Origin of the sequence: Shewanella submarina (genome assembly GCF_042646185.1) — a bacterium.
Lineage (GTDB): Bacteria > Pseudomonadota > Gammaproteobacteria > Enterobacterales > Shewanellaceae > Shewanella > Shewanella corallii.
On record NZ_JBHRTD010000006.1, the window covers coordinates 346,028 to 576,713 of the forward strand.

The following is a 230,686-nucleotide window of genomic DNA, read 5'->3' on the forward strand; positions in this document are numbered from 1 at the left end:
CAACATAAACATATTGGATAAGCACAGCAGGCCAATTGTGGTGAGCGTCGGTGACATCAGAGTACCAGTCTCATATAGCTTGGGTTATCACAGTATGTGCCTAGGCATTTGGTGGTATCTGCGTGCTTGAAGCCCTGTTTTTCCCAGTAGTCATTGGCGCCCTGAACTGCCACCAGTGACAGATTGGGCAAAGACAGGCTTCTGGCGTACTCAACCAGGCAGGCTAACACCATCTTGCCGGCCCCCAGGCCTCTGGCTGCGTTGGCGAAGGCCATATCGTGCAGGTAAAGGGTGTCGGCAGCAGGAATGGATACCGGGATTGACTGGTTAAGGGAAGGCGGCTCGCCTTTCCAGGGATGTGCCAGGCAATAGCCAACAATGTGTCCGTTAACTTCGACCACCAGGCAGGACCCGGGTGACAGTAACCACTTACTTTGCATCACCTCCAGAGGCTCTGGTTCAAATGCGTGATAAGTGTCTGATTGAATGGTCATAATGGCTTCCCAGTCGGAAGCCTGAATAGAACGGATCTGCATATCATGATGAATAATCGTTAACCTGGCCGCGGATTATAGCCGTGGCAATGAGCAAGTACAGTGAATTAACTCAGGATGAGAAGATATCGTGTAATTACCGAATTGTCGGATGGGGGAGTAGCCCATAGTAGCTATGTCCGACTCGACAAAAAAAGACAAATGTTGCATAAAGGTTGCCTCGGTTGAGTGGTTTCAAGGATGAGTGATGCTTGGCTTTTTTCTTTTGGATGGCAATCTGCCATTTACTGTTGCAATTTCAATTGTAATTCTACTGGGGCTTATTGAGCTGTTATCTCTGGTCACTGGACTGAGCCTATCGGGCTTGTTTGATGACCTGTTGTCTCTTGACTCTGATATAGACTCAGATGGCGCTACTGGTTTTACTGGTATTACCGGTTGGCTCTGCCTTAATCGACTCCCTTTATTGATTTGGTTTGTACTGGCCAGTTCTTCATTTGCCATTACAGGCCTGGCTGTGAACTATCTTACTGCCGCTATTACAGGCGGTTTACTCCCCTCCTGGTTGGCAATTCCTGTGGCCTTGATTGGACTGCTACTGGGCTGTAGGTATTTGGGAAGCTCCCTGGCCCGGCTCCTGCCAAAGAATGAAAGTTCGGTGATCTCAATTGATTCCCTGGAAGGAGCGGTAGGAACCGTGACGCTGGCGACCGCTTCACGTGGCAAGCCAGCTGAAGTTGTGGTCAAGGATGAAAGTCAACAGAAGCACTATGTGTTGGCAGAGCCGGACTCTGACGACCAGTTGGCCAAAGGGACGGATGTGGTGTTGTTAAGAAAAGACGGAAACATATGGATTGCAGCGAGATTCGAAAATTCGCTGTCTGATTAACTCTAATAAAAAGGATGTAAATAGAAATGGAAAATATTCTACCGGAGGAAACAGGGTTGACGTTTGTGTTGACCATAGCGGGTCTGGTTCTGTTGGCCATGTTTGTTATTGGCATCATATTCGCCAAGCTATATCGCCGCGCAACCAAAGAAATGGCGTTTGTAAGAACAGGATTCGGTGGTGAAAAAGTGGTCAAGGACGGCGGCGCGATTGTATTGCCTGTGCTCCATGAAATCATCGCAGTGAACATGAACACCCTGAGAATCGAGGTAGAGAAGACTCAGAAAGATGCCTTGATCACTAAGGACAGAATGCGGGTTGATGTTAAGGCTGACTTCTATTTGCGCGTAGCGCCCCATGCAGAGGGGATATCTATGGCTGCGCAGACTCTGGGGAGTCGAACCATAAGGGTAGAAGAGCTAAAGCGTCTGATGGAGTCCAAGTTTGTAGATGTGCTCAGAGCCGTTGCAGCGGAAATGAATATGACTGAAATGCATGAGCAAAGAGCCGATTTTGTTCAGCGTGTTCAGAACAATGTTGCCAATGATCTGGAAAAGAACGGGCTGGAGTTGGAATCGGTTTCTTTGACGGGATTCGATCAGACAGAGCTACAGTTCTTCAACGAAAACAATGCATTCGATGCAGAAGGCCGAGCCAGACTGGCGAAGATTATTGAAGAGAAGCGTAAAGAGACAAACGATATTCAGCAGGAAAACCGGGTCAAAATTGAAATGCGAAACCTGGAAGCTGAAAAAGAGTCTCTGGATATTCAAAAATCCGAAGAAGAAGCCAAATTGGCTCAGCAGCAGGCGCTGGAATTTAAGCGCTCTGAGCAAAAAGCTGAGATTGCTAAGCAAAGAGAGCAGAAAGAGAGGGAAGAACGGGAAGCTGAAATTGCCAAAGAAAGGGCGATTGAATCAGCTGAGATCGAAAAGACCAAAGATGTTGAAGCGCGTGAAATTGAGAAGCGTAAGGCAATTGAGCAGGCTCGTATTCAGCAACACAGAGACCTCGAAGTTGCTGAGCAGGAGAAGCAAATTGCAGTAGCCGCCAAGTCAGAAGAGGAATCTGCTGCCCGGGCCAAAGCCGCAGAGGCGGAAAAACTCAAGGTCGAAAAAGAAGAATCGGTGATCACAGTTCGTCAGGTTGCAGAAGCAAACCGCCGTAAAGAGATCGAGGTAATTGATGCTCGTAAAGAAGCAGAACGGGAAGCGGTTGGTGTAACCGTTCAGGCTGAAGCTGAAAAGCGTGCCGCTGAAGACAGATCGGCAGCAATTTTGACAGAAGCAAGGGCGGATGCGGATGCCAAAAAGCTTAAGGCTGAGGCTGATGAGAAGATTTATGCGGTTGATGCTGCGGGTAAGCAGGCATTGTATGAAGCTGAGAACGTGCTGAGAGATGAACAGATCGAGCTGCAAAAGTCGCTGGCCATTTTGAAGGTGTTGCCTGAGATAGTTGAAAGTGCTGTTAAGCCTTTAGAGAATATTGATGGCATCAAAATTCTCCAGGGATACGGTGCGGGAGGGAATACTCTGAGTTCTGGAGGGGACAACCAAACTTCACAGAGTGGTATTGCTGAGCAAATTACCAGTGCAGCTTTGAATTATAGAGCCAATGCGCCGGTTGTCGATGCCATGCTCAGAGAGCTTGGGCTGGTCAACAAAGAGTCCGGACAATTGGGTGACCTCTTGAATGGGAATAACTCATTGGCTGATGATGCAATGGAGATTATTCAGAAAATGGATGAAACCCCAGTAGATGGAGGAAGCTCTTCGTCTTCAAAAATATTGCAGGAAGGCGAGAGCTAAACTCCCTTGAGTCCATTAAAAAGCGCAGCCGTTGCATACGACTGCGCTTTTTTGTTTGGGTATTTAACCAAGATATCTCTGCTTCAGGTGAGTCAGTAAATACTCACCTTTGAGGACCTCTCCTGTCGCACTGGTCATCAATTCATCTGTGCTCATCAAAGAGCCTTTGCACCAGATGTTGGCACTCAACCAGTTGAAGATTTCCTTAATGCGGCCGTTACTCATCAACTTATCCAGGCTGCCTAACTGTTTCTCCATGGCATAGCGAATTTGTGCCGCTGTCATGGCACCGAGCGTGTAGGAAGGGAAATAACCCAGCTCACCCAGGGTCCAGTGAATATCCTGCATGCAGCCATCTTTATCATTGCCCTGAGTACTCAGCCCAAGCAGCTGCTGCATATTGGCATTCCAGAATTCGGGCAGATCTTTCACGGCCAGTGAGCCATCAATCAGGGCTTTTTCGGCATCGAAGCGCAGCAGGATATGACAGGGGTAGGTCACTTCATCGGCGTCCACCCTAATCAGGCCGCGATTGACCCGGGTGAAACTGTGCTTAAGCTGCTCCAGAGAATAGTCATTGCCAAAGGCCTGATTGATATCATTGCGGATCAAACCAAGGAAACCTTCGCTGCGGGCCAGCTGCATTTCGTAAAACAGACTCTGACTCTCGTGCATTCCCATCGAGCGTGCCATCCCGGCGGGTTGTCCCTGCCAATCGGTTGGCAGTCCTTGCTCATATCTGGCGTGGCCTGTCTCATGTATGGTGCTCATCAATGACGAGCTGAAATCATCTTCGTCAAAGCGGGTAGTGATACGGATATCGCCGGGAACGCCACAGGAAAAGGGGTGCGAACTGACATCCAAACGTCCCTGGTTAAAGTCGAAGTCCAGCAGGGCCATAACCTTACGACTCAAGACCTCCTGAGCGGCAGTGTCGAACTTGCCAGTCAGTGAGGTGTTGGGTTCACCGGCCTGCTTGTCGACGACCTGCTGTATGAGCCCGGGCAACTCACTGCGCAGGGGCGCGAACAGTTGCTCCAGCTTATCCGTGGTCATGCCGGGTTCAAACTTTTCCAGCAGTGCATCATAGGGAGTAATTCCCAGAGCTTCAGCCCGGATCTGCGCCTCTTCCCGGGCCAATTCAATCACGCCGGTTAGGTTGGGGGCAAACCCCTGCCAGTCGTTGTTTTTACGTTGCTCGCGCCAGGCGTGTTCACAGGCAAATGCCGCTTTGGTCTTGGCGGCGACTAATTTGGCTGGCACCAGACTGGCCTGGGAAACCTGACGCTGCATTTCCACAAGATTGGCTTGTTGCGCTGCGGGCAGAGACTCTTGCATCGCCTGTTGGATGCTGTCACTCAGCCAGTCCTCAGTACGCATTTCGTGGATATGGCTGGAGAGGGTTGCCATGGCTTCTGAGCGACCTTCGCTGCCACCGTCAGGCATCATGGTGCAGAGATCCCACTCTCCCAGATTATTGAAATGTTCGAAATGGCTGATGCGCTTGAAGTGGTCATGTAACTTGCGGTACTGAGCTGACATCGACAATGTCCCCTGTAAGTTTCTGATTAGATGGATACTAGCACAGAGGGAAGTGAGCTGAATGGGCAAATGATGAAACCCGGTAAAGAGAAATTGACAGGCCAACACCAGATCTCCAGGACTATGATGAAAGCAATCGAGCCCGCCGCAGGTCTGTTGCCCTGAACAATACTGTTTGCGATTCAGGAAGAGTCTGAAAATGAGAAATAAACTGATAACCAGCCTGCTTACTTCCCTGCTGCTGAGTTTGAGCCTGCCTATGCTCGCCAAAGCGGAGATCGCGCCTGATGCTGTCTCTGTTGCACCCTTGCTTAATGGTGAAACCCTGCCGGATGTGACGCTGAGGGATATTGATGGCAACAAGGTGGATCTCAAGGCGTTGGTAAGCCAAAAGCCCAGCATACTGTTTTTCTACCGGGGTGGCTGGTGCCCATACTGCAATGCACAAATGGGGCAACTGAAGGCAATTGAGCCCAGGTTGCTCGAGATGGGATTCCAACTGATAGGAATTTCGCCTGACAGCCCCGAAAAGCTCAAGGCATCCATCAGGGATAACAAACTGGACTATACGCTGCTGTCAGATGCTAATCTGGATGCTGCGCAGGCCTTTGGTTTGGCCTTTTTTACTGATGAGAAAACCTCGGCCAGATACCTGAGCCGCATGCCGCTGGAGTCACTGGTGAGAAACAACCAGGATGGTCACAAACGTTTGGTATTGCCTGTACCCGCTGTCTATATGCTGGATAAGCAGGGACTGGTGCATTTCCAGTACGTTAATCCCAACTTTAAGGTACGGCCTGCGCCAGAGCTTATTCTGACAGCAGCCGGGTTGCTGCCAAAGAACTAACTCCTGCTGAAACAGATCAACTATTAAAAGAAGTTGGTATAAGATCGGGGCAGATCTAACTTGTATGGGTTTTGCCCCTTTTTATGACTTACAACCAAGCAATTTTGGCGATGGCCCGTGACGGTCTGAGCGCACTTTCCAACTCCGCACTGGTTCGCAAGGCGCACACTGCTGCACAGGAAAGTCACTTTATGTGTAACTGGATGGCAGAAGCGCTGAAAAAGCGCACTTATCCCAAGTGTCTGGCCAATGAACTGACTATTTGGGTGCGTGATGGCCGCAGTCAGGGTGCCGGCGCTAAGCTTAAGGCGTTATTGGAGCGAATTGAGCATCAATATGGCGCCGTCGAACAGGGCGGGAAGCCATTGGGTGATGCCCTGAACGCCTGGCTTGAGCAGCTGAAAGCCGATGAAGTTCTGGTTATCACAGACACCCCCATAGATGCCAAATTGAAACTGGACAATGATGGCCTGCCCAGTGTGATTATTTCCGAGCCTGAGTTTAAGGGCCACATTGCGGATGGTGAGCTGATAAAGCCCATCACACTCTATATTCGCGCTGAAGAGAATATGCTGGCAGAAACAGCGCTGCAGCATGGTTTGTTGCTGAGTGTAGGCGACAAGAAAGCCTCCTTGATTAAGCATCACAAGGCTTACCGTATATATCCGGGTAACAATCAGCCTGGGCTGTCACTGCTCATCCCCTGACCGACCTAATGATAAACGCAGCTCAGGCTGCGTTTTTTTATCTCTGTTCATTAAGGTGTTGCGAGTATGTTGCACTTGCTTCGGTCAAATATAAGTGAATCTTGAAGTGAAAGCGTCTTTGCAGGTGTTGGCTTCACGGTTTACTGCTTCAAAAAGCCGCGTTTTGTTGGTTTTACCATCTGAATTTTGCGATTTGGCAATCCATTTCTCGACTTGGGCTGAAGTACCAGTAATATGATTCCTGTTTTTTGCTTGTTGCAAAGGTTGCTAAAGGATGGCTAAAGGTTTTTCGCTGGTTGATATGGTGGTGGGGATAGTGTTTCTCAGTGTGGTTGGGGTTGTTGCGTTTTCCCGGTTTATCCCCCTGAGTGAGGAGCCACAAATCAGTCAGAAGGGCAGTGTTGGAATTCCATGCGATAACCAGAATTCGTCACTGGCCTGCAGCAAGTAAAAAGCCTCCGGTTGGAGGCTTTTTCATATTAGGTCACTTTGGTCGGTTACTTGAGTTTCTTTGGCTTGATGCCGGAAGAACCCACTTTTACTTTCACACGACGGCCAGACATGTTCTTTTCTGCAGCCATCTGGGCAACGGCTTCATCTTCACGCAGTGTTTTGCTGAAGCGGCGACGCTGCAGGTGCTTAAGCAGAGACTCACGGCGCGATACTTCATAGCCAGGTACTGTCATACGCTTAATACGCTGACCGATCAGCTTTTCAATATCTGCCAACATGCGCTCTTCTTCACGGCTCACGAAGGAGATAGCGACACCGGACTTACCTGCACGACCGGTACGGCCAATACGGTGCACATAGTCTTCAGCCAGGAATGGCAGGTCGTAGTTAACCACATATTCCAGATCCGGGATGTCCAGACCACGGGCAGCGACTTCGGTGGAAACCAGTACTCTGAGCTTACCTTCCATAAACTCTTTCAAGGCGCGACGACGATTTCCGTGAGCCTTTTCACTGTGGATTACGCCGGTTGGAATGCCATCCAGGTTGAGTTCACGGGCCAGCTGCTCACAGTCTTCACGGGTTGCGGAGAATACCAGCACCTGGTGCCAGTTCTTGCGGCCAATCAGCTCAGACAGCAGTTCGCGCTTGCGGCGCTGCTCAACCGGATACACCACCTGACTTACCGTGGCGGCAGCGGTATTGCGCTTATCGGCAGTGATCACTTCATGACGTGGCATGATTTCGTCTGCCAGTTTACGCACACCACCTGAGAAGGTTGCTGAGAACATCAGAGTCTGACGATCTTTGGCGCACACCTGAAGTACACGCTGAATATCTTTGATAAAGCCCATATCCAGCATACGGTCAGCTTCATCCATCACCAGATAATCGATATTGGCCAGACTCAGGTTACAGGCTTGCAGCTGCTCCAGCAGACGTCCCGGCGTTGCCACCAGGAAGTCAGTACCCTGCTTAAGCTTACGGGCCTGAGCATCGGCGCTCTTGCCACCTGTCATCAGGCGTACATTGAGCTTCAGGTACTTGCTGTAAGCTTTCAGGTTATTGGCGATCTGCTCAGCCAGCTCACGGGTTGGCGTAAGAATGAGCGCACGTACCTGACCTGTGACCAAAGGCTTTGGCTGTTCAACCATCTTCTGCAGGATAGGCAGGGAGAAGGCGGCTGTTTTACCTGTGCCTGTTTGGGCGCTGGCCAGCACATCCTGACCCCGGCGCACGGCAGGGATCGCCTGGCGCTGAATTGGCGTCAGGGTTTTATAGCCACACTCAGATACTGCTTGCAGGATCTCAGGGGCAAAACTGAAGGATTCAAAATTCATCTACTTATCCCATTATTGCAAAAATGGTTGCGAAACCGATTGCCCGGATAGCCATCAGGCGCTGGGCGGCGGCGGAGTATACCAAACTCCATCAGGAGTTGTAACTTTTCCCATCAATTGCCGCTTAACCCAGACATTTACGGAGCATTTATAATGACATTATAAACCGTCACAGCATCAAACAAAGTCGTTACTGCAACAGGGTAAACAGCAGGTAAGTATTCAGCACCACCACCAGAAGAACTATGGCAACACCAGTGCACTTCAGCAGTTTTGTGTTGGCAAAGCGACCCATCAGCTCTTTGTTGCCGGTGAACTTAAGCAGAGGAACAAGAGCCAGAGCTATACCAAAGCTGAGGACCACCTGACTCATCACCAGAATTTTGGTGGTGTCTATGCCCATGGCTATCACGACAAAAGCGGGCAGCATGGTCACCAGACGCCTGACCCACACGGGAATACTAAAGCGCACAAAGCCCTGCATCACCACTTCACCGGCCAAAGTCCCTACTACTGAGCTGGACAGGCCTGAGGCGATAAGCGACAGCCCAAACAGTAGCGCAGCGCCTTTACCCAGCATGGGCGTTAACGTCATATAGGCGTTTTCAATGGAGGCAATGTCCCGATAACCGGAGAAGTGAAACACAGCGGCCGCCATGGCGATAATCCCTACGTTCACAAAGCCTGCGATTGTCATGGCCAGAGACACATCCAGCTTGCTGGCGCGCAGCCTGGACGTGATTGACTGACCCTGTTGTCCTTCAAACAGGGCTGAGTGCAGGTAGATGACATGAGGCATGACTGTTGCGCCCAGTATGCCTGCTGCCAGGTACACCTGATGACCATTGTCGAACCCGGGAACCAACAGGCCTGCCGCCATGCCTGACGCTGCAGGGTGGCTTAACAAGAGCTGAGCCACATAGATAGCTGCGACCAAAAGCAGCAAGCCGCCAATGATGGCTTCAATTGGCTTTTGGCCCCAGCGACGCAGCTGCAATATCCCCAGCGTCAGCAAGCCGGTTATCACAGCGCCTTCAAACAGGGAAACGCCCAACAGCAACTGAAAGCCCACGGCCGCCCCGATAAACTCAGCCAAATCTGTGGCCATAGCAATCAACTCTGCCTGCAGCCAGTAGGGCACGACCGCCCAGCGGGGCAACCTGTCACCCAGGTGCTGCGCCAGGTTTTTGCCTGTGACAATGCCCAGTTTTGCCGACAGATATTGAATGAACATGGCCATCAGGTTGGCCCAAAGCACTACCCACAAGAGGCGATAACCAAAACTGGAGCCCGCTTCGATATTGGTGGCAAAGTTACCCGGGTCGATATAGCCAATAGCTGCGATAAATGCCGGGCCCAGCAGCATGATTTTGCTGCGCTTGGCAGTCGGCTGTTGCCGCTGCAAAGCAGGCGTCGCCTGGGCGGGGGTAATCAGCGAAGAGGTTGGCGTGGCTAACATTGACATCAGGGATCCGGGGTCGTGTCACAATAGGAAGATTGCACACAGTCTACGTCCGATTTAAATGAGAATTACTATCATTAACTCGAGTTCACGGGATTGGAGTAAACGCTTTTGCCGATAACCTTATTTACCAACAGGTCGTTAGTCAGGTGAGTCTTGCTGACAAAGGCTTTGCCAACTGCTGAGTTTTTTTCTTTTTGCCGGCAACACGCCATAGAGCCCCACCAGAATACCTGCAACTATGCCGACCTGGGCTGCCACCATAAACACCAATGCCAGGGGAATGCCTTTCTGTTGCCAGAAACCAAAGTACATCACCAGAGCAAATACCAGTGTTACCCAAAGCGCCGTCTGGGTCAGGTTCAGAATAAAAGGTCGGTAGGGAAATGGCCGGATTGGTTCACCCAGACGTTTCATCAAAGGATAGAGAATACCGGGCCAGACACCGGCGCGCTGCATCTCCTGCTCGGCTTTAATAAAGGGCTTGGGTAACTCCATGGGATGCTCCAACTCAGGGATGATACAGATGATAAGTACCAGACAAGTGGCCCGAGGGATCACCCTCAGGCCGATACTCTGGTGATATGAAGTTACATGCTCATGCCCGATGCTGCATTGGTCTTTTTACCCAGCCGGTAATACCAGACAGACAGAGGGATAAAGATCAGGTTCATCACCGTGGTGAAATTCAAGCCAAAACCTGACTGATGCAGAGTCCTGAGTGTCTCTTTGGACGCGCTCCAATCCATCTGCCCCAGAGTCAGATCCAGCAAGATACCTGTCAGCAAAATTCCGATAAACAGCAAGCCGACCATCCAGTGTGCCGGCTGTTTACCATAATAGCTCCGATAAACCCGGGTCATGGGAATGGTCAGTACATCCGCCAGAATAAAGCCCATGACGCCACCGAATGAGATACCGCCGTGCCAAAGTGCGGCGGCCAGCAACAAATTTCCGACTGAGCAGACATAGGCAATCACGGCCACGAAAATACCTATGACCACATCCAGCAGGGAGTGCACTATGGCTGGCATTGCATTGCCACTGGAGATAAACAGTTGCCGCCACCAATCAGCGGGAATAAGCGCAATCAGCAGGGAGGAGATGACCACGCCAATAAGTATCTCTTTGCCTATCATGGCGATGTCCATTTGAAAGTAGCCAGAGCTGCGACTGATTTTTTCAGAGAAGGATTCTTTTTCGGTTGGGGCGCCTGCAGCCATCCCGCAGCGCATCTCGCCGGACTCGCTCATGCCACAGGTCATCTCTTTCGATGCGGTGTCATGAGAGCCACATTGCATTGGCTTGGTCTCGGCATCAGCCTGTTGGCTACAAGTCATTTCCTTGCGCTCACCCTGATCCATATCGGCCATACCGCATTGCATTTCCATCGATTCTTTCTGAGTCGAACCCTGGGTTTGCGCTGCTGAACTGTCTGGCTGACTATCCATATGGTGATGTGCCATGAGCATAGGGCTGGATTCCACCTCGAGTTTATTGCGTAGCGCCGTTTCCTGTTTTTTGGGGAAGAACTGAAACAGAATGGCCACCAGAATAATCAGCAGGATGCCTCCGGCTATTTCCCCCCATAAAAACTGCCACCCCAGCAGGGTGACCAGCACAATAAACATTTCCAGGATCAGATTGGTACTGGCCACCAAAAAGGCCATGGCATTGCTTAGGCTGGCTTTTTTGGCAATCAATGTTTTCGACAGAGAGGCGGCCGCATAAGAACAGGAGGAGGAGAGCATGCCCAGTAAAGTAGTGAGCGCCAGACTTTTGGGGCTGGTATGCCCCAGATGTTGTGCGACCTTATCCACAGGTAACAGGTGTCTGAGCAGGGAAGAGAGCATTAATCCGAACGCCAGTGGCCAATATATCTGCCAGACCATGCCACTGAAAGTACTGACAATATGCCAGAGGTAATCAAAAACGGTTTGGTCCATGGGACCTCCTTGGAGAAACCAGTGACAAACAATGAGGGAAAGAAAAAGGCAGTCACCGGGTGTATCAGGATGTATCATGGTAAATCTGTGGCAACCGGGGCTCAAGCAGATTGTGCCGTCTTTGGCAGATAAACATTGCTGTAAGACAAGGTGTGGCAAGATAAAAATTCTGCGCAATCATTCACTATTCAAACGCTCACCGTTTCGTCCCGGCGCGGTGGCAGGGGAGAGTGACAATGAAATGTGCGAAGGACTTTGCCCAGTGGCTCTATGACAGGGTGGGTCACTATGATGATGGTGTGTTTCTCAGCCGCCAGGATATTCTCGAGTTAACCGACAGACAAAGGTTTAACTCGAATTATGTCAACGACATTCACTATGAAGTTGCGCGTTTCGGCATGGGGTTTGTCACCGATGCGAACAAGCAAAGGTTCTATTTTTTCAAACTCCCTGACACCCACTGGAAGCTGGTGGGTGACAGGTATGGCGAGGTGGACAAGCCTAAAGCTGAAGTTCACCCCATAAAAATCAAGCATAGAAAAAACTGATGCTTCTAGAGAGATTGGTTAATCCTGATACATTGGGCAACCCATAAAGCCTGACGCTCCAGCAATCCCGCGATAGTGCGCTGGGGGCTTTGTTTACTCAGGCGTTGCAGCTTATCTGTTGAATCCTGATTGCAGGAACGATAGGGCAGATAAGCTGCCATCTGCTCCCTCATTCCCAGTGGTAACGAGTTGTCCTGAATTAACGCCAGTCTCTGATCGGCACTGGCCTGGCTGAGCAGTTGCTGCTCTGGCGGATATAAAACCGACATTACTGCTTCCCTGTCAGCCTCGTTGAGCAAAGGTAGTTTTGCCAGCAACGCTCGCTTTTCAGAAGCCTTGGGGCTGATAGCTCTCAGTTGCAGGCTTTGCAATTCTGTCAGTTGTTGGCGTTTTCTGAGTTTTTGAATCTCTTTATTGGCTGCCGGATGGTCGTAGCGGGTCAGCTGCAGCAGAGCCCGAAATTTTTGCTCTTCGGTCAGCGGCGGCAGAGGTCCCTTCACATGCTCCAGCCACTGCTGAAGATGGTCCAGTGCCTCCCGGCTTCTTGCCAGTTGAATATAGGTATCCAGCCAGGTTTGCTGCAGGGCAGGGAATGCAGAGGTTTCCATTGCCCGCTGTAAACTCAATTGCGCCATGGCGTCAATCAGCCAGGCGTTATCTGAGTTGGAGGCCGCAATATATTGCTTAAGAGCCAGCAAATGCTGTTGTAACAACTCACTGGTATCAGCATCCGTCATCTCAGGAGCGTTGAGTAAGACCTTGGCCAGGTAATCTTCGGCGCTTAACTCACCGGACAACAGTGACTGCCACATGGAAAGCCACAGCAGAAGAGATGTCTGTTTGTTGTGTATCCTGCCCAGCTTCATCCCTGATACAAATAAGCTGTGCTCATCCGGGATCACCCTGAGATAAGCCAGCTCCTCTTCATTGGGCCAGATGAAGTCCGGGCAAACCAGGTTAGCGGCTGCATCGACCAGGGTATATTGGCCTTGGATTAACACAGGTATGTGTCTGTCCAGATGAACACCACTGCGATCTGTGTGATACAGGCCGAGCATCAGTTTTTGAGTGCGCAGCTTACCCTGACTATCAGGTAATTGCTGCAGAGTCAGAGTCTCAACAACCCCTTCCCGGCAGTCTAGTCTTGCTTGCAGTCGGTTCACGCCTCGGGTATCGATAAAATCCTGTTTCCATTTGCTCAGGTCTACCCCTGCTGTTGCCTGTGCAATAGAGATAAAAGCCCCGGCCCCTGCGGCTTTGCCCTGGTATTGCTGCAAAAATGCTTTCATTATCTGCAGCAGCTTGTCTTTACCGATTTGCAGCTCAAGTTGTTTCAGCGCTGCCACAGCCTTGGTACGGATGATCGGGTCCCCCGACAGATAGTGGGCGGGCTCACCAACGGCATGACCTCCCATCTGCAGCTCGTCGGTCTGATAGGCCAAATCCCTCGCCTGACTGGCAACTATAGCGCTGGCTTCAGAACCTGCCAGATAGAGACTGATGGCATCAGAGAGCCAACGGCTGTGCCACCAGTCAATGCTGACCATATTGCCAAACCACTGGCGTGCCAGCTGTTGCCTGAGCAGTGTGTTGTCAGGCTCACTGCTGCGAATAAAGGCCACTGATGCCGCACCACTGTGTGGTTCGGTGAACAGGCTGTTGTCATCCTGCATCATCAGTAACTGATCATATTTGGCGAATGGGAATGGGGTATCCAACACTTGCTGAAGCTGTTGCAGATTGCTCTGAGTTTGCTCAAGCCAGATGTCCGACTGCACCAGATGCTGTTGGGACTGCCTGGCGTATAGCCCTAACGGCAGTTCTCCCTGGCGCTGCCAGTGCACAAATGGGCCAGCGTGCAGGGACATGTTATGTGGGCTTAATGGCAGCTTTGGCTGAGTGCTGAACTTTACACAGTGCCCGGTTTGTCCGTTGTGACAGGCTTGAGGCTGGCTGTTCCCTATTACTTGCCACTGGGAGGGCGTCACAACCTCAAGGGTAAACCGGGCGGGCAGATCCGGCTGGTCAAACAGGGGCAGCAGATGGGAGGCGCCATCTGGCTCAAAATGACTATAGAGATATCGCTGTCCATCCTGTGGATCAATATAGCTGATCAGGCCATTGCCCTCAGCCTGATAGTGGCCACTGAAACTCAGCTGCAATTGGTTTTCGCCACTTTGCAGCAATGCCGGGGCAAGTGTCAGTTGTTTACCGTCATAGTCAGGATAAAGATAGCTGCCATTGATGGTGACACCGTTCAGCTGCATACCCACAGCATCGATAGAGAGCGGAGCTGTCACTTCTGTCAAACTAAAACTGATATCGGCTTTGCCATTAAAGCCGTCTGAAGTCAGTGTCAGCTGGTACTGATAATTTACGTCAGACAGACGTGAAGAACGACTGAGCGCTGCCGCTCTGGCGGCATCCGGCGTATCAAGAGTCGGAGTGGATTTCTGTGTCGACTGACATGCGGTCAGTGACAGGAGTGCCAACAGGCAGGGGAGCAACAACAGCCGGAGCATGATTCGTTATTATTCTTGTAATAAGGGCAACCATCCCGAAGGATGGTTGCGTTGGATGGATTGGCAGCCGCTATCAGAGGCCGAGGAAAGACTTGGATTTAGTCTTGCGGATCTCTTTTTCGTCAGACCACTCAATCAAACCTGTGTCCAAATCCATCAGGCGCATCGTCATCTTGTAGTACACATCCTTGGTGCTGCCATCCTGCTTCACAATGCTGGACAGGTTTCCGTAAAGCATATACTGGGCACCAATCTGACGACCAAACTTGATGGCGTGGGAGGGGTCCACCATGCCGGAGTTGTTCTGGTAATCCAGCTGCTTGCGAACGGCATCCACTTTGGTCATATCGATAAAGCGGAATTTACCTGAGCGCAGCAATTGGTTGCTGATGGAGTCGGTTACAGACTCAGTATCAATGTGCTCAGAGGTTTTGTTTTTAATTCTGTCTACAAAAATAACCGGACGCTCATTGGCGGTCAGGGCAACCACAGGCGGGAAGGTCAGCATACTGTCGACCATTTTTGCTGTGATGGCCTGCAGATCGCTGGAGCCAAAATTCTCATTAACGGTTTCAACAGCGGTGGCATCACCATATTCTACCCGGGACTGACAGGCGGAAAGTCCGACCACTGCTGCCAGTACCAATATCAGTTTTGCATGTTTCATTCTTCAGTCCTGTGGTTCGTAAAATCAGATGATTTCAGATGATTATTGAATAAAAGCGGATCACATTGCCAGTATCGATTGCCCAAACCAGGGTGGTTTTTCCCTTTTGGATATCGACCTGGTAGGTGTGACTGGCGTCCAACTTCAGTGGGTACTGCCCCGGAGCCAGCGACTCCCGTGCAATTTGTGCCTGTTGTGGCAGGGTCAGCCAGCTGCGTCTGTCGGCTTGCTCGGAGATGAGGTTGAACAGTTGCATGGCGACGCCGGCAAAGTCATCCTGACGCTGGTTGTTACTGCCTCCGGCTCTCTGATTCATCTCTGCCTTTGTTGCCACTCTGGCGGCTTGCCTCAGCACAATACCTGGCATTTGTTCTTTGAGGGCGCTGATAGCCATGGCATCTATATTGGCCAAAGGCGCTGCCTTGATACGCTTGCCTGTGCCCGAGATGGAAGCCGCCCGTACTGGAGCGCCACGCCCTGCATAGGTGGGCAGGGTGACCCTCTGCCAATAACCATCAATGGTAAATGGCACGGTAAAGCTCTCTTTACCCGGCACCAGACCTCGCTCAATCAGTACGATTAGTTGCCCGTCTGACGCGGGTATCGGTTTTGCTTCCCCCCAGCGCTTTTTGAAGTCCTGGTATTGGGGCATCTGCAGCTGTTTGGCCAGCCGAACCAGATCCCGCTGCAGATAGGGATTACCCGGTGCCAGGCGCTCAGCCTTGCGATAGTCGATGAAGGCATCATTGGGTTGACCAAGGAGTTCATATAAAAGTCCGGTCACATAATAGCTGTAGGCATTAAGAAATGAGTTTTCCACCCCTCCTGCCATGCCGTCCAGTCTGCGCATTTCCGCGGATACCTGACCGTTGTTGATATCCCGGACCACAGATTCAGAGTCATACTTTTTCTGCTCCAGTGCCTGCAGTTCATTGGCCCGCCTGACTTCCACCAGTGCGCCTTCAAAATCACCGGTAAACAGATAGTTCATCGCCTGATATTGATGCAGCATGATGCGCTCGAAAGCAGGGCCTTCATAGGGAATAGCATTGTCGTTGAGCAGTATGCTGCTGGCGGTTGCGCCCAGTTCTGAGGCACTGATAACAGCTTTGTCATCGAAGTTCTGATAGTCAGCAATGGCGCGTTGGTAGTAGTTTTCGCTGGCCTTAAAGTCGCCGCTTATCTGGGCGACCCGCCCCGCCTCCTGGGCATAAAGCAAACCATCCTGACCATCAATGGCCTCCTGAAGCTCAGGCAGAACAGCTTTTGGGTTTTGGGAATTGAGTGCCTGGCGCACTGGTGCCATTTGACTGGGATAACTCACAAACAGGCTGCTGCCGGCACAGCCAGCCAGCATAGTCAGGGTTAACAGCCCCAGGCAAAGGTGCTTGATGGCAGTCCACTTCATGCCTGCAGTTCAGGCTCATTGGCCCGCTCCAGCAGAGTAATGCCCTTAAGGTGATCGAGTTCATGCTGAAAGATTCTGGCGGCAAATCCCTCAAACTTACTGCGATGCCATTGCCCCTGAAGATCCTGATAACGCGCGTCCACCCAGGTATGCCTGAGAATGTTGACTCTCTTGCCGGGCACTGACAAACAACCTTCTTCACCGCTTTCAAGCTCGACCGATGCGCCAATAAGCTCCGGGTTAACCAGCACCAGTGGCTCCATTAAAGGTGCCTCCGGATATCTGTCGTTGGGGCGGGAGGCCATAATAAACATGGCCAGAGGATAGTGAATCTGGGGAGCAGCAATACCCACACCATTGGCTGCCAGCATAGTGTCCATCATGTCATCAGCCAGGCTATGCAATTGCCTGTCAAACACAGTTACCGCTACGGCCTGCTGGCCAAGAATCTCATCTCCGGTTGTTGCAATGGGTTGCAATGCCATGACTCTCCCTGAAATCAGTAGTGAGGTGGTGGTGTCTCTTCCGATTGGCTGGCCATATTGCTGGGCTCAATCGCGCGCAGCTTGTCGACTATCAATTGCATTTGATATTGCTGACGGGCGACCAGATCATTGAGTTTGATCAATTCCATATTCAGCTCTTCAATCGTCCCGTCCTGAAAAGCGATACGGGTTTCCAGCTCATCAAGCTGGGTTTGCAATGCGTCGTTCATCCGTTACCTCGTTGTGGATGTCATGTCCCAGGCTTCCAGCAGCCCATTGCTGCTGACACTGACGACCTGGTTGATACCTTTAATCGCGACAGAGTATACAACGGCACTGTTGATTTGCCCTTTCTTTGTGACGGCCACCTGCCAATTGCCCAGTTTTTTGCCACTGTCAGTTCGCCAAAGTATCACTTCCCGGGCTGGTGTTCCTGTCAGCAAGGCTCTGTTGGCTTTAACAAATCTGGCGTCGCTGAAGGTCTTTTGTCTTACTTTGATGTTGAGTTTGCTTTTTAGTTCACCGTCGACGGCATCCCAGATCCTGGCATCATTGGTGCTGTCACTGGCAAATGCCAGCAAGCCATCATCACTGAGCGCTACCTTAACGACTCTTGAGTTCAGTTGCCAACTCTGCTCCGGTTGCCCGCTGGAAGGATTCCAGAGGTGCACCATATCATCGTTGCCACCACTCAGTGCCAGACTGCCATTAGCCGAAATTGCCACGCTGTTAACCTTTTCTGTATGGCCCAGGTATTTAATCAGCTTGTCCTGATTGGCGGCCAACGACAGTACACTGCCATCGGTCAGCCCGACCAGCAGGGCACCATTGTCGGCAACCGCCACACTTTGCCCTGAAGCCGGCAGTGACCACCAACCCCGGGATTGCCCGTCCGCAATACTCCACAGCGCGACTGAATCCCGGCTTAACGACACGGCAAACTGACTGTTTGCAGACACAGAGGTGGCAATAATATTGCTGCTGTCATCACCATGGCGCCACTGATACTTGGGACTTTGGCTGGTGATGTCCCAGTAAACCAGGCCTGAGGTGGCCATACTCAGGAGCACGCCGTCGGCGTTACGGGTGAGACTGGCTGCGTACAAAGGCTCCTGGGTCAGCTCCACCACTTCCTCTGGTTTTGGCTGACACGCCTGCAATAAATTGAACGACAGCAGGAGTAAAACTAACTTTTGCATGGACAAACTCCGAACTTTTCCCTGACAGGAGTGTCTGTTAACTCACCTTACCCTTACCAACGAATGAACAGATTGTCATTGGTATCTCTGTGTTAACTGGGGTAAAGTGGCAAATTCTCGCGTTACCTCAAAATGTTGTTGTGGCTCAAATAAGATCATAAATGAGACCATTTTGAAGTAACACGACATCGATATATTGATTAGTTTAACGGCAAATGGATGCTGAGGAAGTATTGATGAAAGCAATATACAAATTTTCACTGGTAGCACTGGCAGTTGCTGGTCTGGCTGGATGTAATCAAGAACAAGCAAAAGACGCTCCTGCACAGACTGCTCAGACTGAGCAAGCCGCTGCAACAACTACGCTGACAACCCCGGAACAGAAAGAGTCATACAGCATTGGTGCTTCTTTCGGTGCTTACATGCAAAGCCAGATCGCTGAGCAGGAAAAACTGGGTATGCCGGTTGACCGCGCGCTGATTATTGAGGGCTTTACCGATGGCCTGGATAACAAGATGCAGCTGTCTGAAGAAGATATGCAAACTGTTCTGCAGGGGCTGGACAAGAAGCTGAATGACAAGCGTGTTGCTCAGGCTCAGGAGTTGGCAACCAAGACATTGGAAGAGGGTAAGAAGTTCCTCGAAGAGAATGCCAAGAAAGAAGGTGTTACTACTACAGACTCAGGTCTGCAGTATGAAGTGATCACTGCAGGTACCGGTGACAAGCCAGCGGCGACCGACACTGTGGAAGTGAACTATCGCGGTACCCTGATCGATGGCACTGAGTTCGACTCTTCTTACAAGCGTGGTGAGTCAATCAAGTTCCCGCTGAACCGTGTTATCCCGGGTTGGACCGAGGGTGTACAGCTGATGCCAGTGGGTTCCAAGTACAAGTTTGTTATCCCATCTGAGCTGGCCTATGGTGAGCGTGATACCGGCACTATTCCAGCCAACTCTACTCTGGTATTTGAAGTAGAGCTGTTGGGTATTGACCAGCCAGCTGAAGCTGCTCAGTAATTCAGATTACTGAATTGTGTAGATAAGGGCGCCGATGGCGCCTTTATTTTTTGAGCCAGTGAAAGCGATAAAGCACAAATATCTGTATGACTATCAGCACACCCAGACCAATAGAGAAGTAGGTAAAAGCTTTGGGGTCGCTGGTGCCGGGGATACCGCCTATGTTGACGCCCAACAGGCCAGTGAGGAATCCCAGCGGCAGGAATATGGCTGTGACCAGAGATAGAAAGTACAGCCGCTTATTCAGCTGCTCAGTTAATTGATTTGACAACTCTTCCTGAGTGACCAGTGCGCGGTCACGAATTGCATCCAAATCCTCTATGACTCTGAGCAGGGTGTTGTAGATCTCCCGCATACGGGATCTCTCCTCTGGGCTCATCAGGCTGGCGGTACTGATCACACTGAAAAAAGCCTCTTTTTGCGGCGCAAGATAGCGACGGACAGCAATCACCTGGCGTCTGAGTTCTCCAAGATTCAACCTCAGATTATGGTCAGACTGCTGCAGGGCCTGCTCTTCAAGGTCGGCCAGTTTGTCCTCCATATCCATTATCTGATTCACCTTACGCAGGGTCAGCCGGTGACACAGCTCCAATATAAAAGTCCCTGGGCTGGTTGGGCCGTTTCCCTTCAGCAGCTGTTCCGCCAGCTCGCCAATGGATTTCACTTTGCGGTCGCTGGAGGTGATGATGCGCTGTTTGTCTGCGTAGAGCCGCACGGCCACCATATCTTCCGGGGCGCTGTCAGGGTTAAGGTTTATGCCTCTTAACGTCATAAGGATCCGCTCGGCTGATGCTTCTACTCTGGGGCGGGTGTCATGGTCGAGGAGCGTCTGGGTATCTGTGGCTGGTAACCCAGCCTGCGCCAGCCAGTCCCTTGCCGCCGGGTTACGGTAGTTCATATGCAACCAGAGGATCCCCTGCTCGGGATGCCAGTTTTGTATCTCATCCTGAGACACTTCATTAACGGCCCCGGTTTGGGGATTAATCAGTAGACTGATAACGAAGCTCTTGGACATGGATAACTCACTATTTCGTCGGCAGATTTCGTTAGATTAACTCCTGATACACGTGCCCGCCAGAAGATTATAGATACTTCATAACGTAGGCAGGACGGGGGCTTTGGGGTAAAATCGAGCCAAGGTAAGACTGGAGAAAAATGAGTTTCCCAATGGATTACGAATTTCGTCGTAACTCGCTTGATGGTTCGGTTTTGGCACTATTCAGTATGGATCATGAGGCTCTGGGTCGATGGTTGTCTGAAGAGTTGGGTGAAGATGAGGCAAAGCTGAGTGCTGTATTGCAGGCTATTGCCCAACTACAGGCCGGTGAGTTGGAACATTATCAGCTGGTCGGGCGCGATCTGACGCTGGAAATGGACAAGGAACAGGCCGTGGTGGCTGCCAATGTGCTGGGGTTTGAAGAGGAGCATGACCTGCAGGAGTTTATGAATCTTTATGATGCAGAGTCGATAGCCAATTGTGGGCTGGAAGATTTACAGCTGGTATTGGAAAGTTGGCGGGAGTTTCTGGGGAGTTAAATTACACCCAAAAGAGATATCCTCAATAAGGCAGCTTCAGCTGCCTTTTTTGATCCCAAAAGGAATATAATTCTTAAGTCTTAGTGCTTAATTATTAGATAGGGCTGAATTATTGGTTCAGATAGCGCACTGCCATCTCAGTTCTGGATTTGGCATTGGCTTTTCTCAGCAGGTTTTTCACGTGCACTTTTACTGTGCCTTCACTGATGTGCAGCTCTTCGGAGATAGCCCTGTTGCTTAAGCCTTCGGCTAGGTGCTGCAGAATTTGCAGTTCCCTTGGGGTGAGGGCATCTATCCAGCTGCTTTCTTCCTGGCTGGCTTTAAGGTCGTACAGAAACTCAGCCACTTCATCACTGATAACTCTGTGCCCCTGCATGGCCTGCTTAAGTTGCTCAAGCAGCAAATCCGGCTCAGTATCTTTCAGCAGGTAGCCATCGGCTCCAGCTTTCATTAGTCTGATAACATCTTGTTTTGCATCTGAAACTGTCAGGATTACCACCCTTGCAGTGACGCTCTCCTGACGCAGTGCCGTCAGAGTATCCAGACCTGACATACCTTTCATATTTAAGTCGAGCAGTACGATATCCGGCTCTTCATTTGCCACCGCAGCCAAGGCATCCAAACCGGTTCCGGCTTCACCGAAAAGGGTAAAATCCTCATCAGAGGCTATCAATTGACAAATGCCGCGTCTCAGCAGCGGGTGGTCGTCAACGACCAATACGGAATATGGTTTACTCATATTGCGAGGTCTCCTGGGGTGGAAAACTGAGGCTGACGGTGGTTCCGCCTTCAGCATTGCCGGTGAATTCTACCACACCGCTTAGCTTGCTCGCACGCTCATGCATGATACCTATACCAAAGTGTTGATCCCTCTCCCTAATATGGGCTAGTCCTATGCCATTATCGCTAATATGGATATATAACAGGCCATCATCACCCGGTTCACACACTATTGCTATCTGAGTGGCGTTGGCGTGTTTAATGGCGTTAAGAGTGGCCTCTCTGGTGAGTTGCAGGATGTGGATATGCTGATTGGCGCCCAATTGGGTGCCCGGCAACTTGTAGTCCAGAGTGATGCCAATCTCCGTCTGGCTGCGCAGCTGGTCCAGCATCGCCTCCATGGCTCTTTTCAGATTAGGCTCCTTGGTAGTCAGGCGGAAGGTAGCCAACAGCTCTCTGAGCTGGGCGTAAGCCGTATTAATACCCTCATTAATTTCACTCATCTGGGCATCAACGATTTCACTGCGGCACTCTTTGTTGAGTGACTTTTTCAACAGACTTATCTGGATTTTGAGGAAAGAGAGCAGCTGACCCAGAGAGTCGTGAAGCTCCCGGGCTATGATGCCTCGCTCCTCCATCAGGGCCAGTTGCTGTCTCTGCTCGCCACTGTTATGGATAACAATGGATCGTGCCAGCATCATGGCGTAGTTGATAAGCAGCGGCTGATTGGGCGTATGTGTAGTGTTAATATCCAGGAAGCCCAGCTCAGTATTGTCATACCTGACCGCGAAGCGGGCGCTTGGTGCCGATACCCTGGGCCAGCCGTTGTCATCGCTGATCTCTTCTGAATCATCTTCATCGATAAGCAGCAGACGAACAGCATCAAATTGCTGGGTCTCCCTCAGTTTTTGCATCAGTTCTGACAGCAGCTGCCTGTCCAGTGGGCGGGTATGCAGCATCAACAGGCTGTCGTACATCAGGGTCAGTTCAAGGTGAGCCTGACTCAACTCGCGGGTTTTGTCTTCAACCTGAGACTCCAGATTGCGATACAGCGCTGACAGTTCTCTGGCCGTACTTTGCAGCGCATCGCTCAGGGCGGTGAGCTCTATGTAATTGGTCCTGGGCATTTCCAGCTCGAACTGGCCCTTTGAAATAGTTTCAGCTGACATCATCATCTGCTGCAGTGGTTGTACGACACGCTTACGGGTATAGCGCACCGCGACGAAAGCGATAAGCAGCATGACGCCGAGTCCGATAAGTTGGCTGATGGCCAGCACTTTAAGTTTGAATTCGGCATGGTGCTCCATCTCCAGTACCAGCAGATCTATGGTGTCGACAAAGTCCTTCAGCGAGGCGGCATAGCTGCGGGAGTTTTCCTGCTGGATAAACTGTTTCATGGTTTGCCACTTGTCCACCACCAGGCTGTACTGGGCGCCCAGCGCTGCCGGAGCAGCCCAGGAGATGGCGTGCTTAAGATCGTCTGAGTAGAGCGTGTCCTCAAATTGTTGAATCTTCTTATCCGCCTCTTTACTGCCTGAATTGGCGTAGAACATCAGACGATAGCTTTGCATCCGTAAAGAGCCTGAGGCATTAATCGCACGACTATCTCCAAGGCTATAGACCAGATTGCCCAGCGCGAAGCTGGCAAGTCCGCTGGACAGTAAAATCAGTACCAACATCACGCCCAAAATGGTCGAGGTCAAACTGGTTTGTTTCATCGCTTTTCTCTGTGATTTCACACGGGAAATACCGTGCAATTTAACATTTTCTGAATTAGTAAGTGCTTACGTCTAAATGTGAAAAAGTTGAAAATGTGATCTAAATCTTACGTAGATGTTGATCTGACGCAAACTTTATTGCGGATACCCATAAGGGGGTATGTTCTTGTCTCTGTACCATCTCTAACTTTAACTCCAGAGAAAGCGGGTTGCACCGAATAACCTGCACTGAGATGGAGAAGAGAGTGATGAGAACAGCGACAGGAAAAACCTTTGCATTAAGTGCCCTGATTGCTGCCAGCTTTATGGCGGCAGGCGCCATGGCCAGTGATAAAACTGAGCCGCGCAACGAAGTCTACAAAGACAGATTTAAAGATCAATATGCCACCTGGCATGATACCAGTGAAAGCAAAGAAGTTGTCGATGCGCTGGCTGAGGATCCAAACCTGGTGATCCTGTGGGCCGGTTACGGCTTTGCCAAAGACTACAACAAAGCCCGTGGTCACATCTATGCAGTTACAGACGTGCGTAATACTCTGCGCACCGGCGCGCCAATGACTGATACCGATGGCCCTATGCCTATGGCCTGCTGGAGCTGTAAGAGCCCTGACGTACCTCGTCTGATGGAAGACAAGGGTGAAGCCGGTTATTTCGCTGGTAAGTTGGGCAGCGGTGGTGCTGAAGTGGTTAACTCCATCGGTTGTAGTGACTGTCACGTTAAAGGTTCGCCAAAGCTGCGTATCTCCCGTCCATTTGCTGAGCGCGCACTCGAAGCCATTGATATGCCATTCGACAAGGCGTCTCGTAAGGACAAGCAGTCCATGGTATGTGCCCAGTGTCACGTAGAGTACTACTTCGAGAAAGGCGAAGGCCGTAAAGGTTGGGTGAAGTTCCCGTGGGATAAAGGCGTTACCGTAGAAGATATGGAAGCCTACTATGATGCACTGGACTTTGCTGACTGGACTCATGCTCTGTCCAAGGCGCCTATGCTGAAAGCTCAGCACCCTGGTTATGAAACCTGGATGCAGGGTGTACACGGTAAGAACAATGTCAGCTGTACTGATTGCCACATGCCACGTGTGACCAATGAGAAGGGCCGTAAGTTTACCGACCACAAAGTGGGTAACCCATTTGATCGCTTTGATGAAACCTGTGGCAGCTGTCATACCCAGGATAAAGAGTTCATCATGGATATAACCAAAGAGCGTCAGAAGAAGGTTAAGTCTCTGCAGCTGACTGCTGAACAACAGCTGGTTAAAGCTCACTTTGAAGCCGCCAAGGCGTGGGAAGTGGGTGCAACTGAAGCTGAAATGGCGCCAATCCTGAAGGATATCCGTCACGCTCAATGGCGCTGGGACTATGCAATTGCCTCCCATGGTGTTGCTGCTCACGCTCCTGAAGAAGCTCTGCGTATTCTGGGTACTTCTGTAGACAAGTCTGCCGATGCCCGTGTGAAACTGGCTCATGTACTGGCCAAGCATGGTGTGACTGGTCCGGTAGCTGTACCTGACATCTCTACCAAGGCCAAGGCTCAGGAAGTTCTGGGTATGGATATGGACAAGATGAACGCAGACAAGCAGAAGTTCCTGAAGGAAATTACACCTAAGTGGGATGAAGAAGCCAAGAAGCGTGAAGCAACTTACTGATTAAGTTTGTGAGTTAAGCAACTGATACAAGCCCCCCAAATAAGCTGATTGTCAGCAGTATCAGTTCCAGACCCCGCCAGGTGCGGGGTCTTTTTTTGGGGAAGATTAACTGCCTGTGTGGGCATTAATAGCGCGATTGCTGGCCCATTGCCGCAAGGCAGTAATTTTCTCGGCCATCACCACAGCAATAGGACGGGTGGCCGCCAGCTCTTCCAATAAGCTGTTTTGACTCAAGCCCTGCTCCTGACTGGCGCTGGCATAGAGTGCAGAGATCACCACCTGTTCCAGTTCGGCGCCACTGAATCCCTCACTGACCATCGCCAACTGCTGCAGATCAAATGGCTCCAGTGAAATCCGGCGGCGACTGAGGTGAATCGACAGAATCTTTTCCCTGCTGGTTTTGTCCGGCAAATCCACGAAGAAGATCTCATCCAGTCTGCCTTTACGGATAAGCTCGGGTGGCAACGCCTGAATATCGTTGGCGGTAGTGACCAGAAATACATCTGATTTACGTTCTGCCATCCAGGTCAGCAGGGTACCCAGAATACGTTTGGAGGTGCCTTCGTCACCGCTGCCACCGCTAATCCCCTTTTCGATTTCATCCACCCATAGTACGCAGGGAGACATAAGGTCTGCCAGCTCCAATGCCTGTTTTAGGTTTTCTTCTGTTTCGCCTATGTATTTGTTATACAGAGCCGCCATATCCAGTCTGAGTAACGGACGGTGCCAAATCCCGGCTACCGCTTTGGCTGCCAGACTCTTGCCACACCCCTGCACCCCCAGCAGCATTATGCCCTTGGGGGGCGTGAGCGCGTTTTGGCTTGCTCTTTCCGCGCGGCTGTCGTCGGGTGTTCTCAGTTTGAGCCAGTGTTTCAGTGCATCCATGCCTGCAATGTCCGCGAAGCTGCGGGTGTCATACTCATACCTGAGCACGCCATCCATATTCATCAGCTGGAACTTGGTACGGTTGACCTTGTCCAGATCCGCTTTGGTCAGGGCCTCATCATCAACAATGGCGTTATGAATAAGACGCCTGGCATCATCCAGAGTAACCCCTCTCAGGTTATCGGCCAGCTGCTCTGCCGCGCCAGGCTCAACCGTCAGCTGCATCCCCTGATTCTGTACTTCGGCTATCTCTTGAGCAATCAGGTTGGCCAGTTGGTTTCTGCCCGGCAGTCGCAGGCTAAAGCTGGCACAGTAACGCTGAAACTCTGGCGGGATCTCAACTCCATGACTGACCAGCACCAGAGTTTGTCGGCTGGATTCGAACTCCATGGCGATCTCTTTAATCAACCGCACATTGATGGGAGCGTCTTTGAGGAAGGGGTGAAAGTCACACAGCACATAAATACCTTCTTGATCAGTGGTTTTGATATGCCTGAGCAGATCGCTTGGGTCTGCGTTGAATTTCTGGGTACCCATATCCCTGTCTATCCGGCTCAGTCCTGTGGTGATGGACCAGCAGAACAATGGCTTGTACAGGCAACTGGCAACCCGTTTAAGCAACTCCAGCAAACGCTGCTCTTCATGGGTTTCCACTACGATAATAGGGGTCTTCCCCCGGAGCAGGCTGGTGAGATCCTGTATCTCTTTCATTGTGATTCCTTATCCCTTCGCTTCCTGCACCGAGTGTAAACCTGTTGTTAAAATGAGTTAACCGGTTGGCCAGTTTAATTTCTCATCATGGGCTAACCCTGCCTTGTCGTTCACCGGGTTAGTGTCGGGATAAAGCGGTGAATGTGCGCAGGCAGGCCTGACTATCGGTGACGCTGATAAAATCTCTGGGTTCCAGGGACTTTAGTGGTGAGACCATGCTGTTTTGCAGTATTCTTAACCCTGTAATCGGCGCAGGGATAACTTAATGAGTGTTCTGGAGTTTCTCTTTATGACAAGCCCGGCAGTTTTGCTAAAACGGAGCACGGGTATTGCTGGTGAACACAAGTCTTTGGTGACCAACTTGTTGGCTATGGTATTTAATTAGATATGTCTCTAATCCTGAAATTAAAGCGAATCATTAGAAAGAGATACTTGAAGGCGGCCAGGGGCGAGCAGCTTGATGTCTGCACCACTCTTGACGGGGCCAGGATACATTATGGCCCTAACAGTGACAGAGTCTATCTCATGTCTATGGGCAAGGCTTCCCCCAGCGCCATGCCAAACTTAATGCAGGAGTTGGCTGACGAGCATCACCTGGGCAAGCTGATTGCCAGGGTCAGACAGAGTGATGCTGAACCCTTTTTCGAACATGGTTTTGTAGAGGAAGCCAGCTTGCCCGGATACTTTGGTTCCCATGGCCTGGGGGTTGATGAAGATGCGCTGTTTCTTGCGGCTTACCCGGATACCGACCGTCGATTCGACCCCAAAGAAGCCCACAATGATAAGGCTCTGAAGCAGGCTATTGCCAAATTAAAGCCCTTCAGAGCTGCCAATGACTGGCAGGTGGTGCCCATGACTCCGGCCTTTGCCAATGAAATGGCGCACTTATACCGGGGAATTTTCCCTGACTATCCCTATCCAATTTCTGATGCCGGTTTTTTACGGAACAGTATGAAAGAAGGGGTACTCTATTTTGGTGTGAGGCACCAAAGTCGGATTATTGCGCTGGCATCGGCCGAGCTTGACCCCAAAAATCTGGCGGTGGAGGTGGCTGATTTTGCGACTTTACCTGAGTATCGGGGTAACCACCTTGCGGGGTTGTTGCTGGACCATATGGAAAAGCGGCTGGTCGATGAAGGTTTCAGGTTGGCCTTCACCACAGCCCGTGCCGCCTCCATTGGCATAAACCGGACTTTTGCCTGCCAGGGGTATCAGTATCAGGGGCGCTTGATAAACAACGCCCTGATAAACGGGAATATTGAAAGTATGAATGTGTGGAGTAAGGCACTCAGCACCCGCTATTGAGCTTGGTGTGAGCGCCAGCTGGGTCAGGATGATGAGTTTTTGTCGTTGTCCTGATTTTCCACAGAGTGAATATTTCCTACTACCAGCACTGGCGCTGCGTCCAAGTCTTCTGCGTCCATCATATAAGCGATACGCTCCACGGCCGACAGCAGCTGGCTTTGCTCCCACTCCTCCAGCGCCTGATAGCGTTTGATAAAGTGCTCCTGCAAGGCCTTGGGAGCAGCTTTGTGCAACTCTTTTCCCTGCTCACTCAAATACAGATGAACTTTACGCTTATCTGTTTGACTGCGAACACGGATAACCAGTTCCCGGGATTCCAGCCTGTCGATAATATTGGTTACAGTAGCAGGACTCAGATTGATCTCTTCAGCAACCTGTTTTGCCATAGGGCCATCCAATTGAGAGATTTTGTTTATCACCATCAATTGTGGTCCGGTCAGGCCGGCAAATTTGCTCAGCTGTTTTGAGTGGATGTCGATTGCGCGGATCACCCGTCGCAATGAAACCAATAGTTGTTCGTACTTTTCCATAACACTCCATTCCTGTAACCCCTGAACATTAACGTTATTAAGTTCAGGATAAAAGGGTTTTGTGTCAGTGGTGACGACGCCAGACAAGCAGGTGAAGCAGGGCGAAACCGCCGTGTCCCCAGACATAGGCTTCAATCAGACCAACCAGAGCTTTATGCAGGCCGAGGAGGTCTGATGCAGTCTGCCAGCCCAGGGTTATGCCTGCTAACCAGAGGGCGCCGCTGAATACCGCCAGCAGCAGAGCCAGGAGTCCCAGCCCTTCGACGCAAGCGGCGAGCCCACCGGGCTGAGCATCGGGCAGGGACAGACCTTTAAGTATGCGAAGGTCTGTTTTGAGCTGTTGAAATTGCCCAAATAACCAGGGATAGAGATCCCTGAGGTGACGTCTTTTCAGCAAGAGTGCAATAAACACAGGAGCCAACATCAGCAGTCCCAATCCGGCAAACACATGGTACCAATCCACTGGAGTTAATTTGGTCAACGGCGTGTCGACATGGACATGCATAAAGAAGGATGAGAGGAGTTGCAGCAGCACAGCTGACATAACGATGGCATGCAGCCAGGTTTCAGCTGGAGGCAGCCTGCTGAAAAGAAATGAAATACCCCGGGAAAGGTGTTTATCCGACATGAAAAGCGAGCCAGAGCAATGAACCAGACTGTTATCATGCCTGAGTTTGTCTGCGGGCCGGATTATGTTTGATTAATGAAGATAAAAATACCGGCACTCAGGCCGGTATGTTTAAATCTATCAGTTGAGAGCCTGTGGCCTGCCAAATGACTAGTCGTCGCGGGTCAGCACTTCCAGCATTTCAACTTCGAAGGTCAAATCTGAATTGGCCGGGATTTTGTCACCCATCTGGCGCTCACCATAGGCCAGGTGTGATGGAATAAACAGCTTGCGCTTGCCACCCACTTTCATACCCATCATGCCCTGATCCCAACCTTTGATTACCCGGCCTGTACCGATAACCACCTGCAGAGGGCGACCTCTGTCGTGGGAAGAATCAAACTTGGTGCCGTCCTGCAGGAAGCCTTCATAGTGCACAGTGATCAGCGCACCCTTTACCGCTTCTTTGCCTTCGCCTTCCTGAATATCTTCAATGATCAGTTCACTGGTCATCGCAATTTCCTCAATGCTGGATTGTCAAACGGCGGCAGTTTAGCACGGTCATCCAGATTTGAACCTGCTATTTTATCAGTTTCAGCAGAGCCCGAAATCTGTCTCCCTGTGCGATATGCTGCAGTTCAAACAGCAATGACTCAACGTTTTGCATCCTGGCACCATAATCCCGCATCATCTCAATTCCCAATTGTTTGTTTTCAGGCGTTCGGGACGAGACGCAGTCACATACCAGGTGAACATGATAGCCTTGCTCAAGCAGGTCCCGGCAGGTTTGATACACGCAGATATGGGTTTCAATGCCGGCGAGGATAACCTGTTTGCGGCCACTTTGGATAAGGCTGCGGCGGAACCCTTCTGCCTGCCATCCACTGAAGTGCTCTTTGGCTATGGGCTGGTTTTCCAGACTAAGCAGCTCCGCCAGCGACGGCGTGGTATGACCCAGTTTATCGGGAAGTTGCTCAAGCCATAGTGTGGGAATTTCAAATAACTGAGCGCCCTGGATCAGTGTGCTCAATTGTTGGTGGAGGGCTTCGCTGTTGTCGACAACCTGAGCCAGTTTTCCCTGCACGTCCACAATGGCCAGTATGCAATCCTCTGCTTTCAACATCTCTTCACCCCCTTAATTCAATCAGCCCCCAAACTACTGCGTTTACATGTCATTTTCCAGTGCAAAACTTGATGCCTGGTGGTGCATAAATGCACGAGTTTGGTGCAATTGTATTCAGCTTGGTGTTGTGGTATTTGCTTAACTCATTGTTAATAAATTGATTTTATTTATGGCGTAAAGATTGTAACGCACTTGGTCAAACAACGGACGAGAACAAACCGGAGGGCGGGATGAAATTGGTCAGCGCGATTATAAAGCCATTCAAACTTGATGACGTCAGAGAAGCGATTGCAGGTCTGGGCATTGAGGGCATGACAGTGACAGAGGTTAAGGGCTTTGGTCGGCAAAAGGGGCATACCGAGCTTTATCGGGGAGCGGAATATCAGGTGGACTTTCTGCCCAAGGTGAAGCTGGAGATAGCGACCAAGGATGAGCACCTCGACCACCTGCTTGAGGTAATAACAGAAGCTGCCCGTACCGGCAAAATTGGTGACGGCAAAATTTTTGTCACTGAGCTGGAGCAGGCGATCCGTATTCGTACCGGCGAAACAGATACTGAAGCATTATAAAAATTGGGGGCAATAAGATGGAAACGCTAACAGAACTTGGGGCGACAGTAACTGAACTGAGGTTTGCCCTTGATACATTTTACTTTTTGATTTCAGGTGCACTGGTGATGTGGATGGCGGCTGGTTTTGCCATGCTGGAGGCCGGATTGGTGCGCTCAAAGAACACCACTGAAATTCTTACCAAGAATGTGTGCCTGTACTCAATTGCCTGCATCATGTACCTGATTGTGGGTTACAACATCATGTATGTAGACAATACCGAGGGGGGCTGGTTGCCTAGTCTGGGGGCGCTGATAGGCACACAGTCTGGCGATGCCGACCACGCATTGGAGTCTGACTTCTTCTTCCAGGTAGTGTTTGTGGCGACAGCCATGTCTATTGTATCCGGTGCTGTCGCCGAGCGTATGAAGCTGTGGGCCTTTCTGGCATTCAGCGTAGTACTGACGGGCTTTATCTATCCGGTAGAAGGTTACTGGACCTGGGGCAGCGGCTTCCTGTCCCAAGCCGGGTTTGTTGACTTTGCCGGTAGTGGCATTGTGCATATGGCCGGTGCTGCGGCAGCTATTGCCGGTGTGTTGCTGCTGGGAGCCCGTAAAGGGAAATATGCTGCCAATGGTCAGGTAAACCCAATCCCGGGTTCCAACCTGCCGCTGGCGACTTTAGGCACCTTTATCCTGTGGATGGGCTGGTTCGGCTTTAACGGTGGCTCTCAGTTAATGGTGTCTGATGCCGATAACGCTTCATCAGTTGCCAAAATCTTTGTGAATACCAACTCAGCTGCAGCCTTTGGTGCCATTGCTTCTTTGCTGGTGTGTAAGATGACATGGGGCAAGGCGGACCTCACCATGATACTGAACGGCGCACTGGCAGGCCTGGTGGCTATTACTGCTGATCCTCTGTCACCATCCCTCGGCCTGGCCGCTGCTATTGGTGCGATTGCCGGTGGTCTGGTGGTGTTCTCTATTGTCGGCTTTGACCGCATCAAAATTGATGACCCTGTAGGTGCAATATCAGTGCATGGTGTAGTGGGCTTCCTGGGACTGATGCTGGTGCCTCTGTCCAACTCTGAAGCCACTGTGGCTGCCCAGCTGCTGGGTGCGGGAGTTATCTTTGCCTGGGTATTCGGTGCTTCACTGGTAGTGTGGGCGATACTCAAGTACACCATGGGCATTCGTGTCAGCGAGGAAGAGGAGTATCAGGGAATGGATGCTTCAGACTGTGGTATCGATGCTTACCCTGAGTTTGTATCGGTAAAATCAGCCTGAGACCGAACGAACAGAGCAGGGCTTGTCCCTGCTTTTTTTGTGCTAAGCTGCCAACAGATATGTCGATCGGAGCGTCGTAATGAGAACCGGGTTGTTGCTGTTGAGCTGGATGCTGGTGTGCCAGGCCTATGCCGGTGATATTAAGGTTCATGACAAGACAGAGCCTTTCGACCCATTCGCTGTCAGAGATGCCAAAAAGGCAGATCATGAATGGCAGGAGCAGCAAAGACTCAAGCAGCAACTTGAGTTGATTGAATCGCTTCCCATTGGATGTGTGTTGCTGGTTCAGCCCTACAGACACTATCGTTGCGGCGATTTGTACTATCGACCTTACCCTCAGCCCAGAACGTCCGAGCTGCAACAGAAGCTGCAATATCAACGTATCCCCGCCCCCAAAAACGCTGAACCACCACGTTTCAAGCCAGCCGTTCCGGTTGATAACGATTAATTACATTTCAAATCCGGGCAGATCAGCATATGGTGATAAAGTGAACCATAATTTAAGTTATCGGTGCTGTTCGGCCTTTATTCTGCAAGGGCTGTCAACATAGCTTATTGGCGGTAAAACGTCGGGCGGCAACACTGGATACCCATTCCAACCGGTCCTGTGGACCCAGAGGAGGAAGTATGCTGCTTCGCGTATTAACCCTGCTTACCGTGGTGATGCTGGCAGGATGTCAGTCTGCCCAGACACCTGTCTATCGGGCACAGGTGGAAAGCCTGTTTCTGGACCAACACTTTGATACCGAACAGGTGTTGCCCGCAGCAGACACCATATTCAAACTTCCCCCTTCAGTAGCTTCCGAGGTCCGGCGTCGTTATGAGCGAGATAAACTCGGTTACAAGAGTAGCCACAATGCCCATGAGTGGCTGAGCGAGTTCATCCGTGAACGTGACGGCGGCTTTGAGTACAGAGATCATCTGACCCGCGGAGCGACCGAGACCTATGCCCGTCGTGAGGGCAATTGCCTGAGCCTGGTACTGCTGACCACTGCTCTGGCTGACACACTGAATGTGCCGGTGCAATATCAGGAGGTGGAGGTTCAGCCTATTTGGGATAAGTGGGGGCAGTTTTACCTGATTAACGGTCACATCAATATCAAGCTCTACGCCCCTGAGAGCAGTACCAGTCTGACCTTTGCCTCCCGCTCAATACTGGTAGATTTTCTGCCGGAAAGGGCGATTCGGGGATATACCAGCCACAGAATTAATCGCAGCACAGTCACCGCTATGTTTTACAACAATCTGGCGGCAGAAGCTCTGGTAAACGGCGATCTGGACAGAGCCTATGCCCTGACCAAAGCCAGCCTCCAGTTCAAACCTGACTTTATCTCCGCCATTAATACTTTGGGGGTTGTTTATCGCAGGGCTGGTATGGATGGAGAAGCGGAGCGGGTTTATCGGTATGCCATGGCGTTGCCGGGGGATCACCTGAACCCCATGAGCAATCTGGCGCTCTTGCTGGGCGAGCAGGGAAGGCTGGAGGAGTGGTCTCAAATCCACAGAAAGCTGGAGCTTGCCCGTATCCGTAATCCTTTCTACTACTTTGATATGGCGGAAGAGGCATACACCAGAAAAGCTTATTCCGAAGCGGTGGATTGGTACAGGAGGGCGGTGAAGCTGGCTGATTATCAACCTGAGTTTTTTCTGGGCCTGTCCAAGTCTTATTGGCAATTGGGTGACAGGGACCGAGCTGAGTTCAACATGAGTCGGGCAATAAAACTGGCGACAGATGAAGAAGATAAGCAAAGGTACCAATATAAGCTTAAAGCGATGAAAAACTATGCGAATCGTAGCATATAGATACTGAGAAATTTGACTGTTTAAAAAATATTAAATCAATAAAAACAGTGGCATATGGATTCATGTTGAAATAAATAGTGATTGCGTTGCATTGTGGTGGGGGACTCGTTAAATTGGCTGTTAATGATAAAGAGGCCAAGGAGACCTGTTCCCTATGTATTACCAGAATGACGATGTGCGTATTAATGAAGTCAAAGAGCTGTTGCCCCCGGTCGCCATTCTGGAACGATTTCCTGCCTCGGAAGCGGCTTCTGCGACGGTTTTTAACTCCCGCAAAGCGATATCAGATATCCTCTCCCGCCATGATGACCGCCTGTTGGTGGTGATCGGCCCCTGTTCCATTCATGACCCCAAAGCTGCCCTTGAGTATGGTGAGCGGCTGCTGGCACTGCGTGAGGAGTATAAGGATCAGCTGGAAATCGTGATGCGGGTTTATTTTGAAAAGCCACGGACTACAGTGGGTTGGAAGGGACTAATTAATGATCCTTTCATGGATAGCAGTTTCCAGCTGAATGAGGGGCTTAGAAAAGCCCGTAAGTTACTGCTGGACCTGAATCACGCTGGCCTGCCAACTGCCGGTGAGTTTCTGGATATGATCACGCCTCAGTACCTGGCGGATCTTATGTGCTGGGGTGCAATTGGGGCGAGAACCACTGAGTCTCAGGTGCACAGAGAGTTAGCGTCCGGTCTCTCCTGTCCGGTCGGGTTTAAAAATGGCACCGACGGCACGATTAAAATTGCCATAGATGCCATAGGTGCAGCCGCTGCTCCCCACCACTTTATGTCTGTGACCAAGTACGGTCATTCGGCGATTGTGTCCACCAAAGGTAACCCGGATTGTCACATTATTCTGCGCGGCGGCAGAGAGCCCAACTACAGTGCTGAGCACGTGAAGCAGATCTCAGGGCAGCTGACTACCGTTGGGCTCAATCCAAACCTGATGATTGATTTCAGCCATGCCAACAGCTCCAAACAGTATCAGCGTCAGATGCTGGTGGCTGAGGATGTTGGCGGCCAAATTGCGTCGGGTGAGCAGTCAATCTTCGGGGTGATGGTGGAAAGTCATCTGGTGGAAGGGCGTCAGGATCATCGCCCCGGACAGCCACTGACGTACGGGCAAAGTATTACTGATGCCTGCATCGGCTGGCAGGACACAGAAAAGCTGCTGGCCGGTTTAAATGCCAGCATTCTGGCCAGAAGAGAACAGGCTGGATAATACAGATAAAGAAAAGAGGGGCTAAGGCCCCTCTTTCAATTTATCAATCAGCCCTTGAATTAAATCATTCAGCGAGTTTAAAAAGGCGCGCGAGCGGCTTAAACCTATCTTCTAAAGGGGAAAGGTATTAAGCGCTTTTCAACTGCTGGGAGATGTACTCATTGGCTTTTGCCAGGCTACCGAAAGAGGCAATCAGGTTCTTTTTACCCTTTTCTCGAATTTCGGGGTTATCAGATTCAATCATCATCCATACCCAGGTTTTCAGCAGCGGCAGCGGCGGGTATTGAACCTTAGCGGAGTCCAACATAAAACGTCCTTCAACCATAATTTGTTATTAGAGGATTTTTTAATTTTTATCGCCTGTAGTTGCTTGTGTTATGCAGGCGTCACCGAAGGGTATCAGATTATTAATCGCCAGATAATACCAAAGAAGAGAAATATTTCACTGTTGAACTCCAGTTATTACAAGGCGGTACAGGGGATTTGCGCTGCCAGGTGATGAAAATTGGTGCAATATTCGACATTGTGTTGGGATTGTGGCTGAAAAGCGGCTGCTTAAGGCTATCGCACCTTCCTGGGCTATCTGGCATCATGCTCCTGAGTTGAGTATTCCATCGTATTGATCAAAGGCAGGTTTTATGCGTCCCTCCCGATATCTGGACAACGCTCCCGCAGACAGACTGCACTGGCAGGTACTGAGATTGTTATGGCCCTATTTGCTGGAGTACCGGCTGCGTGTAGGGCTGGCGATACTCTGCCTGTTGGCGGCCAAACTTGCCGGTGTCACCATGCCTTTTGTGCTTAAGGATCTGGTTAATACGCTGGACTCGGAAAAACTGCAGGCAGTCGCAGTCCCCATCGCTCTGGTACTGGCTTATGGCGGGCTGAGATTTCTCTCCACCATTATTGGTGAGGTCAGAGATACCCTGTTTGGTCGGGTGACTGAGCGGGCAATCAGACGACTGGGACTGAATGTCTTCCGGCATTTGCATTCGTTGGATTTAGGATTTCATCTCGACCGACAAACCGGTGGTCTCTCCCGGGATATTGAGAGAGGCAGCAGCGGCGTGTCATTTCTGATGCGCTTTATGGTGTTTAATATTGTTCCCACTGTGCTTGAGATTGGGCTGGTAGTCGGCATTTTCTGGTACAACTACGGCTGGGTATTTGCTGCTGTGACCCTGGTGGCTGTCGCTGCCTATGGGGTGTTCTCGGTTATCGCCACTGAATGGCGAACCGGATATGTCCGGGAAGCTGCAATTGCTGACTCAACCAGTAATACCCGGGCGATAGACAGCCTGCTCAATTATGAAACCGTGAAGTACTTCAACAACGAAGAGTACGAGTTTAAACAGTATGATGAAGCCCTGGGACGATGGGAAAAGGCCAAGCGTGATAATCGTTTGTCTCTGTTCGCATTGAACGCAGGTCAGGCCTTTATTATTGCTTCAGCCATGACAGTGATGATGGGGCTGGCGGCATCAGACGTGATCAGCGGCGATATGACCATAGGTGATTTTGTATTGGTTAATGCCTTTATGATGCAGCTGTTTATGCCGCTTAATTTCCTGGGGTTCGTGTACAGGGAGATCCGTGGTGCGCTGGCCAACATAGAGCGCCTGTTTTCGCTGCTTGATGAGCGGCCCCAAATTTTGGATACAGACACCCCTCAGTCGAGTGCTGGTAAGGGACATCTGGTTTTTGACAATGTCTCCTTCGCCTATGGTGAGCGACAGATACTCGATAATGTCAGTTTCGAGCTGATGCCGGGCGAAAAGATCGCCATAGTGGGTGAGAGTGGCGGTGGTAAGTCCACGATAATTAAGCTGCTGTTCCGCTTTTACGATGTCACAGGTGGAAGCATTAAACTGGATGGTGTCGATATCCGTCAGATGGAGCAGCAAAGTCTTCGCAGGCAGTTCGGTATCGTACCTCAGGATACCGTACTGTTTAATGACACCCTGCTTGAGAATATTCGCTATGGCAGACCCGAAGCGTCTGATGAAGATATACGGCGAACCGTTCAGCTTGCCCATCTGGAGGAGCTGGTGAAGCGACTGCCCAAGGGTCTGGAAACCCGGGTTGGTGAACGTGGTATGAAGCTGTCAGGCGGTGAAAAGCAACGTGTCTCCATCGCCAGAGCGATTCTGAAAGGGGCGCCAGTGATGGTATTCGATGAAGCGACTTCGTCATTGGACAGTGGTGCTGAACAAGCCATTTTAACCGCCATGAAAGAGGTCTCAGCCAGGCGAACTTCACTGGTTGTCGCACACCGCCTTTCTACCGTGGTAGATGCAGACAGGATTCTGGTGCTTAAAGGTGGCCAGATTGTCGAGCAGGGCAAGCATCAGCAACTACTGGCTGTTGGTGGAGTCTATGCCGGGCTATGGCAGATGCAGCATCAAAGCCGGGAAAGAGAATAACCTCCGTACAGCTTGTGTTCAGTAAATAACCTCAATAATGGGTCCCGAGTGATTCAGGGAGGTTGATATGGACAATATTGCTTTGACAGTGGCTGTTGAAGGACAGTCGTCAGTGATGGACAGTGACTGGTATTCGGTTCGCCGCACTTTGGCATTTCGTGGTTTGGAACAAGGTATGTTGAATGATGTTTACACCCAGCTGATTGCCGGGGTAAAGGTTTCAACCCGCGGATTGACATTGGGTATGCGCAGCAATGCACAATCGAGCCACACCGCGTTCAATATGTCAGTCCTGCCTGAGCCTGTCTGAACACTCGCTTCCCCCTTTTTTGTATTTTAATCTGCTTCTCATCCTTTTCCGCAGTCATCATGCCCCGATGACTGCGGCTTTTTTATTGCCAAGGACAATAGATACCCAGCATGTCGGTGATTGAGGTTGAATAAGCAAAGCAGGATTCTAACCAAGGCAAATCACGCTGGGCTTGCGGACGGTCTGAACACTCGCTTCCCTACCTTTTCTTGCTGTGTATTTTATCTGCTAGTCATCCTTTTCTGCAGTCATCATGCCCCGATGACTGCGGCTTTTTTATTGCGCTGGACAATAGATACCCAGCATGTTGGTAGTTGAGGCTGAATAAGCAAAGCGGTATCTAACCAAGGCAAACCGTACTCAGATACAAAACACCCCGCAGTTGCGGGGTGTTTCATTATTCAGGAATGTTTTTACTCAGCGAGCTTGCTTATTTGCCTGCCAGGCTTCGCAGGCAGCTCCCGGCTTGAACAGTTCAAGCTTTTTGGGTTCAAGAGGGGTGATGCTGCCCTCGCGGTAACACAAAAGTGCGCCTTCCAACTCGGTGAAGCGGCGGCAATTTTTGCAACTGCTCTGGGAAGACTCCCTGAGAGGATTTGATACTACGGCGTTCATATTCCATGTGTTCCTAATTGATTGTCGAGGTGTCGCAAAAAATCAAAGAATGTGACCTCGTGCACGAAACGGTGTCAATCATAATGGCTTGCCTGGTTACTTTCAAATCAATTTGACCTAAAAGGTTGATTTAATTTTGTTTGTTGCGAAAGTTTTGCGCTGGTGTATCTGGCTTGTTTGGGGTGCTTTTCGCAGTTTTATTTTTTGCTGGAGAAACTCGTTATCAGGTCGATATATTAAGTACTGCTTAATCACTGGTGGATAATGTAAGGAGGGCTTCAATGTTAACAGGTATAACATCATCAGATGTTAAGGCTGCCATTACCCTCAATGACGCTAAAGCACCATCTGAAAGCTCATTACTATCGAAGGAAAGTGAGTCAGTCGAGGGGCGCAAAACCCCGCCGCAAATCGCCCCCTGGATGCAGGCATTCGCCACTATCCGTCAGGCCGTGGATGAGGCTCTGTCTGTCTCGGCTGGCAATCGTGCAGCCAGATATGCATTTGCACCAGACTCTGCAGATACCCTGTTTGCCAGTGCTCTTCAATATGGTTTCCAACAGGTACGCCAGCAGGGAAGTTTGGGATATGGTGATATGTCGGCTGTGATGGCGCTTGGGGTGGCACTGGATACCGGCTATCGTCAGGCTATCAGCGCGGTAGAGTCTATGGCCGCTCATCCCGGCATGGCTGAACAACTTAAGTTATCCCATCAAAAGCTGCAGTTGGAGTGGGATGCCAGTTTGAGTCTGGTGATCGCCGGCAGTGGCAGCGCCTCCCGGTTTGGCCTCTGAGCTCTTCCCCGCGTTCTAAGTAAATTCAACTGCTCATATCTTTGTCCTGCTTTTTCTGTCGGTTTTAAGCTGTTCTCTGGTAATCGCTTGCACAGTGACTAAATCCTTAAACTTGATTAACCCTGAATAAAGCCATGCAATAAAGGGGTTTTTGTCTAAGGTTTAAAGGCTTATGCTGAAACTATCTGTTCAGTGCGGAGACAGGAAAAATGTGGACAAGCGCAACCGTGATTGAGCGCATCGATTGGAATGACAAACTCTTTACCCTCAGATTGGCTGCAGATATTGAGCCTTTTATTGCCGGGCAATTTATCAAGCTCAGCCAGGAGCGTGACGGTAAACGTGTTGCCAGAGCTTACTCTCTGGTCAATGCGCCCAACGCCGATTATCTGGAGGTGTTGGCGGTGCGGGTCGAGGATGGCCAACTGTCTCCGTCGCTGCACGATTTGAATTCAGGCGATCAGATTGAAATCTCCACCAGGGCCGCAGGTTTTATGACTCTGGATGAACTCCCTGCAGATATGGGACAGCATCTATGGTTACTGGCGACCGGCACTGCCGTTGGTCCATTTGTTTCTATGTTGGAAACAGAGCAGCCCTGGCAAAGGTTCAAGCGTATCGTGCTGGTTTATGGTGTCCGATTGCAAGAGGACCTGGCGTACTGGCAGCGACTTCAGGAGTTGGCACAGCTGCATCAAGGGCAGCTTGAACTGGTCGCCTGTGTTACCCGGGAGCAGATGCCGGGGGCATTGGAATGCCGTATTCCGGATGGTCTCGCAGATGGCAGTATCGAGCAACAAGCAGGCGTTACCTTGTCTGCACAGGACAGTCAGGTGATGATTTGCGGCAATCCAGGCATGGTATCAGGAGCCCTGGAGCTACTGCAGGAGAGGGGGCTGGCAAAGAATCTGCGCAGAGCCCCGGGTCAGATCACCATGGAAAAATACTGGTAAGGGAGTGGTGGCTTTGATGAAACTCTATTATTCAGATGCTTCGCCCTACGCAAGAATGGTCAGGGTGATGATAGAACTGCTGCAGTTGACCCATATCCAACTGACCTCAACCAACCCTTTCGATAATGATGAGGAGTTCGTCGAGGCCAATCCCCTTGGTAAGGTGCCATGCCTGATGTTGGCCGATGGCAGTGCGCTCTATGATTCTGAAGTGATTTGCCGTTTTCTGGACGTGGAGTATGGCCAGAGTCAACTGTTCGCGCCGGCAGATGGTTACTGGTCCCGGCACTGCCTGTTCTCTATGTTAAAAGGCATGCTGGACAGTGCGGTGGCGCTCAGACAGGAGCAAATGCGGGCGGAGGAGGGGAATAGCTCTCCCTTCTGGAAAGGACGCTTTGAGCAAGCCCTGCTAAGGGGCCTGCGTCAAATAGATCACTCAGGCTTACTGAATGGTGATGAGATCACCGCAGAGCGTATCGCGCTGGTATGTTTGCTTGACTATCTGGACTTTCGCCACCCTTCCATTGAGTGGCGCAACCTGGCACCGGCCACGGCGCTCTGGCTGAACCACATCAGTAAGGAACCGATTTTCAGCGAAACCCGTCCCGCGTAACCCGATGTTTTCTGCCTCAGCGGGCTAACTTAGCTGCCCGCTTTACTCTCCGGAACTTCGTTCAAAAAGAATACAATAGAGCCCACTTTTGATGGATTCATCTTGCTGGTATCAGTAAGTTTTTGTACTCTTAGTGCTACTGATAACTATTATCATTATATTAATCATCCGAAATATATTTAGTTGATGAGGGAGAACAGGGAATGAAGTTGGTAAAACAGATGACCAGAGCCGGTGTTGTATGTTTGGCTGGAGTAATCTCCTGGTCCGCAGTGGCAGCAGATAAGCTGACCGTCTATTCCTATCGTCAACCGTTTCTGATTGAACCTATTCTTAAGGACTTCACCAAACAAACCGGTACTGAAGTCGAGTTGGTTTTTGCCAAAGATGGTTTGGCAGAGCGTATCGCCCGCGAAGGCCGACTCTCTCCCGCCGATATTGTTCTGACCTCTGACTTTTCCCGCCTTCAGGAGCTGGTCGACAAGGGCCTGGTTGCCCCGGTTGACAGCGAGGTGCTGGAACTAAACATCCCCGCTCAGTTCCGTTCACCGGAAGACGACTGGTACGCCCTGACCATGCGTGTGCGTAACGTTTACTCCTCCAAAGAGCGCCTGGGCAAGCTGGACCTGGACTACGAAGACCTGGCAAAGCCAGAGTTTAAAGGCAAAATCTGTACCCGCAGCGGTAAGCATCCTTACAACATAGCGCTGGTGGCTTCCATGATTGCTCATCACGGTGAAGCAGAAACCAAGAAGTGGCTGGAAGGGGTAAAAGACAATCTGGCCCGCCGCCCTCAGGGGAATGACAGAGCTCAGGTTAAAGCCGTTAAAGAAGGTCTGTGTGATATCGCCATCGGCAACAGCTATTACCTGGGCAAGATGGTTAACGATCCCAAGCAGACTGCCTGGGCTGAGGCGGTAGAGATCAACTTCCCTAACCAGGATAACCGTGGCTCACACATTAACGTGTCTGGCATGGCGCTGACCAAGCACGCCCCCAACAAAGCCGATGCCGTCAAGCTGATGGAGTTCCTCTCCTCTGATAAGGCGCAGGCCGCTTATGCTGAGGTTAACTATGAGTATCCGGTCAAAGCTGACGTGCCTTTATCCGGACTGGTCGCGTCCTGGGGTAAATTCAAAGCTGACAAACTGGCGATTCAGGCGTTGGCAGACAACCATAAGGCAGCGGTAAAACTGCTGGATGAGGTGCAGTTCGACCTCTGAGGCCTTTGCCATTTGCCTGTTGTTAGCGTACAGTCCGGTTTCCTTCTGGAGCCGGGCTGTACCAGGTAAATAACAATTATGATTCTCGGACTTCCCAAACGCTGGTCTGCATCTGCTTTTGTGCTGGCAGGCTTGCTGTTCACCCCATTTATCGCATTGGTTATCCAGGCCTTAATGCCTGATCAGGCTGTTTTCGGTCATTTGATGGAAACCGTCCTGCCCACCTATATTCAAAACAGTTTGTTATTGATTCTGCTGGTCAGCATTGGCGCCTTGCTGCTGGCGACACCTGCCGCCTGGTTGGTCGCCCGCTGCGACTTCCCCGGCAGATCCGTTTTTCAATGGGCTCTGTTGCTGCCATTGGCGATGCCCGCTTATATCGTGGCCTATGTTTACACAGATATGCTGGACTATGCCGGGCCGGTTCAGAAGGCGTTAAGAGAGCTGTTTGGCTGGCAGTCACCGGCCGACTACTGGTTTCCCGAAGTCAGATCCCTTGGTGGCGCGGCAGTGATGCTGGCTTTGGTGCTGTTCCCCTATATCTATCTGCTGGCCCGCACCGCGTTTATGGAGCAGTCTGCCAGTCTTATTCATGCCGCCCGGGTGATGGGCTGTAGTCCATGGCGCAGTTTCTGGCGCTTGAATCTGCCTATGGCAAGACCCGCACTGGCTGTCGGCGTAGCCCTTGTCGCCATGGAAACCGCGGCAGACTTCGCTACCGTAAGCTATTTTGCGGTGCCGACACTCACTACTGCGGTTTACGATACCTGGCTTGGGCATGGCAGCCTGAGTGCGGCGGCCAAGTTGTCGGTGATTATATTGTTGGTGGTGTTTGCTCTTATTGGGATGGAGCGTTTCTCCCGCCGCAAGCAGCAGCTTTACCAGAAGAACAGTTTCCACTCTGGTCTGGAGCGATATGCGCTGGCAGGCGTCAAGTCTCTGGCTGCATCCGGCTATTGTGCTCTGTTGCTGTTGCTGGCATTTTTGCTGCCCTTTGGCATCTTGCTGGATTATGCGCTGGACTATTTCGAATACAGCTGGACTCCTGAGTTCTTCGAGTACAGTGCCAATAGCCTGTTGTTGTCAGCTTTGGTCAGTGTGCTCTGTATGGCGATAGCCCTGACCCTGCTGTTTATCCAAAGGATTAGCCCTGATGCCAGGGATGCATTGCCTGCCAGGCTCGCCTCATTCGGCTATGCTCTGCCAGGGACTGTGCTGGCTATTGGCGTGCTGGCACCACTCACGCTGGCCGACTTCGCGGTCAATGATCTGTATGCTTTGTTTGAACAGAGGGGGCCGGGGCTGATTTTTACCGGCACCCTGTTTGCGTTGGTGTTCGCCTTCTGCATTCGGTTTTCAGCTATCGCCATAGGAAGCCTTGAGAGCAGCTATAAGCGTATCTCCCCCTCCATGGATATGGCGGCAGTGACTATGGGAGAAAAGCCCATGGGACTGCTGAGCAGGGTCCACCTGCCATTGCTGAAAAAAGGCTTGTTTGCCGGTATGCTGCTGGTGTTTATTGAAGCCATGAAGGAGTTGCCCGCAGCGCTCTTGCTGAGACCTGTTGGTTATGAAAATCTGGCCACCCATGTTTTTCAGTATGTGTCTGATGAACAGTTGGAATATGGCGCATTGGCAGCCATAGTTATCGTCTTGGTAGGCTTGGTGCCTTTGATCTATCTGAACCGCTCGCTGGAGCAGGAAAATTAAGTATGACCGCATTATCCATCACAGGTGTTAACAGTGAATATCAGGGCGTCCGGGTGCTGGATGGACTTGATTTGCAGATGGAACAGGGGGAAATACTGGCGCTGCTCGGTCCCAGCGGTTGTGGCAAAACTACCCTGCTTCGAGCTATTGCCGGGTTACAGCCAGTCTCCTCAGGTTGTATCCATGTGCAGGGACAGTGCTTCAATGGCGAGGGGAACTTTACCCCCAGTGAGCAGCGTGGTGTTGGAATGATCTTCCAGGATTATGCCCTGTTTCCTCACCTGACAGTGGCCGACAATATCCTGTTTGGTGTGACAGAGAAAGACAGCTTCCGCCGTGGCGCACTGCTGGAAGAGATGCTGACTCTGGTCAAACTCGAAGGGCTCGAGAAACGTTACCCCCATGAGCTTTCCGGCGGTCAGCAGCAAAGGGTCTCTATTGCCAGAGCACTTGCCTGTAAACCCAAGTTGCTGTTGCTCGACGAACCTTTCTCCAATATCGACAGTCAGGTTCGCGGTGAGTTGATGATGGAGATCCGCGCCATCCTTAAAAGCCGCAAGGTGAGTGCGGTGTTTGTGACTCACAGCAAAGATGAAGCCTTTGTCTTTGCCGATAAGCTGGCTCTGTTCAAAGAGGGCCGGATAGTCCAGCATGGTACCGCAGAAGAGTTGTACTACAGCCCTGCAGAGCGCTACGTTGCCGACTTTTTGGGACGGGGTAATTACGTGCCTGTGCAGGTGGTCGATGGCTTTAATGTTGACAGTCCGCTCGGCCAGCTTGTCAGTACCAGCGAATTGACCTGGCCTTCTCAATACAGCGGGGAAGTGCTGCTCAGGCCCCAACAGCTGACGCTGGAACCGGATGATGCTGCCGCCGGCGTGATTCGTGACAGACGCTTTTTGGGTAATTTCTGTCACTATCAGGTGGAGATTGCCTCCCAGTTACTGGAAGTCAGAAGCCAATTAACTCAGTTGTTGCCGGGGCAGAAAGTGCAGATCCGTGCCGAAGCGCACCCTCTGGTTATCTTTTAAGTCGACTTGTTATATCCTTTTGTTTCGTTTTTACATCATTGTGTTAGCTTATAAAGTGCACAAATTGCACAGTGATAGTGACGATGAAGACAATCATAAGGAGAGGGGTATGGCTTGCTTTATTGCTGGCCTTACCTGGCTGGGCGATGGATAGGATAACCGGGAAATCTTTTGCCACCCGCTCTGAAATTTATGCCACCAATGGTATGGCGGCGACCAGTCAACCGCTGGCGACTCAGGTGGCGCTGGATATTCTCAAGCAGGGCGGAAATGCCATAGATGCGGCCATTGCGGCCAATGCCATGTTGGGACTGGTTGAGCCAACGGGTTCGGGTATTGGTGGCGATCTGTTTGCCATTGTATGGAGTGCCAAAGGCAAGCAACTTTATGGCCTTAACGCCTCAGGCCGCAGCCCAAAATCCCTGACGCTTGCGATACTGCAGGCCAAAGGGCTTGATTATCTTCCTCCCTACGGCCCTTTGCCCGTCTCTGTTCCCGGTGCCGTCGACGGCTGGTTTGAGCTCCACAACAGGTTTGGCAAGTTGCCGATGAAAGACCTGCTGGCTCCGGCTATCTCCTATGGCGAGCAGGGCTTTCCTGTTTCTGAGCTGATCGCTTATTACTTTGAAAAGAACGCCGACAGGCTGTCTCAGTATGATGGCTTTGCTGACGTTTATATGCCGGGGGGCGCTACGCCTAAAACCGGCGAAATCTTCCGCAATCCCGCCCTTGCGAATACCTACCGGAAAATTGCCTCAGATGGCCGCGATGCCTTCTACAAAGGCGACATTGCCCGCACTATTGCTGACTATATGCGTGCCCAGGATGGTTATCTGACCTATGAAGATATGGCCGCTCATACCAGTGAGTGGATTGAACCTGTCTCAGTAAATTACCGTGGTTACGATCTTTGGGAACTGCCACCCAATGGCCAGGGGATCGCCGCCCAGCAAATATTGCAGATGCTTGAACCCCATGATTTAGCTGCGATGGGGCAAACCAGTCCTGAATATGTGCACCTGTTTGTGGAAGCTAAAAAGCTGGCCTTTGCCGACAGGGCCAGGTTTTACGCTGACCCCGACTTTGTTGATATTCCGGTACAGGAGTTGATTTCAAAGAAGTACAACCGCAAACGTGCACAGCTGATTGATCTTAAAAAAGCGGCCAACAGCGTTGATGCCGGCAATCCCAACCTTGAACATGGTGATACCGTTTATCTGACCACAGCCGACAGCGACGGCAATATGGTGTCTCTTATTCAAAGCAATTATCGGGGCATGGGCTCTGGCATGACACCGCCGGGATTGGGCTTCGTACTGCAGGACAGGGGACAGTTATTTGATTTAACCCCGGGAAGAGCCAACTCCTATGCGCCGCGTAAACGACCTTTTCATACAATTATTCCGGCATTTGTGACCAAAGATGGCCAACCCTGGCTGAGTTTTGGGGTGATGGGCGGAGCAACCCAGCCACAGATGCATGCTCAGATCATGATTAACTTAATCGACTTCGGTATGAACCTGCAGGAGGCGGGAGACGCCCCCCGAATTGTTCATTCCAACTCATCCCAGCCCACAGGCAAAACCATGACTGACGGCGGCTATATCAGCCTGGAGTCCGGCTTCCCCATGGAGACCCGTCGGGAGCTGGGAAAGCGGGGGCATACCATCCGCGACAGCGTGGGAATATTCGGCGGTTATCAGGCCATTGGCCGTGATCCGCAAGCCGGGGTTTATCGTGGTGCGTCTGAAAGTCGTAAAGATGGTCAGGCGTCTGGTTATTGAGGTTTGGCAGGGATCAGCCGCTAAACTCTGCAGCTGATTGGGTATGGCTCACACTTTTACACCTGAGTGTGCTGTATGTATGCCGTTTGGGGTAAAGTTGCTTCCCAATGTTGCCGAAACAAATGAAATGCACAAGGTGAGAGAATAATGGAAAATCAGGTTATGCCCCGTGAACAACTTGGAGTCTGCGCGGAAGGGAACTTACACAGTGTTTACCTGATGTTCAACGCCAATGATGGCGTGGAACAACAGTTGCGGCCCTGTCTTGCCAATGTTGCCCAATATATTCATGAGTTGTCCGATCAATATGCCGACAGTGCGTTCAACGGCTTTGTTTCTATTGGCGCCAACTATTGGGACACTCTGTACGCAGGTGAACGTCCGGCTCAGTTAAAGCCGTTCCCGGCGATGGAAGCGGGCAACCGCGATGCACCTGCAATCGAGTTCGACCTGTTTATTCATCTGCGTTGTGACCGTCTGGATATTCTTCATCTGGTGGCTAATGAAGTGGCGCAAATGCTGGAAGGTTTGGTTGAGCTGGTTGATGAAGAGCGCGGTTTCCGCTTTATGGATAACCGAGACCTGACAGGTTTTGTTGATGGTACTGAGAATCCCAAGGGACGCAATCGCCAGGAAGTTGCATTGGTGGGTGAAGAGGATGTGACCTTCGTGGGTGGTAGTTATGTGCATGTGCAGAAGTATGCCCATAACCTGAGCAAGTGGCACCGTCTGCCTACCAAGAAGCAGGAAGACATTATTGGCCGCACCAAGCAGGACAATATCGAATATGCGTCAGAGGACAAGCCGCTGACCAGCCATATTAAGCGGGTAAACCTCAAGCATGCCGATGGCTCATCCATGGAAATCCTGCGTCAGAGCATGCCATTTGGCAGCGTTCGTGAGCAGGGGCTGATGTTTATCTCGGTTTGCCGCACATCACTGCATTTTGAAAAGATGCTGGAATCTATGGTACACGGCGATGGTGCCGGTAATCATGATCATTTGATGCACTTCACCAAGGCGTTGACCGGCTCATCTTTCTTTGCGCCTTCGCTGGATTACTTGCTCAAATACGCTGATTAAGCCTGTTCAGAGCTATAAAAAAACGCGCCTTGGGGCGCGTTTTTTCTATGAACTCACACTACTGATTGTAGTTGAACAGATCTTTGACCGTTTCCAGCGTGGTATCAATTTCTTTTACGCTGGCCGGACAGATAAAGATAGTATCATCACCGGCAATAGTCCCCAGGATCCCTTCAGGCTTGCCCATGGAATCCAGCAGGCGAGCGATAAGCTGAGCTGCGCCCGGGCTGGTGCGAACAACGATCATGGCCTGGTTGTGGTCAACGTCCAGTACCAGGTTCTTAACCGGGCTGCCGGCGGTAGGTACGCCCAGTTCTGCTGGCAGGCAGTACACCATTTCCTGTTTGGCGTTGCGGGTACGCACGGCGCCAAACTTGCTCAGCATGCGGGAAACTTTTGACTGATTGATATTGCTGAAGCCCTCAGCCTGCAGCGCGGTCACAATCTCGCTCTGAGAACCGAACCTTTCTTCCTTGAGCAGGGCCTTGAACACTTTGATGAGTTCATCCTGATTTTTGCTTGTGGTCATATATTTTTTCGATCTTATTCATTCGACCGTGAGATTGTGAATACCAGCCGTATATATGTCAACAAATTGCCGTTTTTAGTGAATAAAAATTCACTGCAGGGCATGTTTCACAGGTTTTACGGTGTACGGGTGTCAGCAATTCGGTCCGCCCTGAGCCGGAGGCATTCGGCTTAAGTCTCATTGAAATTTTTGTGACGATACAGTAATGTGGCGCCATCATGGAATTGGATGTATGTCACATATATCCGCAGCTTAGACGGAGATAACTATGAAAGTTGCTGTACTTGGTGCTGCTGGTGGTATCGGTCAGGCCCTGGCGTTGTTGTTAAAAACCCAACTGCCTGCGGGCTCCAAACTGTCCCTGTATGATATCGCACCTGTCACACCTGGCGTTGCCGTGGATTTGAGCCACATCCCAACTGCAGTGGAAGTAAAAGGATTCGCCGGTGAAGACCCGACTCCAGCACTGGAAGGCGCTGATGTCGTGCTTATCTCTGCCGGTGTAGCGCGTAAGCCGGGTATGGATCGCAGCGACCTGTTCAACATCAATGCGGGTATCGTGCGTAATCTTATTGAGAAGGTTGCGGTTGTTTGTCCAAAAGCTTTGGTAGGCGTTATCACCAACCCGGTTAACACCACAGTAGCGATTGCTGCTGAGGTACTGAAGAAAGCCGGTGTTTATGACAAGAACCGCCTGTTCGGTGTGACCACGCTGGACGTGATCCGCTCTGAAACCTTTATCGCTGAAGCCAAAGGCCTGAACGTTGAAGACGTTAAGCTGAATGTTATTGGCGGCCACAGCGGTGTAACCATTCTGCCTCTGCTGTCTCAGATTGAAGGCGTCACCTTCAGCGACGAAGAAGTCGCATCACTGACTCACCGTATCCAGAATGCCGGTACCGAAGTCGTTGAAGCCAAGGCTGGTGGCGGTAGCGCAACCCTGTCTATGGGGCAGGCTGCATTCCGCTTCTGTATGTCTCTGGTACGTGGCCTGCAGGGTGAAGCAAACGTAGTTGAGTGTGCCTATGTCGATGGTGGCAGTGAGCACGCTGAGTTCTTCGCTCAACCAGTTCTGCTGGGTAAAAACGGCGTTGAGAAAGTACTGCCTTATGGCGAAATCAGTGAGTTTGAAACCAATGCCCGTGACGGTATGCTGGACACCCTGAAAGGTGATATCCAGTTGGGTATCGATTTCGTTAAGTAACCATTGGGTTGGTTGTGCAAAAAGCGAAGGTTATGCCTTCGCTTTTTTTGTGCCTTTTCACACAGGTTCATTTACCAGGGAATGGTTTTTCCCTGCCAATCGATAAAGCTCAGCTGACCATCTGCCTGTTGACCGGACATGAGTTTATGAATTTGCATTGCAACAAATTCAGGAGTGAACAGCTTGCCTTCCGGGACGTTGGTCTGGAAGGGACGGGATAGTGGTGAGTCTGTGGTGCCCGGGTGGAATGCCATTAGCTTGACGCCGGGTTTACGCCGGGCATACTCAACCGCAGCGGTTTGCAGCATCATATTAAGGGCTGCTTTGGACGCCCGGTAACTGTACCAGCCCCCCAGGCGGTTATCTCCTATACTACCAACCCTGGCACTGAGCACGGCCACGACCGCTTTCTTATCGAGAAGGGGTAAAAGCCTGGCGACAAACAGTGCGGGAATCATGGTGTTGCTGGTCATTATCTTGGTCATCGCCGCCAGCGACAGCTCTTCCAGCCTTTTCTCCGGTGCCAGCTCATCACTGTGTAATTGACCATTACAGATGACAACTCGCTCAAATGGACCTGCCTCACTAAGCTCCTCGCAGCAATCGATAATACCGGCTTCTGAGTAATCACATGATTGCCACTGACTGCAGCCGGGCAAAAGCTGGGCGGGGGCTTGTCTGCTGACAGCGGTGCAGGTGTTTTGGGCAGAAGCTTGCAGCCACTGATGAATGAAGGCTGAACCTATGGCAGAGTTGGCACCGATCACCAGGGCATTCATATCACTTTCCCCTTCGGAGCTGACAGGCTGCTGAACTACATTCTCCGCGACGCTGACCGGTCAGTATCCAGGATATTTGATATCTGTAGCGGGCGAACAGACGATACCCCAGGTCGGCGACAGGTTTAATCAAAGGTAGCCTTAATAGTCTGAGCCAGGGCTGCTCTCCGGTGAGTCCCCATGCGGCGCAGGTCGCGTCCAACCCCAGGAGTATTCTGTTGTCCTGTGTCATGGCGTGAAGTAACTGGTTCGCTTCAACAGGGTCTATTTGGGGAAAGCGGGTAACAAAATCCGGGGAAGATATATCTTCAAGCTGAATACTGCCGGAGGTATCTGCCTGCTGCAGCATTTCATTGATGCACAGTGGGCAAGTACCATCGTAGAACAGGATAAGTCGAGCCATTGTTTACTCCCTGATGAGCGACAAGTTGATTCTGACTCAAGTCAGTATTAAATACAGCAGGTGCAAACCAATAACAATGGCTGTCAACCTGCGCCTTAACGTCAGATATTCCCGGGTTTCATCCCTGTCAGCCCACTGTTCAATCACCAGCACCACTTCATAGCAAAGTGTCAGAGCCAGCAGCGCCAGTGTTGGGCTTAATGCCAGGCATGCCCAGCCAAGCAGGGTCAGAATATTGGTCACCAGCAGAAGTGGCCTGGACCAGTTAGCCGCTCGCACCTTGTGCCACAGGGCACCACAAAGGAAAGAGAGGATAATGGCACTGTAACTGACAAACACCTGAGTGGAGACTTTTTCCGCCTCAGCGCTGCCTGTCAGTGAGTAGATGATTGCCAATACAAATGGCAGCAAACCGGCATAACCGAGCAGCGATTCGCTGTGTGAGCCGTTGTGGTGGGTCGCTGTACTGTCTGTCATAAAATTGCCAAATATTGGACATTTGCGGGTAATGACATATACGTTATGGGGAAGGCTTTCGGATCTCAGAACTGTGCCGGATATTTTTTGTTCAATCAGTGACATCAGGGAATGAAAGGTCGCGCAACGCTGATCCTCTGTGTCCTGCCGGACGTATTGCAGGAGTATTAAAAATGACAAAACCAACTGCTTCTATGTCACTCAGCCACGCCATCATCAGGGTAACCAACCTCAGACTTCGCACATTCATAGGATTCAATCCAGAAGAGCAACAGAAACAGCAGGACGTGGTCATCAACATGGAAATCCACTATCCGGCTGACAAATCATTTCAGACCGACAATGTTGTCGATGCCCTCAACTACAAAACCATCACCAAGAAGGTGATTCAGCATGTGGAAGAGGGGCGGTTCAAATTGCTGGAAAAGCTGGTGGCCGATTTGCTGGCGATTGCCGGTGAGCATCCCAGCGTGACCCTGGCAAGAGTCACAGTGGATAAACCCCACGCGCTGAGGTTTGCTGACTCAGTTTCGCTGACACTGGAAAGCCGCCGTGCGGACAAAGAAGCTTGAAACGGGAGAACAGATGAGTAAAACATCATTGAACCCTAATGAGTTGGCCCCTGAGGCCAAAGCTGTCCAGGAAGCCTTGTTGGCCAAAGGGCTGGAAACCCCTTTAAAGCACAACGGCATGACCAACGCAGATAAGTATCAGAGGATCAAAACTCTGATGACTGACGTGGTCTCCACTCTGGGGCTGGATCTGGAAGACGACAGTCTGTGTGAAACCCCCCATCGTATTGCCAAAATGTATGTCGACGAGATATTTTCCGGCCTCGACTACCGTAATTTCCCCAAGATCACAGATATCGATAACAAGATGCAGGTAGAGGAGATGGTCAGGGTGACTGACATCAGTGTCACCAGTACCTGTGAGCATCACTTCATCACCATAGATGGCAAAGCCTCTGTAGCTTATATTCCCGGTGACAAGATTATTGGTCTTTCCAAAATAAACCGAATCGTGCGCTTTTTTGCTCAGCGTCCTCAGGTTCAGGAGCGGCTTACCCAGCAGATTCTGGTCGCACTGCAAACCCTGCTGCAAACCGAAGATGTGGCCGTCAGTATTGATGCGACCCACTACTGCGTTAAGTCCAGAGGGGTGATGGACAGTGAAAGTGTTACCCGTACCACAGCTCTGGGTGGCAGTTTTAAGGTCAATCCACGTACCCGCGACGAATTTTTCAGGCAATAACACTTATGACAAATAGCTCCAATAATGCCCCCGTGTTAATCACGGGGGTGGGTAAGCGTGTGGGTCTTTACCTTGCACAGCAGCTAATGGCCAGAGGTGTGCCTGTTATTGGCACCTTCAGAACTGAATACCCTGAAGTGATTGAACTGGCAGAGCAAGGTGCTGACCTCTATTGTGTGGATTTCTATCAGGACGCTGACATTCAGGCATTTGTTGAGGCTGTCAGGGGCCGATATCCCAGCTTGCGAGCCATTATTCACAACGCATCGGACTGGCTTAAAGACGATGCCCTGAATAGCCCGGGCGAAGTGATGGCGCGTATGATGCAGGTGCATGTTAGCGTGCCTTATCAATTGAATCTGGCCCTGCAGGATAAGCTGGCAGGTGAAGGGATAGGTGAGGCGGATATTATTCACCTGAGCGACTATGTGGCAGCCAAAGGCAGCAAGAAGCATATTGCTTATGCGGCCAGTAAGGCGGCGCTGGATAATCTTACCCTGTCATTTGCTGCCAGGTTTGCGCCGGACATCAAGGTGAACAGCATCGCCCCTGCATTGGTGTGTTTTAACCCCTGGGATGATGACGCCTACAAACAAAAAGCACTCGCCAAGGCTGTACTGCCACGAGAAGGGGGCATGGAGGAAGTTCTGGCGACAGTGGATTATCTGATGGGCAGTCGCTATGTCACGGGCAGGATAATGGCTTTGGATGGTGGTCGACATCTTAAATAACCGCTGTTAACCAAAACAAAAATCTGGCTTTTTCCGATGCTTTAAAAAATCCCTGCTATGCTGAATTTAGAGTGTTTTTTCACCAGGGGAAGGTATTACTCTGGCCTTCTGCTGGCAACAAGACCCTGAATAATCGCAAACAGCAGGAATACAGTGCATGTTCAATTTCAAATCAAAGCAGGATCAGGCGCCATCCAGTGCAAGCAGCAGCGCTCAAATGGATACCGCCCTGGTTGACTCAATCAAGAACAGTGTCGCTTTTATCGAATTTACGCCGGATGGAACCATTAAGGATGCCAACAACCTGTTCCTGAATGCTGTTGGCTACAGCATTGATGAAATTCGTGGTCAACACCACAGGATGTTCTGTCATTCAGCCTATGCCAGCAGTTCTCAATATCGCCAATTCTGGGCTGATCTTGCCAATGGTGTGGCGCAAACCGGTATGTTCAACCGTAAAAATAAAGCCGGCGAAGAGATGTGGCTGCAGGCGACCTACATACCGGTTAAGCAAAATGGCAGTGTGGTCAAGGTGGTCAAAGTCGCCTCAGATATCACTGAGGAGAAGCTGCGTCTCGATGAGCAGGCGGCTGTGTTTGCAGCACTGGAACGGGCACAGGCGATTATCGAATTTACGCCTGATGGTAATATCCTGACGGCAAATCAGAACTTCCTGGGAGCCGTTGGCTATAGTCGCGAGCAGATTGTGGGCAAGCACCACAGAATCTTCTGTCCGGAATCATTCCTGCAGGACAACCCTAATTTCTGGCCGGACCTTGCCAGTGGGCAGCACAAATCGGGTCTGTTCGAGCGCAGAGGTGCAGGCGGGCAGGTGCTCTGGCTGGAAGCGACCTACAACCCTGTGATGAATGACAGGGGGGAAGTGGTTAAGGTGATCAAATTCTGCTCTGATATCACTGAACGTATTGTCCGCCAGCAAGCGGTACGTGAAGCGGCGGAAGTGGCTTACTCCACCTCAGAAGAGACAGCACAGATTGCGGTGCAGGGAGCCGACTTGCTGCGTAACAGTGTGCAAACCTCCAGTGTGATTGCCGAGCAGGTGCAACGCACCACGGAATCGATTAATCAGCTGAATGAGCAGTCCAAGAACATTGAAGCCATTGTCTCCACCATCAGCGCCATCGCTGAGCAAACCAACCTGCTGGCGTTGAACGCCGCCATTGAGGCTGCCAGGGCCGGGGATCAGGGACGTGGATTTGCTGTGGTAGCGGATGAGGTCAGACAGTTGGCAGCGCGTACCAGTCAGAGTACTGATGAGATTGCCTCTGTTGTCAGCGAAAACCGTAACCTTACCGCTGGCGCGACTGAGATGATGAATCAGGTTGGTCAGACTGCAGAGTCAGGTAAAGACCAGATCAATCAGGTAGCTCAGGTGATGGAAGAGATACGTACAGGTGCTGAAAATGTATCCCAGACGGTAGCGAATATTCAGTAAGTTCCCGTCTGAAAAAAGAAAGCCCATTGGCCCGCAGTACTTCTCCGTAAGCTGCGGGTCTTTTGTATTTGTTTGCCAGCGCTTTTTATACTGACCATGCTGTTGGATATGGACCTTGATATTAGGCTGGTGTTTGATTGCCAAAAATGTGAAATGATAGGGATCGAACGTAGCAAACAGGTTTGATAAGTACAGGAGAGCAGGGATGGGACTACTCGATGCCATTATGGGCAACGCCACTGAGGTAGATTTGACTGAGTTGCAGCAGGAGTTGCAGCCTATATTGTCCGATAATGAGCAGTTATCGCTGGCTTATAAGTTGATCCGGGATATGTTTGTATTTACCGATAAGCGCCTGATCCTGATCGACAAGCAGGGCGTAACCGGCAAGAAGGTGAGTTACCTTTCTATTCCCTATAAGTCGATTACCTTCTTTGAAGTGGAGACGGCAGGACGCTTTGATATGGATGCTGAACTCAAGATATATATTTCAGGGCAAAAAGATCCTCTGGTGAAAGAGCTCAAGAAGGGCACTGACGTGGTGGGAATACAGCGCACCATGGCCAATCACATGCTTTGAATGATGACCTGATATGAATAGAAATGCACTGACAGCAGGCGGTGCATTTTTGTTTGTACAGCAAGTCAGACTTTCAAGTGATTAAATTTGTTTGGTTTATATTCTGAATTAAGCTGAATGCGCTGACTGAGATATGCAGAAAATGGCTAATATTAATCAAGTTTAATATGAAGGGTGAGCTGGATCTCACCCGGGATGGCAAGTGGGCATTAGATTAATACATGTTTGATTATCCTGAAGGAATTGGATCCATGTTTAATCTGAAAAGTATCTGGAAAGAGCTGGCCTATATCGGCTGCTGGAGCACTTTTGCCGCCTGTATGATTATCTTTATCTGATCAGTTGGCTGCCGCTATCATTCCGTTCACCAGGGCCGTCAGGCCGTTGGTGCGGGATGGGCTTAACTGACCTGCCAACCCCAATTGCTTAAAATAGTGTGCGGGGTCGAATTCAGCAATTTCAGCGCTGTCCTTACCCTGCAACTGAGCAATGACCAAAGCTGCCAGCCCCTTCACAACCCGGGCTTCGCTGTCTACCAGATAATAATGATTGCCATCAATCTTACAGTGGTACAGCCATGCTTTGCTTTCGCAACCTTTCACCTGCGCTGATTCACACTGTAGCTCACTTGCCAACGTCGGCAGTTGTTTACCCAGCAACATTATCTGACGATACTTTTCCTGCCAGTTATTGGCATCCAGTACCTTGTCACGTGCCGACTGAAGTGGCACCAGGTCAAACAGAAAATCCTGGGAAGCGGGTGAGGCGGACATAGAGGTTCCTTAAATAAATCTGCCAGCTGGGCTTGTGGCTGCTCAGCCATCGAATAAATTGAGTGGTGCCAGACTAGCCCAGCAGGTCAATGGCATCTTCCAGTGCGGTGATAAAGCGGTCGATATCTTCACTGCTGGTGTAAACTCCAACTGATGCACGACAACAGCCGGAGATCTGCATAATCTGCATAAGAGGTTGAGCACAGTGATGGCCACAGCGTATGGCAACCCCCTGCTGATCCAGCAAAATCCCCACATCCTGATGATGCTCGCCTTTGAGATTAAAGGCCACCGCACCAGTATTATCCTGATGAGCGCCATACAGCTCAATCTGAGGAAGCTGCGCCAGCCGTTGCTGCAACAGATTCAACATCTGTTGTTCATGGTCGAAGGCTTCCACAGGCAGTGCTTTGATAAAATTCAGTGCCGCGCCCAGGCCTATTACTTCGACTATGGGCGGTGTACCAGCTTCCAAACGATTGGGTAATTGACCAAAGCTGGTGCCGTCAAAGCTGACGGTATCTATCATCTCGCCGCCGGTCAGCATGGGCTCAAGTTTGTCCAGCTCCAGATAACATCCCCACAGTACGCCAACGCCGGATGGACCATACATCTTGTGGCTGGAGAAGCTGTAAAAGTGACAGCCGAGCTCAATGACATTCACCTTATGATGAGCAATGGCCTGAGCCCCATCCACAGCCACCAAAGCGCCTTTGGCCTTTGCCATCGCGCTCAGGGTCTTAATGTCATTGACAGTGCCCAGCACATTGGAGACATGAGCCAGTGCAACTATGTGCACAGGCAGTGTGTCCAGTTGCTTTTGGTAAGCCTGGATATCCAGTCTGAGATCTGCCGTCAGCGGGATGGGCACCACTTCGGCGCCAGTGCGTTTCGCCAGTTCTTGCCAGGGCACGATATTGGCGTGGTGGGCAGCGCTGTCCACCAGAATCACATCACCTTCGCGTAATTGAGATGTCAGTCCCCAGGCCAACATATTGATGCTCTGGGTCGTGCCTGAGGTGAAAATAATTTCGTTGCTTTGGGCTGCGCCGATAAACTCTTTGAGACTGTCACGCACAGCTTCGTAAGCACTGGTTGCGCGGGCAGATAACTGATGGGCTGCTCTGTGCACATTGGCATTGTGTTGACGATAAAAGCTGTCCATTGCCTCCAGCACCTGGGCAGGTTTTTGGCTGGTGGCGGCAGTATCCAGATAACACAGAGGATAACCATCCAGTGTCTGGTTCAATGCGGGGAATAGTGCTTTCAAATCGTTATTCATGCTTGAGCTTGGGCAGGTAAAAACAGTGCGGGCAGATCTTGGTGGATCTGCCCGTGCAATGCAAGCCTGTTAATGATCGCCGACTGCTGTTCGAGATGATTCAGGGGCAGGGCAGACGATATACTTCACCCAGCTCACGAATGCGGCTTTGCAGCTCATCACTTAACAGCATCTGTTCACTGGCGATATTCTGCTTCAGCTGTTCCATATTTGTGGCGCCGATAATGGTACTTGCCACAAACGGGCGGGATTGCACAAACGCCAACGCCATTTGCGCTGGCGACAACTTAAACTCTGCTGCCAGTTCGCAATAGGCCTGGGTGGCTTGTATTGCCATATCAGTACCATTGTAGCGGGCGAAGCGTTTGAACAATGTCAGGCGGGCATTTTCAGGCCTCTGGTCATTCAGGTATTTACCGCTTAATGCGCCGAAGGCCAGGGGTGAGTAGGCCAGCAATGGTAAATCTTCCCTGTGGGCGATTTCTGCCATGCCCACTTCAAAGCTGCGGTTGAGCAGATTATAAGGATTTTGCACGCTGACGATACGCGGCAGACCATGCTTTTCAGCCAGTTGCAGGTATTTCATCAGGCCCCATGGGGTTTCATTGGAGACACCGACATAGCGGATCTTGCCCAGTCGCACCAGCTCAGCCAGGGCTTCAAGCGTGTCAAAGATAGGAGTCTGGGCCTCGGTTTCCTGCTGCTCATACCCCAACTGACCAAAGAAGTTGGTGCTGCGGTGGGGCCAGTGAATCTGATAAAGGTCGATGCAGTCGACGCCCAAACGGTCGAGGGAGGCATCCACAGCCAATTGCAGGTTGCGCCAGTCCAGCGCCATATCGGAACGGATATAGTCTCCGCCATCTCTGGGCGCTGATACTTTGGAGGCGATAATCAGCTTTTCGCGATTACCGCTTTTTCTCAGATATTGGCCGATAATTCGCTCTGTCTCCCCCTGAGTGTCAGGTCGGGGAGGGACAGGATACATTTCGGCGGCGTCGATAAAATTGATCCCCTGGGCGATGGCATAGTCCAGTTGGGCGAAGGCATCAGCGGCGGTGTTCTGTTCTCCCCAGGTCATGGTGCCCAGAGACAGTGAGCTGATCTCCAATGTGGAGTGGGGCAGGCGGTTGTATTTCATGTGACGGTTTCTCCTTGAAAGCCGTACAAGCTGACCTGATTGCAATAACTTGAGTTTTTGCGGCCATACTTTGAGGCTAACACCCAATCGGGCGATTGCAAGCCGATTGCCCGCTTTCATCAAGGCGGGCAATATTCTTTACAGGTTTCTTAACATGGGCAGTTCGCAGGCGTCGTGGCCGGTTTCTCCCATATGACTGGGCAGATGTTCAAAGCCCATGGCTTCATACAGACGCACAGCCTCGGTTAAACAGGCCGTGGTTTCCAGATAACAGCAGGCATAGCCCTGAGCTTTGGCAAAAGCGAGTGCCTGCAGCGTTAATCTGCGGGCAAAGCCTTTGCCCCTGAGTTCGGGCAGAAAATACATCTTTTGTAGTTCGCAAATATCCTTGCGTCCCTGTTTGTCTGCCAATGGTGCAATACCACCGCCGCCCAGCACCCGATTCTCCTGGGAGATCACCCAGTAGCAGGCACGATCATCGGCATATACCTCACTGAGGCAATCCAGGGTGGGATCTGATACCCCATAGCCCTTATCCGGGGTCAGTCCATACTCGGAAGAAACAGTACGGATCACCTGAGCCATAGCGGCGTTATCTTCCGGCAGTAACAGACGAATGTCGTATTCAGCCTGGGCCTGAGCCTGCTCCATGGCACGGGTTAAACGCACCAGGGCCTCAAGAGTGTGCTCTCTTTGTTCCGGCAGGAGCTGCGCTAAAGCGGCATCGAAATGCCGGGCATGACCTTGCCACCACTTTGTCATCAAACGACGACCGGAGGGGGTCAGCTCAGCTCTGAGCATACGCTGATCCCTGGGACTTGCCTGGCAATTGACCCAGCCTTTATCTGTCAATTGCGCAAGGGTGCGACTGGCATTGGATTTATCGATTCCCAGCAGCATTCCCAATTGCTTGACCGACAGGCTATGCCGTTCCAGCTCTTTCATCATGGCCAGTTGTTGCTGCGACAGCCCCAACGTCTGAGTCAGAGGTTTACACAGGCGCGACAACAGGCGGCTGAACGCTTCGCTGTGGCGGGTCAGTGAAAGAGGTTGTGATTCCTTGGATTGGGGCATGTTGTTAACTTTAAGTTGCTTTCTGCAACCAAGTTATAAATTCACGCCCCGCTTGGCAAGTGCTTATTTTTTGTAAAGTTCTGTGTGCAGTAAGGGAGCCATAGCCAGCATAATCGCCTGGGTGTAGATACTGCCACGGGTTGCCCGGCCATTAGTCAGCAGGCCGATGGCGCCACCCGCCTGTTTAATATTGGTGGTATTGAACAGCCTATCCATCACATGCCCCAACTCTTCCCCCTGTAGCAGTGCATCAAACACTGTTTGTGGCAGCGGCAAGTTAGCGCTGCGCCCTACGCTCATACCGTTTTCAGAGGCGACCACGACGTAAGCGAAAGTCGCCGGGCCATCTTCAAACTGGTCAACACCTCCTTCCATCGCCAGATAAAAGTCTGCTGACTCCCGGGTGCGACAGTACTCAACACGGTTAACTGCACCATCGCGGGTTTGTTTACTGTTCATCGGCTGATCCGGCACGCCGGAAGGGGCTTTGATACCTGTCGCAATCACTTCCGACTCGGGGAACATCAGCTCGAAGGCATCTTTGGCTGCCTGTACTTTGACCGGGTTGGTAGAACCCACAATCAGGTTAAGAATTTGCTTATTCATAGGGATTTTGTTTATCAATGTGGACGCTTGTTTGAAACATTGGTTTAATGTGCCGGTAACCATGATGTGGGTTTATTCCAAATCAACTCATTTCCCAAACAATAGCCGGCAAAAGATCGGCGGGGAAATGGACGGTGAGCTCTGCTGGCCGGGGTTACCCTATACCCGTGAATCCATTGGTGGACACGGGATCAGGACGATACTCAATCGAGAGACAATAACATGGAATTCAACAAACTCAAGTTGGCCATCGGCGTCGCCATGGCTTCATTTCTTGCCGGTTGCGGCAGCGACTCGGAAACCGTTATCCCACCAGAGCCTGACACCTCTTTGAAAGCCTTTGCCCCGGATGGCAAGCTCCAGGCTACCGTAAGAAGAACCACTTACGGTGTTCCCCATATTCAGGCTGACAACCTCGAAAGTCTCGCCTTCGGCAGTGGTTATGTGCAGGCCCAGGACAACCTCTGTATTCTGGCTGACGGCTTTGTTAAGGCAAACTCCCAGCGCTCACAGTTCTTCGGTCCACATACCTTTGACTTTGTTGCCGGGGTGCCTGCCGCGGAAGACAATGCCAATATTATTTCTGATTTTGGTTACAAAGCACTGAAAATCCGTGAGCTGGCAGAGGCCAAGCTCCCAGAGATGACTGAAAATTCCCGTGCCATGATTTCAGGGTTTGTGCAGGGGTATAACCAGTACCTGGCCGACGTTGAGTCGGGTAGTGAAACCGGTGTAGAACCTTTCTGCGCAGGTCAAGCCTGGGTGCAGCCGATCACTGAGGTGGATTACCTCACGTACGTATTTTCCATTACCGTGCTGCCCGGTGCGGCCAACTTCCTGGATCTGATCTTCTTTGCCAACCCAGGTGATGGTGATGAGTACCTGCCGCGTCCGGCTCAGAGTCAACAGCAGGTGGCTGCATTCAGCAACAAGCTGGACAAGGGGCTGCAAACCGCCATGGCCAATATCAGTACGCCGGAGCCAAACCACAGAGACCTCGGGTCCAACGGTTGGGGCCTGGGCAGTGACAAAACTGAAAATGGTAAGGGTATGGTGCTGGGCAACCCTCATTTCCCCCACACAGGTAACCTGAGATTCTGGCAGTCGCACACCACTATTCCAGGTCATATCAATATGATGGGCGGCTCGCTGGTGGGTATGCCAGGTCTGGTGAACATCGGCTTTAATGAAAACCTGGGCTGGACCCATACCTTCTCTACCGCGGAGCACTTTGTGGTGTACCAGCTGGAGCTGACTTCCGGCGATCGTATGCAGTATCTGTTTGATGGCGCTCCCAAGCCTATCAAGTCAGAGACAGTGACAGTTAATGTGAATGTCGGTGGCGGTCAGATAGTGCCGTTTGAAAAGGATATCTTCTTCACCGACAAGGGACCGATTCTGGAAGCACCGCCAGCCCTGGCACCTTTTGGCTGGGATGATGGCCAGGCATTTATGATCCAGGATGTGAACATGGCCAATATGGATCCGCTGGATCACTGGCTGGCTATGAACCGCGCCTCCAATCTGGAAGAGTTCCAGCAAACCTTTGTGGATTACGATGGCCTGATCTTCAACAACACCATGTATGCGGATAAAGAGGGTAACGCCTTCTATATCGATGACTCGGCTGTTCCCGGCCTGTCAGAAGCTGCTGTGGTACTGCTGCGTACTTCTCCTGAGCTGAGAGCTTTGCGTGAGCAGGCAGGCTTTACTGTGTTGGCGGGTAACTCCTCACTGTTTGCTTTTGATGGTGCTACGCCCCATGAGCTGATCCCTCAGTTGCTGCGCAGCGACTTCGTTCAGAACTCCAACGATTCTTTCTGGTCAACCAACCTCAATGAGCCGCTGGAGTATTTCTCTCCCATGTACGGCGAAGAGCGTGGTCAACTGAGCATGCGTACCCGTATGGCCCTCAAGATGATGGACGACGCGGCAGGCAGCGACGGTAAGTTCAGTTTTGATGAGCTGTCTGCCATGCTGACCAATAACCGTGCTTATCTGCCTGAGTTGGTACTGACCGATCTGCTGGCTCAATGTGATGCGCAGGGCAGTGAGCCCGTTGTGGTTGCCGACGGTCTGAGCAAAGATCTGTCTGCTGCCTGCGCGGCGCTGTCAAGCTGGAACGGCAAGCAAAACAACGACAGTGTGGGTGGCGCATTAATCCGTGAGTTTGCCCACCTGTTTAACGAAGAGACCATGCTGACTGTGCCTTTTGACCCAGCACAGGCTGCCACTACGCCCAATACTCTGGCAACCGATGGCAGCGCCCTTAAAGCACTGGCTCAGGCGACACTCAACCTGGAGAAAGCCGGTTTTGATGTGGACGCGCCTCTGGGGACAGTGCAGTTTGTAGAGCGTTCACTGCCAAATGGTCTGCCTTCAGGTCAGAAGCTGCCATGGCCGGGGACTCACCATGTGGAAGGTGGGTTTAATGTGTTCTCAACCCGTTTGAGTGGTGATGACACCTTGATGCCGCAGCACACCTACCCGGGTATTACTGATGTGGTGAGCGATAAGGAGCTGGCGTCCGGTTTGACTGCTGAAGGCTATCCAATTCGTTATGGCTCAAGCTGGATGTTTGTGGTGAGCTTTACCGACGATGGCCCCAAGGCCAATGGTATTCTGACCTATTCCCAGACCAACAATATCCTGCGTCCGGAGTTTGCTGACCAAACAGCTCTGTACTCTTCCGGTACGGGGTTGCGCCCACTGCTGTATACCGAAGATGAAATTACTTCCGGCCTGGTATCGACACTGGAGCTGAGTAAGCAGAAGTAATGTTTTAGCTGTCATAAGCATCAGCCCTGGGCCCTTTGGTCCGGGGCTTTTTATTTTCTGAAGTCGATTTGTTGAAACATGACTTTTCGTTAATCTAACTATCCCGCTTTTAACATCCACTGTTATGCTGCCCTGACCAAATTTAAATTGTGACTCACTTCAATATTTGCTCTGCGTGGTTTGATCTTTGTCGCAACTTGGTGGCGTAAGGTGATCTGCCTCTTTGTTTTATGGGGTGGTATTTTACTGGTTAAATCATGGCTCCCTAAATTAGGTTAATCAAAGGTTGTTCAAGCATTGCGCAAAAGTTGTAATCGGGATGCGAAAATGGTGCTTTATTACGGGTGAAATGAGACCCGGATCTCAATATCAGCTTATTCTGAAATTCATTTACTGAATGTGGGCATAGATCACCTTTTCAAAGTCCTAAATCTATATCCTTTGCGCCGAAATCAATTATTGCTGTAAACAGCGTTAAGGTAACTTATATGCAAAAAGAAGCTATCAAAGCTCAGGACAACAAGGCGACTGAGAACGCCAAGCTGCCCTGGACTGCCCAGGATACAACCTGGATGCTGAGCCTGTTCGGTACTGCCGTAGGCGCCGGTATTCTGTTCCTGCCGATCAATGCCGGTATGGGCGGTTTCTGGCCTCTGGTGGTCATGGCTCTGATTATTGGTCCTATGACCTACCTGGCCCACCGTGGCCTGTCTCGCTTCGTATGTTCTTCCAACATCGAAGGCAGTGACATTACTCAGGTAGTGGAAGAGCACTTTGGTAAAGGCGCTGGTAAAGCGATTACCGTTCTGTACTTCTTCGCCATCTACCCAATCGTACTTATCTATGGTGTAAGTATTACCAACGTAGTTGACAGCTTTATGGTCAACCAGCTGGGCATGGACTCTCTGCCACGTTGGTTGCTGTCTGGTGGTCTGATCCTGGCTATGATGTCAGTGATGGTTGCCGGTGAGAAACTGATGCTGAAAGTGACTCAGTTCCTGGTATATCCACTGGTTATCATCCTGGCGTTCCTGGCCCTGTACATGGTGCCAAACTGGAAAATGGATGCGCTGATGGAGCTGCCATCTGCCGGTGATTTCATCGGTACTATCTGGCTGACCATTCCAGTATTGATCTTTGCCTTTAACCACTCTCCAGCGATCTCTCAGTTCTCTGTATCGCTGAAGCGTGACCATGGCAAGAACGCTTCTCGCAAAGCTGACGTAATTCTGCGTAACACCTCGCTGATGCTGGTAGGCTTTGTAATGCTGTTCGTGTTCTCTTGCGTACTGTCTCTGTCTCCAGAGCAGCTGGCTCAAGCCAAAGCTGAGAACCTGCCAATTCTGTCTTACCTGGCTAACGTGTATGACAGTGCGTTTATCACTTACTTTGCTCCATTTATCGCCTTCATTGCGATTGTGTCTTCCTTCTTTGGCCACTACCTGGGTGCCAGCGAAGGTATGCGCGGTATCATCGTGAAGCAGATGGAAGGTAACGGTAAAGAAGTTGACGAAGGCAAGCTGAACAAGGGCATCCTGGTGTTCATGTTCCTGTCAATCTGGGCTGTGGCTATCATCAACCCAAGTGTACTGGGCATGATTGAAGCTCTGGGTGGTCCTATCATCGCGGCTATCCTGTACCTGATGCCAATGTACGCTGTGTACAAAGTTGATGCACTGAAAGCCTACCGTGGCCGCGTGACCAACATTTTCGTCATCATCGCCGGTCTGGCGTCAATGACTGCCATCCTGTATGGCCTGCTGTAATCCAATACAGCTGTAATTTCAAAGTTTTAATTGTTCCAGGGATCGGGTTGCAAAACCCGGTCCTTTTTACTCTTTTCGGGGTGTAGTTCATGTTTAGCGCATTTGATATTTTTAAGATTGGGGTTGGCCCCTCAAGCTCCCACACTGTGGGCCCGATGAAAGCCGCCAAAGAATTTATTGATGACCTGCGTGCCAAGGGCACTTTGCGGGACATCACCAAGATTACCGTAGACGTATACGGTTCTCTGTCTCTGACCGGTAAAGGTCACCACACCGATATCGCCATTATTATGGGTCTGGGTGGTAACAGCCCTGAGACTGTTGATATTGAAGCTATTCCTGAGTTTATTCAGCGCGTAGAGCAAACCGGTCGTCTGCCGGTTGGTATGCATTGCCACACAGTAGACTTCCCTGAAGGCTCACTGATCATGCATCCGGAAGCTCTGCCTCTGCATGAGAACGGCATGAAGATCCACGCCTGGGTTGGTGAGAAGCTGGAATACAGCAAGACTTACTACTCTATCGGTGGTGGTTTTATCGTTGATGAAGAAAACTTCGGTAAAGACAGCGAGCAGGAAGTTCAGGTGCCTTACAACTACACCAACGCTGACGAGCTGTTGGAGTTGTGTAAAGAGCATGGTCTGAGCATCAGCAAGCTGGCACTGGAAAATGAAAAAGCTTTCCGCAGCGAAGCAGACATCCACACTGGCTTTGCCAAAGTGTGGAAAGTGATGTCTGAAGGTATTGAGCGTGGCTGCCACACCGAGGGTGTGCTGGCTGGCCCACTGCGTGTACCTCGTCGTGCACCTGCTTTGTACCGTCAGCTGGTCACCAGTGAGCGTCTGACTTCAGATCCTATGATGATCGTTGACTGGGTGAACATGTTCGCCCTGGCTGTGAGTGAAGAAAACGCGGCCGGTGGTCGTGTTGTGACCTCTCCAACCAACGGCGCTGCCGGTATCATCCCAGCGGTAATTGCTTACTACAACAAGTTCATCCAACCGGTAGGCGAGAAGGAGTACACTAAGTTCTACCTGACCGCAGCTGTGATTGGTGGTCTGTATAAGCGCAATGCTTCTATCTCTGGTGCCGAAGTAGGTTGTCAGGGTGAAGTGGGCGTGGCCTGTTCCATGGCGGCTGCCGGTTTGGCCGAGCTGATGGGGGCCAACCCAGCTCAGGTATGTATTGCTGCCGAAATTGGCATGGAGCACAACCTGGGTCTGACCTGTGACCCGGTTGCCGGCCAGGTGCAGGTACCTTGTATTGAGCGTAATGCTATCGCTTCTGTTAAGGCGATTAACTCAGCCCGTATGGCAATGCGCCGTAACAGCGATCCAACCGTGAGCCTGGACAAGGTGATTGCCACCATGTACGAAACCGGTAAGGACATGCTGCCTAAGTACCGCGAGACCAGCCAGGGTGGTTTGGCCATCAAGGTACTGAACGTATAATCGTTCAGACAAACAGAAAGCCGGCAATTAGCCGGCTTTTTTGTGCCAGTTGGCTAGATTACTTCTCTTCAAACATCAGATAGTAACTTTGCTCCATACCCAGTGACGCGTAGGTCTGCTGGGCCCGGGTATTGTCCTGCTCTACATACAGACGGAAGCTGGCGGCGCCACCATTGGCCTCTGCGATCCGCTTCACTTCGGCATAAAGATGACGGTAGATACCGCGGCGGCGGAATTCAGGTTTAATATAGACGCTTTGGATCCAGTAATAATCTTTGGCACGCCAGTCGCTCCATTCATAGGTCACCATTAACGAGCCGGCCAATACGCCTTCGATTTCTGCCACCAGATAAAAGCCTTTTGCCGGTTGACTCAGCAGGGTTTCAACCCCTTTAGTCAGGGTGTTAACGCAAAGCTCCAGCCCTTCGGTCTCCATTGCCATGGCGCGGTTAAACTCTACCAGAGCCTGCAGATCCTGATTACTTGCCTGTCGAATATTCATAGGAAATTTTTGTTGTTTGAGTTCAGGGCATTATCTCAACTGACAGAGGATATTCAAGGTGCAGGACTGAACCCGCATTCGACTAAAGTCTAACCTTTGCTAGACTTAAATTATCGCCCCTACCTGAGTGTACCGAAATGGCCAGACCTAAACTTCGCAAGCCAAATCCGCTGTTGCACTTTACCCTGACAATGTTGACGTTTGGGGTTTGGGGCATTGTTTGGTGCTATCTGTTGCAGCGTGCTGAAGGCAAATCTTTCTCTTTGTTTGACAACTTTGATCATGACTATTGGAGTTATTTAATCGAACGGGAGCAGCCACCTGCGTCTCTTTACTCCATGCAATATGGTAAGCGCAAGGCATCATCTGAGACTTTTGATGCTTGATCAGCCTGAACCCCGCAGTTAATTTAACTTTTCTCAATATTAACCATGAATAATTTATGGTTATGCAATCCCTCAGGGCTTTATCTGGAAAACTACAATGCAAAGCCCGCAACTGACTGAATTCATGTTACGCTCCGCTGCCGCTTGAAAGTTGGCTATCGGTAGCAACCGATACGACCAGGGAAAGGTTGAACTCTTCGTTAATTGATTCAGGGTGTACATGATGACGAAATCTTCTTCCGTTTCCCGCCAGCCTTCGGCTTTGGGTAAAGTCTGGCGCGGCTGGATGTCCTTGCCGCTGTGGCTGCAAATTCTTGTGGGTATGATTTTGGGTATTGCTGCCGGTCTGGCACTTGGCAAAGACGCAACTATGCTCAAACCCATAGGCACACTGTTTGTGAACACCATTAAAATGCTGATTGTACCTCTGGTGTTTTGCTCACTGATTGTGGGTGTTACCTCCATGCAGGATACCGCCCGTATGGGCCGCATCGGCTTCAAATCCTTCGCTTTCTATCTGGGGACCACTTCCATCGCCATTACCCTGGGTTTGGCTGTTGGCTATGTGATGCAGCCAGGCGCAGGTTTGTCTTTGCATGGTGTAGAGCTGGCGCAGGAGGCCAAGGCTGCTCCTTCTGTCATGGAAACTCTGATTAATATCGTACCGACCAACCCGATTGCCGCGCTGGCCAATGGCGATATTCTTCAAGTGATAGTATTTGCCGTGGCTCTGGGCATTGCCCTGGTGCTGATTGGTGACCATGGCAAGCCTGCCATCAAGGTATTTGAGAGTCTGGCTGAAGCCATGTACAAGCTGACTGATATGGTGATGAAGCTGGCACCTTACGGGGTATTTGGCTTGATGGCCTGGGTGGCCGGTGAGTACGGCATGGATATGTTGCTGCCCCTGATTAAGGTGATTCTGGCTGTGTATATTGGCTGCTTCCTGCATATTGTGGGCTTCTACAGCCTGGTGCTGCGAGGCCTGGCGGGTTTGAATCCTGTGCACTTCTTCAAGGGGATCAGCAATGCCATGGCAGTGGCTTTTACGACTTCAAGCAGCGCCGGTACTCTGCCAGCCAGTATGAAGTGTGCCAGCGAGTATCTGGGCGTAAACAAGAAGATCTCCTCCTTTGTTCTGCCTTTGGGCACAACCATCAACATGGACGGTACTGCGCTCTATCAAGGGGTGACTGCACTGTTTGTGGCTCAGGCCTTTGGTATTGACCTGACCTGGGTGGATTACCTGACCATCATTCTGACCGCGACTTTGGCCTCTATCGGTACTGCCGGTGTGCCGGGTGCCGGTCTGGTGATGTTGACACTGGTACTGACCACTGTGGGTCTGCCACTGGAAGGTGTCGCGCTGATAGCCGGTATTGACCGTATTTTGGATATGGCCCGCACTGTGGTTAACGTCTCCGGTGACCTGGTTGCGACCACTGTGATTGCCAAGTCAGAAGATGAGCTGGATGAAGTTCACTACAATGCTGATATGCAGGAAAGTGCCTTGATTGCTGAGCAGAATACGCCGGTAACTGAAGCCAAAGCTTAATAGCCACATTTTACTGACACAAAAAAACCGCCATTCAGGCGGTTTTTTATATTTGCAGAGGGCGAATTAGAGCTTGGTCAATACCAGCAAATCTTCACCGTCTTCGCCTTTCAGCTCCAGCTTTCCGCCGTCCATTTCAGCAGTTTTAACCAGAGGCATAGCCTGGTTTACCAGCTGCTCCTGAGCCATCAGGGCATCAACACAGGCTTTCATAGTGCTGCCTGCAGGGTTCAGGGTCAGGGTATTTCCCTGCTGAACATAAGTACCGAAGAAGTTGTTGCAGCTGTTGTTACCTGACAGCTTGCCGTCTTTATCAAAGTTGATTTGAGCCGGGCTGTAGTCAACGGTAGGCTGACCCATAATGTATTCCAGCTTCCAGTTACCAACCAGATCAACGGCTTTACTCTGCTCTGGCGCGCTTTGACAACCAGCCAGACCTGCGGCCATCAGGCCAGCGATAATAATTTTTTTATTCATGTGTTAATCCCACAATTAAATGGACTTTGAAAAGTGCGAACAGGATTGCTGTTGGCTTACGGAATAACACGACATGCGTGTACCTGAGATATGACTATCCTGCTATTCAGAAAACCTCACAGACAATCCCACTAGTTTGACAAGTTTGTCAGTAAAGCAAAAGGGGATTTTTTCTGTCTGTGAGCGCGATACTAGCAAGCTGTCATCGAAGTGAGTGCACAGCTGGAATTTTGGGCTGGTTAACGGCTTTCTGTAGCTTGGTTCGATGTTTCTGACTTTGAATTTGTTTTAGTCACCTGGTCCTTCAGCGCCTCTTTCGCCTGTGCCAGCATGGCGGCCAGCCGCACTGTGGAATCAGGGCTGAAGAAGCAGTACCCCACATCCAGCTCCAGGGATTCATCCAGATGGCTAAGCTGGTTGCGCACCCGTTTAACTATGGTGGCCATATCCTGCTCGGCATCGAGGAAGGCGAGAACCACATATTCGGTCTCAGTAAAGTGAGCGGCGATATCAGCAGCCCGAACTGTGTTCTGCAATATACTTCCCAGCAAATTGTGGTGTCTGGCTTCCAGAGTGGGCGAAGATGCCAGCTCAAAGACGAAAATCCCGGCATGGGCGCCAAATCGTCGGCCGAGACTCAGTTGGCGGGGAGCCATCATCATAAACCCATGGTCATTCAGCATACCGGTTTTTGCATCCCGCATAGACATGGACTCGATTCGATGATGTTGACACAGGAGTGACAGCTCCTGTTGAAGCAGTAACTGAAAAGGCTCCAGCATTTTGGGGGCTAGTTCTCCCTGACTTTCCATATCCGGGTCCAGCACGCAGAGGTAACCGAAATGGCTGGAGTCAGGCCAAAGGATCGGCCTTGCCAGCAGGTTTGCATGATGTCTGAAGCATTCGGGTAATCTGTGGGAAAAGTCGTTGTCGAGCTTGAGATGGACCCCTTCCATGGGGGAGTTGAACAGTGCCTCCATAGAATCATGGACTGAATCCAACTGGGTGCCTGTGATAAAGGCCGGGTCATCGGATGGGGCTCTGACGACCACTTCATGACCCCTGTTGGATTGCTGCACAACCAATACTTCCTTGGCTTGATAGAAACGTTTCAGCAACTCACACTGATGCATCCAGCGCACCAGATTGACCTGGGGGCTGTCATATTCAAGCAGGCTGATTTCCGTATCTATGGTGTGCGGGAGCATTCCGTTCAGTCCGATTGGGTGAATAAGTCTCCAATAAGTGTGGTACGGCAGGGGCGTTTTCGCAAACCGGCAGTATAATGGACGAACATTAATTGATTGAGCCACCTATGATTCGCCTGAGACTGGCACTGGAAACTGATAAGTCTGAATTAGTCAGGCTTGAACGCATGCATGCAGCCGATGAACTGTCCCCTGAGCAGGGACAACTGGAAGGAGCCTGTCTGGACGGCGCCTTAATCGGTCGACTGATAGCCTCAGGGCATATTTTGATCGCTGAGGATGAATTGCCTCAGAGGAAGCAGATTGTTGGCTATCTGGTGTGTGGCCCCTGGCGGGAGTTTGCCCACTGGCCCATGCAGCGCCGTGCTCTGTCTGTTCTGAAACAGCAATTTGGGAATATCGAGCAATCCAGCTGTCACTATGGTCCTGTATGGGTGTCATCTTCCTATCGTGGCCGCGGTTTGTGCAGGCAGATGTGGCAAACGCTGGGGAGCAAGCTGCAGGGGCGTTACAGTCGGATGATTGCCCTGATAGGGGAGGATAATGAGGCGTCTATCAAGGCTCACGTGCGGGATGATGGCATGCAGATAGTCGATTTTATGGAATTTGCTGACCGGGGATATTATCTGACTTCCCTGGATTTAAAACAGGGCTGAGCATGAGTACGCAGACACTGACGCAGATGCTGGAAGCGATATTGAGCAAATATCAGGGGCTGGCACTGGGTGCCAAAGACAACCAGAAGTTGCTGGCCAGCGTGTTGGCTCTGGAGGCCATTGAAGCGCAAGGCGTCGAGGCACAATTGGAGGGCGAGCCTCATTTGCTGCTGAAAGTCAGTTGTGCAGGGAGTGAGCCAGCGGCCCAAGTGGGTATTTGGGTAGATTGTGGTGTGAGCAGGGCTTATCAGGCCAGCTACAAGCTGCTGCCTGCCGATATTGAAATAGATGATTGGCAGACTGTAGAGGTGCCTTTGTTGGATGAGCACAGAATTGCCCTGATGTGTATGCAATCCGCTCACTTCGACCACTGTTATTGAGCCGTAATCAGCGAACTTCAATAAACAAAAAAACCGCCAAATGGCGGTTTTTTTGTTTGTCTGAATCCCTGAGGATTACAGACCAGCGTCGGCGCGCAGGGCTTCGGCTTTGTCAGTACGCTCCCATGGGAACTCTTCGCGACCGAAGTGACCGTAGGCTGCAGTAGCCTGGTAAATTGGGCGAGCCAGATCCAGCATCTCCTGCAGACCGTATGGGCGCAGATCGAAGTGCTGACGAACCAGACGCTCCAGAACCTCTTCAGATACTTTAGCGGTACCGAAGGTTTCAACGCTGATAGAGGTTGGGTCAGCTACACCGATAGCGTAGGATACCTGGATCTCACAGCGATCAGCCAGACCGGCAGCAACAATGTTCTTGGCAACGTAACGGGCAGCGTATGCTGCAGAGCGGTCAACCTTGGATGGATCTTTACCGGAGAAAGCACCACCGCCGTGACGAGCCATACCACCGTAGGTATCTACGATGATTTTACGACCAGTCAGACCACAGTCACCCATTGGACCACCGATAACGAAACGACCGGTTGGGTTGATGAAGAACTTGGTATCCTGGTTCAGCCACTGAGAAGGCAGAACTGGCTTGATGATGGTTTCCATCACGCCTTCGATCAGATCTTTCTGGTTCACGCTGTCGCAATGCTGAGTAGACAGTACTACTGCATCGATACCCACGATTTTGCCTTCTTCGTAGGCGAAAGTAACCTGAGACTTGGCGTCTGGACGCAGCCACGGCAGGATGCCTTCTTTACGTACTTCAGACTGACGCTTAACCAGTGCGTGAGCATAGGTAATAGGTGCTGGCATCAGTACGTCAGTTTCGTTGCTGGCGTAACCGAACATCAGACCCTGGTCACCGGCACCCTGTTCTTTAGGGTCTGCACGGTCAACACCCTGGTTGATGTCTGGAGACTGCTTACCAATAGCGCTCAGTACAGCACATGAATTGGCATCAAAGCCCATGTCTGAATGAACATAGCCGATTTCACGGATGGTTTTGCGGGTCAGTTCTTCAATATCTACCCATGCAGTAGTGGTGATCTCACCGCCTACCATAACCATGCCGGTTTTTACGAAAGTTTCACACGCCACGCGGGCTTTAGGATCCTGAGCCAGGATCGCGTCCAATACCGCATCAGAAATCTGATCGGCGATTTTATCTGGATGTCCTTCTGAGACTGACTCAGAGGTAAACAAGTGCTTTGCCATATTGGAAAAAATCTCGTTTAAAAAAATGAATTCTGGGGGAGGCATCAAATTAATGTTTGGATGCATCTCCATCTAGACGGCTATTCTAGTTTAAATGCCGGGAACTATCATCCCCCCATGATGAAATTTAATCGGGTTTGTGACCAATAGGCTGTTTTTGCACCTGTGCAGATAGGGAATCTCAATGAAAATCAGCCAAATGGATGAAACCAAAAAGCGGGCCAATTCAGTGGCACGTTAAGTTGACGTATGCAGGGAATTTGTTAAAAGCAGGGGGCCTGTATCGAACCAGCGCCACATACCGGCATAATTTTATTTGCGTATGCACCGACACATAGGGGAAAATATGGCCCCGTTCAGGACCGGGGAGCACCATATCATTTCGTTAACCTGATTCTCAGTTGTGCGAAATGAAATGGTGTTTCATTAAATCAGCAGGAGAGAGCATGTCTTCCCGTAAAGTACTCGCCAACGCAATCCGTGTGTTAAGTATGGATGCCGTTCAGAAAGCCAATTCCGGTCACCCGGGGGCGCCGATGGGAATGGCTGACATTGCCGAAGTTCTTTGGCGTGATCACTTAAAGCACAACCCATCCAACCCAACTTGGGCCGACCGCGACCGTTTCGTTCTTTCAAACGGCCATGGCTCAATGCTTATCTACTCTCTGCTGCACCTGTCAGGCTATGACCTGTCCATCGACGATCTGAAAAACTTCCGTCAACTGCACTCCAAAACTCCAGGTCACCCTGAGTATGGCTATGCGCCAGGCGTAGAGACTACTACAGGTCCTCTGGGTCAGGGCATCACCAATGGTGTAGGTATGGCGATTGCCGAGAAGGTGCTGGGCGCTCAGTTCAACCGCGAAGGTCACGATATCGTTGACCACAACACCTATGTATTTATGGGTGATGGCTGTCTGATGGAAGGGATCTCCCACGAAGCCTGTTCTCTGGCCGGTACTCTGGGGCTGGGCAAGCTGATAGCTTTCTGGGATGACAACGGTATCTCTATCGACGGTCACGTAGAAGGTTGGTTTACCGATGATACCCCAGCCCGCTTCGAATCCTACGGCTGGCATGTAATCCGTGCCGTTGACGGTCACGACGCAGATGCCATTAATGCCGCTATTGAAGCTGCCAAGGCTGAAACCTCCAAGCCAACGCTGATCTGTACCAAGACAGTGATTGGTTTCGGTTCACCAAACAAGTCCGGCAGCCACGACTGTCACGGCGCGCCACTGGGTGATGCCGAGATCGCTGCAGCCCGTGAATTCCTGGGTTGGGAACAGGGTCCTTTCGATATCCCTGCAGACATCTATGGTCAGTGGGATGCCAAAGAAGCCGGTAAGGCTCAGGAAGCCAGCTGGAACGAGAAGTTTGTTGCCTATGAAGCCGCTCACCCAGAACTGGCTGCTGAGCTCAAGCGTCGTCTGGCCGGTGAACTGCCAACAGACTTCGATGCTCAGGCAAAAGCTTACATCGAAGAGCTGCAGGCTAACCCAGCAGATATCGCTTCCCGTAAGGCGTCTCAAAACGCGCTGGAAGCTTTTGGTAAGATGCTGCCAGAATTCCTGGGCGGCAGTGCTGACCTGGCACCATCCAACCTGACCATGTACTCAGCGTCCAAGTCCATCACCCCGGAAGATGCTTCAGGTAACTACCTGCACTATGGTGTGCGTGAATTTGGTATGACTGCCATCATCAACGGTATTGCCCTGCACGGTGGTTTCGTACCATACGGCGCGACCTTCCTGATGTTTATGGAATATGCCCGTAACGCTATGCGCATGGCTGCCCTGATGAAGGTACAGAACATTCAGGTATACACCCACGACTCTATCGGTCTGGGTGAAGATGGTCCGACTCACCAGCCGGTTGAGCAGGTTGCCTCTTTGCGTATGACCCCTAACATGAGCACCTGGCGCCCATGTGACCAGGTTGAGTCTGCTATCGCCTGGAAACACGCCATTGAGCGTAAAGATGGTCCGACTTCTCTGATCTTCTCCCGTCAGAACCTGGCACAGATGCCACGCACTGCCGAGCAGCTGGCTGCCGTTGAGAAGGGTGGTTATGTACTGGTTGATTGTGAAGGCACTCCGGAAGCCATCATTATCGCTACCGGTTCTGAAGTTGAACTGGCGGTGAAGGCTCAGGCCCAGCTGGCTGCCCAGGGCCATCAGGTTCGCGTGGTGTCTATCCCATGTACCGACCTGTTCGATGCTCAGGACGCTGCATACAAAGAAGCAGTTCTGCCTGCGGCTGTTACTGCCCGCGTGGCGGTTGAAGCAGGTATCGCCGACTACTGGTACAAGTATGTGGGTCTGAATGGTCGCATTATCGGCATGACCACCTTCGGTGAGTCTGCTCCTGCCGGTGAGCTGTTCAAGATGTTTGGTTTCACCGTTGAAAACGTAGTTGAAACCACCAACAGCCTGCTGGCCTGATTATTTCAGTTAAGTTCAGCTAAGTTGTTGATGAATAAGATACGCTGCTGTGTTCAAATAGAGCACTGAGCGGCACAGACGGCTTACCCGGACAGGGTAGGCCGTCTTTATATCTCTTTGGTTGCACTGCTTTTACAGTCAGCCACTGAGTCCTATCAAGTATGCAGGTGATGCCGGGCATACTTGATATGACTTAACCAGAGTTCACGGAAAGGAGCATCACTGCCCCATGATTCGGATTGCCATTAATGGATATGGCCGTATAGGCCGCTCGGTCCTGCGGGCTCTTTATGAGTCGGGTAAGCGGCAGCAGATCCAGTTGGTTGCCATTAACGAGCTGGCGACACCCGAAGCTATGGTGCACCTGACCCGCTACGACACTACTCACGGACGCTTTGCTCAGGAAGTTGAGCACGAAGATGGCGTGATGGTGATCGGTGACGACAGAATTCAGCTGCTGCACCAGGCGGATGCCACCCAATTGCCCTGGCGTGATCTCGGGGTGGATATTGTACTTGAGTGTACCGGCGCCCTGGCTGACAGAAGCGCCTGTGAAGCCCATATTCAAGCCGGTGCCGGCAAGGTGCTGATCAGCCACCCATCCTCTCCTGATGTCGACGCCACTATTGTGTATGGCGTCAATCAATCCAGTTTGCAATCGGACCACCATATTGTTTCCAACGCCTCCTGCACCACCAACTGCCTGGTGCCAGTTATTGATGTGTTGGATAAAGCCTTTGGTGTGAAAAGTGGCGCCATTACCACCATTCATTCCGCAATGAATGATCAGCAGGTGATTGATGCCTATCATGACGATTTACGCCGCACCCGGGCTGCCGGACAGTCCATTATTCCTGTCGACACCAAACTTGCCCGTGGTATTGAGCGTATTCTGCCGCAGATGAAGGATAAGTTTGAGGCGATTTCGGTGCGGGTACCGACAGTGAACGTCACCGCCATCGACCTGTCTGTGACGCTGAATACCCGAGTGGATATTGATAAGGTGAATCGCGAGTTGGAAGCCCAGACCAAGGGCAGGTTCAAGGGCATAGTAGGCTTTACCAATGAGCCACTGGTCTCCTGCGACTTTAACCACGACCCGAGATCCAGCGTGGTGGATGGCACCCAGACCCGTGTCAGTGATGGACATCTGGTGAAGATGCTCTTGTGGTGCGACAACGAGTGGGGCTTTGCCAACCGTATGTTGGACACCAGTTTGGCGATGATGAACGCCGACAGGTCAGGCAGTTAACAGCATTCCGGCTGTCGCTCAGGCGGCAGTCTTTTTTTGTTTTTTAACAGTGTTTGAGGAAATCCCAAATGGCGATTATCAAGATGTCAGATCTGGATCTTGCCGGTAAGCGCGTGCTTATCCGCGAAGATCTGAACGTACCTGTAAAAGATGGTGTGGTGACCAGTGATGCCCGTCTGCGCGCGTCGCTGCCAACCATTAAACTGGCGCTGGAAAAGGGCGCAGCAGTGATGGTGATGTCTCACCTGGGGCGTCCTACCGAAGGCGAATATGATGCAGCCTTCTCCATGCAGCCGGTAGTTGACTATCTGACCAAAGCGCTTGACTGTCCGGTACGTCTGGAAACTGACTATCTGGACGGAGTCCAGGCCAATATTGGCGAAGTTGTGGTGTTCGAAAACGTACGCTTCAACAAGGGCGAGAAAAAGAATGACGAAGCCCTGTCCAGAAAGATGGCGGCCCTGTGTGACGTGTACGTGATGGATGCCTTTGGTACGGCTCACCGCGCCCAGGCATCAACCCATGGTGTTGGTATGTACGCATCTGTGGCCTGCGCAGGTCCTTTGCTGGCGGCTGAACTGGATGCTCTGGGTAAGGCACTGGATAACCCTGCCCGTCCTATGGTGGCCATTGTTGGCGGCTCTAAAGTATCGACCAAGCTGACTGTGCTGGAAAGTTTATCTGGCATTGTTGACCAGCTGGTTGTGGGTGGTGGTATTGCCAACACCTTTATCGCGGCCGATGGTCATGGCGTGGGTAAATCTCTGTTTGAAGCTGATCTGGTAGATGAAGCCAAGCGCCTGGTGGCTAACGCCCAGAGTCGCGGCGGCAGCATTCCTGTGCCAACTGATGTCGTTGTAGGCAAAGAGTTCAGTCCTGCGGCTGAAGCTGTGCTTAAGCCGGTTACTCAGGTGGACAGCGATGATATGATCTTCGATATCGGTCCTGACAGTGCGCAGGTACTGGCTGACATCATCGCCAAAGCGGGCACCATTGTATGGAATGGCCCTGTAGGTGTGTTCGAATTTGACCAGTTCGGTGAAGGTACCAAGCGTATCGCCCAGGCGATTGCAGATTCCAGCGCCTTCTCTATCGCCGGTGGTGGTGACACTCTGGCGGCAGTAGATAAGTATGGCATTGCCGATAAGGTGTCTTACATCTCTACCGGTGGTGGTGCTTTCCTGGAATTCCTGGAAGGTAAAGAGCTGCCTGCCGTTGCCATGCTGGAAGCCCGCGGCGCCTGATAATTAAGTGGAACACCCGACTATTTCGACAAGCATTGAAATAGATTCCACAATAATAAATACAAGCATCCTCCTGTCAGGCTTCGGCCTGACAGAATAAAAATAGAACCAAGATAGAGACCTCGGTGAGTGACTTCACCCTATATATTGGAGCAAAAAAGTTATGGCTTTAATTTCACTGCGTCAGCTGCTTGACCATGCTGCAGAGCACGGTTACGGAGTACCTGCGTTCAACGTTAACAATCTGGAGCAGATGCGCGCTATTATGCAGGCTGCAGAAGCAACAGACAGCCCGGTTATCGTGCAGGCGTCTGCCGGTGCCCGTAAGTATGCCCGTCCTCAGTTCCTTAAGTACCTGATGAATGCGGCGCTGGAGCAGTATCCGGATATCCCTGTGTGTATTCACCAGGATCACGGTACTCACCCTGATGTATGTCAGCGCTCTATCCAGCTGGGCATGAGCTCAGTGATGATGGACGGCTCTTTGATGGATGACGGCAAGACGCCAGCTTCTTACGACTACAACGTAGATGTTACCCGTAAGACAGTAGCATTTGCCCACGCCTGTGGTGTATCTGTTGAAGGTGAAATTGGCTGTCTGGGTAGCCTGGAAACCGGTATGGCCGGCGAAGAAGATGGTATCGGCGCTGAAGGTGTACTGAGCCATGACCAGATGCTGACCAGCCCGGAAGAAGCGGCACGCTTTGTTGCTGATACCCATGTTGATGCGCTGGCAATCGCAATCGGTACCAGCCATGGTGCTTATAAGTTCAGCCGCAAGCCTACCGGTGATGTACTGCGTATCGACCGCATTAAAGAGATCCACGCCCGTATTCCTAACACTCACCTGGTGATGCACGGTAGTTCTTCTGTACCTCAGGAGTGGCTGCAGATCATTAACGAGTACGGCGGCGCTATTCCTGAAACCTATGGTGTGCCACTGGAAGAGATCGTTGAAGGTATCAAGCACGGCGTGCGTAAGGTTAACATCGATACCGACCTGCGTCTGGCTTCTACCGGTGCGGTACGTAAGTTCCTGGCTGAAAACCCAAGTGAGTTTGATCCTCGTAAGTTCCTGCAGGCATCCATGGTTGCTATGGCTGACGTTTGTACCGAACGTTACGAAGCATTTGGCTGTGCCGGTATGGCGTCCAAGATCAAGCCTATGTCACTGCAAGCCATGTACAAGCGTTACCAGACTGGTGAACTGGATCCAAAAGTGAATTTCTAATATTCCAAAGGTTCCATACTAAAGAGCCCGCTTATGCGGGCTTTTCTACAACTAAATGCCAATAAACCTGACGGTTTTCCGATGCTAAGATGGCTAAATCGTTGCTTCAATGTTAATATTTTTCGGCACTTTTTTGGGAGAATTCCATACAGGAGTAGATGTCCGATGAATAAATTACTGAGTGTGCTGGCAATCACAGCAGTTTTGCCTTTTTCAGCCCTGGCGGGAGCGGACTTTGTTGAAGGTGACAAAACCTTCGCCGGTGAAGCTGAGCTGGGTGGCACTCTGACCACAGGTAACAGCGAAAGCTCCTCCATCAAGGCTCGTCTGAGCATGAAGCATGAGCTGGGCAACTGGGAAAACAACTATCTGTTGGAAGCTCTTTATAATGAGAACACCGACAGTGACGATGGCAGTACCACTGAAAACGAAAGTTATCAGGCGGGGTTCCAGGGCAATTACCGTTTTGATGCTCGCAATTATACTTTTGCCAACGCCAACTACTACCGTGACCCTTCGACTGGTTATGACTATACCCTGACCGCGTCCGCCGGTTATGGCTATCGTGCCTATGAGACCGAAGCGACCTTCCTGGATTTGGAAGTGGGTCCTGGTTACTTATACCAAAAGCTGACAAATGAAGAAGCTGCATTGCAGGGCGTTAGCTCAGAGGACAGCGTAGTGGCTCATGGTGTGGTTAACTTCGAGAGCAAGATCAGTGAAAACTCTACCTTCAAGCAAAGGTTTGTAGCCGACTATGGCGATAAACTGCTGGCTCGCTCTGAAACCTCGCTGACTGCCAATATTATCGGCGCGCTGGCGATGAAACTGTCATTCGTGGTTCGTTATGATGAAAAGCCGCTGGATGGGAAAAAGTCCACGGATACTGAAACCAATATGACCTTGTTGTACGCGTTTTAATCCAAATGCCCCGTCTGATAAGTCGGGGCATTTTTTTAGTCAGGCCAGTCATGTAGTCGGCCACCTGCTGTAGAAGTGAGTCGTTTATGTCCGTCGCCCTTGCCCAGGCTTCAACCCTGGCCACTATTGATTTAACCTCCTCCGTCGCTGGGATCTGTGCTCTTGTGGTGTTTGTGCTGGCCTATGTGCTGGTCATAGCCGAAGAGTCTCTGCACCTGCAAAAATCTAAACCTGTGCTGCTGGCTGCAGGCATTATCTGGGTGGTGGTGGCCTTGTCCTATTCATCCGCGGGTTTGTCTGCGACGGCAGAGGCTGCATTCAGGCACAGTTTGCTTGAATATACGGAACTGTTTTTGTTTCTGATGGTGGCCATGACTTATATCAGCGCCATGGAAGAGCGGGGACTGTTTGATGCGCTGAGGGTGTGGATAGTGAACAAAGGCTTGAGTCTTCGCCAGGTATTCTGGCTGACCGGGGTCATGTCCTTCTTTATTTCTCCTGTGGCGGATAACCTCACGACTGCCTTGTTGATGTGCGCTGTTGTAACCAAGCTGGGGCAGGGGCAGCCTAAATTTATCGCTATCGCCTGTACCAATATTGTGGTGGCCGCCAACGCTGGCGGTGCCTTTAGTCCCTTTGGCGATATCACCACTTTGATGGTGTGGCAAAAAGGGATGGTTGAGTTTACTCAGTTTTTTGCTCTGTTTGTGCCGTCAGCGGTTAACTATCTGGTACCCGCTGTGCTCATGAGCCTGTTTATTGGTAATGCCAAACCTGCAGTGGAAAAGGAGCAAGTGATCCTTAAACGTGGTGCTCTTCGCATTGTTGCCCTATTTCTGATCACCATTACCTGCGCTGTCAGTGCTCACTCAGTGCTGGGGATGCCACCTGTGTTGGGCATGATGATAGGTTTGGGGTTGTTGCAGTTTTTCGGTTATTTCCTGCGCCGCAGCTTCCCCCGTTCCATCGCTCTTAAGATGAAAGCCGCCAAAGCCAATAAAGATGATGCCCAGATTGCCTATCTGAGTGGTCGTCAGCCCTTCGATATCTTCAGTCGAATCTCTCAGGTGGAGTGGGACACCATGTTGTTCTTCTATGGTCTGATGCTTTGTATCGGTGGTCTGTCGATTATGGGCTATCTGGCGGTGGCCTCTGAGCTGATTTATCAGGTATGGGACACCACTCTGGCCAATATTGCCGTGGGTATCCTGTCAGCTGTGGTGGACAATATCCCCGTGATGTATGCGGTGCTGACCATGCAGCCGGAGATGGATTTGGGGCAGTGGTTGTTGGTGACTCTGACTGCGGGTGTTGGAGGCAGTTTGCTCTCTATTGGTAGTGCCGCCGGTGTGGCATTAATGGGACAGGCAAGGGGGATTTACACTTTCAGTGCTCACCTGAAATGGACACCGGCCATTATGCTGGGGTACTTCGCCAGTATCGGCTTCCATATTTGGTTGAATATGTAGAAATGACCGGATTTTAGTGATTTTGGTGTTTAATTATTCTGAGTTTTTGTTTGTTATTTAACTTATTGATTATTAAAGGGTTGATGAATAGGGGGCTACATATTAAATCGGCTTAATATGTAGGTTGTTGAATCGCAAATAAGAAATTTTGTCGGCTTGTTCACGGTTCCGCCACTGACTGTACCAGACTCTTTGTTTTGCTCGCTATACTATGCTCCTGAATGTTATCTGGAGCTAGTATTTCAATGCAGATTGGCGGCTGTTGGTTCGACACAGCAAAACGACAGTTGGTCGGCCGGACCGATGGGCAAGTGCTGTCTTTAACAGACGACGAGTTCAATGTGCTTGATTTGCTGGTGACCTGCCAGAACAAGGTGGTATCCAGGCAGGCACTCTTGTCTGTGCTGGAACAGCATGAAAACCCTGAGCTGGAATTGATCGATATCATCCATAAGCTGAAAAGTTTTTTGGGGGATAAGTATGCGCCTTTGCTGGAGACGGTTGCCGATCAGGGCTATATGTTGCACAGCAAACTTAAGCATAACAGCTCAAGCCTGACAGACTCTCCCAACCAGGCTATGTCAATTTTGCTCTACAGTTTACTGACTGCAGTCATTCTGGTGATGGTATTCTGGCTCTACTCCGAGGTGGATACACCGAAGAATATAGAAGGCTATTACACCCATCAGGTGAACTTGCAAAGTGGTGAACTGATACCGGTTCATGTCTATCCGGTTCCCCGTATTGCAGGCAGGAAAGACAGGGAAGGGCAGGTGTCTTTCTTTATCGATCAGCTTAAGCAGTGCAACAGAGTGTCCTGGGATGAGGTCTCTGTATCATTTTCCGGCGACGACAGCATGTTCAACATACTGCTGTTGAAACGTGTCGCCGGTGTTCCCCAGTATGAAAATATCAAAGTGTTTGCTACAGACGTGAATATCAGTTTTATCAATCCAGCCTGGCTGGAAAAGGCAGGGGTATGTGAACGTTAGTCCCCTGCTTGATCGCAAGGGCGTTAAAATCTGGCCGCTTGCTGTAATGATGTTAACCATATTGTTGGTGGTATTTGGATTACATGGTATCGCTGATAAGAAAGAAGATTGGAACCTTACCTGCCGTGCTGCCCTGTATAAGCAGGGGAAGGGGGATGATACCGAACGCTCAGTTAGACTGTATGTGCGCAGTAAAGATGGCGAAGCAGTTGTCAGCTATGACTATTTCCAGGATAAACAGTATCAGGGCAGTATTCGCATGTATGGTGAGATTACTGACTTTGAAGTTTCCTCGCTAACCCTGCATATCAGAGTGACCAGAGGTGAGGTGGTGAGCGACGATTCAGTCGATGAGCGGCCTTACTATTTGCAAAAAATTCTCGAGCACAATCTGGATTTTCTTGAGCGGGTTAATCAGGGAATGACCTTCTCTTTAAGTATGTCGGAAATGGACCTTAAGCAGGGGTTTGCAATCCTGAACTTTAATCCTGGAAACAATATCTGGGCCTGCGATATCCAGGCTGATTAATTTCCAAAACAACAAAGGCGCCAGTGGCGCCTTTGTTGTTTTGCTGCAAAGCAGCTTTCCCTGCAAGGTTATTCCGCTGTGTAAAACTCAACTGGATTGCTTGCCAATGCGCCGTGAATTTCCACCGCGACTTTATACACACCTACAGCACCATTTGCCGCAGACTTATCCCAGTTCAGTCCGTCTGCAATAAATCTGTAGTTGCCTTCATCATCGAGAGCATCCAGTACTCCCTGACACTGGTCTGTCTGGCCAGCCTGGCAGCTGAAGGTACTGATGGTGTGCCACTTCTTCCACGATTTGGGTTTTACCGAGGGCTCTGCTGGCATTCCCAGGTAGTGGATAGTGTATGACGCTGCGCCATTGAGGCGTACACCTTCATCGTTGACCAGAGTGAATCCCAGTTCACCGCTGGGGCCATCAAAGTTCTTCATCACCAACTCGAAGCTGGCAGCAGTATCTATATTGGCAACCTTTAGCGGTGGTTCAACTGGCTCGTCATCATCGTCATCGCAGCCAGCGACCAGGGTCAGTGATGCCAGAATGGCTGCAGTACAAAGATATTTCATGCTGCCCCCTTAGAAGAAATGGCCTGTATGACAGGTTTTACATTCCATATTGGTTTTAACACTGGCTGCTGGTGTCATTGGCTCACTCGCGTTATGACACATCTGGCACTGCTTGGTGAGTTCAGACACGGTGGTGCCATCCAACTCAGTGATTTTTTGTCCCTCGTAGGCCTTATTGAGTAGTTCTACCAGCACGTAGGCCATAGTGGCGGACAGTCGGTAACAACGCTCCCCTTTTTTCACGAAGGGTAAGCCGGACTCTCTGGACCAGTTACTGATGGAGGAGTGACACAGTATGCTGTTGGCCACGGATGATGAACCCACCAAAGCGGTTTTCTCCTCGGTTGAGCCAATACCATCAACAAATTCTTTGTTGGACCAGGGCAGGTTTTCATGTTCATAGTAGCGGAATGTTGCATCAACGACGGCACTGTTCTGGCCATTGATATCATCAAGGATGTTAACCAGCATACCTATGGCATTGAGGTTACCGCAGATAGTGCCCTGACCGACAACACCGGCAAAGCCGTAAGCGGCCAATGCGGTAGGAATGGACGCAAATTTTTCGGCATCGACACTTTCCGAGCGGGCCAGCATGGTAACGACAGAGTGGAACACCTGGAACATGCAACCATTACCGCTTTCATAGGCAAGCTTGGCGGTCGCCATAGGGTCCAGAGGAACATACTTAAGCTTCTCTTTGGGCTGTAACTTATACCCAGTATCCATACCAGCGGCCATAGCAGTGCCTCCCATCAAGGTTGCACCGGCTGCTACTGAGCTTATTCCTACTATGCGGTGAAGTGCGTCGCGTCTGTTCATTTTCATTGTATCCATCCTTTTTCTTCCCGGCCTTGAATAAGAGAAGCGGCCGTTCTTGGTTTCAGTGTATGGCGGTGAACCGGGAAGAATGTGATCTATGTGGCTTGAAAATCATCTGCCGGGACGGATGAATTTTGCCCTGCAGTTAACCTGCTTTGTAGGTTGTGTGTTGGTGTTCTAATCGTTGTTGACGGTAACGGAGTGGTGGGGATCACTCTATTTGTTTTATTTATGTAAATTCATATCTATTTGTGGGGGCTTTGAGTTTGGTTAAAGAAAGTGATCAAATTCTCAACTTAATAAAAGGTGGCGGTTTTTTTATCTGGTCATCGCACAGTATCTCAACCCGGATCACAGTCCTTTTATCAATGCCTGCCTACACTGATGATGAGGTCTTTCATTAGATTTTTTGAAGCTATCTTTATGAAAATAAGGTAAAAATGGATGTTTGTAGGCGGCTGCCGATTTAGAGATAGTGAAGGCACTCTGGTTAACACGGATACCGGAGAAGAGTGGCATCTTCCCCGGGCCGAACTGCAGGTGCTGAGACTGCTCGTGACTAACAGAGGGCAGTTGGTTGCCAAGCAGGCGTTAAGAGAAGGCCAGGGTGAAGGTCCTGTGCTGAGTGAACCTTCGGTGGCCAGAGCAGTGTTTATGCTGCGCAGTTTTCTGGGACCACAACATGAGTATCTTATTGAAACGGTAAAAGGACAGGGGTACCTGTTGCTGCCTCAACCCAAAAGCAGCCCTCAGGTTTCGACAGAGCATAGCAAGCGTCTCTATACTATTGCCGGTTCCCTTGTTGGCTTAGCTTTCTTATTACTGTCGCTGTGGGCATTACACAGATTTTTATTTGCGCCGCCACCCCATACTCCCTCCGCCTCGACTTTGCTACAAAGCTATCAGGTACAGCCGCAATTTGGTCAGATGGTTCACCTGTCACTGTACGCCAAGTCCAAAACCAACAATAAGTTGCTACAGCAACAGGCTCAGGTTCTGGCTGAGGCTCTGAGACAATGCCGAAGCAGCCGTTGGCAACATGTTTATGTCTCTCTCTCCCATGATGGTCAGGTACTCAATATCACTATGAGAGGGATGAAACTGGGGTTGTCAGAGGTTAGAAACCTGAAAATATCTGACCCCAGAAACCCTAAAGAATTTGTCAGTCTGTCCTGGTTGGATCGGGTAGGTATTTGTGACTAAAAAGCGTTTGTGGTTAGTAAATATGTCGATTCTGACTTGTTTGTTGGTCTGTCTTGGTGTGATTTGGCATTTGACTCAGAACAAGAGCAATCCGGTTATGATGAGTTGCTCGTCTGAGTTATTTGATCGCAGTGATGACTCAGGGTATGAGACTTATTTACTGGTTGACCTGATTATGCAGGGCAGGGGCGTTCAGCTTAATTATCGCTACTTTGATACTCAAGGAGCCAATCTGGGCAGTATCGCCATGACAGGAGAATTAAAATCTGTGTCCTCCGATAATCGCCTCTATACTTTAAATATGCATAAAAAACAGGAGTCTGCTTCAGTGATGGAAACGCTTCAGCCATCGCATATGAAATATATCTCCTACATCAGCAGCCTGAATCTTAATGCCTATGGCAATCACAATCTGAGCATTGAAGTACTCGAGCAAGACGATACCAATGACTATGCCATTGTGCTGTTCCAGCCCAGCAATACCGTGTGTGGATGTCGATTGATGCAATAAGCATCGCTGGCCCCATTTAACCGGGTGATGATTCAGAGTAAGCTTATGCAGCGCTGAAACTTGCAGTATTTGGGGGTGTGGAAACGTGTCGAGTATTGAAATAAAACAGGAAGAAGCGCTTTCCATTAAGTTTACTCACCTGCTTGAAGTCAACGCCAATTGTCGCGTCGACCTCTACTTCTCCCTGCCTAACGAGATGGGGATTAACCCTAAAAGTTTCGATGAGCAGGAGTACTTTCACAGTGGTATTCTGGGCCGTCGTTCCTATTATTCTGAAGGCTTGCATATCCCCTTGGTGCAAAGTCGTTTTGTCAGCCTCAGCAAGCGGACCATTGAAGAGTTTCGTCTTTACCTGAACCTGTTTGCCTACCAGTTTGCGATTGCAGTTGAGAATGATGCCAAACAGCTGAAACATCTGAATGAAGCAGAGCTTTTTTATCCTTCGGTGGTGGAGCTTGCCAGACAGGTTGAGTCGACGTTGAAGAAGTTTCGCCGCAGTGAACCTTCGGAAGAGAAGCGTAAATCCTATTTCGAGAATGCCGACAACTACCTCTCCTGGTTTTGTGAACAACAACTGCTGAAGCTGATGTCTGAGCGTCCGAGATCAAGTGGTTACACAGAACTGAGAGACGAGATTTTCGTTGTTTGTCGCAATGAGTCTGCTTATCGTCTTGAGCGCAACTACAACTCTTCCGGCACAGTGCAGGACGCCAACCGTATATCCAATAAGATGCTGCTGCTCAGGCGTCTTATCCAGCGTGGTGTAGTGCTTAAAGAGGAAAGTAAAACCCTGGGAACCTGGTTGAAGAAAGCGACCACAGGGTTTGCCACCGGCCTTATCATGTTGGTGGTATCTGCATTGATCCTGAAGGCCCAGGGCGTACTCAGTGGCTTGACCATTGCCATGCTGTTTACCCTGGCGGTTATTTATGCCTTTCGCGAAGTCTTCAAGGATGATATCCGTAACGCCATGTGGCGTCGTATTCAGCGGGGAAGGCCGAGATGGAGCCGTATTCTGCGGGATACCACCAGTGGTATGGCTGTTGCCAGACAATTGGTTTGGCTTGATTTTATGACCCCGCAGGACCTGCCATCTGAGGTAGATGAGATCCTCAAGCGGCGTCACCGCCAGAACAAGGTGGATGCGGAAATATTGCACTATGGTGCCAGTACCAGGGTGCAGAAGGACTCCTTCCTGAGTGGCTATAACATGTTGCAGGAACAGGTGAGTTTCTCCTTGGTTCCCTTCGCCCGTTATCTGGAAAGGGGTAAGGCCAAGGTGTATCAGGAAAGGGACAGTAAAGTCAGTCACGAGTCAGCTGAGCGGCGTTATCAGGTTAACGTGGTCGTGTCCTTAAAAGAGGGCAAGTCAGCCCCCAGATTTGCCCGCTATAAAATCACCATGAATCGCTCCAATATTGTGGAGATCACCCAAAGCGAAGTCCCCGACGGCGTGGCGTCGATAGAGTCAAAACACACTGGCCGGGAGATGGAAAGCCGAATCTCTGGCGGTTCGGCTTCTTCTGTGCGTGAGACGATTAAAGAGAACGGGTGAAGGCCTGACAGATATTTTGTTCACCCGGCTGCTTAGCCCGGCGCAAGGCCACTTCAGCGTTGTCCAGCAGGTTTTGCAGACTCTGCTCTGGTTGGTTGGCGGCAATTCCGATACTCAAGCCTTCGGCCAGTCCCAGGTCCGCCAACTTGTGCAGAATATGCTCCGCAAACTCATGGGCTTTGTTGGGGTGTGTATTGGGCATTACCACAATCAATTTACCCAACTGCCAATGGGACATCTGATAGTTTCTTGGTAGCTCCCTCAACAACTGAATTTCTATCTGGTTGGCTCTTTGCTCAAGCTGACCGATATCACTCATATGGCTCAACATTCTCGATGGGGTCACATCCAACAACATAACACTGGCGCTGTCACGGGCTTCTACAGCGAGAGACTCGTAATAGCGCATCAGGTTGGAATGATTAACCAGCACGGTAGAGCGATGAGGCAGGGTACTGTCTGTGGCCAGACCCTTTTGTGAGCACTCATTGAAGCTGCAGGCCACATACTCCACCTCGCCTTCATGATTGACGATCGCTTTCAGGCTGGCTTGCAGCCCTGCGTCACCACTGCCTCTGTGGTTACATGAGATCTGTCCTCGCCAGAAACCCTGCGCATTGAGTTGTTCCGTGATACGTTGCCATTGTCCATGCCCTTCGTCATCCAGACAGTCGGCAAGGTTACACTGTTGACCGCTTTCCAATTGCAGCAGGCTGAGGCATTCAGGGGACATCTTGAGAATTTTACCCTGGGCATCGGTCAGTGCCAGCGCCGTATCTACCTCAGTCATCATGCGATACAGGAAGGCTTCGTGACGGGTTTGGGTCAACTCAGTGATGTTGTCGATATTGACCAGCAGGTACTCTTTTCTCTGATCCAGCAACATCAGCTTACGGATACGGGTACGGACGGTTGAGCCGCCGTGGCCACTGAGGTCTACCTCTCCCTGCCAGTAGGCGGTGGCATTCAGCAAAGCTGTGACTTCCCGGTAGGTAGCATCATCCAGTTGCAGTGCCCATTGCAGACTTCTGTCTTCCAGTGCGTCGGTTTCCTGCTTAAGGGCCTGAGCAGCTGCACGGTTGGCTTTGATAATGCGACCACTGTCGCCGACTATCATCCAGCCGGCATCCGTGTTGAACAGGCCCCGACTCAGTTCAATATTGAGCAGTCTTGATCTCTGTTCGAGCTTGTACAAATGGAACAGCACTATCACACCCGCTGAGACCAGGGTGATGGTGACTGCGAAGGTGAGCAGGATATGACGCCAATGTGTAAATTTGGCCGCTACCTCTCCATCTTTGATATAGCTAACCAGGTAGAGCTCTCGTTTGGTTTCATACTGGGTGGCCAATTCAACCTTGATGTAAACATAGGTGGTTTCTTGCTCATGCAGCTGACCATAGTATTTGCCACTCATCTGCTGCCAGAGTTCAGGATAGGTCTCAGCCAGAGATTCGCCCTGAATAGCCGGTAGCTTGTCATCATTATGAGTGCCAGGGCCTATATACATTAGCCCCTGGTTATCAAATAGCATCAAGGGAGAGTTCTTTCCGGCAAAAGCCGGTCTGACGCTGGTCAGAGTTCGGGACAGTGAGTTGTAGGTCACCAGATAGCCACGCACACTCTGGTCAGGGTTTTCCAGCCAGGCCAGCTGATACATAAATGGTTCGAGCTGCCCTTGATTGGCAACCAACTCCACCGGGGAGTTATAGATATCCTTGCCGCCCATGGTGCGGTTGCCACCGAGCAATGATGCTGGAAGCCTCGTATCGCCAAAAATATCTGAGCTGGCAAATTCCAGCCTTCCGGAAGGGTTATACAGCGCGACCCCGAGCAGATCCGGCATATTGTGGACCAATGTATGCCAGTGATCCAGGACCTGCGCTTTACGGGTGTTGCTGGGGGTTTCCAGGTACTGTCTCAGAAGTTCGCCACGGGCAAAAATACGGGTTCTGAATTGCTGAAAGTTAACCTTGTCGGCCAGCAGGGTGCCTACGGTCTGCAGTTCACTGTATCTCTGGGTTGCCCAGTCCTGACGCAGACGTTGCTCCCCGAGAGTGATCATCACATTGGTAAAAAGCACCGCCAGGAGCAGCAACATGGCAAGCTGGGCGCTGATCCCCAGCAGACGTTGTCTGGACCATCTCGGGCCCTGTGAGGGCAGCAGCATAGATTGATTGGATGCAGGCGCTAGGTTTCGTTTCAGCATGTTAGGCAGACTCACAAAATTCTGGCGACATGTTAACACGATTTCAGCGACTTGCGCTCTGCTGCTACAAAAGTCCAACCCGGGTCATTGGAGCCTGATTCAACCCACAATATCCAAAGTTCTGTGTTTGAATTCACAGCCCGCAGTTTCCACCAGTGCACGGCAGGCCTGAATATCCACTCCCTCCAAACCGTCGATGGCAGACACCTGAACTTTGTCTATAAATTGCGGCGCCAGCTGAATAAACTCATTTACCGCCTGCCAGGAGTGCTTCAACTTCGGCTGGCAGTGAGTCTGGTATACAGTTTCGTTCTGGGTATTCAGGGAGATAGACAAGCTATCAACGCAGTTTGCCAACTCCGGCAAAATATTGCGTCTATGGAACAGATTTCCCAGCCCATCTGTGTTGACCCTGACTCTGCCACCTCTGTTTTTTATCTCTTTGGCCACTACCAGCAAGGTCTCCAGATTCAGGGTAGGCTCGCCATAACCACAAAAAACATACTCATCAAATTGAGTAACGTCTCCAAGCAGGGGGATGATGTCGTCAGCCGAGGGCTGGGTATCCAGCTTGAGTTGGTATTCATGCACCTGAGTTGAGCCCTGTTGCTTTGGGCAAAAAACGCATCTCAGGGTGCAGCGGCCGGTGATATTCAGGTAACGGCTGTTGCGGATGTCATAAACCAGTGTCGAAGAATTCATGTCGTGCTGTTATTGAGATCTTTGGGCAAGTGTATCCGGAACATCTGTTTATCACTGCCGCAGAGCTCGCAAAATACAGAGATAAAAAAGGCCGCAAATGCGGCCTTTTCACTTTTACTGATCAAACGCTGGGTTCAACCTTGTCTGCAGTGGAGCCATGCCACCAGAGATTAAAGATCTTGCGGCCGGTTCTGCGGATATCATCCAGGATTAGGTACAGAGTAGGTACCAGAATCAAAGTCACCACAGTGGAGAACAGAATGCCGAAGGCCAGTGAGGTTGCCATGGGGATGACAATCTGTGCCTGCAGACTTTTCTCCAGAATGATCGGCACCAGGCCAGCAAAGGTGGTAAGTGAGGTCAGGATAATCGCTCTGAATCGCTGGCAACCGGCTTCTACAGCAGCATGGGCAATAGAATGTCCCTCTTTACGGGCGCGGTTAACAAAGTCCACCAGGATCAGGGAGTCATTAACCACTACACCTGCTAATGCGACGATACCGCAAAGGCTCAGAATATTCAGCGACAGTCCCAGAATAAAGTGGCCGAACAGCGCACCAATCATACCAAACGGAATCACCGACATAATAATCAGTGGCTGGCTGTAGGACTTGAGTGGTACCGCCATCAAGGCGTAGATGGCGAACAGGGTAAATATAAAGCCCTGCATCAGTGCGACCATGGCATCGGCTTCATCCTGACTGCTGCCATCCAGTTCGGTACTTATCTCTGGGTATTTAGCTGACAGTCGAGGCAGGAACTGCTCCTGAATCTCCTGAACTACCTTTGATGGTTCCACTTTGTCCTTGTTAACATTAGCTGTCACGGTAATGGCACGTCGACCGTCAACCCGGGTAATGGCAGAGAAGGACTCACCCAGCTCGATACGTGCAACAGACTGGAAGGGCACAGCCGTACCTGATGGGGTACGCACCATCATGTTTTCCAGGTGGCCTATGGTTCGCCGCTGTTCCAGCGGATAGCGCACCATCACTTTGATCTCTTCTTTGTTTCGAAGAATTCGTTGAGCCTCATAGCCATAGAAGCCATATCGTACCTGGCGTGCCAGATCTGACAGCGTCAGCCCCAACGCTTCCGCCTCAGGCAGGATCTCCAGGCGTATCTCCTGGGTGCCGGAAGAGAAGTTATCTGAAATATCAAATACACCCTCATAGTCGGCCAGTTTGGACTTCAGATCCCCGGCGGCTTGCTGGATCTGTTCAAGGTTATTGGACTCCAGGCGGAAGGATATATCACCACCGCCATCATTGGTGCTGGCGTTCATATCGAGTTTCTTGACTGACATAAGTTCCGGCAGTGCTTCGCGCCAGGCATCTGCAATGGCAAAACCATCGACTTCTCTGTCTTCTCCTTTGGTCAGTTCCGCCAGAACGAAGGCAGAGGTGCGTGAGCGCATATAGACAAAGCTGTGTTTAACTACTTCTTCGCCATACTCCTCCGCCATCTGCTCATTCATGACGAACAATGCATCTTCGAGCGCCATCAGCGCATTAAGAGTATTGTTCTCGGAGCTGCCATCCTCCATCTCAAGTTCAACCTGAATAAAGTCAGAAGGTAGGTCGGGAAAGAACACCCATCGTACTTTACCGCTGACAACCAGAGCGATAGACAGAATCAACACACCGATAAAGGTCGCCAATACGTTGTATCTTTGCTTAATCGCCTTCTCGAGGAAGTTACGGTAGCTGTGGTTGATAAAGTGCTGAATACGGGCATTGAAGGCATCTTTTTTCTGGCCAGGCCAACTGCGGCGACCTGTTTTTTTTCGCATCTTCATATGAGCCAGGTGGGCGGGCAAGATCAACTTGGATTCCACCAAGGAAAATGCCAGACACAGAACTACGACAGCACCAATGGATTGCCAGATAACTCCCTGAGGGCCTGATACCATCAGCATAGGAGTGAAGGCGGCGATAGTGGTCAATACGCCGAATGTGGCTGGCATGGCAACCCGTTTGGCGCCAAGGATCACATTGTCTATGGAGTGGCCTTCCCTTTCCACTTCACTGTACGCACTTTCACCTATCACAATGGCGTCGTCTACTACTATCCCCAACACAAGAATGAAGGCAAACAGCGTCAACAGGTTAATACTCAGGCTGAAAGGCTCCAGTGGCATCACTAATAGAGTGCCCAGGAAGCAGACCGGTAGCCCCATCATCACCCAGAACGCCAGTTTCAGATCAAGGAAGAGTGCCAGTATAAGGAATACTAACAGTGCCCCCGTGAGCATGTTGGACAGCATCATATTCAGGCGGCCTTCGAGGTAGTGAGTAGTATCTCCCCAGGTATCAAGCTCTACGCCAGCAGGCAGAGTTTCACGGCGTTGCTCTATATAGCTGTTCACCTGCTCTGAGATAGCAAGAGCATCCTGGTCGTCGACACTCTTAATTTCTACCAGTGCGGCAGGTTTGGAGTTGAAACGTGTATAGGCTAGACGTTCCTCAAAGCCATCGTTTATTTGTGCCACTTGCGGGAGCATAATTCGACTGCCATCGGGTCGGGTGCTAACGACAATATTGGCGAAATCTTCCCCCGTATAAGCTTGCCCCTTGGTACGCAGCAGAATGTCACCATCTTCAGCGCGGATGGAGCCGCCCGGCAGGTCAATCGATGAACTTTGTACCGCCTGAGCCACCTGAGAGAAGGTCAGGCCATACTCCCTCAATTTGTCTTCAGACAGTTCAATCCCGATTTCATAGTCTCGGGTTCCAGCTACATCGGCGCGGGTAACCGCCGGCAAAGAAGTCACCTCATCCCTGATGGTTTTGGCGAACTCTTTCATCTCGGCAAGTGTCATATCCCCATAAATAGATATCCAAAGTACGCTTTGCTCTGGGTTTATCTGGAAGATATCGGGTTTTTCGATATTGGCAGGGAAGGTAGCAATCGCATCAATGCGTAGTTTTACTTCATCAAGCACATCGAGCACTTCGTAATCTTCATCAACTTGAATTGTAACTCTGCCGAAACCATCTGAAGCGATTGAGGTGATCCTTTCAATACCAGAAATATCCTCGATAGCCTCTTCAATTTTGATATTGATGCCCTCCTCAATCTCCTGTGGAGCAGCTCCCGGATAGGCAACCGAAACCTGGAGGTAATTAAGGTCAAAACTGGGGAAGACTTTCTTGTTGATAGTAAATGCGCTGACCAGGCCACCCAACAGCAGGATAATCATCAACAGGTTAGCCGCAACGTTGTTGCGGGCGAACCAGGCGATGATCCCTTTGGAAGTATCAAACTGCATAATTACTCCTGTGCCTCAGCTGATGCCAGTCGTTCCTGAGTGTCTTTTTCCTGTTTGCCTGAGCTATCCTCCTGACCAAGCAGTTTGACTTCCTCTCCGGCCTCCAGGGTATTGATTGGGGTATAGGAAACCAGTTCACCATCTTTAATACTGTCTTTGATATAGACATGGTCGGTATCGGTTCGAACCACGTTGACGGTTCTCATCTCTATGGTGTTGTCACCTTTGACCATAGCGACTTCGCTGTTGCGCACCAGATGGCGCGGCAGCTTAACAATGCCTTCTACAGTTCGGCCACGGATAGTCGCGTTTACAAAGGTCCCGAATTTCAGCGGCAATTCGCCCAGGCTCTTATTGCTGTGCAGGTATGGGTCTTCTACTTCGGCGACCAGATAAACCATGCGGTTACCCGCGTCAATGACCCCTTCGCTGCGCACTATATTGCCCTGCCAGGTCACCTGACGACCGGCAAGATCGGCAGTAAGCACCACTTCTGTGTCCGGGTTATCCACTGACTCCAGGTAGGCCAAATCGGAATTGGCCAGTGGCAGTCTCACTTCAGCAATATCGGTATTGAAGAGTTCACCCAGGTTGGTGCCCAGAGTGACATACTGGCCAAGGTCTACGCCGCGGGCTTTCACTATGCCATCAAAAGGTGCACGGATGACCGTACGTTCCAGGTTGCGCCTGGCTCTGTCCAGCGCGGCCTGAGCAAACTTCACATTGGCCTGCTCTTTCTTAAGTTGAGGCTTACGCAGGCCCAGTTCAGGAGGTACACCATTATCGAAATCACGGAACTCGATTTTGGCTACTTCGCCACGGGCAATCTCCTCTTCCAGCGCGGCTTGCGCCTGAGCGAGAGAAGCCTGTGCCTGAGCAAGGTCTGCTTCATAGTCAGACTGCTCTATTACTGCCAGCTGTTGGCCTTTCTTGACTATGCCACCGGCGACAAATTCGGGCGCTATGGTCAGCACTCTGCCTTTTACTTCTGCAACCAATAGTGTCTTGTGCTTGGGCTCGACAACGCCGTAGGAGGGCAGGTTCAGTGACACCCTTTCCTGAGAGGCATTACGGGCATCAACGACCGTGAGTATGACCTCCTCCTCCCTCTTTTCAGGCTCTTCTTGAGTCATCATAAGTAACTTAGCAAGGCCGACAAAAACGGCGATGATTAACAGGGGAGGCAGTACACGCCGGAGAATTGTGATCAACATACTGGGGGGTGGCTCCATGCCTGAATATCGAATTGTTATCTAAATTATCAAACCAGCAGAGGGCTTTAAATCTCTTTTTGTAAATAAAATGTTTCCTTTGGTGTCGATTAATAGCGACAGCAGGACTCGCTGGATAAAGTGCGGCGAACAATATCTTTGCTGCTGTTAATTTTTGACATCATTTCATGGTATTAGCAGTTTCAGGGGGGATGGAGAGTTGGAGAGGGAGTTTTTTGCTGTGTAAATATTCGTTATGGCCTGACTGACCAATAAAAAAGGGCTGCATCCAGTGCAGCCCTTTCTTAACTATTTCTTTTTCGCTTTTTTGGCACGTTTGGCAGCGGCCTTCGCCTTCTCTTTAGGCTTTTTCTTGGTCGGCACCTTGGCTTCTTTGTGCTTGGGACGCAGGCCTTCAACAAAGCGGCGCTTCAGCGGTTGCTCAATGTAGCGCTCAACTTTGCCTAGAATACGCATATCGTGGGCTTCAACCAAAGAGATAGCCGTGCCCTTGTTACCAGCGCGTCCGGTACGGCCGATACGGTGAACATATACATCGGATGAGCGCGGCATGTCGAAGTTGATCACATGGCTGATATCGTCAATATCGATACCACGGGCGGCCACGTCGGTAGCCAGCAGCACATTCACTTCACCTTTGATAAAGCGTCCCAACGCCTGGAAACGACGTTTTTGGTCCATATCGCCACGCAGGAAAGATGCCTGAATGCCCGCTTGTTGCAGCAGGCCTTCCAGCGATGCCACTACCTCACGGGTTTTACAGAACACAATTGCCCGGGTGACCTCTTCTTTATTCAGCAAGGCACACAGCAGTGCAAATTTATGTTCGCGGCTGTCAGCCAGGTGCACCCATTGATGGATCTTGGCTTTTTCACTGCGAGGCAGGTCGTCGGCATCAATGCGTTCCGGATTGGTCAGCAGGTCAGCGGCAAATTTCTGCACGCCATAGCCTTCCAAAGTGGCAGAGAACAGCATGGTTTGCTTACGGCCCTGAGCTTCAATCGCCAGGGTCTGTACCACCTGATTGAAGCCCATGTCCAGCATACGGTCAGCTTCGTCGATGATCAGCAGCTCTACTGACTGAGCATCAAACTTCCGCTTGTCCAGATACTCCACCAGGCGGCCGGGAGTCGCGACCAGAATATCCACATTGCCCGCAAGAGCCTCTTCCTGTGGACCATAAGGAACACCACCTGTGACGATATTGATATCCAGGCCCATATCGGTTGCCAAATGACAGGCATAGCGATGGATCTGACTGGCCAGCTCACGGGTTGGGGTCAGGATCAATACCCGGGCAGGGCCAGGGAATCGGCGTGGAAAATCGATCAGATGCTGCAGAGCAGGAAGCAAGAAGCTGGCGGTTTTACCTGTGCCGGTCGGGGCACTGGCCATAATGTCGCGCTGCTCCAGCGCCAATGGCAGAGTTTTGCTCTGGATTGTGGTGGGGGTTTTATGCCCCATAGCTTTTAACGACTCAAGCAAGCTGTGGTCGAGATCAAAATCTTCAAATTGCATTGGCTGCATCTCTTAAATAATCGGCCGCCATTATATTCGCCGCTGACTGGGAATACCAATTTGATCAGCGCGGGGCCTGCGTGGAAAAAGCGGACTCGCCGTTTCCTTTACATAAACAAATAGAAGTCCCGGGTCAGGGCTATCATCTCTTGGCTGTAGCTGTTGTTGGGCTCCCGGAGCACCAACTGGCTTTGAGCTGGCGTTGCTCTGTTCCGACCCAGAAGTAAAAGCATGCGTTTGGCAGCTTTTCCCCGAACACTGACCACATCGCATTGGTGCAATAGTGTCAGCTGTAGTGTCTGCTCAAGCGCCTTGTTCCAGGCTGCCAGGGATTCAATCGGCAGTATCAGGGTGATTTTGCCCTGTTCAGACAAGAGTCCATCAAAGGCTCGGGTCAGTGCTGCAAAGGTCAGTTTATCCGTGTGCCTGGCCGTGGCCCGGCCTGTCTTGTCTGACTGGGGGCCCGTTTCAAAGTAAGGCGGGTTACATATGATGTGGTCAAACCGCTGACTTTGCTGCGCAGCAATCTCACTGATATCACCGGCAATCAAACTGATTCTGTCGGCCCAGGGACTGGCATCGATATTTCGTTGGCACGCCTGAATCGCAGCGTCGTCAATTTCTACGGCTGTGACATGGGCCGTTGACCTTTGCGCTGCCATCAAACTCAGTAAACCACTGCCAGCGCCAATATCCAGGATCTGCTTTGCCTGAGTCAGTGGCGCCCATGCACCCAGAACCACGGCATCCGTGCTGACGGGCATTCCGCAACCCTGATCATCGATATGGAACTGCTTAAAAGTGAATGGCACTGATAACGAACCCGACGGAAAAATGAGGGCGGATTGTAGCCAGTGTTGGCCGCTTTCTCCAGTGTTAAATTCAGCCACCGGGTATTCGTCTCGAATAGGTGGCAGGAGAGCCTGATAATCCTGTGTCAGTTTGCGTGTTTGGGGGAGTTATCAGTTGGCTGAAGATGCCCTGAGACCTAAAACTCTGGTCTTACCAGTATTGGACTATGCGCTGGAAAATCAGCTTTGCAGACATCATCTTACAGGCAAGGTGTTGAACTCCTTGGGTTGGTGTTAACACCTTGTTTTTGTGTGGTGCATTTCTGCTCGCTTGGTCAGTTTCTGTATTGTCATTCCGGATTAACTTTGATAAATGTGACCGCGCAGCAAAACACAATATATTGGGGTTTTAGCTCGGGGAGATACAGGGACAGGAATTCGATTCCAGCGTGCGGTCATCAAATACGATAAGTTTGCACAAAATATCACCAGGAAAGGTCTGAATAAGGCGAATAGTCGCTGTAACTTAATGTTTACGCTTGGTTTGCGGTGTCGGCGATCCGGCTGGCATATCCAGAGTCGATGACTTAAGTTGGTTAAAAAAACATAAGGAATGTCTGAACAATATTCGCTGATTCAGGGGTGTTCAGTATCCAAACAATAATAAGTGGGGAGTTTTTGTGCAAAACAAGCAAATGACAATGGGAGATACCATAGGTCTGGGTTTTATGACCTTCGCCTTTTTTCTTGGCGCCGGGAACCTGATTTTCCCGCCATTCGCAGGGCATATGGCGGGTGATAACACACTGCCTGCAATGATTGGCTTTTTGTTGACTGCCGTGGGTATGCCGCTGGTGGGTCTGATTGCCATCGCCAAATCCAACGGTAAAGTGACAGCTTTCCTGCCTTCTGCAGCGGCAACGGCTCTTACAGTCTCTATTTATCTCATCATCGGCCCTATTATTGCCGCTCCCCGTACTGGTCTGGTTGCCTTTGAAATTGGCGCACTGCCATTTTTGTCAGCCGATGCCACCAATGGTCAGCTGTATTACACCCTGGGCTTTTTCCTGATCACCATGGTGCTGTCAGCCTTCCCGGGTAACCTGCTCGATAGCGTGGGTAAGGTATTAACCCCTCTGTTGATTTTCCTGCTGGTGGGCCTGGCGGTGTCAGTATTTATCCTGCCGGGTGCTGAGCCGGGTGTGCCTCAGGGAGACTATGCCAGCTCTCCACTGACCAAAGGTATCCTTGAGGGCTACAACACCATGGATACTTTGGCATCATTAATCTTCGGTATGTTGATTATTGATATCCTGCGCAAGAAAGGGGTGACAGAGGCTGCAACTCAAACCAAATACCTGGTTCGTGCGGCACTGATTGCTGCCGGTGGTCTGGCATTTGTTTATTTGTCTCTGTTCTATCTTGGCACCACTGCCGGTGATCTGGCGATTGGCGCTGAGACAGGTGGTCAACTGCTGACTCAATATGTGACCCACTACTTTGGCAATACCGGCGTTATCTTGCTGGCGAGCGTGGTGACTCTGGCCTGTTTGACCACTGCGGTTGGTCTGGTGAGCGCTTGTTCTGAGTACTTTAACGAACTGCTGCCACAGATCAGTTACCGCATCTGGGTACTGCTGATGTGTGCAGGTTGTATGGCGATGGCTAACCTGGGACTGAAAGAGCTGATTAATTTCAGTATCCCTGTGCTGGTAACCGTTTATCCAGTAGCTATCGCTCTGGTATTGGTGACCTTCCTGACCCAGAAGTTTGCCAGACCTGAGTTTTCTCACCGTCTGGTCCTGTCTGTGGCTCTGGTGTTCGGTATCTTTGATGGTCTGAAAGTGGCTGGGCTTGATACCAGCTTCCTGAACTTCCTGCCTTTGTATGCTGAAGGTATGGCCTGGTTGCTGCCGACTCTGGTTACTATGTTCGTCTGTCTGTTTATCAAAAAGCCAGCCAAGGCTGAGACAGTGGCATAATCGACTGTATAGCAACATAATAAAACGGCGCTCAGGCGCCGTTTTTTGTATCCGGCATCATTGGAAATCGCTTTGGCAAAACAGACAAAATTAAAACAGATCACGTCGGAATTGAGACAGCAAGCCGACCCTGTTGTGCTCAGCAAAAGTCAGGCAGCAATTGAGAGCTTTCTTGATGAGCTGTGGTCGGTCAATGGCTTAAGTGACAACACTCTGGCGGCTTATCGCAGCGATCTGGGGTTGTTGGCCAGCTTTCTGGCTGGGCAAAAACTGCAGATGAAGGAGGCTTCTCGCAGTGAATTACAGCTGTATCTGAAGTGGCGAAAGGAGCAGGAGTTTGCCAAATCCTCCAGCGCCAGGGTGCTCAGCGCCATCAAACGCTATTATGGTTTTTTGTTGGAGAAGTCGCAGATCAATCTGGACCCCTGTGTCGATCTCGCCGCCCCAAAGCTGGACCGCAAATTACCAGGGACCTTGTCTGAGCAGGATGTAGAGCTGTTGCTGGCCGAGCCTGACCCTGAAGATACCTTAGAGTGTCGTGATCAGGCCATGCTGGAACTACTGTATGCCACAGGTTTGCGGGTGACAGAGCTGGTGGGCTTGACGCTGGAGCAGGTCAGTTTGCGTCAGGGGTTGGTCAGAGTGGTGGGTAAAGGTGGGAAGGAGAGGTTGGTTCCCATGGGAGAGCCTGCCACTGCGGCGCTGGAATACTATTTGAGTTCGGCAAGAGGATTGCTGCTTGGCAGCCGCGTTTCAGATGTGGTTTTCCCTTCTGGCAGAGGCCAGATGATGACACGCCAGACTTTCTGGCACAGAATTAAACTCTATGCACTGAGAGCAAATATTCAGGGTGAGTTGTCGCCGCACACATTAAGGCACGCTTTCGCCACTCATCTGTTGAATCATGGTGCCGACCTGCGCGTGGTGCAACTGTTGTTGGGGCACAGCTCGCTGTCGACCACTCAGATATACACCCATGTGGCTAAGTTGCGACTGGCGCAACTGCATAGTCAGCATCACCCAAGGGGATGATAGCTCGCACATTTCCCGGCAAACTGTCGCCCTTGTCAAAGTTGCATACAGTTTATTCCGGCAGACAAGTTGCATTTGAGCGGATCTCTCTGTAATTTTTCTGCCCAAACAAGGTTCTGTTTTATAGACGCGATACGGAACCCGATAAGCCCTAAGGATTGATAATGAAGTTTACCCGTGCGATTTCGCTTACCGCTGCTTTGGTGATGTCAGCTTTTGCTGCCCAGGCCGCAGATATCAAGAATGCTGATGTGCTCAAACAAAAGCTCAGTGACACTCTGGGTCTGGAAGTTGCCGACCTGCAGCCATCGCCTATCTCTGGCTTGTATCAGGCTCTGACTGACCGTGGTGTTATCTATGTGACTGAGGATGGCTCCAAGCTGGTTCACGGCAATATCTATGATATGGACCGCGGCATGCTGAACCTGACTGATGCAGCGCTGGCTGGCCCACGCAAAGAAATGATCAAAGAATTTGAAGATGACATGCTGGTTTACAAGGCCAAAGATGAAAAGCATGTGATCACTGTATTCACCGATGTGACCTGTGGTTACTGTCGTAAGATGCACAATGAGATGAAGGACTACAATGACGCCGGCATCACAGTGCGTTATCTGGCGTTCCCTCGTCAGGGCGTTCCGTCCAAAAATGCTGAGGATATGCGTTCTATCTGGTGTGCTGCTGACCCACTGCAGGCGATGAACGATGCCCAGAATGGCAAGCGGGTCCCTACGGCGAAATGTGATGCCAAGATTACTGAACAGTACCAGCTGGGTGGCACTCTGGGGGTAACAGGTACCCCGGCCGTTGTGCTGGAAGATGGTATTCTGATCCCGGGTTACCAACCTGCAGATTCTTTGCTGCGTATGCTGGAAACCCGTTGATAACAGTGTTAACTCCGCGAAAAAGGTGAGCCAGTGGCTCACCTTTTTGTTATCTTGTTCGCTTTGTTTCGGCCAGCAGGAATTCTCCCGTGATCCACAATATCGTTCGCCGTCCTCCGGTTGATGACAGTCATCTTTCTCCCTCCTTGCCGCCCTTGCTGCGACAGCTATACGCCAGAAGAGGCGTTCAGCCCGATGAATGCCAACTTGAGCTGGCTGGTTTACTCAGGCCCAATACCATGCTGGGGCTGGATAAAGCCGCTGCCATAGTGGCCGATGCCATGGCCGAGAATGCCAGAATCCTGATTGTGGGTGATTTCGATGCCGATGGTGCCACCAGTACCAGTGTCTGTATGTTGGCGCTGCGTATGATGGGCGCTGCGGACGTGAGCTACCTGATCCCCAACCGCTTTGATTATGGTTATGGGCTGAGTCCTGAGATTGTGGCTGTGGCTCACAGTCAGGGAGCCCAATTGCTTATCACTGTAGATAATGGCATCTCCTCCATCGAGGGTGTGGCAGCCGCCAAAGCCCTTGGCATGAAAGTGGTGGTGACCGACCATCACCTGCCCGGCGCAGAAGTGCCCGATGCGGATGCCATTGTGAACCCCAATCAGCATGGTTGTGACTTTGCCAGTAAGTCCATTGCCGGAGTAGGCGTTGCTTTCTATTTAATGTCTTCTCTTCGTGGCGAGCTCAGGAACCGGGGCTGGTTTGCACAACAAGGCATTGCCGAACCTAACCTGGCGACCTTATTGGATATTGTGGCTCTGGGGACTGTGGCGGATGTGGTTGCGCTGGATGCCAACAATCGGATATTGGTTGAAGCCGGGCTTAAGCGGGTGCGGGCAGGGCGTTGCCGCCCCGGGATCACGGCTTTGCTGGATGTAGCCAAGCGCAATCCTCAGCGCATGGTGGCCTCTGACTTTGGCTTTGCCGTGGGTCCCAGATTGAACGCAGCCGGTCGTCTGGATGAGATGGCGCTGGGGGTGGAAACCCTGCTGTGCGAAGACATTCATTTAGCCCGTCGCATGGCGGCGGAGCTGGATGGTTTGAATGCTGAACGTCGGGAACTTGAGACCGGAATGCAGGCTGAAGCGCTCAAAAGCCTGGAGTCGATGGAGTTCAATGAGAGTGAGTTGCCCTGGGGTATCGCGCTGTTTCAGGACGACTGGCATCAGGGGGTGATAGGCATTCTGGCATCCCGTATCAAGGACAGATATCACAGGCCGGTTATCGCTTTTGCTGATGCAGGTGAAGGTCTGATAAAAGGGTCTGCCCGCTCTATTAAAGGTTTGCATATGCGGGATACGCTTGAGCTGATTAACGCTCGTTATCCGGGCATGATTACCAAATTCGGTGGTCATGCTATGGCTGCAGGGTTGAGTTTGAAGGCGGATCGCTATCAGGAGTTTGCCAACGCTTTTGACGATGCGGTAAAGGCGCTGCTTAAGCCGGAGCAACTGACAGGAGAGATCCTCAGTGATGGTGAGCTATCCGTTGATATGATGAATCTGGATATCGCCATGATGCTGAGAAGCGCCGGTCCCTGGGGGCAGGCGTTTGAAGAGCCGCTATTTGATGGTTACTTTCGTCTGATTCAGCAACGTGTTGTGGGTGAAAAGCATTTGAAGATGGTGGTGGAAACTGAGTGTGGCGGTGCCATGCTCGATGCCATCGCGTTTAATGTGGACCTTAAGACCTGGCCTGATGCCAGTATTGGGCATGTCCGTCTTGCTTACCGACTGGATGTGAATGAGTTCCGGGGAAACCAATCTGTACAACTGCTGGTGGAGCAGCTGGAGCCCCGTTAAGAAAGGAAGAGATGCGAACATACTCGCATCTCTTTCAGGCACGAACTGAGCGGGATCAGTTTTTGAGTGTTTGTACGCCCTCTGGGGTACCGACCAGCAGTACATCTGCGCCACGCTCGGCGAACAGGCCGTTGGTTACTACGCCAACAATCGCGTTGATCTGGGTTTCCAACTCTTTTGGATTCAGGATCTTCAGGTTATAAACATCCAGAATCACGTTGCCATTGTCTGTGACCACACCTTCACGGTAAACCGGGTCACCGCCCAGCTTAACCAGCTGACGCGCCACATAGGAGCGAGCCATAGGGATCACTTCAACCGGCAGGGGGAATTCACCCAGTACGTCTACCTGCTTGGTGTTATCGACGATACAGATAAACTTGTCGGCGACAGCTGCGACGATCTTTTCCCGGGTCAGCGCGGCACCACCACCTTTGATCATCGCCATATGCGGACTGATCTCATCGGCTCCATCCACATAGACAGACAGGTTGCTGACACTGTTAAGGTCAAAGACTTCAATGCCCAGCGCTTTCAGGCGCTCAGTGGAGGCTTCAGAGCTTGAAACTGCGCCTTCAATATCATCCTTCATACTGGCCAGTGCATCGATAAAGTGATTAACGGTTGAGCCGGTACCTACACCTACAATGCTGCCTTCTTCAACATAGGCCAGGGCTGCCTGAGCCGCCGCCTTTTTCATTTCGTCTTGAGTCATCTTAGTCCTTCCAAATGGAGCCGGGAAATGGCGCGTATTATAACCTGCATTGCAGTGCGCTTAGGTATTTTTCTATGAAAATACAATCATTATGTTTGGACTCAGTGATGGGGTAGAGTAGCTCTTATCTATCAGTGCGATACCAACTTCATTAATAGTTTGATCAATTCAGAGCGCGTCAGGGATTCTGATTTCAGGCGCATTGATTGAATAAGGGTGGCCCCCTTTAAGAGCAATGCAACGCAGAAGCAGGATGCCAGACACGCTCACGCAGTGCGGGTTTCAATGCGCTTGATACTGCGTTGAGTCGTCTCGACATAGAACCACTATGACTTCGCCGACTCGTCTTGTCTCAAGTGCATTGAACTCCCGCTGAAACAGATCAACTATTAAATGAAATTGGTATGATAAGTTTTGGGGGAAACTATGGCTGGTGCGAGTTTATTGACCTTATTGGATGACATAGCCGCGGTGCTGGATGATGTGGCGGTAATGAGCAAGGTGGCTGCCCGTAAAACTGCCGGGGTGCTGGGGGATGACCTGGCGCTTAATGCCCAGCAGGTAACAGGTGTCAGTGCAGAGCGGGAGCTGCCTGTGGTGTGGGCGGTTGCCAGGGGCTCATTTATCAATAAGGCGATTTTAGTGCCGGCGGCATTGCTTATCAGTGCGTTTGCGCCATTTTTGGTTACACCGTTATTGATGTTCGGTGGCCTGTTTTTGTGTTTTGAAGGGGTTGAGAAGCTCTACCACAGCTGGTTTCATCAAGAGCAGAAGGCTGAAGAGGAACTTCCGGCTGACCTTGACCTGGAGGCATGGGAAAAGGAGAAGGTAAAAGGGGCTATTCGTACTGACTTCATCCTTTCCGCCGAGATTATCGCCATCACTCTTGGGGTGGTGGCGGATGCCAGTTTTACTACCCAACTGGTCACCCTGAGCATTATCGCCATTGCCATGACCATAGGTGTTTATGGCTTGGTGGCGGCCATTGTCAAAATGGATGACGCCGGCTTGTATCTGGTGAGCAAGGAGGGAGCTTCCTCTGGTGCCAAATGGCTGGGTAACATGCTGCTGGCGGCGGCTCCAAAGCTGATGAAACTATTGGCGGTTGTCGGCACACTGGCCATGTTTATGGTGGGTGGCGGTATTCTGGTGCATGGTATGCATTCAGTGGCTGAGTATTTTGCTCAGTTGGCTGCCAGCGTAGAGTCTGTAGCTGTGGCAGGTCCTTTGCTGGCGTATATCATGCCGACTGTGCTTAATGCCCTGTTTGGTGTCGTGGCAGGTATCGGCGCGTTAATCCTGGTCTCTCTGGTGAATAAGCTCCGGGGGAAAGCGGCACACTGAAAGCGCTCGATAGCGCTTTCCGATTACCCTTTGCAGGTGAGTCCCAGCTGTTTTTTCAGCAGGGGTTCAAGGGTCTCCAGCTTAATATAACCTCTCATGTAACTGATAAACTCACCATTGCTATCTGCAATAAGTGTCATTGGCGTAGCAGGTAAGTCTCCAACAGAGTTGATCATCTCCTGGCCGGCGATAAAACCTGGAAAGTCAGGCTTCATTTTCCACAGTTCACGCTTAAGGCTGGCTTTGTCACCATGGGTGCCAAGTGCCACTATCTGCAACTCTTCACCACAGTGGCTGAGCAGCTTATTAAAGGCTCTGCCCTGTTTAAAGCACCAGGGACAGTCCGGCTCATAGAACATGAGTAGTGTGGGTTTGCCCTTAAGGTGCTTGAGATTACTGATACTGCCGTCACTCAGACTTTGATGTTCAAACCCCAGCAATTCCAATGCCACTGCGCGGGGAGTGATCGCGCCGAGCATCAGAATCAACACCGTCAGTGGCAGCAGACCTGTCCATGGCGACTGTCTTACTGATGAGTGGCCGTGATGGCCATTGGTGTTGCTGCCGGGGTTTTGCATCAAACTGTCCTTTTACTGTTATCTGCCTGGATTAAAATTCGGCCTTGAAGCCCGCGTAGATCTCACGACCGCGCAGAGGGCCCCAGATATAAGCCACGTCATAGCCACCATCAGCGTCGAAGAACAGCGGAGTTTCCCCCTCATTCACCTGGGTGTAATCAAGCAGGTTGTTAACCCCGGCATAGAAATCTATGTTGTCGGTAATCGCCTTGGTCACCTTGAGGTCAAGTGTCCAGTAGGAGGGAGCGTCAGTGGACTTTTTGGAGCTTTCGATCACACTGCCGTTGTCATCAATCTGGTTGTAACCCTCATAACCGTATTCAGACAGATCCCGGGAACCGACCCATACCAGATTGGCGAAGATATCCCAGCCGCCAATCAGGTAATCAGCGTTCAGGGTCAGTCGCTCTTCTACCGGGGCGATGGCGTAGGAGGATTTAAAGGCGTCATCATAGAAGAAACCTTCCGCGGTAAAGCCCAGAGTCAGGTCGTCGGTCAGGTCATAGCCCAGAGCGATATCAGCAGTGGTGACAGCCGCTTTCTCATCCAGTTGCGTCAGCAGCGGAATGCCATCGTCGGTTTCTGTCAGGCTGGCCAGGTGCTCAACTTCAGTCCATGCCAACGAGGTGGTCATGGTCAGGTCATTGCCTGCATAGCTCAGGGCATAGGTGGCAGACGTGGAACGCTCCAGTTCATCGATGTCGATAGCAAAGCCCAGATCCGCATCCAGAATACCGTGGTCGGTTTCAAAGAAAGAGAGTGGCGCGCGGTAGCCGCGACCAGCGGAGAGACGTGATGTCCACTCGTCGTTGTGGCTGTAGCGAATGTCGACCCGTGGGGCGAGAATCGACTTGTCTATCTCTTTACCCGGCTTCTTGGGGTCGATAAAGTCAGCCTGGACATTGTCATAACGAAGCGCCATGGCAATTTCCAGGGCGTCAGTCGCTTGCCAGGTGTCCTGCAGGTAGAAGCCCAGGGTGTCATAGTCGAAGGAGTCAGACACATACTTATCGGGTGCAGCCACTTCACCGCTGGACTGAGAACGCATCTCTTCGGTTCTGTGGTCGACGCCAAAGGTCAACAGGTGACTATCGTTGAGGAAGTAGTTAAATCTGGCGTCAAAGTACATCATGGTGTCTTCGGCGTAGTAACGAAAGCCTTCGTAAAAGGAGTCCTGACTGTGGTCAGAGTAAACACCTGACAGTGTCATGTTCAGGTCATCGTTGAGCTCCCGCAACCAACTCAGGGTCACCTCATCGCGCTGAGTATGGATCCATTCTGTGGTTTCCCAGGCTTTACCCACAAAGTCGTTGCGTACGTCATTGCCATCGAACAGCAGATCAGAATCGATACCGTCGTAACCGGCGATAACTGTGCCTATGCTGCTGGCCACTCCATCGGCAAACTCAGCGCCAATCATTGGACCGCCTATGATTTCTGAGTCTACATTGGAGTACCTCAGGGTCAGGTTGTCCTTGTCTGTCAGATCATGGGATAGTCGAGCGGTAAAGGTACGGTTTTCCTGAGAGGGAGCCTCGTTCACCAGGTTGTTGTCTTCATCTACCTGATCTCTGGCATCGTACTGCGCAATCAGAGTCGCGCGGGTTTTGCCGTCTTCACTGATACCTGTCCCCAGAATACCTATCTTGCGATTACCATCCTCACCCACAGAAACATCCACTGTGGCAGCATTCTCCGTGGCGGTTTTGGTAATGACGTTGATGGTGCCGCCTATGGCTTCAGGGGCGATAAGGGATGCACCGGCGCCGCGGGCTACTTCAATACGGTCTACCCCTGTAGTGGGAATGGCATCTACGGCATAGTAGCCGGCAATCATGGCATGTACCGGCAGGCCATCAACCAGCAGCGTGGTTTGTTCGCCACGCAGACCGTTCAACATGATGCGTTTTACCCCGCACATGGAGCATTCGTTGGAAACCCGGACACCGGGAGTGTTGTCGATCGCTTCGGTCAGGTTGACGGCATTCTTGTTTTCAATCAGTTCGGCGCTGACGATTTCTGTTTTCATGATGCTGTCGGTCAGTACTCCGGCCTTTTCCAGGCGCTGGCGTACGCCGCGAACTTCAATGGTTTCCATTTCTTCTTCTGCGGCTTGCTGTTGGGACACGGCACGGGTCTCTTTACTGTGTGCTGCGACCAAAGGGGATTGCATGGCCAGGATGACAGCCAGTGCCAGGGTGCTTTTTGTGAACATGGATCCAGTCTCTTCCGTTGATATTGTTATTTAGCGCATGGGGTTGTATTGCGGATTTAAAGGTTAATGATAATGGTTATCATAATCAATAAAAGTTTTGTGGATTTGTTGTTTTATGGTTGGAAAATCTGACAAGTGTCACAAAGTGTTGCTGATGTCGCTAAATTAGCGGTCTACAGTAAACCTGAGGGACGAGAAGGAAACAACAGCAGCACAATGGTTTAGATTTGAAAGGACCATGTTGTTACGTAAGCAACCAGCATAAATGAAGGAAAGCTCAGGAGGAGACAACCGGTACCGCTGGATACCGGTTGTCCTGACAAGGGGTTAATCGTGTGGCTTCAAAATGGGGTAACGCAGCAGCAGATCCGCCAGTGACAACGGCTGGGCATAGAAATACCCCTGCACCAGGTGAACCCCTTTAGCGGACAGATAATCCAGCTGCTGTTGGGTTTCCACCCCTTCTGCAATCATCTCCATATTGGTCTCACGACCGAAGGCGATAATGGAGTTCAGTACCCCTCGCTTAAGGTCATCTGTACCTATGGTATCGATAAACATCTTGTCGATTTTAATGCACTTGATCCCCAGCTTATGCAGGTAGCCAAAGCCGCCAAAACCTGTACCAAAATCGTCCAGTTTGACGCCATGGCAGATCTTACCCAGGGTCTCAATCTCTTTTACCGCAGCGCTGAAGTTGGTCATTGGCTGCCGCTCAGTGAGCTCAAAACAGATTCGGCTGATATCTGTCTCTTTGGACTTCAGATATTGACTTAACAGGCCTTTCTCAAGGTGTTCTGCGACCACATTGATACTTACCCAACCCTGCAGAGAGGGAAGATCCTGGCAAATTTTCTCCAGCAGCAGGTGGGTCATGGGGATGATAAGCCCATGTTCCTCCGCATAGGGAATAAACTGGCTGGGAGGGATTAGCTGCCCATCGGGCCGCTGCCAACGTATCAGGACTTCCTGGCCTATGAGTTCACCGGTTTGGGTATTGATCACAGGTTGGTAATAGGGGATAAACTCGCCGTTTTCCAGACCCCTTCTAATCAGGTATCCGGGAGAGATGCGGCGGTTACGCCAGTGCGCGACCAACCAGTTGGCTGCAAAGCCGATACCCAGAGATGACAGCAGCAGTACCAGCCACACCTGTTCGCTGACCTCTTTGTGCAACTGGTCGCCGGCATTAAGGGTCAGCTCAAGTCCAAAGGCATCGGCATCCCGGGCGCGGGTGTACTTATACCTGTCTTGTCTCAGCACTGTTGGCCCAAGCAAGATAGGTTTCAGCTCAGGGTAGTTGAATACCAACTGGTAGCAGTTTTTACAGTTGTTATTGAGCATATCGCTGTAGACCCGGTTATTTACCATGGCCAGCAGGCGATGGGGGCCCAACTGCAATATATAAACCAGCGCGCGACTTTCCAGCAGGGGCGAACGGCTGGTGCCCAGATAGATAGGAACACCCTCCACCTTTTTCACACTATCCAGATGGAAATCAACCGGCGTTCCCAGATTGGAACAACGTTGCGCGCCGGCCAGTTCAAGTTGTACTACCCGAACTTCACTGGGGCTTATCCCAGGGCTGGACAACAGGGCTTGATCTTTGGCGCCACAGTCAAAGTTAAAAGCGTTGACCAATTGATTGTGGGCGTCTTTCGACTCGCCGTTATGGGTTTGCTGGTTAATCAGGCCAGTAATACTATCCATAGTTTGTTGCATCCGATAATCCACCAGGTGCGCAGTCAACATTTTATGGGTCGACAGCGCAGCCAGAATGGGCAACACAAATAGCATGACGCCAATGAGCAGGGCATGCCTGTCCAAAGAGTGCAGCTTTGGTGCGAATGCTGAGATCACGATTCCTCTTTACTTCAAGGTGTGAAGACGTCAGTTATTGAGGTCTATAGATGAAGATTGGGGGTTGAAAATTGATACAGGGCATCGGGGGTGGCTATCTCTGGTAGAGGTATATCCCAGCTTTCCACTGGCAACGCAGACACCTTTTGACACTCATGTGCAATTCCCATGGCTGCAGGCGCATTGCTGCAGGCCAGGGTTCGGTCGTAAAAACCGCCGCCCATGCCAAGGCGGTTTCCCTGTTTATCGAAGGCAACCAAAGGCGTCAGGATCAGGTCCAGCTTATGCAAAGGCACAAGTTGGCTGATGTCGAGCCTGGGCTCGGCTATCCCATAGCGATTGGTGGTCATCGGGGAATCGGGGTGGTAGTGGAGAAACAGCAAATGCCCGGAGGAGAAGGGGTGCAATACCGGCAGCGCGACGAGAATATTGTGTTGCCACAGCGCCTGAATAAGAGGAAGGGTATTGAGTTCACCGTCGTTGGAGAGGTAAAGGGCGATATGTTGGACTTGACGTTTGAGCAGCTCAGGTAGCAGAAGGTCGACGAGCTGTTGTGCCGCCTCTGTCTGCTGGGCAGCTGTAAGTTTGCTGCGCTGTTGCCTTATTCGGCGTCTGAGTTCTGCTCTGGTTTCCACAATTAAGGAAATACTTTAGTTATCAATTATCTGCATACATACAGATAAACTGAATTTTGGTGCTCTCCAGGGTGCCGATGCGGGTGTAGCCCTTGAACCGTAGGTTCAAGGCGGGTAAATGATTACCTCCTAAGGCTTCTCGGTACGGGCCGAGCATGCTCAATGTCAGTAAAGCATTCACCCTGGGTTTAAAAATATCGGCACAGGGACATTACCTGCTGTCGCACACCCCAGAGAGCGAATTTGGATTGACTGAAACCCGGTTTACTCCGATGTGGTTTCGGTACTCTTATCCCCTCGGCTGCGCTCAACCAGCGCGTTTTCGAGGGTTGACTGCAACAGACCGATACGCTCATCCATCTGTCTGATGTAGTCCTGATTCTTTTTCTGCTCTTCAAACAACTCATAGCCTATGTTCAGGGCCGCCATGATGGCCAGCTCTTCCCGGCTCAAACTGTTGGTTCGTGACCTCAGGGAAGCGAGTTGTTTCTCAAGCTTAGTGGCAACCGCTTTCAACGCGGCTTCCTGACCCGCCGGACAGGCGATAGAGTACGTGCGCCCCTGAAGGGTGATATCAACTGCACTGTTACTCATTTTTCGCTGTGTTCCTTACCTGGGTCTCTTGAGGCGGACTATATAAGGCCGGGGGCCAAAGTGCAAGATAAGCAGTGCGTGAAATAGGGCGGGATCACTGTGCTTGCCCAAGGAGTGAACAGCATGCCAGTCTGCGACGAAAATTTGTGCCCACGAGCGGGTGCTTCCCTTGGTCACAGACACCACATCTGCTAGCATTGCTGGATTAAATCTGTATTTGGACTCAAACACCTATGGCGACTCCTCCCTCCCTTTGTATCGACAAATTGAAAACCGCTCTGAGCGCTGCTGAGATAGGACAACATCCGGTAGAAGTTCACGGTGCTCTGGTGGGCTTGATCAGTGGCGGAGTGTCTGTCAGTCGTGATGGCTGGCAAAAGCCCCTGGCGGAGTTGATGAACGATGGTCAACCACTGACCGGCGAACTCAAGACTCTGGTGGGAGAGATGTATCAGGATGCCCTGACCCGTCTGGCGGATGTTGAGTTTGGCTTTGTGCCTATGTTGCCTGAAGAGGAAGAGCCTCTGGCCTCTAGAGTCGAAGCCCTGTCACTTTGGGTGCAGAGTTTCCTGACCGGCCTGGCTATTATCCAGCCGAAGTTAAATCAGGCTTCTGCTGATGTTCGCGAAGTGATCCAGGATCTGGCGGAGATTGCCAGGGTAGAGCTGGATGTCAGCGAAGATGAGGAGTCTGAGGCTGCTTATATGGAAATTCTGGAGTTTGTTCGTATGTCGGCCATTTTGTGTTACGCCGAATTTGGTCCTGAGCCAAGTGTGGACGATGCCGCAGAAGATAAAATTATTCACTGATAGAGTGAACCGAATGGCGGCATTGGCCGCCATTTTTTCATCAATAAAAAATGGGCGCCGGGCGCCAAATAAAGCGTATGAGCAGCGAATCGACTCAATCTCATTATGATGTAGTGATTATTGGTGGTGCCATGGCTGGTGCCACATTGGCCCTGGGCCTGGCAAAACTTGGCGCATCCGGTCGCAAGCTGCGTATAGCGTTGGTTGAGGCCTTCAAAGTCAGCAAGTCGCATCCCGGCTTTGATGCCAGGGCCATTGCCCTGTCACATGGCTCTGTTCATCAACTCGATACTCTTGGACTCTGGCCTGCACTCAGACACCTTGGAACAAAGATTGACACCATTCATGTGTCCGACCGTGGCCATTTTGGTATGACGCGAATGGACGCCGAAGCGTTTAAGGTGCCGGCATTTGGTCAGGTGGTTGAGCTGGCAGCAGTAGGGCAGGTGCTGGATGCCATGCTGGAAAAGTCTGATATCAGCTATTTTTGCCCCGATTCACTGCAGCAGATTGATGCCGGTAAACACTGCCATACCCTCACGCTGAGTAGTGGCGCGCAGCTGACGGCGTCTCTGGTGGTCGCAGCCGATGGTGCCCAGTCCAAAGTTCGCCAGCAATTTAAATTGCAACAGCAGGCCACAGAGTTTGGCCAAAGTGCGGTGATTGCCAATATCGCCGTGACCGGGGGAAAACCGGGGATGGCCTGGGAAAGGTTCACCGAATCCGGTCCGCTGGCCATGCTGCCAATGTCTCAAGTAGACGGTCTTCACAGGCTATCTGTGGTGTGGGCGCTGGAACATGAACAGGCTGAGTGGGTGATGACGCTGGATGAATCAGGTTTTCTGGCTGAACTTCAACAGGCATTTGGCTATCGTGCTGGCCGCTTTGTGCAGGCGGGAACGCGCCACTGTTACCCGCTGACCATGAGTGTGATGCCGAGGCCGGGATATCATCGCTGTGTATTTATCGGCAATGCCGCCCAGACCTTGCACCCGATTGCCGGACAGGGATTTAACCTTGGGCTCAGGGATGTGGTTGACCTGATTGCCTGTATCGAAAAGCAGTTGTGCTCAGGTGAAGATGTAGGCGCAACCACTCTGGTGCACGACTTTCTTCGCAGCCGGGCTGAAGACAGGCAATCGACAGTTACCAATATTGAATTTTTGGTCAGGGGCTTTTCAAATAATTATCTGCCGCTGACTGCAGGACGCAACATGGGCTTGCGTCTGCTTTCCTGGATACCGCCGCTGAAAACGCCTTTGGCTCATCAAGCCATGGGTTGGCGGAGTGTTGAAGCCAGAGGGATATGAGCAACTAAAACATGATTACAACACAAACCTATGATGTTGCCATCGTCGGCGGTGGCATGGTTGGGCTGGCGACAGCCTGTGGTCTGGCCGAGGCCGGGGTGAAAACCCTGGTAATAGATGCCGGCGAGTGCCAGCCAGTGACAGGTCACCCAAGGTTGAGAGTCAGCGCCATCAATCAGGCCAGTCAGCGCCTGTTGAACAATCTGGGCGCCTGGAGCTATATCGATGCCCAGCGCACAGGCCCTTACCGCCGTATGGAAGTGTGGGATAAAGATGGTCTGGGTAAGATCAGCTTCGATGCCGAAAGTCTGTCTGAACCTGCACTGGGCGCTATTGTCGAGAATGATGCTATCAGCTACGCACTGGCCCGCAGTGCAGCCGGTTTAGCCAATGTGACTCACCTTGAAGGTGTCCGTATGGAGAAGCTGGCCTTTGGTGAGCGGGAAGCCTGGCTGACGTTAGATAATGGCGATCAGGTGAGTGCTGCATTGGTGGTGGCTGCCGATGGGGCCCAGTCTCAGGTGCGTAGCCTGTGCCAGATCCCTCTGACCTTCTGGGATTACGGCCATCATGCCATCGTCGCGACCATCAGAACCGAGCAGCCCCATAACTCAACAGCCAGACAGGCGTTTCTGGGAGATGGCGTGCTGGCTTTCCTGCCGCTCAATGAAGAAAACCTCTGTTCGATTGTCTGGTCAGTGGCACCGGAACAGGCGGCCAGCTTGCTTGCCGCCACAGATGAAGAGTTTGAGAAGCGTTTGACTGTGGCCATGGACGGACGCCTTGGCATGTGTCGACTGGCCGGTGATGGTAAACGCGTGTCGTTCCCGCTGCGGATGCGTTACGCCAGACACTTTGCCCGTCATCGACTTATTCTGGCCGGTGATGCGGCTCATACCATACATCCGCTGGCAGGGCAGGGCGTGAACCTGGGCTTTTTGGATGCCGCAGCCATTGTCGATACCGTGGCTGAGTTGAAACAGGCCGGAAAGGACATAGGCGAATATCGCCACTTGCGGGCGCTGGAACGTTGGCGCAAGGCTGACGCACTGGAGATGATTACCGCAATGGAAGGGTTTAAGCAGCTGTTCGCGGGAAGCAATCCAATCAAAAAAGCGATTAGGGATCTGGGTTTGAACCTGGTTGATTCAGTCTCTCCTCTGAAAACACTGTTCATCCAACAGGCCATGGGTAAAAAATCCGGTCTGCCCAGACTTTGCCGCTAAAGGTCCTTATCCCAGCAGTGGCGGGGGATCGGCTTTGAAAGCCCGCTGCTGCGTTGAAGATAACTAATTGTTCGCATTATTTTTACTAATGCACTAAGCAGTTGGTGATGAATATCTTTTTGTATACAAAACCACAACGGGCGGTATAATTTTGCCGCATTTCCAAAGCAGGTTGTCTCGGCGGTGATGACTTAATCTGTAAGTCTTGATTACGCTGCTGATTAACAGGCGAAGACCTGATGAGATGACCTCAGACCCATAGAAGGGATTACAATGGCTAATAAAACCGTACTCTACACCAAGCACCTGGAATCCGGTGCCAAGATGGTCGATTTCCATGGTTGGGATATGCCCCTGAACTATGGCTCGCAAATCGAAGAGCACCACGCCGTGCGTCAGGACGCAGGCATGTTCGACGTGTCCCACATGACAGTAGTCGACATTACCGGAACCGGTGCCAAAGCCTTCCTCCAGCGCCTGCTGGCTAATGACGTAGCCAAGCTCAAGGTGCCCGGCAAAGCCCTGTACGGCGGCATGCTGAACCATGACGCCGGGGTAATCGATGATTTGATTACCTATTATCTGAACGATGACTTCTACCGTATCGTAGTGAACTCCGCCACCCGTGAAAAAGATCTGGCCTGGATTGCTCTGCAAACCGAAGGCTTTGATGTCACTGTTACCGAGCGTCCTGAACTGGCGATGATTGCAGTCCAGGGCCCGAATGCCAAAGCCAAAGCTGCTGAGGTATTCAACGCTGAGCAGAACGCTGCAGTGGAAGGAATGAAGCCTTTCTTCGGTGTTCAGGCTGGTGAGCTGTTTATTGCCACTACCGGTTACACAGGTGAAGCGGGTTACGAGATTATTGTACCTGAAGCCCAGGCTGAGGCACTGTGGCAGGCATTGCTGGATGCCGGTGTGCGTCCCTGTGGTCTGGGTGCTAGGGATACCCTGCGTCTGGAAGCCGGTATGAACCTGTATGGTCAGGATATGGACGAAAGCGTTAACCCACTGGCAGCCAACATGGGCTGGACCATTGCCTGGGAACCGTCTGAGCGCGACTTTATCGGTCGTGAAGCGCTGAGTGCCATTAAGGCCGCGGGTGCTGACAAGCTGGTCGGTTTGGTGATGGAGACCAAAGGGGTACTGCGCCATGGCATGACAGTATGTTTCAATGATGACGCGGGTGCAGAGCACAAGGGCGTGATCACCAGCGGTACTTTTTCTCCGACATTGGGTTATTCTATCGCGATGGCTCGCGTCGATGCGGGTATTGGTGAGACTGCCGAAGTCGAAGTGCGTAACAAAAGAGTCCCTGTCAGGGTGGTATCTCCCTGCTTTGTACGCAACGGAAAACAAGCTTTCTAAGAGATAACGGAACAAGGAATTATAACAATGAGCAACATCCCAACCGAGCTGAAGTATGCATCCTCTCACGAGTGGGTTCGCAAAGAGGAAGATGGCAGCTACACAATCGGTATTACTGAGCACGCCCAGGAACTGCTCGGCGATATGGTGTTTGTTGAGCTGCCTGAAGTAGGTGACACTGTCAACGCTGGCGAAGATTGTGCTGTGGCAGAGTCTGTAAAAGCAGCATCTGACATCTACGCACCTCTGTCAGGTGAAGTACTGGCGGTAAACGAAGCGCTGGAAGAGTCTCCAGAGCTGGTAAACAGTGATGCATATGGTGATGGCTGGTTCTTCCGTGTCATGCCAACTGATGCCGCTGAGCTGGATAACCTGCTGGATGCAGAAGCCTATCAGGCTGTTATCGACGAAGAGTAAGCTGTACCCAATACAAAGCCCCCGCGGGGGCTTTGTTTGTATCTGTGCCCCTTTTAGACCGGCGCTTAAGCCGGCAGTAAGATAGAACAAGGCGTATCATGACCAAACAATCCCTGACCCAGCTAGAGCAGCACGAACAATTTATTGGCCGTCATATCGGGCCGGATGCCGAACAACAGCGTGAAATGCTGTCCTATGTTGGCGCCGAGTCTCTGGAAGACCTGACTGCACAGATTGTTCCTGAGTCCATCCGTCTCAAGGACGGCTTGAAGGTAGGTCCTTCCTACAATGAAGCGGAAGGTTTGGCCTATATTCGCAAGCTGGCCGACCAGAATCAGGTCTTTAAAAACTATATCGGTATGGGTTATTACGGCACTGAAGTGCCCAATGTGATCCTGCGTAACGTATTCGAAAATCCAGGTTGGTATACCGCTTATACGCCATACCAGCCGGAAATTGCCCAGGGCCGACTGGAAGCTATTCTGAACTTCCAACATCTGTCCATCGACCTGACTGGTTTGGACCTGGCCTCTGCTTCTCTGCTGGATGAAGCCACGGCCGCCGCCGAAGCGATGGCGCTGGCCAAGCGTGTTTCCAAGGCCAAAAAGGCAAACACCTTCTTCGTGGCGGACGACGTTTTCCCGCAAACTCTGGATGTGATTAAGACCCGCGCCGAGTGTTTTGGTTTTGATGTGGTTGTGGGCCCGGCTGAAGAAGCGGTTAACCATGACCTGTTTGGTGCGCTGCTGCAGTACACCAACCGTTTCGGCGAAATCACTGATTACACAGATCTGATTGCCAGACTGCATGAGAAGAAGGTTGTGGTGTCTGTGGGTGCCGATATCATGTCGCTGGTGATGCTCAAGTCGCCTGGCTCCATGGGGGCCGACGTGGTATTCGGCTCTGCCCAGCGCTTTGGTGTACCTATGGGTTTCGGTGGTCCTCACGCCGCCTTCTTTGTTACCCGTGACGAGCACAAACGCTCCATGCCAGGCCGTATTATCGGTGTGTCCAAGGATACCCGTGGCAACAAGGCATTGCGTATGGCGATGCAGACCCGTGAGCAGCATATCCGTCGCGAAAAAGCCAACTCCAACATCTGTACTGCTCAGGTGCTGCTGGCCAATATGGCCTCTTTCTACGCCGTGTACCATGGCCCGGATGGTTTGAAGCGTATCGCCGGTCGTATTCACCGCCTCGCTGACATTCTGGCTACTGGCCTGAAAGCCAAGGGCATTGAGCTGGTCAACAACACCTGGTTCGACACCCTGACCTTTAAGGTGGCAGACACAGCCGCAGTTGTTAAGCGTGCTCAGGCTGCTGGAATGAACCTGCGCCAGGATGCAGAAGGCACCCTGGGTGTGAGCATAGATGAAACTACCACACGTGCTGATATTGCTGATCTGTTTACCGTCATTGTGGGTGAAGGACATGGCCTGAAGCCTGGATTGATTGACGATGAGTTGCTGGCGGCCAATGTCGATACTATTCCGGCGGCAGTGAAGCGTGATACTGAGTTCCTGACTCACCCGACCTTTAACAGCTATCACTCAGAGACTGAGATGATGCGTTATATCAAGCGTCTGGAGAACAAGGATCTGGCGCTGAACCATTCGATGATCTCTCTGGGTTCCTGCACCATGAAGCTGAACGCTGCAGTGGAGATGATCCCTGTCAGCTGGCCTGAATTTGCCAATATGCACCCATTCTGCCCACAGGAGCAGGCGAAAGGTTACCAGCAGTTGATTGGTGAACTGTCTGAGTGGCTGGTGGATATTACCGGTTACGATGCCGTGTGTATGCAGCCTAACTCAGGTGCTCAGGGTGAATACGCCGGTCTGCTGGCGATTCGCAAGTATCATGAGTCCCGCGGCGAAGGTCACAGAAATATCTGTCTGATCCCTCAATCTGCCCATGGCACCAACCCGGCATCTGCCCAGTTGGCCGGGATGAAAGTCGTGGTTACCGCCTGTGACAAGCAGGGTAACGTGGATCTGGAAGATCTGCGTAACAAGGCGGCCGAAATGGCTGACAGCCTGTCCTGTGTGATGATCACTTACCCATCTACCCATGGTGTGTATGAAGAGACTGTGCGTGAGATATGCGACATCATTCACGAGCACGGCGGTCAGGTATATCTGGACGGTGCCAACATGAACGCTCAGGTGGGTCTCACTACGCCTGGCTTTATCGGTGCTGACGTATCTCATCTGAACCTGCACAAGACCTTTGCTATTCCTCACGGTGGTGGTGGTCCAGGTATGGGCCCAATCGGTGTTAAATCCCATTTGGCGCCATTTGTTGCCGGTCACGCAGTGGTGAAGACAGGTGATGAAAGTCAGGACAATGGTGCTGTATCTGCTGCGCCATATGGCAGCGCAGGTATCCTGCCAATCAGCTGGATGTATATTCGTCTGCTGGGGACTAAAGGTCTGACTGAGTCGACTCAAACCGCCATGCTGAGTGCCAACTATGTGGCCAAGCGTCTGGGTGAGCATTATCCGATTCTGTATCGTGGTCGCAATGACCGTATTGCCCACGAATGTATTGTGGATCTGCGTCCGCTGAAGGAAGCCTCCGGTGTTACCGAGATGGATATCGCCAAGCGTCTGAACGACTACGGCTTCCACGCGCCAACTATGAGCTTCCCGGTTGCCGGTACTTTGATGGTTGAGCCGACAGAGTCAGAGTCCAAGGTTGAGCTGGACAGATTTATCGACGCCATGATCTCCATTCGTCAGGAGATTGCCAAAGTGGAAAGCGGTGAATGGCCTGCGGACAATAACCCGCTGCACAATGCGCCTCATACCCTGGCTGATATTATGGATCCGGCATTTGATGCCCGCCCATACAGCCGCGAATTGGCGGTGTTCCCATCTGCTGCGGTGAAAGCCAATAAGTTCTGGCCAACGGTTAACCGTATCGATGATGTGTACGGCGACAGAAACCTGTTCTGCGCCTGTGTACCTATGAGCGAATACGAAGACTAATCGGTTACGGCTTGAATGATAAAAGGCGCCTCAGGGCGCCTTTTCTATATGCGTATCAGACGCTTTCCAACACCATAGCGATACCCTGACCAACCCCTATACACATGGTGCACAGAGCCAGACGTCCCCCTGTTCGCTGTAATTGGTAGGTGGCGGTTGTCGCCAGTCTTGCGCCGCTCATCCCCAGCGGATGTCCAAGTGCAATTGCACCTCCCATGGGGTTAATTCGCGGGTCATCATCAGCCAGCCCCAGTTGGCGGGTGCAGCTCAGTGCCTGTGCGGCAAAGGCTTCATTGAACTCGAGAATATCAAACTCATCCAGGGTCAGGTTCAGGCGTTCAAGCAGTTTAGCTGTGGCGGATACCGGCCCTATTCCCATAATACCGGGCAGTACTCCTGTAACCTGCATGCCCAGTACTCTGGCTTTGGGCGTCAACTGATACTGTTCAACCGCAGATTTGGACGCCAGCAGCAGGGCGGCTGCACCATCATTGATGCCGGAAGCGTTCCCCGCAGTAATTGAGCCATCTTCGAACAGCGGCTTAAGGCTTGCCAGTTTTTCCACAGAAGAGAGCCTTGGATGCTCATCTTTGTCGAACATAAAGGGGCCATCTTTTCGTCCCGGAATTGCTACCGGCATCAGTTCATCTTTGAAACGACCATCAGCCTGCGCCATGGCGGCTTTGCTTTGACTCCAGTGGGCAAAGGCGTCCTGAGTCTCCCGACTGATATCGAACTTTCGAGCCAGGTTCTCTGCAGTTTGAGGCATGGTCTCTGTGCCATAGAGTTTATCCAGTGCAGGATTGACAAATCTCCACCCCATTGTGGTGTCGAACATCTGCTGATTACGGTCGAAGCCGGCTTGTGCCTTGCCCATCACGTAAGGAGCCCTGGACATGCTTTCTACTCCACCTGCGATTACAAGCTCTGCTTCACCACTGCGAATGGCTCGGAACGCATCTCCAACGGCGTTCAGGCCAGAGCCGCACAGACGATTAAGGGTGACGCCGGGAACCTCTATGGGCATACCTGCCAACAGCAGCGCCATTCTGGCAATATTACGGTTGTCTTCACCGGCCTGATTGGCACATCCCAGCATCACATCATCGACCTTATGCCAGTCAACGGACGGATTTCGGTTCATCAGGGCGGTGAGAGGTTTTGCAGCCAGATCGTCGGCACGAACGCTAGCCAGGCTACCGCCATAACGGCCTATAGGAGTACGTATGGCGTCACAGATATAAACTTCAGACATTGGGGTATTCCTTTCCCGGGTTATCCAGCTGGGGTTTGATCTTGATAAAGCCCTGCAGCAGCACATCGCAGAACTGATCCAGTTCGTTCTGACCCATTGCAGTGGACAGGGTACCGGAGCAGGTGTTGATCATCATGATGCCGTTATCAAACATATGATCAAGCAGTAAGCCCCTTATTCTGGTTTCTTCAGCATCACTGTAGGTTTCACGATAATTGCTGGGGAGTTCGGGTTTCAGGTGAATTCTGAACATGGAACCACCGCCGGAGACGCAGGCCGGGATATCTGCCTGTGAGATAGCCTGATTGATCTGCTCCATTAGGCTGGCATTCATGGCATTGAGCCGCTTCACTGCCTGGGTATCGTACAGTTCCATTGCGGTCTTGCCGGCAATCATGGTCACAGGGTTGGCGGAGAAGGTGCCGGAGTGGGGGAACTTCATCTGTGAAGACAGGGGGTTCATCACCTGCATCACTTCCTGGCGACCGGCCAATGCACCTACCGGAAAACCTCCTCCTATCATCTTGCCCATGGCCGTTAGGTCCGGTACTGCCGAATAGTTTTGCTGTGCGCCGCCAATATTTCCTCTGAAGGTTATCACTTCATCGAATACCAGCAGGGCAGCATGTTGATCACACCAGGTTCTCAGTCCCTGAATAAACTCATCATCTGCGGGGATAAGACCCACCCTGTGGGGGAGCAGATCAACCAATATGCAGGCTATTTCATCCTGATGTTCCGTCAGAATTTCCAAGGCGGTTGGCAGGTCATTGAAGGGGATAATCACCACATCATCCAATGCACTTTTTGGGGTACCCGAGGCAACAGGTACGCTGGCGGGGCGGCTTCTTTCCCCCCAGTTGGCGGGGGATGCGGTTTGGCTTACTTCGGCATAGTCATATAAGCCGTGATAAGCCCCTTCCACTTTGGCGATTTTGGGACGCCCTGTGTAGGCTCTGGCTGCCTTTAAACAGCTCATTACCGCTTCTGTTCCTGAGTTCACGAACCTGATTTGCTCGAAGTCCGGATTACGCCCAAGCAGATGCTCCGCGTATTCAAGCTCCGCCTCTGTTGCCAGGGTAAAGGCGGTGCCAAGTGATAACTGTCGGGTGACCGCTTCGGTGATGGCCGGGTGAGCATGGCCATGGATGAGTGACGCCATATTATTGGCAAAGTCGAGCCGGGAGATGCCATCTACATCTGTGACTCTGCAGCCAAGGCCTTTGGCTGCGTATAGCGGGTGAGGCTTTCTAAGCACTGTGTTGCGGCTGCAACCACCTGGCATAAGGTTTAATGCTCTGTCATACAGAGCGGCACTTTTACTCATTGGTTTGCCCCCTCGCATAAGCTGGACGCTGGATTAAGTTTACAGCCGGTGACAGACTGAAGTTGTTCCAGTTTAAGGCCGGGAGCCATCTCCAAAACCTCAAGGCCGGTATCTGTGACCTCAAGTACCGCCAGATCTGTGTATACGCGGCTGACTACCTGTTTTCCTGTGAGGGGATAGCTGCACTGAGCAACTATTTTAGGGGTACCGTCTCTGGTGGTGTGCTGGGTAATGACATAAATAGTTTTTACTCCAGCGACCAGATCCATGGCACCACCCACTGCCGGCACAGCATCTTTGGCACCGGTAGACCAGTTGGCCAGATCGCCGTCCTCGGAGACCTGCATGGCCCCAAGTACGCAGATATCTATATGGTGACCCCGTATCATGGCGAAGCTGTCGGCATGATGAAAAAAACTGGCGCCGGGATTCAGGGTGACAGGTTTCTTACCCGCGTTGATCAGTTCCGGGTCTTCCTGTCCTGGCTCTGGAGGCGGGCCCATTCCCAGCAAACCGTTTTCTGTGTGATAGAGCACTTCCCTTCCTGCAGGCACGAAACGGGCAACCATTTCAGGAATGCCAATCCCCAGGTTGACTATGCTGCCGTCGGGAATATCCAGGGCAGCCCGGGCAGCCATCTGCTCTCTGTTCCATCCTTTAAACTGAGTTGCCGTCATGGGTACTGTCTCCCCTGAGCCACAAGCTGAGACTCCTGCTGTGGGTTGGCTACATGAACCACACGCTGAACAAAGAGTGCCGGTGTGATGATATGTTCCGGATTGAGCTCTCCGGCTTCGCAGGTCTGGTTGGCCTGAACTATGGTGGTGGTGGCGGCCATGGCCATGATTGGTGCGAAGTTACGGGCAGTTTTGTTGTAAACCAGATTGCCCATACGATCGGCCTGCTGGCACTTTATCAGCGCAAAATCAGCTGTCAGGCCTTGCTCCATCACATACTCCCTGCCATCGAACTCCCTGTGTTCCTTACCTTCTGCCAGAGGCGTACCTACACTGGTGGCAGTGTAAAACGCCGGAATACCTGCGCCTCCGGCGCGAATACGCTCTGCCAGGGTTCCCTGAGGCACTAGCTCAAGTTCAATTTCCCCGGCGTGATATAGCTCGGGAAACACAGTGGAGTTGGCGGTGCGGGGAAATGAGCAGATCATCTTTCTGACTCTGCGGTTTTCAATCAGGGCGGCCAACCCCACATGACCACTGCCGGTATTATTGTTGATAACGGTTAAGTCTCTGGCTCCCTGATCGATAAGGGCATGAATCAATTCGATGGGACTTCCGGCTTCTCCAAAGCCACCGATCATGACGGTGGCGCCGTCGCGAATATCCGCGACGGCCTGCGCTGCAGTTGCAACAAATTTATCTATCATTTTCTGTGCGCTTCCTCAGTGAGCAGCCATATGTTGAGCCAGGCCATCGGCCAGCTGTTGTTCGATGTCAGCCAACTCATCCTCAAAGAAGAACTTGTCTGTATCCAGCGGTGTCAGGCAGTCGATCTTATTTTCCTGCTCGTCATATTTGGCCAGGATGACTTTGTCCATCCACTCCATATTGCGGGCTTCGGTAAACTGTAAGGCAAAGCACTTCTCGCCATTGACCTCAGCTGTCCCCAAAATCGCCAGTTTGCCGGCGGAAATTGTCATGGATATATGTCTGGATGGGCGATTGATGGAGGAGAGTGAACGATAGATCTTGTTGAAGATCTTGCCCATGTCGGCCAGTGGCGCTGTGTAGTAGTGATGCTCACCTGTAGGGCGGGCACAATACATGGAGTGGAAGCCGATACTGAGCATCCCCAGTATGGTGGACAGGTCGACCCAGCTTTGTGCTGACTTATCAATATCCACACTGCCATCTTCATGGGTGAACAGGCTGATGTGGTTCATCATTGGACTTTGACTGCGGATGTTGACACCGTGATGCTGCAGACGACGGATAGCCGCAATAGTACTTGGGTTAAGCAGTTCTCTGGGGGTGGAGAAGTGTGCCATCCAGGCTAGCTGCATACCGTTGTCACGCATCAGGTCGAACAGCTCCAGCATTTCACTGTATTTATCGGTCAGGATCATCTCAGGCTGGAAGGTCAGACTGCGGGTAGCAAGGCGCACATTCTTTACATGCAGCAGTGTGGGGTCTTCAATTAACGGCATCACATACTGGCGCAGACGACTCACAGGCATATAGCCTCCATCACCACCGGTGATCAGCAGGTCAGTGACTTCCGGATGGCGGCGCAGGTATTCGTGCAACTGGGCAATATCCTTTTGTAAAAACATATCTTCATCGCCCCGCACCTGAGCATGGCGGAAGCAGTAGGTACAGAAAGAGAAGCAGTTTTGGGTGGTTTTATCGAACACCAACTGGCATTGCGGATACTTGTGCTGGCTGCCATCAAGGAATTCAACTTCACCGGCATCGTTTTTAAACCAGGGCTTGTTCAGCTGTTGGTTACCATCATGGGGATTGGTTTTCTCCATATATTGCACCGCGATATCGTGGCGGGCGTCCTGGCTTTGGGCTGAGGCATATTTATCTGTGTCCAGCTTGCTGATCATGCCGGGCTGGGGGAATACCAGCTGAAATACTGAGTCGGTTTGATAGTTATCCCAGTTAATGGAGTTGAGGGTATGGCGGGTCGCGAGGAAACGGTATACCTCAACAAACATCTCGCGCTCGTCCATATCCCCAAGTTCAATGCCGTTTTCTTTAAGAATGGCGCACACCTCACGAAAGCCTGACAGGCCTGTGTAGTGGGCCTTATCCCTGAACAGGAATGGGCGGGTTTCAAGCAGACCTGAGTGCTGGGGGTATGAGGCGTGCAAACGACTCAGTACGCCGGCGGGCAGCAGGTTTTCATTCTCGATAATACGTCGGGTTTCATCACTGTAACCATAACGTTCGATAAGCGTTTGCACATCATCAGGTGAGACTTTCAGGTGAGGCTTGGGGGCTTGGTACTGGTTGACGGCAATACGCTGGGCTGAGGTCTGGGTGGTCATTATTCTGCGTCCTGTAATTTGAATAATCAGTCCCTGGCATCAGAGAGGATGCATCAGGAATAAGTAGGTTTTATTTGCCAGCTTCCCGTTTGAAGGAGTGCTGTACCGCTTATGACTCAGCTGCCTGAACTGGCGTAAAACTTCTTTCTTTACCTTACGGTTTGTATGGTCTTTCGAGAAATATGATTTACTGATATACAGCTATAGGTCTTGTCTATGGCTTTTTTGTCACTCATATGTAAGCTGTATGGCTTGGGTGAAATTTGTACGGAGAGATTATGGACCTGAGGGGACTGAAATACTTTCAGGCTGTCTACGAGCAGGGCAGCGTCAGTGGTGCGGCCAGGGTCTGCTTTATTTCTCAGCCATCCATATCCTCTGCCATTGCCCAGCTGGAGCAGCAACTGGGTGTTGAACTGTTCGTCCGTCACCCCAGAGGTGTGTTTCCTACTGCGGCAGCAGATAGCCTTTATCCCTATGTGAAGGAGATGACAAACGGCGAGAAGGTGATACTGGGGCTGTTCAGCAATACGCCGGCACCCGTTCCCTTGAGGCTGGGTTTGATGCGCTCTTTGGGGGCAAAACGAATGAGCCATCTGCTGACAGCGATCACCGAACGGGTAGAGCATCTGGAGTTAACCCTGGTTGACCCAAACGAACCCTGTGATGCCAGAGTCATACTGTCCTCTGGAGCGGATAGCCACCAGGAGTTTATTCCAGTCTGGACCGACAGCTATTATCTGGCGCTGCCAGCCTCCTGGCCATTGGCGCAGAAGGAGTTGATTGAACTGCGGGAACTCGATGGTTTGGCATTCATTAATCGCAGCCCCTGTGAGGCGCTGGACAGATTAAAGGGACGTATGACTGAGCAGGGGGTTAAGTTCCAGCCCAGAGCCAATATTCGTACCATAGAGTATGCCTGGCCTTTGGTGGCTGCCGGGGTAGGGGCGGCGCTGTTGCCTGACTGGCAGGAGATACGTGATGTCCCGGAGATCCAATTGAGGCCAATCAAGTGTGACCCTATTGTGCAGACCATAGGGCTGAGTGTTCGCAGTGACCGTCGTCAAAGCCCTGTCATCAAAGAGGTCATAAAAGCCTGTCATGAGCAAAGAGGCGAGAAGGAGCGCAGCTAGCTGAAGGCCTGTTCAGCTTAGTGAACCTGATTGGCACACAGGGTCAACATTATTCACCCTATTGCATAACCAGTCATTACAACCAAGAACTGCTGGGGGAGTATTCCTGCTTTCGGGCGGGGCGTTATTTCGAAATGGATTCGTTGTTGCGGCTGTGAATCTTTGATTAGAAACAGAGAAAATCAACATCTCCCTGTTTTTACCCACCTATTACTCTGATCAGAACTTCGTAAGTCTCCAAATAAGTGGCTAAAACATCTAAACCATCTGCATCATATTTTTTCAAGATTATTCAGATCATATTCAAGTCTTTCAGACGGGGAGCATGCCATTGTGATTTCACCAACACGGGGAAGACAGATGGCTGACCTCAATCAGGATGTGATTGCGTGAGGCTGCCCCCGGGTAAGAGAACAACTAAAACACAGTGAAGTGATGAGCGGCATACAGATACCGACTGAAAACTATAAGGGTAATTTTATTTGATTGCTGGCCTGCCAGGTCAGTGGACTCTAAATCGAAACACATTGTGCTGGCGTAGAGTGCTGCCTTTTAGAGGCTGCGGGAGGCTGAGTGGAATGATGATACTGGAGACCAAGCTGTTGCTGGCTCTGCTGCTGATGATCTCAGTTGTTGTGGTAGTTGGCTGGATTTGGTGGATGGAGCTTGAGCAGGAGTCCCTTAACCTCAAATTTCTGCTGGCTGACAGTTTAATCAATAGCAGCGAAGGGCCGCAGCAAGATGACAGCCATTTAACATCCCTGAGGTCATTAATAGAGGCGGGGAAGGGCGGTCAAAACAAGTAGTCAAATTAGTTGAATTGAGTTTCTATTGTGGTCTGAACGGGGTCCGGAAGCCACAACCGGGTTCAGGCTACATTTTTATTTCACCGCGTCGAACATGGAATCGCCGCTGCATAGTACCTTTGACCCCTTATTTACGCGCCATTCCCAGGTGCTGTGCCCCTTCATACGATTCATGCTGGTAAACGAAATGGTCATCTCTGTAGTGACATAGCCCCCTGCATCAGGATATTCCAGATTAAGCGTCACGGGCTGGCTCAGATCCGGACCCAATTGCGCTGCAAATTGAGGTTGCAGCAGATAGTAGCTGTCATCCTTTTTGTTAATCATGACATCGTATCTTTGCTGAGTGTCGGTACACACAGGCTTGCCTGCAGAGTTAAGTGCACTTTCCCGGGTTTGTACCTGCAAAATCACCTGCCAGACACCTGTATAATCCTGATTGCTTTGCGAAGGCTCGTCATCAAATGCCACCAGATAGATAATCAATCCGAGCAAGGTCAATAAAATAGCCGACAGAATCCACACACATCTGCGTGACAGCAAGACGGCGTCGCTGGTATCAGGAGTTAAGCCAGCTGCGATTGCCGACTTGGGTTCAGAAGTAGAGGAGAGCTCTTCGCTCAGTTGGTTTAGGTGTACTTCCGCACCGAGGCAAAAGCCCCGTCTGTGCACTGTGGTTATCAGGTCCTTTCTGGCACCCAGAGTTCCCAGTAATTTGCGGGTATCTGATATGAGCCTGGAGAGGGAAGCTTCACTGACCACTGTCTCTGGCCACAAGATATCCATCAACTCCTGTTTGCTCACCATTTCCGGGTACGCAATCGCCAGCAACTCCAGCAATTTCAGCTGACGGGATTCTATGGCGATGGCCTTACCCTCATAAAACAGCTGATTGGTTTCTACAGAAATTACGAATCCTGCAAAGTTCAGCGCTTGATGTTGTTCAGGCATGGCGTAGTCCGTTACTTTGGGTGAATTCGTGTCAGTCAAAAGTGTGTTAATGGTTCATTTTGCTTAGGGGTTTTAGTGTTGCGTCATTACAAGCTGCAAGTCAATTCGATTTTGAATGTAAATCCTGTTCAATTGCATCTCTATGTATTTATTATTCTGCGGGTTTCTCTGCATACAAACGTATGAATTTTGGGTGATTCTTAGTTGTATCATAATGTTACAGTTGCTTGGGTGGCTTTCAGTGGGCTGTTATTGCGCGCCCCTCTTTTCTGGTCTGATCTGACAGTAGATTCGATAAGAGATATGAATATTTCAAGGCAGATTCGCTGGCTGGAATATTCTTGTCTAGGCTTATTGATGGGTTTGGTTTCCATGGAAGGACAGAAGCATGACGGTGAAGTTGCCGATGCTGGTAATGACCTCATTGATTGGCGTCAGTATTTTGATATCTGCTCACGGGAAGGATGAGAAGGTGCCGGTAGAGCAGTGTCCGGCTGTGGTCGAACATGTGAAGTTCATTCAGGGAGTGAAATCTCCGAGCATTGCGGCCATGATGGCAGAATGCAAGGTGGCATCCGATGAAGAACGTGGTTGCCTCATGTCAGCAGGGAGTCGTCGTCAATTGGCGCAGTGTCTCAGCTAGTCAGTCTCAGGAAGTGGCTGGCTCTGGTTATTTCATCATGGCTTTGCCGCCTATGATTTTATAGGCTGGTGCGCCCCTTATCAGTGTTTCTCTGGCAAATTCCCGGTCACATCCGGGGCAATGACAAACCTTCTGAGTAAAATCCTCGACAATTCTCTCCCGAAAACACTTTACCAAAGCGCCTTTGCCGCCTTTTCGATACTTAAACAGAGGTGATTTGCACTGAGTACAAAGGATCATCACTGTCTGTACCGGTCCTTTCCTGTTTGGTTTTGCCATTTAATCTGATGTTTTTAACCCGGAATTGGCGCTCAGTCTAACAGACTCAAAATGAGCGTCTAAGCTATGAAGGTAAGCTTTTGGATTTTGATTACTTTCAAGGAGGAGACATGGCGTTTAACAGCAAACAGTCAGGTTTGATATTGGGAGCTATGTTGCTCTCTGTTACCGGTTGTACTCAGCACGATCCCGTCGCCGCGTCAGATTGTGACAAGGTAGTGAAGCATGCCCAAAAAGTGCTGGGGGATATGGCGCCATCATCCCAGGAACTGATGGCCAGCTGCAAACAGGCATCTGATTCAGAACGTGGCTGTGTGATGGCCGCAACCAAGAAGGGACAGCTGGCCCAGTGCATGTAGTCCTGCAGTAGTTTTCCACAGGGCGCTGAGCCGGCATGTATAGACAATTACTTAGAGGCAGGCACCTGTCTGCCCAAACGGCGACCATGCTCCAGCAAAATTCCCACGGCCAAACCTGCCGCGGCATTGATTGCCAGGCAGGTGACGGCGGTGGCGAGAATGACAAAGATGCAGTAGGGCTTGCCATCAACCAGTCGCTTTGACCAGGCCAGTTGTAACCCCGCAGTAGCCAGCAAACTACCCAACACAGCCATAGGGATCATCCCCAGCCAGTAACTCACATCTGAGCCCCAAAATAGCGCGATTGCCAGACAGCTGCTGCCAAAAATCACGGGGGCACGCCAGGTGCGCGCGCCGAAGTGAGTTTGTACCGTCATGCCACCGGCACCGTGACACATGGCAATGCCACCAAATGGTGAGAGTAGCAGGTTCGCCAATCCGGAGGTTGTTGCGAAGCGCTTGGGTGAGAACTTATTTGCATCTTCAGGGAAGGTTTCTTTACCTATTACGGAGGCTGCAATTACCGCATTGGTCAGGGTCAGCGCCAACTGCGGCAGTACCAGCAAACCGGCAGCGCTCAGCCACTCATCATTGCTGGGCCAACCGAACTGTAAGTCCATCAAAGAGCCTGCAGCATTAATGGTGCTTCCTGTTCCGGCGAAATGCTGCCAAACCATACCCAGAGCCAGTACGCCCGGCATCATCAGGTAGGTCATGGGCAACCAGCGGCTGGCGAACAGCAGCGCAAAGGCAGTCAGACCCAGCCACAGGGTTTCATTCATCATGCCAAAGCCCAGCCACAGCAACTGCAGACCAATGGCCAGTTGAATACCAACACTGACAGCCTGAGACAACTGTTTGGCCAACCAGCCTATGGCACCACTGAAGGCGAGGAGCAGCAGAATCATACCCATCATCATGGCACTGGCCTGCATCATACCCGGGGTCAGTTCCAGGCTGATCACCAGCGCCGCAATCACTTTCATAGGTTGAGTGGCAACAGGACGGCCGTAAACGGCTGCAGACAGCAGAGCAAACAGGCCAAAGCCCAGGAAGATCCCCGGTGCATTAAATTGGTTGAGCGCGATAAGTCCGAGCACCAGTGGCAAAAAGGTGCCCAGATCGGCAAAAGCGCCGCAGCTCTCGGCTAACAAAGGTTGAGCGGGTTTTACAGATGAAGCGTTGGAGTGCATATAGATTGCCGGAATGATAGTTAACCCCTCAGAGCAATTCCGGTGCCAGTTTTTTATGGGAATTTTCGGGCTAAAGGGAGTGATTCCGCCCCCAACTGACCTCTTGGCTGGACAGTTTGACCCAAAGCGCACTAATTAGCCTGAGTTCTGGCCAGCTTTGCCCTCAATTTCATCCCGTCTGAATCCGCTGATTTTAGACTTTCTCTCTCCTGTTTATTGCCCTCAAACCCGTCTCTGGTGCCAGTTTATAAAGACCTGATCAAAAACTTGTACAAAATTGTGATCCTTGTACAAGCTTAATGCGTAATGGAATACAAACAGTGCAGGAGGCAAAGATGAGTCAGACCGAAACCAACAAGATAACAATAGGTGTAAGCGCATGTTTGCTTGGACAAAATGTCCGGTTTGATGGTGGTCATAAACGCGCACCTTACTGCACGGACGAGCTCGTTAACTTCTTTGAGTTTGAGCCTGTTTGTCCTGAGATGGCGATCGGTATGGGGGCGCCGCGCAAGAGTATCCGCCAGGTGAAGGATGGTGACGTGATCCTGCTGCAAAGCGCCGATGGCAAGTTGGATGTCACCGCCGAGATGAAGGCGTTTTGCGATATGAAGGTCGAGCAGTTGGCGCATCTTGGAGGTTATCTGCTGTGCGCCAAATCGCCTACCTGTGGTATGGAGCGGGTGCTTGAATACGCGCCAGGTACCAATAATGCCACCAAGTCAGGAACGGGGGTATTCGCCAAAGCCCTGATGGACAAGTATCCAGAGTTGCCCGTGGAGGAAACCGGACGTCTTCACGATATGGTACTCAGGGAAAATTACTTTACCCGTGTTTATGCTTACAACGACTGGCAACAGCTCAAGGCCGACGGCCTGACCAAGCACAAACTGGTGCAATTTCACTCCCGATATAAGTACCTGCTGATGGCACATAACCAAAAGCTTTATCGGGAGCTTGGGCCTATGGTCGCCAATCTTGGTGATGATTTCGAGCGGCAGGCCGGTGAATACTTCAGGGTGTTTATGCAAACACTCAAACATCACGCTCCCAGACGTAATCACACCAGTACCCTGCAACATATTCAGGGTTACTTCAAACGGGCATTGAGCAAGCAGCAGAAGGCGGAGTTGACTGATGCCATTCTTGAGTATCGGGAAGGGCTGCAGCCACTACTGGTGCCTATTACCCTGATCAACCACTACCTGAGAGAACACCCCAACGAATATATCCAGGATCAGGTTTATCTGAAGCCCCACCCACAGGAGCTGAAACTGCGTTATGGATACTGAAGCCCGACTTTCCATCGGTGATGTTGCCGAGCGAACCGGGGTGAACCCTGTCACCCTCAGGGCCTGGCAACGTCGCTTTGGCCTGATTAATCCAGCCCGCACACCCAAAGGGCACCGGCTCTACAGTGAGCAGGATATCTCACGCATTGAAGATATTCTGAGATGGCTGGCTAAAGGTGTTGCCATAAGCCGGGTAAAGCCTCTGCTGGAGCAGAGCATTCCGACAGACGCTAATCAAGGGGCGGAAAATTGCAGCGCTCTGGATGAGTGGCACCAGCACAGAGAAATACTGCTGCAGGCCGTGATTGAATTGAATGCCGGTCGGCTTCAGTCCGCTTTGGATGAAGCCTCAGCCCTGTATCCATTTCCTGTGTTTTTCCGGCATCTGCTCAAGCCCTGGATTGACGCGGTGGAGCTCCGGCTGAATCAAGTCGATACAGGTGATGGCGCCGACACTATTCCAAGGGAGGATGCTGAGCTTATCGCGTCCTGGCTGCAGGCGCAGCTGGAACTAAGATTACATGCGCTGGCATTCGGTCAGAAAGGGCCATTCAAAGGCCACTGCATCCTTATTGATATTGAGCACTCAGGTTGGCAAAGCCTGCTTGCGGGATTTGAGCTGACTGCCGAGAACATGCATTGGCAACAGTTATCGGCTTCAGCATTACGCCAGCTGCCACTGGCGGCAGACAGATTAACCTTTCATGGGCTGGTGCTGGCCGTGCCGGCCGACTTGCCCGGCTCATACCTGGATGAGCTGATGACCCTGCAGCAAACCCTTGGGGTTCCGCTGGCACTCTACGGTCAATATGCCTCTGTTTATCATGGCGTTACATCGCTGACGACTATTAATCCAGGCCAGTTAAACAGTTTGCCCGGCTTAATTGAGGAGCGCTTATGATCCCTGTCAGTGCCAATAATGCTCGTAGACAAAATGTACTGGTGTGGTTTCGTCAGGACCTGAGAGTTGCTGACCATGGGCCGCTTCACTCTGCCTGTCAGTTTGTCAAAGCTCAGGCTGAAAATGCCGGGATGCCGTCAGAGCGACCTGCAAAGGTTTATGGCGTGTTTACCTCTACCCCATCCCAGTGGGTGAGTCATGATATCGCGCCAATCCAGTTGGACTTTATTGAGCGCCACTTGAATATGCTGGCGACTTCGCTGGCGGCACTGGGCATTGAGTTTAAGGTGTTGCACCTTGACTGGTTTGAGGAGCTGCCTTCCGCCCTGAGTCAACTTTGTCAGCAGTTGGATATTGCCTGTGTATTTGCTCACAGCGAGCCGGAAATTAATGAGATCCATAGAGATCAAAAGGTGAGCAGGACGCTGGCCGAGCAGGGAATAGGCTTTGAGCTGTTTGAGGGGCACACCCTGCTGCCACCCGACACTGTGCTCAATCAATCCGGCAAGATGTTCCGGGTCTTTACCCCTTTCTCCCGTGCATGGCGGAGCCAATTGATGAACAGGCCAGCTGTGCCGTTAGCCGTGCCAGAGCCTGTTGGCCCCAGACTCGATGTCACTGAGCCGATCTCCCTGGATTGTGAAAAGCGCAGCAGTCAGTTGTGGCGGGCCGGAGAAGGGGAGGCCAGAAGACTACTGGATGAGTTTGTGCACCACAATTTGGCGGAATATAAGGCATGCCGGGATATTCCTTCTGTGGATGGCACCTCCAGCCTTTCTCCCTATCTGGCCATAGGGGTACTCAGCCCCACTCAGTGTCTGGCGGCGGCCATGACCAGATTTCCCGGCGCTCTGATAGATGATTCAGGTGAGCACGCAGGTGCTTTTACCTGGGTAACAGAGCTATGTTGGCGCGACTTCTATCGACACCTGCTGGTGGCCTTTCCCAACTTGAGCAAAGCTCGCAACTTCAACGAGTTGGCTGATGGAATTCACTGGCGTAACAATGCTGAAGAGTTTGCGCTCTGGTGTCAGGGGAAAACTGGCTATCCCATAGTCGATGCTGCCATGACTCAGCTTAATCAAACCGGATGGATGCATAACCGTCTGCGCATGATAGTTGCCAGCTTTCTGACCAAACACCTGCTGATCGACTGGCGCTGGGGGGAGAGGTACTTTCGTCGGCAGCTGATAGATGGAGACCTGGCGGCCAATAATGGCGGCTGGCAATGGTCCGCAGGAACCGGCTGTGATGCCCAACCTTACTTCCGCATTTTTAACCCCTTGAGTCAGAGTGAGAAGTTTGATCCTGAGGGAAAATTTATCCGTAAATTCCTGCCGCAATTGGCGTCTGTACCGAGCCGAAAATTGCACACTGCCGACATCGTGGGCGCAGACCTGTTTGCCTGTGAGCTGAACTATTCAGCCCCGATTGTCGACCACAAAGCAGCGAGACTCCGGGCGTTGGATGCTCTGTCTGCAATGAAACGCGCACCCCAAAAGGGGATGTAGAGATGCGTATAAACAGAAGCAATTTTCAGGAGGGCTCAATGACTGACAATACGACAAGCGCAATCGCAACACAGACTGACACGATTTCTGCGGTTTCCCCCGACTTCCTCCAGGGGGAGACGGCACCTTTAATTCGTGACTTCATAAGCCTGTACCAGAGCCTGGACAAGCATAACCTGCACAGGCTGGACGACCTCTACTGCCATGATGCTGTCTTTACTGACCCTCTGCACACCATCGAAGGGCGGGCGGCGCTCAAGCAGTATTTCGCCGGAATGTATGAAAACCTGCTGCATATCAGATTCGACATCCACAGGGTGGTCGCTGACGGCAATCAGGCTTGCATTGAGTGGACCATGAAGTATGCCCATAAAAAGCTGAAGGGCGGCAAAGAGATGAGTGTTCAGGGCATGAGTTGGCTGACCATTGAGGACAAGATCACCCACCACAGAGACTACTTTGATGCCGGTCAGATGCTATACGAGCAGCTGCCTTTGATGGGAGGCGCGATTCGTATGCTTAAAAACAGGATGTCGGTATGAAGAGTGTCGGGAAGGTGGTCACCGGGCGAGTGTTGATAACAGGTGCGAGCTCCGGTATAGGAGCCAGGCTGGCGCAGGATTATCTGGCTGACGGTTGGCAGGTGTTCGGTTGTGGCAGGGCGGCGGAACGCTTGATGGTGACTGAGGGAGTTAAGCCGTTGGTATTTGATGCCACCGACAGAGAGCAGGTGCAGGCTGCTGGTTGTAGTCTGGAATCCGCACTCGATGGTCATAAACTGGACCTGATCATCCTTAATGCTGGCAGTTGTGAGTATATAGATGATCCCTTGCACTTCGATGATCTCTTGTTTGAGCGAATTGTGCAGACCAATCTCATCTCAGTGGGCTATTGCCTTAATGCCTTTCTGCCTCAGCTGGCCCGGCGGGGGCGGTTGGCATTGATGAGTTCAAGCGCGACTTACCTGCCACTCCCCCGTGCTGAAGCCTATGGCGCTTCCAAGGCCGCAGTAAATTATCTAGCCAATACTCTGGCTGCGAGTTTACAAAGCGGAGCAGATACCCGGGATATAGGTGTGAGTCTTATCTGTCCCGGGTTTGTGAAAACGCCACTGACAGACAAAAACGATTTTCCCATGCCCATGGCCATAGAGGTGGATGAAGCGTCCCGGGCGATACGTGAAGGCCTGACTCGCGGCGTAGCAGAAATTCACTTTCCAAAGAAATTTACCCTCATGCTCAAACTTATGTCACTGATGCCCGGCAGCTGGTGGCGCATTTTGATCGCCAAAGTCACCAGTAAACAAAGTGGGCATCAAGCCGCTGCCTCGGGGACGGCTGCCGAGACCAACCAAAATAAGGATATTACCCCATGAAGAGAATCGCAGTTGTTGGCAGTGGTATTGCGGGTTTGACCTGTGCAAACCTGCTCAGCCGTGAACATCAGGTCACGGTATTCGAAGCCAATGAATATATCGGCGGACACACGGCCACAGTGGATGTGGAACTGAACGGCCGCTCATGGGCAATAGATACAGGTTTTATTGTATTCAATGACAGGACTTACCCAAATTTTGAAAAGCTGCTGGCAGGTCTGGATATTGAGCCGTTACCCACCGAAATGAGCTTCAGTGTGCACAATGTGCAAAGCGGGCTGGAATACAATGGCCATACCTTCACCAGCTTATTCGCTCAAAAGCGTAATTGGCTGAGTCCCAGATTCTGGGGTTTCCTGGCGGAAATCGTACGTTTTAACCGCCGCTGTAAGTCAATACACGCCAGTGGCGATTATCCTCAGGGCGATCTTGGACAGTTTCTCAGAGAAGAGAACTTCTCAGACTTTTTCGCGACTCATTACATCCTGCCTATGGGGGCCGCTATCTGGTCATCCAGCATCGATGATATGAGAGCCTTTTCGCTGAGGTTCTTTATTCAGTTTTTCCATAACCATGGCTTGTTAAATGTGACAGACAGACCACAGTGGTATGTATTGGCCGGTGGTTCCCGCAGTTATATTCCGGGATTAACTGCCCCATTTGCTGACCGTATTCGTTTGTCTACCCCTGTGCTCGGGATCCGGCGATTGGCGGAAGGGGTGGTGATTAGAAGCAAGCAGTATGGCGATGAGTTTTTTGATGCTGTGGTGCTGGCCTGCCACAGTGACCAGGCTCTGGCGATGATGGATGACCCCAGTGCACAGGAGCAGCAGATCCTTGGAGATATGCAGTACCAGGACAATGAAGTTGTGCTGCACACGGATACCTCTCTACTGCCCGACAGACCAGCCGCCTGGGCCAGCTGGAATTACCGTCTTGATGGCGACAGCACCCGCCCCGCCTGTGTTACCTACAACATGAACATACTCCAGCGTCTTCCGGCAGATGCACCGACTTTTTGCGTCACCCTGAATCAGACTCAGGCTATCGACCCGGACAAAATCCTGCGCCGCTTTACCTACGCGCACCCAGTATTCAATCAGGTGAGTGCCTTGGCTCAGGGACGTAAGGATGAGATTTGTGGTCAACGTCATACCTTCTTTGCCGGAGCGTACTGGCACAACGGCTTCCACGAAGATGGGGTCAAAAGTGCCCTGGCTGTGTGCGAAAAATTTGGCATTCGACTCGACAGTAAAGGTCCATCGCTGCTCAGTTTGCAGCAGAGCCAAAGTCGGAGGGAGGTGGCATGACGGCAGAGCTGTCTGACTTTAACAGTGGGGTGTACCGCGGCAAAGTCCACCATATGAGGCGCGAGCCTGTGCGGCACGGCTTCAGTTATGACTTCGGCATGCTGGTGTTGGATCTCGACGAGATCTCCCAGCTGCAGGATTGCTCCCGCTGGTTCTCGGCAACCGGCTTTGCGCCAATCAGTTTCCGGGCTGGTGACTACCTGAGCCGGGATGTGGCAGCAGGTCAGGAATATTGTGTCCGGTCACTGAAAATGCGGCTGGAACTCAAACTCAGACAGCTGGGCGCTGATCAGGCATGTGAACGCCTGGTATTTGCCGGTCAGGTTCGCCATTTCGGCCTCTACTTCAGCCCGGTGAACTTCTTTTTTGGTTACTGCGAAGGGCAAGCCCGGTACATGCTGGCAGAGGTGAGTAATACCCCCTGGAATGAGCGGCATTACTACCTTGTAGATTTGGCCGAGGTGGATGTGTCTCAGCCTGGCAAGGTCGTGGATATTACCGACAAGGTATTTCACGTCTCACCCTTTATGGACCTGGATATGAAGTATCTGTGGCGGGTAAGTCCTCCGGCAGATTCCCTGCGTATTGGTATTGAAAACAGACGTGAGCAAAAGCTGTTCAGTGCTCAACTGGAGCTAAGCCGTCAGCCTTTCAACGCGGGGGCGTTGGCGGGGATGGTAAGGCGTTTTCCTTTGATGACAGGGCGCATAGTGGCCGGCATTTACTGGCATGCATTGCGGCTGTTTATAAAAAAGGTGCCTTTTGTAGGGCATCCGGGTGGATTGAAGACAAGTACACAAGGGAGTGACGCTGGCTCTCAGAGCACACAAGAACAAGGTCAAACAATAAGAAGGACAGAGCAATGGAAACAACAGTGAATCAAGCTGATAAAAGTGTGTCATGGATGGATGCTCTGGCCAGACGATTGTTGCTGAGCGCGTTGGCGGGCTTGTCCCGTGGGCATCTGCAGATTGAAGAGGCGTTTGAGCCCAAAGAGTCTATGGCCTTTGGCAACCCGCAGAGTGATTGGCAAGCCGATATTCTTGTGAGACACCCGGGATTTTATCGTCAGGTATTGGTGAGCGGCTCAATTGGTGCCGCAGAGGCTTACATTCAGGGCCATTGGGACAGTGATGACGTTACCGCCGTGGTGAGATTGTTCGCTGCCAACTTGCCTTTGCTGGATACCATAGAAGCCAGATTCGGTTGGCTCACACGTCCTTTTAATCGCCTGGGACACCTGTTTAACCGCAATACTGCTGAAGGTTCGAAACGCAATATTTTGGCCCACTATGACCTTGGAAACGCCATGTATCAGCAGTTTCTCGATAAAGAGATGTTGTATTCAAGCGCTATTTATCCGGATGAGCAGGCAACTCTGGCACAGGCGCAGATACACAAAATGCAGACGATTTGTGAGCGCCTGGAGCTGCAACCGGGTCAGACTCTGTTGGAAATTGGTACAGGCTGGGGAGCACTGGCAATTTATGCCGCGAAGCACTTCGGCGTTAAGGTCACCACCACCACTATTTCCGATGCCCAGTATGAATATGCTAAAGCACGGGTTGAGGCGGAGGGCCTGAGCGACAGTATTACTCTGCTTAAGCAGGATTACCGTCTATTGGAAGGAAGTTATGACAGGCTGGTCTCCATCGAGATGATTGAAGCTGTGGGCCACGAATACCTGCCCGGATTCTTCGCCAAACTCAGCAGCTTGCTCAAGAGTGATGGCCGTATGCTGTTGCAGGCGATAACCATTGCAGATCAGCGCTATGACAGTTATCGCAAAGGGGTCGACTTTATTCAGAAGTATATTTTCCCCGGCGGTTGCCTGCCATCTGTCAGTGAGATGACCCGCCAGTTGAGTGGGAAATCCGACATGGTGCTCTGGTCACTCGATGATATTGGCGCTGACTATGCCAAAACCCTGCTGCACTGGCGGGAGAACTTTGAGAGGGCTCTGCCTGAAATCCGTGAACTTGGCTACGGCGAAGACTTTATTCGTATGTGGCGATTTTACTTGTGCTACTGCGAAGGTGGCTTTCTGGAACGCTCGACCAGCACAGTGCACTTTGTGGCGGTAAAGCCCGGCTATCGGGAGGCATGAGATGCCTGTAAAGCCGCCGAACAGATTGTTTGTGGTTATCAACGCGCTGAGCTTCCAGGCGGTGTGGTGGACAGGTGTGCTGTTTGGCAATAAAGCGATACTGCTGAGCCTGGCTTTGCTGGTTGTGCATTTTGCTCTGACCCCCAACCGATTACAGGATTTGCGGCTTATGCTGATGCTCGGAACCTTGGGGGTTCTAATTGATAGCCTGCTTACCTGGCTGGGTGTTTTCGAGTTCTCAAGTGCACCCATTTGGCTGGCGTTACTCTGGTGCCATTTCTGTTTAACTCTCAACGCTTCCCTGGGATTTCTAAAGCTGTCACCTCTTTGGGTGTCCGCACTGCTGGGAGCCATATTTGGCCCCGTCAGCTACCTTGCGGGAGCGCGTTTCGATGCTGTGCTTCTGCCTATGGGAGATTGGCTTACTGCTGCTGTATTGGGGCTGATCTGGCTGATAGTAATGCCGCTGGGAGTCGTACTCGCCAAGGGTGCGATATGGCCAGAAGTGGCTCCCAAATTGGAGGAAAGATGATGAAAACCACGCTTAACGGCACAGGCCTGGCGCTCGGAATGCTGCTGTCCTGCAATGTATACGCGGTCAATATAGTGACTCTTGTCTCCGAAGAGTGGGGGCCAGGGAAGTCAATATCAACGCAATTCCAGCCTGAACGGGATGGCGAGGGAATCACTTCATCGCTCAGCTGGCAGGAAGTGGGCCGGGGTGAGATGAGCGTGCTTTGGTTCAACCTTTATCAGGCCAGTTTACTGACTCCCACAGGTGAATACCGTCAGGGTGACTATCCGTTGAAGCTGGATATTCGCTATCAAAGAGATATTGAGGCCGACGACCTGGTTAAGGCAACGGTTGAGCAGTGGCAGCATCTTAATTTCAGCGAGCAACAAATTCTGGTGTGGCAACAGGAGCTGTTGGGGCTGTGGCCAGATGTTACCGACGGTGAGCGTTTGGCGTTTGAATGTCTGTCTCCAGACTCCGGGAACTTTTACTTCAATGGCGAGCTGCTGGGCAACGTGTCGTCCCCCGGCTTCGCGGACGCCTTTCTTGCCATTTGGCTATCGGAGAATACCAGTCGTCCGGATTTAAGGGCACAGCTAATGGGAGATACATCATGCGACTGCTGAAGGTGATTGGGGCAATAGTGCTGGCTGTGAGCATGTTCGGATGCGGCAGCGTCGACATTCAGGAGTATCGTGGCAGTGAGCCCAAACTGGTGCTGGAGGAGTTTTTCCAGGGCAAGTTAACTGCTGCCGGTGTAGTGCAGGACTTCTCCGGCAAGGTGGTACGTAAATTCAACGTCACCATGGACGCTACATGGCAGGGGAATCAACTGACCCTGGATGAAGATTTTGTTTATGACGATGGTGAAATCCAGAAACGCATCTGGGTTATCGAATCACTGGGGAACGGCAAATACACAGGCACCGCTGGAGACATTCTGGGGCAGGCTGAGGGCGAGGCCGTTGGCAGTGCACTGAGATGGAAGTACGACATGATTCTTCCCGTCGACGGCAGTGAGTATCAAGTCACCTTCGATGACTGGATGTTTTTGGTCAATGACAACACCATTATCAACCGCAGCGATATTATTAAATTCGGTATAACGGTTGCACAGGTAACGCTGGTGATTGAGAAAAACTGAAACTTCAAAGTCTATGGGGATATCTAAAGCTTTTTTCTAAGAAAGTCCTAAGACAACCTTCAATCTGACCTAACGGCCAAAAATTGATTTAGTCATATTTTCAATGGTTTTTGTAGACGTTAGTCGCTGTTGCTTGGAACTAGTAGCTTCGGGTGATGGACAGTGTTGTAACCCAGTAGTAGCTTAAAAATATTGTCAAGTATGGATGCGAGCACAATGGAACAGCAACTGCCATTCAAAATTCCTTCCTATTGTTTTAGTTTTTCCTCCACTTCAGCTGTAGCCAGAATGCTATTGGGCTTTTTCAAAGTCGTTAACCTTTCACTACAATTGATGACACTCAATTCAGGGCATGTACTTGCGTCATGCTATGGCTGGCAAAAATCACAAAATCTCTTAAGAATAAAGTAGAAAATTTTGTTTAGAAAAGTGCTGTTGTAAAAGCAATGTTCACCGCGGTGAGCTTTAAGTCAGGTTGTAGGCGCAAACTTTTGATGGGGAGGGAGAGTGAAATATATTTTGGGAGCTCTTTTGATAACTCTTGGGCATCTGACCTATGCATCTGGATGGGCGACAAAAGATGGAACTGGAAAGGTTAGTGTTTTTAAATTTATATCAACAAGGTCTCTTTAACGTGAGTTAAGTGATTTGGCAAAGGCAAAAAGGAATTCTATGCTCATGATTTCTTCATTTTCACATAAAATGACTATTCTTATAATGACAGTAGTGACTTCCGGAGTCGCCATAGGGAGCGATTTTTATTCAAAATCCCTGTCTGATAGCCAGTTTAATTCCTCGCCTAAAACCGTGGGTTCGGTAACAAGTTCCGGTACTGGTGGGCTTGAGCCAGATTTAAGTTATCCTCAATTAGAAGTTAAAAATTATGGATATAACTTTTTAGAAGCAAATAATATTAAGCCTGTTCTGCCAACGTTGACCACTGACTTGATGGGGGACAGGATTGATTATTTTACGGGGAGTGTATCATTTGAACACACAGATATATCAATCCCTGGGAACTCTAACTTGCCAGTAAATATAACAAGAAACATGGGTGACCCTGATTCATGGCATAGGGGGACGAGGGAGTTCGGGAATTGGAGTCTTTCAATCCCTTATGTTAAATCTACTTACATAACAGATAAACAAGGAGATTACAAAACTGCATATTGGCCTAATGGGACTGCATGTAGTAGCAAGTTAAATTCTAACCCCAGATTTACCGTTTATGTAAATGGTAGTTATGACACTATTGGATGGTCGTACTCTGCGGATGGTGATGACTATTGGAATGGTGATACCGTTGTTATTCCAGGTAAGGGAAGCACAAAATTCACTGATAAAGGGGATGACTTTACGCGGTATAATAATAGGAGTTGGCCGGTACGCTGTTATGTTACTCCTCATGGGTATGAAGGCTTTGTTATTACTTCAGATGACGGAACAGTTTATAAATTTGGACAAATAAGAAATGTCGAGAGTATAAAACCATTTAATTTGATCGCCGCTTCTCCTACAGTCCTTTGTGGTGGCTCATTGAGTCCATGTTCTCCAGAAACTGTATCAATTCCAGGTGACTCTCCTGCAAAAGCTCAGTACAAGATGATTCATACTTTTATGATGGTGACAGAGGTGAGCGATATTCATGGGAACTGGGTGAAATATGAATACCACACTGATGGAAGATTAAAGAAAGTATTTTCCAATGATAATAGAGAGATCACTCTTTCGTATAATGAGCTGAACTATATTAAAGATGTAACGGCAAATGGAAAAACGTGGAAGTATTACTATGACTTTAATAGTTTGCCCACTCTCGAACGAGTTGCACTTCCCGATGATACATTTTGGGAGTTTAGGCATAATAAGTCGACTACCGGGGAGCGTGGGATTTGGACGCGCGGATATCATTTGATTAGTGCGCAGACTCCTGTTGGAGGGCTCGGTTGTATAGAGACTTCTGCTCAGGAATATATATCCATTATTCACCCACAAGGAGCGAAAGGTACCTTTACTACACAAAGGGTATGCCATGGAAGTGCTGAAGTTCCAAGAATTAGGAAGTTTAATTCACAACGGCGTTCTTATGATACATACTTCATTGAAACTGAAAAGCAGTTGCACTCTCTAGTTTCAAAGTCAATTATAACGAAAAGGAATGGATATAGCTGGAGTTATCAATACAGTCGAAAGAAAGGAGTGTTTAAAGAGGAGCAGCCTTCTGCAGTCACTAGATTCGAAACAGATATTCAGGGTATTGATACGGCTTATTATAACAGGACAATAGTTATAAGTCCTGACAATAGTCTTAGGAAAATTTACTTTAATCGCCGGCATGGGTATGAGTTTGGGAATATGGAGTATGAATTAACATACTCTCCTGAAGGGGATTTATTGAGGTCAGTAGCATTTGACTACGAAGATGGTCACTATCATGGTTCTACTCTTGAAGAAATAACGGTAGATGCTACACCAGATGATTTTGCTATTGAAGATCTGTATGAAGGGTGGGGAGCATCTAAAAAGCAGAGAGAAACCTCAATTGTAACAACCTTAATTGATGGGGTATCCCGCTCCACTTATGGGCAATATTATTCTGATTTTAACTCGTATGACCACCATAGAACCACAAAATTTAGTGGTGTGTCTGGCACTAGATATTTTCATGTCACTCTTAATCACAATCATGATAAAGGTATATTGAATTTACCAGGGAAGTATTATGCCTCTAGTTCACTAAACTTCACTGATAATTATAAAGAAATTAGATACAAAGAGAACACTGACCTCCCGAGTATTATTGAGGTGTTTGGTCAGACTCAAAAACAGAATGATTATAATGGTGATGGGACGTTGAAAAAGATCACCTACTACGGCTCTAATCGTTATGAGCAATTTGAAGATTATTATCGAGGCAAGGCCAGGAAAATCACTGTCCCATGCCCAACAACAAATGGTTGCGATACTACTAATGACAGCACAAGTAATACTTTAGTAGCTAAACTGGAAGTGAACCCTGATGGCACCACAAAAAGTGTCACTGATTTTAAAGGTAATAAAACCAGTTACACATACAACCCCATTGGTTGGCTAAAAAGTACTGATTATGCTGACCCCAGATGGACAGATGAATTAATTGATTACTCAAGTGTGACAACGGACGGTGATGGTATCAGTGGTAGTGGTATTAAGGTTGGGCAACTCAAGCAAACCATCACTCAGGGTAACTTTGAAAGTACAATTTACCATGATGATTTGTTGCGTTCGGTGTTTACCCGTACTCGTGATAAAACAGACGCCAGCACTATAAGTTACCAACGCAAGGAGTTTGACCATGAAAATCGGCTGACTTTGCGATCTTTCCCCAGTCGAGCCGCCAGTAGCCGTTTAGGCATGGCAACTGAATATGATGCTCTCGGCCGAGCCAAAACCGTTACTCGTACCAGTGACAATGCTTTAACCAGTCATGAGTATCTTGCTGGCAATAAAATCAAAGTGACCGACCCTGAAGGCAATGAAGTTACGACGACTTTCCTCGCTTATGGTCAGCCAGCTTATGACAAACCAACATTGATTAAAGCTCCTGACACGGATGACACCCGGATAAGCTACAACCTGTTTGACCAAATTGAATCCATTTCTCAGGGAAGTGTCACTGAGCGGCGTTATTACGACGAAAAACAGCAGTTGTGCAAAACCGTCAGGCCTGAAACGGGGATTACTGCTTATGGCTATAACGCTCAGCGGCAACCCATCTGGCGTGCGCTGGGCACCAATGGCAGCACCAATAGTTGTGATGCGTCAGCAGTGCCGGCCAGCCATAAAACTGTGTTGGGCTATGACAATTTAGGGCTGCTTCATACAGAAAGCTTCCCTGACGATACGCCGGATAAGACCTATCGCTATGATGGCAACGGTAATCTTACTCGTTTGCAATCTGGCGGCTTGGTCTGGAACTACGAGTACAACAGTCTGGATGCGATAGAAAAAGAGACTCTCGCTGTTGACGGTAAACAGTTTGTTCTGGACTGGGGGTATAACAGCCTGGGTGCAGTATCTTCACTCAAGTATCCATCTGGGCATACGGTGGACTTTGCGCCCAACGCTCTGGGGCAACCTACAAGAGCAGGCAATTACGCCTCGTCAGTTAACTACCATCCAAATGGTCAGCTAAGTGGTTTCACTTATGGTAACGGCATTGTCAGAAACATTACCCTGGATACGACAGGCCGTATTGATGCGATTACAGATAGCAAAGGGGTAAACCTGATAAGCCTCGACCCAAGTTATGACGGCAACGACAACCTGGCCGGTTTGATTGATTGGGTTGACCGTCGTAATGATATCGACACCCTGACCTACGATGGTATGAACCGTCTGTTAACGGCCAATGGACGCTGGGGGACAGGCAGTTACAGCTATGACGGCCTCGGCAATATAGAAACCCGCAACCTCAACGGCAGCATTATCACCTATCACTACAATGATGCGCTTAATCGACTGGATAGACTGTCGGGTGCCTATGCATACGGTTATCAATATGACGGTCGGGGTAATGTGACCCACAACGGTAGATACAGTCTTGACTATAACCTGGGGCAGCAGATGACGGCCGCCAAGGGCATTGGCTACCACTATGACGGCCACAACCGGCGGGTAAGGAAAGCTGAAAACGGAGAGCATAGCTACAGTGTCTACGGTCAGGGAGGACAACTGCTATATCGTTTGTCTGATGATGGCACCCAAACCGACAGTATTTACCTTGGCAAGACTATCGTTGCCGAAGTAGACCGGAAATAGGGGGGGAGATAAAACATGAAATCAATTGTTTCAGTTCTCCTTTATGCATTTAGCTTGGGATTTATGGTACAGGGTTGGTGCGGCAACATAGTAGATACAGACGGCAATTATTCTGTTCCCTATCCAACTGGAGATGGTGCCAGATTCAAAGAGAGGGTTAACGGCGGTAGCTGGGGGCCAGTAACTACTGCTCTTGAGTGGTCATGGCAGAGAACAAATAAGTCTTCAGGTGTATACGAATATGCCACTGCACCGTGTACGGAGCGATGGAATCCTCGGCTTCAGGAGATGTATTTGGTTTGCTCCAACACATTCACTACTAATGCAGACAAATATCATGTAATACGTTCGACTTCTTCAGCCAGTGCTACTTCGTTTTCCAGTACCGGTAGCCTCAGTGTTAGTTGGGGAAGTGTCAGTGGTGTATCCGGCTATGAGGTACAGCAAAGTAAAAATGGAAGCAGTTGGTCAACCATATATACAGGGACAGCTACCAGTACCAGTCGCAGTGGTCTTGGCAGTGGCCAGTATCGCTATCGGGTGAGGACTAAGCTGGGCAGTTATAGTGGTAGTTACGTTTATAGTAATTATGCATCAGTGTTGCACTCTCCCTCCAGTATCAGTGTGCCCACCAGTACGGTAACCAATGGCAGTATTGGAATCAGTTGGGCTGCTGTCAGCACGGCAAGCAGTTATACTTTGCAGGAAAGTGCCAATAGTGGTAGCTGGACGACCTTAACTTCTACATCATCTCGCAGCTATACCCGTAGTGGCCGGATCAATGGCAGCTATAAATACAGGGTAAGAGCCTGTAATTCATCCGGATGCAGTGGCTGGCGCTACAGTCGTAATGTAACTGTACTGCTGCCACCTCCAGTGCCTGCCTCAATATCTGTTCCCACTTCAACAGATACCAATGGTGCATACAGTGTCAGTTGGTCATCAACCTCCACGGCAACCAGTTATACCCTGGCCGAGAGGATTAATGGTGGCAGTTGGAGCTACACGACAATCTCTGGTGCCAGCAAGTCCTATTCTGGGCGTGGTAATGCGAGTTATCAGTATGCGGTCAGGGGGTGTAATTCATCGGGATGTGGAGGCTGGCGTTACAGCAGTACCTTTAGTGTGCTGTTGCCACCTCCAGTGCCCACTTCAATCTCTGTTCCCACTTCAACAGATACCAATGGTGCTTACAGTGTCAGTTGGTCATCAACCTCCACGGCAACCAGTTATACCCTTGCTGAGAGGATTAATAGTGGCAGTTGGAGCTACACAACAATCTCAGGTACCAGCAAGTCCTATTCAGGGCGTGGTAATGGTAGTTATCAGTATGCGGTCAGGGGGTGTAATTCATCGGGCTGTGGAGGCTGGCGTTACAGCACTACGTTTAGTGTACTGCTCCCCCCTCCAGTGCCCGGTAGCATTAGCGTGCCGACCTCGACGGTTACCAATGGCAGTATTGGTATCAGCTGGGCAGCATCAAGCACTGCGACAAGTTATACCCTGCAGGAGAGCGTGAATGGGGGAAGTTGGAGCACGTTGACGTCTACCTCCGGTCGAAGTTACACCCGTAGCGGCAGAGCTAATGGCAGCTATAAGTATCAGATTCGGGCCTGCAATGCTTCAGGTTGCAGTGGCTGGCGAGTTTCCGGCTCGGTGACAGTGCTTTTACCACCGCCAGTTCCAAGTAGTATTAGCGTGCCGACTTCAACGGTTACCAATGGCAGTATTGGTATCAGCTGGGCTGCCTCAAGCACTGCGACAAGTTATACCCTGCAGGAGAGCGTGAATGGTGGTGGCTGGAGCACGCTGACGTCTACCTCCGGTCGAAGTTACACCCGTAGCGGCAGAGCTAACGGCAGCTATAAGTATCAGATTCGGGCTTGTAACGCTTCAGGTTGCAGTGGCTGGCGAGTTTCCGGCTCTGTGACGGTACTTTTACCCCCTTCAGTTCCCGGTAGCATTAGCGTGCCGACCTCGACGGTCACTAATGGCAGTATTGGTATCAGTTGGGCTGCCTCAAGCACTGCGACAAATTATACCCTGCAGGAGAGCGTGAATGGGGGAAGTTGGAGCACGCTGACGTCTACCTCTGGTCGAAGTTATACCCGAACCAGCCGAACCAATGGCAGCTATAAATACCAGGTACGGGCCTGCAATGCTTCAGGTTGCAGTGGCTGGCGAGTTTCCAGCTCAGTTACTGTGTTTTTGCCGCCACCGGTTCCAGCCAGCATCAGTGTGCCGACCTCAACGGTCACTAATGGCAGTATTGCTGTAAGTTGGTCGGCATCAAGCTCTGCGACAAGTTATACCCTGCAGGAGAGCGTGAATGGGGGGGGCTGGAGTACACTGACGTCGACCTCCAGTCGAAGTTATACCCGTAGCGGCAGGGCTAACGGCAGTTATAAGTATCAGATTCGGGCTTGTAACGCTTCAGGTTGCAGCGGCTGGAGACAGTCTGCGGCGGTTAGTGTGCAGTTAATGCCGCCAGCAGATACGACATCTCATACTTTGGGCCAGGAAGATGCCTTGGGCAGTCGTTTGCTGTCCTGGCCAGCCGTCGCCAACAGCAGCTATTATCGGGTAACGGTGCGCAGCAGCGATGGCACTGAACAGGTATACACCACCAGTGACACTAGCTTTATCTTATCCCTCGGTATGGGCAGTTATACGGTGTCGGTACAAAGCTGTAATTTTGCCGATATGTGCAGCGCTGGCTATAACGTGGGCAGCTATAGCCCAACGACTGCGGTACGCTTCCAGCATACAGATATGCTGGGTTCTGTGATTGCTGAGTCGGATTCCAGTGGCACCATGACCAGCCGCAGCCACTATGAACCGTTTGGTAAGCGGATGGGCGGCGACAAGGCAGGCATTGGTTATACCGGACACCTGCAGGATGAAGATCTTGGCCTGACTTATATGCAGGCACGATACTATGATCCACTGATTGGTCGGTTTTACGCGGATGATCCTTTAGCATTCAGGGATGTACACTCATTTAATCGGTATGCGTATGCTAATAATAATCCGTATAAGTACGTGGATCCGGATGGTAGAGCCTCTGAACTTTCATCGGAACTAGCAGGCATTAGTAAATCCATGTCCCCGAACCAACGAGCAGTTGTTGCGGGGGTTGGGATAGGAATTCTTGCTGCACCTATCGCTGCATCGGTGATGGGAGATATGACTTTAGCAGAAACTGGTGTACTAGCAGCGGACACACTTGCTGGTGACGCCATGGGCGGAGCTAGTTTAGGTGCTGGCGGAGTCACCTTATACAGAGTTGTAAGTAATGGTGAATTAGCTGATATTGTGAAAACTGGAGTGATGAGACTACAAGAAGGCGGAATGGAAGTAAAAGAATTTGTTACCAACCTTCCAGATGCTAAGGCTCTACAAGGTGCGTTACAGAAGTTATTTGGAGATGCAGATAGTATCGTAAAAGTTGATGCTCCTGCTTCAGTGATGGAAGTTGCTGAAAAAATTAGAGTTTCAGACATACCTGGTGGAGTTGAAGGGGCTGCGATTCGTGGAAATGAAGCGCTTTCCAAAATAACCAATATAGAGGAAGTTAAATGACTGAGCCCATAGTACGAGAATACAAGGTCAAACTTTTTTTATATAGTTCAGAATCTGGCGGGCGGAATCATCCTTATTTGGGTAGCAAAATCAGAACGTCGATTAGGTTTTCTAAGTCTAATGATTCTAATCAATATATGGCTTACCTTGTCCCGATTAATAGCGATGGTATTCCATTGGGAATAAGACTAGTCGCAATATTAGGAGTTTTACACAGTGGTGAACATTTAGAGGAATTAAAATTAGGTATGAATTTTTATTTTTATGAAGGAGGCCATTGTGTGGGTGAGGCTGAAGTTGTGTCAGAAATTGAAGAATGAAAAAGACAGGACAGCCACATAGCCTGGACCTTAAGCATTAAGATGCTGAAGTATCCCATCCAAGCTGTTGTCTTTCTTAGACTTTGACTGCTGGCTGCGTTGGCATGTATAGGCAATAAATTTGATTGCCCAAGCGACATCGGCTTGTAATTGTGCTCTTGATTGAAGTGCCAGTGATTTCATTATGGGTTCAAACCATCCCACTGGTGTTTTTGCCATTTTAAATAACGATAAGCGTAACAATGCCTTCGTTGTGGCAGCACGACACAGGTACCGTTTCACAAGGAGACTCAGCAAGCTTGACCAGATAAGCCCTTCCACCAAATGAGGCTGGCATGTCGCACACCGTCTGAGATTGTTATGGCTTTTCCACTCCTTAAACAACAGTTCAATTTGCCAACGTAGTCGGTACAGTTTGCTGATGTCTTCGCCAGTAAACTGGCTGCGAGGCAGATTGGTCAGCCAGCAGAGGTAACGTTTCTCGCTCGGGTACCAAATGGCAACCATGCGACAGTGGTATGTTTTCCATGCGACATCCATATCAATAAAGGCGCGCTTTTTGCCTTTGGCATGAAGTACATCCTTCAGGTTGCGCCCTTCTATGGACTTGATGTGCTTGCCCTTAGCGTTTAGTGCCTGAGTCACTTTAGGATTCAGATGTTTGGGGCCTCGCATAAGAAAGTAACCGCCGTGCTGGCTCAGTTTGGCAAAGTATTCCAGGTCCATATATCCCGCATCAGTCAACAACAAAGAACCCGCTAATGTTTCAGGCAAGGGTAAGTGGGCACGCTCTGAACTGCGGTCTGGTGTCAGGGTTAGGCTGATGGGCTGCTCTGACAGTAGCGACATGGTTAGATGGCATTTGACCGATGCGGGTGACGGCAGTGTAAATCGATTAGGAAAATGTGCGGCTAAATCTGGATGGAGTACAACCGAAGAGCCATCCTGAATGAGCACATCCTTAAACATGCGCATTTTAGCGGGCAATGCCTGTTTGAATTGCGCTCGCATCAAGGCCATAGCGCGACAGGTCACTTGGCGTACAAAGCGAGAAAAAGCTTCTTTACGCAGTTGATTATGAAACGGTTTATAGGCAACGGTGAGGTTGGTATCCATAGCGATACCATTAAAAGTCCGGTGCAAGGTGGCAATTGACTTAACAGAGCCGTCCCCCATGGCCGACACCAAACTGGTCAGCAGTGGTAACGGTTGGATTGCTCTCAATCGATGACAGAAGCCCTGGGTTTTGGCGGTGTGATTGAGATAATTTTCATTAAACAATTGGCTTAAGGTTTCGGATATGGAAATATGCTGCACGGCTCTTCGTCTGTGTAGGAAACAACATGGCCACCCACAAGTATTTGGCTAAATTTCGAGCTTGAACTAGGGTTGATGTAGGTCCTCTTTTTGCCGAGGTGCATACATGGCCAGACCCAGACAGACGATAGTGAGCTTGGACGATACGCCCTTCTACCATTGCATCTCGCGGTGTGTTAGGAGGGCGTTTTTGTGTGGGAAGGACTCATATACAGGACAGTCCTATGAGCATCGACGGGATTGGATTGAGACCCGTTTGTTGGAGCTTGCCTCGGTATTTGCGATTGATATTTGCGCCTATGCCGTGATGTCTAACCATTTACATGTGGTATTGCGTGTTGATGTTGATAAAGCCAAAGACTGGAGTGACAAAGAGGTGCTGATTGCGTGGCATACGCTGTTTAAAGGCACCCTATTGACTCACCGATTTGTAAAAGATGAACCACTTCAGGATTTTGAACTGAATTCAGTCCGTGATTGCATAAAAGTCTTCCGTGAGCGTTTAACAGATATCAGCTGGTTTATGCGGTCGCTAAACGAGCCTATTGCCCGTCAGGCCAACAAAGAAGACAAATGTACTGGCCGATTCTGGGAGGGAAGGTTCAAGTCTCAGGCCCTGCTGGATGAAGCCGCGGTGCTGGCGTGTATGACTTATGTGGATTTAAATCCAATACGGGCGAAGATGGCTGCAACGCCAGAAGAGTCTGATTTCACCAGTATTCAACGACGGGTTAAAGCGGCACTGGATGGTGAGCAGCCAAATGAGCTTTTGCCTTTCGTCGGGAATGAGCGCGCCAATATGCCTAAAGGATTGGCATTTAAGGTAGAGGATTACCTGCAATTGGTTGATGATACCGGCCGAATAGTGCGGGAGGATAAAGCAGGTCATATCAGCCATCAATCGGCCCAGATACTCAACCGGCTCAATATCCCGGAAGCCAACTGGCTCAAACTCACCACAGAATTTGGGCAGTTGTTTAAAGGGCCTGCGGGTAACCTGCAACAGCTTACCCAGTACTGCGAACATCTGGAGCGCAAGCGACGACAAAGCGTCAGTCATTGTCAAAAGTGGTTTGGAGCTGGCTGACCATTCAATTTCTTCAATTAATCTCAGTGTACCGGAACTTGCTTCCGGCTTTGGTCGTGAGCGATTGGGTGACAATAACGCAGAAACAGAGAATCGACGTGCTATCAAGCCTGTGAAGTGGTACTTAATGCTCTTGAATGATGGCTAATGGAACATTGAACGTACGCAGGCGAGATGGCATTCTGACTTGAATTAATTATGGGTGGCTTTATTTTATATTCACGCAGGCGAGATGGCATTCTGACTTGAATTAATTATGGGTGGCTTTATTTTATATTCAGATAATTTTGACAATGCGATTGAATCTATAGTTGATCTAGGGAAAGAAATGACTGAATCAGCTATTGGAGGTATACCGACTTCTACTCAGGATGCTGTAGTAGGTGGTGTAACTGAAGTAGTGAATCAAGTATCTGAACAGGTTGATGATACTAGTGAGGAGAATAAATAGTAATGCGATTTCTGAATGACTTTAAATTTGTTGCTAGGTGGCAGATATGACAGGCAGCAAAATTGAATGGTATAGGAGTAAAGGAATGCTCCTGTTGTTTGTTATTGTTTCATTAAATGCCTTGTTTTTTTTCTGTAAAGATATTATTTCCTATTACTATATGTTTTATGTTAGTGATTATACTGGTGACAAGAAAACTATTATAATCCCAGGTGAAAGTGGTGAGATTGAGTCGTTAGAGTTGAATAAACGTTTCTTTGTAACTGCTGGGGAATTACAGGCTAAATATCTGGTGTATGGTGGGTGGGAATACGGCAACGGTCTCATTAGAATTGATGCTATTAACTTTAACAAAGTGAAGTTATTAGATAAATTAAGTTCTGAGCAGTATATTCAAGATGTATACCGTTCAGATGAGTGTTCAGTGTTTAAATTTATCAAACCTTTTGATGGGGCTGATTATGAGTATATAGCCGTGCTTTCCGGGCTTGAAGCTATATTTTCTTTTGATAGCACCCATGAGTTAAGGGGGGGAGTTCCTGAAATTTGTGATATTTTCAAAAGGTGAAAGAGTTGTTCGTTTAGTTACCCAATAGTCCTTCAGTTGGTGGAAAACATTGCACCTTTAACCTCTTCCAACGCAGTGACTGGCCAGTTTACAGCGGAAGAGTGGCAACGTTTTTCCGGAAAGCTGGCCAGCGCTTAGCGGAACCGTGGCAGCGTTGGAGCGGAATATACAGGAGAGGGGGGGTATATGGTGTTAACCCTGAGCCTCACCGCTCAGTAAAGCGCAACACCCTCCATACTCGAGGCTATCTACCCGAAGTAGCGACGTTGCCCCTATGCTCTATACTCAATAGCTAAACAATGGATATTGAGGACAGACAGGGATGATGTTGGCGGCGATTTTTGGTTTGATTTGGCTGGTATTGATGGTGCGGGCCAGCTTAACTGAATACCGTTATTGGCAGGTGATCAGGCACTATGAACCTGAGATATGGGATAAGTTGGGACGCCCTCGGATGTACCAAATGCCATTGGTGTTTCTGTCCGCTAAAAACGCCAAACTGCTGCAGTCCAGTCGCCACGAGCAGGTTCAGCGTATGTCGGCCAGACACAGGCTCACCGGCATTCAATTCCTCAGCTATGTGGTCCTTATGCTGGTGTGCAGTATCAGCTACTTTAAACTGGCGGTTTGATACGCTTAAGCGCCTTTTTCAGGCAGACGAAGCATGTTCATTTGGCGCTGACAATCAGTCGAATACTGTCCAACACCCCCACGGCCCAGGCCGTGACCAGCAGCCAGAAAGCATACCCCAGATCCATTGCCATTGTTCTTTGGTGAACCTCTGTCGCCAGAGCCGTGAGATCAAGCGGCACTTTACCCGCCAATATATCGTCTGCAACTTGCTGCGATACTGCCATGATATCTGTCATTAACAGCGCCAGGCTCACTGCTGTGATTGCCAGTATTGCCCAGCCTGTCAGCTTTTTACCCAAATACAAATGACCGCCTCCAGGGCAGACAAAGATGTTGAGTAGCAATGCTTTATTCTCTTTGCTCATAGCTTCCTATCATTGCACCCGAGACCCAGGTATTCACTAGGGGACATCCCGTACGTATCAAAATTGCATTTCAAGTCGGATTCCCCCTGTGCCCTGTACCGGATTTTCCAGCTTGGAAACACGGTTACTTTAGATTCCATTCCAGTTTTTGCTCGAAAGCAGGTTCAGACGCAAGCTCATTAATGTAAAAGGTTACGGTATCGGCATCATTAGTCACATTGAGCAGTATTCTGCTTTGATTCAATGACGTCGTAAACTTGTCGTCGTAGGTTAGCCACTCCGGTCCAACATTTGGCGCGACATACTGCACTTTACCCTTAAGGCCACCAAAGATTGGTAACAGGAACTCATTACCTCCAGGGTAAATGTCCATGGCGAACTTATCTGTTGTACCGGCAAGGGGGGTAATCGTCAGTGCCAGTTTACCCATTTGGTGAGTCACCGTTTTATCAGGGCTCCAATCGAAAGAGTATGTTTTCAGTTGAGCCGGTTGGTATAGCGCGGTAGCGGTAATTTTATCAATCTTGTCCAGCTCTCCTTTAGCCAGCCATCCCAGGGGCAAAAATTCCTGCTCAAGTACGGCGCCATCTTCTGATGGGAATATGAAGGATGGCAAAGTTGGCATGAGCTGAACTTCCAATCCTGGCTGCTGAGAAGAACTGGCACGGATATCTTTAAACCAAATCTCTCCTGCTGGCGTTATTTGCCCGTCAGTAAGTAGCAGTTTGGTAAAAAACGTATTGCCGTTATCCAGCAGTTCACCTTGAGTGAACTTAAACAGTTCCTCAGCAGTTGGCTCAACATACTCAGTGATGGCTTGATCAGCTTGTTCCATATCAAACCAATAATCACTGGCGACTAATGGTTCGAGGTCCGTTATAAATGACGTCAGTTCTTCGCTATTGAGTCTCTGCATTAATATGTTGTGACGGGCAGTGCCCTGCATTCCCATAGCTTCCATCGGCATAACATTCGCCAGAGCGAGCTTTTCAATCCAGCCATTGTCACGATTGAGTATCACTTTGCCGTAAAGCTTAGTTTGCTCATTGGCACTGTTGATCTGTAAGGTCAGTTGAGCATCGGTGACTTCGACTACCTCCAACTCGGTGGCATGGATACCAACTTCAGTTAAGGGCAGTATCTCGCCGACTTTGGCGGGGATTTGCCTGACGAATCCCGGAGAGTTAAGGCTATTTTTCATTGAGTCGACAAAGGCATCACCGGACTTTTCTACAACTTGTTGCCAGAGTTCAGCGTTTTTTCCACTGAAGCTGATCAGTTCACCTGTCTTCGAGCTCAGTGTGATATCAAAGCCCGCGCTCATTAACTGTCGGAGTTCTTGCTGTCGGTCGTTCGGCCGGGCACTGTGGAAGTTATTTCGGTTTCCGGAAAGCTGCATCAGCTCAGGCACCACAGAGAACTTCAGAATCTTGTCATCTACCTTGTCAATTTGGTAATGCAACAAGGCCAGGGATGCCTGCTCGACGTCAAGACCTTCCAGTTTGATATTGGATTTGGTTTTCATCCAGTATTTTGCGGAATCACCCGCTTGGGCTTTGAACTCCACGATCTCTGTTTGACGGTCTTGAGAGCATCCGGGTAACAACAGGCTCAATGAGAGCACTAAGGCGAGGTATTTCATATCCATCCCTGAGTGAAATTGAATTGCCGACTATTATGCTGATTTTGGTTGTTATTTAAACCATTTGTGCTGGCTTTGGTTTTTTCCGGCCAGATTGCCCGTCACGTTAATGAAGGCGTGACGGGCGGCAGATGAGCCTCAGCCGACTTTCTTACTGTTATCGACTGTGACTTTTTCGTAGTACTCGAAAGGGAACAGATTGCGGATCTGCTGGGTCAGGTTGTCGCCCACATTTGCTGATACATGCAGGCGAACATTGCCGCTGCGTTCGGCGCGAACCACACAGGTTAGTTTTTCCTTCTTTGCGAGGGCACGCATTTCGCGTTCATACTTATCCTGGATCTTACCTTTGTGCTTGATCATGCGACCATCTTTAAAGTGCATTTCCATCAAGGTCAGGCCTGACTTGCGGGCGAAAATCAGCTTATAAATCAGGAATACAGCAACCGCTAAAAATAACACTTTCAGCAAGGTATCAGTCATGTATAGCCTCCTTGAACAGTCTGACTGAAGTATTTTGCAACACACAAAAATTGCAATGCTTCGACTCTAACATAAACTTTTAAGTACAAGGATGATCAACTTAACAGGATGTTAGGACATGAATGCGATGCTTATATCTGAGGCTGGAGTTTCTAACGCCGACCGTTGGGGCGAGTTGTGTGATCGCCAGATAGAGATACTCCAAAGCCTGAAACAGCGCTTCCCCGAAAGGGCTGAGCAGATGACGAATATCTGCGACCATTGGCAGGAGATACGCCAAAGCTTAAAGCAAACCGGTAAGGCGCCGGCCATAGACAGACGCAAGGTTGGGCGAACATAACTGCTCAATTTCCCCTTCATATATGTTCAGCAGACACCACCCGGTGTCTGTTTGCTTTTGTGTTTGTGCGGCCCACAAAAGGGTTTAACTCCTTCAGCTAATATAAAATTTTCGACTGGTCTGCGGATTGAGAAAAAAGTCCCGTTTTTTTTACGGTTTTTTTGGTTCGTTGCGGCTGACTTTTTCCCGAGGCATGATACATTACGCCGCCAATTTATTTACCGTCCCAAATGATGGGTTGTTCGGTTGCTTCATTGTGAGGAGATAGCCTTGAAGCTGATTAACAAGTTTGTCCTGCTGACCCTGGTTACCGCGGGTTTGCTCACCAGTACTCTGGCTCGGGCAGAAGAGGTGGTCAGGGTTTATAACTGGTCTGATTATATCGAACCTAAGGTACTGGAAGATTTCGAAAAAGAAACCGGTATCCGGGTCGTTTACGATGTATTCGACAGCAACGAAGTACTGGAAGCCAAGCTGCTTTCCGGTCGCAGTGGCTATGACATTGTGGTGCCTACCAACCACTTTATGGCCAAGCAGATCCAGGCTGGTGCATTCCAGAAGCTGGATAAGAGCAAATTACCGAATTTCAAAAACCTGGATCCCAAGCTGATGAAGCAGCTGGATAAAGTCGATCCGGGTAATCAGTACAGCCTGCCATATCTGTGGGGAACTACGGGTATCGGTTACAACGTGGACAAGGTGAAAGCCATTCTGGGCGACGATGCACCTGTAGATTCCATGGCGCTGATTTTTGACCCTAAATATGCCTCCAAGCTGGCTCAGTGCGGTATCTCTTTCCTGGACTCTCCTGATGAGATGATCCCACACGCACTGCAATATATGGGTATGGACCCTAACTCAACCAAACGTGCCGACTATAAAAAGGCCGGTGAGTTGCTGTCCTCTGTGCGTCCTTATGTGCGCTATTTCCACTCTTCCCGATTTATTTCTGATCTGGCCAACGGCGACCTGTGCGTAGCCTTTGGTTTCTCCGGCGATATTCTGCAGGCCAAAGCCCGTGCAGAAGAAGCGGGTAATGGTCAACATGTGGAGTACGCGATTCCACAAGAGGGCGCTAACCTCTGGTTTGATATGATTGCCATTCCAGCGGATTCAACCAACACGGACAATGCCTACAAGTTTATTAACTACCTGCTGCGTCCTGATGTGATTGCCAAGATCTCCGATTATGTTGCTTACGCTAACCCCAACCTGCCATCTCAGGAGCTGGTTGATCCGGCTATTCGCAACAACCCGGGCATCTACCCTCCGCAAGAGGTGATGGACAAGCTGTTCCTCAACGATGTTCGTCCGCTGAAGGCGCAACGGGATATGACCCGCGTCTGGACCAAGGTGATTTCAGGTCGTTAATCACCACTGTCATATCCGCGCAGCTCAGCCTGCGCGGGTAACACACTCGGGAAGCCTTCACTGATACCTTTGTTGAAGGCTTCTGATAAGCGCCGGAGCACTCCTCAGTAGTGCCTCTGGCGTTGGCTTTTATTGGGTTGGAGATTTCTATGAGTTCAACTGTTGCAAACGGCAACCACTCTAACACCCGTGATGTGCTGCTCAGGATTGAGCGTGTCAGTAAGATTTTTGATGATGTTCGTGCCGTCGATGAAGTGTCATTGACCATTGAGCGCGGCGAGATTTTCGCCCTGCTGGGTGGCTCAGGTTCGGGCAAAACCACACTGCTGCGTATGCTGGCGGGCTTTGAGATCCCCAGTGAAGGTCGCATCTTCCTCGATGGCCAGGACATTACCGATCTGCCGCCATACGAGCGTCCCATCAATATGATGTTCCAGTCCTATGCGCTGTTCCCACATATGACGGTAGAGCAGAATATCGCCTTTGGGCTGAAACAGGACAAACTGCCCAAGGCTGAAATTGCCGAGCGCGTGGCCGAGATGCTGAAGCTGGTGCGTATGGAGAAATACGCCAAGCGCAAGCCGCATCAACTGTCCGGTGGTCAGCGTCAGCGTGTGGCCCTGGCCCGTTCGCTGGCCAAGCGTCCCAAGCTATTGCTGCTGGATGAGCCCATGGGCGCGCTGGATAAAAAGCTGCGTACTCAGATGCAACTGGAAGTGGTGGAGATTCTTGAGCGCGTGGGCGTGACCTGTGTCATGGTGACCCATGATCAGGAAGAAGCCATGACCATGGCTGGCCGCATGTCCATTATGAGCGAAGGCTGGGTTATCCAGACCGGCACGCCAATGGATATTTATGAAGCGCCAAACAGCCGCATGGTGGCCGAATTTATCGGCTCAGTGAACCTGTTTGAAGGGGAGATTGTGGAAGATAAGGCGGACCACGCCATTATCCAGTCGGCCACTTTGTCGCAGCAGTTCTGTATTGGTCACGGCATTGCCACCAATATTGAAGACAAACATTGCTGGCTGGCGGTTCGACCTGAAAAGACCATTATCAGCCGCAACAAGCCTGAGCAGGAGTACAACTGGGCGGCCGGTACAGTGCACGATATTGCGTATCTGGGCGGCATCTCTGTGTACTACATCAAGCTGGAAAACGGCCAGATAGTGCAGTGCTCCATGACCAACCGTGAGCGTGGCGCCGATCATCCTACCTGGGATGACAGTGTCTACATCAGCTGGGAGGCCACCAGTGGCGTGGTTCTGAGAACATGACGGCCCTGAAGCGTTGGTTCTCCCGTAAGGGCGGCATTTCGCTGCCCTGGTTCAATGGCCGAACCCTGATTATCGGTTTCCCGTTCCTGTGGTTGCTGCTGTTTTTCAGTCTGCCTTTTGCCATCGTGTTGAAGATCAGCTTCTCCACGGCGGCGATGGCGATTCCGCCTTATGAGCCGACATTCAGCTACGGCGATGAGTTGCTGCAGGTGTTTATCAACCTGGGTAACTATATTCTGCTGGCCGATGACCCCTTGTACTACAGCGCTTATTTAAGCTCGCTGAAGACGGCGGCCATCGCCACCGCGGGCTGTTTGCTGATTGGCTACCCTATGGCCTACGCCATTGCCAGGGCGCCCAAGCGCCATCAGCCGTTGCTGCTGATGCTGGTGATGTTGCCGAGTTGGACCTCCTTCCTTATTCGCATCTATGCCTGGATGGGGCTCTTGTCCAATAACGGGGTGATTAACAATGTGCTGCTCTGGGCCGGAGTGATTAACGAGCCCTTGCATATACTCAATACCAATCTGGCTGTGTACATAGGTATTGTGTACGCCTATCTGCCCTTTATGATTTTGCCCCTGTACTCGACTCTGTCCAAACTGGACGGTTCCCTGCTGGAAGCCGCTGCAGATCTTGGCGCGCGTAAGTGGCAGGCGTTCTGGCAGGTGACTTTGCCTTTGTCCAAAGGCGGGGTGATTGCCGGTTGCATGCTGGTGTTTATTCCGGCTGTGGGTGAGTTTGTGATCCCTGAGCTGCTGGGCGGCCCAGACTCGCTGATGATAGGTAAGGTGTTGTGGCAGGAGTTCTTTAATAACCGCGACTGGCCGGTGGCCTCAGCATTAGCAATGGTCATGCTGGTACTGCTGTTTATCCCTATTATGTTGTTTAACCGCTCTCAGAGCCGCGCCATGGAGAAGAACTGATGAGAAAGCCGGGTTTTTCTTCCATCGCCCTATGGCTGGGGTTGGCATTTTTGTATGCGCCTTTGTTTATTCTGGTGTTTTACTCCTTTAATGCCTCCAAGTTGGTGACTGTGTGGGGCGGATTCTCCGCCAAGTGGTACGCAGAGCTGCTCAAAGATGACCAGATTCTGGATGCGGTTTGGACCAGTTTGACCATCGCCTTCTACTCAGCCTCCATGGCGGTTGTGCTGGGGACTATGGCGGCGTTTGTGATGACCCGCTTCAAGCGCTCATGGCTGAAGACCTCTTTGTCGAGCATGGTGACTGCGCCTTTGGTGATGCCTGAGGTGATCACTGGTCTGTCTTTGCTGTTGCTGTTTGTGCATATGGCCGATACCTTTGGCTGGCCGGCAGAGCGGGGCAGGCTGACCATCTGGATTGCGCACTCCACCTTCTGTGCCGCCTATGTGGCTGTGGTGGTGTCTGCACGCCTGCGGGAGCTTGACCGCTCTATTGAAGAGGCGGCGATGGATCTGGGGGCGACACCGCTGAAGACCTTTTTCCTGATCACTGTGCCCATGATAGCGCCGGCATTGATGGCAGGATGGCTCTTGTCTTTCAGCCTGTCGCTGGATGATCTGGTAATTGCCAGCTTCACCTCGGGGCCGGGGGCAACCACCCTGCCTATGGTGGTATTCAGCTCAGTGCGCATGGGGGTCTCACCCAAGATTAACGCGCTGGCGACTCTGATTATCCTGACGGTATCTCTGCTGGCCTTTATTGCCTGGTATATCGCCCGTCGCTCTGAGGTCAGAAGTCGCGGATAAGCGCATCAGCAAGGCAAAATGAATAAGTGTTAAGGCCACCCTCATGGGTGGCCTTTCTTTTGTGTGGTAAGGTGAAAACATTGCCAATTAATCGATTGTCACTATGCAACTCAACTGCTCAGAACTCTTTCGCCAACAGGCGTTTATCAATGGTCACTGGTGCGACGCCCTGGGAGGCCAATCCACACAAATTCATAATCCGGCCGACAACAGCTTAATTGGCTTTGTGCCTGTAATGGGTAAAGAGGAAACACGCCGAGCCATCGATGCCGCCAATTGTGCTCTACCAGCCTGGCGGGCCAAAACGGCGGTAGAGCGAGCCGCCATTTTACGCCGCTGGTTTAATCTGATGCTTGAGCATCAGGATGATCTGGCGCAGCTAATTACTGCCGAGCAGGGCAAGCCACTCAGCGAAGCTCAGGGAGAGGTGAAGTATGCCGCCAGTTTTATGGAGTGGTTTGCTGAAGAGGGCAAGCGCGCCTATGGCGAGACCATTCCCGGACATCAGGCGGACAAGCGCATTATGGTGCTTAAGCAGCCTATAGGTGTGTGCGCCGCTATTACTCCCTGGAATTTCCCGGCGGCTATGATCACTCGTAAGTTAGCTCCCGCTTTGGCGGCAGGCTGCACCATGGTGTTAAAACCTGCGCCGCAAACCCCTTATACAGCGCTGGCACTGGCGCAGCTGGGCGTGATGGCAGGTATTCCTGAAGGCGTATTTAATGTAGTCACAGGGGACGCGATACAAATCGGCGATGAGCTGTGTGCCAATCCGGTTGTGCGTAAGCTCTCTTTTACCGGCTCCACCGGTGTGGGGGCCCACCTGATGGCCAACTGTGCGCCTCATATCAAAAAGCTGTCGTTGGAGCTGGGAGGCAATGCGCCCTTTATTGTGTTTGATGATGCCGATATCGATGCGGCCGTGGCCGGCGCCATGATTGCCAAATTCCGCAATAACGGCCAGACCTGTGTATGTGCCAACCGTATCTATGTGCAGCAAGGGGTTTATGACGAGTTTGCTGCCAAACTGACTGCGGCTGTGTCAGCCTTGAAAGTGGGGCGGGGCACAGATACAGATGTCACCACAGGACCGCTTATCAACCAGCAAGCGCTGGATAAGGTGCAGGACCATATTCAGGATGCATTGAGTCAGGGGGCGACTCTTGCCTGTGGTGGTCAGCCCCACGCGCTGGGTGGACTCTTCTTTGAACCGACTGTGATCACAGGGGTTAAACCGGGGATGAAGCTGACCCGGGAGGAGACCTTCGGTCCAGTCGCCGGGCTTATCCGTTTTACCGATACTGAGGAGGTGATCGCGGCTGCCAATGATACTGAGTTTGGCCTGGCGGCTTACTTCTACAGTCAGAACCTGAGCCGGGTATGGCAGGTGTCAGAAGCTCTGGAGTACGGCATGGTGGGCATTAACACCGGCCTGATCTCCACTGAGGTGGCGCCGTTTGGCGGTATCAAGTCATCCGGATTGGGCCGGGAAGGCTCAAGACACGGTCTGGATGAGTACATGGAGTTGAAATATCTTTGTGTTGATATCTCCTGATTTCTGTCTCGTTACTCCTCATTTATTTTCATTAAAACCATATAGATCAATCCCTTGGATAAGTCAGGGGGTTGGCCTTCCACTCTGGTTCCATCTCTGCCGATTTGAGAATTAGTTGTATACACAACAAGGAGTTGTGAACTGATTCAGGCCTGCTACGCTTTGTTAAAGGAAATGCTGGTATTTAGGTTGATTTTTAAACTTGTGTCACTTAGGTTACAAGATAAGTAAGCGCTTTCATTTTGTCAGCGCTTTTTATGGAACAGAGAGTGAAAGCGCTTACAAAAGGCTGGGTGATCTACTGCTCCGTGATAATAAGGTGAAAACTTGAGGCTCTGACAATGAAAATAAGTGCGAGTGGACTCAAATACTTATCAACCGGGCTCATGGTGTCTGCGTTGTGGGGGTGTGGTGATACCAACACCTCAACAGATATAGACAGCGTGCAATTGGAGGGTCCCTCCGATGGCTGGACTATGGTCTGGAATGATGAGTTTGATGGAAGCAGTATTGACGATACCAAATGGACTCACGAGGTAAATTGCGCTGGTGGTGGTAATCAGGAACAGCAGTGCTACACCGCGGACCCTGAGAACTCTTTTGTTGCTGACGGTATGTTGAATATCGTGGCACTTCAGGCGCCTGAAGGCTCAGAAAAGCCTTACACCTCGGCGCGTATGGTCACCAAAGACAAAGGTGATTTCAAATATGGCCGCTTTGAAATGCGCGCCAAGTTACCCAGTGGGCAGGGCAGCTGGCCGGCATTCTGGCTATTACCTACTGATAATGTCTACGGTATCTGGCCCCGCTCAGGAGAGATCGACATTATAGAGTCGGTTAACCTGAAAGCCGCCAATGCTGAAGGTAACCCAGAGGCACATGTTTACGGCACGATTCACTATGGTCGCGAGTGGCCGGACAATGAGCAGTCCGGTAAAGCCTATTTGCTGCCTGATGGTATGAACCCTGCTGACGACTTCCACACCTATGCCATTGAGTGGCAGGAAGGGGAGATCCGCTGGTATGTAGACGACTATCTTTATGCAACTCAGCGTAAGTCTGAGGTTAGATATAACTCTAAAGATGAAGCGGTTGGACTGGCTCATAAAGGCTGGTTTACCGAGTTCTTCGACCAGTCCACAGGCGAAAAGCAGATCGTTTGGGGAACTGAACCTTTTGATCAGGACTTCCACATTATTCTGAACTTTGCGGTGGGAGGCTCCTGGCCTGAGGCTGTCAACGAGACGGGTGTAGATGCTTCCGCGTTTAATGAAAGCAACCCGTATCAGATTGACTATGTCCGTGTTTATCAGTGTGACGCCGACCCTGACACAGGCGCGGGCTGTGAAACGGTGCGCCCTGGCTACGACAGCCCAGACGACGCACTGGTTGAAGGTAAAGCGCCTGTACCAGTTCCACCGTCTGATGGTGTTGCCCGTAACCTCACTATCTTTAATGGCACTGCCAATCCAAACTGGCCTGCATGGGACTGCTGTGGTGGCTCTACTCCTGAGATCATTGATGATGCAGATAAAGGTCAGGTTTATAAATTTGTGGTTGGTGAGCAGCCGACTGTAAACGGCTTTATCACCCGTTCAGCCTTTATTACTGATCCGGATGGCACTGCATCACCATTTGATGCGTCGCCCCTGCTTGAAACCGGTAGCTTCAGTTTTGCGATGAAGGTAGTGACAGCACCGAGTGACGCTGGTTCAACCTGGATGGTTAAGCTGGAAAGCAATGAAGGTGCAACTGCGGTAGAAGTCCCAATTACCAACAGCGCTGAGGGCGTGGCACCTACTGTGGGGCAATGGCAGACCTATACCTTCCCACTCAATGCTCTGGCCGATGGCGGTTTGGATCTGTCCGCAATTGATGTTGTTATGGTGTTTCCAGCCTGGGGTACAGGTAATGGTGCTGAATATCTGCTGGATGAAGTGACTATTGCTCAGCCAGATGGTGCCTTGCCTTCGCTGACGGTATTTGAGAATGATGAGAACCCCAATTGGCCTATGTGGGATTGCTGTGGTGGCTCAACACCAGAAACCGTTTCTGACGACGCAGACCATGGCATTGTGTCCCAGTTCAGTATTGGCGCACAGCCAACGGTAATGGGTTATATCAACCGTACCGACAATGGTGGTAGCGGCCAGCCATTTGACGCCAGTGCCTTGTTAGATGGTGGTGTGGTTCAGTACGACCTTAAGGTTGTTAACGGTACCAGTGATCCGGCAACGCCGTGGTTCTTTAAAATCGAGTCAGACAATGCTGCGACTGCGGTAGAGGTCAATATGAATACCTCCACCGAGGGTGCAACGCCCAGTGGCGAGTGGCAGACCTTTACCTTCCCGCTGCAAACGCTTGCTGATGCCGGTTTGGATGTATCCGCTATCGACGTACTCATGATGTTCCCGGCATGGGGCCAGGGTGAAGGTGCTGTTTACCGTGTCGATAACGTCAAGATTTACAAGCCGGGTTCAGATTCTGCACCTGGTGGCAATGTCATCACCTTGTTTGCAGATACTGTCGCTAATCAGTGGAGCATCTGGGATTGCTGCGGTGGCAGCACGCCAACCGAAGAAGCGGATGATGATGCTCATGGCACCGTGGCGCAGTACATCATCGGCAGTCAACCAACAGTAATGGGCTTCTTTGCAGATGATGGTGTTTATCACGATGCCAGCGCTGAGGTTGCCAACGGGATGGTTCGATTTGAGCTTAAGGTGGTTACCCCTCCTACGGACTCAACCTCAACCTGGTTATTTAAAATTGAATCGGGTGATGCAGACACTGCAGTGGAGTTGCCATTAACTGACAGCACAGAGGGCGTTGCTCCTGTCACAGGCCAATGGCAGACATTCACCTTCCCACTGCAAACACTTGCAGATGCCGGGTTAGATACCAGTGCAATTGATGTGGTGATGGTATTCCCAGCCTGGGGTACCGGCGACGGTGCTGTGTACCGAATTGACAACGCGATTATCGGAACGCCTTAAAGGGCATTCCGGGCCGGAAGAGGGATAAAGCCCCCTTCCGGAGCACACTTTCTGCAAACCGAATAACAAGAGGCAGATATGTTAAAGCAACAGTTTAAGATGAATCGTTTGTCAGCCTCCCTGGCACTGCTGATGGGAGTCGGTACCCTTCCTCTGGCGATAGCCGAAGAGGAGCAAAGCGCTGATGAGCAGAATGTTGAAGTGATTGAGGTTCGTGGTATCAAGGGCAGTTTGTTCCGCTCTATGGACCTTAAACGTGGCTCTGCCGGTGTGGTAGATGCTATCTCCGCTGAAGAACTGGGTAAATTCCCGGACACCAACCTGGCTGAATCTCTGCAGCGTATCACCGGTGTGACCGTGAGTCGCTCCAATGGTGAAGGTAGCGAGATCACTGTCCGGGGCTTTGGTCCGCAGTTCAACCTGATCACTCTGAATGGTCGTTCAATGCCGGGTACCGGTTATACCCGTTCCTATGCATTGGAAAACCTGTCGTCTGAATCGGTAAAGACGTTGGAAGTGATTAAGACGGGCCGTGCCGACCTGCCTACCGGTGGCCTGGGCGCGACCATTAATATCATTACCCGTCAGCCGCTGGATTCCCCCGGTCAGTCTTTCACTCTTTCTGCCAAGGGGATTTATGATGAATCCAATGTGGAAGGGGATGATGTAACTCCGGAAGTGTCTGCGATTTACGGCAATACATTCCTGGATGACAGGTTTGGTTTTTTGGTCACCGCGTCTCACCAGGAGCGAGACTTCCAGCAGCAAACGGCGAACTCTCAGGGCTGGATTGCCCAGACGGATAACAGCCGCTTGCCGGATATCGGCGACAAAGGAATAGATGGCCGGGCCAGAGATGGCGATGGCAACTTAATTCCTCTGTTCCGGGATGCGGAAGGCAATATGGTATCGCCATTCTTTGTGCCAAGGGACATGAACTACAGCATCAATGATGTTCAGCGTGAGCGTACCAACGCCATGGCAACCTTGCAGTATGAACCCATTGATGGCCTGACCTTCACCGCTGATTATGTGTACACCAGAGCGCTGACAGGTGTAAACGGCTTTGGCTGGGGTATCTGGAACTCATCCACTGAAGGCTCACCCATGATTGGTTATGAGTTCGATGAGAATGGTACCGCAGTATATACAGATATCCGGGGTGGTGACGGTTCATTCACAGCTAACCGCAGTACCACTGAAGTGAATGCTGAGTCTGTTGGCTTCAATGTTGAGTGGGATGCCAGTGAGGACTGGGTATTTACTCTGGATTACCATGACTCATCCAACGAGATTGATAACGGCGCCGACAAAGGGCTGGGCAGCGCTGCTCAGGTAATTCTGGGTTCAGATCAGCTGCAGTCCAAAGTCTATGATTACCGCGGCGGTGAGGTGCCTCATGCCACTATCAACTGGAACAATGGCACGACTCAGCTTAACCCCGGTGAAATTGACTCCAACTTCAGCCAGTTTATTCACTCGCCTGGTAAAACAGAGATTCAGCAGGGTCAGTTGGATGCGCAATGGTACCCAAGCTTTAACTCACTGGACAGCCTGGCCAAGGTGGAATTTGGTGCGGCTTATACCAAGCAAACCATGACAGGCACAACGGCCTGGAGTGGCCTGCGCGGTGGGCCGGGCTTCAATCCGTCTTATACAGAGATCTTCCCTGACTCCATGTTCCACCTGCAAAGCACGTCAGGCCTGTTGGATGAGTTGGCTGGTGGTGGCGCGGATCTCCTGCCGCCTTACTACTACACATTTGACTTTGATGAAGTTATTGCCCGTCAGCTGGCCTTTATCACGCCAGAGGTTGCCGGTGAAAACTATTACTCCATCGACCCTTATTTTGATGGTGTAGACAGTTCTAACTTCATTGAAGAGGAAACCTATGCGTTGTTCCTGAGCAGTCAGTGGGCGTTCGATATCGGCGATATCCCGGTTAATGTGAACCTTGGACTGAGATATGAAAGCACTGACGTGACCAGTACCGTAAAGCAGCGAATTGAGCGTCAGGTGGTTTGGGCAAGTCCAACCGAGTGGATTACCCAGTACTCTGATGGTGACTCCTTCCTGACTCAAACCGGTGAGTATGATGTGTGGCTGCCTATGCTGGATATCAATGCTGAAGTGTATGAGGACGTGATTGTTCGTTTCTCTGCCAGTAAGACCATTGCCCGTCCATTGCTTGGCGATATGGTTGCCGGTCGAAGCCTGAGTGGCAGCCCGAAGATCGGTTCCCGTACCGGTTTCCTGGGTAACCCAGGCCTGTTGCCACTGGAGTCCATTAACCTGGATGTGTCACTTGAGTACTACTATGACGAAGCCAGCTACGCCTCTATTGGTTTCTTCAACAAAGACGTAGATAACTTTGTGTCCAACAGCATTAATCAGGTCACCATTGATGGCTTGCACGATGTGTATAACAGCCCACGTTACCTTGAGGCTATCAGCCAATTGGAAGCGGCAGGTACTGAAGTGACCGAAAACACTATCTTCGACCAGATGATAGCCAATGGTTATGGTAATGCCGATGGCCAGATTGCACCGCTGAGCACTGACCCTCTGATTGTCTGGGATGTTACCTCTCCGGTTAACAGCGACAAGAAGTCAGTCCATGGTATCGAGGTTGCGGTTCAGCACGTGTTTGGTGAGACCGGCTTTGGTGTTGGCGTCAACGGTACCTTTGTGAGTGGCGACGTTGAGTTTGACCCATACAGTCTGGCTCAACAGGCACCGCTGGCGGGCTTGGGTGATTCAGCCAACTTCCAGGTATTCTACGAGATGGATGGCCTGTCAGTTAAGGCAACCTACGCATGGCGTGATGACTACCTGATTGGTGTAGGTCAGTCTCAGGGCTCGGCAGATGCGCCTCCACAGTTCGCCAAGGACTTTGGTCAGCTGGATGCCAGCATCAACTATGACGTGAACGAACATGTGACTCTGTTCCTTGAAGGTATCAACATTACCAACGAAACAGAGCAGGGTTATGGACGCTTTGAAGAGCAGTTCCTGTTCGCCCGCCAGTACGGATCACGTTATATGTTTGGTGGCCGTTTGAGGTTCTAATCTTGTCGGTGTATATCGACGCTTGAGTTAAATAGCTCAGACCATAGAGGTCTGAGCTTTTTTGTGGCTATGCCACAGTACAGTGGGGGCTGCCATGTTGCGCTTGGCGAACGTCGTGGGCAATACTTCCCTGTAAACCCTTCCTGCTCAGTGTTGCCCAAAAGTCACTTTGAATGTCCGGTTATTCCATTAAACCAGAGATAACTAGGGGCCTCCTGTTGTGCATCTTAGTATCTGTACGGTTATCTGTTGAATAATTTAGAAAGTGTCGATTTTTTAGCCTGCCACTGGTAACGTTATATCTAATAAACGCGAATGGTTGAACAAGGTGACAAGACATTTTGATTTAATCGTGAAACTATCTATCAGCTAAGCTATTTATAAGGCTGATTTCGTGAATGAAATGAATGGATACTACTGTTGCACAAGAACGGTTCAGCAGGTGTTTCGTTATGCAAAGGCTATATGCTGCAAGGAGCTTATGAAGATTATATTTAAAGTTTTAGGGGTGGTATGGAGTATTTCATTTCTATCCTTTATCGCTCTTTTAATGTATTCGCTTCGTGGCGGAGAGCTTCCTATAGAAGCCAAGAACTACATTAATTATTTTCAGTCATTCTTAACATCACATTGGTTTTTTGTGTTTTTTGTTTTCATGTGGTTTGGCGGCTCTTTTTACATGGCTAGAACTAGTGGTTGGCAAACTCTAGCTTTAAAATACACTGATAACGGTAGCAAAAGGCCTTTGAAATTTCACACTGGTAACGGTTATATCGGTGAGGTAAGGCACAATGGAATACTAAGAGTAGCTGCTGACGAAAAAGGCTTTTACTTAAGAGTATTATTGCCTTTTAAATTTGGTCATAAAAATCTTTTTATCTCTTGGTGTGAAGTTTCCGCAGTGAGGCTGGAAGATGGTTTGTTCGCTAAAAATACACCTCATTTTATAAGGGGGGTAAGCAAAGCTTTTTTGAGTCGAAAATGTCTAGCTATAACCTTAAAGAAATACCCTGAACAAATAATTACACTACAAGGGGTTGAGGATTTTGTGGACTATTTGCCAGAAAGTTTGAAAGGTGGGATATAACAAGGGGTTGTGCTATCCCGCCAATATTTATTAAGCGATTTTTATGGCTTTCTCACTACAAGGTATCGTTATTACATAATGGTATGAACCGCTATCAATAGCTTTTGCATAGAGGCGAACAATGCCACTTTTTGCTCGGGTATGGGGCGAAGCTCCACGACGGTCGGCCAAGCTAGGCTTGGCTAATCTTCGCCAGCGGTAAATCTCGCAGATACTAAATATTCTTCGGACAAGCAAAGCCTCGCATACTTAACCTACTCGGTTGCTGGACTCAACCACATCCTAGCAGGATCTCCACGTCATCCATGACGCCACACACCGTCTACACTATTTGTATATCCATACAAATAACCCCATGAGTTGATTGATGAACATCAAAACTATCCGCGCATCTATGCTGCTTGCCAGTATGGTCATGGTAACTCCTGCTTTAGCCACCAACGGCTACTTTGGTCATGGCTATGGCACCAAAAACAAGGGATTGGCTGGGGCAGGAGCGGCGTTGCCTCAGGATGCCATGATTGCGGCGACCAATCCGGCGGGGTTGGTGTTTGTGGGTGAGCGGTTGGATCTGGGCTTGGCAGTGTTCAGTCCTATGCGTAGTTATGAGGTGGGCGGGCTGACCGCTATGCCTGTGATGCCACCTGAGTTTCCTCTGGCTGAAGGCAAAGTAGACAGTGACAGTGAGTACTTTGTTATCCCTCACTTTGCCGGTAACTGGATGCTGGATAAGGACGCCAGTCTGGGGATAGCAGTGTATGGCAATGGCGGCATGAATACCGACTATCCGGGCTCTGCCTCGGGAGGTATGGGGACGTTTTACGCCGGGCCCGCGGGAGTCAATCTGGAGCAGCTTTTTATTAATGGCAGCTATGCCAGAAAGCTCTCTGGCACTTCCTCTTTTGGTATCAGTGCCGTTTTCGCTTATCAGAGGTTTAAGGCTACCGGATTGGCCAGCTTTGGCGCCAATGGCTTGTCTGTGGACGCTACAAAGCTTTCAGACAATGGCACCGATACCAGCACAGGTCTTGGTTTTAAACTGGGGTGGCAGGGAGAGCTGCTTGATAATCTCACCCTGGCAGCTTCATATCAGTCTGAGATGAAGATGACTGAGTTTGAAGATTATTCAGGCTTGTTTGCCGAAGGCGGGGACTTTGATATCCCCGCCAGTTGGACGCTGGGGTTGGCTTATCAGCTGAGCAGCAGTGATGTACTGGTGTTCGATGTACAACAGATTTTCTACAGTGATGTGGCGGCGGTTGCTAACCCTGTGATGCCTGCGCTTGGGCTTTGTATGCAGCCACCTTTCGGTGCCGGTGATGCTGGCCGCTGCCTTGGTGCTGATAATGGTCCGGGCTTTGGCTGGGAAGATATGACAGTGTATAAGCTTGGCTACCAGTGGGCAGTGTCATCGATGCCGGGATATCTGTGGCGGGCAGGGTACAGTTATGGCGAGCAGCCCATTCCTGAGTCGGAAGTGATGTTTAATATCCTGGCTCCCGGAGTGATGGAGCAGCACTTTACACTGGGAATGAGTAAATCCCTCGATGACAGCGAGCTCACTCTTGCGCTGATGTATTCTCCGGAAACTACAGTCAGGGGCATAAACCCCACAGTGGCGAGTTCAAACCAGCAAATACAGCTGCAAATGAGCCAGTGGGAACTGGAGCTCAGCTACAGCTGGTAGGCTATCGCCAGCAGATGGGTCAGAGTTTCCTGACCGACTCCCGCTCTATCAATTCAGGTTGGAATACAGGCGTGGCTGATGGCGGGGTTTCGCCATAGGTTTGCCTGAGTATCCAGGATGCTGCTGCCAGTCCCATCGCTTCGATGGGGTTACTTATGGTGGTCAGCTTTGGTGAGATATAACGGGGGAAAGGGATATTATCAAAGCCCACAAAGGAGATATCTCCTGGAACCTTAAGACCACGCTCCATACAGGCGGCTATTGCGCCTGAGGCCATTTGGTCGTTGGCACACACCACACAGGTGAAGGGGCGACCGGCGTCCAGCAGGTGTTGCATCGCCTGATAGCCTCCCTCCTCATGATAGTCACCCTCGCAGCACAGTTTGGCGTCAAACTTGATACCAAACTCATCGAGGGCTTTACGGTATCCGGTCAACCTGTCTCTGGCATCCAGCTTTTCATGGGGACCTGCGATAAATGCCAGTTGGGTATGGCCCTGTTCAAGCACATAGCGGGTAGCCAGATAGCCTCCCTGTACATTGTCCAGATGAACACATCTGTCGCTCAGGGCTTCGATATGACGGTTTATCAATACTACAGGTGTTTTGCTCTGGCTGAGTTTTACCAGGTACTCATCGCTGAGGGCTTCCACATCGACAATAAGTGCATCACAACCCCGATTGAGCAAAAAGTCCATCGCTTCCTGCTCCTGTTCGGCATCGCTGTGGCCGGCGGCAAAAATAGCGTGCTTGTTGGCGCCACGCAGTACGGCTTCAATTTGACGCATCATGGGGCCGTAATAGGGACCATCCAACTGAGACACCAGCACGCCGATACTGTTAGAGCGATTGGATGCCAATGACTGAGCAATATTGTTGGGACGATAGCCCAACTGCTCCATGGCATCGTGCACTTTCTTACGTGTTTTATCACTGACTTTGGCATTGTTGTTGACGACCCTGGATACGGTCGCCAGCGATACCCCGGCCAGTATAGAAACATCGTAAATTGTCGCCATATTTAACAGGTTCCCTTTAATTCTTGATTAGTATCAGCGTTCAACGCCTGAGTGACTTCACTGACTTTCTGGCGATTCAGTGTATATTTCCCCATTACAAAGGCAACAATTATCGCCCCTATCGCCGGGTAAACGGTAAAAGACATCAAAATCCCCTGAAGTGCCATCGGAGTTTGCTCTGTGTCAGCAACATAGCCGTAGCCCGCCAGCAACCAACCTGCAATTGCACCTCCGAGCGCCAATCCAAGCTTGATAAAAAAGATAATGGATGAGTACAGCATGCCGGTAATACGGACACCGGTTTTCCATTCGCCATAGTCGACAGTATCTGCCATTTTGGCCCAAAGCAGGGGTGAACCCATATTGGTAAAGAAGTTCCAAAGGAAGTAGGCAGCAAAAGCCAGCGTCAGCTGATCCGGACCGATAAAGAAGGAGAGTGAGCAGATCCCGGCACTGATCCACTGCAGGCCAATGTAGGCTTTCACTTTACAGATGCGTTTGGACAGTGGATTGGCAATGGCACATCCAATAATGTTGCCTATCATGCCAATGGTAATGAACCAGGTAGTAAGGTCAGGCTCCCCGAGATAATACTTAACATAATAGATCGCTATGGTGGTGCGCAGCACCAGGCCGGTAAGCAGGAAGGTCGCCGCAGCACACAGAATGCGCCACTGGTCATTCTTAACCAGAGCTTTTATATCGGCTTTAAAGTTGAGCTTTTCCGCGGTGACAGGGTTATCTCTCTCCCTGGTACCGGCAAAGCAGATTAAAAACAGTATGGTGCCCAGGATACTCATCACCATAATGGTTTGTTGATAGCCCAGGGCTTTGTCGTCTCCCCCCAGATAATCGACCAGAGGCAGTGTCAGGCCGCTGACCAGCAGGCCGCCAATCATGGCAAACACAAAGCGATAGGACTGGATTGATACTCGCTCGTCCGGATCTGTCGTCAATACGCCTCCCAGGGCACAGTAGGGAATATTGATGGCGGTATAGACCATCATCAGGGCGGTATAGGTGACAAATGCATAGATCAACTTGCCGGTTTCTGACAGATCGGGCGTGGTAAAGGTCATTACACTGATAATGCCAAAGGGCAGGGCGAACCAAAGCAGGTATGGGCGGAACCGACCCCAGCGGGTGCGGGTGTGATCAGACAGCCACCCCATGAGGGGATCGGTAAAGGCGTCAATCAGGCGTACAGCAAGGAACATGGTGCCTACATAGGCGGGTGAAATCCCAAAAATATCTGTATAAAAGTAGGTTAGAAACAACATAACCGTCTGAAAAATAATATTGCTGGCAGTATCTCCCAGCCCGTAGGCAATCTTTTCCCCTGCTGTGACCATATTCAGCCCCTTTGTTGTTGTTGGATGTTTTCAGCTTTCTCTGCGAGGAAGTGCTTAATAGCCAAGGCACTAGCCTTGGGGATACGCTCCTGAGTGGCATAGTCCACGTAGCAAATTCCAAATCGCTTCTCGTACCCTTCGGCCCATTCAAAGTTGTCCATCAGGCTCCAGGCAAAGTACCCCTTAACGTTAACACCGGCTTTTATCGCTTTGTCGACTGCCCACAGGTGCTGACGATAGTAGTCCAGCCTGTGTTCATCTCTGACCTGATTACCTTCGACTCGATCGTCGAAGGCGGCACCGTTTTCCGTGATATACACAGGTGGCAGTTGATAGCTTTGGTCAAGACCAATCAGCATTCTGGTCATGGTGGCCGGAGTCACTTCCCAGCCCATGGCTGTCACCGGAACCGAATTGGGCAAGACCTCTTCAAACCAACCATTGCCATTACAACGCATGACATTACGGGTGTAGTAATTGATACCCAGATAGTCCAGCTCAGCGCTGATAATCTCCAGATCCCCCTCTTCAATATGAGGTTTGGTATCATCTGGCAGAAGTTTGAAGGAGTCTGGATAGCGTCCTTTAAGCAGAGGGTCCAGATACCAGGCGTTAAAGTACTCATCGGCCAGTCTCGCGGAACGGACATCCTCTTCATTGGCGCTGAAAGGGTCGCAGGGCGCAATATTGACCACTATGCCATGCTTGCTGAGCGGCGCGTTCCGTCTGAGCACCGGCATTGCCAGACCGTGAGCCAGCATCAGGTGATGGGCTGCCAATCTGCCATTTGCCTGTCCCGTTATACCGGGCGCATGTACGCCGGTTTCATAGCCCAAAAACGAGCTGCAGAAAGGTTCATTTAACGTGGTATAGGCGTAAACCGAATTCCCCAGGGCTTTACTGACTGCATCGGCATAATCGCGGAAGTGATAGGCGGTATCCCGGTTAAGCCAACCCCCTTGATCTTCCAGATACTGCGGCAGATCCCAGTGATAAAGGGTGACAAATACCTTGATGCCTCGCAGCGTCAGCGCATTTATCAGGTTCTTGTAAAACGCCAGTCCTGGCGGGTTAATTTCGCCTTCACGGGTCATAATACGGCCCCATGAGATGGAGAAACGGTAGGCATTTACTCCCAGCGACGCGATTAACTCCACATCATCCTGCCAGCGGGCAACATGGTCACAGGCGTGCTCACCATTGGAGTGATCGCGAATCTTTCCCGGCGTGGCACAAAAGGTATCCCAGATACAGGGCAAGCGGCTCGCGGCATCCCCCTCGATTTGAAAAGCTGCGGTTGCGACGCCGAATACGAACTCCCTGTTTCGAATTTCTGAGTCTGCTGGTATCTGCAAGTCGTTCATTGTTTTCACTAAGCTTAATCTCTATTGGTTCTGTTTTTATGGCCCAAGACAACAACACTTCCCTGTAAGTCGGACAGTTTTGTTATTAAATTCGTTGACATTGGTTAATGCTGCGTTAAAAATGAAAGCGCTTACACCAATCTAGTGTGAGATTTTGCAAAGGTCAATATTTGTTCTGAAAACCGGGGAGACCTAAATGCCGGCAACACCAAATATGAGTCATACGGAGCCGCAGGCTGTTCAGGGGAACGAGCGTAATAGTTTTGCGCTGGTGGCACTGACATCACTGTTCTTTATGTGGGGCTTTATCACCTCCATGAACGACATTCTGATCCCGTACCTCAAGAGTATGTTTGAGCTGAGTTTTACTCAGGCGATGCTGGTGCAGTTTTGTTTCTTCGGTGCATATTTTGTTGTTTCCCTCCCTGCAGGATATCTGGTGTCCAGAATTGGATATCAGAAAGGTATCGTGACAGGACTTTTGGTAGCTGCCCTGGGGTCTGGGCTTTTCTACCCTTCAGCGAGCTTGGCTTCCTATTGGTTATTTTTGCTCGCTTTTTTTATTCTGGCTTCCGGCATTACCATATTGCAGGTGGCCGCCAACCCTTATGTCAGCGTGATTGGCAAGCCTGAGACGGCGTCATCGCGACTGACTTTAACCCAGGCGTTCAACTCCCTGGGAACCACTGTCGCACCATTGATTGGCGGCTGGTTAATATTCTCCGACGCCATGCACTCTGCCTCGGCTCCCCAGCCCGGCGGCGAAGAGGTGCAACTGCCTTATCTGGCACTGATGGGCTTGCTGATTTTGTTGGCTCTGGTGTTTTTCAACCTGACTCTGCCCAGGATTAAGTATGAGGTGAGTGGCGGAAAAATTACTGATGTACTGCGTTTTCCGCACCTGAAACTGGGAGCCGTGGGTATCTTCGCTTATGTTGGCGCTGAAGTCGGCATCGGCAGCTTTTTGGTGAGCTTTATGATGGAGTCCCATATTGGCGGGCTGACTGAAGCTGAAGCGTCCAAGTATGTATCCTGGTATTTTGGCGGCGCCATGACAGGGCGCTTTATCGGTGCCTGGGTCATGAGCCGTATTGAAGCGGGTAAGGTGCTCGCTACCCATGCCATTATGGCAGCCATTCTGGTGACAGTCGCCATGATGACAGATGGCAATCTGGCGGCCTGGAGTCTGGTGGCCGTAGGCCTGTTCAACTCCATTATGTTCCCCACTATTTTCAGTCTCAGCATTAAAGATCTTGGCGCCAGCACCAGTCATGGCTCCGGCATTTTGTGTCTGGCGATTGTCGGAGGCGCGATAGTGCCATTGCTACAGGGGCTTATCGCTGATTCCTCAGGCATTCAGGCCGGATTTATTCTGCCGATTGTTTGCTACATCTTCATTATTTACTTCGGAATCAAAGGCTGCCACTTACGGCCTGATAACAGGCCATAGGGGGCGCAATGGAATTTCGTATCAAGGATAGTCTGGTGGCATTTCCTCTTTCTTTGGTCCTTACCCTGACAGCCTGTCAGCCCGAACCCGGAGCTCAGGTAAAGGCGGATAGTGCCCAGGCGCCATCGGCAAAAGCACCGACCCAGCGGGATATTAACCTGTGGCCTGAAGCCGTATCTCCCTTTGTGAGGGATGAAAAGCTGGAAGCACGGGTTGATGAATTACTTGGGCAAATGACACTGGAGCAAAAAGTTGCCCAGATGATTCAACCTGAGATCCGCGACTTTACCGTTGAGGATATGCGCCGCTATGGGTTTGGCTCTTTTCTCAATGGCGGTGGTGCCTACCCGAACAATGATAAACATGCCCGTATCCAGGACTGGGTTGAGCTGGCTGAAACCCTTTATCAGGCAGGCCTGGATGCATCTGAAGATGGTATTGCCATTCCTCCTATGTGGGGCACAGATGCGGTTCATGGCCATAACAATGTGATTGGCGCGACCCTGTTTCCTCACAACATAGGCCTGGGGGCGGCACACAATCCTGCATTGATTGAAGAGATAGCGGCAGCGACAGCCAAAGAGGTGGCTGCCACAGGTATTGATTGGGTGTTTGCCCCAACAGTTGCCGTGGTTCGCGATGACAGGTGGGGACGAAGCTACGAAGGTTACGGGGAATATCCTGAGCTGATTAAAGAGTACTCTGCCGCTTTTGTCAGAGGCATGCAGGGTGTTCACACTGGTGAGTGGCTCACTGAGTCTCATACTCTTTCAACCGCGAAGCACTTTATTGGTGATGGCGGCACCTTACAGGGCGATGATCAGGGGGATACCCGGGTCTCCGAATCTGAGCTTATTGAGATCCATGGGCAGGGATATGTGTCAGCCATAGAGGCTGGTGTTCAGACCATCATGGTGTCATTTAACAGCTGGTGGGGTGAGAAGAATCACGGTAACCACTATCTGCTGACTCAGGTTCTGAAGGAGCGTATGGGGTTTGACGGCGTGCTGGTGGGAGACTGGAATGGTCATGGTCAATTGCCTGGCTGCACTATCGACTCCTGTCCCGAGGCCATTAACGCCGGACTGGATATATTTATGGTGCCGACAGATGCCTGGAAGCCTTTGTACCACAACACCATAGCTCAGGTTCAGGAGGGCACAATTGCCCAGGAAAGAATTGATGATGCGGTGCGCCGGGTGCTCAGGATTAAGTTCCGTGCCGGGCTGTTTGATAAGCCGTCTCCTGCCAAACGGGCCCTTGCCGGTGATGAGTCACTGATAGGCTCGCAGCAGCACAGAGCATTGGCACGCAAGGCGGTGCGTGAATCACTGGTGATGTTGAAAAACAATGGGCAACTCTTGCCCTTGTCTCCCAGGCTTAATGTGTTGGTGGCGGGAGATGGCGCCGACAATATTGGTAAACAGGCCGGTGGATGGAGCATCACCTGGCAGGGTACAGATAATCTGAATTCAGACTTTCCGGGAGCAACCTCGATTTATGATGGCATTGCTCAGCATCTCGCTTCAGCCGGTGGCAAGGCTGTGCTGTCTGAAGATGGCAGTTGGAGCGGAGAAAAGCCGGATGTCGCCATCGTGGTTTTCGGAGAAGAGCCCTATGCTGAAGGTAATGGCGATCTGGCCAACCTTGAGTATCAACGCGGTGCAAAGCGCGACCTGGCTCTGCTGGAATCCTTCAAAGCACAGGGTATCCCGGTTGTGTCTGTCTTTGTTACCGGCAGACCTCTGTGGGTGAACCCTGAGCTCAACGCGTCTGATGCCTTTGTGGTGGCCTGGTTGCCGGGCACTGAAGCGGGTGGTGTGGCTGACCTGTTATTCCGGGATGGCAATGAAGGTGTCAGATATGACTTTCGCGGCCGCCTGAGCTTTTCATGGCCCAATAGCCCCAATGGAGATGCGCAGGCTGAGGAGTCCAGTGGTGCCTTGTTGTTCAAACGTGGATACGGTTTGTCGGTGAAAGATGATGTTGAGTTGAGCGGCTTTGACGAAGCATTTGACGACAGTGTCGCCGGTCCTGAGTTGCTGTCTTTGCTTGATGGCGTGGTGAAAGCGCCCTGGAAAGTATGGGTAGGTGACGGCCAGCAGATGGAGCAGGTGCGCAGTAATACTCAGGTCACCTCGAATGTGACCATTCGGGATATCGACAAGCGTATTCAGCAGGACGCCAGACGCATCAGCTTCAATAAACAGGGAACGGGTGTGGTGCGTTTCCAGGCGGATTTCCCCCAGGACTTGCGTGCCTTTGGCGAAGTATCCTCAGGTTTGGTAATGGAGGTACGCAGCCGGGGTGACAGAAGTCAGCCCCTGACGCTGACCATCGGCTGTGGTGATGGTTGCCGCCGCTCATTCCAACTGGATGCCGCGACATTGCCCGGTGATGAGTGGCAGGAGCTGAGTGTTGATTTAACCTGCTTTAACCTGACCAGTGCAGAGCTGGACAGTATCTTTGTCCCCCTGGAGTTGAGTTCCATGGGGGATTGGGAACTTGAGGTTTCCAATATTCGATGGCAGCCTGATGCTGCTCAAACTCAAGTACAGTGTGGCACTGATAATGATTGATAAAAAAGCCTTTATTCACATACCTTTATTGTTTGCCACTCCTTCGCTGTTGGTAGGGTGCAGTGGTGCCGGGAGCGAGCCTGATGGTGACGAAGAGCCCGGCTGGCAACTGGTTTGGCAAGATGAGTTTGACACCCTGGATACCGGCAAGTGGAGCTTTGAGGTGAACTGTTGGGGTGGCGGTAATAATGAGCAGCAGTGTTATACCGACCGCAGCGACAACGCCTATGTCAAAGATGGCGTGTTGAATATTGTTGCCCGTAAAGAGAACTTCAATGGCCCGGCGGTGCAGGATGATCAGCAGGGTTATGACAGACAGGATAAATCCGGCACCAAGCCCTTCACCTCAGCGCGGCTTAGAAGCAAAAACAAAGGTGACTGGACTTACGGTCGCTTTGAGATCCGCGCCAAATTGCCTCAGGGACAGGGAACCTGGCCCGCTATCTGGATGCTGCCTACCGACAACAAGTATGGACTCTGGCCAGCTTCCGGAGAGATAGACATTATGGAAGCGGTGAATCTGGGAAGCCCAAGCGATCGTAAGGGGGCTGCCGCTGATGAAGTGGAAACCCGGGTTCATGGCACTTTGCACTATGGTCGTGAGTGGCCACAAAATGTCTATACAGGCACAGGCTATCGACTGCCGGACAACCTCTCTCCCACCGATGACTTTCATGTCTATGCCATAGAGTGGGAACCCGGTGAGATCCGCTGGTATGTGGATGGGCAGCACTATGCGACCCAAAGAGCCGAAGGCTGGTATTCACAGTTCCGGGATGTCAGCGGTAACTGGGTCAGTCAGCCTGCGGATGCGCCGTTTAATGCCAGATTTCATATGATTCTTAATCTGGCCGTTGGCGGTGCCTGGTCAGCCAATGTTAATGATAAGGGCATTGATGAGAAGGCATTTCCACAAACCTTGAGCGTGGATTATGTTCGCGTGTATCGCTGTGGTCACAAAAAGGACCCTGTGTTTGGCTGCGGACGAGCCGATGATGGTGCTGAACTGGTTGAGGGGAAAACCCCTCCGGCAGGAGACCTGTCCGGCGACCGTCTCGCCAATCCCTGAACAGATAGATGGCATAAACCTCCAACCAAAGCCGCCTGCCCAGGCGGCTTTGGTTTTAAACGGAAAGCTTACCTGCATCCCTTTAATATTTGTCACAAATGTCTTAGCTTTTGTTGATGGGCAACGCAATAGCAAATGGGGGCAATGAATGGCGATTGGAGCTGACAGTCACAGCCGTGATCTGGAGATCTGTCGTTCCGGATTGATAGAGTCCCGTCTCGGAATGGGGCCGCTTCTAATACTCGCACCGGTAGGGTTCGGCAAGACCACCCTTATGCGCCAGCACAGGGAGTGGCGTGAATTTGAATTCCCGTCGCTGCCGTCGCTTTGGCTTAACGCCAATGAGGGGATAGATAGTCTTACCGCATTTTTGGCCGCTCTCGCCCCCTCGCAACTTACTGCAGCACGCCCCTGTGTCTATCTGGATAACTGGCAGTCGGCACAGAGCGACTGGCGCAGGCAGGTGCTGACACTGCTGGAGTCAGCCCCGGTACAAACTGTGATCGCCAGCCGTGATTCTGTCGCAGAAGAGCAGCTGACTTCAGGTTCATCACCATTGGGCGAGATGATCGGTCCGGCTCAGCTCAGGCTGAACTTCAGTGATATAGAAACCTTGTGGACGAGGGGAACTCCGGAGCTTGCCTCACGTCTGTTCCGGGAAACTCTGGGGTGGCCTTTGGCTGTCGGACTGAGCCTGCGGCAATCTGCCGATTGGGTAAGTAGCCTGCTTGTTGATACCAAGAGTACAGAGCTGACCGGCAAGCTGGCCGATGACATCAGATTGCAAAGTCGGCTCTGGTCGGGTTTGTCTGAGCACCTGACTAGCCGTGATTGGCAACGTCTGCTGATGCTGACTCTGTTTCCGGCCAGTGAAAGGAGCTGGTTCGACAGCTTTGAGCTGCTGGCATTGGACGAGCTGATGCACAGGTATTTGCCAGGCCTTTTTCTTGAGCTCGAAGGCCAGTTTTCCCTGTTGCCGCTAGTGAGGATGACCTTGTCCCGTCTTGGTTTTCGCTATCTGGAGAGCCAGTATCGGCAGGTGCATTTGCAGTTGGCCCAGCGCCGGGCTGAAGCCGGTGATATCGCCGCGGGAATTTCACTGATGCTCAGTTGTGGCGAACGTTCGAGTGCTGCCCGCTTACTGAGTCAACATGGTGGCTTGCTTGAGTGGATACGTCATGGTCTGGGTAATCTTGAGCAGATCCTGGCGCTGTTTGATGACAGGGATATCAAAGCCTTTCCTGAGGTGGCCTGGCTGTATGTGATTGTTAACTTCAAGCGTGGCCGGGTCGATCAGGCCAGGCGTATGGTGAACAGATACTGGCGCGATCAGGATGCCTTTGAATGGAATCTTGCTGATGCGCTGATCCGCCTTTATGAAGGTCGGATTCTGGAGCGGCAGGAGCTGGACTCCCTCAGGTGTGCCAGCCTGGATCAGGGCTCAGAGCCCTACGCAACCGCATTGGCCAACAATATTCTGGCACTGGTGGCATTGCAGCAGGGAGAACTGCAGACTGCATCGAAATGCCTGGACAGTGCCAGACTGGCCTATAACCGTGAGCTTGAAGCCGAGTACGGCGAGACTTATCTGGATATTCATCAGGCTCATCTGGCGCTGTTGAATATGCAGGGAGAGCTGGCCAGCGCTTTGCTGACCCGGGTTGCAGGTCAGGTACAGACCTACTTCAGTCAGGATCTGAGTATCAGGGTTGCATTGCAGGGCGTAAAGCGGGAACTGGCATTTTGTCAGGGACTTATGCCCACCATCAATGCCATAGGTCAGTTGGTCCATAAGCTCAATCGCAGTGAGGCCTGGTTCGATCTTTATGCCAGCATTTATACCCTGGCAGCACGTAGTGCCATGCATCATGATGGTCCTCAGGAGCTGCTGGTGTGGTTGGCGAAAGCCAGTCAGGACAGTCAAAAACGCAGATTGGCTTATCTGGAAACCTTGCTCAGTTATCTGGCCCGACTGGCACTGCTCCGCTGGCCGGAAAGGGAATCCAGTTTCCAACCTTATATCAAGCCTGTCGCTGAGGATCCGCTCTCCATGCCATGGCGACTGCAACAGTTACATCTTGAATGGTGCGACCTGACAGGACAGGCCAGCGATTCACTGTGTCAAACGATAGCTGACCGGGCTCAGGCTGGCGCTCATCTTTACTTATATACCTACTGCCAGTGGCTTACTGCCCTGAGAAGTCACGACAGAACCCTACTGGCTAGGCTCTGGCAACAGCTGGATGAGCAGGGATGGGTAGGCGTGGTGTGGTTGGTTAAACACAGATTATCTGCCGAAGAGCTCAGTGATTGCCTTAACCGGCATAACCGTACCCGGCTGTTACAACAACCTGCTGCTGGAGCTGATACCAGTTTGCTCAGCGGTCGGGAGGTTTCGGTTATAGAGTTGGTGAGGCGGGGACACAGGAACAAACAAATTGCGCTGGAGTTGGATATTTCAGAGCAGACGGTCAAGTTCCACCTGAAGAATATCTTTCGTAAATTAGGGGTCAAGGGGCGGCGTCAGGCTGTTGCTGTGTTAAGTGCAGGTGTACCCAATTTTCAATAGTTATCAGTCAAGAGCGGCATCACATCCCTGTGCTGCCTTTGCGTATCGATATTTAGTGTGACGATCTTGCGACCGTTTTAATTCAGAACTTGTATTCCACCGATGCACCAATCTGACGACCCGGAGTGAAGGCCGTGATTGTGCCGCTAACAACTCCCAGTAACGGTTGATCAGCCGGAATGAATGTGGCGTTGGTAATGGTATATTCGTCCAGCAAGTTTTCTGCAAAGACACTGAAGCGCCACTCCTGCCATTCAAGACTGGTGTTTATATTCAGGTATTGAACGCTATTGGCATTTAACTCCTCTCTTCTATCCAGGAAAAAATCGCCCTGATATCGATAATCTATTCGGCTGCTCCAAACCCAGTCACTGATATCACGGGTATACTGTAGGCCCAGGTTGAATGTATTTTTTGGCGTTACTGGTGCTGAAAATCCTTCGTAGATTCCGCCCGAGATTTCTGAGTCCGTGTATCCATAGGACAGAGTAGACAATAAGTCTTCGGTCAGTAGTAACTTACCTTCCAACTCGAGTCCTTTGATTTTTGTGGCATCAATGTTCTCAACTGCTCGAAACGGCGCTTCAGGTACAATCGTCGAGAACTGCTGTTCAGAGTAATCGATATAGAAAATAGCACCATTGAGCTGCAAGCGATTCTCCCACCACATCGACTTGCCGCCGATTTCATAGTTGTTTGTGGTTTCTGCTTTGGTAACGCTACCCGTGTTATAAAAACCGGGACGGAAGCCCGCAGCATAGGTGGCATAGAGCATAGTATCATCAGTGATATCCCAGGAGATTGACGCTTTGGGTTGGAACTCACTGTCCGAACTGCTTAGCTGGGATATAGGATTACCCTTGGTATCCAGATAAGGTACGGCTTCGGTCAGGGGGCGATATGTACTGAAATCAACTTTGTCGTAACGGGCCGCCAATGTAAGCTCAACATTGTCCGTGATGTCATAGTTTAGCTGGGCAAAAGCCGCTTTGATGGTATCTTGTTTGGTATCCGTTTGTTGAAAAATTGAGGCACCTATTTCACCGGGAGTAGGCTCAAGACGGATGCTTAATTTATTGAAACTATCCCTTTTTTGATAATACATTCCGCCCAGCCAACGAAGCGCACTATCGCTATTTGAGGTGACGCGAAGCTCATGGCTGGTGACATCAAAATTATCTGCTAAATCCTGAAGGAAAATATTGGCTTCACTCCAGTCCAAATCACCAATCAGGTCCTGTTCGGCATCTTGATAGGCGCTTATCCAGGTGAGGGTAAAATCATCAAAGCTATAATCAAGTTTTAATGACGCATCTTTGAACTCTTGATTTTCTTTACCAATAAAGCTCCTTTTGGGGGATGTGGAGAATGAATTAATATCTGAACCGATTGGCACCAGATCCTGCATGACTGCCCCTTGCTCATATTTGGCATAGCCAAGGCGCAGGTCAGCCTCCAGATTTTCTCCGAGATATTGCCAGCGGGTTTTTACCCTGCGGGTGTCATTAAAGTCCATATCACGGCCGTCGGCCGAGTTGATCAGACCGTCTGAGTCTCGAATACCCACGGAGATCAGACCATAAACATCTTCGCTGACGCCTCCGCTTAGGTAACCATTGGCACTGATATCGTTACCTTCTGCATACTGAACCTTAAACTTGCCAGACAAGTCTTGTGTCGGTTGTTTGGTGATGACATTGATGGCACCGGCCATAGCACCAGCTCCATAAAGCGCTCCCTGAGGACCGCGCAGAACTTCAATGCGTTGTATCTCCCCCATATCCTGATTGATAAAGTCTGCTGCTCCCACCTGTACGCCGTCTACCACGTAGGTGACGGGAGGCAAGCCTTGTTGGGTCCCGGTAATTCCTCGCATGGTGATATAGGATGCGCCAGCTCGGAAAGTCTTACGAAACATGATATTAGGCGTCAGGTTGACGAAGTCACTGACATTTTCAATGCGGGCAGACTCGATATCAGCTTCACTGAAAGCTGTGACTGCGTCCGGCACATCCTGCAGGGTTTCAACCCGCTTACGAGCTGTGACTTCAATAACTTCAATGCCCTGAGTATCGGCGCCATCTTCGGCAGCCAAAGTCTGCCCGACAGGAGTCACAGCGCCGAGCGCCAGCAGTATGGGATAGTGTTGGTTTTTCATAGTATCTCTCATTCTAGTTGGTCTGTGGTGCGTTCATGGGGTTGATACCCGGTATTCAGCCCAAAACAGCGGGGGCCAAAAACGGCGAGAGCTTCAGGTGTGCGCATCAAAGGCGGAATATTGGTGGCGATAACACTGACTCTCTGGCCATATCTGAGGGTTTCCGCCGTGATGGGCTCGGCGGTGTCCTTGTCCACCACGGCGATGATGTCAGGCACTGTGGCGACATATCCCCCGTCATTGGTGGCGCTGAGAAATTCGTTTTGGAAACTGAGATCTATGGCGCTGTAGCCGGTTTGAGATTCAACCCGGCAGGTGCCGAAGGAGAAGCCATCCCGGGTGACCCTCTCGACATCGACCACCTTGCCCTCTTGCAGCAGTCGCGCGGGGGAGTAGTAGTGGGTACTGTTCAGCGCATCCAGCAGGCTTTGCACCGGGTTATCACTCTGTCTGCCAAGGCGTATAGCCCGGCCCAGTTCCAGTGCCAGCGTCATAGTGCCCGTGACTGCCCAGCGTTTAAGTTGTTTGCCACTGAGTGGATAACAGGAGATCATGGCGCTCAGACCCATTTCACCTATGACAGAGCGGGCAAACTTTTCAGTTTTGGGGGCATCGGTGGCTCGAATCACTATCTCATTGCCATGTTCATCCACCATGACTGTGGGGAATACATCACAGCCATAGACATTAAAGGTGACCATCTCCAGACAGGGAAACGCCCGGCCCATACCGTCGCAATCCACCAAAGGCAGGCCTGTGCGGGCTGCGGCAACCAATGGCAGACATGAGTTCACGCCCCCAATCTCAATAGGCATCAGGGCATCTACTTTTTTGCCAAGGTGCCTGGCCATGGCCTCCAGCAGATGATCCAAATCGTCACCTGAGCAGGCTTTCTCCATCAGCACTGTTGGTGCGCCAATCATGGCCACTGAGATGATGCAGGCGTCGTCATCCAGAGCCTCGGCCTGAATGACTGTCGGTGCGCCATATGCGTCTATTGCCTGCTCGGCCAGCAGCCTGCCGATGTAGGGATCGCCACCGCCGCCAGCGCCCAATAACGCCGCGCCACGGGCGTAGTCCTGTAGATCCTGTTTGGTATTTATCATTGCAAATCTCCCTCAAACAATTGGCCGGTGGCACGAATACGAATACGGGTAGCCTGACCTTCGACATAGCTCAGGGGGATCTCCTGAATATCAAGAACAGAGACTGTGTGTGGCAGGGCTCCGGCAGCAACTGCTGCATCGATAGCGCCCTGTTTGGCTTGCTCCAGGGCGGATTCTCTGCTCTGGGTTTCGTAGTGGAATATTCGGTCGAGCTCGCCACTGACCTGACCTATGCTGGCACCAATGGCATTGGCTACTTCGGCATGGGGAGGGCGGATAACTTCGCTGATCCCATCAGGTGTTTGCTGCACTAAAAAGTGGCCGCCGCCGACCAGGATCAGAGGCAAAGGTGCGCGGCTGGTTTTGATTTCATCTATCCCACGGGCGATAAGTTGTTGGATGGTTTTACCCAGTAACTGGATTTCTGTGCCAGATAACCCGGTGAGAGCGGGTTGAGCACCCGGGATGTCGCATAAGCGGCTGCTCAGCGCCCAATCAGTGGCGGTAAGCTGAGCTCCACCAAAGGATTTGGCATCCTGCAGTAATCGGTATCCCACTGAGTCGGGACCCACTTTGCCGTCGGGCAAGCTGCAAATACTGCCACCTCCGAGGCCGACAGCTATGATGTCCGGCATACGGAAGTTGGTACGTACTCCGCCTATATCCACGGGCAAACTGGACTCTCTGGGAAAGCCCTGCTGCAACATGCCAACATCTGTGGTGGTTCCGCCTATATCGGCGACGACCGCATGCTCGTAGCCGCTGAGGAAGGCGGCTCCCCGCATGGAGTTGGTGGGGCCGGATGCAAAGGTAAGCACAGGGAAGCGTCTGACCTGAGCCGCGCTCAGCAGGGTGCCGTCATTCTGGGTGATGTATAAAGGTGCGTTGATCCCAAGTACCGCCAGAGAGGATTCAAAGGCATCTATCACCCGGGTCGCCAGGTTGGCGAGACAGGCGTTCATTATGGTGGAGTTTTCCCGCTCAATAATGCCGACCTTACCTATCTCGTGAGACAGACTAACCGCCAACTCGGGGAACTGCTGCTTGAGTCGCTTTTTTGCTCTGAGTTCAAACTCATTATTGATGGGAGAGAAGACTGAGCTGATGGCAACGGCTTGCAGTTGATGGGTTTTGATGGCCTCGATCACCTCTTCCAGAGAGGCCTCGTCAAAGTCGCTATTAACCTGGCCGTCGAAATGATGCCCTCCAGGCAACATAAACACATGCTGATTAAAGCTGTTTCTCATGACATCGGGCCAACCTGTCAGTGGTGGCAGGGCTTTGGCGGCAGGAGTCCCCAGCCTGACAATGGCGACATCATTGAGCTCCTGTCCCCTGACAAAGGCGTTGGTAAACTGAGTTGTGCCTATCATGCAGTAGTTGATATCTGAGGCTTTAAGCCCGGAGTCAAACAGGACACGGGTAACCGCATTTTGAATACCCTGATGAATATTCCTGCTGGTGGCCTGTTTGGTGGTGGCCAGCACCTGCTGGCCCTGGATCAGTACCGCGTCCGTATTGGTGCCTCCTACATCGACACCCAGCCGGATCCCCTGGTTTGTCATACTTCCTCCTGTCGCTAATCACGGGTTCAAAGCTGCCCGGATATTTCTGGTATGGGTTCTAACCTAGCGGCATATGTGAATCGGTTTTCACTAAAAAAGAGTGGTTTTTTGGTTAAAAAGAGTGGGTCATTTTGTTGAGGAAAGGGGAGGGGACGGAGTAGGTACTGGGGCGAATGCCGGAGTTTACAGAGCTTGAAATCACGCCTGATGGCTTGGTTTCGTAATTGGCAATGTTCTGAATTATCTGAAAATTAAGAGCTTGATGGGAAAGTGTGCAAACTTGGGTTAATCCTTGCCCGGCAGTGAGTTATGCTGGTCGGCTAAATCTTCATCAATACTGAAGATCTTCCGGTTTTAACTGGTAGAACCCACGATGTTTTTATGACTTCATCGAAAATGCCATGGTGAAATTGACATAAATTCAGCGAGGGCTAGGTATTGTTGTGGTTTGCTTATTTTTGGGCCGGTTGGAGTGATGTTTCACAGATCCCGTGAAATATAGTGTGGTACTTTAACCTCAGCAAAAAAGCGGCACTGTTAAGCCGCCATAAAAAGTGAGAATAAAGACGTGAGCAAGCAGAGCATATTCAAGAACATTGGGGTACAGGTGGTGATCGCCATGATCATCGGTGCCTTCGCCGGTTTCGCCATGGGTGAGCAGGCTTCGATTTTTGCCCCTCTGGGGACCATCTTTATCAGCCTGGTAAAAATGCTGGTTATCCCACTGGTACTGGTGTCTATCGTAGCCGGTGCAGCCAGTCTGGGTAACAGCCCTGCCGCCGGTAAGATAGGTATGGGAACCTTTGGCTTCTTCCTCGCTACTTCAGGTCTGGCGGTGGCACTGGCCCTGATTATGGGCACTGTATTCAAGCCTGGCGCGGGTGTGGATTTCACCGGTCACGGTGACAACCTGATGACGGTGACTGCTGAGCAGGGCAAGGTGCCGGGTGTGATTGATACCCTGATCGGCATGATCCCGACCAATGTGTTTGAATCTCTGACCGGCGGTAACATACTGCAGATTCTGGTATTCAGCATTTTCTTTGGTATTGCTCTGACCAAGGTTAAAGGTGATGGTGCCAAGCCTATCATCAGCGGTCTGAACACTGTGGTTGATGCCTTCGTATGGATGATTAACTGTGTAATGGTTATCGCGCCTATTGGTGTGTTCGGTCTGATGGCTGACTCTGTGGGCACCTTCGGCTTCCAGGCGCTGGAAGTGGTTATCAAGCTGTTCCTGGTGTTTGTGGTTGCCATCCTGATCTACGGCTTTATCTTCTTCCCACTGATTGTGCGTACCTTTTCCAAGGTGTCTGCCCGCCAGTTTATCTCTGCAATGAAGAAGCCACAGGTGATGGCACTGTCTACCGCATCTTCCATGGCGACTCTGCCGGTGAACATGGAAACCTGTGAGGAAGAGCTGGGTGTTTCCAAGGCTACCTCTGCATTCGTTCTGCCGCTGGGTGCCACCATCAACATGAGTGGTAACGCGATCTACTACGGTCTGGTGGCTATGTTCTTCGCCCAGATGTACAACGTTGACCTGACCATGATGGCTTATGTGGCAATTATCTTTACCTCTACCCTGGGCGCCATTGGTCAGGCCGGTGTACCTGGTCCATCCTTCCTGGTGGTTGCGGTACTGCTGGCTGCGGGTATCCCGATTGACGGTCTGCCACTGCTGTTTGCTCTGGACCGTGTATTCGACATGATTCGTACTTCTCTGAACATCACTGGTGACGCGGCCTGTGCCATCATCATGGATAAATTTAGCCCGGAAAACCAAAACAAATAAAATCAGGGCAATGGGCGGTTGAGATAAGGTGAGCTTATCTGCCGACCGTCCATAAAAAACGGCAGCCATGGATGGTTGCCGTTTTTTTATGGTTTAACCGAAAAGGTTAGCCGTAGTGACTGCCGTTATCATAGTAGTCTGATGGATTAAGCTTGGTGAAAATCACCGCAACATCCTGCTCAGGCTTGCCCATGGCGTCACGTACAATCTGAGTCACACGCCTGGCAATCTCATCCTGCACTTGCTGACCACGGTCAAAGTAGAGTACTTCAACAAATGGGTAGGCGGCAGTGGCTTCACCTTCAAAGAAAAACGCCGCTGGAATGTGCTCAATGGTGAAATGAGGACGTGGGCTTTGCATCAGTTCTTCAAGTGCATCAACCAAAGGCTTTGACAGGCGTTGAACAGCTTCGGCCTCAATGGCACGGAAACGGAAGTGTGGCATAGGTAATCTCCCAATTATCTTAACGCCAGCATTTTAAGTAAGCCGAAGCTGAACAACAAAGGTTAATTACTAAATGGCTGGCGCCACATGTAGCATTTGACTGTTAGGCAGAGCTGTTTCCAGGACTTCTGATTCTATAATTGACACCCAGGTTCCAGATAAATGGCCTTCCGGGATGTTAGACCATACCCGGTTGCCACCGCGTTTTTGAGGTTTGGCTGGCACAAACTTTTCTTTGGTGTCTACATTGGCAAAGTCATGGGCAAACATGGCAAAGATCTCAACCACCCCCTCACGGAAGTAGTTTCTCAGATTGACGGCATCATCTTTTAGCCACAACGCAGCCTGGCGCATTTGATATTCCTGGTCAGGCAGCGGCTTTTCCAAAGCGGCGAGTTTCTTGGCTCGTTTATTTTTTTCTTTGATGCGGTTGTAATCATCTTTGGGCAGCGGTTTGTATTTGGCTTCTAATTCTGCTTTTAATGCTGCTATTTCCTCTGCAGAGCGAAATCGGTTTGCAGCCTCTATCGGAGATGATTGATAGATAAAGCGGTTTTTGTACAAAATTTCAGGGCGCATCTTACTGTCTTCAGGCATCTTGAAAAGTTGAGCTTCCAGCTCCACATGCAAGCGTCGTTTGGATACTGTCAGGCTATATTGTGGCGATAACAGCAGTCCAATTTCTCCTTTGGGTACACCTGACCCTCTTAACCCTTTCGATGGTTCCTCAAGCCAAATTTTGACCGGGCGTGTTTGTAGATCCGGGAAGTGGGTAATAAGCAGTTGGTATTGGCCTTCGTAGGCGTTTTCCAAAGCCTTTGGCCCCAGACTGGAGCGGAGCTTTTCGACGGTATCTTCCGCTTTGCTGGCGCTGTATGCATTCATACCTGCATTGACCAGGCCGCCAATCAATCCGCCAATGGCACCTGCACCGACGACCTGTACATTCTGCTGTACATATTGTGCATCCAGATGCCGATCAGTGAGATTGGCGATGACTGTGGTTTCTTGAAGATAGTTGGTATTAAGTTGTCGGGCATCTTCTCTGTAGGTCGATGCGCAGCCACTGGTGAGCAATAAGGATAACATCATAATAGTCGCACGCATTTTTTAAGTCCTTTTGGTTATTGCGAGGTCTAAATGCTGATGATTTTATATCGAATATGTAATTGTGGCGATATGTTATCTGTATGGAAATTATATATTTACATTAAATAGCTTGCGTCCTTAGCAAGCTATTTATGATTTAAGCTGAACAACAAAGGTTAATTACTTCAAGTTTGCCACCAGACTCTTGATCTTGTCATCCCACTCTCCGGCTTTCACTGTGGCAGTCTCCATATCGAAATTGTCGTAGAAGCTGGGCAGGGATAGCTGACCTTTCAAATCGCCACCGAAATGAGGCATGGCACTGGCGGCTGTGGCCAACACATTGCGCGCACCGCCCGGGCCGGGAGAGGTTGCCAGCAACACCATAGGTTTGCCTTGAAATATGTTGCGATCCAATCTGGAGGTCCAGTCAAACAGATTCTTATAGGCCGCTGTGTATGAGCCATTATGTTCAGCAAAGGAGATCACTATGGCATCACCGCTGCCCAGTTTGGCGTAGAAGTCTTTGGCTAACTGGGGCTGCCCCAGCTCTTTTTCTTTGTCTTCGCTGAACAGTGGGATTTCATAATCATTGATATCCAGCATTTCTACTTCAGCTCCTGCAACCAGGTTGGCGGCGTAGGCGGCCAGCTGTTTGTTGATTGAGTGACGGCTGCTGGTGGCTCCAAAGGCGATAATTTTCATCTTCTGTCTCCCGAAAAATTGGACTGGCTGTGTGTGCCTCGATTGATTAACAGCATAATTGCTAACCGTCTGTGAATTAATAGCCTTATTGGATATGAATTATTTCCATATGACTTGTAATTGGTTTAGGGTTTAAAGGATTGCCGGTCGCGAACCAGTCAATAGAGGAAACAAATGGCAATAGACAGCAAACTTCTGGACGGTATGGTGCTTTTTGCCGAGGTGGTAAACGCAGGCAGCTTTACCCTGGCCGCTGAACGCAGTGGTCATTCAACCTCGTATATCAGCAAGGAGATCAGTGCACTGGAGTCCCGTCTCGGGGTGAGGTTGCTTCACAGAACGACGCGGTCTTTAACGCTGACCCCCGATGGGCAGGCATACTTCAATACCTGCGAGCAGATTATTCAGGATGCCAGCGATACCCGGGATCTGCTCCAGGGGCGGCAACAACAGGTAAGTGGCACCCTGAGGTTGTCTTGCCCAGTCACCTTCGGTCTGGCCTATTTAAGACCTTTGCTGCATGAGTTTATGCAGACCTATCCTGCCATTGAGCTGGAACTGGATCTGAATGACAGAAAAGTGGATCTGGTGGCGGAAGGAATCGATGTCGCGATTCGGGGAGCCGTTGGGCTGGCGGACTCCAGTCTGATTAGCCGTCCTTTGCTGAGCTCTCCCACTTTGACGCTGGCGTCGCCTGAGTACCTTGCCAAAGCCGGCAGACCCTCTCATCCCTCTGAGCTGGCCCGCCACAAAACCCTTTGTTACTCCTATTTGAAGGATCCCAGCCTGTGGCCTTTTATCGGTCCGGAGGGAGATGATATTCCGGTCCGGGTGACTCCCAGAATATTGACCAACAGTCCGCAGATGGAGTTGGCCATGTGTGTGGCAGGTGATGGCATTATGCGGATGCCGGCATTTAATCTGACTGATGAGCTGAGCAGCGGCAAACTGGAGAGCCTGTTGACGGATTTTCGTGCCCCCGAGGTTAAGCTGTTCCTGGTCTATCCGGGAAGAAAGCATCTGGCGTCCAGAGTGAGGTGCTTTATCGACTTTATGGCTGAGAAGATGCCTCAACGTCAGCTCACCGGGTGAGTTGACGATAAAGATTAAAGATTGCTAACCCAGAGGCATTCAAACTCAGGTTTGTGCCAGAATGGCGGCTTTTTCCGGTTGTGAGTAAATTCTATGGCGACAGCATTGATACAGCAGAGCAAGTTGTTGCGGTACATGGCATTGGCGTTTATGGCGATCCTGAGTGTGCCGCTGATTTGCTGGATGTTGGACCTTGAATTATTTCCGCTGCTGAACCTGTCATCCACGCCAGCACAGGTTTTATATGGGATTACCTGGACGGGCACTGTGCCCTGGGGCATAGGATTTATTCTGCTGGTGTTGATTGTGTGCTGGCGATTGCTGCCGATGCCGTTGTTTTTGCCTTTGCTGCTGGCGGTGAGCTTGAGTCAGACCGCAGGGGTGATTCTCAACCATGAGCTTAAGCACCACTTTAAGGAGGCAAGACCCAATATTCACTGGCTTGCTGAGCGGCAAGGTTTTGATGCCGACGCCTTCTATCTGCAGAGTAAGCAGGCCAAACTTAATCAAATCGACAGCGCCATGGCCAGTGAAGCCGACGCCCTAATGCTGGCAGATAATATTGCTGAACATTGGCGACACGAGCTGGGGTTCGCATTTCCATCCGGGCACACTCAATTTGCTGTCTCTTTTGGATTGATCCTCTGTTATTTTTTGTTCAGTGGTGGCCGTTATGGCTGGGCAACCCTGGTAACCCTTTGGGCTGCATCCATGGGAGTCAGTCGCATGTTACTGGGATTGCACTGGCCCAGAGACGTTGTGGCTTCAACCTTGATTGGGGCATTGCTGGCCGCATTGAGTATCCTGTTGGCGCTGGGGTTTTATCAGCTGATGCTGAAGCGGTTTAAAGCCCTGAGAAACTAACAGTTGGTGATAGTAATAAAAACAGCCGCTTGGCGGCTGTTTTGGTGTTATCAGGGGCGGGCTTTGTAACTGTGGCTGCCCTCTTTGGCGATACCTGAGCCTATCGCTATCCAGTGACCATCGGCCTGTTTCTGCTTTTCTTCCCAGGTGTACCACTGTTTACCTTCACGATCCTTGTACCACTCTTCACGCAGCGAACGTACCAGTTCGTCGGATTGACGGGGGGCAACGCTGGACGCCTTGGAATGCACCAGCACTGAGCTGGCAGGCAGGATATGGGCATAACCCTGACTCAGTTTCTTGGACGAGTCTGAGCTCCCGGCGACTGCGCCACTGCTGATGGCCAGTGTGCATACTATTGCTGCTATGGTTTTGATTCTCATGGTGACTTCCTCTGTGACTCATTTCCAGATACCGGCAGCTTTTCAATCACATGGTGAAAAACTAACCATGATTTAAACATGCAATTTCCTTGAAATTAATGCAAGTACCAAGGGGCTGTTGACCTTTCATGGTTGAATTTTGCTCGAGATAGACGCGCTTTAATTGCGACGCAAGGTGTGCAGCCTAGGGGCCTAAGCAAATACCTTGCAACAAAGAGTAAAGCGCGTATAGCCGAGCCCTTCGGGCAGCGTTTGTCGTCGCTTTCTACTGCATTAACGCTCATTTATGTAGAACAACTACACTTCAATCGCGTTGCTTTGTATTAAACAACGACAAAGCGCTGCAAAAACCATCTTCAAAGGTCAACAGCCCCTCTAGGGACTGGTGAAACAAAAAAGCCGCCCATTGGGCGGCTTTGGGTTATGACTCAAGATGGGGTTGTTTGGCTTTTCCTGACAACCAGCGGCATTTCTCTCCAAACTGGTACAGGCTCAGACCACTCAATACCAATCCAGCCCCAATTAACAGGTTGGCGGTAATGGACTCACCGTTTAGCAGGGCACCCAGCATCATGGCGAACGCAGGTGTTATCAGTGTAACCAGAGTCACAGTGCTGGCTCTCAGGTGCTGCAGAATATAGAAGTATGCGACTGAGGCCACCAGTGAACCAATAATCCCCAGATAGATGATGGCGTACAGGGATTTTGCCTGCCAGGTCTCCACCGGCAATGTGCCATCAAAAACCACCCATGCCAGGGCAAACAGAGGCGTGGACATGCTCAGGGTACCAACTGTACTCGCCAGTGGATGAATGCTGACATTGACGGTTTTAACCAACACGGCGCTCAGGCTGAACAGGGACACTGCCCCCAGGATTAACCCAATACCCACCCAGGCATTGTCGCCCGTGCCCAAACGGTCAAAACACACTACCCCCAGCCCGATAAACGCCACTGCGAAAGCGAGCAGCCTTACCTTGCTGAATGCAGGCTCTCCCAGAATCTTTTGCGCCAGTAATCCGGATATGATGGGAGCCAGTCCAAAGATAAGGGAGATGGTGCCAGAGCCAATATAGCGAGCGGCAAAATAGCTCAGCAGCATACCGCCCACCATGCCTATGGTAGAGAAGGCATAGAGCTTCAACGCCTGAGAGTTCATCGGCAGTCGGATGCGGGTACAGAGGATGATCACAAATCCCAGCGTAAGAGCAATCAGCATACGCAGCAGCACCGCCATGGTGGGATGGACGGACTCACTGCTCCAGACTATGCCCAGCGGTGTGGTAGACCAGATGATAACCCCCAGGATAAAGGCGAAGGGCACCATTGTCGGGATCTGTGCATCTTGAGATTTTGGCATCAGGACTCCTTGCTATTGAATGACGATTGAACAACAGGCAGCAAGGGCGGGGACTCCGGCCGCTTGCTGCGACCGGAAGAGACGAACTATTTCATTTGGGGAAACAGACACCAACCGGCCGACAACGAAAGGGACCAACGGCAGACACCGTTTGTCATCTTAGCGTTATTGGTTGAGGGGTTGAGTCGTTTCATGATTTCCATTAATTCGGGTCAATGCTTGAGCGGTTAATAGTTGACCTTATCCAGGCCTGTGTCAACCGAAACCACTGCATTAATTTCTGGGCGATTGTATCTGCTTGTTGCGACATTTTTATGAACGGAGATTAATGCTTCGTGATCCACTTTTGATTTTCACAATTCACTTTTGTTGAGTGCGCAATTTATCGCCATGCCGGCCTGAATCTGAGCGCGAACCACTATAAGCTAACGCGCATATTCAGATAAGAACTATTCTCATTTTGTGGTAAAGGTGAACGATGAATCCGCTGCGTATTAGTGTGCTGGCCATGGCTGTAAGTGCTGCGTTTGTAGCTCAGGCCCAGGAGCAGGCAACCCAAAAAATCGATGAAGTGATCGTGATCTCCGGCTCCCGTATGGAGCAGAAGATTGAGCAGGTTGCGGGCTCAATTATGGTTATTGATGAAGAAGCCATTGGCCGTACCCTGAGCAATGACTTCGGCAGCCTTTTCCGCAATGAATCCGCTGTGTCCGTAAAAGGCGGTGCCGGTAAGCCAACGGCTGTAACCATTCGCGGTATAGGTGGTAACCGGGTGATGATGGTGAAGGACGGTGTTCGGGTAAATAACCAGTACGCTTCCCCACTGGGCCCGGGCGCTGAAGGCACAGGCCGTGGCCTCACCGAAGTGCAGAGTCTGAAGCAGGTTGAAGTGGTAAAAGCAGCAGCTTCTACCATGTATGGCTCGGATGCTCTGGGTGGCGTTGTAGTGATGCGTACCAAGGATGCTTCTGACTACCTGCTGGGTGACGACTACTATATGTCTATGAATGCAGGTTACGCCGGTATCAACAACGAGTACTCTGCCGGTTTCACCAGTGCAGCTGCCTACAATGGTTTTGAAAACCTGCTGACCTACCAGCACCGCAAAGGTGAAGAGCTGCCAAACTACTTTGACACCCAGCCAGATAGTGACCTTGTACAGGACAGTGTGCTGTTCAAAAGCAAGTACCACTTCAACGATTACACCTCAGTGCAGCTGACTCTGGACTATCTGGAGCAGACGCTGGAGCGCTGGGAGTATGAGTTTGATAAGAAAGGCGAACTGGACGAAGGCGTTGATACTGTTCGTGATACAGAAGTCATTAACGGTGCGCTGCAGCTGGTTTCCAGCAAGCCTACCTATATGCACGATACGCTGACCGTGACTGCTTATTTCGGGCACACTGAGCAGCTGGAGCACAGAGACATCTTTGATACCGGCAGCTCTTTCCGTCCGGTGGAGTACAGCCTGGGTGAAGTTCGTGATTACAGCTTTGAAGATCAGCGTATCGGTCTGAACTCAACCTTCAGCAAGTATGTGGGCGGCGATAACTATGGCCACCAGATAACCTATGGTCTGGACTATGAGTTCTCTACCATGTCCCGCCATCGTGAAGTTGAGAATGTTCGCAATGGCAAGGTAACCAACCCTTTCACCTTCGCAGACACCGACAGCCAGCGTTTTGGTATCTTTATGCAGGATGACGTGACTTTGATGGATGGTGATCTGAACCTGATCGCCGGTCTGCGTTACGACTATTTCAGCAATACACCAGATAAAGAACAAGCAAAGGCTGGTTTACAAGATCGATATGATGAAGCCAATTTTGAGCCTATGAATGATAGTTTTTGGTCACCTAAGCTGGGTCTGGTTTACCAGTTGTCCGACTCCGTTAGCGTGTACGGTCAGTACGCCTATGGCTATAAAATGCCAACCCCGGACCAGAAGTGGGGTGAACTGGAAGTTGATGCCGGTGGCATGACCAATGTGTTTATTGAAGCCAACTATGACCTTGAGTCTGAGCAGTCTCACACCTGGGAAATGGGCGTGCGTGGAAGCCATACCGACACTCAGTATGAATTGACCACCTTCTACACTTTGGCTGAAGACTTTATCGATTGGCAGTATGTGAGCTTCAAGCCGGGCATGCCAATGGAGTTCAAGTACCAGTACTACAACCGTGATGAAGTGAAACTATACGGTGCTGAAGCTCAGATTAACCACTGGTTGACCGATGAAGTTGAGTTGTGGGGTAACATCTCATATACCCATGGCACTGACGAAAATGGTGAGAACCTCAACAGTGTCAGCCCGCTGAAAGGTAATGTGGGTGTTAACTGGTATACAGATATCTCAGGTATGGAAGGTGAGTTCGGTGCAGTGGTGCGCTGGGCCGACCATATGAGCCGTACCTATGATATCAATCTGGCTGAAGACGATATCTGTATGATGGGTATCTGTATTCCGAAGGAAGACTTCAACGAAGTGTATAACACTGCCGGTTATGCTGCGATTGACCTGACCTTTGGTCTGCGTATCAGCGACAACTGGAACCTGCGTGCCGGTGTCTACAACATCTTTGATAAAGAGTATGTGGACTATGCCGATGTGGCTGGTCAGTCTGCCTTCCTGATGTCCTCCATGGGCGTAGACTATGAGGATTACACTCAGCCAGGCCGTTACGCCAATATCAGTGTGAACTACACCTTCTGATAGCTTCTTTTATGATAAAAACCCGCTGCGGCGGGTTTTTTGTTGTCCATTCGATATAACTGTCCGATTTTCTACCGATTTCCAAACATACTCTCCCACCTGAGTCAAAGGCTGGGCTCACGCTCACCCTTTAAATTTTCTTCACTGTGTCTTGGTTCACGAATTTTTGAGTCCTTCAATCATCTGTGAGTGGAACTCTGTATATTGAGGACGCCCGGACGGGTGCTGGCGTGCCACAGATCACGTTGGCGGATGATGAATTTTCACTTATTGCGTGAGAACAATATGGAATCGAAGAACAACAAAGCGGGCGCCGGTGTAAACCGACGTGGATTTCTGAAACTGTCTACCGGCGCTGCGCTGGTAGGTGCCGGCAGCAGCATTTTGCCGGGTGTAGCCCTGGCTGATGATTATCGCGAAGATGTCAGCGCTTTACGTCATCACAGTGACCACAAACTGTGGCGCAAGGTACGTAAAGAGTTTGTTCTGAGCAAGCGTGAAACCTACATGAACGTAGGCACTACAGGCTCTATTCCTGAGCGTGTGCTGGAAAACTATGAAGACAACAACGAGTACATCTCCAAGCACCCGTGGGGTACTCAGATTTCGACTCAGGCGCTGGCAGCCAGAGTCGCAGCCAGCTTCGGTGCTGATAACCATGAGTTGATCCTGAGCCGCAACACTACTGACGGTATGTGCAGCATCATTCATGGTTTGAACTTCGAACCGGGCGATGTGATCCTGACCACTAATCAGGAGCATGTTGGCGGCGCTATGCCAATGAAGATCGTTGCTCAGCGTTACGGTGTTGAGGTTGTTGAGTTGGAATTGCCAACCTACACAGGTTTCGAAACTGTGACTGCAGATGACTATGTGAAGTTGTTTGCTGACGCTGTGGCTTATTATGGCAGCAGTGTACGTCTGTTGTGCTTCTCCCACGTATCATACAAGACTGGTGTAACCTTGCCAGCCAAGCGCATCTGTAAAGAAGTTGCTATTCCTAACCGTATTCCAACTCTGATTGATGGTGCTCACACTCCGGGTATGTTCAATCTGAACTTCCACGACATGGACTGTGACTTTTACGCCGGTTCCGGTCACAAGTGGCAGTGTGGTCCAGGTTCTACCGGTATCCTGTACGTTCGTGACTGCGCCAAACGTCTGCGTGAGTTTTGGTCAGACCGTCCTCAGCCGTTGTTCTTTGTGAACTCTTCTTACCCTGCAGGTACAGATGTAGAAGATGCCTACAATGACCCTGTCGCTTTCCACAATCGCATGCAGTACGTTGGTCAGGATAACTACCCGGCTAAACTGGCACTGGTAGAATGTTGTGAGATGTGGGACGCCATTGGCCGTGACCGTATCGAGCAGCGTATTCTGGACTTGAGCGCCCTGTGTAAGCAGGAGCTGCAAAGCGCGTTTGACAGCGATGCGACTTACTATGCCCCTGATGTACGCGAATTGTCTTCAGGTCTGACTACCATCAACCCATTCTGGGATAAGACTGATGGTGTGATGCTGACAGAGTTCCGCGACCGTCTGCGTGAAGAGCATGGTTACATCATCCGTACCACCAACTTCAAACTGCACCCAGAAGATGCGGTAGATACCTATGCTCTGCGTATCTCTACCCACCTGTTCCACGATGAAGCAGATGTCATTGGTCTGGTGAAGGCGATGAAGCGCGTTTACCGTCAAATGGCGTAATTACCGCGATATCATTGAAAAGGCCCGCAGATGCGGGCCTTTTGCTTATTTGATGTTACCAATCAGGCGATTTGCAGTGTCTGGGATTGCAGCAGTTGCGTAAACTCCGCCGCGCTTAACGGACGACTGAACAGATACCCCTGACCATATTCACACCCCAGAAGATTGAGGTAGTCAGCTTGAGGCTGCTCTTCAATCCCTTCTGCCACCACTTTTAAATCCAGGGACTTGGCCATGGCCAACATGGCATTGACCAGACTGCGGTCGGCGACGTTATTTGTCATGCCCTGAATAAAGCTGCGGTCTATTTTCAGCTTGGAGAAAGAGAACCTCTGCAGGTAACTGAGGGCGGAGTAACCAGTACCAAAATCGTCGATGGACAGCTGCACCCCAACCGACTTGAGGTGGTTCAGGGTATTGATAAGACAGGTATCCTGTTCGATAAAGATACTCTCAGTCACCTCCATCTCCAACCTGTCAGGGGGCAGACCAACTTCAGCCAGTACCTGCAGAACCCTTTGCTGTAATTGCTCACACTGGCGGAACTGGACGCTGGAGAAGTTAATGGCAATGGCCAAAGGCGCAAGGGCTTGCCATTGCGCTGCCTGACGACACGCCTGTTGCAGCACTATGTCGCCCAGTCTGTGGATTAACCCATTCTTTTCAGCCAGTGGAATGAACTCTGCCGGTGAGATAAAGCCCAGCTCTCTGTCTGTCCAACGCATCAAGGCTTCAGCAGCCACGATTTGCCCGGTTTTAAGGTCGACAATAGGCTGGTAATGAACATCCAGTTCATCATTGGTAATCGCCTGATGCAGACGCACATTCAATGCCAGCTTACGCTGCAGATCCTGGTTCATATTGGCATCATAGAAGCTGTAGCCGTTGCGGCCTGTCTCTTTGGCACGATAGAGGGCGGCGTCTGACTTCTTCAGCAGGTTGGCCGGAGTATCGCCATCCTGAGGATACATCGCCATGCCAATACTGGTGGAGACAAAGAACTCCTGTCCATCGTGATTGAATGGCTCCTCAAACAGCGAGAGTATACCGTGAGCCAGTACCCGGGCGGCATCCTGCCCGGATAACTCGGGAATGATCAGCATAAACTCATCGCCGCCGAAGCGGGCCAGGGTATCAGTGTGGCGAATGGCCCTCTGCAGTCGCTCCGAGGTTTGGATAAGTAACCTGTCTCCGGCATGGTGGCCGACTGTGTCATTCACCTGCTTAAAGTTGTCCAGATCCAGAAACATCACCAGTACAGAGTTGCCACTGACATTGGCCTTATCTATGGCTCTTTGCAGCGCTGCCATACCGGCCTGACGATTGGCCAGCCCGGTCAGGTCGTCGTGGGCGGCGCGGAAGGCGAGTTCCATCTCCGACGCGCGTCGCTTATCGACCTCCTGACTCAGCAGCACGTTCTTTTCCGCCAGGCTCTTCTGTTGCTCAGCTGCCACAGCTATTTCAGTTTGCAGCACCAGGTTGGCGTTATACACGCGCATCAGGAAGACCAGACCGGCCAGCACAGGTACCGCCAGCAGTGAGATTGCCGCGATAAACCAGGTGGAGGTAAAAATGTCCTGATTGTTGACCGGTTCGTACCAGCTGATCAGTTTAAATGGCGTTCCTTTGACCAGTTTTTCCAGATAGATAAGTTGGGTGTTGGCGGAGATAGCTTGAGGGGGAGATACCAATACCGGTGTATCCGGGGTGAGTGTATTCCATACCTTGATGCCGCCCAGAGGCGTCAGCAATGACAGGCAACTCTTGCTGCTCTTGTGTTCCTGAATCGACAACTGGTAAATCAGCACATCATTATTGACCTCTGCGACCAGTACGGCCACGGGTTTGTTCTGATGATAGATGGTGTGCAGCAGATTAATGGATAAGCCAGACTCTGTTTTGCTGATTTCAATTTTTTGTCTGTGGTGTTCCATCTCTTTTAATGGTACGGCCGGGCCAGGCGGCATTAGTCCATCGCCGGTATCGATAATACTGGTGCCACCCAGGCCAATTACCCGCACCCGCTTATAGATGGGCAGGTTATCTATCTTACTGGAGTGCATATAGCCACCTATGGTTTGCTCCAGGTTAAACAGGCTGGAACCCAGGCCATATTTAACTGACATACCGGCGGCCAGGTTGGCAAAGTAGGTGGTGGTGGCTTGATTGGAAGCCAGGTTAGCCAGGTTTTGCTGGCTGACATCGAAGAAGAAGCTGAGATTGTCCGTATAGTTGCGGATTTTCAGCGACAGAGATTGCCGCTGAGATTCCTCAAGTTTGCTCTGTCCCAGGTTGGTGACTGTCAGGATCAGAGCCAGGTAGGCGGTGAGCAAGCCACCGGCTACGATAATGGCAGTCCGGCCATTAATACGCTTCAAAAGTTTCATGGATTACTCAGATAGGCCGTAGCGTGTAAAGTAGTCACGGTAATAGTGGAATACGCCTGGATAATATTTTTGCACCAGTCGATTAAAGGTGCCGTCGGCGCGGATTTTAGCCAGCCACTCATTAAAGGCTTTGCGCAGCTCCGGAGAGTCTTTACGAAAGCCGACTCCCATGAGCTGTTCAGGAGAGATAGGGCCGATCACTTTAATCTCGTTGGGCCATTTCTCAAGTGCGATCAGGGTATCAGCCACGTCCAGCAGTGTCGTCTCCGCTTCATCGTTGAGCATGGCCGGCACCATTTCATTCAACTGCAACTGCTTGGTGGGTAGAATCACGTTTGCCCCTGTGTCATACAGGCGGTACAAGTCCGGGTCGAGACAGGATTGCTTCATTGCCAGAACCTGCAGCCCAGGCAGTAACTGTCTGACGGCCTTGATATCTGTATCCAGACTGGCAGAAGGCGTAATGGGTTGCAGATGGGAATCTCGGCGGGCTATCAGCCAGACGGCAGAAGGGAAATAGTGATCAGAAAAGGCAATCAGCTCTTTGCGCCAGTCGAGAATCGTGACGCCGTGGGCCATAACATCACCCTCAATGGCCTGATTGGAGCCTATCATCACCTTGTGATCGATAAACTGACCATTGGTACCGGTCAACTTACCAAAGACATTATTCCAGGTGGCTGGAATAAACTCATATTGGACGCCAATAGACTTGGCGAAGAGCTGCATTAACTCGATATCCAGACCACTGTGAACAACCTTGTTGCCCTCAGTGTACTGAGTCACGAAATTGGCATAGGGAACGCCTATGTGTCGCAGGACGCCTTCTTCCTTGATATCTGCCAGATCCCGGGCAGCATAAGCAGTACTTGTTCCACTCAGAACCAGCACCATACATATCCATATGCTTGTTAGCAGTCCTCCAACCCCTGATTTAGCGATATATCTGGTCATGGGATAGCGGAGTACGAAACTGTAGCAGCAGTATACCCGCAGGCACTTCACACACAATCTGAGGTGGACCGTTTTTTAGCCAAACAGTTAGGAATATGCTGGTTAGGTCAATATTTGGGATCTGGCTTGTGTTTGCGAGGTAACAATCTTCCGACTCCACCGGCGGTATCTGGTTAAGCTGAGCATCGTTTTTGCGGCCACCACAGGAGCAAATATCTATTGCTCCTGCAGCATCATTTGGTCAGGGCTTACTCTGTTTTCGGCTGATACCTGTAATGTCCTGTGATGGGGTAGTTGAACAGCATATCTTCCAGTACCGGACCCCGGCCTATGTTGTGCACTGTCAGTGGGCGCGTGCCGCGCATATACAATGCGGGTTTCAACCCAGTTGACTCTGTCTTGAGTGACATCGAACCACTATGGTTTCGCCAGCTCGCAAGCCACAGGATGTGTCGAATGTCATTAACTCAGGAACGCTGGTCATTTTCTTGAAATGATTACTGGTCGAGCTTTTCGGGATAAGGATTGGGTTCTGGATTGACTGATATTGCAGTGCATTGTATACACTGCGCCCAGCTGGAAGCTGCTTGTAAGGTGCCGTTAATTGTTGTCTGTGAGTTCCCAGACGCCAGGTAACCTAAATGGATTTAATCTATTTAGTTCGTCACTCAAAGACGATGTTAATGTTCAGCATCTCCTTTGTGTCGAGCGGACGTAATTTACAGTGAGTCACTGAGAGCATTTAAATGAAATTCAAAAGTATTCTGGCCGCGATTGCCTTCCTTCCTCTGGCATCAGCTTACGCAGATGATTGCCCAACATTGCTTGAAAAGGTTGAGCGTGCTGAAGGCCAAGTTAGTTATGCCGAGGACGGGTACAACACTGCGCAACGAAGAGTAAGGGGAGCCCAGGTTTCCATTGACAGGTTTTCTGAAGCAATGGCGCGTGACAAAGAAGCTGGCGACACCAAAGCCTATAACCTGGCTGTAAGAAAATACAATGCTGCAGTTGATAATATGAAAATGCGACGCGCTGAATACCAGCAAAAGAGCAACGAGTATCAAGCGTCCATTGATAGATTCAATGAACTGGTCGACAAGTTCAACGCCAGGTGTGCAACCAATTGATGTTAAACCCTCCTTGTGAGGTTTTTTTTAGATGGTCTGCTTCACCTCCAGACCGTAAGGTTAGGAGGTTACAAACTAAAGAGGCGAACCATTATGAAGCGTAACATCATCGGTATAGATATAGGCAAATCTTCTTTCTACGTATGTTGTCACGATGCATGAGTGACGAACGGACGTAATTTCCTTAGTCACTGAGAACTTTCAAACAACAGCATTTGGTCAGGGCTTACTCTGTTTTCGGCAGATACCTGTAATGACCGGTAATGGGGTAGTCGAACAGCATATCCTCCAGTACCGGCCCCCGGCCTATGTTGTGCACTATCAATGGCCGCTTACCATCGTTGGAAAGCTTGTCGGTGACAATACCTATATGTGGCCCAGTCACCCTCCAGGTGACCAGATCTCCGGGGGAGTAATCCTCAGCCCGGTCACTGACAGCAAGTTTTTCCCCATGACGACTGAAAAAGGTCTGCAGGTTAGGTACCCGTCTGTGGTCTATGTTGGTGTCTGGGGCGTTTAATCCCCAAATACGCCTGGATGGATACAGATTAAAGTTGGCTTTCAGATCTTCATGTACCAACTGTTGTAGATCAATCCCCAGACTCCGGTAGCTGCGAATGACCACGTCGGTACATACTCCGATATCGGAAGGGACGTCGCCAAGAGGATAGGGGATTGTATGGTAAGCACCATCATAGGTCACATCATGGGTTGTACGTTCATGGGCGGCGGCAACCAGCTGCTCAGCGTTCACCGCGAGAGCCTGATTGCTGGCCAATCCTAATAAGGCAAACAGAGCCATAGTTATAAATGCATTGTGTTTTAATCTGCTCATACACTCTCGATAGGTTGGACGAGTCTACTAATAACCAATGTATAGCTTGTTGTTGCCTGATTGATATCGTGAAAAGGTATTGAATAGAGGGGTATCAAAAAGGGCTGTTGCCCGAAGAGAGTTTGATAAGTTCATAACGAACAAAGGCCCGTAGATTTCTCTACGGGCCTTCTGGAATATGGTGGCCCCTCACAGACTTGAACTGTGGACCTAACGATTATGAGTCGTGTGCTCTAACCAACTGAGCTAAGGGGCCGTGCTCTCTCGAGCGATTGGCAGTATACGAAGTTTCAAACCCCTTGTCACCCGTGAAATGCGTTGAAATTCGGTAAGTTGGTTCAATTGATTATCTGTTAACCAGGGGTTGCCGAGCGAGTGAACACAAAAAAGCCCTGCAGTGCAGGGCTTTTAAAAATCCAATTCAGGACTGATTGTTAAACCGGCTTAAGATTACTCGTCCAGGAAGGACTTGAGGATCTCTGAGCGGCTTGGGTGACGCAGTTTACGCAGAGCCTTGGCTTCGATCTGACGGATACGTTCACGGGTAACGTCGAACTGCTTACCTACCTCTTCCAGAGTGTGGTCAGTGTTCATATCGATACCAAAACGCATACGCAGTACTTTGGCTTCACGGGCGGTCAGACCGGCCAGAACTTCGTGAGTGGCCTGCTTCAGGCTCTCAGAAGTCGCGCTGTCCAGCGGCAGTTCGAGGGTAGTATCCTCGATGAAATCTCCCAGATGCGAATCTTCATCGTCACCGATAGGTGTCTCCATGGAGATAGGCTCTTTGGCGATTTTCAGTACCTTGCGGATCTTGTCTTCCGGCATCATCATGCGTTCAGCCAGCTCTTCAGGAGAAGGCTCGCGCCCCATTTCCTGCAGCATCTGGCGGGAAATACGGTTCAGCTTGTTGATGGTTTCGATCATGTGCACCGGAATACGGATAGTACGGGCCTGGTCCGCGATAGAGCGGGTGATAGCCTGACGGATCCACCAGGTTGCATAGGTCGAGAACTTGTAACCACGACGGTATTCGAACTTATCTACCGCTTTCATCAGACCGATGTTACCTTCCTGGATCAGATCCAGGAACTGCAGACCACGGTTGGTGTACTTCTTGGCGATAGAGATAACCAGACGCAGGTTAGCCTCAACCATCTCTTTCTTGGCGCGACGGGCTTTGGCTTCACCAATGCTCATACGACGGTTGATGTCTTTGATAGAGGAGATAGACAGGCCAGTCTCTTCTTCAATGGCGCTCAGTTTAGCGCTGCAACGCTGTACATCTTCCTCGACCATTTTCAGGCCTTCGGAGTAAGACTTACCGCCGGTCATTTCGGCGCTGAACCAATCCAGGCTGCTTTCATTGTTGGTGAAGATCTTAACGAAGTTCTTCTTAGGCATCTTGGCTTGTTCAACACAGAGCTTCATGATCAGACGCTCTTGAACGCGCACGCGGTCCATCATCTCACGCATGCTCTTGACCAGACGGTCAAACTGCTTTGGCACCAGACGGAATTCTTTAAAGATTTCGCCGATTTCAAACAGGGCACGGATAGATTCTGGGTGGTCACGACCTTTGGTGTCGATCACATTCAGTGCAGATTCATAGGCGGCACGCAGCTGACCGAAACGCTCACGAGCTTCTTCAGGGTCAGGACCCTTGTTGCTGTCGTCATCGCTGTCGTCATCGTCATCATCTTCATCATCATCGTCTTCATCGTCCAGCTCTTCGTCGGACAATTCGGAACCGATGTGAGTCGCCGTTGGCGCGACGTCATCTTCATCAGGGTTTACAAATCCAGAGATAATATCAGACAGGCGCAGCTCTTCGGCTTCAAACTGGTCGAATTGCTCCAGGATCATGGCGATGGCCTGTGGGTATTCGGCCACTGAGCTCTGAACAGTATTGATACCGTCTTCGATTCGCTTGGCGATTACGATCTCGCCTTCACGGGTCAACAGCTCCACAGTACCCATTTCACGCATGTACATGCGCACAGGGTCAGTGGTACGGCCCAGCTCACTTTCTACTGTGGCCAGGGCTGCTGCTGCTTCTTCCGCTGCATCTTCGTCTGTGTTGTCTTCCGACATCATCATGTCATCGGCGTCCGGTGCTTCTTCAAACACGCGGATACCCATGTCATTTATCATCTGGATAATATCTTCGATCTGGTCAGAATCGACCATATCTGCAGGTAAGTGGTCGTTCACTTCTGCATAGGTTAGATAACCTTGTTCTTTACCTTTGGCGAGCAACAATTTAAGTTGCGACTGCGGAGTTTGATCCATAGATATCATCCAAGTTGGGTAACTGTTTACTTACAACGAATCACACGCTGGCGGGCAAAAGCCGGTACTGATTGCCGTGCAAATGATCGATTATACTTGGGCACGCATCCCTGTGCCAGTCCTGAAATTATCCGGTTTTTTGCCAGAGGCTTAAGCCCGGGATTTCATGACGGAGATCAGCTTCTTTAGCTGGATCCTTTCTTCCTTAGTATGAGTCTGTTTCAGACTCAGCTCCTGATATCTTTGTTCGATATACTGGTTTGTTAACCAGATCAGGGCTTTCCTGAACTCTTGTTGCAGATTTTCATCCGCTACCTGATGCTCCCACTGAGCCAGTTTCTTCAGGGCAGGCGCTTGGGCGTGCTCTCTGAAATGTTCAAGTAGTTGGGCGGTGTTGAATCTGGTTTCGCGAGTCAATGCCAGCAGTTCAAGCAGCAGGTCAATGCCGCTCATCTGCAGGTGTTCTATAGCCGGTTGAGGGGGCAGCCCTTCTCCCAGCGATGGATGCTGTACCAATAGAGCTACAGCCAGGCGCAACGGCGTGCCGCGACCTTTCAAGCCTTTATTGGACGACATAGGTTGCTGAGGCTTGGCGTTAAAGCCAAGCTTCTTTTTGACGTCGTCGGCATTATTCATGCCCAGCTTGTGCGACAACTGCTCCAGCAGCAGGTTCTGTAGTACAGTATCCTGAATTTTTTCAATTAAGACAATTGCTTGCTTAGCAAAATTGCCCTTGTCCGTACCATACTGCTCAGTCAGGGTATCGAACAGAAATGCCTCAAGGCTTTTGGCATTGCTGATTAGCTCTTCAAAAGCGTCTTTACCGATTTGGCGGATAAGTGAATCCGGGTCTTCGCCCTGGGGCAGGAAGATAAACCTAACCTGGTCACCCGGCTTCAGCAGGGGCAGGGCGGTTTCCAATGCACGCCATGCTGCATCAAACCCTGCACGGTCACCGTCATAACAGCAGATCACCTCTTTGGCATTACGCAGCAGTAGCTGGAACTGATCTGCTGTGGTGGATGTTCCCAGTGAGGCCACCGCATAATCGACATCAAATTGAGCCAGTGCCACCACATCCATATAGCCTTCAACGATCAGCACCTTCTGTGGATCTCTGTGAGCCTGTTTCAGCTCATAAAGGCCATAGAGCTCATTGCCTTTATGGAAGATGGGGGTTTCCGGCGAGTTAAGGTACTTGGGGGTACCTTCACCCAATACCCGGCCACCAAAACCAACCACCCGACCTCGGCGATCCCGGATAGGGAACATAAGGCGGTCGCGGAATCTGTCATAACGGCTGCCACTGTCTTTGGCAATCAACATGCCACCGGTCAGCAGTTTATCCTGAGCGTCCTGGTTATTGCGGTAGCGGGATAACAGACCATCCCAGCCATCTGGGGCGAAGCCGATACCAAACTTGTCGACCACTTCCTGGCTAAGGCCACGAAGGTCGAGATAATCCAATACCTTTTGTCTGTCGTTGTGGCTGCGAAGTTGAGAGCGATAATAGTTGTTGGCCTCTTCCATTAACTGGTAGAGGTCACGGCTCAGGCCGTCATCACGGCGTTTGCCGCCTTGCTCTCTGGGCACTTCTACACCCAGCTGGCCCGCCAGCTCTTCAATGGCATCCACAAACTCCAAACGGTCATATTCCATCAGGAAGTCGATCACATTGCCGTGGGCACCACAGCCAAAGCAGTGATAAAACTGCTTGTCTCGACTGACAGTGAATGATGGTGATTTTTCACTGTGGAACGGGCAACAGGCAGAGTGATTCTTGCCGGCTTTTTTCAGCGGCACGCGGCGATCGATCAGCTCGACAATGTCAGTGCGGGCGATCAGTTCATTAATAAAATCGCGGGGGATTGCCATGGATCGTCTTACGTACCCGTTACCTAATTCGGAAACCAGAATGAATGCAGACTTGTATAACGAGAGACTCCCGACAGGAGTGTCCGGTTATATAAGCGAAACATCTCGGACAGCTTTTGATAAACAAACAAGCCGCGCATAAGCACGGCTTGTTCGTACACTGAATCACAGTTACTGCAACTTCGCGCGGATTTGAGCGCCAATGGCTCCCATATCTGCCCGACCCTGCACTTTGTTTTTCAGTGCTCCCATTACTTTGCCCATGTCCGCCATGGAGGATGCGCCAACTTCAGCAATTGTTGCATCAATAATGGCAGCAACTTCCTCTTCAGTCAGAGGCTTCGGCAGAAAAGATTCAATTACCTTGATCTCTGCTGCTTCATTGTCAGCCAGCTCGCTGCGACCTGCCGCTTCATATTGAGCGATAGAATCACGGCGTTGCTTCACCATTTTGGTTAAGACAGCTATGGCCTGGTCATCGGTCAGAGTTTCGCGGGTATCCACTTCAATCTGCTTGATGGCGGCCAGTGCCATACGAATCGTTCCCAGTCGCACTTTATCTTTGGCAACCAGAGCCGCTTTCATGTCGGCTTTCAGCTGATCTATAAGGCTCATAGCGGGATTAGTACAAACGTACGCGACGAGCGTTTTCGCGAGAAAGCTTCTTAGCCAGACGCTTTACTGCAGCAGCTTTTGCACGCTTACGAGCAGTAGTTGGCTTCTCGTAGAATTCACGAGCACGCACGTCGGCCAGGATGCCAGCTTTTTCACAAGAGCGCTTGAAACGACGCAGAGCTACGTCGAATGGTTCATTTTCACGTACTTTAATAATTGGCATACGCCATCACCCCTTAGGTGGAAGTTTGTATTGGTTCGGAACTTCCTGTCTGATGACCGGACCCCTCACCAAGAGTGTTTAACAAGATTTAAAATGGTGCGAAATTTTATACTGAACCATGCCCGGATGTAAACCCCCAAGGGCTCCCAGGCAAACAGTCAGTGCGGATATTGATCGCTGAAATTAACATCCTGATCTCGCACGGCGGAAGTATAGTCTGGTCGTTGATAAAAATCTTCAAAAAAGTCACCCGATCTGGCCAATTCAGTGACTTCTTCTGCGATATTCCTGGGGCTGGTGCCAAATCCCGAGTGCAGGTAGAATTGGCAGCCCTTAATAACGGAAAGATGAGACACAATGCGGGTTATAGGTATAGAAACATCCTGTGATGAAACCGGGATCGCCATTTATGACGACAAGGCTGGGCTGCTGTCCCACACCCTGTACAGTCAGGTTAAGCTGCACGCCGACTATGGTGGCGTGGTGCCTGAATTGGCTTCCCGAGACCATGTCCGCAAGATCGTTCCGCTTATTCGTCAGGCATTGGCTGACTCTGGTACCCGTATTGAAGATATCGACGGCGTGGCATACACCAAGGGGCCGGGCCTGATTGGTGCCTTGCTGGTTGGTGCCTGTGTAGGTCGTTCGCTGGCATACGCCTGGGGTGTGCCTGCTGTAGGCGTACATCATATGGAAGGGCACCTGCTGGCACCCATGCTGGAAGATGATGCGCCTGAGTTCCCGTTTATAGCGTTGTTGGTTTCCGGCGGCCACTCCATGTTGGTGGATGTTCAGGGCATAGGTCAGTACGAAGTGCTGGGTGAGTCTATTGATGACGCTGCCGGTGAGGCCTTCGATAAAACCGCTAAGCTGATGGGGCTGGATTATCCAGGTGGTCCGCGTCTGGCTAAGCTGGCCGCTCAGGGTGAAGGTGGCAAGTATAAGTTCCCCCGTCCTATGACTGACAGACCGGGTTTGGACTTCAGCTTCTCAGGTTTGAAAACCTTTGCGGCCAACACCATTGCTCAAGAGCCGGATGATGAACAAACCCGGGCCAATATCGCCCGTGCCTTTGAAGAGGCTGTGGTGGACACTTTGGCTATCAAGTGTCGTCGTGCTCTTAAGCAAACCGGTCATAAGCGTCTGGTGATTGCCGGGGGCGTGAGTGCCAATGTCCGCTTGCGTGAAGGCCTGGCAGAACTGATGCAGTCAATTGGCGGTAAGGTGTACTACCCAAGAGGTGAGTTCTGCACAGATAACGGTGCCATGATTGCCTATGCCGGTTTGCAGCGACTGAAGGCCGGACAGATTGAAGAACTGGCAGTAAAAGGTCAGCCAAGATGGCCTTTGGACAGCCTTGAAGCAGTGTAATCCAAAGTGAATTGATAGTTAGAAACGACGCTCCGGCGTCGTTTTTTTATGCAGTTAACTCCCATCACCCCAAAAATTGGCTGATCTGCCAGCAATCAAACTGGTTGTTGATAAAGATGTCCTTATATTTCACTGTCTTTGGGGTATGCTGCCCGCTTTTTCACGCTGTCCCCACCGGGGCTTCAACTCGGGTTTGCAATGCACTATCAAGAATCCATCGGACTGAGATACCCCAAAGGCCCACTGGCAACTGCCACGGTCTGGACTCTGGCCGGCGCCTCTATTCTGGCCTCTACCATTTTTTCGCTGCTGCTGTTTTTGTCTATCGATGACAATCCTGTGATGAAGTGGTTGTTCGGTTCGCTGGCTGTGATCTTTGAGGCGGGCAAATTCTACGCCTGGTACGAGTTTGGTGAGCGCCGGGCCCATCGTAATTACTCAGGTGCGTTGTCGGCGTTGGTGTTCTATCTGGTACTGGCGGTGATCTCTATTGGTGGCAGCATCGGCGGGATTAACAGCGCCACCAACTCAGCTCAGGAACACATTGCGGTTGAGCAGGCGAAGGTCAATACCTACAACCGCCAGATTGCTGCCATAGATAACCAGATTGAACTGAATAATCTGGCGGCCGAAAAATATATTGAAATGGAGCGCATCGCCACCGGCGTAACCCGGATCCAGCAGGAGAACAAGCGCCTGCGGGAAGAGCAGCAAAGGCTGGCGGCTGAACGTGATAGCCTGCCACCTGTGGCGCAGGGCTCGATTATCGGTCTGATTGAATCCATGGCCAATATGCTGGGCGTGGATACCAAGTCAGCGCAGTTGGGCCTGGTGGTGTTTCTGTCTGTACTGCTGGACTTTTTCGCGGCCTTCTTTGTGGGCGTAATCGGCGAAGAGCTCAGGTTCCGTCACTTTTGGCGGGCGCGCACACCGCTGACCATAGAGGCCATCAACGAACCGATTTCTTCTATTCCTCCGGTATTGGCGCTGCAGCAAACCTTATCGGACGAACTGGATTTGGCGCCTGAGCCACTGAGCGTCCCGGAGCAGGTGGCCAAAGCGCTGGCAGGCAAAAGTCTTCCCTGCAGCAAACGAGCTGTGGCCAGACAGTTTGGGTTGATGACGGAAGAGGTGGATGCGATTTTTGCTGATCTGATGGCGGCTGGCCAGCTGGGGAAAAAGGCCAACAACCATTACCACTGGACTGGTGAGGCAGTTTGATCTGCAAGCGAAGAAGCCGACTACTTGTCGGCTTTTACTTTTTTAAGCTTGTTGCGAATAGAGAATCTGGGCTCTTTGCCCTGAACCAGTCGCACAATATTGTCTTTATGGCGGGCGATAATCAGGGTCGACAACATGGCCACCGGAATCGTGAATCGTTCATCCAGATAGTGGGTGTAAACCGGTGCCAGCAGGGCGGTCAATATGGCAGCCAGGGAGGAGTAGCGGGTAATAAACACCATGACCAGCCAGGTTCCCATCAGCGCAAAAGCCAGACCTTCACCTATGGGCGCCATGGCACCAAATGCAGTGGCAACCCCTTTACCGCCTTTAAAGTCGAAAAATACCGGATAGATGTGGCCAAGACAGGCTGCAATGGCGATGACTCCAAGCCACACGGCATTAATACCCATTATGTAGGCGAGGTAGGCCGGGGCGGCGCCTTTCAGCATATCGAAAAACAGCACCATGGCAGCAGAACCTGCGCCGCCAATCCTCAACACATTGGTGGCACCGGGATTTCCTGACCCCTGAGTTCTGGGATCGGGTAAGCCTCTCATTTTACATACCAAAACGGCACTTGAGACCGAGCCTGCCAAATAGGCAGCCAATATCATAAAAATGGTCAGTGCAGCTTCGCTCAAATTGGTTTCCTTCTGGATCTGGGGTATTATCTGCGCCCTGAATGTCAGCCCAAAATTTCAGGCTGAAGGCATACTGCCAAGCCGTATCCTACTGAAGGATGCCAGCTAACACAAAGGGTATATCCCTCAGGTTGGCAATGCCGGGTGGACACCTTGGTTGCCGCGGATTGTAACCTGTCACGCAGCGCCAACTTGTCTGACCTCAGTCGTCATAACAGGAGAAATGTATGGATAAGGTCCTGATCCGTGGATTAAGTATCGATACTGTGATCGGTATCTATGAATGGGAAAAACAGATCCATCAGACCCTGGTGATAGATCTGGATATGGCGTGGGATAACCGGGCCGCGGCTGCAGGCGATGATTATGAGCACGCGCTATGCTATGAGACTGTATCCAACAGACTGACGGCACTGATTACCGAAGACCCGATTGAATTGATTGAAACTGTGGCTGAAATGGTGGCCAGGTGTGTGATGGATGAATTCAATGTTCCCTGGGTCAAAGTCACTGTCATGAAACCCGGCGCGGTGAAGCATGCTCAATCAGTGGGCGTTGAAATAGAGCGCGGCCACATTTAACTGGAACTGCACCGGGGTATTTGCCCCGAATACAAATAACAAAAGAAGCAGCATGGCAAAAATATATATCAGTTTGGGCAGCAATATTGAGCCGGTGGCACATTTAACCGCCGGACTCAGAGATCTGACCCGGCACCTTGGGCAACTGGAACTCTCTTCTGTATACGAGAGCGAAGCTGTTGGCTTTGATGGCACCAACTTCCTCAATATGGTGGCGGCTGCCGACACCAGTTTGTCTGTGGCAGAACTGAATAGCCTGTTCAAGCAAATTGAGCGGGACAACGGCCGATTACCCAGTGCCAAGAAGTTTGCTCCCCGCACGCTGGACCTGGATCTGCTGCTTTATGATGACCTGGTATGTGACTCCCCCATAGTGCTGCCCAGAGCGGAAATTACCGAGAACGCATTTGTTCTTTGGCCGCTGGCGGAAATCGCACCTGAGCGGTTACACCCCACAACCGGGTTGAACTATCAGAGTTTGTGGGATGCTTATAACAAGCCTCAGAAACTTTGGGTCATTGAACTCACCTGGCCAACTCTGGTCTGATTTACCCATTTATTCGATACAAGGGAAACTATGGATACTCTGCAGGTCATTCTGCTGGCTCTGATCCAGGGCTTTACTGAATTTTTGCCTATCTCCAGCTCTGCGCACCTGATTTTGCCCGCGCAGCTTTTCGGTTGGGAAGATCAGGGGCTGTCGTTCGATGTGGCTGTGCATATTGGTTCATTGCTGGCGGTAATCATCTATTTCCGCAAGGAAATTGTCGCCATGTTCAAGGCCTGGATAGCCAGTATCTTTAAGGGAAAGCATTCAGACGACAGCAAGTTGGCCTGGTGGATTATTCTCGCGACTATCCCAGCTGTGGTTATCGGCTTTATGGCCAAGGACTGGGTGGAAAGCTTTCTGCGTGGCCCGGGTGTGATTGCCATTACGACTGTGGTGTTTGGTCTGCTGCTGTGGCTGGGTGACCGTATGGCCAAATGTGAGCTGACCGAATATCAGACCGGCTGGAAAAAAGCCCTGCTGATTGGTTTTGCTCAGGCGCTTGCCCTTATTCCGGGAACATCACGCAGTGGCGTAACCATGACCGCCGCTTTGATGCTGGGTCTGAATAAGGAAGCGGCAGCCCGTTTCTCATTCCTGATGTCTATCCCGGTTATTCTGGGTGCGGCTTTGCTGATGGGCAAAGACATAGTGACTGAAGGCCATGTGATTGACTGGCAGGCGATGGGACTGGGGGTCTTGCTCTCTTTTATCTCTGCCTATGTCTGTATTCACTTCTTCCTGAAGATTATCAGCCGTATGGGTATGACACCATTTGTGATTTATCGTCTGGCGCTGGGTCTGTTCCTATGTGGCTTTATTTTCCTGTAAGCTTGTGAATAACCCCGGCCGTTTGCCGGGGTTTCTATTTTTTCGGAATCAGTTATGACCGTTTCTCTCCAATGCCCTATTTGCCGTCAGCCTTTGAGTCAGTATCTGACCAGCAAGGACCTGCACTGCAGCAACAAACATCAGTTCCCTTTTACTCAGGTCCACGAAGAGCGGGGATACTGGGTGTTCGGCAAGGGTAAAAAGCAGCAGGTACTGTCCCGTGCACAAATGCGATCCAGACTCTTTCTGCTGAGTGGAGGCTTGCAGGCACCGCTGATCGACGCGATGACAGTACAGTTGATACCACTGCTGTCTGGCCAGTCGACTCTCTCCTGGCTGGATTATGAATCCGCCGAAGGCTTTTACCTGAGGGCGCTGGCGGAGTCTCTGGCGCAGCAACAAGCTGAACTGACACTGGAGCGTTATGGGTTTGCCGAGGCGGATAATGCCCTGTTCGCGGCCGCTAAAGCGGGCAGTGATGAGGTGTACGCGCAATGTTCGTCCAAGGGGCTTCCCTATGTCGACAACAGCTTTGATCTGCTGACGGTTATCGACAAACCTCTCAAGGGTAAAGAAGCGGTCCGTGTGCTGAAAGAAGGCGGACTGGCCTTGATAGTGATCCCCGCCAGTCGCCATTTATGGCAGCTGCGCACTCAGGTGTTTGCGGATCTCGCCGAGAAAGAGGTGAGTATCAACCTGCCCAAAGAGCTGGAGCTTGTTGTATCAACACGTATTCAGTGGAATGCGGATGTAGACGGTGAACAGGCGCTGACGCTGTTGGATATGACGCCTTATGCCTGGCGTGCCAATGACAAGCTGAAAAGCAAAATTGCCAGAGAATCGATTAACGGCTTAGAGATGGATTATTTGGTGGTGTTGGCCAGAAAGAGCCGGGGAGAATAACAGGGGAGGTGTATCGGCAATACAAGGTATTGCCGATACCAACACATTACTTCTTGTAAGAAGAAGCCATGTTGTCGATGCGGTCGTTGGCGCGCTTGGCTTCAGCTTGTGCGTCCATAGCAGCAGCTTTAGCAGCTTTAGCGTCAGCAGAAACTTTACCCTGCTCAGCCTTCAGAGAGCTAACTTCAGCAGACAGCTGGTCTACTTTGTTGCCCAGGTTTGCAACGCTTGCTTCCAGTGCATCGGTGTTGGCACAGCCACCCAGCATAGCAGTCATAGCTACACCAGCAACCATCATTAACTTTTTGTTCATTGGAGTAATCCCTTTAAAGATAGTGTGGATTAAAAGGCCACAGTCCCCTGAGGTCGACTGCAACCGCATAATTATGTCATAGCCAATTTAATTTGCTATGAAAAATCATGGAATCGGTCAAAACGATAGCGAATATTCACCTTTTTTCAAAGGACTAAATGGTCTGATTTAGCATATTCACAGTTTGCTTACATCAAATGTGTGACATTGCTTAAATTCTGACAGCATATTCATTCGCCGCTTTTGCAATTCGTCACGAATTTCGGGTCCTTTAAAACCTGCATCAACAATCTGTTTGACTTCAACTGCCGCTGCAATTTTATAAGCCTCATGCAGATAATCAGCCTGAGGGTAATCTGCATTTTCGAAGCCGGTGCGACCACGACTATCTGCCTGACAAACCAACAAAAGCTTTTCCAGTCTTTCGGGTTTACGCCAAATATCGGCCTTATCAAACTGCTTTAGCAATGTTTCCGGTCTTAATTCGAAAGCATTGTGCAGATTTTGGTGCAGGTCACTGGCCAATAACGCCAGGTCACGATACTCGTTGGGAACACGTAACCGCTGGCAAAATTCCCGTATGGGTTTCAGACCTTTCTGACCGTGGCCATGGTGTTTTGGCCATTGCGCTTCAGGTGTCAGGGCTTTACCCAAATCATGAACCATGGCGGCAAAGCGCACACTTTTATCTGTGGACAGTCTGGCTGCTTGCTCCAGCACCATCAGCGTATGGATACCTGTGTCGATTTCCGGGTGCCACTTTTCAGGTTGGGGCACGCCGAACAGGGCATGGATTTCCGGCATCAATATCGGCAGGGCGTTACACTCTTTCAGTACCTGCAGGAACACCTGTGGATGATCTGTGGCCAGGGCTTTATCCAGCTCTTGCCACACCCGTTCAGGGGTTAAGGCATCAAGCTCACCGCTGGCAGCTATCTCCTGCATCAGCGACATCGTTTCCGGGGCTATGGTAAACCCCTGAGCGGCAAATCGCGCCGCAAAACGTGCAACCCTGAGCACCCGCAGAGGGTCTTCAACAAAGGCGGGGGAGACATGGCGCAATACTCTGGCGTCAATATCAGCCTGACCACCATAGGGGTCATTAAGCTCTCCTGAGTCATCCAGCGCAATAGCATTGATGGTCAGATCGCGTCTGAGCAGGTCCTGCTCCAGAGTGACATCCGGGGCGGCATGGCAGGCAAAGCCTCCATAACCTGCACCTGTCTTACGCTCGGTTCTGGCCAGGGCATGCTCTTCTTTGGTTTTGGGGTGCAGGAATACCGGGAAGTCTTTGCCCACCTGTTCATAACCCAACGACAACATTTGCTCAGGCGTGGCTCCTACCACCATATAGTCTCTGTCTTTTACCGGCAGACCCAGAAGCTGATCCCTGACTGCACCGCCGACCAGATAGATTTTCACGCTGTACTTCTCGCTTTGAAATTTGCCGTAAGCATAACACCGGTGGCAAAAAAGCGATAAAGTCAGCCCGCTTTTTGACATCCTTATGCTGGCGCTATACCTTGAGCAAAACTTTTCAGAGCATCTGTTTACAGGGTATGTATAAGGCTTTCTTCGGGTTGAATGACAACCCATTTTCTATTGCGCCCAATCCTCATTATCTGTTTCTCAGTGACAGGCACAGAGAAGCACTGGCGCACCTGACTTATGGACTGGGTGAAACCGGTGGTTTCGTACTGCTGACCGGGGAGGTGGGGACAGGAAAAACCACCGTCAGTCGCTGTTTGTTGCAGCAGTTACCTGACAATACAGATACCGCCTTTATTCTGAACCCCTCGCTGACCGAGCAGGAGCTGTTGGCCACCCTGTGTGATGAGCTGAAGATTTCCTATGGCGACAACCCCAGCCTCAAGCAGCTGACAGATCTGCTCAGCCAATATTTGCTGAAGAATCATGAGGCGGGGCGAAACACAGTATTGATTATTGATGAGGCTCAACATCTCAGGCCAGAGGTGCTTGAACAACTGCGGCTGCTCACCAATCTGGAGACAGATACCAAAAAACTGCTGCAGGTAATATTGATTGGTCAGCCTGAACTGCAACAGCTGCTTAAGCGTCAGGAGCTGCGTCAGCTGGCCCAACGCATTACGGCCAGATATCACTTGTTGCCTTTGAGCGAGCAGGAACTCGGCTTGTATGTGCAGCACAGATTGCAGGTTGCCGGACGTCATGAACCGCTGTTTACGGCCAAAGCCATTAAGGTACTGCATAAAGCGACCGGTGGTATTCCCCGTTTAAGCAACCTGATTTGCGAAAGAGCTTTGATGGCAGCCTATGCACAGTCCAAAGTGCCGGTGGACCATAAAATGGTGCAAACTGCAGCGGCAGAGGTGTTGGGCGAGGAGCCCGACACCGCCCGTAATTGGTGGCCCATGGTCGCTGGAGTGGGATTTGTGCTGGCATTCGGCGCTGTGTTCTATACGCTGCAATCCGGTGATAAACCCGCAGAGCAGCAGGCTGCGGAGCTGGCCAATGTTCAGCCTGTCGTTACAGAGCCTGTTTTAACTGAACCCGCCCATACTGATTTGGCCGGGAATGGTAACGCTCATAGCAACAATTTGGGGCAAAGACAGCTGCAGCGAGCGCTGGAGCAGAGCGGCAATATAGATACTGCATTCGCAGCCTTGCTGGGGTTGTGGAACCGGACTCCCTATCAGGATATGAGTCCCTGCCAGGCGGCCACACTTCAGGGCCTTGCCTGTTTTCAGCAGCAGGGTAACAGTGCATCGATTCTCAGGCTGAACTATCCGGCAGTGGTTTATCTCCACAGTGGCAGTACTGAGGCTTTCGGCACCCTTATCTCCCGTGAAGGTGAGGAACTGCTGTTGCAACTGGGCGAGCAGCAGTTCTGGGTCAGCCGGGATTGGTTTGAACGTCACTTCAGCGGTGTGTTTGAGATTCTGTGGCAACCTGATCAGGATGCCAGCCAGCCCATCGGCCCGCACTCTTCTCAGCCTCAGTTACAATGGTTGGAAAACTCGCTGGCGATGGTGGATAAGGTCCCGGCCCGACTGGTTAATGGTTATGACAGCCAACTGGAGCAGCGACTGAAAACCTTCCAGCGCCAACATGGCCTGCAGGCTGATGGTATTGCCGGCAGTCAAACGCTGACACAGCTGGGCCTGTATCTGAGTCAGTCAGGTCCAAGATTGAGCAGCGGGGAGCAGTTCTGATGTCTATTTTGCTCGATGCAGTGATACGCAATAAACAGCAGGGACAGTTGCCTGATCCCGCCACTGCGCCTAGAAGCTATGAACAGGCACAGCGACGCTGGCCAGTCAAAGCGACTGCCGCTGTGGTGATAAGTTTACTGGCGGGGGCCGGGGCGGCTTTTGGCTTGAATTTGCTGCTGAATAAAGAGGACACAGGTCTGCCTGTGGCTGCTCCTGTGACTATCCCTGCGCCCGAGCAGGCTCTGGTACCAGCTCAAGCAAGCAATTCAGTTGTGGCTACCACAGACGCTAAATCCACTCAGAGTGCAGAGGTCCGTCTCGCCGGGCGTGGTAATTTGCCCGTTGCTCAGCCAAGCCCTGTGACGCATGCCAGTGGTGCCAATCGGTCAGGAACTCTGCCAGCCATGGCGTCTCAAACTCAGAGAGATATGAGACGGACAATACCTGCCGTTCAGAGCCAGGCTGCGGCAAGCTCTGGCTCTCAGCCTTTGGTTCTGGGTGCCAATACGGATTTGACGCCTGAGCAGTTAGAGATTTTACGCCGGGAAGCCGGTACTTCGCCCGAGGGCATGGCAGATCTGGGGCGGGAGGCGAGAGAAGAGCAGGAAAATCTGCTGGCTGCCTTTGAACAGGCGCTGAAAGAGGTTGAATATCAGCATTCGGTGAATGAAGGTGTGACGCCAAAGTCGCTGGATCCTATTCCTGAGCCTCAGGATACCGGCCTGCCAAAATATGGCGATCTGCCGCTGTCACTGCAACAGCAGGTGCCGGATTTCAATATCGTTGCTCACGTCTATGCCAGCAACCCGAACAACCGTTGGCTTAATGTGGATGGTCGGGAGTTGCAGCAGGGTGACACCATAGGTGGCAAGCTGAAGATAGTGGAGATCCGCCCAAGGGACGTAATACTTGAGATTGGCGGAACAGAGTTTACTGTGCCGGCGATATAGCTTGCTGAATCTAAAAACAAAAAGGACGCCCGTGGGCGTCCTTTTTCGTTCTGGCTTGAGCGCTGATTAAGCGGTAGCGATACGGGCCAGTACACGGTCAGCTGCAGCCAGTGTGGCCTGCAGCTCTTCTTCACCGTGGGCCATTGACAGGAAGCCTGCCTCATAGGCGCTTGGTGCCAGGTAAACACCTTCGTCCAGCATGCCGTGATAGAAGGCGCGGAAGTGTTCCATATTGCACTTGGTTACCTGCTCAAACAGGGTCACCTCAGGCTCGTCAGTAAAGAAGAAACCGAACATGCCGCCAACATAGTTGATGCTCATTGGAATACCGTGCTTGTCAGCTGCAGCTTTGAAACCTTCAGCGATACGCTTGGTCTTGGCCGCCAGCTCTTCATACAGGCCTTCTTCACACAGGGCTTCCATCTGAGCTAAACCAGCAGACATGGCGATTGGGTTACCGGACAGAGTACCTGCCTGGTAAACCGGACCGGTAGGCGCAATAAACTGCATAACGTCTTTACGGCCACCAAAAGCACCTACAGGCATACCGCCGCCGATAACCTTACCCAGAGTGGTCAGATCAGGCTTGATGCCGTAGTGACCCTGAGCGCCGCTCTTGGAAACACGGAAACCCGTCATCACTTCGTCGATAATCAGCAGGGCGCCGAACTCGTCACACAGAGCGCGCAGGCCTTCCAGGAAGCCAGCAACCGGAGGAATACAGTTCATGTTGCCTGCAACCGGCTCCAGAATGATACAGGAGATGGAATCCGGGTACTGCTCGAACATCGCCTTTACAGAATCCAGGTCGTTGTATACCGCGGTCAGAGTGTGCTTGGCGAAGTCTTCTGGGATACCTGGAGAGCTTGGCTGACCCAGAGTCAGGGCGCCCGAACCAGCTTTTACCAGCAGACAATCAGCGTGGCCATGGTAGCAGCCTTCAAACTTCAGGATCTTGTCACGGCCGGTAAAACCACGGGCCAGACGGATTGCACTCATGGTGGCTTCAGTACCTGAGCTCACCATACGCACCATCTCCATGGAAGGAACCATTTCGATTACCTTCTCAGCCATGGTCACTTCCAGCTCAGTTGGCGCACCGAAAGACAGACCGTTTTCCACTGCATCCAGCACAGCCTGACGGATTTTAGGGTGGTTATGGCCCAGGATCATTGGGCCCCATGAACCTACGTAGTCGATGTACTTGTTGCCGTCAGCGTCATAGATGTAGGCACCATCGGCTTTCTCAATAAAGCGTGGAGTACCACCCACACCATTGAATGCACGTACCGGGGAGTTCACACCGCCGGGGATGGTTTGTTTTGCCTGTTCAAACAGCGTTTCGGAACGGGTCATCTTATTTCCTTGTTCGTGTTGTTCCGGCCTGGCCGGTTTGGTCTTGCTTTCCGCCGGGGCGGAAAATCCTGAATTCTGTGGGGAGTTTCCTCCCATAGACGCCCAATTGTGGGGCAGCGACCGCCAATGTCAATGGCGGGGATCACAGGATAAAGCAAATTGTTGTCACTCTGGCGTCAGTCCTGTGTTACTGGCGTGGCAGTTATATCATTTTTAACTAAAGTGGCTGTTTTAAATCAGAGATATAGCTGTTCGCGCTATAGTGAAAACTCAGGATTGAGGGCACTATCCAGTTAACTGAAAGGAGTGCTGTAAAGGTGGGGTATGACGCAACAGGGTAATTGCCGATTGGTGTTGTTGCCGGGCATGGATGGCACAGGCAAGTTGTTTGTTCCTTTACTCAGGCATTTGGCCGGTATCAGGGTGCAGGTCATCGGCTTACCCCAGGGAGGGCCTCAGGATTACCTTGCGCTGGCAGAATATGTGAAACGTCAACTTCCTGAGGGAGACGTTATTTTGTTGGCGGAGTCATTTTCCGGCGGAATCGCAGCATGCCTGTCACGGCAATCCCTGCCTAACCTCAAAGGCATTATCTTTGTGGCAAGCTTTCTGTCATCACCACAGCCATTGCTGTCGGCCATTGCCTCACGTTTGTTTACGCTACTTTCCCCCGCGCAACTCTTGAATCTGCCAATGGCAAACCGGGTTATACGTCGATATTTTCTGGAACGAGAGGCGAGCGACAGACAAATCGCAGATCTGAAAGAGGCGATCACAGCGGTTGATCCGCGCGTGTTGGCCAGGCGACTTGAGCTTATCAGCCAAATGCGGTTTGAAAGGTTTCACTCTGAGGTCCCCGCGGTATGCCTGCAGGCCGAGGAGGACACTTTGGTCGGGGCCGATAAGCTTAACGACTTCAGGCAGGCATATATGGGGATGATGCTGGCGAAGCTGCCCGGCTCACATTTTACCTTAAACACTCACCCGGAAGCCGGTGCAAGGGCGATTTTACAGGGGGTTGATTGGTTGCTGGCAAAAGGTGTTTCCATTGAGTCAACCAGAGATTTCTCCCCTGGATTTTCGGGAGAGAAAGACACACTCTGACCTGGTTGCCCTGTTTAATTCAGGGCTGTTTTGCGCTTTTGTAGGGTGTTGACGAGGGCATCCGGATGCATTCAATGATCTGCTCTCGTGAAATGATAACGGGCGTTACCAGGTGATCATATTTGGGCGTCAGCAGGCTTCGGCTGTGCTTGCACAGCAGTGCAACAGTGGGTTAGGTCTCAGCTGGGCCGGATAGGAAGCCATACTGAAGGATAACGACCAGTGGTTAAGTGTGGAGTTTTGCTGATGTTCTCACTCAAAAGGAGATGGGAGGTTAAATGCCAGAGGTAGCTGAAGGCCTGAGTATCACACGCGATGCCAGAGGCGACAGCCTGTTCCGTATTCTGCTGCTTACTGGTGGGGTGGTGCTGGCCTGGTATCTGGGGCAGTTTCTTGAGTCAGTGCTCGCTGGCGCGCCTTTGGATAAAAGGCACCCCTATTCGTCGGGTACTGTCTCTGAACAAGCTGCAGAGATTTTTAAATATGTGTTTTACCTGCTTGCTCTATTGCTCCTGTCAGGGTCGTTTATTCCCTCCATCTATATGTTTATCAAGGGGGGACAATGGCATGTTACGGTCAATGCTGATGGCATTGATTGGCAATCCCCCATTGCGCGCTATGAAGCGTCTTTTTATTACCCTTTGACGGATATCGACTGCATAGTTGATATCCGGCTTGATAGTGGCAGGTTTGTCCTACACGAAAAATACCTGCTGCTAAAAGGTGGCCGTAAGCACCCGCTAAAGAGCTTCTCCGGCATGGATATCGAGGCGATATATGCTGAACTGGAACGCCTAGGCATCCCTGTTTGTAAAACTCCGCCGCCATCAGTACAGGAAGCAAAGGGCGGGGAATCATAACGGGAATCCAGTAAGGTTGGTGCCGGTAGTCTTGCGAAGCAGTCACGGCTATGGCTGTTGGTATCAGCATTAAGCTGACGTTCTGGTCTAACAAGGGCGCTGTTGCTTTAACCCCCTGGCCTTTGCAAAGGCTCTGCGTGCTGTCGGAGCGAAAGTGGGCGTGAGCTTGTATCTACAGGGGAAAGCTGTCAGGTTGACTTTTCAGCCCTGATAAATAAAAACACCCAATGCGTATATTCCCTTTGTCTTGCCTGTTGTTTCTGTTTTGCCTTACTTCTCTGCCTGCCTTAAGCACGACTGAGGCCCATTCCCGGCCGGGAACAGAGCTTGTGGTGTTGGGCATCGCTCAGGATGCGGGTTACCCGCAAACACTTTGCTATCGACCCCACTGTATGACCGCCTGGCAGGATAAATCATTGCGCAAAATGGCCACCTCTCTGGCGGTGGTTGACCATGTCCACAAAGCTCAGTATCTGTTTGAAGCTACCCCGGACTTACCCCAGCAACTGTATTTGCTGCAGCAGGAGTGGTCCAATCCTGACTACCAGCTGCAAGCTGTGTTTCTTACCCATGCGCATATGGGTCACTACACTGGCTTGATGCACTTTGGTCGCGAATCCGCATCCACTAAACAACTGCCCGTTTATGCCATGCCACAAATGCGCTCATTTCTTGAAAATAATGGTCCCTGGTCGCAACTGGTTAAGCTGAACAATATCGAGCTTAAAGGGCTACAAAATAAACGCGAAGTTGTGCTTGGGAATGTGAGGGTAACCCCTGTGTTGGTGCCCCACAGAGATGAGTTCAGTGAGACTGTTGGCTATCTGATCAAGGGAAAAACAAAAACTGCATTGTTCATTCCCGATATAGATAAATGGGAAAAGTGGGACACCGCCATTGAGGACCTGATCCCTCAGGTGGATTATGCCTTGCTGGACGCCACCTTTTACAGCGCTGATGAACTCAAGGGGCGCACTATGGCTGAAGTTCCGCACCCTCTGGTTGTCGAGTCCATGGACAGGTTCCGGGATTTGCCTCCAGAGCAAAAGCGCAAAGTGATTTTTATCCACCTGAACCATACCAATCCATTGCTGGACAGCAGCAGCCCAGAGTCGTTGGCCGTGACAGATGCGGGGTTCAGGGTTGCCAGCGAAGGCCTAGTTTTACCCCTTTGATATCTTGATGTTGCTGAAACAGGAGAGATCCATGTTTAAACCTGGTGTGTGGTTTGTCGCTATCGGACTCTTGCTGACAGGCAATGTCAGTGCCGATACCCCTAATCTTGTCTATCTCAAACCCGGGCAGTCATCTCCAGCCGCAGATCTGCGGGCTGTTGCCTGGCTTGCTGGCCATTGGCAAGGGACGGCATTGGGGGGTGACGTCGAAGAGGTATGGTCACCCCCTTTGGGGGACAGCATGATGGGAGCATTTAAGTTAACAAAGCAGGGGAAAACTCAGTTCTACGAACTTGAAACTATCGTGCAGGAGGAAGGCTCTTTGGTATTCAGGTTGAAGCATTTTGGCCCTCAACTTGTGGGCTGGGAAGCAAAAGAACAGAGTGTGGCTTACCCCCTGGTGCGGGTGACAGATAACAGGGTGTACTTTAGTGGCCTAACCCTTGAGCGTCATGATGACCAGCGCATCAGCGTTTATGTTGCCCATAAAAAGGAGGGAGAAACCAGTGAATTGGTATTCAATTATCACAGAGTTGAATCTGTGCGGCCGGACGCCAACCTTGAGGTGATTACGCCGGTAAAATAGATGAGCCAAGAGCTTTATGCTGGCTTAGGTCGTAATGGGTACTGTTTTTGGTGTGCGTAATTACAAAGTGCTATTTAATTGGTTATATATGCTAATTAAATACTCCGTGATGGCGTTATTGTCTGTTGTTTTTGGTGGAAAAAGCTGAGAAGTTGCATGGGATATGCACGAATTCACCGGAGATCACTGGATGATGAATCGAGAGCCGGATGCTTCCCGCCTGAGTGCCAGGCAGTTGGAGATTCTGGAGTTGGTCAGTAAGGGCTGCTCAAACCCTGAAATTGCTGAATTGTTGCACCTGTCACTAAACACAGTCAAAACCCACATTGCCAATATTCTCAAGACCTTACATGTCAGCAATCGGATTGAAGCGTCTGTTTGGTTTGAGCAGTACACTCGGCAGCAAACCGCGGACCACCGCAAGTTACAACTCTTTATCAGAACTCAGGATTTTCCGGTAGGCACTTCTGGCTCTGCGCTTCACTCAGTGGTGGATCTGCTCAGTCGCTGGGAGCTGCTGCAGGTTCACTTTGTTTCCGATATGAGGCTGCCGGAAACAGTGAATTCAGGTCATGAATTTTACTGTTTGACCCTGAGATATCAGCGCAGCGAAGGTATCGACCAGCTGGTTCCCGATCTGCAGTATTTTGAGCCTCTGCAGATATCCGGTGTCATGATTTGGCAGGGAATGCCGATTCCACTGCAATCCCCCCCGCAAACTCTGTTGCTGAGAAAGTCAGGCACGGTATTCAATAAAGTTATCGCCAATCATGCCACTGTGCATAAGGGAATGTCAGACGCCGTCTCGAGAGGGTATGAGGTTATTTACACCACAGAGTACAAGATTAAGCACAGAACTCCGGCGCATATGAAAGAGGTCAGAGAGCTGCTGAAGCAGCAATTACCCTCTCACCCTGATTGGGCTCTGCTTAATGCTTATTCTGTTATGGCACTGTATGCCGGAATTGTGGAGGGGTATTTCCCCATTACTCCTGAACTGATGGAGGAGCTGGCCGTCAGTGCCCAGAAAGCCTGTAACCTGATGCCAGACTCTGCCTATTCCAGGTTGGCCTTTAGCCTGCATTGCCTGTTGCAGAGCCGGTTTGCAGATGCGGCAGAGCATATTGAGCTGGCACTGGAAGCCAACCCTGCGCTTGAATTTGCGCTGTTCCTGGTTGGGCAGATAGCCGCACTGAATGGCCATTATGATGAGGCTAAAAATCATTACCAAAACTATCTGGAAATCTATCCTGAAGGACACCATTCGGGGCGTTGTTATGCCGGACTGACCGTAGTGCACTATCTGGCAGGGGAGTTTGATACCTGCAAGCAGACCGCCGAAAAAGCCTTGCTCTACAACCAAACCATACAGGCCGGGGTCTGTATGATTTTGCTCAGCATCGCTGTTATGGAAGAGGACAAAGCGCAGCAGCAGGAGCTCCTGGGGCGATTGACCGCTATCATGAAGGACAATCCCCTCAAGGTGATCAATCTGGAGCAGCTTGTGATGCGCATTGTCCCCCCCGACCATGCCAAAGCCTTTGTGGCTAACATGGAGAAAGCCGGAATAGTGCTGTCGGCCCTGATCAAGCCTGAATCCGAACAATAACGCCGGGATATCCTGGGGCCCGGATTAACGAACGCTGGCATTAGGAGCCATAGATAAACCCCAGTTTCCCCTCTGCGGTCAGGTTGGTGCAGTTGTCCTTTAGACAGGCTGGGGTCACAAACGCATCCTGATACTCGCTGAAAGCACTTTGCAACTGTGTTTGAGCCTGGTCACCAAGTCCGGCGACATAATCACTGAACAGACCTGCAATATAATCCAGCAACTCGGTATCCAGACCATGGGCGCTTACCAACTGTGCCTGAGCGCCTGGCAGTTGCGCCGCCAGTTGCCCCGTCAGTGTCGCAGTCAGCTGGCCGTCCTGGGTATTGAGTTGAAAGTTCCCCTGAGTCCTGAGGTTATCCAGTGCCTGCCCGGGAGAGTTTAGCTGCAACTTTCCCCCTTCAATTTCGAGCGCATAGCCATTGCCTGCATCGCTGAAACTGACGGCAACATATTGGGAGCAGACAAAATAGTACTTGCCGGGCTCATGGGTCATGGTATCGATTTTATAGGCCAGATATTTAAGCAGCTGCAACAGCAGATCCGCTTTGGTACCACTGGGTGCCAGATCCCGAAACAGGATTAACAGCCCCAGCATCACCAGCCAGGTTTTGTCATAGATCACTTTGCCTGCGTAACTTTCCGCGGCATTGATCACCGGCGTCATATCCGGATTGGCCATACGTCTCACGTACCAGGTGTAGTAGTGGGGGTCATTGGTGTCCTGGCTGTCGTGGAGTTTACGGAGGCCAACCCCGCCAAGAGTGTCATCAATAAGCAGATATTTTGGCTCTGCAGGAGTGCTGTCCGGGGCAGGGCCCACAAACAGGGCTGAGTGGCACACATCACTGCCGGTCAGCAGCATGATCATACGGTCCAGATTGCGGGTTGGATTGGATGGTCGCAGATCGCCGACCATCAGTAGTACATCGCCCGGCTTAAGTTGTGCCAGTGTCATTTGGGCTGTCATGGTATCGCTCTCCGGTTAAGGGGGAATACGGGGTTACAGCTTGTTGGAAGAAAGACTATATTGAAGCCACCATCACCCCAATACTGTCAAGCTCATGGTAAATGGCGTGGTTTTCATCTTCATCGGCAAAGCCGTTCATCGCCTGCCTGGCGGCGCTGCTGTAGCCTATGGCCAATACCCATCGGGCACCCGGGTTTGGTGCCGGGTAGTAAGCCAGTTTGGTGATATCACTTGCGACTGAAGCTATCAGTCGGGTTCCGGCATTGGTGGCGCTTTCTACCTTAAGCTCGATGGCGTATTGGCCCTGAGTGTCTCCGGCAAGAAAGTCCAGACTCCAGTTGTCATGGGGTGCGGGGTAAGCCACTTCCCGTGCCACTGATTTATCGGCAGCCCGGAGGATTTTTACCATCTCTACCTGCATCCAGAGTTCCCAGGCCGCTCCAGTTTCAATAGTCTCTGCAATGTCTGTGCGTTTGGCCAGCACCAGATCTGAAAGGTCGTTGGCGTTCATAATAATGACTCCTCTATCTAAAATTATTCAGCGGCTTTGGTGACTTTGCTGCTTGTCCAGTAAGCGTTCGAATTGGGTATATACCTCTGCGACCATGGGCCGGCTGGTGGGGGCCAGTGCCAGCTGCAAGCCGCAATGACCACAAATAAACTCATGACCTCGTAATAAGAGCTCTGTATCCACCGGAATTGGCTTTTGGCAGTCAGGGCAGGGAATTTGATTTTTCATGGGGTTGCTCCTTTGAAGAGCCCAGCTCCCGGCTGGGCTCTGGGATGATTCAGCTGGCTTGTGAGCTGGATGATGAGCCCAGGGTGATAGGGCTGATACTGTTGGTGAACGCCTGGATAATAGTGGTGACACCTTCCGGCAGCTGCAGCTGTCCGGCATGTACGCTCACTGTGTACTTGGCGTTGTTACTCTTCTGGTAGGTGGATTTTGTGGATTGAGCGCTTTGGCTGTCATGACTGACACTACCTTTGACCTCCACAGACCACCAACCAGCTCCCAACTTGGCATCGAAGCTGGCTTCGGCATGGGTTGATTCGCTGGAGGACTGGGACGCTTCATCCGTATAGCTGGATTTCACTTCCATATCGAAGTCCACCTGAACGTTATCCACCCCGAGGGCATTGAGAGGAATAATGGTCAGTAGTGGCAGATCAAACTGAGTGGTGACATTGGTGATCTCTGCCGTTGGTTGGCCTTTATCGTCCTTGGATTCGCTCTCGGTAATGACACCGCGGGTGATATGCATGGTGACCATAATAGGTTCCAGCGTTGTGGTGTCGTTGCCGGCAGCGTCCTTGCCGGTTTTCTTGTTGAAACAGGTATCCAGCATGAAGTTGGTTTGAGTCACCGCCATCATGTTGTTGGCCTGAGCGGCAGCGTTGAGTGGGCCACCAATCAAAGCGCGCATAGGTAAACCTGTAAATTGCTGGGCCATGGACACCAGCGCGGGGCCTGAGTTGACGTCTGGCATGGTATTGCTCCTTCTGTGGGTATGAGGCTGTCTCTGTCAGACAGCGGATTGTGTGGGGTCGGTTACCCCGGGATCTGTGCCCGCAGCGCTTTCTGGTACCCATCAATAAGGGACTGCAACCCTTCTGATGGCATGTCGCCATTGATAATGATTTCAAGCTCTGCGAGGTGAGGGGTGGATTTATCTGAAGTAAAGAGCCCTCCTCCTGATTTGGACGGGAAGGAAACCTGCATCAGACCGGTATCGTCCAGATTGATTTCCAGTTGGGTTTTGAATTTCACTTCATTGATGCGGGATGTACTGACCGGTACCAGCGTCAGCAGGGGGACATCGACCTGCTGGGTAACCAGTCCTTCAGAGGTTTCAGATGGATAAAGCATGGTGACGCATTTTGGGCGGTAGAAGGTGCGTTGCCCTCCCTCATCAGTGGTGAGCAGGTTGTTGCTATCCGGTTTGGCAGGTGCCTCTACCGTCTCGAAAAACTCGCCAATAAAGGCCTTGTTCTGTGAACGAAGTGCCTCGGCAGCTGTATTCACACTGGTATGTACGGCTGAAACCAAAGATTCGAGGTTGATCATGTGCTTTACCCCTGCTGCAATACGGCCCGGTAGTCCGGACGGTATCTGTTGATTGACTGCTTGCCAGTCTAGAAAGGGAGAGGTAAAGCGGCTATCGCCCGGGCGGGTGAATAGCCCTCACCCTGTCGGGTGAGGGAGTAGGTAAGGTTCTGATTTATCGGGTAATTGAAGTTAGAGCTTGCCTGAGCGGATCTCCTGTTGCAGCTTGGCCCAGCTGATCACCCCCACCAGATTGTCCGGGGTGTCCTGCCAGATATAAACCTCGCCACTGCGCTTGGGGCGAAGAATTTCATAGGCTTCGTGCAGCGTGGCAGTATCGGGCAACCCTTTAATGGGCAGACGGTACAGGGTTTCGTCCCCTTCGAAGGATTGCATCTCCAGCCTGAGTTTTTCAAACTCCCCCTGCTCGTTGCGAACCACTACCGGTCGCCCTTTGGCCCGTTTCAGTACCTCAAGCAGCAGAGACTCATCATTGTTAACTACCACGACTCTTCGGTTCATCAGAGCGCGCACACCGGTTTTCTGCAGTGCGGAGTTGATCACCGGAACCCGGTAATCCAATCCCATCAAATCCAGTTGGCGCAGGAATATCGATTGGCTTTGAAAGCCCCGGTAGGCAACCAGGAAAGCAATAACGGTAACAAACATAGCGGGCAAAATGATATTGGTGTCGTTGGTCAGCTCAAGCAGGGCAACCAGACCTGCCAAAGGTGCATTGAGACTCACCCCCATCATGGCAGTCATCCCTATCACCATATAAAGGCCAATATAGGGAGCAAGGGCAGGGAACAGAGCTGCACTGGCCATGGCGATAACTGTGCCTACTATGGCGCCGATACCATACAGCGGGCCGATAAGTCCGCCGGGCACTCCCAGACCAATGGCGGCAACGGTAGCGATAACTTTTGCCAGCAGCAGTGCCAGCAAAAACAGCAGCGTGGGGTTTTGGTTCAATGCTGCGTCAATGGCCCAATCGCCGGTGCCCAGTGCCTGTGGCATCACAAGGCCTATGCCAGTGGTGATGGCTCCGGCCAGCAGTAATCTCATGGTTAACGAACGGTTGGCGGCTTTCTCCGTGACGTTAATCAGTATCCGGTTAAATGCTGCGGCAGCACAGCCCAGTGCGATCCCCGCTATCGCCAGTAAGGGATATTGATCCAGCGGAATGGCCAGTACCTGAATATGGTCATATTCGTGGATATCACCAAATACCAGCTGACTGGAAAGAGCCCCGCATATGGCTGACAACATAATGGGGAAGAAGTAGTGGATCTTGTATTCCCTGACGATGACCTCGAACACAAAGATCACCGCCGCCAGCGGTGCGTTGAAGGTCGCCGCGATACCTGCTGCTATGCCGCTGGCACACATGATGCGGACACTGTTGTCAGGCAGCTTAAGGCGCTCGGCAAGTACGCTTGCGGTTACTGCGCCAAGATGGATTGCCGGCCCTTCACGACCGACAGAGAAATTACCGGCGAGGGCAAAAAACGCCTGAAAAAACTGAGCCGGTGCTGAGGCCAGGGGAATTTTGCCATAGTGCATTTTGAATCTGTGCAGCACATAGGCGATACCCAATCGCTTGTATCTGCGCGAGCCCAGTTTAACTGCTACACGGATCAAAATTGCTGCCAACAAGGGCAGAAAAACTCGCCAGTCGGGAGTTATCTCCGTAAAATCCAGCTCTTGTGCTCCGGTAAGCTGGTTGCTCCAGGCAAGCATAATCCTGAGCATCAATATGACGCCGGATGCTATCAGGGCAAAGATCAGCGCAAGTGCGCAAAGTTGGGCACTGGTGCGCGCCTGGGACAGTTGATC

At 51.0% G+C, this 230,686-nt stretch carries 205 protein-coding genes, 1 tRNA gene and 1 other RNA gene (2 of these 207 cut by a window edge); 115 read left to right on the top strand and 92 right to left on the bottom strand.

Translation table 11 applies throughout. From position 1 onward, the window contains the following. Together ACFOE0_RS04505 and ACFOE0_RS04510 are read right to left on the bottom strand one after the other, a co-directional pair. Nucleotides 1-57, bottom strand: the beginning of a protein-coding gene (locus ACFOE0_RS04505; protein ID WP_248935270.1) for a DMT family protein. The gene continues 291 nt to the left of window position 1, outside the view; the window shows 57 of its 348 coding nt (coding positions 1-57); its start codon is at nt 55-57; its stop codon lies off the left edge, out of view. Further along, nucleotides 57-536 (bottom strand): GNAT family N-acetyltransferase, encoded by a 480-nt coding sequence (locus ACFOE0_RS04510; protein ID WP_248935269.1) that lies wholly within the window; start codon nt 534-536, stop codon nt 57-59. Before ACFOE0_RS04510 ends, ACFOE0_RS04505 begins: the two co-directional genes overlap by 1 nt. Nucleotides 537-741: 205 nt before the next feature. Between ACFOE0_RS04510 and ACFOE0_RS04515 the strand changes: the two genes are divergently transcribed. Beyond that, nucleotides 742-1,383: an OB-fold-containig protein gene (locus ACFOE0_RS04515; protein ID WP_248935268.1), complete on the top strand. Its 642-nt coding sequence runs from the start codon at nt 742-744 to the stop codon at nt 1,381-1,383. Nucleotides 1,384-1,409: 26 nt separating this feature from the next. Continuing rightward, the gene (locus tag ACFOE0_RS04520; protein WP_248935267.1) at nt 1,410-3,191 is read left to right on the top strand and encodes a flotillin family protein; all 1,782 of its coding nucleotides are present in this window, start codon (nt 1,410-1,412) and stop codon (nt 3,189-3,191) included. Nucleotides 3,192-3,254: 63 nt separating this feature from the next. Here the strand turns inward: ACFOE0_RS04520 and ACFOE0_RS04525 are convergent, their stop codons facing one another. Beyond that, complete coding sequence (locus tag ACFOE0_RS04525) at nt 3,255-4,733, bottom strand: carboxypeptidase M32 (RefSeq protein ID WP_248935266.1); 1,479 nt, start codon at nt 4,731-4,733, stop codon at nt 3,255-3,257. 199 nt (nt 4,734-4,932) lie between these two features. Here ACFOE0_RS04525 and ACFOE0_RS04530 point away from each other — a divergent pair, with 199 nt between their 5' ends. The 3 genes from ACFOE0_RS04530 (at nt 4,933) to ACFOE0_RS04540 (ending at nt 6,738) form a co-directional block, all read left to right on the top strand. After that, nucleotides 4,933-5,580, top strand: a complete 648-nt coding sequence (locus tag ACFOE0_RS04530; protein WP_380711473.1) for a peroxiredoxin-like family protein — start codon at nt 4,933-4,935, stop codon at nt 5,578-5,580. Between the two features lie 83 nt (nt 5,581-5,663). Next, nucleotides 5,664-6,287, top strand: coding sequence for a DUF2913 family protein (locus tag ACFOE0_RS04535; RefSeq protein ID WP_248935265.1), 624 nt, complete (start codon nt 5,664-5,666; stop codon nt 6,285-6,287). A 274-nt stretch (nt 6,288-6,561) separates the two neighbouring features. Further along, entirely contained in the window at nt 6,562-6,738 is a 177-nt protein-coding gene (locus ACFOE0_RS04540; protein ID WP_248935264.1) for a hypothetical protein, read from the top strand. 46 nt (nt 6,739-6,784) lie between these two features. On the opposite strand, the gene ACFOE0_RS04545 is transcribed toward ACFOE0_RS04540, so the two are convergent. The 4 genes from ACFOE0_RS04545 to ACFOE0_RS04560 form a co-directional block, all read right to left on the bottom strand. After that, nucleotides 6,785-8,080, bottom strand: coding sequence for a DEAD/DEAH box helicase (locus tag ACFOE0_RS04545; protein WP_115136032.1), 1,296 nt, complete (start codon nt 8,078-8,080; stop codon nt 6,785-6,787). Nucleotides 8,081-8,270: 190 nt separating this feature from the next. Further along, a complete protein-coding gene (locus ACFOE0_RS04550; protein WP_283106378.1) occupies nt 8,271-9,545 on the bottom strand; it encodes an Nramp family divalent metal transporter in 1,275 nt (424 codons plus the stop codon). A 138-nt stretch (nt 9,546-9,683) separates the two neighbouring features. After that, complete coding sequence (locus ACFOE0_RS04555; RefSeq protein WP_248935263.1) at nt 9,684-10,040, bottom strand: DUF6404 family protein; 357 nt, start codon at nt 10,038-10,040, stop codon at nt 9,684-9,686. A 92-nt stretch (nt 10,041-10,132) separates the two neighbouring features. After that, complete coding sequence (locus ACFOE0_RS04560; protein ID WP_248935262.1) at nt 10,133-11,488, bottom strand: permease; 1,356 nt, start codon at nt 11,486-11,488, stop codon at nt 10,133-10,135. A 236-nt stretch (nt 11,489-11,724) separates the two neighbouring features. Between ACFOE0_RS04560 and ACFOE0_RS04565 the strand changes: the two genes are divergently transcribed. Continuing rightward, the gene (locus ACFOE0_RS04565; protein WP_115136029.1) at nt 11,725-12,036 is read left to right on the top strand and encodes a hypothetical protein; all 312 of its coding nucleotides are present in this window, start codon (nt 11,725-11,727) and stop codon (nt 12,034-12,036) included. Nucleotides 12,037-12,041: 5 nt separating this feature from the next. On the opposite strand, the gene ACFOE0_RS04570 is transcribed toward ACFOE0_RS04565, so the two are convergent. The 6 genes from ACFOE0_RS04570 to ACFOE0_RS04595 all read right to left on the bottom strand — a co-directional run bounded on the left by ACFOE0_RS04570 (nt 12,042) and on the right by ACFOE0_RS04595 (nt 18,317). Further along, entirely contained in the window at nt 12,042-14,558 is a 2,517-nt protein-coding gene (locus ACFOE0_RS04570) for a M1 family aminopeptidase (RefSeq protein ID WP_248935261.1), read from the bottom strand. Nucleotides 14,559-14,631: 73 nt separating this feature from the next. Further along, the gene (gene lpoB / locus ACFOE0_RS04575; RefSeq protein ID WP_248935260.1) at nt 14,632-15,225 is read right to left on the bottom strand and encodes a penicillin-binding protein activator LpoB; all 594 of its coding nucleotides are present in this window, start codon (nt 15,223-15,225) and stop codon (nt 14,632-14,634) included. 34 nt (nt 15,226-15,259) lie between these two features. After that, entirely contained in the window at nt 15,260-16,633 is a 1,374-nt protein-coding gene (locus tag ACFOE0_RS04580; RefSeq protein WP_248935259.1) for a COG3014 family protein, read from the bottom strand. Then, the gene (gene def / locus ACFOE0_RS04585) at nt 16,630-17,118 is read right to left on the bottom strand and encodes a peptide deformylase (RefSeq protein WP_248935258.1); all 489 of its coding nucleotides are present in this window, start codon (nt 17,116-17,118) and stop codon (nt 16,630-16,632) included. The genes ACFOE0_RS04580 and def overlap by 4 nt, the downstream gene beginning before the upstream one ends. 14 nt (nt 17,119-17,132) lie before the next feature. Next, nucleotides 17,133-17,348 (bottom strand): SlyX family protein, encoded by a 216-nt coding sequence (locus ACFOE0_RS04590; RefSeq protein ID WP_115136024.1) that lies wholly within the window; start codon nt 17,346-17,348, stop codon nt 17,133-17,135. 3 nt (nt 17,349-17,351) lie between these two features. Then, complete coding sequence (locus tag ACFOE0_RS04595; protein ID WP_248935257.1) at nt 17,352-18,317, bottom strand: WD40 repeat domain-containing protein; 966 nt, start codon at nt 18,315-18,317, stop codon at nt 17,352-17,354. A 236-nt stretch (nt 18,318-18,553) separates the two neighbouring features. On the opposite strand from ACFOE0_RS04595, the gene fkpA reads away from it, so the two are divergent. After that, nucleotides 18,554-19,333: an FKBP-type peptidyl-prolyl cis-trans isomerase gene (fkpA, locus tag ACFOE0_RS04600; RefSeq protein ID WP_248935256.1), complete on the top strand. Its 780-nt coding sequence runs from the start codon at nt 18,554-18,556 to the stop codon at nt 19,331-19,333. Between the two features lie 43 nt (nt 19,334-19,376). On the opposite strand, the gene ACFOE0_RS04605 is transcribed toward fkpA, so the two are convergent. Continuing rightward, on the bottom strand, nt 19,377-20,348 hold the full coding sequence (locus tag ACFOE0_RS04605; protein WP_248935255.1) for a zinc transporter ZntB: 972 nt from the start codon (nt 20,346-20,348) through the stop codon (nt 19,377-19,379). A 152-nt stretch (nt 20,349-20,500) separates the two neighbouring features. On the opposite strand from ACFOE0_RS04605, the gene ACFOE0_RS04610 reads away from it, so the two are divergent. Further along, nucleotides 20,501-20,869, top strand: a complete 369-nt coding sequence (locus ACFOE0_RS04610; protein WP_248935254.1) for a YacL family protein — start codon at nt 20,501-20,503, stop codon at nt 20,867-20,869. A gap of 109 nt (nt 20,870-20,978) precedes the next feature. On the opposite strand, the gene ACFOE0_RS04615 is transcribed toward ACFOE0_RS04610, so the two are convergent. Together ACFOE0_RS04615 and narQ are read right to left on the bottom strand one after the other, a co-directional pair. After that, on the bottom strand, nt 20,979-21,608 hold the full coding sequence (locus ACFOE0_RS04615; protein ID WP_115136020.1) for a response regulator: 630 nt from the start codon (nt 21,606-21,608) through the stop codon (nt 20,979-20,981). Continuing rightward, the gene (gene narQ, locus ACFOE0_RS04620; protein WP_248935253.1) at nt 21,601-23,307 is read right to left on the bottom strand and encodes a nitrate/nitrite two-component system sensor histidine kinase NarQ; all 1,707 of its coding nucleotides are present in this window, start codon (nt 23,305-23,307) and stop codon (nt 21,601-21,603) included. Before narQ ends, ACFOE0_RS04615 begins: the two co-directional genes overlap by 8 nt. A 245-nt stretch (nt 23,308-23,552) precedes the next feature. Here narQ and nrfA point away from each other — a divergent pair, with 245 nt between their 5' ends. After that, on the top strand, nt 23,553-24,953 hold the full coding sequence (gene nrfA / locus ACFOE0_RS04625; RefSeq protein WP_248935252.1) for an ammonia-forming nitrite reductase cytochrome c552 subunit: 1,401 nt from the start codon (nt 23,553-23,555) through the stop codon (nt 24,951-24,953). Between the two features lie 105 nt (nt 24,954-25,058). Here the strand turns inward: nrfA and ACFOE0_RS04630 are convergent, their stop codons facing one another. After that, nucleotides 25,059-26,549: an AAA family ATPase gene (locus tag ACFOE0_RS04630; protein WP_248935251.1), complete on the bottom strand. Its 1,491-nt coding sequence runs from the start codon at nt 26,547-26,549 to the stop codon at nt 25,059-25,061. Nucleotides 26,550-26,981: 432 nt separating this feature from the next. Here ACFOE0_RS04630 and ablB point away from each other — a divergent pair, with 432 nt between their 5' ends. Next, on the top strand, nt 26,982-27,854 hold the full coding sequence (gene ablB / locus ACFOE0_RS04635) for a putative beta-lysine N-acetyltransferase (RefSeq protein ID WP_283106376.1): 873 nt from the start codon (nt 26,982-26,984) through the stop codon (nt 27,852-27,854). 23 nt (nt 27,855-27,877) lie between these two features. On the opposite strand, the gene ACFOE0_RS04640 is transcribed toward ablB, so the two are convergent. The 4 genes from ACFOE0_RS04640 to ACFOE0_RS04655 all read right to left on the bottom strand — a co-directional run bounded on the left by ACFOE0_RS04640 (nt 27,878) and on the right by ACFOE0_RS04655 (nt 30,114). Beyond that, a complete protein-coding gene (locus ACFOE0_RS04640) occupies nt 27,878-28,384 on the bottom strand; it encodes a MarR family winged helix-turn-helix transcriptional regulator (RefSeq protein ID WP_115136015.1) in 507 nt (168 codons plus the stop codon). A gap of 64 nt (nt 28,385-28,448) precedes the next feature. Beyond that, nucleotides 28,449-29,012, bottom strand: a complete 564-nt coding sequence (locus ACFOE0_RS04645) for a cytochrome b/b6 domain-containing protein (protein ID WP_248935249.1) — start codon at nt 29,010-29,012, stop codon at nt 28,449-28,451. A gap of 150 nt (nt 29,013-29,162) precedes the next feature. Then, nucleotides 29,163-29,504: an FKBP-type peptidyl-prolyl cis-trans isomerase gene (locus ACFOE0_RS04650; RefSeq protein ID WP_115136013.1), complete on the bottom strand. Its 342-nt coding sequence runs from the start codon at nt 29,502-29,504 to the stop codon at nt 29,163-29,165. Between the two features lie 67 nt (nt 29,505-29,571). After that, on the bottom strand, nt 29,572-30,114 hold the full coding sequence (locus tag ACFOE0_RS04655) for a hydrolase (RefSeq protein ID WP_248935248.1): 543 nt from the start codon (nt 30,112-30,114) through the stop codon (nt 29,572-29,574). Nucleotides 30,115-30,344: 230 nt separating this feature from the next. Between ACFOE0_RS04655 and glnK the strand changes: the two genes are divergently transcribed. From glnK to aroG, 5 genes are all read left to right on the top strand, one after another. Continuing rightward, the gene (gene glnK / locus ACFOE0_RS04660) at nt 30,345-30,683 is read left to right on the top strand and encodes a P-II family nitrogen regulator (RefSeq protein ID WP_115136011.1); all 339 of its coding nucleotides are present in this window, start codon (nt 30,345-30,347) and stop codon (nt 30,681-30,683) included. A gap of 17 nt (nt 30,684-30,700) precedes the next feature. Further along, nucleotides 30,701-31,948: an ammonium transporter gene (locus ACFOE0_RS04665; RefSeq protein ID WP_248935247.1), complete on the top strand. Its 1,248-nt coding sequence runs from the start codon at nt 30,701-30,703 to the stop codon at nt 31,946-31,948. Nucleotides 31,949-32,027: 79 nt separating this feature from the next. Then, entirely contained in the window at nt 32,028-32,396 is a 369-nt protein-coding gene (locus ACFOE0_RS04670; RefSeq protein ID WP_248935246.1) for a hypothetical protein, read from the top strand. A gap of 179 nt (nt 32,397-32,575) precedes the next feature. After that, a complete protein-coding gene (locus ACFOE0_RS04675) occupies nt 32,576-33,751 on the top strand; it encodes a tetratricopeptide repeat protein (protein ID WP_248935245.1) in 1,176 nt (391 codons plus the stop codon). Between the two features lie 154 nt (nt 33,752-33,905). Further along, nucleotides 33,906-34,967, top strand: coding sequence for a 3-deoxy-7-phosphoheptulonate synthase AroG (aroG, locus tag ACFOE0_RS04680; protein WP_248935244.1), 1,062 nt, complete (start codon nt 33,906-33,908; stop codon nt 34,965-34,967). Nucleotides 34,968-35,094: 127 nt separating this feature from the next. Here aroG and ACFOE0_RS04685 read toward each other — a convergent pair whose 3' ends face one another. Further along, nucleotides 35,095-35,274 (bottom strand): hypothetical protein, encoded by a 180-nt coding sequence (locus tag ACFOE0_RS04685; protein WP_115136309.1) that lies wholly within the window; start codon nt 35,272-35,274, stop codon nt 35,095-35,097. Between the two features lie 331 nt (nt 35,275-35,605). Here ACFOE0_RS04685 and ACFOE0_RS04690 point away from each other — a divergent pair, with 331 nt between their 5' ends. The 10 genes from ACFOE0_RS04690 (at nt 35,606) to ACFOE0_RS04735 (ending at nt 47,506) form a co-directional block, all read left to right on the top strand. Further along, the gene (locus ACFOE0_RS04690; protein WP_248935243.1) at nt 35,606-37,390 is read left to right on the top strand and encodes an ABCB family ABC transporter ATP-binding protein/permease; all 1,785 of its coding nucleotides are present in this window, start codon (nt 35,606-35,608) and stop codon (nt 37,388-37,390) included. Nucleotides 37,391-37,457: 67 nt separating this feature from the next. After that, entirely contained in the window at nt 37,458-37,700 is a 243-nt protein-coding gene (locus tag ACFOE0_RS04695; RefSeq protein ID WP_115136005.1) for a hypothetical protein, read from the top strand. An 896-nt stretch (nt 37,701-38,596) separates the two neighbouring features. After that, complete coding sequence (locus tag ACFOE0_RS04700) at nt 38,597-39,109, top strand: hypothetical protein (protein WP_248935242.1); 513 nt, start codon at nt 38,597-38,599, stop codon at nt 39,107-39,109. 209 nt (nt 39,110-39,318) lie between these two features. Beyond that, nucleotides 39,319-40,062 (top strand): ferredoxin--NADP reductase, encoded by a 744-nt coding sequence (locus ACFOE0_RS04705; protein WP_248935241.1) that lies wholly within the window; start codon nt 39,319-39,321, stop codon nt 40,060-40,062. A 16-nt stretch (nt 40,063-40,078) separates the two neighbouring features. After that, nucleotides 40,079-40,675: a glutathione S-transferase gene (locus ACFOE0_RS04710; protein ID WP_248935240.1), complete on the top strand. Its 597-nt coding sequence runs from the start codon at nt 40,079-40,081 to the stop codon at nt 40,673-40,675. A 203-nt stretch (nt 40,676-40,878) separates the two neighbouring features. Beyond that, nucleotides 40,879-41,898: a Fe(3+) ABC transporter substrate-binding protein gene (locus ACFOE0_RS04715; protein WP_248935239.1), complete on the top strand. Its 1,020-nt coding sequence runs from the start codon at nt 40,879-40,881 to the stop codon at nt 41,896-41,898. Nucleotides 41,899-41,976: 78 nt separating this feature from the next. Further along, entirely contained in the window at nt 41,977-43,608 is a 1,632-nt protein-coding gene (locus ACFOE0_RS04720; RefSeq protein WP_248935238.1) for an ABC transporter permease, read from the top strand. Between the two features lie 2 nt (nt 43,609-43,610). After that, a complete protein-coding gene (locus ACFOE0_RS04725; RefSeq protein ID WP_115135998.1) occupies nt 43,611-44,639 on the top strand; it encodes an ABC transporter ATP-binding protein in 1,029 nt (342 codons plus the stop codon). Nucleotides 44,640-44,710: 71 nt separating this feature from the next. Beyond that, on the top strand, nt 44,711-46,423 hold the full coding sequence (gene ggt / locus ACFOE0_RS04730) for a gamma-glutamyltransferase (RefSeq protein WP_248935237.1): 1,713 nt from the start codon (nt 44,711-44,713) through the stop codon (nt 46,421-46,423). 147 nt (nt 46,424-46,570) lie between these two features. Then, nucleotides 46,571-47,506, top strand: a complete 936-nt coding sequence (locus ACFOE0_RS04735; protein WP_115135996.1) for a Dyp-type peroxidase — start codon at nt 46,571-46,573, stop codon at nt 47,504-47,506. Between the two features lie 58 nt (nt 47,507-47,564). Here ACFOE0_RS04735 and argR read toward each other — a convergent pair whose 3' ends face one another. Then, nucleotides 47,565-48,035 carry a transcriptional regulator ArgR gene (gene argR / locus ACFOE0_RS04740; RefSeq protein WP_115135995.1) on the bottom strand — a complete coding sequence of 157 codons (471 nt, stop codon included), beginning with the start codon at nt 48,033-48,035 and terminating at the stop codon, nt 47,565-47,567. Nucleotides 48,036-48,303: 268 nt separating this feature from the next. On the opposite strand from argR, the gene mdh reads away from it, so the two are divergent. Continuing rightward, on the top strand, nt 48,304-49,239 hold the full coding sequence (gene mdh, locus ACFOE0_RS04745; RefSeq protein WP_248935236.1) for a malate dehydrogenase: 936 nt from the start codon (nt 48,304-48,306) through the stop codon (nt 49,237-49,239). 71 nt (nt 49,240-49,310) lie between these two features. Here mdh and ACFOE0_RS04750 read toward each other — a convergent pair whose 3' ends face one another. From ACFOE0_RS04750 to ACFOE0_RS04760, 3 genes are read right to left on the bottom strand one after another with little or no spacing between them, the layout of a single operon-like run. Next, nucleotides 49,311-50,018: an SDR family NAD(P)-dependent oxidoreductase gene (locus ACFOE0_RS04750; protein ID WP_248935235.1), complete on the bottom strand. Its 708-nt coding sequence runs from the start codon at nt 50,016-50,018 to the stop codon at nt 49,311-49,313. Nucleotide 50,019: 1 nt separating this feature from the next. Further along, entirely contained in the window at nt 50,020-50,421 is a 402-nt protein-coding gene (locus ACFOE0_RS04755; protein ID WP_248935234.1) for a thiol-disulfide oxidoreductase DCC family protein, read from the bottom strand. Between the two features lie 36 nt (nt 50,422-50,457). Continuing rightward, the gene (locus ACFOE0_RS04760) at nt 50,458-50,898 is read right to left on the bottom strand and encodes a DUF3429 domain-containing protein (RefSeq protein ID WP_248935233.1); all 441 of its coding nucleotides are present in this window, start codon (nt 50,896-50,898) and stop codon (nt 50,458-50,460) included. A gap of 173 nt (nt 50,899-51,071) precedes the next feature. On the opposite strand from ACFOE0_RS04760, the gene folX reads away from it, so the two are divergent. The 5 genes from folX to ACFOE0_RS04785 all read left to right on the top strand — a co-directional run bounded on the left by folX (nt 51,072) and on the right by ACFOE0_RS04785 (nt 54,919). Continuing rightward, nucleotides 51,072-51,470 (top strand): dihydroneopterin triphosphate 2'-epimerase, encoded by a 399-nt coding sequence (gene folX, locus ACFOE0_RS04765; protein ID WP_240317000.1) that lies wholly within the window; start codon nt 51,072-51,074, stop codon nt 51,468-51,470. A gap of 13 nt (nt 51,471-51,483) precedes the next feature. Continuing rightward, on the top strand, nt 51,484-52,152 hold the full coding sequence (folE, locus tag ACFOE0_RS04770; RefSeq protein ID WP_248935232.1) for a GTP cyclohydrolase I FolE: 669 nt from the start codon (nt 51,484-51,486) through the stop codon (nt 52,150-52,152). A gap of 5 nt (nt 52,153-52,157) precedes the next feature. After that, nucleotides 52,158-52,883, top strand: a complete 726-nt coding sequence (gene folM, locus ACFOE0_RS04775) for a dihydromonapterin reductase (protein ID WP_248935231.1) — start codon at nt 52,158-52,160, stop codon at nt 52,881-52,883. 157 nt (nt 52,884-53,040) lie between these two features. After that, a complete protein-coding gene (locus ACFOE0_RS04780; RefSeq protein WP_380711493.1) occupies nt 53,041-54,339 on the top strand; it encodes a methyl-accepting chemotaxis protein in 1,299 nt (432 codons plus the stop codon). Nucleotides 54,340-54,544: 205 nt separating this feature from the next. Continuing rightward, entirely contained in the window at nt 54,545-54,919 is a 375-nt protein-coding gene (locus tag ACFOE0_RS04785) for a PH domain-containing protein (protein WP_115135987.1), read from the top strand. Nucleotides 54,920-55,257: 338 nt separating this feature from the next. On the opposite strand, the gene ACFOE0_RS04790 is transcribed toward ACFOE0_RS04785, so the two are convergent. The 5 genes from ACFOE0_RS04790 to yjjX all read right to left on the bottom strand — a co-directional run bounded on the left by ACFOE0_RS04790 (nt 55,258) and on the right by yjjX (nt 59,795). Continuing rightward, a complete protein-coding gene (locus ACFOE0_RS04790; protein WP_248935230.1) occupies nt 55,258-55,692 on the bottom strand; it encodes a SufE family protein in 435 nt (144 codons plus the stop codon). A gap of 73 nt (nt 55,693-55,765) precedes the next feature. Further along, complete coding sequence (locus tag ACFOE0_RS04795; RefSeq protein WP_248935229.1) at nt 55,766-56,974, bottom strand: aminotransferase class V-fold PLP-dependent enzyme; 1,209 nt, start codon at nt 56,972-56,974, stop codon at nt 55,766-55,768. 100 nt (nt 56,975-57,074) lie between these two features. Next, the gene (locus tag ACFOE0_RS04800) at nt 57,075-58,115 is read right to left on the bottom strand and encodes an NADP(H)-dependent aldo-keto reductase (RefSeq protein ID WP_248935228.1); all 1,041 of its coding nucleotides are present in this window, start codon (nt 58,113-58,115) and stop codon (nt 57,075-57,077) included. A 138-nt stretch (nt 58,116-58,253) separates the two neighbouring features. Then, nucleotides 58,254-59,189 (bottom strand): bifunctional helix-turn-helix transcriptional regulator/GNAT family N-acetyltransferase, encoded by a 936-nt coding sequence (locus tag ACFOE0_RS04805; RefSeq protein WP_248935227.1) that lies wholly within the window; start codon nt 59,187-59,189, stop codon nt 58,254-58,256. Between the two features lie 63 nt (nt 59,190-59,252). Further along, nucleotides 59,253-59,795, bottom strand: coding sequence for an inosine/xanthosine triphosphatase (gene yjjX, locus ACFOE0_RS04810; protein ID WP_248935226.1), 543 nt, complete (start codon nt 59,793-59,795; stop codon nt 59,253-59,255). 222 nt (nt 59,796-60,017) lie between these two features. Between yjjX and ACFOE0_RS04815 the strand changes: the two genes are divergently transcribed. The 3 genes from ACFOE0_RS04815 (at nt 60,018) to ACFOE0_RS04825 (ending at nt 65,790) form a co-directional block, all read left to right on the top strand. Next, nucleotides 60,018-62,573 carry an acylase gene (locus tag ACFOE0_RS04815; RefSeq protein ID WP_248935225.1) on the top strand — a complete coding sequence of 852 codons (2,556 nt, stop codon included), beginning with the start codon at nt 60,018-60,020 and terminating at the stop codon, nt 62,571-62,573. A 488-nt stretch (nt 62,574-63,061) separates the two neighbouring features. Further along, the gene (locus ACFOE0_RS04820; RefSeq protein ID WP_248935224.1) at nt 63,062-64,339 is read left to right on the top strand and encodes an aromatic amino acid transport family protein; all 1,278 of its coding nucleotides are present in this window, start codon (nt 63,062-63,064) and stop codon (nt 64,337-64,339) included. An 89-nt stretch (nt 64,340-64,428) separates the two neighbouring features. Next, nucleotides 64,429-65,790 (top strand): L-serine ammonia-lyase, encoded by a 1,362-nt coding sequence (locus tag ACFOE0_RS04825; RefSeq protein WP_115135979.1) that lies wholly within the window; start codon nt 64,429-64,431, stop codon nt 65,788-65,790. A 58-nt stretch (nt 65,791-65,848) separates the two neighbouring features. Here ACFOE0_RS04825 and ACFOE0_RS04830 read toward each other — a convergent pair whose 3' ends face one another. After that, the gene (locus ACFOE0_RS04830; protein ID WP_248935223.1) at nt 65,849-66,292 is read right to left on the bottom strand and encodes a GNAT family N-acetyltransferase; all 444 of its coding nucleotides are present in this window, start codon (nt 66,290-66,292) and stop codon (nt 65,849-65,851) included. A gap of 137 nt (nt 66,293-66,429) precedes the next feature. Between ACFOE0_RS04830 and ACFOE0_RS04835 the strand changes: the two genes are divergently transcribed. Beyond that, nucleotides 66,430-66,678, top strand: coding sequence for a hypothetical protein (locus ACFOE0_RS04835; protein WP_248935222.1), 249 nt, complete (start codon nt 66,430-66,432; stop codon nt 66,676-66,678). A gap of 220 nt (nt 66,679-66,898) precedes the next feature. After that, a complete protein-coding gene (locus ACFOE0_RS04840; protein WP_248935221.1) occupies nt 66,899-68,233 on the top strand; it encodes a dicarboxylate/amino acid:cation symporter in 1,335 nt (444 codons plus the stop codon). A 66-nt stretch (nt 68,234-68,299) separates the two neighbouring features. Here ACFOE0_RS04840 and ACFOE0_RS04845 read toward each other — a convergent pair whose 3' ends face one another. Together ACFOE0_RS04845 and ACFOE0_RS04850 are read right to left on the bottom strand one after the other, a co-directional pair. After that, a complete protein-coding gene (locus ACFOE0_RS04845; RefSeq protein WP_248935220.1) occupies nt 68,300-68,710 on the bottom strand; it encodes an META domain-containing protein in 411 nt (136 codons plus the stop codon). Between the two features lie 239 nt (nt 68,711-68,949). Continuing rightward, nucleotides 68,950-69,918, bottom strand: a complete 969-nt coding sequence (locus ACFOE0_RS04850) for a GGDEF domain-containing protein (RefSeq protein WP_248935219.1) — start codon at nt 69,916-69,918, stop codon at nt 68,950-68,952. A 107-nt stretch (nt 69,919-70,025) separates the two neighbouring features. Between ACFOE0_RS04850 and ACFOE0_RS04855 the strand changes: the two genes are divergently transcribed. Together ACFOE0_RS04855 and ACFOE0_RS04860 are read left to right on the top strand one after the other, a co-directional pair. Then, nucleotides 70,026-70,574, top strand: a complete 549-nt coding sequence (locus ACFOE0_RS04855) for a GNAT family N-acetyltransferase (protein WP_248935218.1) — start codon at nt 70,026-70,028, stop codon at nt 70,572-70,574. Nucleotides 70,575-70,576: 2 nt separating this feature from the next. Then, complete coding sequence (locus ACFOE0_RS04860; RefSeq protein ID WP_248935217.1) at nt 70,577-70,954, top strand: hypothetical protein; 378 nt, start codon at nt 70,577-70,579, stop codon at nt 70,952-70,954. A 75-nt stretch (nt 70,955-71,029) separates the two neighbouring features. On the opposite strand, the gene metK is transcribed toward ACFOE0_RS04860, so the two are convergent. Then, complete coding sequence (gene metK / locus ACFOE0_RS04865) at nt 71,030-72,181, bottom strand: methionine adenosyltransferase (RefSeq protein WP_248935216.1); 1,152 nt, start codon at nt 72,179-72,181, stop codon at nt 71,030-71,032. A gap of 446 nt (nt 72,182-72,627) precedes the next feature. Here metK and tkt point away from each other — a divergent pair, with 446 nt between their 5' ends. The 8 genes from tkt to ACFOE0_RS04905 all read left to right on the top strand — a co-directional run bounded on the left by tkt (nt 72,628) and on the right by ACFOE0_RS04905 (nt 82,263). Then, the gene (gene tkt, locus ACFOE0_RS04870; protein ID WP_248935215.1) at nt 72,628-74,625 is read left to right on the top strand and encodes a transketolase; all 1,998 of its coding nucleotides are present in this window, start codon (nt 72,628-72,630) and stop codon (nt 74,623-74,625) included. Nucleotides 74,626-74,854: 229 nt separating this feature from the next. Next, nucleotides 74,855-75,877 (top strand): erythrose-4-phosphate dehydrogenase, encoded by a 1,023-nt coding sequence (gene epd / locus ACFOE0_RS04875; protein WP_248935214.1) that lies wholly within the window; start codon nt 74,855-74,857, stop codon nt 75,875-75,877. A gap of 68 nt (nt 75,878-75,945) precedes the next feature. Then, entirely contained in the window at nt 75,946-77,121 is a 1,176-nt protein-coding gene (locus ACFOE0_RS04880; protein ID WP_248935213.1) for a phosphoglycerate kinase, read from the top strand. A 163-nt stretch (nt 77,122-77,284) separates the two neighbouring features. After that, entirely contained in the window at nt 77,285-78,352 is a 1,068-nt protein-coding gene (gene fba / locus ACFOE0_RS04885; protein WP_115135932.1) for a class II fructose-bisphosphate aldolase, read from the top strand. Nucleotides 78,353-78,517: 165 nt separating this feature from the next. After that, a complete protein-coding gene (locus ACFOE0_RS04890; RefSeq protein ID WP_248935212.1) occupies nt 78,518-79,273 on the top strand; it encodes a DUF481 domain-containing protein in 756 nt (251 codons plus the stop codon). A gap of 86 nt (nt 79,274-79,359) precedes the next feature. Beyond that, complete coding sequence (nhaD, locus tag ACFOE0_RS04895; protein WP_248935211.1) at nt 79,360-80,742, top strand: sodium:proton antiporter NhaD; 1,383 nt, start codon at nt 79,360-79,362, stop codon at nt 80,740-80,742. Between the two features lie 245 nt (nt 80,743-80,987). Then, nucleotides 80,988-81,734, top strand: coding sequence for a winged helix-turn-helix domain-containing protein (locus tag ACFOE0_RS04900; RefSeq protein ID WP_248935210.1), 747 nt, complete (start codon nt 80,988-80,990; stop codon nt 81,732-81,734). Next, nucleotides 81,724-82,263, top strand: coding sequence for a hypothetical protein (locus ACFOE0_RS04905; protein WP_248935209.1), 540 nt, complete (start codon nt 81,724-81,726; stop codon nt 82,261-82,263). Before ACFOE0_RS04900 ends, ACFOE0_RS04905 begins: the two co-directional genes overlap by 11 nt. Before the next feature lie 68 nt (nt 82,264-82,331). On the opposite strand, the gene ACFOE0_RS04910 is transcribed toward ACFOE0_RS04905, so the two are convergent. Further along, nucleotides 82,332-82,832, bottom strand: a complete 501-nt coding sequence (locus ACFOE0_RS04910) for a hypothetical protein (protein WP_248935208.1) — start codon at nt 82,830-82,832, stop codon at nt 82,332-82,334. Nucleotides 82,833-82,841: 9 nt separating this feature from the next. Further along, entirely contained in the window at nt 82,842-83,660 is an 819-nt protein-coding gene (locus ACFOE0_RS04915) for a cytochrome C (RefSeq protein ID WP_248935207.1), read from the bottom strand. Between the two features lie 438 nt (nt 83,661-84,098). Here ACFOE0_RS04915 and ACFOE0_RS04920 point away from each other — a divergent pair, with 438 nt between their 5' ends. The 3 genes from ACFOE0_RS04920 to ACFOE0_RS04930 all read left to right on the top strand — a co-directional run bounded on the left by ACFOE0_RS04920 (nt 84,099) and on the right by ACFOE0_RS04930 (nt 86,923). Beyond that, the gene (locus ACFOE0_RS04920; RefSeq protein ID WP_248935206.1) at nt 84,099-84,857 is read left to right on the top strand and encodes a winged helix-turn-helix domain-containing protein; all 759 of its coding nucleotides are present in this window, start codon (nt 84,099-84,101) and stop codon (nt 84,855-84,857) included. A gap of 22 nt (nt 84,858-84,879) precedes the next feature. Then, the gene (locus ACFOE0_RS04925; protein WP_248935205.1) at nt 84,880-85,368 is read left to right on the top strand and encodes a hypothetical protein; all 489 of its coding nucleotides are present in this window, start codon (nt 84,880-84,882) and stop codon (nt 85,366-85,368) included. Between the two features lie 85 nt (nt 85,369-85,453). After that, complete coding sequence (locus ACFOE0_RS04930; protein ID WP_248935204.1) at nt 85,454-86,923, top strand: hypothetical protein; 1,470 nt, start codon at nt 85,454-85,456, stop codon at nt 86,921-86,923. On the opposite strand, the gene ACFOE0_RS04935 is transcribed toward ACFOE0_RS04930, so the two are convergent. The 6 genes from ACFOE0_RS04935 to ACFOE0_RS04960 all read right to left on the bottom strand — a co-directional run bounded on the left by ACFOE0_RS04935 (nt 86,907) and on the right by ACFOE0_RS04960 (nt 96,667). Continuing rightward, the gene (locus tag ACFOE0_RS04935; protein ID WP_248935203.1) at nt 86,907-89,132 is read right to left on the bottom strand and encodes a PAS domain-containing protein; all 2,226 of its coding nucleotides are present in this window, start codon (nt 89,130-89,132) and stop codon (nt 86,907-86,909) included. The two genes, ACFOE0_RS04930 and ACFOE0_RS04935, sit on opposite strands and share 17 nt — an antisense overlap. A gap of 99 nt (nt 89,133-89,231) precedes the next feature. Further along, entirely contained in the window at nt 89,232-89,834 is a 603-nt protein-coding gene (locus tag ACFOE0_RS04940; RefSeq protein ID WP_248935202.1) for a TatD family nuclease-associated radical SAM protein, read from the bottom strand. Nucleotides 89,835-89,955: 121 nt separating this feature from the next. After that, nucleotides 89,956-93,105: an efflux RND transporter permease subunit gene (locus tag ACFOE0_RS04945; protein WP_248935201.1), complete on the bottom strand. Its 3,150-nt coding sequence runs from the start codon at nt 93,103-93,105 to the stop codon at nt 89,956-89,958. Nucleotides 93,106-93,107: 2 nt separating this feature from the next. Beyond that, the gene (locus ACFOE0_RS04950; protein WP_248935200.1) at nt 93,108-94,319 is read right to left on the bottom strand and encodes an efflux RND transporter periplasmic adaptor subunit; all 1,212 of its coding nucleotides are present in this window, start codon (nt 94,317-94,319) and stop codon (nt 93,108-93,110) included. 306 nt (nt 94,320-94,625) lie between these two features. Continuing rightward, nucleotides 94,626-95,855 (bottom strand): ATP-dependent RNA helicase SrmB, encoded by a 1,230-nt coding sequence (gene srmB / locus ACFOE0_RS04955; RefSeq protein ID WP_248935199.1) that lies wholly within the window; start codon nt 95,853-95,855, stop codon nt 94,626-94,628. A 107-nt stretch (nt 95,856-95,962) separates the two neighbouring features. Then, a complete protein-coding gene (locus ACFOE0_RS04960) occupies nt 95,963-96,667 on the bottom strand; it encodes a tRNA1(Val) (adenine(37)-N6)-methyltransferase (protein ID WP_248935198.1) in 705 nt (234 codons plus the stop codon). Between the two features lie 659 nt (nt 96,668-97,326). Here ACFOE0_RS04960 and brnQ point away from each other — a divergent pair. The 4 genes from brnQ to recJ all read left to right on the top strand — a co-directional run bounded on the left by brnQ (nt 97,327) and on the right by recJ (nt 102,358). Further along, on the top strand, nt 97,327-98,628 hold the full coding sequence (gene brnQ, locus ACFOE0_RS04965; protein WP_248935197.1) for a branched-chain amino acid transport system II carrier protein: 1,302 nt from the start codon (nt 97,327-97,329) through the stop codon (nt 98,626-98,628). 135 nt (nt 98,629-98,763) lie between these two features. After that, nucleotides 98,764-99,660 (top strand): site-specific tyrosine recombinase XerD, encoded by an 897-nt coding sequence (gene xerD / locus ACFOE0_RS04970; protein ID WP_248935539.1) that lies wholly within the window; start codon nt 98,764-98,766, stop codon nt 99,658-99,660. Between the two features lie 164 nt (nt 99,661-99,824). After that, entirely contained in the window at nt 99,825-100,544 is a 720-nt protein-coding gene (dsbC, locus tag ACFOE0_RS04975; RefSeq protein ID WP_248935196.1) for a bifunctional protein-disulfide isomerase/oxidoreductase DsbC, read from the top strand. A gap of 89 nt (nt 100,545-100,633) precedes the next feature. Then, on the top strand, nt 100,634-102,358 hold the full coding sequence (gene recJ, locus ACFOE0_RS04980) for a single-stranded-DNA-specific exonuclease RecJ (protein ID WP_248935195.1): 1,725 nt from the start codon (nt 100,634-100,636) through the stop codon (nt 102,356-102,358). Between the two features lie 55 nt (nt 102,359-102,413). Here the strand turns inward: recJ and rpiA are convergent, their stop codons facing one another. Beyond that, complete coding sequence (gene rpiA, locus ACFOE0_RS04985) at nt 102,414-103,073, bottom strand: ribose-5-phosphate isomerase RpiA (RefSeq protein ID WP_248935194.1); 660 nt, start codon at nt 103,071-103,073, stop codon at nt 102,414-102,416. A gap of 426 nt (nt 103,074-103,499) precedes the next feature. Here rpiA and ACFOE0_RS04990 point away from each other — a divergent pair, with 426 nt between their 5' ends. Continuing rightward, nucleotides 103,500-104,417, top strand: coding sequence for a DUF808 domain-containing protein (locus tag ACFOE0_RS04990; RefSeq protein WP_248935193.1), 918 nt, complete (start codon nt 103,500-103,502; stop codon nt 104,415-104,417). Nucleotides 104,418-104,440: 23 nt separating this feature from the next. Here the strand turns inward: ACFOE0_RS04990 and ACFOE0_RS04995 are convergent, their stop codons facing one another. From ACFOE0_RS04995 to ACFOE0_RS05020, 6 genes are all read right to left on the bottom strand, one after another. Continuing rightward, nucleotides 104,441-104,995 (bottom strand): TlpA family protein disulfide reductase, encoded by a 555-nt coding sequence (locus ACFOE0_RS04995; protein ID WP_248935192.1) that lies wholly within the window; start codon nt 104,993-104,995, stop codon nt 104,441-104,443. Between the two features lie 31 nt (nt 104,996-105,026). Continuing rightward, on the bottom strand, nt 105,027-107,210 hold the full coding sequence (locus tag ACFOE0_RS05000; RefSeq protein WP_248935191.1) for a TonB-dependent receptor plug domain-containing protein: 2,184 nt from the start codon (nt 107,208-107,210) through the stop codon (nt 105,027-105,029). A gap of 327 nt (nt 107,211-107,537) precedes the next feature. Beyond that, nucleotides 107,538-109,070 (bottom strand): EAL domain-containing protein, encoded by a 1,533-nt coding sequence (locus ACFOE0_RS05005; RefSeq protein WP_248935190.1) that lies wholly within the window; start codon nt 109,068-109,070, stop codon nt 107,538-107,540. A gap of 44 nt (nt 109,071-109,114) precedes the next feature. Continuing rightward, complete coding sequence (locus ACFOE0_RS05010) at nt 109,115-109,705, bottom strand: 5-formyltetrahydrofolate cyclo-ligase (RefSeq protein WP_248935189.1); 591 nt, start codon at nt 109,703-109,705, stop codon at nt 109,115-109,117. Nucleotides 109,706-109,764: 59 nt separating this feature from the next. After that, a non-coding RNA gene (gene ssrS / locus ACFOE0_RS05015) (6S RNA) lies at nt 109,765-109,945 on the bottom strand. A gap of 24 nt (nt 109,946-109,969) precedes the next feature. Beyond that, the gene (locus ACFOE0_RS05020) at nt 109,970-110,299 is read right to left on the bottom strand and encodes a cell division protein ZapA (RefSeq protein WP_248935188.1); all 330 of its coding nucleotides are present in this window, start codon (nt 110,297-110,299) and stop codon (nt 109,970-109,972) included. A gap of 233 nt (nt 110,300-110,532) precedes the next feature. Here ACFOE0_RS05020 and ACFOE0_RS05025 point away from each other — a divergent pair, with 233 nt between their 5' ends. From ACFOE0_RS05025 to gcvP, 6 genes are all read left to right on the top strand, one after another. Further along, nucleotides 110,533-111,108, top strand: coding sequence for a UPF0149 family protein (locus ACFOE0_RS05025; RefSeq protein ID WP_115135909.1), 576 nt, complete (start codon nt 110,533-110,535; stop codon nt 111,106-111,108). Between the two features lie 77 nt (nt 111,109-111,185). Then, the gene (gene ubiH / locus ACFOE0_RS05030) at nt 111,186-112,418 is read left to right on the top strand and encodes a 2-octaprenyl-6-methoxyphenyl hydroxylase (RefSeq protein WP_248935187.1); all 1,233 of its coding nucleotides are present in this window, start codon (nt 111,186-111,188) and stop codon (nt 112,416-112,418) included. An 11-nt stretch (nt 112,419-112,429) separates the two neighbouring features. Beyond that, nucleotides 112,430-113,644: an FAD-dependent monooxygenase gene (locus ACFOE0_RS05035; protein ID WP_248935186.1), complete on the top strand. Its 1,215-nt coding sequence runs from the start codon at nt 112,430-112,432 to the stop codon at nt 113,642-113,644. Between the two features lie 273 nt (nt 113,645-113,917). Then, nucleotides 113,918-115,012, top strand: coding sequence for a glycine cleavage system aminomethyltransferase GcvT (gene gcvT, locus ACFOE0_RS05040; RefSeq protein WP_248935185.1), 1,095 nt, complete (start codon nt 113,918-113,920; stop codon nt 115,010-115,012). A 27-nt stretch (nt 115,013-115,039) separates the two neighbouring features. After that, nucleotides 115,040-115,429: a glycine cleavage system protein GcvH gene (gene gcvH / locus ACFOE0_RS05045; protein ID WP_115135906.1), complete on the top strand. Its 390-nt coding sequence runs from the start codon at nt 115,040-115,042 to the stop codon at nt 115,427-115,429. 98 nt (nt 115,430-115,527) lie between these two features. Then, nucleotides 115,528-118,419, top strand: coding sequence for an aminomethyl-transferring glycine dehydrogenase (gene gcvP / locus ACFOE0_RS05050; protein ID WP_248935184.1), 2,892 nt, complete (start codon nt 115,528-115,530; stop codon nt 118,417-118,419). A 55-nt stretch (nt 118,420-118,474) separates the two neighbouring features. Here gcvP and pcaF read toward each other — a convergent pair whose 3' ends face one another. From pcaF to ACFOE0_RS05075, 5 genes are read right to left on the bottom strand one after another with little or no spacing between them, the layout of a single operon-like run. Further along, entirely contained in the window at nt 118,475-119,674 is a 1,200-nt protein-coding gene (gene pcaF, locus ACFOE0_RS05055) for a 3-oxoadipyl-CoA thiolase (protein WP_248935183.1), read from the bottom strand. Beyond that, nucleotides 119,667-121,001 (bottom strand): aspartate aminotransferase family protein, encoded by a 1,335-nt coding sequence (locus ACFOE0_RS05060; RefSeq protein ID WP_248935182.1) that lies wholly within the window; start codon nt 120,999-121,001, stop codon nt 119,667-119,669. Before ACFOE0_RS05060 ends, pcaF begins: the two co-directional genes overlap by 8 nt. Beyond that, nucleotides 120,998-121,678: a 3-oxoacid CoA-transferase subunit B gene (locus ACFOE0_RS05065; RefSeq protein WP_248935181.1), complete on the bottom strand. Its 681-nt coding sequence runs from the start codon at nt 121,676-121,678 to the stop codon at nt 120,998-121,000. Before ACFOE0_RS05065 ends, ACFOE0_RS05060 begins: the two co-directional genes overlap by 4 nt. Next, a complete protein-coding gene (locus tag ACFOE0_RS05070) occupies nt 121,675-122,385 on the bottom strand; it encodes a 3-oxoacid CoA-transferase subunit A (RefSeq protein ID WP_248935180.1) in 711 nt (236 codons plus the stop codon). Before ACFOE0_RS05070 ends, ACFOE0_RS05065 begins: the two co-directional genes overlap by 4 nt. Nucleotides 122,386-122,400: 15 nt before the next feature. Further along, the gene (locus ACFOE0_RS05075) at nt 122,401-124,014 is read right to left on the bottom strand and encodes a hypothetical protein (RefSeq protein WP_248935179.1); all 1,614 of its coding nucleotides are present in this window, start codon (nt 124,012-124,014) and stop codon (nt 122,401-122,403) included. 278 nt (nt 124,015-124,292) lie between these two features. Between ACFOE0_RS05075 and ACFOE0_RS05080 the strand changes: the two genes are divergently transcribed. Then, nucleotides 124,293-125,147: a LysR family transcriptional regulator gene (locus ACFOE0_RS05080; protein WP_248935178.1), complete on the top strand. Its 855-nt coding sequence runs from the start codon at nt 124,293-124,295 to the stop codon at nt 125,145-125,147. Between the two features lie 578 nt (nt 125,148-125,725). Further along, nucleotides 125,726-125,953: a hypothetical protein gene (locus ACFOE0_RS05085; protein ID WP_248935177.1), complete on the top strand. Its 228-nt coding sequence runs from the start codon at nt 125,726-125,728 to the stop codon at nt 125,951-125,953. 75 nt (nt 125,954-126,028) lie between these two features. Here the strand turns inward: ACFOE0_RS05085 and ACFOE0_RS05090 are convergent, their stop codons facing one another. After that, entirely contained in the window at nt 126,029-126,904 is an 876-nt protein-coding gene (locus ACFOE0_RS05090; protein WP_248935176.1) for a winged helix-turn-helix domain-containing protein, read from the bottom strand. 388 nt (nt 126,905-127,292) lie between these two features. Between ACFOE0_RS05090 and ACFOE0_RS05095 the strand changes: the two genes are divergently transcribed. Continuing rightward, nucleotides 127,293-127,547 carry a hypothetical protein gene (locus ACFOE0_RS05095; RefSeq protein ID WP_248935175.1) on the top strand — a complete coding sequence of 85 codons (255 nt, stop codon included), beginning with the start codon at nt 127,293-127,295 and terminating at the stop codon, nt 127,545-127,547. A gap of 27 nt (nt 127,548-127,574) precedes the next feature. On the opposite strand, the gene ACFOE0_RS05100 is transcribed toward ACFOE0_RS05095, so the two are convergent. Next, on the bottom strand, nt 127,575-127,826 hold the full coding sequence (locus ACFOE0_RS05100) for a hypothetical protein (RefSeq protein ID WP_248935174.1): 252 nt from the start codon (nt 127,824-127,826) through the stop codon (nt 127,575-127,577). 110 nt (nt 127,827-127,936) lie between these two features. Between ACFOE0_RS05100 and ACFOE0_RS05105 the strand changes: the two genes are divergently transcribed. Further along, the gene (locus ACFOE0_RS05105; RefSeq protein ID WP_248935173.1) at nt 127,937-128,185 is read left to right on the top strand and encodes a hypothetical protein; all 249 of its coding nucleotides are present in this window, start codon (nt 127,937-127,939) and stop codon (nt 128,183-128,185) included. A gap of 47 nt (nt 128,186-128,232) precedes the next feature. On the opposite strand, the gene ACFOE0_RS05110 is transcribed toward ACFOE0_RS05105, so the two are convergent. Continuing rightward, on the bottom strand, nt 128,233-129,378 hold the full coding sequence (locus tag ACFOE0_RS05110; protein ID WP_248935172.1) for a putative sulfate/molybdate transporter: 1,146 nt from the start codon (nt 129,376-129,378) through the stop codon (nt 128,233-128,235). 335 nt (nt 129,379-129,713) lie between these two features. Here ACFOE0_RS05110 and ACFOE0_RS05115 point away from each other — a divergent pair, with 335 nt between their 5' ends. The 14 genes from ACFOE0_RS05115 to ACFOE0_RS05180 all read left to right on the top strand — a co-directional run bounded on the left by ACFOE0_RS05115 (nt 129,714) and on the right by ACFOE0_RS05180 (nt 148,234). Next, nucleotides 129,714-130,670, top strand: coding sequence for a YbgA family protein (locus ACFOE0_RS05115; RefSeq protein ID WP_248935171.1), 957 nt, complete (start codon nt 129,714-129,716; stop codon nt 130,668-130,670). Continuing rightward, complete coding sequence (locus tag ACFOE0_RS05120) at nt 130,660-131,571, top strand: MerR family transcriptional regulator (protein ID WP_283106373.1); 912 nt, start codon at nt 130,660-130,662, stop codon at nt 131,569-131,571. Before ACFOE0_RS05115 ends, ACFOE0_RS05120 begins: the two co-directional genes overlap by 11 nt. Next, nucleotides 131,568-133,082 carry a deoxyribodipyrimidine photo-lyase gene (phrB, locus tag ACFOE0_RS05125; RefSeq protein WP_248935170.1) on the top strand — a complete coding sequence of 505 codons (1,515 nt, stop codon included), beginning with the start codon at nt 131,568-131,570 and terminating at the stop codon, nt 133,080-133,082. The genes ACFOE0_RS05120 and phrB overlap by 4 nt, the downstream gene beginning before the upstream one ends. A gap of 38 nt (nt 133,083-133,120) precedes the next feature. Then, nucleotides 133,121-133,624 carry a nuclear transport factor 2 family protein gene (locus ACFOE0_RS05130; RefSeq protein ID WP_248935169.1) on the top strand — a complete coding sequence of 168 codons (504 nt, stop codon included), beginning with the start codon at nt 133,121-133,123 and terminating at the stop codon, nt 133,622-133,624. Continuing rightward, a complete protein-coding gene (locus ACFOE0_RS05135; RefSeq protein ID WP_248935168.1) occupies nt 133,621-134,457 on the top strand; it encodes an SDR family NAD(P)-dependent oxidoreductase in 837 nt (278 codons plus the stop codon). Before ACFOE0_RS05130 ends, ACFOE0_RS05135 begins: the two co-directional genes overlap by 4 nt. Next, nucleotides 134,454-135,767, top strand: coding sequence for an NAD(P)/FAD-dependent oxidoreductase (locus ACFOE0_RS05140; protein WP_248935167.1), 1,314 nt, complete (start codon nt 134,454-134,456; stop codon nt 135,765-135,767). The genes ACFOE0_RS05135 and ACFOE0_RS05140 overlap by 4 nt, the downstream gene beginning before the upstream one ends. Beyond that, nucleotides 135,764-136,645 carry a DUF1365 domain-containing protein gene (locus tag ACFOE0_RS05145; protein ID WP_248935166.1) on the top strand — a complete coding sequence of 294 codons (882 nt, stop codon included), beginning with the start codon at nt 135,764-135,766 and terminating at the stop codon, nt 136,643-136,645. The genes ACFOE0_RS05140 and ACFOE0_RS05145 overlap by 4 nt, the downstream gene beginning before the upstream one ends. Then, on the top strand, nt 136,630-137,874 hold the full coding sequence (locus ACFOE0_RS05150; RefSeq protein ID WP_248935165.1) for an SAM-dependent methyltransferase: 1,245 nt from the start codon (nt 136,630-136,632) through the stop codon (nt 137,872-137,874). Before ACFOE0_RS05145 ends, ACFOE0_RS05150 begins: the two co-directional genes overlap by 16 nt. A gap of 1 nt (nt 137,875) precedes the next feature. Further along, nucleotides 137,876-138,406: a DUF2878 domain-containing protein gene (locus ACFOE0_RS05155; RefSeq protein WP_248935164.1), complete on the top strand. Its 531-nt coding sequence runs from the start codon at nt 137,876-137,878 to the stop codon at nt 138,404-138,406. Beyond that, nucleotides 138,403-139,014: a chalcone isomerase family protein gene (locus ACFOE0_RS05160; protein WP_248935163.1), complete on the top strand. Its 612-nt coding sequence runs from the start codon at nt 138,403-138,405 to the stop codon at nt 139,012-139,014. Before ACFOE0_RS05155 ends, ACFOE0_RS05160 begins: the two co-directional genes overlap by 4 nt. Next, complete coding sequence (locus ACFOE0_RS05165) at nt 139,002-139,532, top strand: DUF3833 domain-containing protein (RefSeq protein ID WP_248935162.1); 531 nt, start codon at nt 139,002-139,004, stop codon at nt 139,530-139,532. Before ACFOE0_RS05160 ends, ACFOE0_RS05165 begins: the two co-directional genes overlap by 13 nt. Nucleotides 139,533-140,210: 678 nt before the next feature. Then, on the top strand, nt 140,211-144,332 hold the full coding sequence (locus ACFOE0_RS05170; protein WP_248935161.1) for an RHS repeat domain-containing protein: 4,122 nt from the start codon (nt 140,211-140,213) through the stop codon (nt 144,330-144,332). A gap of 294 nt (nt 144,333-144,626) precedes the next feature. After that, the gene (locus tag ACFOE0_RS05175) at nt 144,627-147,914 is read left to right on the top strand and encodes an RHS repeat-associated core domain-containing protein (protein WP_248935160.1); all 3,288 of its coding nucleotides are present in this window, start codon (nt 144,627-144,629) and stop codon (nt 147,912-147,914) included. After that, nucleotides 147,911-148,234 carry a hypothetical protein gene (locus tag ACFOE0_RS05180; protein ID WP_248935159.1) on the top strand — a complete coding sequence of 108 codons (324 nt, stop codon included), beginning with the start codon at nt 147,911-147,913 and terminating at the stop codon, nt 148,232-148,234. The genes ACFOE0_RS05175 and ACFOE0_RS05180 overlap by 4 nt, the downstream gene beginning before the upstream one ends. Nucleotides 148,235-148,264: 30 nt before the next feature. On the opposite strand, the gene ACFOE0_RS05185 is transcribed toward ACFOE0_RS05180, so the two are convergent. After that, nucleotides 148,265-149,551, bottom strand: a complete 1,287-nt coding sequence (locus ACFOE0_RS05185; RefSeq protein WP_248935158.1) for an IS4 family transposase — start codon at nt 149,549-149,551, stop codon at nt 148,265-148,267. A 106-nt stretch (nt 149,552-149,657) separates the two neighbouring features. Here ACFOE0_RS05185 and ACFOE0_RS05190 point away from each other — a divergent pair, with 106 nt between their 5' ends. The 4 genes from ACFOE0_RS05190 to ACFOE0_RS05205 all read left to right on the top strand — a co-directional run bounded on the left by ACFOE0_RS05190 (nt 149,658) and on the right by ACFOE0_RS05205 (nt 152,288). Then, nucleotides 149,658-150,638 carry a transposase gene (locus ACFOE0_RS05190; protein WP_248935157.1) on the top strand — a complete coding sequence of 327 codons (981 nt, stop codon included), beginning with the start codon at nt 149,658-149,660 and terminating at the stop codon, nt 150,636-150,638. Nucleotides 150,639-150,894: 256 nt separating this feature from the next. Beyond that, nucleotides 150,895-151,089 (top strand): hypothetical protein, encoded by a 195-nt coding sequence (locus ACFOE0_RS05195; protein ID WP_248935156.1) that lies wholly within the window; start codon nt 150,895-150,897, stop codon nt 151,087-151,089. Between the two features lie 46 nt (nt 151,090-151,135). Further along, a complete protein-coding gene (locus ACFOE0_RS05200) occupies nt 151,136-151,657 on the top strand; it encodes a hypothetical protein (protein ID WP_248935155.1) in 522 nt (173 codons plus the stop codon). Between the two features lie 322 nt (nt 151,658-151,979). Then, entirely contained in the window at nt 151,980-152,288 is a 309-nt protein-coding gene (locus ACFOE0_RS05205; RefSeq protein WP_248935154.1) for a hypothetical protein, read from the top strand. A gap of 37 nt (nt 152,289-152,325) precedes the next feature. Here the strand turns inward: ACFOE0_RS05205 and ACFOE0_RS05210 are convergent, their stop codons facing one another. The 3 genes from ACFOE0_RS05210 to ACFOE0_RS05220 form a co-directional block, all read right to left on the bottom strand. Beyond that, nucleotides 152,326-152,655 (bottom strand): hypothetical protein, encoded by a 330-nt coding sequence (locus ACFOE0_RS05210; protein ID WP_248935153.1) that lies wholly within the window; start codon nt 152,653-152,655, stop codon nt 152,326-152,328. 124 nt (nt 152,656-152,779) lie between these two features. After that, a complete protein-coding gene (locus tag ACFOE0_RS05215; RefSeq protein WP_248935152.1) occupies nt 152,780-154,297 on the bottom strand; it encodes a hypothetical protein in 1,518 nt (505 codons plus the stop codon). 138 nt (nt 154,298-154,435) lie between these two features. Continuing rightward, nucleotides 154,436-154,780 carry a DUF3634 family protein gene (locus tag ACFOE0_RS05220; RefSeq protein WP_248935151.1) on the bottom strand — a complete coding sequence of 115 codons (345 nt, stop codon included), beginning with the start codon at nt 154,778-154,780 and terminating at the stop codon, nt 154,436-154,438. Nucleotides 154,781-154,898: 118 nt separating this feature from the next. Here ACFOE0_RS05220 and ACFOE0_RS05225 point away from each other — a divergent pair, with 118 nt between their 5' ends. From ACFOE0_RS05225 to ACFOE0_RS05270, 10 genes are all read left to right on the top strand, one after another. Beyond that, on the top strand, nt 154,899-155,120 hold the full coding sequence (locus tag ACFOE0_RS05225; RefSeq protein WP_248935150.1) for a hypothetical protein: 222 nt from the start codon (nt 154,899-154,901) through the stop codon (nt 155,118-155,120). Between the two features lie 270 nt (nt 155,121-155,390). After that, a complete protein-coding gene (locus tag ACFOE0_RS05230; protein ID WP_283106372.1) occupies nt 155,391-156,491 on the top strand; it encodes a polyamine ABC transporter substrate-binding protein in 1,101 nt (366 codons plus the stop codon). Nucleotides 156,492-156,640: 149 nt separating this feature from the next. Next, nucleotides 156,641-157,768, top strand: a complete 1,128-nt coding sequence (gene potA / locus ACFOE0_RS05235; protein WP_248935149.1) for a polyamine ABC transporter ATP-binding protein — start codon at nt 156,641-156,643, stop codon at nt 157,766-157,768. Then, a complete protein-coding gene (locus tag ACFOE0_RS05240; protein ID WP_248935148.1) occupies nt 157,765-158,694 on the top strand; it encodes an ABC transporter permease subunit in 930 nt (309 codons plus the stop codon). The genes potA and ACFOE0_RS05240 overlap by 4 nt, the downstream gene beginning before the upstream one ends. Beyond that, nucleotides 158,694-159,500, top strand: a complete 807-nt coding sequence (locus tag ACFOE0_RS05245; RefSeq protein WP_248935147.1) for an ABC transporter permease subunit — start codon at nt 158,694-158,696, stop codon at nt 159,498-159,500. The genes ACFOE0_RS05240 and ACFOE0_RS05245 overlap by 1 nt, the downstream gene beginning before the upstream one ends. A 103-nt stretch (nt 159,501-159,603) precedes the next feature. Continuing rightward, on the top strand, nt 159,604-161,055 hold the full coding sequence (gene gabD, locus ACFOE0_RS05250) for an NADP-dependent succinate-semialdehyde dehydrogenase (RefSeq protein WP_248935146.1): 1,452 nt from the start codon (nt 159,604-159,606) through the stop codon (nt 161,053-161,055). 341 nt (nt 161,056-161,396) lie between these two features. Next, nucleotides 161,397-164,051: a glycoside hydrolase family 16 protein gene (locus ACFOE0_RS05255; protein WP_248935145.1), complete on the top strand. Its 2,655-nt coding sequence runs from the start codon at nt 161,397-161,399 to the stop codon at nt 164,049-164,051. Nucleotides 164,052-164,129: 78 nt separating this feature from the next. Beyond that, nucleotides 164,130-167,120 carry a TonB-dependent receptor gene (locus ACFOE0_RS05260; protein ID WP_248935144.1) on the top strand — a complete coding sequence of 997 codons (2,991 nt, stop codon included), beginning with the start codon at nt 164,130-164,132 and terminating at the stop codon, nt 167,118-167,120. Nucleotides 167,121-167,601: 481 nt separating this feature from the next. Beyond that, nucleotides 167,602-168,207: a hypothetical protein gene (locus ACFOE0_RS05265; RefSeq protein WP_248935143.1), complete on the top strand. Its 606-nt coding sequence runs from the start codon at nt 167,602-167,604 to the stop codon at nt 168,205-168,207. Nucleotides 168,208-168,574: 367 nt separating this feature from the next. Next, nucleotides 168,575-169,894: an OmpP1/FadL family transporter gene (locus ACFOE0_RS05270; RefSeq protein WP_248935142.1), complete on the top strand. Its 1,320-nt coding sequence runs from the start codon at nt 168,575-168,577 to the stop codon at nt 169,892-169,894. 19 nt (nt 169,895-169,913) lie between these two features. Here the strand turns inward: ACFOE0_RS05270 and ACFOE0_RS05275 are convergent, their stop codons facing one another. Genes ACFOE0_RS05275 through ACFOE0_RS05285 form a run of 3 tightly spaced genes read right to left on the bottom strand, consistent with a single transcriptional unit; the run spans nt 169,914 to nt 173,628 of the window. Then, nucleotides 169,914-170,912, bottom strand: a complete 999-nt coding sequence (locus tag ACFOE0_RS05275) for a LacI family DNA-binding transcriptional regulator (protein WP_248935141.1) — start codon at nt 170,910-170,912, stop codon at nt 169,914-169,916. Between the two features lie 2 nt (nt 170,913-170,914). Continuing rightward, nucleotides 170,915-172,264 carry a glycoside-pentoside-hexuronide (GPH):cation symporter gene (locus ACFOE0_RS05280; protein ID WP_248935140.1) on the bottom strand — a complete coding sequence of 450 codons (1,350 nt, stop codon included), beginning with the start codon at nt 172,262-172,264 and terminating at the stop codon, nt 170,915-170,917. Nucleotides 172,265-172,266: 2 nt separating this feature from the next. After that, on the bottom strand, nt 172,267-173,628 hold the full coding sequence (locus ACFOE0_RS05285) for a GH1 family beta-glucosidase (protein ID WP_248935139.1): 1,362 nt from the start codon (nt 173,626-173,628) through the stop codon (nt 172,267-172,269). A gap of 196 nt (nt 173,629-173,824) precedes the next feature. On the opposite strand from ACFOE0_RS05285, the gene ACFOE0_RS05290 reads away from it, so the two are divergent. The 4 genes from ACFOE0_RS05290 to ACFOE0_RS05305 all read left to right on the top strand — a co-directional run bounded on the left by ACFOE0_RS05290 (nt 173,825) and on the right by ACFOE0_RS05305 (nt 181,295). Further along, nucleotides 173,825-175,078, top strand: a complete 1,254-nt coding sequence (locus ACFOE0_RS05290; RefSeq protein WP_248935138.1) for a sugar MFS transporter — start codon at nt 173,825-173,827, stop codon at nt 175,076-175,078. 8 nt (nt 175,079-175,086) lie between these two features. Beyond that, a complete protein-coding gene (locus ACFOE0_RS05295; RefSeq protein WP_283106371.1) occupies nt 175,087-177,657 on the top strand; it encodes a glycoside hydrolase family 3 protein in 2,571 nt (856 codons plus the stop codon). Further along, nucleotides 177,584-178,726: a glycoside hydrolase family 16 protein gene (locus tag ACFOE0_RS05300; RefSeq protein WP_248935137.1), complete on the top strand. Its 1,143-nt coding sequence runs from the start codon at nt 177,584-177,586 to the stop codon at nt 178,724-178,726. Before ACFOE0_RS05295 ends, ACFOE0_RS05300 begins: the two co-directional genes overlap by 74 nt. A 148-nt stretch (nt 178,727-178,874) precedes the next feature. Continuing rightward, nucleotides 178,875-181,295 (top strand): LuxR C-terminal-related transcriptional regulator, encoded by a 2,421-nt coding sequence (locus tag ACFOE0_RS05305; RefSeq protein WP_283106370.1) that lies wholly within the window; start codon nt 178,875-178,877, stop codon nt 181,293-181,295. An 82-nt stretch (nt 181,296-181,377) separates the two neighbouring features. Here ACFOE0_RS05305 and ACFOE0_RS05310 read toward each other — a convergent pair whose 3' ends face one another. From ACFOE0_RS05310 to ACFOE0_RS05320, 3 genes are read right to left on the bottom strand one after another with little or no spacing between them, the layout of a single operon-like run. Further along, nucleotides 181,378-183,453: a TonB-dependent receptor gene (locus ACFOE0_RS05310; protein ID WP_248935136.1), complete on the bottom strand. Its 2,076-nt coding sequence runs from the start codon at nt 183,451-183,453 to the stop codon at nt 181,378-181,380. A gap of 8 nt (nt 183,454-183,461) precedes the next feature. Continuing rightward, nucleotides 183,462-184,559 carry a DUF917 domain-containing protein gene (locus tag ACFOE0_RS05315; RefSeq protein WP_248935135.1) on the bottom strand — a complete coding sequence of 366 codons (1,098 nt, stop codon included), beginning with the start codon at nt 184,557-184,559 and terminating at the stop codon, nt 183,462-183,464. Continuing rightward, on the bottom strand, nt 184,556-186,124 hold the full coding sequence (locus ACFOE0_RS05320) for a hydantoinase/oxoprolinase family protein (protein WP_248935134.1): 1,569 nt from the start codon (nt 186,122-186,124) through the stop codon (nt 184,556-184,558). The genes ACFOE0_RS05315 and ACFOE0_RS05320 overlap by 4 nt, the downstream gene beginning before the upstream one ends. Before the next feature lie 568 nt (nt 186,125-186,692). Between ACFOE0_RS05320 and ACFOE0_RS05325 the strand changes: the two genes are divergently transcribed. Next, nucleotides 186,693-187,919 (top strand): dicarboxylate/amino acid:cation symporter, encoded by a 1,227-nt coding sequence (locus ACFOE0_RS05325; RefSeq protein ID WP_248935133.1) that lies wholly within the window; start codon nt 186,693-186,695, stop codon nt 187,917-187,919. Between the two features lie 106 nt (nt 187,920-188,025). Here the strand turns inward: ACFOE0_RS05325 and ACFOE0_RS05330 are convergent, their stop codons facing one another. The 3 genes from ACFOE0_RS05330 to ACFOE0_RS05340 form a co-directional block, all read right to left on the bottom strand. Beyond that, on the bottom strand, nt 188,026-188,364 hold the full coding sequence (locus tag ACFOE0_RS05330; RefSeq protein ID WP_248935132.1) for a DUF1904 domain-containing protein: 339 nt from the start codon (nt 188,362-188,364) through the stop codon (nt 188,026-188,028). 69 nt (nt 188,365-188,433) lie between these two features. Further along, complete coding sequence (locus ACFOE0_RS05335; RefSeq protein ID WP_248935131.1) at nt 188,434-189,441, bottom strand: hypothetical protein; 1,008 nt, start codon at nt 189,439-189,441, stop codon at nt 188,434-188,436. A 192-nt stretch (nt 189,442-189,633) separates the two neighbouring features. After that, nucleotides 189,634-190,158: an NADPH-dependent FMN reductase gene (locus tag ACFOE0_RS05340; RefSeq protein ID WP_248935130.1), complete on the bottom strand. Its 525-nt coding sequence runs from the start codon at nt 190,156-190,158 to the stop codon at nt 189,634-189,636. 174 nt (nt 190,159-190,332) lie between these two features. Between ACFOE0_RS05340 and ACFOE0_RS05345 the strand changes: the two genes are divergently transcribed. After that, on the top strand, nt 190,333-191,250 hold the full coding sequence (locus tag ACFOE0_RS05345; protein ID WP_248935129.1) for a LysR family transcriptional regulator: 918 nt from the start codon (nt 190,333-190,335) through the stop codon (nt 191,248-191,250). A gap of 93 nt (nt 191,251-191,343) precedes the next feature. Then, nucleotides 191,344-192,114, top strand: a complete 771-nt coding sequence (locus ACFOE0_RS05350; RefSeq protein WP_248935128.1) for a phosphatase PAP2 family protein — start codon at nt 191,344-191,346, stop codon at nt 192,112-192,114. Between the two features lie 50 nt (nt 192,115-192,164). Here ACFOE0_RS05350 and ACFOE0_RS05355 read toward each other — a convergent pair whose 3' ends face one another. Both ACFOE0_RS05355 and ACFOE0_RS05360 read right to left on the bottom strand, forming a co-directional pair. Continuing rightward, nucleotides 192,165-192,497 (bottom strand): hypothetical protein, encoded by a 333-nt coding sequence (locus ACFOE0_RS05355; protein WP_248935127.1) that lies wholly within the window; start codon nt 192,495-192,497, stop codon nt 192,165-192,167. 421 nt (nt 192,498-192,918) lie between these two features. Next, nucleotides 192,919-193,857, bottom strand: a complete 939-nt coding sequence (locus ACFOE0_RS05360; RefSeq protein WP_248935126.1) for a DMT family transporter — start codon at nt 193,855-193,857, stop codon at nt 192,919-192,921. A gap of 478 nt (nt 193,858-194,335) precedes the next feature. Between ACFOE0_RS05360 and ACFOE0_RS05365 the strand changes: the two genes are divergently transcribed. Both ACFOE0_RS05365 and ACFOE0_RS05370 read left to right on the top strand, forming a co-directional pair. Then, nucleotides 194,336-196,570 (top strand): TonB-dependent hemoglobin/transferrin/lactoferrin family receptor, encoded by a 2,235-nt coding sequence (locus tag ACFOE0_RS05365; protein ID WP_248935125.1) that lies wholly within the window; start codon nt 194,336-194,338, stop codon nt 196,568-196,570. Nucleotides 196,571-196,855: 285 nt separating this feature from the next. Further along, nucleotides 196,856-198,277 (top strand): aminotransferase class V-fold PLP-dependent enzyme, encoded by a 1,422-nt coding sequence (locus ACFOE0_RS05370; protein WP_248935124.1) that lies wholly within the window; start codon nt 196,856-196,858, stop codon nt 198,275-198,277. 62 nt (nt 198,278-198,339) lie between these two features. On the opposite strand, the gene ACFOE0_RS05375 is transcribed toward ACFOE0_RS05370, so the two are convergent. The 3 genes from ACFOE0_RS05375 to ACFOE0_RS05385 all read right to left on the bottom strand — a co-directional run bounded on the left by ACFOE0_RS05375 (nt 198,340) and on the right by ACFOE0_RS05385 (nt 202,028). Next, complete coding sequence (locus tag ACFOE0_RS05375) at nt 198,340-200,664, bottom strand: putative bifunctional diguanylate cyclase/phosphodiesterase (RefSeq protein WP_248935123.1); 2,325 nt, start codon at nt 200,662-200,664, stop codon at nt 198,340-198,342. Nucleotides 200,665-200,667: 3 nt separating this feature from the next. Beyond that, nucleotides 200,668-201,558, bottom strand: a complete 891-nt coding sequence (locus tag ACFOE0_RS05380) for a transporter substrate-binding domain-containing protein (RefSeq protein ID WP_248935122.1) — start codon at nt 201,556-201,558, stop codon at nt 200,668-200,670. Nucleotides 201,559-201,866: 308 nt separating this feature from the next. Further along, the gene (locus tag ACFOE0_RS05385) at nt 201,867-202,028 is read right to left on the bottom strand and encodes a DUF1287 domain-containing protein (protein WP_380711537.1); all 162 of its coding nucleotides are present in this window, start codon (nt 202,026-202,028) and stop codon (nt 201,867-201,869) included. Between the two features lie 336 nt (nt 202,029-202,364). Here ACFOE0_RS05385 and ACFOE0_RS05390 point away from each other — a divergent pair, with 336 nt between their 5' ends. Next, nucleotides 202,365-202,745: a hypothetical protein gene (locus ACFOE0_RS05390; RefSeq protein WP_248935121.1), complete on the top strand. Its 381-nt coding sequence runs from the start codon at nt 202,365-202,367 to the stop codon at nt 202,743-202,745. 226 nt (nt 202,746-202,971) lie between these two features. Here ACFOE0_RS05390 and ACFOE0_RS05395 read toward each other — a convergent pair whose 3' ends face one another. From ACFOE0_RS05395 to rpsU, 6 genes are all read right to left on the bottom strand, one after another. Continuing rightward, complete coding sequence (locus ACFOE0_RS05395) at nt 202,972-203,547, bottom strand: DUF1287 domain-containing protein (protein WP_248935536.1); 576 nt, start codon at nt 203,545-203,547, stop codon at nt 202,972-202,974. A 212-nt stretch (nt 203,548-203,759) separates the two neighbouring features. Beyond that, a tRNA-Ile gene (locus ACFOE0_RS05400) sits at nt 203,760-203,836 on the bottom strand. Between the two features lie 194 nt (nt 203,837-204,030). Beyond that, a complete protein-coding gene (rpoD, locus tag ACFOE0_RS05405; protein ID WP_248935120.1) occupies nt 204,031-205,872 on the bottom strand; it encodes an RNA polymerase sigma factor RpoD in 1,842 nt (613 codons plus the stop codon). Between the two features lie 150 nt (nt 205,873-206,022). After that, complete coding sequence (dnaG, locus tag ACFOE0_RS05410) at nt 206,023-207,747, bottom strand: DNA primase (RefSeq protein WP_248935119.1); 1,725 nt, start codon at nt 207,745-207,747, stop codon at nt 206,023-206,025. 171 nt (nt 207,748-207,918) lie between these two features. Then, nucleotides 207,919-208,362 carry a GatB/YqeY domain-containing protein gene (locus tag ACFOE0_RS05415; RefSeq protein WP_115135840.1) on the bottom strand — a complete coding sequence of 148 codons (444 nt, stop codon included), beginning with the start codon at nt 208,360-208,362 and terminating at the stop codon, nt 207,919-207,921. 7 nt (nt 208,363-208,369) lie between these two features. Next, nucleotides 208,370-208,585, bottom strand: a complete 216-nt coding sequence (gene rpsU, locus ACFOE0_RS05420; protein ID WP_006080725.1) for a 30S ribosomal protein S21 — start codon at nt 208,583-208,585, stop codon at nt 208,370-208,372. A 357-nt stretch (nt 208,586-208,942) separates the two neighbouring features. On the opposite strand from rpsU, the gene tsaD reads away from it, so the two are divergent. Both tsaD and ACFOE0_RS05430 read left to right on the top strand, forming a co-directional pair. Further along, nucleotides 208,943-209,956 (top strand): tRNA (adenosine(37)-N6)-threonylcarbamoyltransferase complex transferase subunit TsaD, encoded by a 1,014-nt coding sequence (gene tsaD / locus ACFOE0_RS05425; RefSeq protein WP_248935118.1) that lies wholly within the window; start codon nt 208,943-208,945, stop codon nt 209,954-209,956. 198 nt (nt 209,957-210,154) lie between these two features. Beyond that, a complete protein-coding gene (locus tag ACFOE0_RS05430; RefSeq protein ID WP_248935117.1) occupies nt 210,155-211,177 on the top strand; it encodes a Preprotein translocase subunit SecY in 1,023 nt (340 codons plus the stop codon). 20 nt (nt 211,178-211,197) lie between these two features. On the opposite strand, the gene plsY is transcribed toward ACFOE0_RS05430, so the two are convergent. Further along, nucleotides 211,198-211,821, bottom strand: coding sequence for a glycerol-3-phosphate 1-O-acyltransferase PlsY (gene plsY, locus ACFOE0_RS05435; RefSeq protein ID WP_115135836.1), 624 nt, complete (start codon nt 211,819-211,821; stop codon nt 211,198-211,200). A gap of 227 nt (nt 211,822-212,048) precedes the next feature. Between plsY and folB the strand changes: the two genes are divergently transcribed. From folB to ACFOE0_RS05455, 4 genes are read left to right on the top strand one after another with little or no spacing between them, the layout of a single operon-like run. Then, nucleotides 212,049-212,402, top strand: coding sequence for a dihydroneopterin aldolase (gene folB, locus ACFOE0_RS05440; protein ID WP_115135835.1), 354 nt, complete (start codon nt 212,049-212,051; stop codon nt 212,400-212,402). 52 nt (nt 212,403-212,454) lie between these two features. After that, nucleotides 212,455-212,949, top strand: coding sequence for a 2-amino-4-hydroxy-6-hydroxymethyldihydropteridine diphosphokinase (gene folK / locus ACFOE0_RS05445; protein WP_248935116.1), 495 nt, complete (start codon nt 212,455-212,457; stop codon nt 212,947-212,949). Nucleotides 212,950-212,979: 30 nt separating this feature from the next. After that, nucleotides 212,980-213,780 carry an undecaprenyl-diphosphate phosphatase gene (locus ACFOE0_RS05450; RefSeq protein WP_248935115.1) on the top strand — a complete coding sequence of 267 codons (801 nt, stop codon included), beginning with the start codon at nt 212,980-212,982 and terminating at the stop codon, nt 213,778-213,780. 54 nt (nt 213,781-213,834) lie between these two features. Beyond that, on the top strand, nt 213,835-214,683 hold the full coding sequence (locus tag ACFOE0_RS05455; protein WP_248935114.1) for an SAM-dependent methyltransferase: 849 nt from the start codon (nt 213,835-213,837) through the stop codon (nt 214,681-214,683). A gap of 46 nt (nt 214,684-214,729) precedes the next feature. Here ACFOE0_RS05455 and ACFOE0_RS05460 read toward each other — a convergent pair whose 3' ends face one another. Both ACFOE0_RS05460 and ACFOE0_RS05465 read right to left on the bottom strand, forming a co-directional pair. Further along, a complete protein-coding gene (locus ACFOE0_RS05460) occupies nt 214,730-214,996 on the bottom strand; it encodes an Lpp/OprI family alanine-zipper lipoprotein (RefSeq protein ID WP_115135831.1) in 267 nt (88 codons plus the stop codon). Nucleotides 214,997-215,173: 177 nt separating this feature from the next. Then, nucleotides 215,174-216,418 carry a multifunctional CCA addition/repair protein gene (locus tag ACFOE0_RS05465; RefSeq protein WP_248935113.1) on the bottom strand — a complete coding sequence of 415 codons (1,245 nt, stop codon included), beginning with the start codon at nt 216,416-216,418 and terminating at the stop codon, nt 215,174-215,176. Nucleotides 216,419-216,555: 137 nt separating this feature from the next. Between ACFOE0_RS05465 and ACFOE0_RS05470 the strand changes: the two genes are divergently transcribed. Both ACFOE0_RS05470 and ACFOE0_RS05475 read left to right on the top strand, forming a co-directional pair. Beyond that, nucleotides 216,556-218,190 (top strand): AAA family ATPase, encoded by a 1,635-nt coding sequence (locus ACFOE0_RS05470; RefSeq protein WP_248935535.1) that lies wholly within the window; start codon nt 216,556-216,558, stop codon nt 218,188-218,190. Continuing rightward, entirely contained in the window at nt 218,190-219,140 is a 951-nt protein-coding gene (locus ACFOE0_RS05475; protein ID WP_248935112.1) for a general secretion pathway protein GspB, read from the top strand. The genes ACFOE0_RS05470 and ACFOE0_RS05475 overlap by 1 nt, the downstream gene beginning before the upstream one ends. 66 nt (nt 219,141-219,206) lie before the next feature. On the opposite strand, the gene hemL is transcribed toward ACFOE0_RS05475, so the two are convergent. Continuing rightward, complete coding sequence (gene hemL / locus ACFOE0_RS05480; RefSeq protein ID WP_248935111.1) at nt 219,207-220,496, bottom strand: glutamate-1-semialdehyde 2,1-aminomutase; 1,290 nt, start codon at nt 220,494-220,496, stop codon at nt 219,207-219,209. Between the two features lie 324 nt (nt 220,497-220,820). Between hemL and ACFOE0_RS05485 the strand changes: the two genes are divergently transcribed. The 5 genes from ACFOE0_RS05485 to ACFOE0_RS05505 all read left to right on the top strand — a co-directional run bounded on the left by ACFOE0_RS05485 (nt 220,821) and on the right by ACFOE0_RS05505 (nt 225,830). Beyond that, nucleotides 220,821-221,600: an alpha/beta fold hydrolase gene (locus ACFOE0_RS05485; RefSeq protein ID WP_248935110.1), complete on the top strand. Its 780-nt coding sequence runs from the start codon at nt 220,821-220,823 to the stop codon at nt 221,598-221,600. 278 nt (nt 221,601-221,878) lie between these two features. Beyond that, a complete protein-coding gene (locus ACFOE0_RS05490) occupies nt 221,879-222,460 on the top strand; it encodes a hypothetical protein (protein ID WP_248935109.1) in 582 nt (193 codons plus the stop codon). A gap of 332 nt (nt 222,461-222,792) precedes the next feature. Then, nucleotides 222,793-223,635 carry an MBL fold metallo-hydrolase gene (locus ACFOE0_RS05495; protein WP_248935108.1) on the top strand — a complete coding sequence of 281 codons (843 nt, stop codon included), beginning with the start codon at nt 222,793-222,795 and terminating at the stop codon, nt 223,633-223,635. A 31-nt stretch (nt 223,636-223,666) separates the two neighbouring features. Then, nucleotides 223,667-224,221 (top strand): DUF6265 family protein, encoded by a 555-nt coding sequence (locus ACFOE0_RS05500; RefSeq protein ID WP_248935107.1) that lies wholly within the window; start codon nt 223,667-223,669, stop codon nt 224,219-224,221. 190 nt (nt 224,222-224,411) lie between these two features. Continuing rightward, nucleotides 224,412-225,830 carry a LuxR C-terminal-related transcriptional regulator gene (locus ACFOE0_RS05505; RefSeq protein WP_248935106.1) on the top strand — a complete coding sequence of 473 codons (1,419 nt, stop codon included), beginning with the start codon at nt 224,412-224,414 and terminating at the stop codon, nt 225,828-225,830. Nucleotides 225,831-225,870: 40 nt separating this feature from the next. Here the strand turns inward: ACFOE0_RS05505 and ACFOE0_RS05510 are convergent, their stop codons facing one another. The 6 genes from ACFOE0_RS05510 to ACFOE0_RS05535 all read right to left on the bottom strand — a co-directional run. Beyond that, complete coding sequence (locus ACFOE0_RS05510) at nt 225,871-226,800, bottom strand: hypothetical protein (RefSeq protein ID WP_248935105.1); 930 nt, start codon at nt 226,798-226,800, stop codon at nt 225,871-225,873. A 55-nt stretch (nt 226,801-226,855) separates the two neighbouring features. Next, nucleotides 226,856-227,311 (bottom strand): hypothetical protein, encoded by a 456-nt coding sequence (locus ACFOE0_RS05515; RefSeq protein WP_248935104.1) that lies wholly within the window; start codon nt 227,309-227,311, stop codon nt 226,856-226,858. A 27-nt stretch (nt 227,312-227,338) separates the two neighbouring features. Beyond that, a complete protein-coding gene (locus tag ACFOE0_RS05520; protein ID WP_115135820.1) occupies nt 227,339-227,539 on the bottom strand; it encodes a hypothetical protein in 201 nt (66 codons plus the stop codon). A 49-nt stretch (nt 227,540-227,588) separates the two neighbouring features. Then, entirely contained in the window at nt 227,589-228,290 is a 702-nt protein-coding gene (locus ACFOE0_RS05525) for a DUF2589 domain-containing protein (RefSeq protein WP_248935103.1), read from the bottom strand. A 62-nt stretch (nt 228,291-228,352) separates the two neighbouring features. Continuing rightward, a complete protein-coding gene (locus tag ACFOE0_RS05530) occupies nt 228,353-228,868 on the bottom strand; it encodes a DUF2589 domain-containing protein (RefSeq protein ID WP_248935102.1) in 516 nt (171 codons plus the stop codon). A gap of 171 nt (nt 228,869-229,039) precedes the next feature. Next, nucleotides 229,040-230,686 carry the 3' portion of a chloride channel protein gene (locus ACFOE0_RS05535; protein ID WP_248935101.1) on the bottom strand. 63 nt of this gene lie beyond the right edge of the window, so 1,647 of the gene's 1,710 nt are visible here — the last part of the coding sequence; the start codon falls outside the window, past its right edge — the gene reads right to left on this strand; its stop codon occupies nt 229,040-229,042.

Excerpts from the sequence above, each read along its gene's own strand:
- ACFOE0_RS04510 (WP_248935269.1), bottom strand. The coding sequence starts at position 536 with ATGCAGATCCGTTCTATTCAGGCTTCCGACTGGGAAGCCATTATGACC.
- ACFOE0_RS04515 (WP_248935268.1), top strand. The coding sequence starts at position 742 with ATGCTTGGCTTTTTTCTTTTGGATGGCAATCTGCCATTTACTGTTGCA.
- ACFOE0_RS04520 (WP_248935267.1), top strand. The coding sequence starts at position 1,410 with ATGGAAAATATTCTACCGGAGGAAACAGGGTTGACGTTTGTGTTGACC.
- ACFOE0_RS04525 (WP_248935266.1), bottom strand. The coding sequence starts at position 4,733 with ATGTCAGCTCAGTACCGCAAGTTACATGACCACTTCAAGCGCATCAGC.
- ACFOE0_RS04530 (WP_380711473.1), top strand. The coding sequence starts at position 4,933 with ATGAGAAATAAACTGATAACCAGCCTGCTTACTTCCCTGCTGCTGAGT.
- ACFOE0_RS04535 (WP_248935265.1), top strand. The coding sequence starts at position 5,664 with ATGACTTACAACCAAGCAATTTTGGCGATGGCCCGTGACGGTCTGAGC.
- ACFOE0_RS04540 (WP_248935264.1), top strand. The coding sequence starts at position 6,562 with ATGGCTAAAGGTTTTTCGCTGGTTGATATGGTGGTGGGGATAGTGTTT.
- ACFOE0_RS04545 (WP_115136032.1), bottom strand. The coding sequence starts at position 8,080 with ATGAATTTTGAATCCTTCAGTTTTGCCCCTGAGATCCTGCAAGCAGTA.
- ACFOE0_RS04550 (WP_283106378.1), bottom strand. The coding sequence starts at position 9,545 with ATGTCAATGTTAGCCACGCCAACCTCTTCGCTGATTACCCCCGCCCAG.
- ACFOE0_RS04555 (WP_248935263.1), bottom strand. The coding sequence starts at position 10,040 with ATGGAGTTACCCAAGCCCTTTATTAAAGCCGAGCAGGAGATGCAGCGC.
- ACFOE0_RS04560 (WP_248935262.1), bottom strand. The coding sequence starts at position 11,488 with ATGGACCAAACCGTTTTTGATTACCTCTGGCATATTGTCAGTACTTTC.
- ACFOE0_RS04565 (WP_115136029.1), top strand. The coding sequence starts at position 11,725 with ATGAAATGTGCGAAGGACTTTGCCCAGTGGCTCTATGACAGGGTGGGT.
- ACFOE0_RS04570 (WP_248935261.1), bottom strand. The coding sequence starts at position 14,558 with ATGCTCCGGCTGTTGTTGCTCCCCTGCCTGTTGGCACTCCTGTCACTG.
- lpoB (WP_248935260.1), bottom strand. The coding sequence starts at position 15,225 with ATGAAACATGCAAAACTGATATTGGTACTGGCAGCAGTGGTCGGACTT.
- ACFOE0_RS04580 (WP_248935259.1), bottom strand. The coding sequence starts at position 16,633 with ATGAAGTGGACTGCCATCAAGCACCTTTGCCTGGGGCTGTTAACCCTG.
- def (WP_248935258.1), bottom strand. The coding sequence starts at position 17,118 with ATGGCATTGCAACCCATTGCAACAACCGGAGATGAGATTCTTGGCCAG.
- ACFOE0_RS04590 (WP_115136024.1), bottom strand. The coding sequence starts at position 17,348 with ATGAACGACGCATTGCAAACCCAGCTTGATGAGCTGGAAACCCGTATC.
- ACFOE0_RS04595 (WP_248935257.1), bottom strand. The coding sequence starts at position 18,317 with ATGCAAAAGTTAGTTTTACTCCTGCTGTCGTTCAATTTATTGCAGGCG.
- fkpA (WP_248935256.1), top strand. The coding sequence starts at position 18,554 with ATGAAAGCAATATACAAATTTTCACTGGTAGCACTGGCAGTTGCTGGT.
- ACFOE0_RS04605 (WP_248935255.1), bottom strand. The coding sequence starts at position 20,348 with ATGTCCAAGAGCTTCGTTATCAGTCTACTGATTAATCCCCAAACCGGG.
- ACFOE0_RS04610 (WP_248935254.1), top strand. The coding sequence starts at position 20,501 with ATGGATTACGAATTTCGTCGTAACTCGCTTGATGGTTCGGTTTTGGCA.
- ACFOE0_RS04615 (WP_115136020.1), bottom strand. The coding sequence starts at position 21,608 with ATGAGTAAACCATATTCCGTATTGGTCGTTGACGACCACCCGCTGCTG.
- narQ (WP_248935253.1), bottom strand. The coding sequence starts at position 23,307 with ATGAAACAAACCAGTTTGACCTCGACCATTTTGGGCGTGATGTTGGTA.
- ACFOE0_RS04630 (WP_248935251.1), bottom strand. The coding sequence starts at position 26,549 with ATGAAAGAGATACAGGATCTCACCAGCCTGCTCCGGGGGAAGACCCCT.
- ACFOE0_RS04640 (WP_115136015.1), bottom strand. The coding sequence starts at position 28,384 with ATGGAAAAGTACGAACAACTATTGGTTTCATTGCGACGGGTGATCCGC.
- ACFOE0_RS04645 (WP_248935249.1), bottom strand. The coding sequence starts at position 29,012 with ATGTCGGATAAACACCTTTCCCGGGGTATTTCATTTCTTTTCAGCAGG.
- ACFOE0_RS04650 (WP_115136013.1), bottom strand. The coding sequence starts at position 29,504 with ATGACCAGTGAACTGATCATTGAAGATATTCAGGAAGGCGAAGGCAAA.
- ACFOE0_RS04655 (WP_248935248.1), bottom strand. The coding sequence starts at position 30,114 with ATGTTGAAAGCAGAGGATTGCATACTGGCCATTGTGGACGTGCAGGGA.
- glnK (WP_115136011.1), top strand. The coding sequence starts at position 30,345 with ATGAAATTGGTCAGCGCGATTATAAAGCCATTCAAACTTGATGACGTC.
- ACFOE0_RS04665 (WP_248935247.1), top strand. The coding sequence starts at position 30,701 with ATGGAAACGCTAACAGAACTTGGGGCGACAGTAACTGAACTGAGGTTT.
- ACFOE0_RS04670 (WP_248935246.1), top strand. The coding sequence starts at position 32,028 with ATGAGAACCGGGTTGTTGCTGTTGAGCTGGATGCTGGTGTGCCAGGCC.
- ACFOE0_RS04675 (WP_248935245.1), top strand. The coding sequence starts at position 32,576 with ATGCTGCTTCGCGTATTAACCCTGCTTACCGTGGTGATGCTGGCAGGA.
- aroG (WP_248935244.1), top strand. The coding sequence starts at position 33,906 with ATGTATTACCAGAATGACGATGTGCGTATTAATGAAGTCAAAGAGCTG.
- ACFOE0_RS04685 (WP_115136309.1), bottom strand. The coding sequence starts at position 35,274 with ATGTTGGACTCCGCTAAGGTTCAATACCCGCCGCTGCCGCTGCTGAAA.
- ACFOE0_RS04690 (WP_248935243.1), top strand. The coding sequence starts at position 35,606 with ATGCGTCCCTCCCGATATCTGGACAACGCTCCCGCAGACAGACTGCAC.
- ACFOE0_RS04695 (WP_115136005.1), top strand. The coding sequence starts at position 37,458 with ATGGACAATATTGCTTTGACAGTGGCTGTTGAAGGACAGTCGTCAGTG.
- ACFOE0_RS04700 (WP_248935242.1), top strand. The coding sequence starts at position 38,597 with ATGTTAACAGGTATAACATCATCAGATGTTAAGGCTGCCATTACCCTC.
- ACFOE0_RS04705 (WP_248935241.1), top strand. The coding sequence starts at position 39,319 with ATGTGGACAAGCGCAACCGTGATTGAGCGCATCGATTGGAATGACAAA.
- ACFOE0_RS04710 (WP_248935240.1), top strand. The coding sequence starts at position 40,079 with ATGAAACTCTATTATTCAGATGCTTCGCCCTACGCAAGAATGGTCAGG.
- ACFOE0_RS04715 (WP_248935239.1), top strand. The coding sequence starts at position 40,879 with ATGAAGTTGGTAAAACAGATGACCAGAGCCGGTGTTGTATGTTTGGCT.
- ACFOE0_RS04720 (WP_248935238.1), top strand. The coding sequence starts at position 41,977 with ATGATTCTCGGACTTCCCAAACGCTGGTCTGCATCTGCTTTTGTGCTG.
- ACFOE0_RS04725 (WP_115135998.1), top strand. The coding sequence starts at position 43,611 with ATGACCGCATTATCCATCACAGGTGTTAACAGTGAATATCAGGGCGTC.
- ACFOE0_RS04735 (WP_115135996.1), top strand. The coding sequence starts at position 46,571 with ATGGAAAATCAGGTTATGCCCCGTGAACAACTTGGAGTCTGCGCGGAA.
- argR (WP_115135995.1), bottom strand. The coding sequence starts at position 48,035 with ATGACCACAAGCAAAAATCAGGATGAACTCATCAAAGTGTTCAAGGCC.
- mdh (WP_248935236.1), top strand. The coding sequence starts at position 48,304 with ATGAAAGTTGCTGTACTTGGTGCTGCTGGTGGTATCGGTCAGGCCCTG.
- ACFOE0_RS04750 (WP_248935235.1), bottom strand. The coding sequence starts at position 50,018 with ATGAATGCCCTGGTGATCGGTGCCAACTCTGCCATAGGTTCAGCCTTC.
- ACFOE0_RS04755 (WP_248935234.1), bottom strand. The coding sequence starts at position 50,421 with ATGGCTCGACTTATCCTGTTCTACGATGGTACTTGCCCACTGTGCATC.
- ACFOE0_RS04760 (WP_248935233.1), bottom strand. The coding sequence starts at position 50,898 with ATGACAGACAGTACAGCGACCCACCACAACGGCTCACACAGCGAATCG.
- folX (WP_240317000.1), top strand. The coding sequence starts at position 51,072 with ATGACAAAACCAACTGCTTCTATGTCACTCAGCCACGCCATCATCAGG.
- folE (WP_248935232.1), top strand. The coding sequence starts at position 51,484 with ATGAGTAAAACATCATTGAACCCTAATGAGTTGGCCCCTGAGGCCAAA.
- folM (WP_248935231.1), top strand. The coding sequence starts at position 52,158 with ATGACAAATAGCTCCAATAATGCCCCCGTGTTAATCACGGGGGTGGGT.
- ACFOE0_RS04780 (WP_380711493.1), top strand. The coding sequence starts at position 53,041 with ATGTTCAATTTCAAATCAAAGCAGGATCAGGCGCCATCCAGTGCAAGC.
- ACFOE0_RS04785 (WP_115135987.1), top strand. The coding sequence starts at position 54,545 with ATGGGACTACTCGATGCCATTATGGGCAACGCCACTGAGGTAGATTTG.
- ACFOE0_RS04790 (WP_248935230.1), bottom strand. The coding sequence starts at position 55,692 with ATGTCCGCCTCACCCGCTTCCCAGGATTTTCTGTTTGACCTGGTGCCA.
- ACFOE0_RS04795 (WP_248935229.1), bottom strand. The coding sequence starts at position 56,974 with ATGAATAACGATTTGAAAGCACTATTCCCCGCATTGAACCAGACACTG.
- ACFOE0_RS04800 (WP_248935228.1), bottom strand. The coding sequence starts at position 58,115 with ATGAAATACAACCGCCTGCCCCACTCCACATTGGAGATCAGCTCACTG.
- ACFOE0_RS04805 (WP_248935227.1), bottom strand. The coding sequence starts at position 59,189 with ATGCCCCAATCCAAGGAATCACAACCTCTTTCACTGACCCGCCACAGC.
- yjjX (WP_248935226.1), bottom strand. The coding sequence starts at position 59,795 with ATGAATAAGCAAATTCTTAACCTGATTGTGGGTTCTACCAACCCGGTC.
- ACFOE0_RS04815 (WP_248935225.1), top strand. The coding sequence starts at position 60,018 with ATGGAATTCAACAAACTCAAGTTGGCCATCGGCGTCGCCATGGCTTCA.
- ACFOE0_RS04820 (WP_248935224.1), top strand. The coding sequence starts at position 63,062 with ATGCAAAAAGAAGCTATCAAAGCTCAGGACAACAAGGCGACTGAGAAC.
- ACFOE0_RS04825 (WP_115135979.1), top strand. The coding sequence starts at position 64,429 with ATGTTTAGCGCATTTGATATTTTTAAGATTGGGGTTGGCCCCTCAAGC.
- ACFOE0_RS04830 (WP_248935223.1), bottom strand. The coding sequence starts at position 66,292 with ATGAATATTCGACAGGCAAGTAATCAGGATCTGCAGGCTCTGGTAGAG.
- ACFOE0_RS04835 (WP_248935222.1), top strand. The coding sequence starts at position 66,430 with ATGGCCAGACCTAAACTTCGCAAGCCAAATCCGCTGTTGCACTTTACC.
- ACFOE0_RS04840 (WP_248935221.1), top strand. The coding sequence starts at position 66,899 with ATGATGACGAAATCTTCTTCCGTTTCCCGCCAGCCTTCGGCTTTGGGT.
- ACFOE0_RS04845 (WP_248935220.1), bottom strand. The coding sequence starts at position 68,710 with ATGAATAAAAAAATTATTATCGCTGGCCTGATGGCCGCAGGTCTGGCT.
- ACFOE0_RS04850 (WP_248935219.1), bottom strand. The coding sequence starts at position 69,918 with ATGCTCCCGCACACCATAGATACGGAAATCAGCCTGCTTGAATATGAC.
- ACFOE0_RS04855 (WP_248935218.1), top strand. The coding sequence starts at position 70,026 with ATGATTCGCCTGAGACTGGCACTGGAAACTGATAAGTCTGAATTAGTC.
- ACFOE0_RS04860 (WP_248935217.1), top strand. The coding sequence starts at position 70,577 with ATGAGTACGCAGACACTGACGCAGATGCTGGAAGCGATATTGAGCAAA.
- metK (WP_248935216.1), bottom strand. The coding sequence starts at position 72,181 with ATGGCAAAGCACTTGTTTACCTCTGAGTCAGTCTCAGAAGGACATCCA.
- tkt (WP_248935215.1), top strand. The coding sequence starts at position 72,628 with ATGTCTTCCCGTAAAGTACTCGCCAACGCAATCCGTGTGTTAAGTATG.
- epd (WP_248935214.1), top strand. The coding sequence starts at position 74,855 with ATGATTCGGATTGCCATTAATGGATATGGCCGTATAGGCCGCTCGGTC.
- ACFOE0_RS04880 (WP_248935213.1), top strand. The coding sequence starts at position 75,946 with ATGGCGATTATCAAGATGTCAGATCTGGATCTTGCCGGTAAGCGCGTG.
- fba (WP_115135932.1), top strand. The coding sequence starts at position 77,285 with ATGGCTTTAATTTCACTGCGTCAGCTGCTTGACCATGCTGCAGAGCAC.
- ACFOE0_RS04890 (WP_248935212.1), top strand. The coding sequence starts at position 78,518 with ATGAATAAATTACTGAGTGTGCTGGCAATCACAGCAGTTTTGCCTTTT.
- nhaD (WP_248935211.1), top strand. The coding sequence starts at position 79,360 with ATGTCCGTCGCCCTTGCCCAGGCTTCAACCCTGGCCACTATTGATTTA.
- ACFOE0_RS04900 (WP_248935210.1), top strand. The coding sequence starts at position 80,988 with ATGCAGATTGGCGGCTGTTGGTTCGACACAGCAAAACGACAGTTGGTC.
- ACFOE0_RS04910 (WP_248935208.1), bottom strand. The coding sequence starts at position 82,832 with ATGAAATATCTTTGTACTGCAGCCATTCTGGCATCACTGACCCTGGTC.
- ACFOE0_RS04915 (WP_248935207.1), bottom strand. The coding sequence starts at position 83,660 with ATGAAAATGAACAGACGCGACGCACTTCACCGCATAGTAGGAATAAGC.
- ACFOE0_RS04920 (WP_248935206.1), top strand. The coding sequence starts at position 84,099 with ATGTTTGTAGGCGGCTGCCGATTTAGAGATAGTGAAGGCACTCTGGTT.
- ACFOE0_RS04925 (WP_248935205.1), top strand. The coding sequence starts at position 84,880 with ATGTCGATTCTGACTTGTTTGTTGGTCTGTCTTGGTGTGATTTGGCAT.
- ACFOE0_RS04935 (WP_248935203.1), bottom strand. The coding sequence starts at position 89,132 with ATGCTGAAACGAAACCTAGCGCCTGCATCCAATCAATCTATGCTGCTG.
- ACFOE0_RS04940 (WP_248935202.1), bottom strand. The coding sequence starts at position 89,834 with ATGAATTCTTCGACACTGGTTTATGACATCCGCAACAGCCGTTACCTG.
- ACFOE0_RS04945 (WP_248935201.1), bottom strand. The coding sequence starts at position 93,105 with ATGCAGTTTGATACTTCCAAAGGGATCATCGCCTGGTTCGCCCGCAAC.
- ACFOE0_RS04950 (WP_248935200.1), bottom strand. The coding sequence starts at position 94,319 with ATGTTGATCACAATTCTCCGGCGTGTACTGCCTCCCCTGTTAATCATC.
- srmB (WP_248935199.1), bottom strand. The coding sequence starts at position 95,855 with ATGCAATTTGAAGATTTTGATCTCGACCACAGCTTGCTTGAGTCGTTA.
- dsbC (WP_248935196.1), top strand. The coding sequence starts at position 99,825 with ATGAAGTTTACCCGTGCGATTTCGCTTACCGCTGCTTTGGTGATGTCA.
- rpiA (WP_248935194.1), bottom strand. The coding sequence starts at position 103,073 with ATGACTCAAGACGAAATGAAAAAGGCGGCGGCTCAGGCAGCCCTGGCC.
- ACFOE0_RS04990 (WP_248935193.1), top strand. The coding sequence starts at position 103,500 with ATGGCTGGTGCGAGTTTATTGACCTTATTGGATGACATAGCCGCGGTG.
- ACFOE0_RS04995 (WP_248935192.1), bottom strand. The coding sequence starts at position 104,995 with ATGCAAAACCCCGGCAGCAACACCAATGGCCATCACGGCCACTCATCA.
- ACFOE0_RS05000 (WP_248935191.1), bottom strand. The coding sequence starts at position 107,210 with ATGTTCACAAAAAGCACCCTGGCACTGGCTGTCATCCTGGCCATGCAA.
- ACFOE0_RS05020 (WP_248935188.1), bottom strand. The coding sequence starts at position 110,299 with ATGAGTAACAGTGCAGTTGATATCACCCTTCAGGGGCGCACGTACTCT.
- ACFOE0_RS05025 (WP_115135909.1), top strand. The coding sequence starts at position 110,533 with ATGGCGACTCCTCCCTCCCTTTGTATCGACAAATTGAAAACCGCTCTG.
- ubiH (WP_248935187.1), top strand. The coding sequence starts at position 111,186 with ATGAGCAGCGAATCGACTCAATCTCATTATGATGTAGTGATTATTGGT.
- ACFOE0_RS05035 (WP_248935186.1), top strand. The coding sequence starts at position 112,430 with ATGATTACAACACAAACCTATGATGTTGCCATCGTCGGCGGTGGCATG.
- gcvT (WP_248935185.1), top strand. The coding sequence starts at position 113,918 with ATGGCTAATAAAACCGTACTCTACACCAAGCACCTGGAATCCGGTGCC.
- gcvH (WP_115135906.1), top strand. The coding sequence starts at position 115,040 with ATGAGCAACATCCCAACCGAGCTGAAGTATGCATCCTCTCACGAGTGG.
- gcvP (WP_248935184.1), top strand. The coding sequence starts at position 115,528 with ATGACCAAACAATCCCTGACCCAGCTAGAGCAGCACGAACAATTTATT.
- pcaF (WP_248935183.1), bottom strand. The coding sequence starts at position 119,674 with ATGTCTGAAGTTTATATCTGTGACGCCATACGTACTCCTATAGGCCGT.
- ACFOE0_RS05060 (WP_248935182.1), bottom strand. The coding sequence starts at position 121,001 with ATGAGTAAAAGTGCCGCTCTGTATGACAGAGCATTAAACCTTATGCCA.
- ACFOE0_RS05065 (WP_248935181.1), bottom strand. The coding sequence starts at position 121,678 with ATGACGGCAACTCAGTTTAAAGGATGGAACAGAGAGCAGATGGCTGCC.
- ACFOE0_RS05070 (WP_248935180.1), bottom strand. The coding sequence starts at position 122,385 with ATGATAGATAAATTTGTTGCAACTGCAGCGCAGGCCGTCGCGGATATT.
- ACFOE0_RS05075 (WP_248935179.1), bottom strand. The coding sequence starts at position 124,014 with ATGACCACCCAGACCTCAGCCCAGCGTATTGCCGTCAACCAGTACCAA.
- ACFOE0_RS05080 (WP_248935178.1), top strand. The coding sequence starts at position 124,293 with ATGGACCTGAGGGGACTGAAATACTTTCAGGCTGTCTACGAGCAGGGC.
- ACFOE0_RS05085 (WP_248935177.1), top strand. The coding sequence starts at position 125,726 with ATGATGATACTGGAGACCAAGCTGTTGCTGGCTCTGCTGCTGATGATC.
- ACFOE0_RS05090 (WP_248935176.1), bottom strand. The coding sequence starts at position 126,904 with ATGCCTGAACAACATCAAGCGCTGAACTTTGCAGGATTCGTAATTTCT.
- ACFOE0_RS05095 (WP_248935175.1), top strand. The coding sequence starts at position 127,293 with ATGACGGTGAAGTTGCCGATGCTGGTAATGACCTCATTGATTGGCGTC.
- ACFOE0_RS05100 (WP_248935174.1), bottom strand. The coding sequence starts at position 127,826 with ATGGCAAAACCAAACAGGAAAGGACCGGTACAGACAGTGATGATCCTT.
- ACFOE0_RS05105 (WP_248935173.1), top strand. The coding sequence starts at position 127,937 with ATGGCGTTTAACAGCAAACAGTCAGGTTTGATATTGGGAGCTATGTTG.
- ACFOE0_RS05110 (WP_248935172.1), bottom strand. The coding sequence starts at position 129,378 with ATGCACTCCAACGCTTCATCTGTAAAACCCGCTCAACCTTTGTTAGCC.
- ACFOE0_RS05115 (WP_248935171.1), top strand. The coding sequence starts at position 129,714 with ATGAGTCAGACCGAAACCAACAAGATAACAATAGGTGTAAGCGCATGT.
- ACFOE0_RS05120 (WP_283106373.1), top strand. The coding sequence starts at position 130,660 with ATGGATACTGAAGCCCGACTTTCCATCGGTGATGTTGCCGAGCGAACC.
- phrB (WP_248935170.1), top strand. The coding sequence starts at position 131,568 with ATGATCCCTGTCAGTGCCAATAATGCTCGTAGACAAAATGTACTGGTG.
- ACFOE0_RS05130 (WP_248935169.1), top strand. The coding sequence starts at position 133,121 with ATGACTGACAATACGACAAGCGCAATCGCAACACAGACTGACACGATT.
- ACFOE0_RS05135 (WP_248935168.1), top strand. The coding sequence starts at position 133,621 with ATGAAGAGTGTCGGGAAGGTGGTCACCGGGCGAGTGTTGATAACAGGT.
- ACFOE0_RS05140 (WP_248935167.1), top strand. The coding sequence starts at position 134,454 with ATGAAGAGAATCGCAGTTGTTGGCAGTGGTATTGCGGGTTTGACCTGT.
- ACFOE0_RS05145 (WP_248935166.1), top strand. The coding sequence starts at position 135,764 with ATGACGGCAGAGCTGTCTGACTTTAACAGTGGGGTGTACCGCGGCAAA.
- ACFOE0_RS05150 (WP_248935165.1), top strand. The coding sequence starts at position 136,630 with ATGGAAACAACAGTGAATCAAGCTGATAAAAGTGTGTCATGGATGGAT.
- ACFOE0_RS05155 (WP_248935164.1), top strand. The coding sequence starts at position 137,876 with ATGCCTGTAAAGCCGCCGAACAGATTGTTTGTGGTTATCAACGCGCTG.
- ACFOE0_RS05160 (WP_248935163.1), top strand. The coding sequence starts at position 138,403 with ATGATGAAAACCACGCTTAACGGCACAGGCCTGGCGCTCGGAATGCTG.
- ACFOE0_RS05165 (WP_248935162.1), top strand. The coding sequence starts at position 139,002 with ATGCGACTGCTGAAGGTGATTGGGGCAATAGTGCTGGCTGTGAGCATG.
- ACFOE0_RS05170 (WP_248935161.1), top strand. The coding sequence starts at position 140,211 with ATGATTTCTTCATTTTCACATAAAATGACTATTCTTATAATGACAGTA.
- ACFOE0_RS05180 (WP_248935159.1), top strand. The coding sequence starts at position 147,911 with ATGACTGAGCCCATAGTACGAGAATACAAGGTCAAACTTTTTTTATAT.
- ACFOE0_RS05190 (WP_248935157.1), top strand. The coding sequence starts at position 149,658 with ATGGCCAGACCCAGACAGACGATAGTGAGCTTGGACGATACGCCCTTC.
- ACFOE0_RS05195 (WP_248935156.1), top strand. The coding sequence starts at position 150,895 with ATGGGTGGCTTTATTTTATATTCAGATAATTTTGACAATGCGATTGAA.
- ACFOE0_RS05200 (WP_248935155.1), top strand. The coding sequence starts at position 151,136 with ATGACAGGCAGCAAAATTGAATGGTATAGGAGTAAAGGAATGCTCCTG.
- ACFOE0_RS05205 (WP_248935154.1), top strand. The coding sequence starts at position 151,980 with ATGATGTTGGCGGCGATTTTTGGTTTGATTTGGCTGGTATTGATGGTG.
- ACFOE0_RS05210 (WP_248935153.1), bottom strand. The coding sequence starts at position 152,655 with ATGAGCAAAGAGAATAAAGCATTGCTACTCAACATCTTTGTCTGCCCT.
- ACFOE0_RS05215 (WP_248935152.1), bottom strand. The coding sequence starts at position 154,297 with ATGAAATACCTCGCCTTAGTGCTCTCATTGAGCCTGTTGTTACCCGGA.
- ACFOE0_RS05220 (WP_248935151.1), bottom strand. The coding sequence starts at position 154,780 with ATGACTGATACCTTGCTGAAAGTGTTATTTTTAGCGGTTGCTGTATTC.
- ACFOE0_RS05225 (WP_248935150.1), top strand. The coding sequence starts at position 154,899 with ATGAATGCGATGCTTATATCTGAGGCTGGAGTTTCTAACGCCGACCGT.
- potA (WP_248935149.1), top strand. The coding sequence starts at position 156,641 with ATGAGTTCAACTGTTGCAAACGGCAACCACTCTAACACCCGTGATGTG.
- ACFOE0_RS05240 (WP_248935148.1), top strand. The coding sequence starts at position 157,765 with ATGACGGCCCTGAAGCGTTGGTTCTCCCGTAAGGGCGGCATTTCGCTG.
- ACFOE0_RS05245 (WP_248935147.1), top strand. The coding sequence starts at position 158,694 with ATGAGAAAGCCGGGTTTTTCTTCCATCGCCCTATGGCTGGGGTTGGCA.
- gabD (WP_248935146.1), top strand. The coding sequence starts at position 159,604 with ATGCAACTCAACTGCTCAGAACTCTTTCGCCAACAGGCGTTTATCAAT.
- ACFOE0_RS05255 (WP_248935145.1), top strand. The coding sequence starts at position 161,397 with ATGAAAATAAGTGCGAGTGGACTCAAATACTTATCAACCGGGCTCATG.
- ACFOE0_RS05260 (WP_248935144.1), top strand. The coding sequence starts at position 164,130 with ATGTTAAAGCAACAGTTTAAGATGAATCGTTTGTCAGCCTCCCTGGCA.
- ACFOE0_RS05265 (WP_248935143.1), top strand. The coding sequence starts at position 167,602 with ATGAAGATTATATTTAAAGTTTTAGGGGTGGTATGGAGTATTTCATTT.
- ACFOE0_RS05270 (WP_248935142.1), top strand. The coding sequence starts at position 168,575 with ATGAACATCAAAACTATCCGCGCATCTATGCTGCTTGCCAGTATGGTC.
- ACFOE0_RS05275 (WP_248935141.1), bottom strand. The coding sequence starts at position 170,912 with ATGGCGACAATTTACGATGTTTCTATACTGGCCGGGGTATCGCTGGCG.
- ACFOE0_RS05280 (WP_248935140.1), bottom strand. The coding sequence starts at position 172,264 with ATGGTCACAGCAGGGGAAAAGATTGCCTACGGGCTGGGAGATACTGCC.
- ACFOE0_RS05285 (WP_248935139.1), bottom strand. The coding sequence starts at position 173,628 with ATGAACGACTTGCAGATACCAGCAGACTCAGAAATTCGAAACAGGGAG.
- ACFOE0_RS05290 (WP_248935138.1), top strand. The coding sequence starts at position 173,825 with ATGCCGGCAACACCAAATATGAGTCATACGGAGCCGCAGGCTGTTCAG.
- ACFOE0_RS05295 (WP_283106371.1), top strand. The coding sequence starts at position 175,087 with ATGGAATTTCGTATCAAGGATAGTCTGGTGGCATTTCCTCTTTCTTTG.
- ACFOE0_RS05305 (WP_283106370.1), top strand. The coding sequence starts at position 178,875 with ATGGCGATTGGAGCTGACAGTCACAGCCGTGATCTGGAGATCTGTCGT.
- ACFOE0_RS05310 (WP_248935136.1), bottom strand. The coding sequence starts at position 183,453 with ATGAAAAACCAACACTATCCCATACTGCTGGCGCTCGGCGCTGTGACT.
- ACFOE0_RS05315 (WP_248935135.1), bottom strand. The coding sequence starts at position 184,559 with ATGATAAATACCAAACAGGATCTACAGGACTACGCCCGTGGCGCGGCG.
- ACFOE0_RS05320 (WP_248935134.1), bottom strand. The coding sequence starts at position 186,124 with ATGACAAACCAGGGGATCCGGCTGGGTGTCGATGTAGGAGGCACCAAT.
- ACFOE0_RS05330 (WP_248935132.1), bottom strand. The coding sequence starts at position 188,364 with ATGCCACACTTCCGTTTCCGTGCCATTGAGGCCGAAGCTGTTCAACGC.
- ACFOE0_RS05340 (WP_248935130.1), bottom strand. The coding sequence starts at position 190,158 with ATGAAAATTATCGCCTTTGGAGCCACCAGCAGCCGTCACTCAATCAAC.
- ACFOE0_RS05345 (WP_248935129.1), top strand. The coding sequence starts at position 190,333 with ATGGCAATAGACAGCAAACTTCTGGACGGTATGGTGCTTTTTGCCGAG.
- ACFOE0_RS05350 (WP_248935128.1), top strand. The coding sequence starts at position 191,344 with ATGGCGACAGCATTGATACAGCAGAGCAAGTTGTTGCGGTACATGGCA.
- ACFOE0_RS05355 (WP_248935127.1), bottom strand. The coding sequence starts at position 192,497 with ATGAGAATCAAAACCATAGCAGCAATAGTATGCACACTGGCCATCAGC.
- ACFOE0_RS05360 (WP_248935126.1), bottom strand. The coding sequence starts at position 193,857 with ATGCCAAAATCTCAAGATGCACAGATCCCGACAATGGTGCCCTTCGCC.
- ACFOE0_RS05365 (WP_248935125.1), top strand. The coding sequence starts at position 194,336 with ATGAATCCGCTGCGTATTAGTGTGCTGGCCATGGCTGTAAGTGCTGCG.
- ACFOE0_RS05370 (WP_248935124.1), top strand. The coding sequence starts at position 196,856 with ATGGAATCGAAGAACAACAAAGCGGGCGCCGGTGTAAACCGACGTGGA.
- ACFOE0_RS05375 (WP_248935123.1), bottom strand. The coding sequence starts at position 200,664 with ATGAAACTTTTGAAGCGTATTAATGGCCGGACTGCCATTATCGTAGCC.
- ACFOE0_RS05380 (WP_248935122.1), bottom strand. The coding sequence starts at position 201,558 with ATGGTGCTGGTTCTGAGTGGAACAAGTACTGCTTATGCTGCCCGGGAT.
- ACFOE0_RS05385 (WP_380711537.1), bottom strand. The coding sequence starts at position 202,028 with ATGTCACTCAAGACAGAGTCAACTGGGTTGAAACCCGCATTGTATATG.
- ACFOE0_RS05390 (WP_248935121.1), top strand. The coding sequence starts at position 202,365 with ATGAAATTCAAAAGTATTCTGGCCGCGATTGCCTTCCTTCCTCTGGCA.
- ACFOE0_RS05395 (WP_248935536.1), bottom strand. The coding sequence starts at position 203,547 with ATGGCTCTGTTTGCCTTATTAGGATTGGCCAGCAATCAGGCTCTCGCG.
- rpoD (WP_248935120.1), bottom strand. The coding sequence starts at position 205,872 with ATGGATCAAACTCCGCAGTCGCAACTTAAATTGTTGCTCGCCAAAGGT.
- dnaG (WP_248935119.1), bottom strand. The coding sequence starts at position 207,747 with ATGGCAATCCCCCGCGATTTTATTAATGAACTGATCGCCCGCACTGAC.
- ACFOE0_RS05415 (WP_115135840.1), bottom strand. The coding sequence starts at position 208,362 with ATGAGCCTTATAGATCAGCTGAAAGCCGACATGAAAGCGGCTCTGGTT.
- rpsU (WP_006080725.1), bottom strand. The coding sequence starts at position 208,585 with ATGCCAATTATTAAAGTACGTGAAAATGAACCATTCGACGTAGCTCTG.
- tsaD (WP_248935118.1), top strand. The coding sequence starts at position 208,943 with ATGCGGGTTATAGGTATAGAAACATCCTGTGATGAAACCGGGATCGCC.
- ACFOE0_RS05430 (WP_248935117.1), top strand. The coding sequence starts at position 210,155 with ATGCACTATCAAGAATCCATCGGACTGAGATACCCCAAAGGCCCACTG.
- folB (WP_115135835.1), top strand. The coding sequence starts at position 212,049 with ATGGATAAGGTCCTGATCCGTGGATTAAGTATCGATACTGTGATCGGT.
- folK (WP_248935116.1), top strand. The coding sequence starts at position 212,455 with ATGGCAAAAATATATATCAGTTTGGGCAGCAATATTGAGCCGGTGGCA.
- ACFOE0_RS05450 (WP_248935115.1), top strand. The coding sequence starts at position 212,980 with ATGGATACTCTGCAGGTCATTCTGCTGGCTCTGATCCAGGGCTTTACT.
- ACFOE0_RS05455 (WP_248935114.1), top strand. The coding sequence starts at position 213,835 with ATGACCGTTTCTCTCCAATGCCCTATTTGCCGTCAGCCTTTGAGTCAG.
- ACFOE0_RS05460 (WP_115135831.1), bottom strand. The coding sequence starts at position 214,996 with ATGAACAAAAAGTTAATGATGGTTGCTGGTGTAGCTATGACTGCTATG.
- ACFOE0_RS05470 (WP_248935535.1), top strand. The coding sequence starts at position 216,556 with ATGTATAAGGCTTTCTTCGGGTTGAATGACAACCCATTTTCTATTGCG.
- ACFOE0_RS05475 (WP_248935112.1), top strand. The coding sequence starts at position 218,190 with ATGTCTATTTTGCTCGATGCAGTGATACGCAATAAACAGCAGGGACAG.
- hemL (WP_248935111.1), bottom strand. The coding sequence starts at position 220,496 with ATGACCCGTTCCGAAACGCTGTTTGAACAGGCAAAACAAACCATCCCC.
- ACFOE0_RS05485 (WP_248935110.1), top strand. The coding sequence starts at position 220,821 with ATGACGCAACAGGGTAATTGCCGATTGGTGTTGTTGCCGGGCATGGAT.
- ACFOE0_RS05490 (WP_248935109.1), top strand. The coding sequence starts at position 221,879 with ATGCCAGAGGTAGCTGAAGGCCTGAGTATCACACGCGATGCCAGAGGC.
- ACFOE0_RS05500 (WP_248935107.1), top strand. The coding sequence starts at position 223,667 with ATGTTTAAACCTGGTGTGTGGTTTGTCGCTATCGGACTCTTGCTGACA.
- ACFOE0_RS05505 (WP_248935106.1), top strand. The coding sequence starts at position 224,412 with ATGATGAATCGAGAGCCGGATGCTTCCCGCCTGAGTGCCAGGCAGTTG.
- ACFOE0_RS05510 (WP_248935105.1), bottom strand. The coding sequence starts at position 226,800 with ATGACAGCCCAAATGACACTGGCACAACTTAAGCCGGGCGATGTACTA.
- ACFOE0_RS05515 (WP_248935104.1), bottom strand. The coding sequence starts at position 227,311 with ATGAACGCCAACGACCTTTCAGATCTGGTGCTGGCCAAACGCACAGAC.
- ACFOE0_RS05520 (WP_115135820.1), bottom strand. The coding sequence starts at position 227,539 with ATGAAAAATCAAATTCCCTGCCCTGACTGCCAAAAGCCAATTCCGGTG.
- ACFOE0_RS05525 (WP_248935103.1), bottom strand. The coding sequence starts at position 228,290 with ATGCCAGACGTCAACTCAGGCCCCGCGCTGGTGTCCATGGCCCAGCAA.
- ACFOE0_RS05530 (WP_248935102.1), bottom strand. The coding sequence starts at position 228,868 with ATGATCAACCTCGAATCTTTGGTTTCAGCCGTACATACCAGTGTGAAT.